Annotated in this window: 178 protein-coding genes, 3 tRNA genes, 3 rRNA genes, 1 other RNA gene and 8 pseudogenes (1 of these 193 only partly in view); 109 read left to right on the top strand and 84 right to left on the bottom strand. The window is 55.4% G+C overall.

Annotated elements, in window-relative coordinates; translation table 11 throughout:
* The 5 genes from LT85_RS25680 to LT85_RS21795 all read right to left on the bottom strand — a co-directional run.
* A protein-coding gene (locus LT85_RS25680) for a DUF535 family protein (protein WP_052135391.1) crosses the window boundary here: on the bottom strand, positions 1-991 show its 5' portion. The gene continues 530 nt to the left of window position 1, outside the view; 991 of the gene's 1,521 nt are visible here — the first part of the coding sequence; the start codon lies at positions 989-991; the stop codon falls past the left edge of the window.
* Positions 992-1,308: 317 nt separating this feature from the next.
* On the bottom strand, positions 1,309-1,740 hold the full coding sequence (locus tag LT85_RS21810) for an ExbD/TolR family protein (RefSeq protein WP_038493147.1): 432 nt from the start codon (positions 1,738-1,740) through the stop codon (positions 1,309-1,311).
* Between the two features lie 54 nt (positions 1,741-1,794).
* Positions 1,795-2,487, bottom strand: coding sequence for a MotA/TolQ/ExbB proton channel family protein (locus LT85_RS21805; protein ID WP_038493145.1), 693 nt, complete (start codon positions 2,485-2,487; stop codon positions 1,795-1,797).
* 67 nt (positions 2,488-2,554) lie between these two features.
* Positions 2,555-3,361, bottom strand: coding sequence for a 4-hydroxy-tetrahydrodipicolinate reductase (gene dapB, locus LT85_RS21800; RefSeq protein WP_038493143.1), 807 nt, complete (start codon positions 3,359-3,361; stop codon positions 2,555-2,557).
* Between the two features lie 101 nt (positions 3,362-3,462).
* A complete protein-coding gene (locus LT85_RS21795) occupies positions 3,463-4,035 on the bottom strand; it encodes an outer membrane protein assembly factor BamE (RefSeq protein ID WP_038493141.1) in 573 nt (190 codons plus the stop codon).
* 74 nt (positions 4,036-4,109) lie between these two features.
* Between LT85_RS21795 and fur the strand changes: the two genes are divergently transcribed.
* Positions 4,110-4,535, top strand: a complete 426-nt coding sequence (fur, locus tag LT85_RS21790; RefSeq protein ID WP_038493139.1) for a ferric iron uptake transcriptional regulator — start codon at positions 4,110-4,112, stop codon at positions 4,533-4,535.
* A gap of 52 nt (positions 4,536-4,587) precedes the next feature.
* On the opposite strand, the gene LT85_RS21785 is transcribed toward fur, so the two are convergent.
* From LT85_RS21785 to LT85_RS21775, 3 genes are all read right to left on the bottom strand, one after another.
* A complete protein-coding gene (locus tag LT85_RS21785; protein WP_038493136.1) occupies positions 4,588-4,950 on the bottom strand; it encodes a TfoX/Sxy family protein in 363 nt (120 codons plus the stop codon).
* Positions 4,951-5,160: 210 nt separating this feature from the next.
* Positions 5,161-6,183 (bottom strand): heat-inducible transcriptional repressor HrcA, encoded by a 1,023-nt coding sequence (hrcA, locus tag LT85_RS21780; RefSeq protein WP_038493134.1) that lies wholly within the window; start codon positions 6,181-6,183, stop codon positions 5,161-5,163.
* 123 nt (positions 6,184-6,306) lie between these two features.
* The gene (locus LT85_RS21775) at positions 6,307-7,041 is read right to left on the bottom strand and encodes an HAD family hydrolase (RefSeq protein ID WP_038497154.1); all 735 of its coding nucleotides are present in this window, start codon (positions 7,039-7,041) and stop codon (positions 6,307-6,309) included.
* Positions 7,042-7,096: 55 nt separating this feature from the next.
* On the opposite strand from LT85_RS21775, the gene LT85_RS21770 reads away from it, so the two are divergent.
* The 8 genes from LT85_RS21770 (at position 7,097) to can (ending at position 17,049) form a co-directional block, all read left to right on the top strand.
* On the top strand, positions 7,097-8,044 hold the full coding sequence (locus tag LT85_RS21770) for an NAD kinase (protein ID WP_038493133.1): 948 nt from the start codon (positions 7,097-7,099) through the stop codon (positions 8,042-8,044).
* A 109-nt stretch (positions 8,045-8,153) separates the two neighbouring features.
* Complete coding sequence (gene recN, locus LT85_RS21765; protein ID WP_038493131.1) at positions 8,154-9,824, top strand: DNA repair protein RecN; 1,671 nt, start codon at positions 8,154-8,156, stop codon at positions 9,822-9,824.
* Positions 9,825-9,854: 30 nt separating this feature from the next.
* The gene (gene hemH, locus LT85_RS21760) at positions 9,855-10,961 is read left to right on the top strand and encodes a ferrochelatase (protein ID WP_038493129.1); all 1,107 of its coding nucleotides are present in this window, start codon (positions 9,855-9,857) and stop codon (positions 10,959-10,961) included.
* Between the two features lie 510 nt (positions 10,962-11,471).
* Positions 11,472-12,011: a nucleotide exchange factor GrpE gene (gene grpE, locus LT85_RS21755; protein ID WP_038493127.1), complete on the top strand. Its 540-nt coding sequence runs from the start codon at positions 11,472-11,474 to the stop codon at positions 12,009-12,011.
* Between the two features lie 104 nt (positions 12,012-12,115).
* The gene (dnaK, locus tag LT85_RS21750) at positions 12,116-14,056 is read left to right on the top strand and encodes a molecular chaperone DnaK (protein WP_038493125.1); all 1,941 of its coding nucleotides are present in this window, start codon (positions 12,116-12,118) and stop codon (positions 14,054-14,056) included.
* Positions 14,057-14,178: 122 nt separating this feature from the next.
* Entirely contained in the window at positions 14,179-15,309 is a 1,131-nt protein-coding gene (gene dnaJ / locus LT85_RS21745; protein ID WP_038493124.1) for a molecular chaperone DnaJ, read from the top strand.
* Positions 15,310-15,647: 338 nt separating this feature from the next.
* Complete coding sequence (locus LT85_RS21740) at positions 15,648-16,247, top strand: chalcone isomerase family protein (RefSeq protein ID WP_038493121.1); 600 nt, start codon at positions 15,648-15,650, stop codon at positions 16,245-16,247.
* A gap of 133 nt (positions 16,248-16,380) precedes the next feature.
* Positions 16,381-17,049: a carbonate dehydratase gene (can, locus tag LT85_RS21735; RefSeq protein WP_038493119.1), complete on the top strand. Its 669-nt coding sequence runs from the start codon at positions 16,381-16,383 to the stop codon at positions 17,047-17,049.
* A 79-nt stretch (positions 17,050-17,128) separates the two neighbouring features.
* On the opposite strand, the gene purM is transcribed toward can, so the two are convergent.
* Complete coding sequence (purM, locus tag LT85_RS21730) at positions 17,129-18,181, bottom strand: phosphoribosylformylglycinamidine cyclo-ligase (protein ID WP_038497151.1); 1,053 nt, start codon at positions 18,179-18,181, stop codon at positions 17,129-17,131.
* A gap of 119 nt (positions 18,182-18,300) precedes the next feature.
* Here purM and LT85_RS21725 point away from each other — a divergent pair, with 119 nt between their 5' ends.
* The 7 genes from LT85_RS21725 to panB all read left to right on the top strand — a co-directional run bounded on the left by LT85_RS21725 (position 18,301) and on the right by panB (position 24,376).
* Positions 18,301-19,383, top strand: a complete 1,083-nt coding sequence (locus LT85_RS21725; RefSeq protein WP_038493117.1) for an AI-2E family transporter — start codon at positions 18,301-18,303, stop codon at positions 19,381-19,383.
* 165 nt (positions 19,384-19,548) lie between these two features.
* On the top strand, positions 19,549-20,250 hold the full coding sequence (gene hda / locus LT85_RS21720; RefSeq protein WP_038493116.1) for a DnaA regulatory inactivator Hda: 702 nt from the start codon (positions 19,549-19,551) through the stop codon (positions 20,248-20,250).
* On the top strand, positions 20,247-20,921 hold the full coding sequence (locus LT85_RS21715; RefSeq protein ID WP_038493114.1) for an HAD family hydrolase: 675 nt from the start codon (positions 20,247-20,249) through the stop codon (positions 20,919-20,921). Before hda ends, LT85_RS21715 begins: the two co-directional genes overlap by 4 nt.
* The gene (gene pcnB / locus LT85_RS21710; protein WP_038493112.1) at positions 20,918-22,285 is read left to right on the top strand and encodes a polynucleotide adenylyltransferase PcnB; all 1,368 of its coding nucleotides are present in this window, start codon (positions 20,918-20,920) and stop codon (positions 22,283-22,285) included. Before LT85_RS21715 ends, pcnB begins: the two co-directional genes overlap by 4 nt.
* Before the next feature lie 13 nt (positions 22,286-22,298).
* Complete coding sequence (gene folK / locus LT85_RS21705; protein ID WP_038493110.1) at positions 22,299-22,808, top strand: 2-amino-4-hydroxy-6-hydroxymethyldihydropteridine diphosphokinase; 510 nt, start codon at positions 22,299-22,301, stop codon at positions 22,806-22,808.
* 84 nt (positions 22,809-22,892) lie between these two features.
* Positions 22,893-23,540 (top strand): deoxynucleoside kinase, encoded by a 648-nt coding sequence (locus LT85_RS21700; protein WP_038493108.1) that lies wholly within the window; start codon positions 22,893-22,895, stop codon positions 23,538-23,540.
* 2 nt (positions 23,541-23,542) lie between these two features.
* Positions 23,543-24,376, top strand: coding sequence for a 3-methyl-2-oxobutanoate hydroxymethyltransferase (gene panB / locus LT85_RS21695; protein WP_038493106.1), 834 nt, complete (start codon positions 23,543-23,545; stop codon positions 24,374-24,376).
* Between the two features lie 11 nt (positions 24,377-24,387).
* On the opposite strand, the gene LT85_RS21690 is transcribed toward panB, so the two are convergent.
* The 7 genes from LT85_RS21690 to LT85_RS21660 form a co-directional block, all read right to left on the bottom strand.
* On the bottom strand, positions 24,388-24,888 hold the full coding sequence (locus tag LT85_RS21690) for a GNAT family N-acetyltransferase (RefSeq protein ID WP_038493104.1): 501 nt from the start codon (positions 24,886-24,888) through the stop codon (positions 24,388-24,390).
* Positions 24,889-24,917: 29 nt separating this feature from the next.
* Positions 24,918-25,793 carry a peptidase gene (locus LT85_RS21685; RefSeq protein WP_038493102.1) on the bottom strand — a complete coding sequence of 292 codons (876 nt, stop codon included), beginning with the start codon at positions 25,791-25,793 and terminating at the stop codon, positions 24,918-24,920.
* A 116-nt stretch (positions 25,794-25,909) separates the two neighbouring features.
* Positions 25,910-26,722 (bottom strand): transglutaminase family protein, encoded by an 813-nt coding sequence (locus LT85_RS21680; RefSeq protein ID WP_038493100.1) that lies wholly within the window; start codon positions 26,720-26,722, stop codon positions 25,910-25,912.
* 8 nt (positions 26,723-26,730) lie between these two features.
* Positions 26,731-27,717 (bottom strand): alpha-E domain-containing protein, encoded by a 987-nt coding sequence (locus tag LT85_RS21675; protein WP_038493098.1) that lies wholly within the window; start codon positions 27,715-27,717, stop codon positions 26,731-26,733.
* A gap of 1 nt (position 27,718) precedes the next feature.
* The gene (locus LT85_RS21670) at positions 27,719-29,134 is read right to left on the bottom strand and encodes a circularly permuted type 2 ATP-grasp protein (RefSeq protein WP_038493096.1); all 1,416 of its coding nucleotides are present in this window, start codon (positions 29,132-29,134) and stop codon (positions 27,719-27,721) included.
* 246 nt (positions 29,135-29,380) lie between these two features.
* The gene (locus LT85_RS21665) at positions 29,381-29,815 is read right to left on the bottom strand and encodes a cupin domain-containing protein (protein ID WP_038493094.1); all 435 of its coding nucleotides are present in this window, start codon (positions 29,813-29,815) and stop codon (positions 29,381-29,383) included.
* Positions 29,816-29,842: 27 nt separating this feature from the next.
* Positions 29,843-30,496: a glutathione S-transferase family protein gene (locus tag LT85_RS21660; protein WP_038493092.1), complete on the bottom strand. Its 654-nt coding sequence runs from the start codon at positions 30,494-30,496 to the stop codon at positions 29,843-29,845.
* A 148-nt stretch (positions 30,497-30,644) separates the two neighbouring features.
* Here LT85_RS21660 and LT85_RS21655 point away from each other — a divergent pair, with 148 nt between their 5' ends.
* From LT85_RS21655 to LT85_RS21640, 4 genes are all read left to right on the top strand, one after another.
* Entirely contained in the window at positions 30,645-31,883 is a 1,239-nt protein-coding gene (locus tag LT85_RS21655) for a polyhydroxyalkanoate depolymerase (RefSeq protein ID WP_038493090.1), read from the top strand.
* A 75-nt stretch (positions 31,884-31,958) separates the two neighbouring features.
* Positions 31,959-35,318 (top strand): DUF2126 domain-containing protein, encoded by a 3,360-nt coding sequence (locus LT85_RS21650; protein ID WP_038493088.1) that lies wholly within the window; start codon positions 31,959-31,961, stop codon positions 35,316-35,318.
* A gap of 118 nt (positions 35,319-35,436) precedes the next feature.
* Positions 35,437-37,989 carry a circularly permuted type 2 ATP-grasp protein gene (locus tag LT85_RS21645; protein WP_038493086.1) on the top strand — a complete coding sequence of 851 codons (2,553 nt, stop codon included), beginning with the start codon at positions 35,437-35,439 and terminating at the stop codon, positions 37,987-37,989.
* Positions 37,989-38,921, top strand: a complete 933-nt coding sequence (locus LT85_RS21640; RefSeq protein ID WP_038493084.1) for a transglutaminase family protein — start codon at positions 37,989-37,991, stop codon at positions 38,919-38,921. The genes LT85_RS21645 and LT85_RS21640 overlap by 1 nt, the downstream gene beginning before the upstream one ends.
* 455 nt (positions 38,922-39,376) lie before the next feature.
* Here LT85_RS21640 and LT85_RS21635 read toward each other — a convergent pair whose 3' ends face one another.
* The 4 genes from LT85_RS21635 to LT85_RS21620 are packed head-to-tail and all read right to left on the bottom strand — an operon-like array spanning position 39,377 to position 44,017.
* Positions 39,377-41,413 (bottom strand): sodium:solute symporter family protein, encoded by a 2,037-nt coding sequence (locus tag LT85_RS21635; RefSeq protein WP_038493082.1) that lies wholly within the window; start codon positions 41,411-41,413, stop codon positions 39,377-39,379.
* Entirely contained in the window at positions 41,410-41,676 is a 267-nt protein-coding gene (locus LT85_RS21630; RefSeq protein WP_038493080.1) for a DUF4212 domain-containing protein, read from the bottom strand. Before LT85_RS21630 ends, LT85_RS21635 begins: the two co-directional genes overlap by 4 nt.
* A gap of 33 nt (positions 41,677-41,709) precedes the next feature.
* The gene (locus LT85_RS21625; protein ID WP_038493079.1) at positions 41,710-43,263 is read right to left on the bottom strand and encodes a sensor histidine kinase; all 1,554 of its coding nucleotides are present in this window, start codon (positions 43,261-43,263) and stop codon (positions 41,710-41,712) included.
* Between the two features lie 10 nt (positions 43,264-43,273).
* Positions 43,274-44,017, bottom strand: a complete 744-nt coding sequence (locus LT85_RS21620) for a response regulator transcription factor (protein ID WP_038493076.1) — start codon at positions 44,015-44,017, stop codon at positions 43,274-43,276.
* Positions 44,018-44,210: 193 nt separating this feature from the next.
* On the opposite strand from LT85_RS21620, the gene LT85_RS21615 reads away from it, so the two are divergent.
* The 3 genes from LT85_RS21615 (at position 44,211) to trpS (ending at position 46,882) form a co-directional block, all read left to right on the top strand.
* Entirely contained in the window at positions 44,211-44,504 is a 294-nt protein-coding gene (locus LT85_RS21615; protein WP_156117610.1) for a hypothetical protein, read from the top strand.
* 206 nt (positions 44,505-44,710) lie between these two features.
* Positions 44,711-45,658, top strand: a complete 948-nt coding sequence (locus LT85_RS21610) for a Tim44 domain-containing protein (RefSeq protein WP_038493072.1) — start codon at positions 44,711-44,713, stop codon at positions 45,656-45,658.
* Positions 45,659-45,847: 189 nt separating this feature from the next.
* Positions 45,848-46,882 (top strand): tryptophan--tRNA ligase, encoded by a 1,035-nt coding sequence (gene trpS / locus LT85_RS21605; protein WP_038493070.1) that lies wholly within the window; start codon positions 45,848-45,850, stop codon positions 46,880-46,882.
* Between the two features lie 179 nt (positions 46,883-47,061).
* On the opposite strand, the gene LT85_RS21600 is transcribed toward trpS, so the two are convergent.
* Positions 47,062-47,985 carry a LysR family transcriptional regulator gene (locus LT85_RS21600; protein WP_038493067.1) on the bottom strand — a complete coding sequence of 308 codons (924 nt, stop codon included), beginning with the start codon at positions 47,983-47,985 and terminating at the stop codon, positions 47,062-47,064.
* A gap of 89 nt (positions 47,986-48,074) precedes the next feature.
* On the opposite strand from LT85_RS21600, the gene LT85_RS21595 reads away from it, so the two are divergent.
* The 5 genes from LT85_RS21595 to LT85_RS21575 are packed head-to-tail and all read left to right on the top strand — an operon-like array spanning position 48,075 to position 52,778.
* The gene (locus LT85_RS21595) at positions 48,075-49,322 is read left to right on the top strand and encodes an acyl-CoA dehydrogenase family protein (RefSeq protein ID WP_038497148.1); all 1,248 of its coding nucleotides are present in this window, start codon (positions 48,075-48,077) and stop codon (positions 49,320-49,322) included.
* Complete coding sequence (locus LT85_RS21590) at positions 49,319-50,383, top strand: phosphotransferase family protein (RefSeq protein WP_038493065.1); 1,065 nt, start codon at positions 49,319-49,321, stop codon at positions 50,381-50,383. Before LT85_RS21595 ends, LT85_RS21590 begins: the two co-directional genes overlap by 4 nt.
* A gap of 30 nt (positions 50,384-50,413) precedes the next feature.
* The gene (locus LT85_RS21585) at positions 50,414-51,124 is read left to right on the top strand and encodes a histidine phosphatase family protein (RefSeq protein ID WP_038493063.1); all 711 of its coding nucleotides are present in this window, start codon (positions 50,414-50,416) and stop codon (positions 51,122-51,124) included.
* Between the two features lie 8 nt (positions 51,125-51,132).
* Entirely contained in the window at positions 51,133-51,903 is a 771-nt protein-coding gene (locus LT85_RS21580) for an SDR family oxidoreductase (RefSeq protein WP_038493061.1), read from the top strand.
* 35 nt (positions 51,904-51,938) lie between these two features.
* The gene (locus tag LT85_RS21575) at positions 51,939-52,778 is read left to right on the top strand and encodes an SDR family NAD(P)-dependent oxidoreductase (RefSeq protein ID WP_038493059.1); all 840 of its coding nucleotides are present in this window, start codon (positions 51,939-51,941) and stop codon (positions 52,776-52,778) included.
* 53 nt (positions 52,779-52,831) lie between these two features.
* Here LT85_RS21575 and amaB read toward each other — a convergent pair whose 3' ends face one another.
* The 5 genes from amaB to ggt all read right to left on the bottom strand — a co-directional run bounded on the left by amaB (position 52,832) and on the right by ggt (position 60,110).
* Positions 52,832-54,352 carry an L-piperidine-6-carboxylate dehydrogenase gene (amaB, locus tag LT85_RS21570; protein ID WP_038493057.1) on the bottom strand — a complete coding sequence of 507 codons (1,521 nt, stop codon included), beginning with the start codon at positions 54,350-54,352 and terminating at the stop codon, positions 52,832-52,834.
* A 150-nt stretch (positions 54,353-54,502) separates the two neighbouring features.
* Entirely contained in the window at positions 54,503-55,387 is an 885-nt protein-coding gene (gcvA, locus tag LT85_RS21565) for a transcriptional regulator GcvA (RefSeq protein ID WP_038493055.1), read from the bottom strand.
* Positions 55,388-55,581: 194 nt separating this feature from the next.
* Positions 55,582-57,000: an FAD-binding oxidoreductase gene (locus LT85_RS21560; protein WP_052135390.1), complete on the bottom strand. Its 1,419-nt coding sequence runs from the start codon at positions 56,998-57,000 to the stop codon at positions 55,582-55,584.
* A gap of 7 nt (positions 57,001-57,007) precedes the next feature.
* Entirely contained in the window at positions 57,008-58,045 is a 1,038-nt protein-coding gene (locus LT85_RS21555) for a DUF1338 domain-containing protein (protein ID WP_038493051.1), read from the bottom strand.
* A 313-nt stretch (positions 58,046-58,358) separates the two neighbouring features.
* On the bottom strand, positions 58,359-60,110 hold the full coding sequence (gene ggt, locus LT85_RS21550) for a gamma-glutamyltransferase (RefSeq protein WP_156117684.1): 1,752 nt from the start codon (positions 60,108-60,110) through the stop codon (positions 58,359-58,361).
* Between the two features lie 411 nt (positions 60,111-60,521).
* Here ggt and recA point away from each other — a divergent pair, with 411 nt between their 5' ends.
* From recA to LT85_RS27425, 8 genes and pseudogenes are all read left to right on the top strand, one after another.
* The gene (gene recA / locus LT85_RS21545) at positions 60,522-61,640 is read left to right on the top strand and encodes a recombinase RecA (protein ID WP_038493047.1); all 1,119 of its coding nucleotides are present in this window, start codon (positions 60,522-60,524) and stop codon (positions 61,638-61,640) included.
* A gap of 201 nt (positions 61,641-61,841) precedes the next feature.
* Positions 61,842-62,303 (top strand): recombination regulator RecX, encoded by a 462-nt coding sequence (gene recX, locus LT85_RS21540; protein WP_038493045.1) that lies wholly within the window; start codon positions 61,842-61,844, stop codon positions 62,301-62,303.
* A 262-nt stretch (positions 62,304-62,565) separates the two neighbouring features.
* Positions 62,566-63,144: a DUF2889 domain-containing protein gene (locus tag LT85_RS21535; protein WP_052135389.1), complete on the top strand. Its 579-nt coding sequence runs from the start codon at positions 62,566-62,568 to the stop codon at positions 63,142-63,144.
* Positions 63,145-63,220: 76 nt separating this feature from the next.
* A pseudogene (gene sucC, locus LT85_RS21530) lies at positions 63,221-64,393 on the top strand (ADP-forming succinate--CoA ligase subunit beta); the annotation flags it as partial.
* A gap of 19 nt (positions 64,394-64,412) precedes the next feature.
* The gene (gene sucD, locus LT85_RS21525; protein ID WP_038493041.1) at positions 64,413-65,294 is read left to right on the top strand and encodes a succinate--CoA ligase subunit alpha; all 882 of its coding nucleotides are present in this window, start codon (positions 64,413-64,415) and stop codon (positions 65,292-65,294) included.
* A 293-nt stretch (positions 65,295-65,587) separates the two neighbouring features.
* The gene (locus LT85_RS21520; protein ID WP_038493039.1) at positions 65,588-66,364 is read left to right on the top strand and encodes a Stp1/IreP family PP2C-type Ser/Thr phosphatase; all 777 of its coding nucleotides are present in this window, start codon (positions 65,588-65,590) and stop codon (positions 66,362-66,364) included.
* Positions 66,365-66,598: 234 nt separating this feature from the next.
* A complete protein-coding gene (locus tag LT85_RS21515; protein ID WP_038493036.1) occupies positions 66,599-67,201 on the top strand; it encodes an FHA domain-containing protein in 603 nt (200 codons plus the stop codon).
* Positions 67,202-67,595: 394 nt separating this feature from the next.
* Positions 67,596-68,060, top strand: a complete 465-nt coding sequence (locus tag LT85_RS27425) for a pilin (RefSeq protein ID WP_052135388.1) — start codon at positions 67,596-67,598, stop codon at positions 68,058-68,060.
* 131 nt (positions 68,061-68,191) lie between these two features.
* On the opposite strand, the gene moaC is transcribed toward LT85_RS27425, so the two are convergent.
* Positions 68,192-68,689, bottom strand: a complete 498-nt coding sequence (moaC, locus tag LT85_RS21505; RefSeq protein WP_038493034.1) for a cyclic pyranopterin monophosphate synthase MoaC — start codon at positions 68,687-68,689, stop codon at positions 68,192-68,194.
* A 267-nt stretch (positions 68,690-68,956) separates the two neighbouring features.
* Between moaC and LT85_RS21500 the strand changes: the two genes are divergently transcribed.
* Together LT85_RS21500 and LT85_RS21495 are read left to right on the top strand one after the other, a co-directional pair.
* On the top strand, positions 68,957-70,429 hold the full coding sequence (locus tag LT85_RS21500; protein WP_038493032.1) for an O-antigen ligase family protein: 1,473 nt from the start codon (positions 68,957-68,959) through the stop codon (positions 70,427-70,429).
* 81 nt (positions 70,430-70,510) lie between these two features.
* A complete protein-coding gene (locus tag LT85_RS21495) occupies positions 70,511-72,016 on the top strand; it encodes a M48 family metalloprotease (RefSeq protein WP_038493030.1) in 1,506 nt (501 codons plus the stop codon).
* On the opposite strand, the gene LT85_RS21490 is transcribed toward LT85_RS21495, so the two are convergent.
* The 5 genes from LT85_RS21490 to LT85_RS21470 form a co-directional block, all read right to left on the bottom strand.
* Complete coding sequence (locus LT85_RS21490; RefSeq protein WP_038493028.1) at positions 72,013-72,609, bottom strand: DUF2946 family protein; 597 nt, start codon at positions 72,607-72,609, stop codon at positions 72,013-72,015. The two genes, LT85_RS21495 and LT85_RS21490, sit on opposite strands and share 4 nt — an antisense overlap.
* Position 72,610: 1 nt before the next feature.
* The gene (locus LT85_RS21485) at positions 72,611-73,600 is read right to left on the bottom strand and encodes a YheT family hydrolase (RefSeq protein WP_052135387.1); all 990 of its coding nucleotides are present in this window, start codon (positions 73,598-73,600) and stop codon (positions 72,611-72,613) included.
* Positions 73,601-73,640: 40 nt separating this feature from the next.
* Complete coding sequence (locus tag LT85_RS21480) at positions 73,641-74,072, bottom strand: YybH family protein (protein ID WP_038493026.1); 432 nt, start codon at positions 74,070-74,072, stop codon at positions 73,641-73,643.
* 83 nt (positions 74,073-74,155) lie between these two features.
* Entirely contained in the window at positions 74,156-74,377 is a 222-nt protein-coding gene (locus tag LT85_RS21475; RefSeq protein WP_253273597.1) for a zinc-finger domain-containing protein, read from the bottom strand.
* 64 nt (positions 74,378-74,441) lie between these two features.
* Positions 74,442-75,368 carry a branched-chain amino acid transaminase gene (locus tag LT85_RS21470; protein WP_038493024.1) on the bottom strand — a complete coding sequence of 309 codons (927 nt, stop codon included), beginning with the start codon at positions 75,366-75,368 and terminating at the stop codon, positions 74,442-74,444.
* Between the two features lie 337 nt (positions 75,369-75,705).
* On the opposite strand from LT85_RS21470, the gene LT85_RS21465 reads away from it, so the two are divergent.
* The 9 genes from LT85_RS21465 (at position 75,706) to msrA (ending at position 85,044) form a co-directional block, all read left to right on the top strand.
* Positions 75,706-76,896, top strand: a complete 1,191-nt coding sequence (locus tag LT85_RS21465) for a phosphoglycerate kinase (protein WP_038493022.1) — start codon at positions 75,706-75,708, stop codon at positions 76,894-76,896.
* An 81-nt stretch (positions 76,897-76,977) separates the two neighbouring features.
* Positions 76,978-78,411: a pyruvate kinase gene (gene pyk, locus LT85_RS21460; protein WP_038493020.1), complete on the top strand. Its 1,434-nt coding sequence runs from the start codon at positions 76,978-76,980 to the stop codon at positions 78,409-78,411.
* A gap of 84 nt (positions 78,412-78,495) precedes the next feature.
* A complete protein-coding gene (gene fba / locus LT85_RS21455) occupies positions 78,496-79,560 on the top strand; it encodes a class II fructose-bisphosphate aldolase (protein ID WP_038493018.1) in 1,065 nt (354 codons plus the stop codon).
* A 107-nt stretch (positions 79,561-79,667) separates the two neighbouring features.
* A complete protein-coding gene (locus LT85_RS21450; RefSeq protein ID WP_038493017.1) occupies positions 79,668-80,564 on the top strand; it encodes a phosphoribosylaminoimidazolesuccinocarboxamide synthase in 897 nt (298 codons plus the stop codon).
* Positions 80,565-80,566: 2 nt separating this feature from the next.
* Positions 80,567-81,085: a 5-(carboxyamino)imidazole ribonucleotide mutase gene (purE, locus tag LT85_RS21445; RefSeq protein ID WP_038497131.1), complete on the top strand. Its 519-nt coding sequence runs from the start codon at positions 80,567-80,569 to the stop codon at positions 81,083-81,085.
* A 5-nt stretch (positions 81,086-81,090) separates the two neighbouring features.
* The gene (locus LT85_RS21440; protein WP_038497128.1) at positions 81,091-82,296 is read left to right on the top strand and encodes a 5-(carboxyamino)imidazole ribonucleotide synthase; all 1,206 of its coding nucleotides are present in this window, start codon (positions 81,091-81,093) and stop codon (positions 82,294-82,296) included.
* 12 nt (positions 82,297-82,308) lie between these two features.
* Positions 82,309-83,346 carry an L-threonylcarbamoyladenylate synthase gene (locus LT85_RS21435; RefSeq protein WP_253273596.1) on the top strand — a complete coding sequence of 346 codons (1,038 nt, stop codon included), beginning with the start codon at positions 82,309-82,311 and terminating at the stop codon, positions 83,344-83,346.
* A gap of 289 nt (positions 83,347-83,635) precedes the next feature.
* A complete protein-coding gene (locus LT85_RS21430; protein WP_038493013.1) occupies positions 83,636-84,355 on the top strand; it encodes an OmpW/AlkL family protein in 720 nt (239 codons plus the stop codon).
* Positions 84,356-84,513: 158 nt separating this feature from the next.
* The gene (msrA, locus tag LT85_RS21425; protein WP_038493011.1) at positions 84,514-85,044 is read left to right on the top strand and encodes a peptide-methionine (S)-S-oxide reductase MsrA; all 531 of its coding nucleotides are present in this window, start codon (positions 84,514-84,516) and stop codon (positions 85,042-85,044) included.
* A gap of 53 nt (positions 85,045-85,097) precedes the next feature.
* Here msrA and LT85_RS21420 read toward each other — a convergent pair whose 3' ends face one another.
* From LT85_RS21420 to LT85_RS21410, 3 genes are all read right to left on the bottom strand, one after another.
* Positions 85,098-86,309 carry an SAM-dependent methyltransferase gene (locus LT85_RS21420; RefSeq protein WP_038493009.1) on the bottom strand — a complete coding sequence of 404 codons (1,212 nt, stop codon included), beginning with the start codon at positions 86,307-86,309 and terminating at the stop codon, positions 85,098-85,100.
* Positions 86,310-86,378: 69 nt separating this feature from the next.
* The gene (gene pdxH / locus LT85_RS21415) at positions 86,379-87,032 is read right to left on the bottom strand and encodes a pyridoxamine 5'-phosphate oxidase (RefSeq protein WP_038493007.1); all 654 of its coding nucleotides are present in this window, start codon (positions 87,030-87,032) and stop codon (positions 86,379-86,381) included.
* Entirely contained in the window at positions 87,029-87,577 is a 549-nt protein-coding gene (locus LT85_RS21410; RefSeq protein ID WP_038493005.1) for a hemerythrin domain-containing protein, read from the bottom strand. The genes pdxH and LT85_RS21410 overlap by 4 nt, the downstream gene beginning before the upstream one ends.
* A gap of 236 nt (positions 87,578-87,813) precedes the next feature.
* On the opposite strand from LT85_RS21410, the gene tcdA reads away from it, so the two are divergent.
* From tcdA to rrf, 7 genes are all read left to right on the top strand, one after another.
* Entirely contained in the window at positions 87,814-88,668 is an 855-nt protein-coding gene (tcdA, locus tag LT85_RS21405; protein WP_052135386.1) for a tRNA cyclic N6-threonylcarbamoyladenosine(37) synthase TcdA, read from the top strand.
* Positions 88,669-88,994: 326 nt separating this feature from the next.
* Positions 88,995-89,699: an MgtC/SapB family protein gene (locus LT85_RS21400; RefSeq protein WP_038493003.1), complete on the top strand. Its 705-nt coding sequence runs from the start codon at positions 88,995-88,997 to the stop codon at positions 89,697-89,699.
* Between the two features lie 584 nt (positions 89,700-90,283).
* Positions 90,284-91,814: ribosomal RNA gene (locus LT85_RS21395) — 16S ribosomal RNA — on the top strand.
* 122 nt (positions 91,815-91,936) lie between these two features.
* Positions 91,937-92,013: transfer RNA gene (locus LT85_RS21390), tRNA-Ile, on the top strand.
* A 9-nt stretch (positions 92,014-92,022) separates the two neighbouring features.
* A tRNA-Ala gene (locus LT85_RS21385) sits at positions 92,023-92,098 on the top strand.
* Between the two features lie 333 nt (positions 92,099-92,431).
* Positions 92,432-95,304: ribosomal RNA gene (locus tag LT85_RS21380) — 23S ribosomal RNA — on the top strand.
* A 191-nt stretch (positions 95,305-95,495) separates the two neighbouring features.
* Positions 95,496-95,608 (top strand): 5S ribosomal RNA (rrf, locus tag LT85_RS21375).
* The 16S, 23S and 5S rRNA genes sit together here with 2 tRNA genes alongside, the layout of an rRNA operon.
* Before the next feature lie 451 nt (positions 95,609-96,059).
* On the opposite strand, the gene LT85_RS21370 is transcribed toward rrf, so the two are convergent.
* Positions 96,060-96,911 (bottom strand): patatin-like phospholipase family protein, encoded by an 852-nt coding sequence (locus tag LT85_RS21370; protein WP_052135582.1) that lies wholly within the window; start codon positions 96,909-96,911, stop codon positions 96,060-96,062.
* Positions 96,912-97,057: 146 nt separating this feature from the next.
* Here LT85_RS21370 and LT85_RS21365 point away from each other — a divergent pair, with 146 nt between their 5' ends.
* From LT85_RS21365 to LT85_RS21335, 7 genes are all read left to right on the top strand, one after another.
* Positions 97,058-97,513 (top strand): GNAT family N-acetyltransferase, encoded by a 456-nt coding sequence (locus LT85_RS21365; protein WP_038493001.1) that lies wholly within the window; start codon positions 97,058-97,060, stop codon positions 97,511-97,513.
* A gap of 195 nt (positions 97,514-97,708) precedes the next feature.
* A complete protein-coding gene (locus tag LT85_RS21360; protein ID WP_038497122.1) occupies positions 97,709-98,737 on the top strand; it encodes a LacI family DNA-binding transcriptional regulator in 1,029 nt (342 codons plus the stop codon).
* A gap of 17 nt (positions 98,738-98,754) precedes the next feature.
* Positions 98,755-99,762, top strand: coding sequence for an ABC transporter substrate-binding protein (locus LT85_RS21355; RefSeq protein WP_052135385.1), 1,008 nt, complete (start codon positions 98,755-98,757; stop codon positions 99,760-99,762).
* A gap of 2 nt (positions 99,763-99,764) precedes the next feature.
* Positions 99,765-100,604 carry an ABC transporter permease gene (locus tag LT85_RS21350; RefSeq protein ID WP_038492999.1) on the top strand — a complete coding sequence of 280 codons (840 nt, stop codon included), beginning with the start codon at positions 99,765-99,767 and terminating at the stop codon, positions 100,602-100,604.
* 13 nt (positions 100,605-100,617) lie between these two features.
* Complete coding sequence (locus tag LT85_RS21345; protein ID WP_038492997.1) at positions 100,618-101,421, top strand: ABC transporter permease; 804 nt, start codon at positions 100,618-100,620, stop codon at positions 101,419-101,421.
* A complete protein-coding gene (locus LT85_RS21340) occupies positions 101,418-102,479 on the top strand; it encodes an ABC transporter ATP-binding protein (protein WP_038492995.1) in 1,062 nt (353 codons plus the stop codon). The genes LT85_RS21345 and LT85_RS21340 overlap by 4 nt, the downstream gene beginning before the upstream one ends.
* Positions 102,476-103,294, top strand: coding sequence for a phosphodiesterase (locus LT85_RS21335; protein WP_038492993.1), 819 nt, complete (start codon positions 102,476-102,478; stop codon positions 103,292-103,294). Before LT85_RS21340 ends, LT85_RS21335 begins: the two co-directional genes overlap by 4 nt.
* Positions 103,295-103,314: 20 nt before the next feature.
* Here LT85_RS21335 and LT85_RS21330 read toward each other — a convergent pair whose 3' ends face one another.
* Positions 103,315-103,641 (bottom strand): barstar family protein, encoded by a 327-nt coding sequence (locus tag LT85_RS21330; protein ID WP_038492991.1) that lies wholly within the window; start codon positions 103,639-103,641, stop codon positions 103,315-103,317.
* 181 nt (positions 103,642-103,822) lie between these two features.
* Complete coding sequence (locus tag LT85_RS21325) at positions 103,823-104,638, bottom strand: transporter substrate-binding domain-containing protein (RefSeq protein ID WP_052135384.1); 816 nt, start codon at positions 104,636-104,638, stop codon at positions 103,823-103,825.
* Between the two features lie 361 nt (positions 104,639-104,999).
* Here LT85_RS21325 and LT85_RS21320 point away from each other — a divergent pair, with 361 nt between their 5' ends.
* Positions 105,000-105,929, top strand: coding sequence for a sterol desaturase family protein (locus tag LT85_RS21320; RefSeq protein ID WP_038492989.1), 930 nt, complete (start codon positions 105,000-105,002; stop codon positions 105,927-105,929).
* Positions 105,930-106,037: 108 nt separating this feature from the next.
* Here the strand turns inward: LT85_RS21320 and ssrA are convergent.
* The 6 genes from ssrA to LT85_RS21295 all read right to left on the bottom strand — a co-directional run bounded on the left by ssrA (position 106,038) and on the right by LT85_RS21295 (position 113,489).
* Positions 106,038-106,400: a transfer-messenger RNA gene (ssrA, locus tag LT85_RS26255) on the bottom strand.
* Positions 106,401-106,477: 77 nt separating this feature from the next.
* On the bottom strand, positions 106,478-110,146 hold the full coding sequence (locus tag LT85_RS21315) for a DUF748 domain-containing protein (protein WP_038492986.1): 3,669 nt from the start codon (positions 110,144-110,146) through the stop codon (positions 106,478-106,480).
* Between the two features lie 161 nt (positions 110,147-110,307).
* Positions 110,308-110,970, bottom strand: coding sequence for an HAD family hydrolase (locus LT85_RS21310; protein ID WP_038492984.1), 663 nt, complete (start codon positions 110,968-110,970; stop codon positions 110,308-110,310).
* Between the two features lie 100 nt (positions 110,971-111,070).
* Positions 111,071-111,766, bottom strand: coding sequence for a bifunctional 2-polyprenyl-6-hydroxyphenol methylase/3-demethylubiquinol 3-O-methyltransferase UbiG (gene ubiG, locus LT85_RS21305; RefSeq protein ID WP_038492982.1), 696 nt, complete (start codon positions 111,764-111,766; stop codon positions 111,071-111,073).
* A gap of 154 nt (positions 111,767-111,920) precedes the next feature.
* On the bottom strand, positions 111,921-112,556 hold the full coding sequence (gene ompA / locus LT85_RS21300; protein ID WP_038492980.1) for an outer membrane protein OmpA: 636 nt from the start codon (positions 112,554-112,556) through the stop codon (positions 111,921-111,923).
* A 285-nt stretch (positions 112,557-112,841) separates the two neighbouring features.
* Positions 112,842-113,489 (bottom strand): OmpA family protein, encoded by a 648-nt coding sequence (locus LT85_RS21295; RefSeq protein WP_253273595.1) that lies wholly within the window; start codon positions 113,487-113,489, stop codon positions 112,842-112,844.
* A 290-nt stretch (positions 113,490-113,779) separates the two neighbouring features.
* On the opposite strand from LT85_RS21295, the gene gyrA reads away from it, so the two are divergent.
* The 16 genes from gyrA (at position 113,780) to cysM (ending at position 134,595) form a co-directional block, all read left to right on the top strand.
* Positions 113,780-116,464: a DNA gyrase subunit A gene (gene gyrA / locus LT85_RS21290; protein ID WP_038492975.1), complete on the top strand. Its 2,685-nt coding sequence runs from the start codon at positions 113,780-113,782 to the stop codon at positions 116,462-116,464.
* Positions 116,465-116,620: 156 nt separating this feature from the next.
* Positions 116,621-117,727, top strand: coding sequence for a 3-phosphoserine/phosphohydroxythreonine transaminase (gene serC / locus LT85_RS21285; RefSeq protein ID WP_038492972.1), 1,107 nt, complete (start codon positions 116,621-116,623; stop codon positions 117,725-117,727).
* An 88-nt stretch (positions 117,728-117,815) separates the two neighbouring features.
* Positions 117,816-118,889, top strand: a complete 1,074-nt coding sequence (pheA, locus tag LT85_RS21280) for a prephenate dehydratase (RefSeq protein ID WP_038492968.1) — start codon at positions 117,816-117,818, stop codon at positions 118,887-118,889.
* 73 nt (positions 118,890-118,962) lie between these two features.
* Entirely contained in the window at positions 118,963-120,069 is a 1,107-nt protein-coding gene (gene hisC, locus LT85_RS21275; protein ID WP_038492965.1) for a histidinol-phosphate transaminase, read from the top strand.
* 37 nt (positions 120,070-120,106) lie between these two features.
* Positions 120,107-121,006, top strand: a complete 900-nt coding sequence (locus LT85_RS21270; protein WP_038492962.1) for a prephenate dehydrogenase — start codon at positions 120,107-120,109, stop codon at positions 121,004-121,006.
* Entirely contained in the window at positions 121,006-122,346 is a 1,341-nt protein-coding gene (gene aroA / locus LT85_RS21265) for a 3-phosphoshikimate 1-carboxyvinyltransferase (protein WP_038492959.1), read from the top strand. The genes LT85_RS21270 and aroA overlap by 1 nt, the downstream gene beginning before the upstream one ends.
* Positions 122,347-122,361: 15 nt before the next feature.
* Positions 122,362-125,832, top strand: coding sequence for a DEAD/DEAH box helicase (locus LT85_RS21260; RefSeq protein ID WP_038492957.1), 3,471 nt, complete (start codon positions 122,362-122,364; stop codon positions 125,830-125,832).
* 56 nt (positions 125,833-125,888) lie between these two features.
* Positions 125,889-126,560, top strand: a complete 672-nt coding sequence (cmk, locus tag LT85_RS21255; RefSeq protein ID WP_038492954.1) for a (d)CMP kinase — start codon at positions 125,889-125,891, stop codon at positions 126,558-126,560.
* A gap of 207 nt (positions 126,561-126,767) precedes the next feature.
* Positions 126,768-128,486 (top strand): 30S ribosomal protein S1, encoded by a 1,719-nt coding sequence (rpsA, locus tag LT85_RS21250; RefSeq protein WP_052135383.1) that lies wholly within the window; start codon positions 126,768-126,770, stop codon positions 128,484-128,486.
* A 35-nt stretch (positions 128,487-128,521) separates the two neighbouring features.
* Positions 128,522-128,827 carry an integration host factor subunit beta gene (locus LT85_RS21245; protein ID WP_038492951.1) on the top strand — a complete coding sequence of 102 codons (306 nt, stop codon included), beginning with the start codon at positions 128,522-128,524 and terminating at the stop codon, positions 128,825-128,827.
* A 221-nt stretch (positions 128,828-129,048) separates the two neighbouring features.
* On the top strand, positions 129,049-129,363 hold the full coding sequence (locus LT85_RS21240) for a LapA family protein (RefSeq protein ID WP_038492948.1): 315 nt from the start codon (positions 129,049-129,051) through the stop codon (positions 129,361-129,363).
* A gap of 116 nt (positions 129,364-129,479) precedes the next feature.
* On the top strand, positions 129,480-130,655 hold the full coding sequence (gene lapB, locus LT85_RS21235; protein WP_038492945.1) for a lipopolysaccharide assembly protein LapB: 1,176 nt from the start codon (positions 129,480-129,482) through the stop codon (positions 130,653-130,655).
* A 53-nt stretch (positions 130,656-130,708) separates the two neighbouring features.
* Complete coding sequence (locus LT85_RS21230) at positions 130,709-132,091, top strand: UDP-glucose dehydrogenase family protein (RefSeq protein WP_038492942.1); 1,383 nt, start codon at positions 130,709-130,711, stop codon at positions 132,089-132,091.
* 17 nt (positions 132,092-132,108) lie between these two features.
* On the top strand, positions 132,109-133,050 hold the full coding sequence (gene rfaE1 / locus LT85_RS21225) for a D-glycero-beta-D-manno-heptose-7-phosphate kinase (protein ID WP_052135382.1): 942 nt from the start codon (positions 132,109-132,111) through the stop codon (positions 133,048-133,050).
* Positions 133,051-133,170: 120 nt separating this feature from the next.
* Positions 133,171-133,491, top strand: a complete 321-nt coding sequence (locus tag LT85_RS21220; RefSeq protein WP_038492939.1) for a ComEA family DNA-binding protein — start codon at positions 133,171-133,173, stop codon at positions 133,489-133,491.
* A 201-nt stretch (positions 133,492-133,692) separates the two neighbouring features.
* Positions 133,693-134,595, top strand: coding sequence for a cysteine synthase CysM (gene cysM, locus LT85_RS21215; protein WP_038492937.1), 903 nt, complete (start codon positions 133,693-133,695; stop codon positions 134,593-134,595).
* Positions 134,596-134,638: 43 nt separating this feature from the next.
* On the opposite strand, the gene LT85_RS21210 is transcribed toward cysM, so the two are convergent.
* Positions 134,639-134,974 carry a hypothetical protein gene (locus LT85_RS21210; RefSeq protein ID WP_038492934.1) on the bottom strand — a complete coding sequence of 112 codons (336 nt, stop codon included), beginning with the start codon at positions 134,972-134,974 and terminating at the stop codon, positions 134,639-134,641.
* Positions 134,975-135,351: 377 nt separating this feature from the next.
* Positions 135,352-135,948, bottom strand: coding sequence for a DUF1415 domain-containing protein (locus LT85_RS21200; RefSeq protein ID WP_038492929.1), 597 nt, complete (start codon positions 135,946-135,948; stop codon positions 135,352-135,354).
* Positions 135,949-136,135: 187 nt separating this feature from the next.
* Between LT85_RS21200 and LT85_RS21195 the strand changes: the two genes are divergently transcribed.
* Entirely contained in the window at positions 136,136-136,672 is a 537-nt protein-coding gene (locus LT85_RS21195; protein ID WP_038492926.1) for a YaeQ family protein, read from the top strand.
* A gap of 33 nt (positions 136,673-136,705) precedes the next feature.
* Here the strand turns inward: LT85_RS21195 and mltB are convergent, their stop codons facing one another.
* Genes mltB through LT85_RS21175 form a run of 4 tightly spaced genes read right to left on the bottom strand, consistent with a single transcriptional unit; the run spans position 136,706 to position 141,914 of the window.
* Complete coding sequence (gene mltB, locus LT85_RS21190; protein WP_038492923.1) at positions 136,706-137,836, bottom strand: lytic murein transglycosylase B; 1,131 nt, start codon at positions 137,834-137,836, stop codon at positions 136,706-136,708.
* Positions 137,827-139,974 carry a transglutaminase TgpA family protein gene (locus LT85_RS21185; RefSeq protein WP_081992617.1) on the bottom strand — a complete coding sequence of 716 codons (2,148 nt, stop codon included), beginning with the start codon at positions 139,972-139,974 and terminating at the stop codon, positions 137,827-137,829. The genes mltB and LT85_RS21185 overlap by 10 nt, the downstream gene beginning before the upstream one ends.
* Entirely contained in the window at positions 139,971-140,972 is a 1,002-nt protein-coding gene (locus LT85_RS21180; RefSeq protein ID WP_038492920.1) for a DUF58 domain-containing protein, read from the bottom strand. The genes LT85_RS21185 and LT85_RS21180 overlap by 4 nt, the downstream gene beginning before the upstream one ends.
* Positions 140,973-140,993: 21 nt before the next feature.
* On the bottom strand, positions 140,994-141,914 hold the full coding sequence (locus LT85_RS21175) for an AAA family ATPase (RefSeq protein WP_038492917.1): 921 nt from the start codon (positions 141,912-141,914) through the stop codon (positions 140,994-140,996).
* Between the two features lie 200 nt (positions 141,915-142,114).
* Between LT85_RS21175 and LT85_RS21170 the strand changes: the two genes are divergently transcribed.
* The 7 genes and pseudogenes from LT85_RS21170 to LT85_RS27625 form a co-directional block, all read left to right on the top strand.
* The gene (locus LT85_RS21170) at positions 142,115-143,053 is read left to right on the top strand and encodes a histone deacetylase family protein (protein ID WP_038492915.1); all 939 of its coding nucleotides are present in this window, start codon (positions 142,115-142,117) and stop codon (positions 143,051-143,053) included.
* Between the two features lie 162 nt (positions 143,054-143,215).
* Positions 143,216-144,151: a ribosome biogenesis GTPase YlqF gene (gene ylqF / locus LT85_RS21165; protein WP_081992615.1), complete on the top strand. Its 936-nt coding sequence runs from the start codon at positions 143,216-143,218 to the stop codon at positions 144,149-144,151.
* Positions 144,152-145,482: 1,331 nt separating this feature from the next.
* Positions 145,483-145,614: pseudogene (locus LT85_RS27715) on the top strand (ESPR domain-containing protein); the annotation flags it as partial.
* A gap of 2,775 nt (positions 145,615-148,389) precedes the next feature.
* Positions 148,390-157,179: an ESPR-type extended signal peptide-containing protein gene (locus LT85_RS26800; protein WP_437177302.1), complete on the top strand. Its 8,790-nt coding sequence runs from the start codon at positions 148,390-148,392 to the stop codon at positions 157,177-157,179.
* 449 nt (positions 157,180-157,628) lie between these two features.
* On the top strand, positions 157,629-157,808 hold the full coding sequence (locus LT85_RS26795; RefSeq protein WP_156117608.1) for a hypothetical protein: 180 nt from the start codon (positions 157,629-157,631) through the stop codon (positions 157,806-157,808).
* A 78-nt stretch (positions 157,809-157,886) separates the two neighbouring features.
* Positions 157,887-158,009: pseudogene (locus LT85_RS27710) on the top strand (ESPR domain-containing protein); the annotation flags it as partial.
* Positions 158,010-158,279: 270 nt separating this feature from the next.
* Positions 158,280-165,480 (top strand): annotated as a pseudogene (locus LT85_RS27625) (ESPR-type extended signal peptide-containing protein); the annotation flags it as partial.
* Here LT85_RS27625 and LT85_RS27705 read toward each other — a convergent pair.
* From LT85_RS27705 to LT85_RS21085, 8 genes and pseudogenes are all read right to left on the bottom strand, one after another.
* Complete coding sequence (locus tag LT85_RS27705; protein WP_437177276.1) at positions 165,450-165,743, bottom strand: hypothetical protein; 294 nt, start codon at positions 165,741-165,743, stop codon at positions 165,450-165,452. The pseudogene LT85_RS27625 and the gene LT85_RS27705 overlap by 31 nt on opposite strands.
* A 13-nt stretch (positions 165,744-165,756) precedes the next feature.
* Entirely contained in the window at positions 165,757-166,563 is an 807-nt protein-coding gene (locus LT85_RS21110; RefSeq protein WP_038497081.1) for a MetQ/NlpA family ABC transporter substrate-binding protein, read from the bottom strand.
* Positions 166,564-166,624: 61 nt separating this feature from the next.
* Positions 166,625-167,278 (bottom strand): methionine ABC transporter permease, encoded by a 654-nt coding sequence (locus LT85_RS21105; RefSeq protein ID WP_038492903.1) that lies wholly within the window; start codon positions 167,276-167,278, stop codon positions 166,625-166,627.
* Entirely contained in the window at positions 167,268-168,317 is a 1,050-nt protein-coding gene (locus LT85_RS21100) for a methionine ABC transporter ATP-binding protein (RefSeq protein WP_038497078.1), read from the bottom strand. The genes LT85_RS21105 and LT85_RS21100 overlap by 11 nt, the downstream gene beginning before the upstream one ends.
* A gap of 265 nt (positions 168,318-168,582) precedes the next feature.
* Positions 168,583-170,235, bottom strand: a complete 1,653-nt coding sequence (gene groL, locus LT85_RS21095; protein ID WP_038492901.1) for a chaperonin GroEL — start codon at positions 170,233-170,235, stop codon at positions 168,583-168,585.
* Between the two features lie 102 nt (positions 170,236-170,337).
* Positions 170,338-170,631: a co-chaperone GroES gene (groES, locus tag LT85_RS21090; RefSeq protein WP_038492898.1), complete on the bottom strand. Its 294-nt coding sequence runs from the start codon at positions 170,629-170,631 to the stop codon at positions 170,338-170,340.
* Between the two features lie 330 nt (positions 170,632-170,961).
* Positions 170,962-171,339 (bottom strand): annotated as a pseudogene (locus tag LT85_RS27225) (hypothetical protein); the annotation flags it as partial.
* Positions 171,291-171,671: pseudogene (locus tag LT85_RS21085) on the bottom strand (recombinase family protein); the annotation flags it as partial. The pseudogenes LT85_RS21085 and LT85_RS27225, both read right to left, overlap by 49 nt.
* A gap of 834 nt (positions 171,672-172,505) precedes the next feature.
* Between LT85_RS21085 and LT85_RS21080 the strand changes: the two are divergent.
* The 4 genes from LT85_RS21080 to LT85_RS21065 are packed head-to-tail and all read left to right on the top strand — an operon-like array spanning position 172,506 to position 176,748.
* Positions 172,506-173,534 carry a polysaccharide biosynthesis/export family protein gene (locus tag LT85_RS21080; RefSeq protein WP_253273593.1) on the top strand — a complete coding sequence of 343 codons (1,029 nt, stop codon included), beginning with the start codon at positions 172,506-172,508 and terminating at the stop codon, positions 173,532-173,534.
* Positions 173,531-174,031: a low molecular weight protein-tyrosine-phosphatase gene (locus LT85_RS21075; RefSeq protein WP_081992612.1), complete on the top strand. Its 501-nt coding sequence runs from the start codon at positions 173,531-173,533 to the stop codon at positions 174,029-174,031. Before LT85_RS21080 ends, LT85_RS21075 begins: the two co-directional genes overlap by 4 nt.
* Positions 174,032-174,033: 2 nt before the next feature.
* Positions 174,034-176,253, top strand: a complete 2,220-nt coding sequence (locus LT85_RS21070; protein ID WP_052135376.1) for a polysaccharide biosynthesis tyrosine autokinase — start codon at positions 174,034-174,036, stop codon at positions 176,251-176,253.
* A gap of 51 nt (positions 176,254-176,304) precedes the next feature.
* Positions 176,305-176,748 carry a hypothetical protein gene (locus tag LT85_RS21065; protein ID WP_156117607.1) on the top strand — a complete coding sequence of 148 codons (444 nt, stop codon included), beginning with the start codon at positions 176,305-176,307 and terminating at the stop codon, positions 176,746-176,748.
* Positions 176,749-177,000: 252 nt separating this feature from the next.
* On the opposite strand, the gene LT85_RS21060 is transcribed toward LT85_RS21065, so the two are convergent.
* The gene (locus LT85_RS21060) at positions 177,001-177,486 is read right to left on the bottom strand and encodes a MarR family winged helix-turn-helix transcriptional regulator (protein WP_081992610.1); all 486 of its coding nucleotides are present in this window, start codon (positions 177,484-177,486) and stop codon (positions 177,001-177,003) included.
* Between the two features lie 179 nt (positions 177,487-177,665).
* Here LT85_RS21060 and LT85_RS21055 point away from each other — a divergent pair, with 179 nt between their 5' ends.
* The 3 genes from LT85_RS21055 to LT85_RS21045 all read left to right on the top strand — a co-directional run bounded on the left by LT85_RS21055 (position 177,666) and on the right by LT85_RS21045 (position 180,100).
* Positions 177,666-178,712, top strand: coding sequence for an alpha/beta fold hydrolase (locus tag LT85_RS21055; RefSeq protein ID WP_038492886.1), 1,047 nt, complete (start codon positions 177,666-177,668; stop codon positions 178,710-178,712).
* A gap of 113 nt (positions 178,713-178,825) precedes the next feature.
* The gene (locus LT85_RS21050; protein WP_038492883.1) at positions 178,826-179,242 is read left to right on the top strand and encodes an organic hydroperoxide resistance protein; all 417 of its coding nucleotides are present in this window, start codon (positions 178,826-178,828) and stop codon (positions 179,240-179,242) included.
* Positions 179,243-179,287: 45 nt separating this feature from the next.
* Complete coding sequence (locus LT85_RS21045) at positions 179,288-180,100, top strand: alpha/beta fold hydrolase (protein WP_038492879.1); 813 nt, start codon at positions 179,288-179,290, stop codon at positions 180,098-180,100.
* A 263-nt stretch (positions 180,101-180,363) separates the two neighbouring features.
* On the opposite strand, the gene LT85_RS25665 is transcribed toward LT85_RS21045, so the two are convergent.
* Positions 180,364-181,002 (bottom strand): septal ring lytic transglycosylase RlpA family protein, encoded by a 639-nt coding sequence (locus tag LT85_RS25665; RefSeq protein ID WP_052135375.1) that lies wholly within the window; start codon positions 181,000-181,002, stop codon positions 180,364-180,366.
* 588 nt (positions 181,003-181,590) lie between these two features.
* On the opposite strand from LT85_RS25665, the gene LT85_RS21035 reads away from it, so the two are divergent.
* The 3 genes from LT85_RS21035 to LT85_RS21025 are packed head-to-tail and all read left to right on the top strand — an operon-like array spanning position 181,591 to position 187,350.
* Positions 181,591-183,090: an efflux transporter outer membrane subunit gene (locus LT85_RS21035; RefSeq protein WP_081992608.1), complete on the top strand. Its 1,500-nt coding sequence runs from the start codon at positions 181,591-181,593 to the stop codon at positions 183,088-183,090.
* Positions 183,091-183,110: 20 nt separating this feature from the next.
* Positions 183,111-184,268, top strand: coding sequence for an efflux RND transporter periplasmic adaptor subunit (locus tag LT85_RS21030; protein ID WP_038492876.1), 1,158 nt, complete (start codon positions 183,111-183,113; stop codon positions 184,266-184,268).
* Between the two features lie 13 nt (positions 184,269-184,281).
* Positions 184,282-187,350, top strand: coding sequence for an efflux RND transporter permease subunit (locus tag LT85_RS21025; protein WP_038492872.1), 3,069 nt, complete (start codon positions 184,282-184,284; stop codon positions 187,348-187,350).
* An 87-nt stretch (positions 187,351-187,437) separates the two neighbouring features.
* Here the strand turns inward: LT85_RS21025 and cynR are convergent, their stop codons facing one another.
* Positions 187,438-188,346, bottom strand: coding sequence for a transcriptional regulator CynR (gene cynR, locus LT85_RS21020; protein WP_038492868.1), 909 nt, complete (start codon positions 188,344-188,346; stop codon positions 187,438-187,440).
* Positions 188,347-188,462: 116 nt separating this feature from the next.
* On the opposite strand from cynR, the gene LT85_RS21015 reads away from it, so the two are divergent.
* From LT85_RS21015 to LT85_RS21005, 3 genes are all read left to right on the top strand, one after another.
* Complete coding sequence (locus LT85_RS21015; RefSeq protein WP_038492865.1) at positions 188,463-189,125, top strand: carbonic anhydrase; 663 nt, start codon at positions 188,463-188,465, stop codon at positions 189,123-189,125.
* 57 nt (positions 189,126-189,182) lie between these two features.
* Positions 189,183-189,653, top strand: coding sequence for a cyanase (cynS, locus tag LT85_RS21010; RefSeq protein ID WP_038492862.1), 471 nt, complete (start codon positions 189,183-189,185; stop codon positions 189,651-189,653).
* Between the two features lie 109 nt (positions 189,654-189,762).
* Positions 189,763-190,413 carry a DUF1345 domain-containing protein gene (locus LT85_RS21005; RefSeq protein WP_038492860.1) on the top strand — a complete coding sequence of 217 codons (651 nt, stop codon included), beginning with the start codon at positions 189,763-189,765 and terminating at the stop codon, positions 190,411-190,413.
* Positions 190,414-190,507: 94 nt separating this feature from the next.
* Here the strand turns inward: LT85_RS21005 and mgtA are convergent, their stop codons facing one another.
* Positions 190,508-193,270 (bottom strand): magnesium-translocating P-type ATPase, encoded by a 2,763-nt coding sequence (mgtA, locus tag LT85_RS21000; RefSeq protein WP_038497063.1) that lies wholly within the window; start codon positions 193,268-193,270, stop codon positions 190,508-190,510.
* Between the two features lie 674 nt (positions 193,271-193,944).
* Here mgtA and LT85_RS20995 point away from each other — a divergent pair.
* Together LT85_RS20995 and dacB are read left to right on the top strand one after the other, a co-directional pair.
* Entirely contained in the window at positions 193,945-194,127 is a 183-nt protein-coding gene (locus LT85_RS20995; RefSeq protein ID WP_038492857.1) for a hypothetical protein, read from the top strand.
* A gap of 186 nt (positions 194,128-194,313) precedes the next feature.
* Positions 194,314-195,741 carry a D-alanyl-D-alanine carboxypeptidase/D-alanyl-D-alanine endopeptidase gene (gene dacB, locus LT85_RS20990; RefSeq protein ID WP_038492854.1) on the top strand — a complete coding sequence of 476 codons (1,428 nt, stop codon included), beginning with the start codon at positions 194,314-194,316 and terminating at the stop codon, positions 195,739-195,741.
* Between the two features lie 83 nt (positions 195,742-195,824).
* Here dacB and LT85_RS20985 read toward each other — a convergent pair whose 3' ends face one another.
* From LT85_RS20985 to LT85_RS20975, 3 genes are read right to left on the bottom strand one after another with little or no spacing between them, the layout of a single operon-like run.
* On the bottom strand, positions 195,825-196,325 hold the full coding sequence (locus tag LT85_RS20985; RefSeq protein WP_038492851.1) for a TPM domain-containing protein: 501 nt from the start codon (positions 196,323-196,325) through the stop codon (positions 195,825-195,827).
* Positions 196,325-197,185 (bottom strand): TPM domain-containing protein, encoded by an 861-nt coding sequence (locus tag LT85_RS20980; protein ID WP_052135373.1) that lies wholly within the window; start codon positions 197,183-197,185, stop codon positions 196,325-196,327. Before LT85_RS20980 ends, LT85_RS20985 begins: the two co-directional genes overlap by 1 nt.
* Positions 197,185-197,784, bottom strand: coding sequence for a LemA family protein (locus LT85_RS20975; RefSeq protein ID WP_038492848.1), 600 nt, complete (start codon positions 197,782-197,784; stop codon positions 197,185-197,187). Before LT85_RS20975 ends, LT85_RS20980 begins: the two co-directional genes overlap by 1 nt.
* A 174-nt stretch (positions 197,785-197,958) precedes the next feature.
* Between LT85_RS20975 and pyrF the strand changes: the two genes are divergently transcribed.
* The gene (gene pyrF, locus LT85_RS20970; RefSeq protein WP_038497057.1) at positions 197,959-198,786 is read left to right on the top strand and encodes an orotidine-5'-phosphate decarboxylase; all 828 of its coding nucleotides are present in this window, start codon (positions 197,959-197,961) and stop codon (positions 198,784-198,786) included.
* A gap of 17 nt (positions 198,787-198,803) precedes the next feature.
* On the opposite strand, the gene LT85_RS20965 is transcribed toward pyrF, so the two are convergent.
* The 8 genes from LT85_RS20965 to LT85_RS20930 all read right to left on the bottom strand — a co-directional run bounded on the left by LT85_RS20965 (position 198,804) and on the right by LT85_RS20930 (position 205,114).
* The gene (locus LT85_RS20965; protein WP_052135372.1) at positions 198,804-199,307 is read right to left on the bottom strand and encodes a CinA family protein; all 504 of its coding nucleotides are present in this window, start codon (positions 199,305-199,307) and stop codon (positions 198,804-198,806) included.
* A 77-nt stretch (positions 199,308-199,384) separates the two neighbouring features.
* Positions 199,385-199,909 (bottom strand): phosphatidylglycerophosphatase A family protein, encoded by a 525-nt coding sequence (locus tag LT85_RS20960; RefSeq protein ID WP_038492846.1) that lies wholly within the window; start codon positions 199,907-199,909, stop codon positions 199,385-199,387.
* Positions 199,906-200,901 (bottom strand): thiamine-phosphate kinase, encoded by a 996-nt coding sequence (gene thiL / locus LT85_RS20955; protein WP_038492843.1) that lies wholly within the window; start codon positions 200,899-200,901, stop codon positions 199,906-199,908. The genes LT85_RS20960 and thiL overlap by 4 nt, the downstream gene beginning before the upstream one ends.
* A gap of 81 nt (positions 200,902-200,982) precedes the next feature.
* On the bottom strand, positions 200,983-201,519 hold the full coding sequence (locus tag LT85_RS20950; protein ID WP_038492840.1) for a hypothetical protein: 537 nt from the start codon (positions 201,517-201,519) through the stop codon (positions 200,983-200,985).
* Positions 201,520-201,561: 42 nt separating this feature from the next.
* Complete coding sequence (gene trmB / locus LT85_RS20945) at positions 201,562-202,269, bottom strand: tRNA (guanosine(46)-N7)-methyltransferase TrmB (RefSeq protein WP_038492837.1); 708 nt, start codon at positions 202,267-202,269, stop codon at positions 201,562-201,564.
* A gap of 133 nt (positions 202,270-202,402) precedes the next feature.
* A tRNA-Gly gene (locus tag LT85_RS20940) sits at positions 202,403-202,476 on the bottom strand.
* A gap of 115 nt (positions 202,477-202,591) precedes the next feature.
* Complete coding sequence (locus LT85_RS20935; protein WP_038492834.1) at positions 202,592-203,197, bottom strand: hypothetical protein; 606 nt, start codon at positions 203,195-203,197, stop codon at positions 202,592-202,594.
* A gap of 174 nt (positions 203,198-203,371) precedes the next feature.
* On the bottom strand, positions 203,372-205,114 hold the full coding sequence (locus LT85_RS20930; protein ID WP_038492831.1) for a retron Ec67 family RNA-directed DNA polymerase/endonuclease: 1,743 nt from the start codon (positions 205,112-205,114) through the stop codon (positions 203,372-203,374).
* A 280-nt stretch (positions 205,115-205,394) separates the two neighbouring features.
* On the opposite strand from LT85_RS20930, the gene LT85_RS20925 reads away from it, so the two are divergent.
* Positions 205,395-205,661 (top strand): hypothetical protein, encoded by a 267-nt coding sequence (locus LT85_RS20925; RefSeq protein WP_038492828.1) that lies wholly within the window; start codon positions 205,395-205,397, stop codon positions 205,659-205,661.
* Positions 205,662-205,731: 70 nt separating this feature from the next.
* Here LT85_RS20925 and LT85_RS26785 read toward each other — a convergent pair whose 3' ends face one another.
* Positions 205,732-205,881, bottom strand: coding sequence for a hypothetical protein (locus tag LT85_RS26785; RefSeq protein WP_156117606.1), 150 nt, complete (start codon positions 205,879-205,881; stop codon positions 205,732-205,734).
* A gap of 488 nt (positions 205,882-206,369) precedes the next feature.
* Between LT85_RS26785 and LT85_RS20915 the strand changes: the two genes are divergently transcribed.
* Positions 206,370-207,152, top strand: a complete 783-nt coding sequence (locus tag LT85_RS20915; protein ID WP_038492822.1) for an SDR family NAD(P)-dependent oxidoreductase — start codon at positions 206,370-206,372, stop codon at positions 207,150-207,152.
* A complete protein-coding gene (locus LT85_RS27620) occupies positions 207,139-207,258 on the top strand; it encodes a hemagglutinin repeat-containing protein (protein ID WP_156117605.1) in 120 nt (39 codons plus the stop codon). The genes LT85_RS20915 and LT85_RS27620 overlap by 14 nt, the downstream gene beginning before the upstream one ends.
* A 63-nt stretch (positions 207,259-207,321) precedes the next feature.
* Here the strand turns inward: LT85_RS27620 and LT85_RS20910 are convergent, their stop codons facing one another.
* From LT85_RS20910 to LT85_RS20885, 6 genes are all read right to left on the bottom strand, one after another.
* Positions 207,322-208,272, bottom strand: coding sequence for a polysaccharide deacetylase family protein (locus tag LT85_RS20910; protein WP_216595034.1), 951 nt, complete (start codon positions 208,270-208,272; stop codon positions 207,322-207,324).
* Between the two features lie 452 nt (positions 208,273-208,724).
* A complete protein-coding gene (locus tag LT85_RS20905) occupies positions 208,725-208,985 on the bottom strand; it encodes a hypothetical protein (RefSeq protein ID WP_038492818.1) in 261 nt (86 codons plus the stop codon).
* 382 nt (positions 208,986-209,367) lie between these two features.
* A complete protein-coding gene (locus LT85_RS20900; RefSeq protein WP_172657012.1) occupies positions 209,368-210,378 on the bottom strand; it encodes an AraC family transcriptional regulator in 1,011 nt (336 codons plus the stop codon).
* A 257-nt stretch (positions 210,379-210,635) separates the two neighbouring features.
* Complete coding sequence (locus tag LT85_RS20895) at positions 210,636-211,652, bottom strand: AraC family transcriptional regulator (protein ID WP_038492812.1); 1,017 nt, start codon at positions 211,650-211,652, stop codon at positions 210,636-210,638.
* Positions 211,653-211,946: 294 nt separating this feature from the next.
* On the bottom strand, positions 211,947-212,963 hold the full coding sequence (locus tag LT85_RS20890) for an AraC family transcriptional regulator (protein WP_038492808.1): 1,017 nt from the start codon (positions 212,961-212,963) through the stop codon (positions 211,947-211,949).
* Between the two features lie 564 nt (positions 212,964-213,527).
* Positions 213,528-214,538 carry an AraC family transcriptional regulator gene (locus LT85_RS20885; RefSeq protein WP_038492805.1) on the bottom strand — a complete coding sequence of 337 codons (1,011 nt, stop codon included), beginning with the start codon at positions 214,536-214,538 and terminating at the stop codon, positions 213,528-213,530.
* 1,233 nt (positions 214,539-215,771) lie between these two features.
* Here LT85_RS20885 and LT85_RS27615 point away from each other — a divergent pair.
* The 3 genes and pseudogenes from LT85_RS27615 to LT85_RS26205 form a co-directional block, all read left to right on the top strand.
* Positions 215,772-217,544 (top strand): annotated as a pseudogene (locus LT85_RS27615) (YadA family autotransporter adhesin); the annotation flags it as partial.
* A gap of 165 nt (positions 217,545-217,709) precedes the next feature.
* Positions 217,710-224,804: pseudogene (locus LT85_RS27700) on the top strand (YadA-like family protein); the annotation flags it as partial.
* A 127-nt stretch (positions 224,805-224,931) separates the two neighbouring features.
* Positions 224,932-225,540: a transposase gene (locus tag LT85_RS26205; protein ID WP_156117603.1), complete on the top strand. Its 609-nt coding sequence runs from the start codon at positions 224,932-224,934 to the stop codon at positions 225,538-225,540.
* Between the two features lie 60 nt (positions 225,541-225,600).
* On the opposite strand, the gene LT85_RS26925 is transcribed toward LT85_RS26205, so the two are convergent.
* A complete protein-coding gene (locus LT85_RS26925; RefSeq protein WP_038492798.1) occupies positions 225,601-225,912 on the bottom strand; it encodes a DUF4359 domain-containing protein in 312 nt (103 codons plus the stop codon).
* A gap of 503 nt (positions 225,913-226,415) precedes the next feature.
* On the opposite strand from LT85_RS26925, the gene LT85_RS20835 reads away from it, so the two are divergent.
* A complete protein-coding gene (locus tag LT85_RS20835; RefSeq protein ID WP_038492795.1) occupies positions 226,416-226,628 on the top strand; it encodes a SymE family type I addiction module toxin in 213 nt (70 codons plus the stop codon).
* Between the two features lie 197 nt (positions 226,629-226,825).
* Here the strand turns inward: LT85_RS20835 and LT85_RS20830 are convergent, their stop codons facing one another.
* The 3 genes from LT85_RS20830 to LT85_RS20820 form a co-directional block, all read right to left on the bottom strand.
* Positions 226,826-229,174, bottom strand: coding sequence for a CPBP family intramembrane glutamic endopeptidase (locus tag LT85_RS20830; RefSeq protein ID WP_038492792.1), 2,349 nt, complete (start codon positions 229,172-229,174; stop codon positions 226,826-226,828).
* Between the two features lie 5 nt (positions 229,175-229,179).
* Positions 229,180-229,998, bottom strand: a complete 819-nt coding sequence (locus tag LT85_RS20825; RefSeq protein ID WP_253273592.1) for an ABC transporter ATP-binding protein — start codon at positions 229,996-229,998, stop codon at positions 229,180-229,182.
* 119 nt (positions 229,999-230,117) lie between these two features.
* Positions 230,118-230,606 (bottom strand): hypothetical protein, encoded by a 489-nt coding sequence (locus LT85_RS20820; protein WP_038492787.1) that lies wholly within the window; start codon positions 230,604-230,606, stop codon positions 230,118-230,120.
* Positions 230,607-230,686: the final 80 nt, after the last annotated feature.

The raw sequence follows: 230,686 nt of genomic DNA, 5'->3' as shown, positions 1-230,686 counted from the left end.
ACAGCCGGATTTCGTAGACTGCCCCGGATTTGCCGTTGAAGCTCCCCAATACCTGCGCGGATTGCGCCGCCCGCAGGATGAGGGTGTCAAGGCCTTGACGGAAAATAAAGTCGTAGTGGCTGACCAGCAGGTTCATCCGGTCCTGGCTGCGCAGGCGCAACGACTGGTAGGGACGATAGATTTTTTGCAAGAGTCGCGGCGTGGCTTGCGCGAGTTTGGCGTGCATCGGGGTCGCGTTCCAGTACGCCAGCCAGCGCTGGGTCTGTTGGTAGTGAACCAGCGTACGGACGCTGAGTTTCAACTGCTTGGCGAAGTACGACATGCCGCGCGGCGAGTGACGCAGGCAAGTATACAAAGTAATGCTTTGTCTGCGGTTAGCCGGTTGCCCTTTGAACAGATGCGACACCTCCGACAGCAAAGCCAGGTTTTGCAGGCGGCCGTTGAGGAAACGGACTGCGCCGTGGCTGACTGTCTTGCCGTATCTGGAGTTCATGGCCAGCATGATTGCCAGCGAGACCAAGCCGGCGCCGAAGATATCCAGCGGATAGTGCATGCCGAGAAAGATTTTGGCCCAGCTGACAGCAAGCGATAGCCCGACCAGCAATATACCAACCCATTTGATCTTGATGGCGCGTGCTGTCCATAAGGTCAGGCCGGTGGCCAGGATGATGGCAATTGTGACGCTTGGCGACAAGTAATGTTCATTTTGGGGTGGTGGAAGATAGCCATCTTCCACTGTCTGTAGTATGGCGGCCCACAGCAGCGGCACGATTTTGCTGGCCAATACTGTCGCAGCCATGGTCACAACTGCTTTCAGAGAAATAATCCGGGTCGCCCTGCTGCCGCTGATCCATAAGGCCAACAGGCTGGTCGGCACCAGGTACACACCCCATTCGGCGATCGCCAGCGCCAGCAGAAATGGCAGGCTGATGAATCCCGGATGCCCATTGAGCACCGACTCGAGCAGGTGATTGTAAGAAGACAGTGTCATACGTTTGGACGATCGAAAGGGGTGCTAGGTCGCGCAACAATAATTGCCAAATTGAAATTATTTATTGCCATCATTTATTATTGTGCTTAGTTGATATATTACGATACAAATCAAAATAGAATGTTACATGCAAAAACGATAGTTGGCGCTATCCGATGAAAATTATTAGATTTCTTGGGGGAATTAATGATGTCGGAGCGACATGTCAGAATGCCGGGCAGTCTGCCGTAGGCAGCGTATGCGGGACAAAGTCAAATACTGAAGGAGAAACCGACATGGCCAGGTGGCCATGTCAGTATAGAAAAGAAGGAGGGAGGTTACTTGGCAGCGTCGGTTTTTGCCGGCACGGTTACAAAGCCGATCTTCGCCAGGCCGTTATTTTGCGCCAGCGCCATCACCTGCGCCAGAATTTCGTAGCGGGTATCTTTATCTGCGCGCAATTGCAGTTCAGGCTGCGGCTGGCGCTGCGCAGCGGCGATGATATGGTCTGCCAGTTCGTTTTCCGCCACTGGGTCGTTATTCCAGAACATCTTGCCGCTACGGTCGATAGAGAGCGAGATGGTCTCCGGTTTTTCCGGTGCCGGCGCCGATTGTGCGCTGGGCAGGTCGACCTTGATGGCGTGGGTGAACAATGGCGCTGTGATGATGAAAATAACCAGCAACACCAGCATGACGTCGACCATCGGCGTGATATTGATATCCGCCATCGGGGCCTGGTTCTGATTGTCGTTGAAGCCGCCAAAAGCCATGGTTTGCTCTCTGATCAGTGAATGTGTATTCCGGAACGTTATCGATACAATCCGTTACTTGCCGACCCGGCTACCAGTCGTCAGATAAGCGTGCAGGTCATGCGCAAACGCATCGAGTTCCGCCAGTGTAATCCGATTGACGCGGGTAAAGGCGTTATACGCCAACACGGAAGGAATCGCTACTACCAGCCCGAGTGCGGTCATGATCAACGCTTCACCCACCGGGCCTGCCACTTTGTCGATCTGGATAGTGCCGCTGGAGGAAACCGCCTCCAGCGCATGATAAATACCCCAGACCGTACCGAACAGGCCGACGAAAGGCGCGGTCGAACCTACTGACGCGAGCAAGGTCAGGCCGCTTTCCAGGCGCGAGGAGACACGATTGATTTCACGGCGCAAGGTGCGGGTGATCAGTTCGCCCGGATCGGACGCAGCATTTAGTGAAGCAGCCGGCGTACCAGGCGCAGGCGGCTTGATTGATGCCGCGTCGGCTGACTGGATGGCCAGGGGCGAATAAACGTTTTCGGAATCGAAAGGCTTGATGCCGGCAATCGCCACTTCCAGCGTCGGCGCCTGCCAGAAATCATCCAGCGCTGCGGCGCTTCTGCGGATGCGCCATGAACTCCAGGTTTTTGACAGGATATAAAACCAGCTGACGATCGACATCAACACCAGTACATAGGCCACCGAATGGGAGATGGCGTCAGTTTGGGCCCAGTAGCGAGCTAGTCCGAGAGATTGATCCATGGCGTCGATCCGAGAAGTTAAATCGAGGTGACGTCGGCATGCGGCGTCACAACACTATTATTACAAATCAGCGCAAGCCCAACACATCTTGCATGTCATACAGGCCTGTGCTCTTGTCGTTCAGGAAGCGGGCGGCGCGCAGACTGCCATGCACATAGGTGACGCGGCTGGACGACTTGTGGGTGATCTCGATGCGTTCGCCGATGCCGGCAAACAGCACCGTATGGTCGCCGACGATGTCACCGCCGCGAATCGCGGCAAAGCCGATCGATGACGGATCGCGTTCGCCGGTGATGCCTTCGCGGGCATAGACGGCGACATCTTCCAGCTTGCGCCCCTGCGCTTCAGCAATGACTTCGCCCATTTTCAGCGCAGTGCCGGACGGTGCGTCGACCTTGTGCCGATGATGCGCTTCGATGATTTCGATGTCGTAACCGTGGGAAAAGCTTTTGGCAGCCAGTTCCAGCAGCTTCATGGTGACATTGACGCCGACGCTCATATTGGGGGCGAAGACGATGGCGGTCTTTTTTGCCGCTTCAGCAATCGCTGCTTTTCCGGCTTCGTCGAAACCGGTGGTGCCGATAATCATTTTGATGCCGTGGGCGGCGCAGTATTCCAAATGCTTCAGCGTACCTTCAGGGCGCGTGAAATCAATCAGGTAATCCGCCTGCGCCAGGCCCTTGGCCAGATCGGCTTCAATCAGGACATTGGCGGCCTTGCCCAGGAAGGCGGCGGCATCGCTGCCCAGTTCCGGCGCATCCGGCACGCCCAGCGCGCCGGCAAGTACGGCGTCATCGGCGTTTTGAATTGCTTCGACCAGCATGCGGCCCATGCGTCCCGAGGCGCCTGCAACGGCTATTTTCATCTTAGTCATTTTTAATTCGGCGATCTCAAGAAGGGATCTTCATCAAATTGCGGGGGAGAGCGGAATGCCGCAACACGGCATTCAACCGGCTCTCATCCCAATAGTTGTCGTTAGTTTTTGGCAGGCGCAGGCGCGCTAGGCACCGTTGGTGCAATTTCGACATTCTTGACGCTCTTTTTGGCTTCCGCAGCGCCGCCGGAAATCTGGTCCAGATAGTCGTTTTCGGTAGGTAGGTTGCCGCCATCGATGCGCGCTAGCAGATTTCCGTTGAAAAATGCGCTGACCCGGCTGGTGGTGACTTCGCCGTTGCCCTTTTGCAGGCGGAACACATAATCCCAGCGGTCTTCATGGAACAGATCGGTGATGAGCGGCGTGCCAAGCGCAAAGCGTACTTGTTCGCGGGTCATGCCTTCTTTAACTTGCGCCAACATTTCCTTGGAGACAAAATTTCCCTGTTGTATATCGATGCGATATGGAGAAAAAATACCCAGGAAACGGCGATGCTTGATGGTTTGAACCCCGCTGGTATCAGCGTTGGCCGTGGCGTTGCTGCCGGCAGCAGGCGTCGCTGCCGCGGAATTGTCGAGCAATGGATTTTTTGAGGCGCAGCCGGCCAAGGCGGTCATGATGACAACTGCAGCGGTCAAAGCGGAGGTACGGACAGGGGAGAGCAACATTCGCATAAGGATCTCAATTGATTGAGCAACTGTGCTAAAACGCTATATGATAAAGCAGATCATCCATTTGTGACCAAAACATGCCGAACAATCCATCCGAACTAAAAGCCAGCGGCCTTAAAGCCACATTGCCACGCCTTAAAATCCTGGAAATCTTCCAGAATAGCGAGGTGCGTCATCTAAGCGCCGAAGACGTCTATAAGATCTTGCTCAGTGAGAATCTTGATGTCGGTCTGGCAACTGTATACCGCGTGCTGACGCAATTTGAGCAAGCGGGCCTGTTGCAACGCAATCACTTTGAAACTGGCAAAGCCGTCTTTGAGCTCAACGAAGGCTCGCATCACGACCATCTGGTCTGCCTGGATTGCGGTCTGGTTGAAGAGTTTTACGACGAAGAAATCGAAAAGCGCCAGAAGATCGTCGCCAAGGAACATGGTTTCGAAATCGCAGATCACGCCTTGGCGCTGTACGGCCATTGCCGGGATTGCCGCAAGAAGAAGGCTTGACTGCCAAGGCTGACAGCCTGATTTGCCAGCTTTTTCAGCTTTTTCAGCTTTTTCAGCTTTTTCGCGGTTTGCGCACGGGTTTTGCATTGGCCTTGCGTACCGCGGCAGCATAAGCAAGCCGGGCCCAAGGCGTCATCGCGGCAGGCGAGTCCATCGCGTCTTCGGGCGCGGACCAGTAACTCATCTCGACACGTTTCCCTTTACTTTCGTAAATGAACGGCGCGCAGCCGGCGGCCTTGAATCCAGGCCGGGTTTCTTCGTCGGTCTTGAGAAAAAGGCCGCCATCAATAACGATGCAGATCATCAAACCATCGTAATAGATGCCATGGCCGCCGAACATCTTGCGCACGCTTACCGCGCCGAGCGGCGCGAGCAGTTCGCGGATATATTCGATCAATCCTTCGTCCTGATGCATGTCGAGAAAATTTTCTTAGAGGCTGTTGCAAACACACCTGGCGTTGTTGCCCTTGCAGGGCGCGCCCGGGCTTGCAAGCCCGGGTAGTTCCGCAGGCAGACGACATTGTCGTCTGAAACCCATGCTACACCCTCCTGGCCGTACTGCTCGTACTGTCTTCGTCGGTGCGCCTAGCCATCTGTATTTGCAACAGCCTCTTAGGTCTTGTGATCAGCTTTGGCTGAGCGCATTCGACAGTAATTTTGCGGTGATATTCACAATTGGAATCACCCGCTCATAGGCCATGCGCGTCGGTCCGATCACGCCCAGCGTGCCGACGATCTTGCCGTTGACTTCATACGGCGCGGTCACCACGCTCATTTCGTCCATCGGCACCAGTTGCGATTCGCCGCCAATGAAAATCTGCACGCCGGTCGCCTTGCCGGAAATATCCAGCAATTGCATCAGGCCGGTTTTTTGTTCAAACATGTCGAACAGCTTGCGCAAGGAATCCATGTTGGATGACAGGTCGGTCACGCTGAGCAGATTGCGTTCGCCCGAAATCACTACTTCGTCGCTATTGTCGTTCATGGCGTCGCTGCCGGCCTCTACCGCGGCTTGCATCAGCCAGGTCATGTCGTCGCGCAGCTTGCGCAGTTCACCCTGCAAGCGCAGGCGGACATCGTCAAGACTGAGGCCGCCATAGTGCTGGTTGATGTAGTTGGCGGCCTGCACCAGCTTGGCCGGGCTGTAATCGACATCCGTCAGCAGCAGCCGGTTCTGGACATCGCCGTTGGGGCTGACGATCACCAGCAGGATACGTTTTTCAGATAGTCGCAGGAATTCGATCTGCTGGAAGATCGATTCGCGCCGCGGACTCAGCACCACGCCTGCGAAGTGCGATAAAGATGACAACACTTGCGCCGCATTAGTAATGATTTTTTGTTGCGAGTTGGGTTGCAGGCGCGTCTGCATTTTCGATTCCAGTGCGCTTTCGTCGATCGGTTCGACCGTCAGCAGGGTATCGACAAACATGCGGTAGCCGCGTGGCGTCGGCACCCGGCCGGCGGAGGTATGGGGACTGGCGACAAAACCCATTTCTTCCAGGTCCGCCATGATGTTGCGGATCGTCGCCGGCGACAGTTCCAGCCCGGAGATTTTTGACAAGGCCCGCGAGCCGACCGGCTGGCCGTCGGCAATATACCGTTCGACCAGGGCTTTGAGCAGGGTTTGAGCGCGATTATCTAGTTGCATATAGGTCTATTTTAGCGAGCGCCACGCCAAGTGCAAAACGCTATGCTGACTTGGCAGAGGCTTATGACGCACTTATACACTGTTTTTTCAGCGAACTGCAGTTTGTTCTTGCAGCCGCTCAACCTAAGTCCGATAGCCGTCCAACCACGTTTCCAGCTCATGCAAGCTGGTGCAGCTGGCTTGCGGCTGGATCCCGGCCGGCAGCGTGCGCTCAAAACGATTGATCCAGACCGCCTGCAAGCCGGCCTGCTGGGCGCCGACCACATCCAGCAAGGGATCGTCGCCGACATACAAGGTTTCTTGCGGCGCCACATTGAGAGCGGCGCAGGCCGCGTGAAAAATCGCCGGATCGGGCTTGGCGCTGCCGAAACTATGGGCGGCGATCGAGGCCTGGAAATGGCTGGCCAGGCCAATTTTGCCAAGATCGGCAAAGCCGTTCGATACCGTTCCCAGCGGTAGCCGCTGTTGCAAGCTGGTCAATGCCGGTCGGACGTCATTGAACGGCGTCACGGCATGGCGTGCCTCGGAAAAGACCGCCATTGCCGCATCCGCCTTGGCCGGATCTTCGCCAACCTGATTGAGCGCCTCGGTCAGTGCAGCGTGGCGTAGCTTCCAGAGGTCGAACTTGAAAACCGGATTGGTGGCGACCAGTTCCAGCCGCTGCTGGCGCAAGCTGTCAATCGTAAATTGGCGGCTGACCGCACTGGCGTTGGCTTGCAGCCATTCAAACAGCACTTGTTCGGCGCGTGCGATCACCGGCACAATTGGCCACAGCGTATCGTCGAGATCGAACAGAACCGCTTTGATGGCTGCGTGCTTGACTGGCGGTGAGCTGGGTAGGAGTGTTGAATTATTCATCAGTGCCTTGGGCGTATCCTTCATTGCAAGCCTAAATTATGGTCTAATCGCCGGCATGTGGCCTAAAAAAATACCATCCTCACCTTCTCAAGCGGGTTCGCCAGCGAACTTGCCGGAATCTATGCCGAAAACCATTGCGATCGTCGGCAAATACTTTGCCGCCGGCATTTCTGAGTCGTTGACGGAAATCGCCGATTTCCTGCAGGGCCGGGGCCATCACGTGGTGCTGGAAACGGAGACCGCACAGAATGTCGCGTTGCCGATCGCTGCGATGACGCCTGAGCAGATTGGTCGCCAGGCTGACGCCGCAATTATCGTCGGCGGCGACGGAACCATGCTGGGCATCGCACGCCAGCTGGCGCCGTATGACGTGCCTTTGATCGGTATCAATCAGGGCCGGTTGGGATTTATTACCGATATTTCGCTGGAACGCATGTTACCGGTGCTGGGTGAGATGCTGGACGGGAAGGTCGATTCGGAGCGGCGCAGCTTGTTGCAAGGTTCGGTTGTACGCGACGGCCAGGAAATTTTCAGTGCGCTGGCGTTTAATGACGTGGTGGTGGCGCGCGGCGCCGGCTCCGGCATGGCCGAGCTGATGGTCGAGGTCGACGGCCGTTTCATGTATAACCAGCGTTCCGACGGCCTGATCGTGGCGACGCCGACCGGTTCCACCGCCTATGCCTTGTCGGCAGGCGGGCCTTTGCTACATCCCTCGCTGGGCGGCATGGTGCTGGTGCCGATTGCGCCGCATGCGCTGTCGAACCGGCCGATCGTGATTCCGGACAGCAGTGAAATCGTGATCGAGATCGTCAATGGCCGTGACCTCAGCGTCAATTTCGACATGCAGACGCTGGCCAGCCTGCAGCACGGCGACCGCATCCTGATCCGGCGTTCCGAGCACACCATCACCTTTCTGCATCCGGCCGGCTGGAGCTATTACGATACCTTGCGGCAAAAACTGCACTGGAACGAGTATCCCTCACGCGACGGGCAGCTGAAGTAAGATACTGGTCATGTAAGCTGTTGCTGTATTTTCCTTGCGACTTGGCCACCGTTGCCGGTGGCTGGTCCGCACTATTCGACATCCATTTTTGAGCCATTCCCAGACTTCCATGCTGCGCACACTTTCCATTCGCGATTTTGTCATTGTCGATGCCATCGAGCTTGAGTTCGCCGCTGGCTTTACCGTATTCACCGGCGAAACCGGCGCCGGCAAATCGATCCTGATCGATGCACTGGCGCTGGCGCTGGGAGGTCGTGGCGACGCCAGCGTGGTGCGCGAAGGCGCGGCCAAGGCTGATGTGACCGCCGAATTCGTCATGGCCGACGGCGCCGATACGGATGCGGTAGGCTGGCTGGAGCGCAATGAATTCGCAAGCGAAGACGGTGTGATTCTGATGCGGCGCGTGATCGACAATGCCGGTCGTTCAAAAGCCTTCATCAACGGCGTGGCGGCGACTGCCGGGCAACTGCGTGAGCTGGGAGAAATGCTGGTCGACATCCACGGCCAGCACGCCCATCAGTCCTTGCTGAAGAACGACGCGCAACGGCTCTTGCTGGACGGACAAGCCGGCTTGTCGGATGACTTGCTGGCGCTGGCCGCCGCCTTCAAAAGCTGGCGTTCGCTGGCGCGTCAGCGCGAAGAGTTTGAAACCAATGCCAAGAATGTCTTGCTGGAACGCGAGCGGCTGGAATGGCAGGTCGGTGAGCTCGAAAAGCTGGCGGTCAAGCCGGGAGAGTGGGATGAAATTACCAACGAACATAGCCGCTTGTCGCATGCCGCCAGCCTGATCGAGGGCGCGCAGGAAGCGCTCAATGTGATTTCCGAAAACGATGCAAACGATACGCCGCCGATGTTGTCGCAGCTATCGGCGCTGAACCAGAAAATCGGCAAGCTGGTAGATGTCGACAGCAGCCTCAAACCGGTGCTGGAAGCGCTGGAGCCGGCCCGGATCCAGTTGCAGGAAGCGGTGTATGCGCTCAATGATTACCTGAGTCGGGTCGAGCTCGATCCGGCGCGTCTGCATCAGGTGGAAGACCGGATGGAAGCGATCCATTCGGCCGGGCGCAAGTTCCGCCTGGCGCCGGACGAATTGCCGCAGGAGCTGGAGACGCTGTCGGTGCAATTGCGCCAGCTGGCGAATGCCAGCGACCTCGACGCCATGCGCGCGCAAGAAGAAAAATTGAAAGCTGCGTATCTGGCGCTGGCGCAGAAGCTGTCGAAAGCACGGGCCAAGGCGGCGCAGGCGCTGGGCGCGGCGGTGACCGCCGCCATGCAAGACCTGAGCATGAGCGGCGGCCGTTTTGCGGTTGCGTTGAATGCCTGCGAGCCGGCCAGCTACGGCGTCGAACAAGTGGAATTTTTAGTGGCAGGCCATGCTGGCGTGGCGCCGCGGCCATTGGCTAAAGTGGCCTCCGGCGGCGAGCTGGCGCGTATTGCGCTGGCGATTTCGGTGATTACCTCTAGCTCGACCGCTACCCCGACCCTGATTTTCGACGAAGTCGATAGCGGTATCGGCGGCGGGGTAGCCGAAGTCGTGGGACGCCTGTTGAAACGTCTGGGCCAGGATCGCCAGGTACTGTGCGTCACCCACTTGCCGCAGGTCGCCAGCCAGGCCAACCAGCATTTCCAGGTGAGCAAGCAAAGTCAGGGCAACAAGACGGTATCGGCGATCGATGGCCTTGATGCCAAGAATCGGATCGAAGAAATCGCCCGCATGCTGGGCGGCCTGGAAATCACCGCCACCACGCGCAAGCATGCGCGCGAGTTGTTGGCGCTTTAATTCAGTCTTTATTTTCCCGGATATCAACGCATGGCATTTCTGAAAGAACCACCATTCGCCCATGGCAAGACCGGCAAGACAGCCGTGCTGCTGGTCAATCTGGGTACGCCGGATGCGCCTACCACCAAGGCCGTGCGGCGCTATCTGAAGCAATTCCTGTCCGATCCGCGTGTGGTGGAAATCCCGCGGGCGATCTGGTGGTGGATCCTGCATTGCATCATCTTGCCTTTTCGTTCGAGCAAATCGGCTCATAAATACGTCTCGATTTGGACCAATGACGGCTCGCCGCTGAAGGTCCATACGAGCAAGCAGGCCACCCTGCTGCGTGGCTACCTGGGGCAGCGCGGGCATCAGGTGCAGGTGGCTTACGCCATGCGCTATGGCAACCCGGCGATAGGCGAAGTGCTGGAGCAGTTGAAAGCCGACGGCTGCGACCGGGTCCTGGTGTTGCCTGCCTATCCCCAATATTCGGCGACCACCACGGCATCGATCTACGACGCGGTGTTTGCTCACTATGCGCAAGTGCGCAATGTGCCGGAACTGCGTTTCATCAAGCATTACCATGATCACGAAGCCTATATCCAGGCCCTGAAAGAATCGGTATTGGCCTATTGGGCGATGCATGGCGCGCCGGACAAGCTGATCATGAGTTTCCATGGCGTACCGAAGCGTACTTTGCTGCTGGGAGATCCCTATCACTGCGAATGCCAGAAAACCGCGCGCTTGCTGGCGCAGCAACTGGGACTGGGGCCTGAACAATATGAATTGACCTTCCAGTCGCGTTTCGGCAAGGCTGAATGGCTGCAACCCTATACCGCGCCGACGCTGCAAAAGCTGGCGAAACAGGGCGTTGGACGGGTCGACGTCATGTGTCCGGGCTTTACCAGCGATTGCCTTGAGACATTGGAAGAGATCGCTATCGAGGCCAAGCAGGATTTTTTGCACGCAGGCGGCAAGGAATTTCACTTCATCGCATGCCTGAACCAGGCGCCAGGTTGGATTTCGGCGATGGCGACCATAGTTGAGGAGCAGTTGATCGGCTGGCCGACGCATCTGGACGAAGCAGAGCGGAACGAGTTGAAACAGCAGGAGGAAATATCAAAAAAACAAGCGCTGAGCCTTGGGGCGAACCAATAAATGGGCCGGTAAGAGGGTTTGTCTGCTGCAGAAATTTCAGCTACGAATGCGCCGCTACCGCTAGGCGCAACTATAATGGGCGCCCAAGGGCAGGGATAAAAAACAGAAAATTACTTATTTTGCAAGCACCGGCAAGTCCGGAGCAACCGCAAAATCTAGTACAGCGCGATCAATTGCGAATAGCTGATCATGCCAGCTGCAAGCAAAGTGTAGATCACCAGAAATGCGGAAATTAACGACAGTTTCACGATATTCCCCTTTTTGTTAGTGGGCAGAAAGCTCTCTTGGAGCCCGTTCTTGCTTCTACCATGCTTTCAGAATAGCTCCCATGTGGCGTTGCAGCAAACCAGTTCTGGTAAATTTTGTTTCAATTTGTTGCCGGCTCCTGCGTTGAATGCGGATGCTGCTTTTTATCCTTCGGAAGAGATTTTTAACCCTTGAAAAAGTAAGGGCATAGCCTCATTTGGACTGCTATAGGTTAATAAGTTATTGATTGTTGGAGATTTTTGAATGGAACACATGGAAAATCAGAACGAACAGGCACAGGTTGAAAAGAATCTTGTTGCTGAAGATGCAACGGTAATTCCCGAGTCGACGCTGGAAGTCCAGCTGTCGGAAGCTCAAGCCAAGATCGCGGAAATGCAAGATGCTTTCCTGCGCGCCAAGGCAGAAGCGGAAAACATCCGCCGCCGGGCCCAGGAAGATATTGCCCGCGCGCATAAATTTGCCATCGAAGGCTTTGCCGAGGCGTTGGTGCCGGTCAAGGACAACCTTGAAATGGCCTTGAAAATCGAAACCCCTTCGCTGGAGTCGATCAAGGAAGGCGTGGAAATGACGCTGAAACAACTGTCGTCCGCTTTCGAAAAAAATCGTTTGCTGGAAATCTCGCCTGCGGTTGGCGACAAACTGGACCCGATGAAGCACCAGGCAATTTCGACCGTGCCTGCCGAGCAGGACGCCAACACCGTGGTAACTGTATTGCAAAAGGGCTACACCATCGCCGACCGCCTTCTGCGGCCTGCGCTGGTTGTTGTGGCGCAAGGAAAATAGAAAAAAACGCCGAGAGTGAAGCTTTAGCGCTTGAAAGCGCGCTTTCCCTCCCTATATTCAGACCATCAAAACATTCATCAGATATTCAGTAAAGGACATACACCATGGGTAAAATTATCGGCATTGACTTGGGTACCACCAATTCTTGCGTTTCAGTGATTGAAAACGGTCAGCCAAAAGTGATCGAAAACTCGGAAGGCGCACGTACTACGCCATCCATCATCGCTTATCAAGAAGACGGCGAAATCCTGGTCGGCGCACCTGCCAAGCGCCAGGCGGTGACCAATCCTAAGAACACGCTCTACGCAACCAAGCGTCTGATCGGCCGCAAGTTCGACGAAAAAGAAGTGCAAAAAGACATCGCCCTGATGCCTTACCAAATCCTCAAAGCCGACAACGGCGATGCATGGGTTGGCGTGCGCGAACAAAAACTGGCGCCTCCGCAAATTTCCGCAGAAGTTTTGCGCAAGATGAAAAAGACTGCCGAAGACTACCTTGGCGAAGAAGTAACCGAAGCCGTGATCACAGTGCCGGCTTACTTTAACGACGCGCAGCGCCAAGCGACCAAGGACGCTGGCCGTATCGCCGGTCTGGACGTCAAGCGCATCATCAACGAGCCGACCGCAGCTGCGCTGGCTTTCGGCCTGGACAAGGCTGAAAAGGGCGATCGCAAGATCGCCGTGTATGACCTGGGCGGCGGTACTTTCGACGTTTCCATCATTGAAATCGCCGATGTCGATGGCGAAAAGCAATTTGAAGTGCTGTCCACCAACGGCGACACTTTCCTCGGCGGCGAAGACTTCGACCAACGCATCATCGATTACATCCTGGACGAGTTCAAGAAGATCAACGGCATCGACCTGAAGAAAGATGCGATTGCTCTGCAACGCATCAAGGCATCGGCCGAGCGCGCCAAGATCGAACTGTCGTCCTCGCAACAGACAGAAATCAACGAGCCGTACATCGCCATGGCGAACGGCGCTCCTGTCCATCTGAACCTGAAGATGACCCGCGCCAAGCTGGAATCGCTGGTGGAAGAGCTGATAGCCAAGACCATCGAGCCTTGCCGTATCGCAATCAAGGATGCCGGCGTCAAGGTTTCCGACATCGACGACATCATTCTGGTCGGCGGCATGACTCGTATGCCGAAGGTGCAGGAAAAAGTGAAGGAATTCTTTGGCAAGGATCCACGCAAGGACGTGAATCCGGATGAAGCCGTTGCGGTTGGCGCAGCGATCCAGGGTTCGGTCTTGTCGGGCGATCGCAAGGACTTGCTGCTGCTGGACGTGACACCGTTGTCCCTGGGTATCGAAACCATGGGCGGCGTGATGACCAAGATGATTCAAAAGAACACCACTATTCCGACCAAGTTCAGCCAAGTGTTCTCGACTGCCGACGACAACCAGCCGGCAGTAACCATCAAGGTTTTCCAAGGTGAGCGTGAAATGGCTGCCGGCAACAAGGGCCTGGGCGAATTCAACCTGGAAGGTATCCCGCCGGCATCGCGTGGCACACCACAGATCGAAGTGACCTTCGACATCGACGCGAACGGCATCTTGCACGTTGGCGCCAAGGACAAGGCAACCGGCAAGGAAAACAAGATCACCATCAAGGCCAACTCCGGCTTGACGGAAGAAGAGATCCAGAAGATGGTGCGCGACGCCGAGGCGAATGCCGAAGAAGACAAGCGCCTGAAAGAAGCAGCCGAAGCGCGTAACCAAGGTGATGCACTGGTCCATTCGACCAAGAAATCCCTGGCCGAATACGGCGACAAGCTGGAAGCCGGCGAGAAGGAGAGCATCGAAGCTGCGATCAAGGAGCTGGAAGAAGCGTTGAAGGGCAGCGACAAGGCCGCCATCGACAACAAGACAGCAGCCTTGACCACTGCGGCGCAAAAGCTCGGCGAGAAGATGTACGCTGACATGCAGGCGCAGCAAGCTGCAACCGGTGGCGCTGAAGCTGGCGCGGCTGGCGCTGGTGCAGAAGCCAAGCCGAAGGAAGACGACGTCGTTGACGCGGATTTCAAGGAAGTGAAAGACAAGTAAGATCTTCGTCAGCGATGGCCTGCCAGATTGAATTGACAAGCCATCGCGAAGACGCGCCGGGCAGATGCCATCCTTGGGATGCTCTGTTCGGCGTTTTCGCTTAAACGATAGGGTGCAAAAAGATGGCGAAGCGCGATTTTTACGAAATACTGGGTGTTGCGAAAAACGCCACTGATGATGACATCAAGAAGGCTTACCGCAAGCTCGCAATGAAGCACCATCCGGATCGCAATCCGGATAGCAAAGGTGCGGAAGAAAAATTCAAAGAGGCGAAAGAAGCCTACGAGATGCTGTCCGATCCGCAGAAGCGCGATGCCTATGACCGTTATGGTCACGCCGGCGTCGATCCCAACATGGGCGGCGGTGGTGGCGGCGGTGCAGGTGGTTTTGCCGATGCGTTTGGCGACATCTTCGGCGACATCTTCGGCGGTGGCGGCGGCCGCGGCGGCCGTGGTGGCGGTCCGCAAGTGTATCGCGGGGCTGATTTGCGCTACAACCTGGAAATTACGCTGGAACAGGCCGCGCACGGTTTCGATACCACCATCCGGGTGCCGTCCTGGGATGAGTGCGAACCTTGCCACGGCAGCGGCGCTAAGCCGGGTACCGAACCGATTACCTGCCCGACTTGCGGCGGTCACGGTCAGGTACGCATGCAGCAAGGCTTTTTCAGCATCCAGCAAACCTGCCCTAAATGTCATGGCAGCGGCAAGATCATTCCTGAACCATGTCCATCTTGCGCCGGCGCTGGTCGCATCAAGCGCAACAAGACGCTGGAAGTGAAGATCCCGTCCGGTATCGATGACGGCATGCGGATCCGTTCTTCCGGTAATGGCGAGCCAGGCATGAATGGTGGCCCGACCGGTGATTTGTATGTGGAAATCCACATCAAGCCGCATGCAGTGTTCCAGCGCGAAGGCGATGACCTGCATTGTGAAATGCCGATTTCGTTTGCCAAGGCTGCTCTGGGCGGTGAAATCGAAGTGCCGACGCTGAACGGCAAGGCGTCCTTCACGATCCCCGACGGCACACAGTCAGGCAAGACTTTCCGTCTGCGCAGCAAGGGCATCAAGGGCGTGCGCTCTGGCTATGCCGGCGACCTGTTCTGTCACGTCGTGGTGGAAACGCCGGTCAAGCTGAGCGATCGCCAAAAGGAATTGCTGCAAGAGTTCGAGCAACTGACTAGCGAAGGCGGCGCCAAACACAGCCCGCAGAGCAAGTCCTGGAAAGACAAGGTGAAAGAGTTTTTTGAGTGAACTTGATTAAGAGGCTGTTGCAAACACACTTGGCGTTTTGCTTCTCCTAGCCGTACTACTCGTACTGTCTTCGTCGGAGTGCCTGGCCATCTGTGTTTGCAATAGCCTCTAAGTTAGCTTTCTGACTCCTGATCCCCCGAAAAACGCCAGCCCGCAAGGCTGGCGTTTTTTTATGGCTAGACCGCAGGCAGCCGGGACAGTATGTACAGCCCCATTAACAAATTCTCTATTGCATAATTTTGCGCGGCTCTCTATTCTGTATATGGCAATAATAAAACGATCGTTCTTTTATTTGCGATCAATACAAAATCTATATACAAACCATAGGAGGAGACACGATGGTAATTGCTCAATTGAAGCGGGCGATGGCGTATGCCTGCGTACTATTATCCGGCTTGATGTTGGCGCAGGCGGCATTTGCCGTAGATCTGGCAGGCGTCAAGATCGACGAAACCGCCAAGGTCGGCAATCAGGATCTGAAGTTGAACGGGGCGGGGATACGCTACAAAGTCATTTTCAAGGTCTATACGGCGGCTTTGTATCTTGCCGATAAAAAGACCACCGTACCGGACGTGTTGGCTGCCCCCGGGCCGCGCCGCATCGAGTTGGTCATGTTGCGGGATGTCAGCAGCGAGGATTTTAGCCGCGCCTTCATGACCGGCATCCAGAACAACGTTGATAAAGCCGACAAGTCCAAGATCATCAATCAGTTGCTGAAATTTGGCGAGCTGTTTGCCTCGATTCCGGAATTGAAAAAGGGCGATGTCCTGACTACCGACTGGATTCCTGGCGTCGGTACGCAAATCCACTTCAACGGCAAGCCGGTTTCGGAGACATTGCCCGATCAGGTTTTCTATAATGCTTTGCTGAAAATCTGGCTCGGCGACAAGCCGGCCGACAGCAAGCTGAAAACCTTGTTGCTGGGTCAGCCCGCATAGAGCTGTCGTATGGGCATACCGGGTATTGGATAAAAGCAGATGGGAAAAGCCAAGTTTCTATAAAATAAGGTCTAGGATGTCGCGCGGCGTTGTAAAAATGCCAAGCAGATGGAACTTTATAGAATAGAAAACGATGACAGCAAACAACAAGCAATCCCTGACCCGAGAAGATCTTTTCCAGAGAAACCGTGAGTGGGCGGCGGCAATCACCGCCCGCGATCCGGCATTTTTCAAAACGCTGGCGTCACAACAGGCGCCCGAGTATTTCTGGATTGGATGTTCCGATAGCAGGGTGCCGGCAAATGAATTGCTGGGCTTGTTGCCAGGTGAGCTGTTCGTGCATCGGAATATCGCCAACGTGGTTGCGCATAGCGATCTGAACTGTTTATCGGTCTTGCAATTTGCCGTCGACGTGCTGAAGGTCAAGCACGTTTTCGTGGTCGGTCACTATGGCTGTTCCGGTGTCCATGCGGCGCTGACCAAGCGCCGCGTCGGCCTGGCGGATAATTGGCTGCGCCATGTTGAAGACGTGCAGCAAAAGCATGAGCGTTATCTCGGCGAAGCGTTGCCGGAACAATTGCGCCATGATCGCCTGTGCGAGTTGAATTCGATGGAGCAGGTCGCCAATATCTGCCGCACCACGATCGTCCAGGATGCCTGGGAACGCGGCCAGCCGCTGACCATCCATAGCTGGGTGTACGGCGTGCAGGATGGTTTGCTGCGCGATCTGGGCGTCACCGTCAGCTGCATGTCTGACCTGGAGAAGGGGATGGAAACCAGTCTGAAGCGTTACGACGATTAAGGTGTTCCGGGTCTGCCGGAAATAAAAAAGACGGCCGCGCAAGCAGGCCGTCTTTTTTTAAGCAAATCCGGAGGATTGCTTAGATCACGATAGTTTGCGCTTCGCCTTCGGCGCGGGCGCGGATTTCACCGATGATGTTGACGGTTTCGCCAGCGGCGGTCAATTGCGCTACTGCGGCAGCGGCGTTTTCCTTGGCCACGATCACAGTCATGCCGATACCGCAGTTGAATACGCGGTGCATTTCGGCATCGGCCACCTTGCCGTGCTGCTGCAGCCAGGTGAACAGCGGCGGCATGGTCCAGGAATCGCTGCGCAGTTCGGCCGTCAGGTGTTCCTGAAGCACGCGCGGGATATTTTCCACCAGGCCGCCGCCGGTGATGTGCACCATGCCTTTGACTTCCATCGCTTCCATCAGCGCCAGCAGCGGCTTGACGTAGATCCGGGTTGGTTCCATCAGCACGTCGGCCAGTTTGCGACCATGGAAATCGGCATCCAGGTCAGGTTGGGCGACGTCGATGATCTTGCGTACCAGTGAATAGCCGTTCGAGTGGGCGCCGGAAGATGCGAGGCCCAGCACCACGTCGCCGGGCGTAATCTTGGTGCCGTCGATCAGCTTGGATTTTTCTACCGCGCCGACAGCGAAGCCGGCCAGATCGTATTCGCCGTCTGGATACATGCTCGGCATTTCAGCGGTTTCGCCGCCAATCAGCGCGCAACCGGCCAGTTCGCAACCCTTGGCGATGCCCTTGATGACGTCGGTGGCGCTAGGTACGTCGAGCTTGCCGCAAGCGAAATAATCCAGGAAAAACAGCGGCTCGGCGCCTTGCACCAGGATATCGTTGACGCTCATCGCCACCAGGTCGATGCCGACCGTATCGTGCCGTTTCAGGTGGAAAGCCAGCTTCAGCTTGGTGCCGACGCCGTCGGTGCCGGACACCAAGACCGGTTCCTTGAACTTCTTGCTGATCTCGAACAAGGCGCCGAAACCGCCGATGCCGCCCATCACGCCTTCACGCATGGTGCGCTTTGCGAAGGGCTTGATGGCCTCAACCAGAGCGTCGCCAGCGTCGATATCGACACCGGCGTCACGGTAAGAGAGGGGCACGTTCGAAACGTTTGAAGTGGAAGTCATGATGTGATTGGCGGCAGAGGCGGTAAAATAGAGGAATTCGGCCACGCATCTGTTAAATAAGGCCAAATGCGCGGTAAAAGCGGTATTTTATCAAACCGATCAACCAAACTCTCGATTCCATGCCATTTTCTTTTACTGACGAACAAAAACAAACCGCATTGTGGGTGGGGATCGGTCTTCTGCTAGTGGCGTTGATGGTGGCTTTGGGGCCGATCCTGACGCCTTTCATCGCCTCCGCGATCCTGGCCTATGCTCTGAATCCAGGCGTGGATTGGCTTTCGCGCCGGCGTATCGGCAAATTCCCCTTCCCGCGTGCGCTGGCGGTGCTGATCGTGATATTGCTGCTGGTGTTTGCGATCCTGGCGGTGATCCTGATCGTGGTTCCTGTTCTGCGCAAGGAATTGCCATTGTTGCAAAACCAGATTCCGACCTTCCTGACCAAGCTGGATGGCGTTATCGGTCCACATCTGCAGGACTTTGGCATCAATGTGCGGCTGGACGGTACCGGCATCAAAGAGATGCTGACCAAACAACTATCGACCAGCGGTGACGAGATCTGGGCCTCGGTGCTGGCTTCGGTCAAGGTCGGCGGCACGGCAGTGCTGGGCTGGTTGGCCACTATCCTGCTAGTGCCGGTGGTGCTGTTCTATTTGTTGCAGGACTGGCATTCGATCGTCGAGCGGGTCGGCAAGCTGGTGCCGCGCCGCTGGCAAGGCAAGACCGGAGCCATGACGCAAGAGGTGGATAGCCTGCTGGCGCAATATTTGCGTGGTCAATTGCTGGTAATGTTGGTTCTGGCGATTTATTATTCGACCGGGCTGGCGATTGCCGGTTTTGACGTAGCATTGCCGGTTGGCATTATTACCGGCTTGCTGGTATTTATCCCTTATGTCGGTTTCGGCCTCGGGCTAGTGCTGGCGCTGATTGCGGCGATGCTGCAATTCGACGGCCTGCATGGTTTGATCGCCGTGGCCATCGTCTATGGCATCGGCCAGGTGCTGGAGAGTTTCATCCTGACTCCGCGCCTAGTCGGCGAACGCATAGGCTTGCACCCGCTGGTAGTGATATTTGCCCTGATGGCCTTCGGCCAGCTGTTCGGTTTCGTCGGCATATTGCTGGCCTTGCCGTGTTCAGCCGTAATGTCGGTAGTGGTCAAGCATGTAAAGGCGCATTACCTCAAGAGCAGTTTTTATCAACATTAATATTAAATTAAATAAATTGAAAGGGGGCTCGGACAACCGTAGCGAGCGGGTCGAGATTGGGGGCGAGAAGCGCAGCTGTACGCTAGTACAGTGAGCATCGCAGACCCCGATATCGGCCCGCGCAGCAGGTTGATCGAGCCCCCATTGTAAGATGAAGAAACGAGCATGAGGCAGTTAACGCTGGACATAACTGCGGAAGAACCGCAGACCCTGGCCACTTTCGTGGTCGGGCAAAATCAAGAAGCCTTACAGTTCTTGCAGCGTCTGGTCGCGCCTACCGCGACAACCCTCACCGCGCCGGGCGACCGTTTTGTTTATCTGTGGGGCGGCGCCGGCGCCGGCAAAAGCCACGTGTTGAACGCCCTGGCCAGCAGCACCGGTGCACGCCTGATCCGCGGCAGTCAATATAACGGCGATGTCTTCAACTTTGCGCCGGAAGTGCCGGGCTACCTGATCGACGATTGCGATAAATTGTCTGCCGGCGACCAGATCGAAGCATTCAACCTGTTCAACCAGATTCGTGAACACGGCGGCTGGCTGGTCACCAGCGGACAGTTGCCGCCATCAGAGCTGAGCGTGCGCGAAGATTTCCGCACCCGTCTCGGCTGGGGTTTGATCTATCAATTGCACGGCCTCAGCGATGAAGAAAAAATCGCTGCATTGACCCATGCGGCGCAAGTGCGCGGCCTGCACCTGTCGAGCGGCGTGTTACCCTACCTCATTACGCATTTTCGCCGCGATATGCGGTCCCTGACAGCCATGCTGAACGAACTGGACCGCTTTTCGCTGGAGACTCAGCGTCCTATAACGCTGCCTTTATTGCGCAGCTTGTTGCAACTCGAATCCGAAGATAACAAACCATTATGAACCTGGCTTTATTCGACCTTGACCATACGCTGCTGCCTGTCGACTCCGACTATGAGTGGGGGCAGTTCCTGGCGCGCATAGGCGCAGTCGACCCTGACGCATTCGAAAAAAGCAACGCCGAGTGGTTTGCCCAGTACCAGGCCGGGACGCTGGACCCGGTCAAATACCTGGAGTTTGCTTTCGGCACCTTGTCCAAGTTTCCGCGCAAGCAGCTCGATGCCTGGCACGAACAGTTCATGCAGCAAGTGATCCTGCCGCAGATTACTCCGGCTGCCCGCGCGCTGTTGCAAAAGCACCAGGACGCCGGCGATCTGGTGGCGATCGTAACCGCCACCAACAGCTTCGTCACCGAACCGATCGCCAAGGCGCTGGGCGTTGATTTCCTGATCGCCTCGGACCCGGAAACCACCGGTGACGGCGAAATCACCGGCAAGTTGCTGGATACGCCGACTTACGGTCCCGGCAAAGTGACGCATACCCACGCCTGGCTGGCGACGATGGACATGAATCTGGCCAGCTTCCCGCGCAGTTATTTCTATAGCGATTCACATAACGACCTGCCGTTGATGGCGCTGGTCACCGACCCCATCGCCACCAATCCAAACGCCCGCCTGAAAGAGCACGCAATCGCCAACGGCTGGCCCATCCTGAATTTATTCGACGCGCAATGATCAAGAAGCTGATTCGCTCCATTCTTGGGAAAAAGAAAAAAGATCCCACCCAACCGTTGATACTCGGCCCGAAACAGCACGGCATCAATCCGCAACTGGTCTCGCCCAATGCGATCAGGGTCACCAAAACGCTGCAAGACAACGGCTACAAGGCTTTCATCGTCGGCGGCGCGGTGCGTGATTTACTGCTGGGGGTGAAGCCGAAGGATTTCGATGTCGCCACCAACGCCACGCCGGAGCAGGTCAAGCGTCTGTTCCGCCGCGCTTTCATCATCGGCAAACGTTTTCAGATCGTGCATGTGATGTTCGGCCAGGAGCTGATCGAAGTCACTACTTTCCGCGGCGCTTCCTCAGACGGTTCGCCCAAGGACGAGCATGGCCGCGTGCTGCGCGATAATACCTTCGGCGAGCAGCATGAAGATGCGGTGCGGCGCGATTTCACCATCAATGCGATGTACTACGATCCGGCTACCGAAAGCGTGCTGGATTACCACGGCGGCACCGACGATATCCGCGCCAAGACCCTGCGCATCATCGGCGAGCCGGAAGCGCGCTACCGCGAAGATCCGGTGCGCATGCTGCGTATCGTGCGCTTCGCCGCCAAGCTCAAATTTACGATCGATCCGGCTACGCGCGCACCGATCCCAGTGATGGCGGCGCTGATCGATAACGTGCCTGCGGCGCGGGTATTCGATGAAATGCTGAAATTGCTGATGAGCGGCCATGCGCTGGCTTGCCTGCAGCAATTGCGCCAGGAAGGCTTGCATCACGGTTTGCTGCCGTTGTTGGATGTGGTGCTGGAACAGCCGCTGGGCGAGAAGTTCGTGACGCTGGCGCTGGCCAATACCGATGTCCGCGTGCAGCAGGGCAAGCCGGTTTCTCCTGGTTTTCTGTTTGCTTCGCTGCTGTGGCATCAGGTGCTGGAAAAGTGGAGCGCCTACAAAGCCGCCGGCGAATTCCCGATTCCTGCGTTGCATCTGGCCGCTGACGACGTGCTGGAAGCGCAAACCGACAAGCTGGCTTTGCAGCGCAAGATCGCCTCCGACATGCGCGATATCTGGGCCATGCAGCCGCGCTTCGAGCGCCGGGTCGGCAAGGCGCCGTACAAGTTGCTGGAGCATCTGCGCTTGCGCGCCGGTTATGATTTCCTGTTGCTGCGTTGCGCCTCAGGCGAGATCGATAGCGAAATCGGCGAGTGGTGGACTGCCTTCATGGAGGGCGACGGTGACGAGCGCGAAGCGTTGCTGGCGCAAAAGCCGAAAGTCGCGGCGGAAGCTGCGCCTGCCAAGAAGCGCCCGCGCCGGCGCGGTTCACGTAGCGGCGCTAAGCCGGTGAATCCGGCTAGCCGCGGCAACGACGATTGAGGCACGTGGTTTTATGACATCGACGGCAAGCGCTTCTCCGGCGGGTTCTTTGGTCACGGCTTACATCGGCATCGGCGCCAATCTTGGCGACGCCGCCTCGCAAGTGCAGCGCGCCATACTGCAACTCGGAAAGCTGCCGCACACTAGCCTGAAAAGCCAGTCGAGCTTGTTCTGTACTGCGCCGCTGGATGCCGGCGGCGACGATTACGTCAACGCCGTGGCGTGCCTCGAAACACGTCTGGCTGCGCATGACTTGCTGCAGGGGCTGCAACAGATCGAACAGGATTTCGGCCGCGAGCGTCCTTATCCGAATGCGCCGCGCACGCTAGACCTGGACATGCTTTTGTATGGCCAGGCCAGCATCCAGGATGCGGTTCTGACTGTGCCGCATCCGCGTATGACGCAACGTGCTTTCGTCTTGATTCCACTCTTGCAGATAGACCCTTTCATCGTCATTCCCAATCGTGGCCCGGCACACCAGTTTGCCCCGCGCGTAGCGGACCAGCTTATCCGCAAACTATAAATCCGGGTTTTCCAGTGCTGCCTGCCGGGTGTGGCGGCTTCTGGCACACTGTCATCTTTGCTCAAGCTGCTCTCATGGCGGAACATGAATCTAGATAGCTATAAATACATCGTAGTAGAAGGTCCTATCGGCGTCGGCAAGACCACGCTGGTCAACAAGATCGCCGCCCATTTGGGCGCCAGGGTCTTGCTGGAACAGCCGCAGGCAAATCCGTTTCTGGAAAAATTTTATCGCGATGCCGGGCGCTACGCGCTGTCGACGCAAATGTTTTTCCTGTTCCAGCGGATTAACCAGTTGCGTGAGACTGCCCAGAACGACATGTTCGACAACCCCGGCCATCTGGTCGCCGATTTCATGTTGGCGAAGGATTCCATTTTCGCCAGCCTGACCCTGGCCGATGAGGAACTCAAGCTATACCAGCAGATGTACGAGCATTTGCGGCCGCAGGCGGCGACGCCGGATCTGGTGATCTACCTGCAAGCCGAGCCGGAGACCTTGATCGAGCGCATCAGGAAGCGTGGCATCGAGATGGAAAGCGCCATCTCGCAGGACTATCTGGCGCGCTTGTGCGAAGGCTATAGCCGCTTCTTTTATCACTATGACGATGCGCCGTTGCTGATCGTCAACAATGAACATCTGGACCTGGCCGGCAGCGATGCTGATTTCAGCTTACTCTTGGCGCGTATCGACGGCATGCGCGGCAGGCGTGAATTTTTCAATCGTGGAGAATGACAATGGCAGCTTATTTACAAGGTAGTGATCCCGCCGCAGCGCGCAGCAAACCGGTGACGATTCCGGCATTGCAGGCGATGCGTGACAAAGGCGAGAAGATCACCATGCTGACCTGCTACGACGCCAGCTTTGCCGCCTTGATGGACCGCTGTGGCGTCGAGACCTTGCTGATCGGCGATTCGCTCGGTATGGTGTGCCAGGGCCACAGCTCGACCTTGCCGGTGACAGTCCAGGATATCGTGTATCACACGGCCAGCGTTGCGCGTGGTAATCGCACCGCGCTGGTGCTGGCCGACTTGCCGTTCGGCGCTTACGCCACCCCGGAAAGCGCCTTTGCCAACGCCGTGCCGGTGATCCAGGCGGGTGCGCAGATGATCAAGATAGAAGGCGGCGCCTGGCTCGCACCGACCGTGCGCTTCCTGACAGAGCGAGCGATTCCGGTCTGCGGCCATCTTGGCCTGACGCCGCAATCGGTGCATCAGATGGGCGGCTATAAAGTGCAGGGTAAAACCAGCGCAGCGGCCGAGCAATTGAAAGCCGACGCCCTGGCCTTGCAGGAAGCGGGAGCCAGCTTGCTGGTGCTGGAAGCGATTCCCGCGGCGCTTGGCAAAGAAGTCAGCGAGTTGTTGACGATTCCGACCATCGGCATCGGCGCCGGGCCGGATTGCTCAGGCCAGGTGTTGGTGATGCACGATCTGATGGGGGTTTTTCCGGGCCACAAAGCGCGCTTCGTGAAAGATTTCATGGAGGGTCAAACCAGCATTGACGCGGCCGTACTGGCGTATGTCCGTGCGGTGAAGGACAAAACATTCCCGGCGCCGGAACACTGTTTCTGATAGTGCAGATGTTACTGAAGCTGCATCGCCATTTCGTGCCATGCCATGCCGCCATGATCCGACTCTGAAGCCTTGATGTAGATAAAGCCAAGGCTTTCGTAGAGAGAAATATGGCGGTCCTTGCACATCAGGTGGATGCTGGACTTGTGCAGGGCGCGCATGCGGGCGATGAAGTCGTTCATCAATTGTCTGGCGATGCCGCGCCCCTGGAAATCCGGATGCACCACCACCGACATGATCACCACATGCGGTCCGTCCGGATCGTGGCCGATCAACTCCTTGAATTCCTCATTTGACATTTCGACCTCGAAAGCCGAGCCGCCGTTGATGAATCCGGCCACCACGCCGCCCACCTCAAGCACGATAAAGCCTTGCGGCCAGGTGGCGATCCGGGTGGCGATTTTTTCCTTGGTGGCGGCTTCATCGCCCTCGTACGAAACCGATTCGATCTCGTAGCAGCGCTCAAGATCTGCGCTGGTGACGACGCGTATCAACGTTTGGTTTGCGCTCATGGATGTGGAAATTAAACCGGAGTCCAGGCTTAGTGCTGTTCTTTGCTATCGGGTCCCTGCGCAAGGGTTTGCAGCGGCACCGGCTGCGCGGTATTTGCATTGGCTGCGGGCGGTGCCTGTACCAGCGGTTCGTTGTGCGAACCCTTGGCCAGCACCACGTTAGGGACGGTATCGGGATTGGCGTTCCAGACCGGATCGGCGAGACCGTTAAACACGGCGGTCAGCTGCTTGCCCCAGTTTTCGTGGATCATCTGGAAGTACTGGTTCTTTTCATCGATGGTGACGAAGCGCGTCACTGCTAGCGTGTCTACGCCATACAGCAGCAGGTCCAGCGGCAAGCCGACCGAGATGTTCGAACGCATGGTGGAATCCATGGAAATCAGCGCACATTTCGCTGCCTGGTCCAAGGTCGAAGACGGCTTGACGACACGGTCAAGAATAGGCTTGCCGTACTTGGCTTCGCCGATCTGGAAATAGGTATTTTCATTCAGCGATTCGATGAAATTTCCGGCTGCGTAGACTTGGAACAAACGGCAGCCTTCACCCTTGATCTGGCCGCCGAAAATAATGCCGACGTTGAAATCGATGCCGAATTTTTCCAGCTTGGCAGCTTCGCGGTCATAAATGATGCGCACGGCTTCACCGACAATTTGCGCGGCCTCATACATCGTGGCCACAGTCCAGATGGTCTTGCCGGCGGCATTCACGTGCTCGCCGATGACTTGCTTGATCGATTGCGAAATGGAGAGATTTCCGGCGGTCATGAACACCATCAGGCGCTCGCCCGGGTTCTCGTACACGCTCATCTTGCGCGCCGTGGCGACGTGGTCCACCCCGGCATTGGTGCGGGAGTCAGAGAGGAAAACCAGACCGGAGTCCAGGCGCAGAGCAACGCAGTAAGTCATGATATTGGAGAAAAATACAAAGTGGAGATTCTACAGGAAGCAGAAGCCGTTTCCTGAGCGCGCCGGTGATTCTGTTGTTAATTATGCGACAAGTTGGGGCCAGTGTGGCGGACGTTTCATTGTTCTGATGGCATGGCGGAAACATTGACCCGCACGCGCATTGTCTCTTCGCCACCACCACGGCGGACGCCGCGCACCGGTGCGGCCGACTCATAGTCTCGGCCTATTGCCAATCGACAATAATTATCGCTGGCAAAACAGGCATGGGTAACGTCGATGCTGATCCAGCCGGCAAATCCGCTTTCCTCTACCCATACATCGACCCAGGCGTGGCTTTCCGCATGGTCGCTGTTGCCGGGATCGATATAGCCGGAAACATAGCGTGCCGACATACCCAGCGTATGGCAGCAGGCCAGGAACAGATGTGCGTGGTCCTGGCAAACGCCCTGGCCCAAAGTCAAGGCGTCATCGGCGCTGGTGGTGACGGCGGTGGAGCCGCTCTGGTAGGCGACCGCGCCGCAGATCGCCTGCGCCAGGTCCAGCAGCTGTTTGCTATTGGCGCCGGCTTGCAGATGGCGATGCGCGAAATCCATGACAGCTGGAGTCGGCTGGGTCAGCAGCGTCGGTACGGTAAATACCAGCGGAGAGAATTCTCCCGCCTGCGGCAACCGTCCTTGTTGCAGCGGCGCCACGGCGACAGTTCCATCTGCAATGATGCGTACCTCATGATGCGGTTTGGTGACGGTCAGCATATGGCTCAGATTGCCGAATGCATCGGTGAACGGATGACGGCTGCCGGAACTGCTGATATGCCATGCCAGGGTGCGTTGTTGCGCTTCCGCGCGCGGCCATAGCCGCAGCTGCTGAATGGTATAGGTCAGCGCTGCGGTGTAGTGATAAACAGTTTCATGCCGGATGGTCAAAAGCATGTGGGCTGTCAGGTGTTAAGGGGCACTAGGAAATCGCGGCTGATGCGATTGCCGAGCTCGAAGATGCGTTCGAAGAAGCGCGTCAGGTAATCGTGCAGGCCGGCATCGAGAATTTCATCGAGCGTGCTGAACTTGAGGTCGGCGTGCAGCTTGCCGGCGAAGCGTTCGGTATCGGCCGACATATCGTTTTGCACATGCTTGAGATTGCCGACCACCTGCGTCATGCAAGACAGCAGCGAGCGCGGCATGTCTGGTCGCAAGATCAGCAGGTCAGCCACGCGCGCCGGCGTGATGACGTCGCGATACACCTTGCGGTAGATCTCGAAACCAGACACTGAGCGCAGGATCGCTGCCCAGTAGTAGAAGTCGATTTGCGGATCGGCGGTGATGGCTGTCTGCGCCTGGCTCTGCCGCTGGCCCTTTTTGTAGGCGCTTTCCTTGGCGCCGTGGAACTTGACGTCGATGATGCGCGCGGTATTGTCGGCGCGCTCCAGGAAGGTGCCGAGACGGATGAAGTGAAACGCTTCATCTTTCAGCATGGTGCCGATCGTTACCCCGCGTGACAAATGCGAACGATGTTTGACCCACTCGAAGAATTCCGCGGGATTCTGTTCCAGCGCATTGGTTTGCAGATATCCCTGCATCTTGATCCAGGTTGCGTTCTGGATTTCCCATGCTTCGGTGGTCAGCGCGCCGCGCACCGCACGGGCATTTTCGCGCGCCTGTTTCAGGCAGGAGGCAATCGACGATGAATTGCTCGGGTCGCGCACCATGAAGTCGATCACGTCTTTTTGCGTGACCACGCTGTACTTCTTGTCGTAGGCATGGGTCAGCTCGGAAATCCCCAGCACGGCGCGCCAGCCTTTTTCCACATCTTCGACCGACTGCGGCAGCAGTCCGGTTTGCACATGCACGTCCAGCATGCGTGCGGTGTTTTCTGCCCGCTCTGTATAGCGGGACATCCAGAACAAATGATCGGCGGTACGGCTTAGCATGTTATTTCTCCAGAATCCAGGTGTCTTTGGTGCCGCCGCCTTGTGACGAGTTGACCACCAGCGAGCCTTCCTTGAGGGCGACACGGGTCAGGCCGCCACGGACCAGCGAGACATTCTTGCCAGAGAGGACAAACGGTCGCAGATCGAGGTGGCGCGGCGCGATGCCGGATTCGACATAGGTAGGGCAGGCCGACAATGCCAGGGTCGGCTGGGAGATATAACCGTCCGGCTTGGCGATCACGCGCTGGCGGAAATCTTCGATTTCCTGTTTGGTCGAGGCAGGGCCGACCAGCATGCCGTAGCCGCCGGCGCCATGCACTTCCTTGACTACCAGGTCCTTGAGATTATCCAATGTGTATTGCAGATCTTCTTTCTTGCGGCATTGGAAAGTCGGCACGTTGTTGAGGATAGGCTTCTCGGATAAATAGAATTTCACCATGTCTGGCACGAACGGATATACCGATTTATCGTCGGCGACGCCGGTGCCGATGGCATTCGCCAAAGTGACGTTACCCGCCCGGTAGACCGACAACAGTCCCGGTACGCCAAGCGAGGAATCGGGACGGAAGGCCAGCGGATCGAGATAGTCATCGTCGATGCGGCGATAGATCACATCGACCCGTTTCGGCCCACGCGTGGTGCGCATGTAGACCGCGTTATCGCTGACGAACAGATCCTGTCCTTCGACCAGTTCCACGCCCATTTGCTGGGCCAGGAAAGCGTGTTCGAAGTAGGCTGAGTTGTACATGCCAGGCGTCATCACAACGACAGTCGGATCGGTGACGCCCACCGGTGCAACGGAGCGCAGGTTATCCAGCAGCATGTCGGGATAATGGTCCACCGGCGCAATCTTGTGGCGCAGGAACAACTCGGGAAACAGCCGCATCATCATCTTGCGGTTTTCCAGCATGTAGGACACGCCGGAAGGCACCCGCAGATTGTCTTCCAGTACATAGAACTCGCCCTCGCCGGCGCGGACGATATCGACCCCGGCGATGTGTGCGTAAATGTCCGACGCGACCGAAATGCCTTGCATTTCGGGGCGGTACTGGGCATTGCGGAAAATCTGTTCAGCCGGGATTACACCTGCCTTGACGATGTTCTGCTCGTGGTAGATGTCATGGATAAACATGTTGAGCGCCTTGACGCGCTGGATCAGGCCGGCTTCGAGCGTCGCCCACTCTTGCGCATGGATGATGCGCGGAATGATATCGAAGGGGATCAGGCGTTCGGTGCCGGCGTCGTTACCGTAGACGGCGAAAGTGATGCCGACCCGGCGGAAAATCAGATCGGCTTCGGCACGCTTGCGCGAGATGGTTTCAGCGGTCTGGGCTTGGAGCCAATTGGAAAATTCGTCATAGTGCGGGCGCACCGACGAGCTGCCATCGGAGTACATTTCATCGAAAAAATTTGCCATGATCTTGCTTTGCTGTGGTTTGATCGGGAACTATCAAGTAGCTATCAAGAAGCGTGCCTGTAACACGCTTTATGTTGACGATGAAGCATCGGCTTGTTCAAAGACTAACATGCGGCTACGCATCTTGAACAGGCTTGGTTTGCGGCAATGCAGCGTCAACTCTTAGCAAATTTTGCATATTTCTGGTGGCGGCCTCCGTCTCGGTTTTTATGAGTTTTTTACAGTTGCCGGGCAGCTCAATTCGTCTCATGCCCACGGCTTCGGCGCCGGTACGGCGCAGGGCGCAGGCATGTCGATGGAGGTGAACGCAGCGGGGCCAACAATTTCAAGATACTCCATGTCTTTCGAGTAGTCGAATAAAAAATGCACAATGCCGGGGCGCTGATGTACGCAGTCGCCGGCCTTGACCAGCGTTTCCTGGTCCTCGTACATGAAACGGGCCCAGCCCTTGAGCATGTAGACGATGTGGAACTCCGCCTCATGGCGATGCCAGCCGGTGCCGACTTCGGGCGCCATGTTGGCTTTCACCAGATGCGCCACCACCTTGCCGCCGGTGGCAGAAGCGATGCCAAGGTCGCGATACAGGAAGAAATCGCGCAAACCGCCGGATTCGAATTCGGTATCGCCTTCGCGTACGTGTGAAAACAGATTGGTCGGGTCTGCTTTGGTGCTTGTATCCATCGCCGCACTCCTTTCATTGAAACCAGTTCAGAATTCCACGTCCAGTTCGTTGATATCCTCCGGCTCCAGCATGGCCGCCTTGATCCATTCTTGCATTTCCGGCAGCGCAATGATGCGCTTGCAGTATGCGCTGCAAACCGAATCCAGTTTGACGTCATAAGTCATGAAACGGGTCGTTACCGGCGCATACATGGCGTCGGCGATGGAGCGCTCGCCGAAAAGGAAAGGGCCGCCATAGGTTGCCAGGCATTGCTTCCAGATAGTGGTGATGCGTTTGACGTCGGCCTCGGCGCGGGACCACACCTTGAAATCGGGAAAGTGCGCCTTGATGTTCATCGGCAGGGCGGAGCGCAGGGCGCTGAAGCCGGAATGCATCTCGCCGCAGATCGAGCGGCAATGCGCGCGCGCCGCACGGTCGGCTGGCAGCAGGCCTGCCTTGGGGCGGATCTCGTGCAAGTACTCGCCGATTGCCAAGGTATCCCACACCACGATATTGCCGTGATACAGGCAAGGTACGAGAATGGATGACGACAGCAGCAGGATTTCGGCGCGGGCGTCGGGATCGTCCGGCGAGATAATGTTTTCCTGGAATTCCAGTCCGGAAAACCGGGTCATCAGCCAGCCGCGCAAGGACCATGACGAATAGTTCTTGCTGGTGATGCTCAAGGTGGTCTTAGGCATGGCAACACTCTTTTCTTCCGTATCGGATCGAAAGGGACTTGAATTGGCAAACCGTTTCAACAAGACTGAGCAAAGGCCGTGCCAGACGCTTGGGCATGGATATTGCACCAGAGATGAAAGCCGGCATTCCAATAAATAGGGTAGTCCCATGACGAAAATTTACCAGGCATATCAGGGCTATGCGGATCTCAGCGATCCCATGCGCGTCTTGGCAGGCGCCACGGCACCAATGCTCGGCAAGATGTGGCCGCGGTGGGCTGGATGGCCGGAAAGTCTGGCGATGCGCAAGCTGGCCGCGGCATGCGAAGTGTTCTCATGCACTCAGTTGACGCACCAGCGCCCTGCATTCGGGATCAATAGCGTGGAAGATGGCGGCCGCACAGTTTCGGTGCATGAAGAGGTGGCCGATCAGACGCCATTCTGCACTTTGCTGCATTTCTGTAAGGAAACAAATGCACCGCAGCCGCGCATATTGGTGGTGGCGCCGATGTCGGGCCACTTCGCCACCTTGCTGCGTGGCACTGTCAGCACCTTGCTGCGCGATCATGACGTGTATATCACCGATTGGCACAATGCGCGCGATGTCGCTCTCAGCGACGGCCGTTTCGGCTTTGATGAATACGTTGCGCATTTGATCCGTTTTATCGAAGAAATCGGTCCCGGTACGCATCTGTTGGCGGTTTGCCAGCCGACAGTGGCGGCGCTGGTCGCTGTCTCTCTGATGGCGGCAGAAAAACATCCAGCCCAGCCGTCCAGCATGACGCTGATGGCGGGTCCGATCGATACGCGTATCAATCCGACCGCGGTCAATCATTTGGCAAAAAGCAAACCTATCGACTGGTTTGAGAAAAACCTTGTCAGTACCGTTCCCGGACGTTATGCCGGCAGCCAGCGCCTGGTCTATCCGGGCTTCCTGCAACTTACCGCATTCATGAACATGAACCTGGAGCGGCACATGAAAGCGTTCCAGAATCTGTATAACTACCTGGTCGAAGGGGAGGATGAAAAAGCCGATACCATCAAGAATTTCTATGCAGAATATTTCGCCATGTCGGACCTGGCCGCAGAGTTTTACCTGGAGACCGTGCAAAGCGTTTTCCAGGATCATGCATTGCCGCTTGGCGAAATGCAGGCATTAGGGCGTACCATAGAACCGGCGGCGATCCGCCGTACTGCTCTGTTCACTGTCGAAGGAGAGAAGGATGATATTTGCGCAGTAGGGCAAACCGTGGCGGCGCAGGATATGTGCAGCGGCATCCGGCCGTATATGAAATCGCACCACGTGCAAACCGGGGTGGGGCATTACGGTGTCTTTAACGGCCGCCGCTGGGATAATGAAATCTATCCGCGCCTGCGTGATTTCATCCATAGCCATCATCAGCAATAATTTTTCTAGCGTTCCTGGCAGCAAAGTAGCAGCATTGCTTGATCCATCGATTGTTGATTGTCGCAGAGGATATCCATGTCAATTCACGTTGCACTCAACCATCTCACCACCTACCGCTACGACAAGGCCATCAGTCTCGGCCCGCAAATCATTCGCCTGCGGCCGGCGCCGCATTGCCGTACCCGGATACTGAGCTATTCGCTGCGGATCTTGCCGCAGCCCCATTTCATCAACTGGCAGCAAGACCCGCAGGCCAATTACCTGGCGCGGCTGGTGTTTCCGGAAAAGACCACGGAATTCCAGATCGAAGTCGACCTGGTGGCCGAGATGTCGGTCCTTAATCCCTTCGATTTTTTTCTCGAACCGTATGCCGAGAAAGTGCCGTTTTCTTATGCGGCGGAATTACTGAACGAGCTGGAACCGTATCGCAAGAAATTGCCGGTGACGCCGCAGTTGCAAAAATTCCTGGATACGGTGCCGCGCGAAAAGATCCGCACCGAAGATTTCCTGGTCAACCTGAACCAGCAACTGGCGCAGCTGATCAGCTACACCATCCGTATGGAGCCGGGCGTACAAACGCCGGAACAGACGTTGGATCTGGCGTCTGGCTCCTGCCGCGATTCGTCCTGGCTGCTGGTGCAGATCCTGCGCCATCTGGGACTGGCGGCGCGCTTTGTGTCCGGCTACCTGATCCAGCTGACGGCAGACCAGAAATCGCTGGATGGTCCGTCCGGACCGCAGGCCGATTTCACCGACTTGCACGCCTGGTGCGAGGTATATCTGCCCGGCGCCGGCTGGATCGGCCTCGACCCAACTTCCGGCCTGCTGGCCGGCGAAGGTCACATTCCCCTGTCGTGTACGCCGGAACCGTCCTCGGCGGCGCCGGTCAGCGGCATGGTCGAGCCTAGCGAAGTCGAGTTCGGCCATGCCATGAGCGTGCGCCGCATCTATGAATCTCCACGCGTCACCAAGCCCTACAGCGAACAGCAATGGGAGCAGATCGAAGAACTCGGCCACGCCATCGACGACGACCTGGACGCGCTCGATGTACGCCTGACCATGGGCGGGGAACCGACTTTCGTGGCGCTTGACGATCCCGAGGGCGACGAATGGAATACCGCCGCCATGGGCCCGACCAAGAAGCCGTTGGCGGCGCAGCTCTATCATCGCCTGCGCGCACAATATGCGGCGCAAGGTTTGCCGCATTTCGGCCAGGGCAAGTGGTATCCGGGTGAGCAGTTGCCGCGTTGGGCCCTGAACTGTTACTGGCGTGCAGACGGTGAGCCGATCTGGAATGCGCCGGCGCTGATTGCCGATGAAACCAAGAAACAGGCAACGGACGAGGACATCGCCGAACGGTTCTTGTACGGCGTCGCTTCGCGTCTGACATTGGAACGGCAGCACATCTTTGCAGCCTACGAAGATATTTATTACTACCTGTGGCGCGAGCGCCGGCTGGCGATCAATGTCGATCCCTCCGATGCGCGGTTGGACGACAAGCAAGAGCGGGCAAGGCTGGCACGGGTATTTTCGCAAGGCCTGCGCAAAATCGCCGGTTATATCTTGCCGCTGGCCCGCACTGCGGATGAAAAGGCATGGCAGAGCGGCAACTGGTATTTACGCGGCGACCACTGTTATCTGCTGCCCGGCGATTCGCCGCTAGGCTATCGCTTGCCGCTGGATTCGCAGCCTTGGGTCAAGGCTGGCGACTATCCGTATGTGCACCAACCCGACCCGACGCAGAAATTCGAGCCGCTGCCGCCGGCACGGCAATTGCGGCAGAAGCTGGCGACCCCGGCTGCCGCCAAAAGCGTAGCGGCAGTAGTCGATGCGCCGAAATACAGCACCGCGTTCAGCAGCGACGCCAGCGGTCCGGCCAGGCTCACCAGCATCCCGGCGCCATCCGAGTCGGCGGCCCATATCACCCGCACCGCCTTGTGCGCCGAAGTGCGCAATGGCGTGCTCTACTTGTTCATGCCGCCGCTGGCGCGCCTCGACGATTACCTGGAGCTGGTGGCGGCGATCGAAGCCACGGCCGAAGTCTTGCAGCAGCCGGTGTTACTGGAAGGCTATGAACCACCGGGCGATCCGCGGCTGAAGAAGTTCAGCGTGACGCCGGATCCGGGTGTGATCGAGGTCAACGTCCAGCCGATGCACAGCTGGAGCGAACTGGTCGCCAACACCACGTTCTTGTACGATGCGGCGCGCGAAACCCGTTTGACCACCGAGAAATTCATGCTCGACGGCCATCACTCCGGCACCGGCGGCGGCAACCATCTGGTGCTGGGCGGCGCCACCACCGGCGATTCTCCGTTCCTGCGTCGTCCCGATCTGCTGCGCAGCCTGATCAGCTATTGGAACAACCATCCGGCGCTGTCCTACCTGTTTTCCGGCATGTTCATCGGCCCCACGTCGCAAGCCCCGCGCGTCGATGAAGCCCGCAACGATTCAGTGGTCGAGCTGGAACTGGCTTTCACTGAAATGGAAAAGCAGATTGCCAAGGAGAATTGTGCACCTTGGCTGGTGGACCGGTTGTTGCGCAATCTGCTGATCGATGTCACCGGCAATACGCACCGCGCGGAGTTCTGCATCGACAAGCTGTACTCGCCGGACAGCAGCACCGGCCGCCTCGGCTTGCTGGAGCTGCGCGCCTTTGAAATGCCGCCGCATGCGCGCATGAGCCTGACCCAGCAACTGCTGTTGCGGGCGCTGGTGGCGCGCTTCTGGAAGACTCCCTACAAGCCGCCGCGCCTGGTACGCTGGGGCACGGAGCTGCATGACCGCTTCCTGCTGCCGCATTTTATCTGGCAGGATTTCTGCGACGTCATGGATGACATGCAGCAAGCCGGCTATGCCCTCAAGCCAGAATGGTTTGCACCGCATTTCGAATTCCGTTTTCCCAAGATTGGCGACTACGCAGTCAATGGCATCGCGCTCGAACTGCGCACGGCGCTGGAGCCGTGGCATGTGCTGGGTGAGGAAAGCCGTTCGGGCGGCACCGCCCGCTACGTCGACTCCTCGCTGGAACGGGTACAGGTGAAGGTGAGCGGCATGGCCCCCGATCGTTACGTGCTGACCTGCAACGGCGTCGCCGTGCCGCTGCAGCCGACCGGCAAGGTTGGCGAGTTCGTCAGCGGCATCCGCTATCGTGCCTGGCAGCCGCCATCCGCGCTGCATCCGACCATCGGCATCGATTCGCCGCTGACTTTCGACCTGGTCGATACCTGGAACGGCCGCAGCCTGGGCGGTTGCCAGTATCACGTGGTGCATCCCGGCGGGCGCAGCTACGATACCTTCCCGGTGAATGCCTTCGAGGCCGAAAGCCGTCGCCTGGGGCGTTATTTCCGCCTCAACCACACGCCGGGAACGATGCAGGTAAAGCCGCCGGTAACGTCCGTCGAGTTCCCATTTACGTTAGACTTACGTCACTTCTGACCAACCTCGCTGATTGGTGGTTTTAAAAACTGCAGGGCAACTTGTTTTCGGTTGCTCTGCCCTTTATTACCCGCAGCAGGTTGTCTACAACCAATAAAAGTGACGCAAGCGATCAATCATGTACCGGCGTTTACTCGAAAGTTATCCTGCTGAAGCCGATCGTTACGACGAGATGCTTGAGGCCGGCGGCCGCTTGCGGCCGCACTGGCGGACCTTGATCGACCAGCTGGAAGACCTGTCGCCGGAAATCCTGCGGCGTCGTGCACGCGAAGTGCGCGAAGCCATCGCCGCCGACGGCGTTACCTACAACGTATATGCCGATCCGCAAGGCGCCAACCGGCCTTGGGAGCTGGATTTGCTGCCGCAGATCATTTCTGCGGAAGAATGGCAAACGCTGTCAGCCGCCGTCACCCAGCGCGCACGTTTGCTCAATGCTGTGCTGGCTGATCTGTACGGACCGCAGACCCTGCTGTCGGAAGGCCTGTTGCCGCCGGCCCTGGTATTCGGCCAACATGGCTATCTGTGGCCTTGCCGAGGCATTGAGCCACCGGGAGGAATTCATCTGCACCTGTACGCGATCGATCTGGCGCGTTCGCCGGATGGTCACTGGTGGGTCATGTCGGACCGCACTCAGGGACCTTCAGGCGCCGGCTATGCCTTGCAAAACCGCCAGATCATGTCGCGGGCGATGCCGGATACGGTACGCGACATGCATGTGCAATCGCTGCTGAAATTTTTCCATACCTTGCATAACAGCCTGAGCGAACTGGCGGCAACCGACGGCGAACCGCCGCTGGTCGTGCTGCTGACCCCAGGGCCATATAACGAAACCTATTCCGAACACGCATTCCTGGCGCATACGCTCGGTTTTCCGCTGGTGGAAGGGGCGGATTTGATGGTGCGCGGGGATATGGTTTACCTGAAGACCCTGAGCGGTTTGCGTCGGGTGCATGCGATCCTGCGGCGGCTGGATGACGACTATTGCGATCCGCTGGAATTGCGTGCCGATTCTGCGCTCGGCATTCCCGGCCTGGTGCAAGCCGCCCGTCTCGGCAATGTGCTGATCGCCAATTCACTCGGCAGCGGCGTGCTGGAGTCCGGCGCCTTGCATGGTTTCCTGCCAGCCATCAGCGAACGTCTGCTGGGCCAGCCACTGGCTTTGCCGGCGGTGGCTTCCTGGTGGTGCGGCGAAAAGCCCGCGCTCGAATACACCTTGGCCAATCTTGAGCAGCTGGTGATCATGCCTGCTTTTCCTTCCATGCGGATGCAGCCGATCTATGGCCATAGCCTGAATGCCCAATCGCGCCAGCGTGTGATTGAAAGCCTGCTGGCGCAGCCGCACGCGTATGTGGCGCAGGAGTGGGTGCGTTTGTCGCAAGCTCCTGTGTTGTCGCGCAGCGGCGAATATCGCTTGATGAGCCGCGCCATCAGCTTGCGAGTATTCGTAGTAGCCGCCGCCGATGGCAGTTATCACGTGATGCCGGGTGGCCTGACGCGGGTTGCGCCACGCCAGCGTAAAGATATCGTCTCGATGCAGCAGGGCGGCGCCAGCAAGGATGTCTGGGTACTCGGCCAGATGCGTCCGGAAACTGCCGATGCCAATACGGTGCAAGTAAGTGCGCTGGATGATCAGGATGGTCGGCAACGCATCTTGCATACCTCACTCGATACGATTCGCAGCACGGTGGATATTTCTTCGCATGCTGGTGAAAACCTGTTCTGGATGGGCCGCTATGCCGAGCGTTGCGATAACCTGGCGCATTTGCTGCGCGCCACCTTGCAACGCAGCACCGACGTGCAGGGCGAAGCGCGTGAGAATTTCTATCTGCTGTGCGAGATTTGCCGCGGGCTCGGGATTGCGTTGCCAGCATTGCCGGCAACGGTGCGGCCGACCGTCAGCGTCCTGCAGCAGGCCTTGATGGCGGCGATTACCGATCCGACGGCGGCCACGAGTATTGCCGGCAATCTGCGCCATTTGCATCATTGCGGTTACCAGGTACGCGAACATCTTTCGCTCGATAACTGGCATGCGATCAATCGCATGCCGGGCCTGGTGACGGACAGCGGTGGCGTGGGCGGCATGGCGCAGGCGCAGAACATGCTCAATAATGTGATCCAAGCCTGTGTCGGCCTGGCTGGCCATGCACTGGACGACACTACCCGCGATGAAGGCTGGCATTTCCTGATGCTGGGACGGCATATTGAACGCATGACGCATCTGGCGACATTGTTTGGGCAATTCTTGCGGCTGCCGGCGGAATCGCAAAACAAGATCTTGCCGTGGCTGCTGGAGTCGGCCAATAGCGTGGTGACTTACCGGGTGCGCTACCGGCGTACGCCTGAGTGGTTGCAGGTACTGCATCTGTTGGTGTTCGACGTCAGCAACCCGCACGGGATAGCATTCCAGTTCCAGATGCTGGAGCGCTATCTGAGCGATATAGGCGAACAGTTGGGGACGCTCAGCATGAATACGCCCGCACATCTGTCTGCATTGCTGCGCGAATTCGAATTGCAGGACCTCAGTCATGACTCCTTGTTTGTGGCGGATGCCCATGCGCGCCTGGTGCAATTGATGCGCGACGCGATCACAGGAGCGTTCGCCTTATCGGATGAACTGGCGCGGCATTTCTTCACGCCTTTGAACGCACCGGTCAGCCAGGGGGTGTCGTAATGAGCGACTACGTTTATCACATCCGTCACGATACGCATTATGCGTACTCATTGCCTGTGCGGCTGTCGCACCAGATGCTGCGGCTGACGCCGCGTTCGCTGCCTTGGCAAATCTGTACTTCGCACGGTATCGGCATCACGCCGGAGCCGCAGAATTTGCGCTTGCTGCTGGATAGTTTCGGTAATCCCATGCAGTCGTTTTCCTTGGAGAGCGACCATGTCGATTTGCGCGCTGTTGCCGAGTCCTGGGTGACTTTGACGCAGCGGCTGTTGTCGCCAATGACGCCGCCTTGGGAGCTGGCGCGCGCCAAGCTGTCATATCAGGCTGGGCAGTACTTGTTGCCGGATGATCTGGAAGCTACGCGTTATTTGTTTGAGTCGGCGCATGTGCGCATCAAACGTGAATTTCTGGCGTATGCCATGGAGTCGTTTACGCCGGGCTTGTCTTTGCTGGACGGTATCCAGAGGTTGATGGCGCGTATTTTCTGCGAATTTACTTTTGATCCATTGGCTACTACGGTATCGACGCCGGTGACGGAAGTGTTCGCTACTCAACGTGGGGTTTGTCAGGATTTTGCGCACTTCATGTTGTCTTGTTTGCGGTCTTTGGGGTTGGCGGCGCGGTATGTCAGTGGTTATTTGCTGACTGAGCCGCCGCCGGGACAGCCTCGGCTGATCGGGGCGGATGCGTCGCATGCTTGGGTGTCGGTGTATTGTCCGGGGTTTGATGGTCAGGCTAGTTGCTGGATTGATGCGGATCCGACTAATGGGATTTTTCCGGATACCAGTCATATCACGTTGGGGTGGGGGCGTGATTTTCTTGATGTGTCGCCGTTGCGGGGGGTCTTGATTGGTGGGGGGCAGCAGACCATGGATGTTGCTGTTACGGTCATGCCGGCGCATGAAGCGCCAGGTTTCGGATTCGCAGTTTGAGCAGTAGTTAAATGGGGTCAGAGTTTTTTTTCGCGTTCTTTGCGAAAATTACTCTGACCCCTTTTAACGGGCCACGGAGTACGTGCAGGGGCATCCGACTAGACGCCTCTCCTTGCTTAAAACGTTTGCTACTCCGTGGATGCAAGCCGGGGGTAGCCCGGCAGCTAGTCACTTTTTCTTGCTTCGCCAAGAAAAAGTAACCAAAAAGAAGGCGACCGCAAAGCCCTTGCCTTCCCTTCGGTCAGGTCCCCAAAAGAGGTGTGTGGCAGTCGGGTGAGGCACAAACTCGCTTCGCTCAGACATGTGCCCCACAATTCCCGACTGGCACGCACCTCTTTTGGCAAGTTCTCAATGCGGGGTACTTCAAAAACAACCGCAACTTCAAAAGCAACCGCAACTTCAAAAGCAACCGCAACTTCAAAAGCAACCCCAACTTCAAAAACAACGTCAACTGCCTACGGTGCGCGGATTTGGTTTACTAGGGTTAGTGCGCGCGGGTCGGGTGGGGGCGTCAACAGGCTGACTACAATCAAGGCTAGTAAGCCGGCGGGTACGCCGAACACGCCGGCTGCCATGGGGGCGATGTGGAACCATTGGCCGCTGGCTGATCCACCCAGCGCCGGATAGGTATGCAGCATGTAGTACACGCAGGTGGCGAAGCCGACCACGATGGCGGCCATCGCGCCTTCCTGGTTGCCGCGCTTCCAGAATACGCCTAGTGCCAGCACGGGAAACAGCGCGGATGCGGCTAGCGAAAAGGCGGCGCCTACCATCGACAGGATATCGCCGGGTTTCAACGATGCGGTGTAGGCCGCCAGCAGCGCTACGACCAGCAGTAGCAACTTGGATACGGTTACCCGTTTGGCGGTCGATGCTTGCGGGTCGATCATTTTGTAATAAACATCGTGCGACAGGGCGTTGGAAATCGTCAGCAGCAAACCGTCTGCGGTAGAGAGTGCTGCCGCCAGGCCGCCGGCGGCGACCAGGCCGGAGATGTAGTACGGCAATTTGGCGATCTCTGGCGTCGCCAGGACGATGATGTCGCCGTCCAGCACGATTTCCGAGAGTTGCACGATGCCGTCGTGGTTGATGTCAGTAATGCTGACCAGCGGATGGGCCTTGTCGATATTGGCCCAGTACGAGACCCATTCCGGCAGGTGCGAGTAGTCGGAGCCGACCAGCGAGGTGTAGATATAGTATTTCACCAGCACCGCCAGCGCCGGTACCGTCAGGTAAATCAGCAGGATAAAAAACAAGGTCCAGAATATCGATTTGCGGGTTTCCTGCACCGATGGCGTGGTGTAGTAGCGCATCAGGATATGCGGCAGGGCGGCCGTACCAAGCATCAGGCAAAACACCAGGGCCAGGAAATTGTTGCGTTTGATGTCGGAGGCTTCCGGGCTGCTGGCGGCAAACGGCGTGGCCTGTGGAATCGGCGGCTCGGCGCGGGCCAGATAATTTTCCTTCTCTTGCTGCCAGATACGCTCGGCCTCCTCGGGAGTTTTAGGATAGTTGTTGAGAGCACGGCTGGCGGCGCGGATGTCGATCAGCGAGCCGTTGTTGCGTTTGAGTTTTTCCAGGTATTGCTGCGCTTCTATGCGGCCCTGTTCCCAAGAGGTCGGCAGATTGTGCAGACGGACATCATAGGCCTCAGCTCTGGCTTTGAAGATGGTCCGCACCTGCATTTCTTTCGGATCGACATCGAAATTTTTTTCGATATCGGCAATCTGCGTCAGCACGGAACCGTAGGAAATTTGCGCCACCGGGTTGTGTGTATGCTGGGCCGATAGCCAGATAACCGGAATCAGGTAGGCGAACAGGATGATGATGTATTGCGCCACCTGGGTCCAGGTAATGGCGCGCATGCCGCCCAGGAAAGAACACACCAGGATACTGGCCAGGCCGAGAAAAATGCCGACTGAAAAATCGACGCCGGTAAAACGCGAAGCGATCAGGCCGACGCCATAGATTTGCGCCACCACGTAAATGAAGGAAATCAGTATGGTGGCGATCACGGCGAGAATCCGCACCGGATTGCTGCTGGTGCGGCCGCGGTAGCGGGCCGCCAGGAAATCCGGAATGGTGTACTGGCCGAATTTGCGCAGATACGGTGCGATCAGCAAGGCTACCAGGCAGTAGCCGCCAGTCCAGCCGATGATGTAGGCGAGGCCGTCAAAACCCTGCAGATACAGGCCGCCGGCGAGGCTGATGAAGGTGGCTGCGGAAATCCAGTCGGCGGCCGTTGCCATGCCGTTGAACAGTCCCGGCACGCGGCGTCCGGCGACATAGTATTCGGATACTTCGGAAGTGCGGCTCATGATGCCGATGCCTGCGTACAGCACCACGGTGGCGAACATGAATAAATAGCCGATCCAGGTGCGCGGCAAACCTTCCTGCTCCAGGATCGCCAGCACCAGCAACAAGGCGACGAAGCCTCCGGTATACCAGCTGTAGTAGCGCACCAGTCGCCAGAAGAAAGATTTATCGTTCATCGATTGTCGCTTTGCACATCGTCTTGATGGCGACGGTCGATTTTCCGCATTTGCCAGGTGTACACCGCGACGATCAGAAGATAAGCCAGCGCCAGTCCCTGTGCGGCCATGTAAAAAGATAGCGGCCAGCCGAAAAAGGTCATGTTTGCCATTTCACGAGCAAAGAAGATGACGCCGAAGGTCAGGCCGAACCAGGCCAGCAATAAAACCAGGGTCAGTCGTCTGGTGCTACGCCAATGGGAGGGAGGGTGGGGTGTGAACATGAGGTTGGCTGGTCCAGGATCAGGATAGGAAAATCAGCGGAAATCTGCTTCGACGGTCTTCAGCAAGTGCAGGCTGACGCGGAACAGACTGCCCGGCATTTCTGGATCGCTGCTGCGCGGGTTATAGGAAATCGTCACTTCGGCCCCATGTTGCTGGGCTATTTCGCGTACGATCGCCAACCCCAGTCCGCTGCCGGTGCTGCGATTGTCGAGGATGCGGTAAAAACGGTGGAATATATGGTCGCGCTCGGCTGGCGGTATGCCAGGTCCGTTATCTTCGACTTCGAGGACCGCGAATTCGGCGGCGCCGGTTTGCGGTTCCGCGCGTACCCGCACGGTGACGCTGCCTTCGACGGGAGTGTAGTGCAGTGCATTGTCGATCAGGTTGCCCAGCAGCTCGCGCAGCATGAGCGGATTGCACAGCACAGGCAGCCGCTGGTCAGCCTGTTCGAAGCCGAGGTCGATGCGTTGCGAGAAAGAAGCCTCGACCCAATCCTGCACCACGCTACGTGCAAATTCGGACAGGTCGCGCTGTACGAAGGGGGTATTTTCCTGCGACTGGTTTTCCGCCCTGGCCAGCGATAGCAACTGATTCACCAGCCGGGTGGCGGACTCCGAACTCTTCGCCAGTTGCTCGAGCGAGCGATGGATATCTTCCTGGCGGGTCTGGCGTAGCGCCAGTTCGGATTGCATGCGCATCCCGGCCAGCGGGGTTTTCATCTGGTGGGCGGCGTCGGCGATGAAGCGCTTCTGGGTTTGCATCGACAGCGAGAGCCGCTCCAGCATGTCGTTAAGCGAACGCACCAGCGGTGAAATTTCTTCCGGTACCTGGCCGGCTTCGATAGGGCTCAAGTCGTCTGGCCGGCGGGCGCGGATCCTTTGTTGCAATTCAGATAGTGGCGACAGCCCGCGCGACAGCGCAAACCAGATCAGCGCCAGCACGATCGGCAAGATCAGGAACTGTGGCAGGATCACGCCCTTGATGATGGCATTCGCCAGCCGGGCCCGTTTTTCCAGGGTTTCGGCGACTTGCACCAGCGCCGTGCGCGGTGCTATTTTTTCGACGCCCGTGGCGTTGACCTCGGCCACGCTGCGCAAATCGACATAGACGTAGGCAACGCGGACGTCGGTGCCATGCAAGATAGCGTCGCGATGCTGGATCGTACCCGGATGGGTGGAATCATCCTGCGCATTTTCGGGCGGAATGACCAGGTCGCGGTCGCCCTCGATGATCTGGCCTCGTGTATCGGTGATCAGGTAGTAAACGTTATCGACATCGTCGGCGCGCAGGAAATCGCGGGCCGGGCCGTTCAGGCGCGTGGCGACCTTGCCATTGGTTTCGATGACCTGCTGCGACAGCACCATGACGCTGTCGTCCAGAGCCTGGTCGAAAGGCTGGTTGGCGATCATTTTTGCCACCACATAGGTAATTGCGATACTGATCGGCCACAGCAGCAGTAGCGGCACCAGCATCCAGTCGAGGATTTCACCGAACAGCGAACGCTGCACGCGTTCTTCGGCGTGCGTCGCCGACGTAGTGACAGGATGCACGGGCTGCAGTGTATCCGGCGAGCGGGCGTCGGGCATGATGCAAACCTTAGCGGCGGCGGGACGAGTCGAGTGGGGAAAATGCTACGACATTGCTTGCCGGGTTGAGCGGGCTGGCCGGCGGCTCACTGATCTTTTCCAGGCAGTAGCCGAGGCCGCGCACCGTGGCGATCCGCACGCCGCCGATTTCGATTTTCTTACGCAAACGATGAACATATACCTCGATGGCGTTGTTGCTGACCTCTTCGCCCCATTCGCACAAGTGATCGACCAGCTGTTCCTTGGATACCAGGCGGCCGGTACGTTGCAGCAATACCTCCAGCAAGCCCAGCTCGCGAGCCGACAGATCCAGCATCTGCTCATTGATATAGGCAATCCGTCCGACCTGGTCGTAGCTCAGCGGTCCGTGCTTGATGACGGTCGGTCCGCCGCCGGCGCCACGGCGGGTCAGCGCACGTACGCGGGCTTCCAGTTCAGACAGTTCAAACGGTTTGGCCATGTAGTCATCGGCGCCAAGATCCAGCCCTTTGACGCGCTGCTCAAGCGAATCGGCGGCGGTCAGGATCAGTACCGGCAGATGCGAATTTCTGGCGCGGAGGCGGCGCAGCACTTCCAGTCCACTCATTTTCGGTAAGCCGAGGTCCAGGATCAGCAGATCGAAATCCTGGGTCGACAAAGCGGAGTCCGCTTCCATTCCGTTCATTACGCAATCGGTGGCATAGCCCGACTGCCGCAGCGAGCGCGTCAATCCATCGGCTAATACACTGTCGTCTTCGGCAAGCAAAATGCGCATGGTGTTGATGTGTCCCTGTGGGGTGAACGGAAGCTGCTCCTTCTAGTCTATGGCGTTTCATTCTTGTCAGCAAGACCGACTGTTAATTTGACCCGCCGGTTTGGTATAATCATCGCTTCATCATTTCGTCCGGACCGGGTTTACTGCTCTGATGCAACGCTTACTCATCCTTTTGCTGATATTCATACTGCCTATGCAAGTCTTTGCAGGCATTCCTGAATCCCAGGCAGACGCGATGGCGACGCTGGCATACACGACCCAGCAAGATGATGTTGCGACGCAATGCGACGCAAGCGGCGGCTTGCAGGACGATGAGAACAATCTTGCCGATGATATTGAAATGCATGTCGATCTCGGCGACGAGACCGTACCTGCTTTTCCTTTCCTATTTGCCGCTACCGCAATTGCTGCAAGCCCTGCGCTGAGTAACGACAAAGCGCGCCAGCCACCGTTTTTGCCTCCGGTCGGACCTCCTCCCAGAGCTTAAGCGCCTTTACGCCGCCCGGATCCACGATTCGGCGGCAGGCGCATAGCCCATCCCTTGCATCCATTTTTTGCCGGCCAGTACGCTGAGCTGCGTCTTTATACGCATCTCGCTCGCGGCGTTTGGCTACCAAGGGATGCGCAGAAAATCAGTACTGCCAGCAGTACCTATGGCCATGTTGTACATGGCGTCAAATTTCAGGAGAAAGCATGAAAAAATTATTCGTCGCGCTGATCGTCGTTGCCATGACGTTCTCAGCCGGTATCTCAACCGTGGAAGCCAAACGCATGGGCGGTGGCGGTTCCTTCGGCAAGAAATCACAAAGCATGAATCGCCAGGCAACGCCGCCGCAAGCCGCCAAGCCGGCTGCCGCAGCCGCGGCTCCAGCAGCAGCGGGCGCCGCCGGCGCTGCCGCAGCAGCCAAACCGAGCATGTGGAAAGGCATGCTCGGCGGCGCGTTGCTGGGCCTCGGCCTGGGGGCGTTGTTGTCCAGCATGGGTCTGGGCGGCGCCATGGCAGGCATGATCAGTAACATGATCATGATTGCGCTATTCGCGTTTGCCGCCATGTTTATCTACAAGCTGGTGCGCCGCAAAATGGCCAATGGCAGTGCGGCCAACAATGGCATGCGTCCTGCATTCGCCACTGCCGCGCCTTCCAGCTTTACGCCAGAAATCGCTTCGCGCATCGAGCAGCCGATGCAGCGCACGGCATTTGACGCAGCGCCTGCGACGGCTGCTGTCGGTGCTGCTGCAACTGGAGCCGCCTGGGGTGTGCCTGTCGATTTCGACACGGCTGGCTTCCTGCGTCATGCGAAGACTTACTTCCTGCGTCTGCAAGCAGCATGGGACAAGGCCGACAGCAACGACATCAGCGAATTCACGACGCCGGAAATGTTTGCCGAACTGCGCATGCAATTGCAAGAGCGTGGCGCATCGGAAAACCATACCGATGTCGTGACGCTGGATGCGCAATTGCTGGGTATCGATACCGTCGACAACGACTACCTGGCCAGCGTCAGGTTTACAGGCATGATCAAGGAAGACGAAAACATGGCAGCAGCACCGTTTTCCGAAATCTGGAATCTGTCGAAGCCAACCGAAGGACAGGGCGGCTGGATACTGGCAGGTATTGAGCAGGAAGAGAAAACCAGCTAAGTATTACTGTAACTATTGCGGTCACTTGGGTTGGCGCAGGCTGATCCAACGACTGCAATATCGGTTTAACTGAAAAAATCAGCCGCCGGCGAGCAATCGCCGGCGGCTTTTTACATATCAACAGCGCCGCTAGTGGACTGTAACAGTGGCACAATACGGGATTTTCAGGATATCGCTAAAGGAATTTCAATGAGTTTGCCAGCCACCGAGTCACCTAAATCAGCGGAATCCGCCGTCATCCTGACCGGCGATCGCCCTACAGGCCCCTTGCATCTGGGCCATTTCGTTGGCAGCTTGCGCAATCGCATCGACTATCAGCACACATACAAGCAGTTCATCATGCTGGCCGACGCCCAGGCGCTGACCGACAATATGGACGATACCAACAAGGTGCATCGGAATGTAGTTGAAGTGGCGCTGGATTACCTGGCGGTCGGCATCGACCCCGCCAAGTCGACCATCCTGATCCAGTCGCAGATTCCTGAGCTGGCGGAATTGACCTTTTATTACCTGAACCTGGTCACCGTTGCGCGCCTGGAGCGCAATCCTACCGTCAAGGAAGAAATCCGCCTGCGCGGCTTTGAACGCGATATTCCAGCTGGATTCCTCACCTATCCGGCCAGCCAGGCTGCCGACATCACTGCCTTCAAGGCGGCCTTGGTGCCGGTCGGCGAAGACCAGATTCCGATGATCGAGCAAACCAATGAAATCGTCCGGCGCTTCAATCGTACTGCCGGCCGCGATGTGCTGGTCGAGGCGAAAGCGCTGGTACCGGAAATCGGCCGCCTGCCGGGTATCGATGGCAAGGCCAAGATGAGTAAATCGCTGGGTAACACCATCAACCTCGGCGCCACGGCCGACGAAATCCGCGCCGCAGTCAAGCAGGTTTATACCGATCCGCTGCATCTGCGGGTGCAGGACCCAGGCCATCTGGAAGGCAATGTCGCCTTTCTGTATCTGGATGCATTTGACCAGGATAAAGCCGGTCTGGCAGAGATGAAGGCGCACTATGTACGCGGCGGCCTGGGCGACAGCCTGGTCAAGGCGCGTCTGGAAGCATGCCTGCAGGATTTACTGGCGCCGATCCGCGCCCGCCGCGAAGAACTGGCCAAGGACAAAAGCCATGTCATGCAAATCCTGAAAGAGGGCACCGCCAAGGCGCGCGAAGTGGCGGCGCAAACTGCGGATGAGGTCAAGGCCGCGCTCGGCCTGTCTTATTTCTAAGAGGCTGTTGCAAAATCAACCTGGCGTTGTTGTCCTTGCAGGGCGCGCCCGGGCTTGCAAGCCCGGGCCGTTCCGCAGGCAGACGACAGTGTCGTCCGAAACCCCCGCTACACCCTCCTAGCCGTACTGCTTGTACTGTCTTCGTCGGCGCGCCTAGCCATCTGTGTTTGCAATAGCCTCTAAGACCCCATCTCCTGCGCGGGGAATAGCTGGCTCAGCACGCCGCGCAGCCAGCGATTGGCTGGGTCCAGCTCCGTGTTCTCATGCCAGTAGAGATAGACATCCAGAGGCGGCGTCGCCAGCGGCAACGGGTAAATTCGGTTCGCCAGATTAACATTGGCGATTTGAGCGTAGTGCGCCGGCATGGTGGTGAGCAGATCTGAGGCGCTGACCACCTGGCAGGCTGCATAGTAATGCTGGCAGCGCAGGCCGATATGGCGCTGACGGCCGATGCGCGCCAGCTCGACATCTTCGACGCCGGGCCCGGTGCGGCGCGACGACACCAGGATATGGCTTTGCGCCAGATAAGTTTCCAGATCCAGCCCCGGTTTGTCTAGCAGCGCCGGATGATCCTGGCGCGCCACCACTACCAGCGCGTCGCGCGACAGCGGCGTGCTGCGTATTTCCCCCGGTCGCTGTAGCAAGACATCGACTGCGATGTCCAGCGTACCGGCCGCCAGTTCGGACTCCAGCTGGCGTCTTTCCACCCGCACCGAATTGATCTCCACCAGCGGCGCCTGCGTTTGCAGCAATTGCATCAGCGGCGGCAGCAGGCGGGCCTCCAGCACGCCCGGCAAGCCCAGGTTGAAACTGCGCCGCGTCGTCACCGGATCAAACTGGTTGCCGTGCTTGACGCTGACTTCCAGCGTTTGCAGCGCCTGCCGTACCGGACCGATCAGTGAGCGCGTCATTGGCGTCGGCAGCATGTTGCTGCCTTGCCGGATAAACAAGGGATCGCCCAGCAAGTCGCGCAAGCGCGCCAGCGCGTGGCTGACCGCTGGCTGGGTCAGGCTCAGCGCCTTGGCCGCGCGGGTGATATTGCCTTCGGTGTAAATAGTGTCGAGCACCACGAACAGGTTAAGGTCGATGCGGCTAATATGCATGAAATTAATTATTATCTATATAAATCATTCATTTGATGAATTATAGCGCTTGCGGCAAACTCATTGCATTCACCAAAGTCGAGGATGTCATGAATTTTGCCTACTCAGTGCGGGCCCGCCACTATATCGAGCAGCTCAATAGCTTCATGAACGAGCACGTCTTGCCTGCTGAAGCCGAATATTTTAGCCAGCTCAAGCGCGGGCCGCTGCCATGGAATGTGCCGCCGGTCATGCAGGCCCTGAAAGCCAAGGCAAAGGAGGCAGGTTTGTGGAACCTGTTCTTGCCGGATGAAGAGTTCGGCGCCGGACTCAGCAATACCGATTACGCACCGCTGGCGGAAATCATGGGCCGCTCCTTCATCGCGCCCGAAGTCTTCAACTGCAATGCGCCTGATACCGGCAATATGGAAGTGCTGGCCAAGTACGGCTCGCCGGCGCAGCAAGAGCAATGGCTGAAACCGCTGCTGGCAGGCGAATACCGATCCGCGTTTTGCATGACCGAACCGGAAGTCGCTTCCAGCGACGCCACCAATATGCGCGCCACGGCGATCGTTGAAGGCGATCAAGTGCTACTCAACGGCCGCAAATGGTGGAGCACCGGCATCGGTCATCCGAATTGCAAGTTCGTGATCTTCATGGGGCTGACATATCCGGACGGTCCCAAGCATGCACGGCATTCGATGGTGATCGTGCCGATGGCAACCCCTGGCGTCAAGATCGAGCGCATGCTGCCGGTGTTCGGTGCGCTGGACGAGCCTTACGGTCACGGTGAAGTGAGTTTCACGAATGTGCGTGTGCCGCTAGCGAACATCATCGCCGGGCCTGGACGTGGTTTTGAAATTGCCCAGGGCCGTCTCGGACCGGGCCGCATTCATCATTGCATGCGTGCGCTTGGCGCGGCGGAAGTGGCTTTGGAAATGCTGTGCAAGCGGGCGTTGACGCGCACTGCATTTGGCAAGCCGCTGGCCGATCTCGGCGGCAATGCGGACATCATCGCCAATGCCCGCATGGCGATCGAGCAATCGCGTTTGCTGACCTTGAAGGCGGCCTGGATGATGGATACCGTTGGCGCCAAGGCGGCGATGAGTGAAATTTCGCAAATCAAGGTGGTGGCGCCAAACGTGGCGCAACTGGTGATCGACCAGGCGATCCAGATACACGGCGGCGCCGGCGTCTGCGACGATTTGCCGTTGACTGCGTTGTTTGCTTACGCTCGCGTGCTGCGGCTGGCGGACGGCCCGGATGAAGTGCATCGCGCCCTGATCGCCAAGCTGGAGCTGAAAGCGCAAGCTGCGAAAGCGGCGGGGCAGGGAAAGAGAGAGGGAGAACCGGCATGAGCTTGATTGACCAGGCCGGCGCAGTGCGCAGCGGTGAAGAGTTGGACCTTGCCAAGATAGACGTTTTTCTGAAGGGCGTTGACGCTACCCTGGAAGGCATGCCGGCCGCGACCCAGTTCCCGGGCGGCGCTTCCAATCTGACCTATTTGCTTAGCTACGCCAATCGCGAGCTGATCCTGCGCCGGCCGCCGTTTGGCGCCAAGGCCAAATCGGCCCATGACATGCTGCGCGAAGCCGGCATCATGACCGAGCTGAAGCCGGTCTATCCCTATGTGCCGGCGGTCATCGCAACCTGCCAGGACCGCGCCGTGATGGACAGCGATTTCTATGTCATGGAACGGCTGCGCGGCATCATCCTGCGGGACAAATTACCTGCAGGCTTGACGCTGAGCGAGAACGACACCCGCCAGCTATGCCTGAATGTCATCGACAAGATGATTGCGCTGCATCAGGTTGACTACCAGGCTGCCGGCCTCGCGCATCTGGGCAAGGGCGACGGCTATGTGCAGCGGCAGATTGCCGGTTGGAGCGAGCGCTATCGCAAGGCGCGCACCGACGACGCCGTCGATTTCGAAGATGTGATGCGCTGGCTGGAGGACAAGATGCCGGCCGATGTCGCCACTTGCCTGATCCATAACGATTTCCGCTTCGATAACGTGGTGCTCGATCCCGACAATCCGCTAAAAGTCATTGGCGTGCTGGATTGGGAAATGGCGACGCTGGGCGATCCGCTGATGGACCTCGGCAATACGCTGGCCTATTGGGTGCAAGCCGACGACGAGCCGCAATTCAAGCAGATGCGTCGCCAGCCGACGAACCTTCCGGGCATGCTGACGCGCAAGGAAGTGATCGCCTATTACGGTGAAAAGACGGGCTACCGTACCGACCATTTCGATTTCTACGAAATCTACGGTCTGTTCCGGCTGGCAGTGATCGTGCAGCAAATTTATTACCGTTTCCATCATGGGCAGACCAAAAATCCGCAATTCGCCTTCTTCGTTCATGTCACTAATTATCTTGAGCAGCGCTGCAAGAATCTGATGGCGCAATCGCACATATGATGACGTTCTTATCGCAGGAGCACGGCTAACATGGGCGCCATCTATCTGGTGCGACATGGCCAGGCCAGTTTCGGCGCCGCCGATTACGACCAGTTGTCCGAGCTGGGAGTGCGGCAGTCGAGATTGCTGGGACAGTGGCTGGCGCAGACCGGCCAGGATATGCCGCTGCTGGTCACGGGTAGCCATCGTCGTCATTTACAGAGTAGTGCAGCCTGTCTTGAGGCGCTGCCGCTGGCGACAACGCAGCAAGAGCGAGAAGTTCTGCAAGATCCTGGCTTCGACGAATTCGATCATCAGCAAGTGCTACTGCGCCTGATGCCGCAGTTTTCTGACCGCGCCGTGTTATCGGCTTACCTGGCGCAGCAAGAGCATCCGGTACGCGCGTTCCAACAAATATTTGCAAAGGCAGTAGCGCGCTGGGTCGGCGGTGAACATGATGCCGACTATAGTGAACCGTGGCCGCAGTTCAAGGCGCGTTGCAACGCAGCCATGGCGCGCCTGTTGGAGCATGTCGGCAAGGGACAGTCAGCCTGGGTGTTTACTTCCGGCGGCCCGGTCAGCGTGATATGCCAGCAATTGCTGGCGATTCCGGACCGGCAGATTTTCGATTTGAACTGGGCTTTGGTTAACACCGGCGTCACCAAATTGCTGTGCCGCCCCGGCCATCTCAGCTTGAGTTATTTGAATAGTTTTGCGCATCTTGAAAGCGCATGCGATCCAACCTTAGTGAGTTACAGATAGGAGACAGTATGACCAGCACATCGATGTTTGATCTACATGGAAAAATCGCACTGGTGACCGGCGCCAGTCGCGGCATCGGCGCATCCATCGCGAAGACCTTAGCGCAGCACGGCGCCCATGTGATCGTTTCCAGCCGCAAGGCTGAAGGTTGCGACAAGGTCGTGGCGGAAATCCAGGCCGCCGGCGGTACGGCCGAAACCATGGCTTGCCACATTGGCGAAATGGCGCAGATCGAAACCCTGTTCCAGGCCATCGCCGGCAAGCACGGCCGGCTGGATATCCTGGTCAACAATGCTGCCGCCAATCCGCACTTCGGGCCGATTGTCGAGACGGATGTGGCGGCGTTCCAGAAGACCGTCGATGTCAACATCCGCGGCTATTTTTTCATGTCCTCGTACGGCGCCAAGCTGATGGCAAAGGGTGGCGGCGGTGCGATCGTCAATGTCGCTTCAGTCAACGGCGTGACGCCCGGCGTGTTCCAGGGTATCTACTCGATTACCAAGGCTGCGGTGATTTCGATGACCAAAGCCTTCGCCAAGGAATGCGCGGCCAGCGGCGTACGCGTCAATGCCTTGCTGCCGGGTTTCACCGAAACCAAATTCGCCTCAGCCTTGATGGACAATCCTGCAATCCTGAAAAAAGCGCTGGAACATATTCCGATGAATCGTGTCGCCCAGCCGGATGAGATGGCGGGTGCGGTGCTGTACCTGGTATCACCCGCAGCTAGTTACACCACAGGAGTTTGCATGAATGTCGATGGCGGCTATCTGCTGAACTGACGCTTCTGACACCTGGAACTGACAAGGAAATACACATGAAGAATTTGCATGGCAAGACCGCGGTCATTACCGGCGCCGCGGAAGGCATCGGCAAAGGGATTGCGGCACGCGCCGCCGTCGAAGGAATGAAATTGGTGCTGGCGGACATCAATGCCGCCAAGCTCGCTGCTACCGTAGCCGAGTTCGAGCAACAAGGCGTCGAGGTTATCGGCGTGGTTACCGATGTCGCAAAGGAAGATCAGGTCAATGCACTGGCTGAGCAGGCTTTCGCCAAATTCGGCAAGGTGCATCTGCTGGTGAACAACGCCGGCGTAGCAGTCGCCAAGCCAGCCTGGGAAACCACGCAGAAGGATTGGGACTGGGTCATGGGGGTGAATTTTTATGGCGTTACAAATGCCTTGCGCGCCTTTGTGCCGGCCATGCTCAAGCACGGCGAGGAAGGCCATATCGTCAATACCGCCTCCATGGCGGGTCTGACCTCGCAACCCAGCCTGGCTAGCTACAACGCCAGCAAGCACGCAGTGGTGACGGTATCCGAGGGGCTGCATCACGACCTCGCTTTGCGGCAATCGCACATCAAGGTTTCGGTACTCTGTCCGGGTTGGGTCAAGACCGCCATCGGCCATTCCGAACGCAATCGCGAAGGTAGTAAATCAGAGCCGGCTGCATTCGATCCGGTGGTAGCCAAGGTCAGTATGGCGGTATTGCAAGCGGTAGAGAACGGCATCCCGGTGACGCAGGTCGTAACCGATGTGTTTGACGCAATCCTGTCGGAGCGTTTCTATATCCTGACGCATCCGGAAATGAAGCAGGCGATCCAGGTGCGGATGGAAGATATCTTGCAGCAGCGCGCACCGACTTTGTTGAAGATATAAAAAAAGCCGGCTGAGATGGTAATCTCAGCCGGCTTTTTATAACTTGTTTCTGCTTAATCGATATCAAACTTCACACCCTGCGCCAACGGCAAGGTGCGGCTGTAGTTGATGGTGTTGGTCGCACGGCGCATATAGGTTTTCCAGGAATCGGAACCTGATTCCCGTCCGCCGCCGGTTTCCTTCTCGCCACCGAAAGCGCCGCCGATTTCAGCGCCGCTGGTGCCGATGTTGACATTGGCCAGGCCGCAGTCGCTGCCGCTGGCCGACATGAATGCTTCCGCTTCGCGCACATCGTTAGTGAAAATGGCGGAAGACAAACCTTGCGGCACAGCGTTGTTGAGGCGTACTGCATCCTCGAAATTGTCATAGCTCAGCACATACAAAATCGGCGCAAAAGTCTCGTGATGCACGATATCGCTCTGCTGCGGCATACGCACCAGCGCCGGCCGGACATAGAAAGCATTGTTGTTGTCGCCGACCTGCACCCGTTCGCCGCCGGTAACCACGCCGCCTTCGGTTTTGGCTTGCATCAGTGCCGCCTGCATGCCGTCGAACGATTGCTGATCGACCAGCGGACCGACCAGGGTTTCAGCTTCCAGCGGATCGCCGACCTTGACGCTGGCGTAGATGCGTTCGATACGGCTGACCACATCTGCATAGATGCTGCTGTGGACGAATAGACGGCGCAAGCTGGTGCAGCGCTGGCCGGCAGTGCCGACCGCGGAGAAGGTAATGGCGCGCAGAGCCAGGCTCAGGTCGGCGGTCGGCGTGACGATCATGCCGTTGTTGCCACCCAGTTCCAGCAAACTGCGGCCCAGACGTTCCGCCACCGTAGTGGCGACCTTGCGGCCCATGCGCACGCTGCCGGTAGCGCTGACCAGCGGCACCAGTGGCGAAGCGGACAAGGTGGCGCCGATTTCGGCACGGCCCAGCACGACCTGGCACAGGTTGGCGGGCAGCAGATCTGGACGCGATTGCGAGAAGCGTGCTACGGCCTTCTCATACAAGGCATGCACGGCGAGCGCGACGACAGGGGTTTTTTCCGACGGTTTCCAGATCACGGCATTGCCGCAGACCAGCGCCAGCGCGGCGTTCCAGGCCCACACCGCAACCGGGAAATTGAATGCGGTAATGACGCCGCAGACGCCCAGCGGATGCCAGGTTTCCATCATGCGATGTCCCGGACGTTCGGAAGCGATGGTCAGGCCGTACAGCTGGCGCGACAGGCCGACCGCGAAATCGCAGATGTCGATCATTTCCTGCACTTCGCCAATGCCTTCGGACAGGATCTTGCCGGATTCCAGCGTTACCAGCTTGCCCAGCGGTTCGCGATATTCGCGCAATACTTCGCCCAGGATGCGCACCAGTTCGCCGCGCACCGGCGCCGGCACCACACGCCATTTTTCGTAAGCCTGATGAGCGTTCTTGATGGCGCTTTCAGTTTCCTGCACGGTATGTGCACGCAGCGAAGCAATCGCTGCGCCGTCGCGCGGCGAGCGCGAATGCAGGTCGTTGCCGGCGTGGGCGGAGAAGTCGAAACCGAGTTCAGCGAAGATGGTGGAGATTTGCGTCATGATGTCCTTGAATTCAATCTGGCCGCCGCAGGATGGGCGCGTTTAATCAGCTATAGCGCCGAGTATAAGGAATAAATCAGAGAATCTTAAAATCAAAAAATATCAGGACATCATTACCTTTGATCATGCAGCGGTAATTCAGTTCTCCGCTCAGTGTTCTGATAGTTCGCTCAATATCCATTCCTGGAACTTGATCACAGCCGCTTTGCTGGCGTTTTTCTCAGGATAAGTCAGATAGTAGGATTGCGGACTCTTGACCGCAAATGGGAAAGGCACGTGCAGCTGACCGAGAGCGATTTCGGTTTCCACCAGAAATTTCGGCATCAGCGCCACGCCGAGACCGGCAGCGGCAGCCTGGATCACCATCGCCAGCTGTTCAAAGCGCGGACCGGACAGGGCGTCGGGACAGGCCACGCCGACATGATTGAACCAGTCTTGCCAGGCCTGTGGCCGGGTGGTGTGTTGCAATAAAGTCATGTCACTGAGATCTTCGACGTGTTTGATTTGCTGGCTCAGGGCCAGGCTGCACACGGGCACCACTTCTTCGCCCATCAGCCGCACCATGACTGCGCCAGGCCAGTTGGGCTCGCCGAAATGGATCGCTGCATCGACCGCGCGATTGTTGAAATCGAAAGGCAGCACTTCGGTGCTCAGGTTCAGGATCACGTCCGGATGGGCGGCAGTGAATTTGGCCAGGCGCGGAATCAGCCATTTGATGCCGAAAGTCGGCAATGTTGCCAGATTGAGCACGCCGCCGGAATTCTTGTGCGCCATGACCTGGAAGGTCGCCATCTCGATTTCTTTCAGGATGATGGCTACCTGGCCAGCGTATTCGGCGCCGGCGGCGGTCAGGATCAGGCGGCGGTTGATGCGTTCGAATAGTTTTACGCCGAGATAATCCTCCAGGATCGCCGCTTGCCGGCTGACCGCGCCCTGGGTCATGTGCAGTTCGTTGGCCGCCTTGGTGAACGACAAGTGGCGGGCTGCAGTGTCAAATGCGATGAGGCATGAGGTGGAGGGGATGAATCTGCGCATTTTTCTGGGTGCCGGATAGGTATGTGCCGCCGTGCTCAATGAGCTGCTTATCGAGCTATTTATTGAGCTATTTATTGCTGAGCAGGCACTATACCAAACACCCGAGGTTTCGGCTTCACCTTTGGCGGGCAGCCCGGCCTGGCTCCTTAGGACAGGCCGGTGCGGAGATTCAGACGCAGTGGTTGAGCGCGATGTCACTTGTCCACGGCAAAGCGGGTGACTCCCAGCAGATGCTGCGGGTCGAATACATTTTGCATGCGGCTAGCCAGCGCAAGCGCCTCGGGCGTCGTATAACGGGCATAAAACTGCTGGTTGAATGGACCGACGCCATGTTCGGCGCTAAAACTGCCGTGATATTTAAGCACCGCCAGATCGTAGATTTCCTGCCGCAAGGCGTTGATGCGCAATGGCGGGAAATCGGCGATCAATTGTTCGGGAATGGCCAGGTTGAAGTGCAGGCCGCCATCGCCCCAGTGGCCGAAATCGAAGACTTTGATGCCAGCGTAGCCGTGTTCCAGAAGCGCTACGGCTTCTTGCCGGAAGGCGCCAAGTCTGGAGCGCGGCACGGAAATGTCGAAAGCAACTACTTTGCCTTCCTGGCGCACGCTGTCGCTGATGGCGTGGCGGATGCGCCACAGCACCTCGGGTTTGTCGATTACCGCATCGAGGATCAGGTCGCCGAAACAGCTTTCGAGCCAGGCGCCGAACAGTTTTTCCAGATCAAAGTCGGCGCTGCGCGGCCGTGCCGAGCTCAATTCGATCAGGAATGCGTACGGTGGCAGCGGTTCGAATGGCGCGCTGATGCCCGGCACGTGCTGCAGCACAGATTGCAGCGCATTTTGCGAGATGCCCTCAAATGCGCTGAGAAAATCGGCGAAATTGCGTTCGGCGTCGCGCAGCAGCAGCGCCGCTGCTTCCATCGACGGCGGCACTACCAGCGCAGTGGCGCTTTGCTGTGGCCGCGGGTGAACCTGCAACACCACCTGTGTGACGATGCCGTAGGCGCCGCCGGTCCCGATAAAATTTTGCTTCCAGTCAGGGCCGGTGTTGTTTTTACGAAGGCGGTTTGTCAGGTCAAGGCGTTTGCCGGGAGGGTCGATCAGCAGTGCTTCCAGCCCGAGAACATTGTGCCGCACGTCGCCATAACGAATCAGGCGCGCACCGCCGGTATTCGCCGCCAGCATCCCGCCCAGCGATGGATCGGCGCCCAAGTCGATAGGAAAATACAGGTCATGCTTTTCCAGCGCCTGGTTCAATTCCGACAAACGCGTGCCGGCATAAGCTTGCACCACGCGGTCGACCGGATCGATGTCGATGACACCCTTGATACGCTCCATGTTGAGCACGACATCCAAGCCGGACTGGTCCGGCGACGCAGCACCGACCAAGCCGGTATTCGCCCCTTGGGCGACGATGCGAATCTTCTCCTTCGCGCACAGACGCATCAGTTCCGCCGCTTCTTCAACGCTGGCGGGGCGAGCGATGCACAGGCTGCGGCCATGGCCGTAGCGGGCGCCGTGTTCGTAAGGCTGGCGTTGCTCCGGCGTGAGCAGGCAACCTTGCGGTCCAAGCAGGGCGCTGATTTTTTGCTGGGTAAGGCTGATGTCGCTCATCGATGGTTCAATTCGTTGCAGGAGAGGCCGAAGCGGTCATCTTGAAAATTCCTTGGGCGTTGCCGCTGTCGAAAGTCAGGTCGAGCTTGTCGGTCTGGCTTTGTTCATCCAAAAAGCGGTCGCGTGAGATGAACTCATAAAACGATCCTGGCACTTTCATGTCGACCAGCACACCGTTTTCATCGCGCATGGCACGCGTTACCGTGCTGGCGCGAAAAGCTGTCTGGCGTACCCGGCCATTACGGGAAATTTCGATCTTTTCCTTGATGGCGCGGCCCAGCGCGCGTTGCGCATCGGCTACTTGCTCTACATTCGGCACACGATCGGTGGCGTGGTTGAAGGCGTTGCCCTCGGTCGAAATCCAGGCCATTTCGGCCGACTCCGCCAGCAAGGTCTGGTAGTCGGCAATGCTGGGCAAGTCATGCTGGCGGTCGAAACAGGCCACCAGTACCGGCAATAGCGTCAGTGTATCGGTGATTGGCAATGTTTTGTCCGCAGCAAGTTGTTGCAGCAATTGTGCCGAGTGCGAGTCGATCGGATCTTGCGAGGTCGCGAGGACTTTGTTGACCGTGTTCTGGAATTCAACCGAGAAATTGTGTGGATGCAGTTCGCTCAAGAAGAACTGGGCGATTTCCTCTGGGTCATCTTCATGTGCGTAGGCGCGACCGGTCATGCTGATTCGTTGCAGCGGATAGAGGCCATTCACGTGGTAGCCGAGCGGACGCAGGATGCGTGTGAAGGCGGCTTCGCCCGCGGGTAGGGTGCCGGTGCTGATCCCCAGCACGGTGCGCAGCGCGCCGTGATCAAAGCGGATCTTGTTACCGGCGCGTACCGAATCCTGTACGTAGTCATTTCCCTGCGGGACCGCTTTCAGCAGTTTCTCGAATAGCAACATGTTCAGCGCTTGGGCTATTTCGATGCGGGACACAGTATCGGAACGCGGGCGCAGGGTGCTGGCCGGGATTTGCAGCAGATCGGATAGTTGGCTGGCATGCTCGGCTCCCAGTAGGGACGACAGCACGAATTGCAGATTGGTGGTGGACATGCGTGCTCTTTATCGGAGAAGGATAAAGTGCAGTGTAAATTTGATTCGTGCCTGGATAAAACGATAAATACTATTGGATCAATGCGTTTTACTCATGGATTCACGTGCCGCCTCTGCCAGCCTACTGCGCGACGCAATCTTGGGGTTTGCGATGCTTACTGTACTTTCGTACAGTTGCGCTTCTCAATCCCAATTATCGACCCCAATCTTGCGCCGCTCGCTACGGCTGGCAGAGGCGGTTTTCTGTTCTCTATGCGCGATAAAAAAGGGGGCAATGCCCCCTTTCTTGTAAAGACGACGGTCTGGTACCTGATTAGTACCCGATCGCAGCTCCGGCTGGACGACGGGTGTCGTTGGCGCCGTAATACAAGCCCGGCCGCACAATGCCTGAAACGCCGGCATCGTTGCCTGAGCTGGCCGCACTGACGCCAGCCGCACCTGGCAAACCGATCATGATCAGTTCAGCCGCGCCCCAAGGAGTTTGCTCTTTCATCTTGTAGCCCATGCCATCAAGGATCTTCAGGGTATCCGGCGACAGGCCGCGGGTTTCGTAATAGACCTCGTCCGGCAGCCATTGGTGATGAATGCGTGGCGCATCTACCGCTTCCTGCGGTGCCATGCCGTAGTCGATCACGTTCAGCGCGGTTTCCAGCGTGATGGTGATGATCCGTGAACCACCCGGTGAACCCAGCACCATATAGGTCTTGCCATCCTTGGTCACCAGGGTTGGCGCCATCGACGACAATGGCCGCTTGCCCGGAGCGATCGAGTTGGTCGCGCCTTGCACCAGTCCGAACAGGTTCTGCACGCCGGCCTTGACGGTGAAGTCATCCATCTCATCGTTCAGGAAGAAGCCGGTGCCAGGCGCAATCACTACGGCGCCGAAGCGGCCGTTGATGGTGTAGGTGGTGGAAACTGCATTGCCGTCCTTGTCGACGATCGAGTAATGCGTGGTTTCAGGCTTTTCATGCGGCGCCATGCCCGGTTGTACTTCTACCGATGGCGTGGCCTTGTCGGCGCTGATTTTTTCGCGGATCGACGCTGCGTATTCCTTGCTCATCAAGCGTTCCAGCGGATTTTTGACGAACGCAGGGTCGCCCAGGAAGGTATTGCGGTCCATATACGAATGGCGCATCGCCTCGGTCATGTAGTGCACTGCCGACGCCGAATGGAAGCCCAGCGCCTTCATGTCATAGCCTTCCAGAATATTAAGGATCTGGCACATGGTGGCGCCGCCGGAGCTTGGAGGCGGTGCGGAAACAAACACATAGCCGCGGTAGTTGCATGACAAGGGCGCGCTTTCGCTGATCTTGTAGCCAGCAAAGTCGGCTGCCGTAATGATGCCGCCGCCAGCCTTGGATGCGCGTTCCACAGCGGCCGGAATGGCGCCTTTATAGAAAGCGTCAGGACCGTTGCGCGAAATGGCTTCCAGGGTCTTGGCCAGATCCTTCTGCACCAGACGGTCGCCCGGCTGCAGCGGCGTACCGTCGCGGCGCAGGAACAGGCGTGCCGCTTCCGGGTCTTTCTTGAACTGGGCGATGGTGGTGTCGAGGATGTCGGTATCGCCGCGGTTCAGGATATAACCGTCACGCGCCAGCTTGATCGCAGGCTGCATGACTTGGGCGCGCGTGAGTTTGCCGTATTTCTTTTGCGCAGTGTCGAGACCCAGCACGGTGCCCGGCACGCCGGCTGCCAGGTAGCCAAACAGGCTGGCGTTGGTGATCGCTTTGCCGTTGGCGTCCAGGTACATATTGGCGCTGGCTGCCGCCGGCGCCGTTTCACGGAAGTTGATGAAGGTATCGTGGCCATCGGCCAGGTGGATGGTCATGAAGCCGCCGCCGCCGATATTGCCGCAGCATGGATTTACTACCGCCTGTGCGTAGCCGACCGCGACCGCTGCATCGATGGCGTTGCCGCCCATTTTAAGGATGTCGACTCCGACCTGCGAAGCCAGGTGTTGGGACGTCACCACCATGCCGTTCTTCGCTTCGACCGCCGGCGCGGATGCCGCCTGCGCATTGCCCAGCAAGCCCAGCAGCAATATCGATGCTGCCAACGGTTTCATCAAATATGTAATACGCATACTTTCTCCCTTTTATTAGCGGGCAAACGACTGCCCCCAGCTTTGAATATGGCGCAACTATCTGCATGCGCAGACAGGCGTCACAATTATTGCACCGCTCTCGATCATGCGGCTGGTCTTTTTACTTTCCCGGATGAGTATATGCGTATTAAGCATAATCTGAGCCCGCCATGCTGCGCCGTAATTCACCGGTTCCGTGCTTAAGTCCGCGCCCAAAGATTGGGCCGGCAAGACGGATTCGGATGATCAAGGCTACGGAAAGCGCTTTCTGCACATACAATATAGCGACAGGTTTTTTGGAAAAATGCGACAGTGCTTGCATAAATCACTGTTTTTTTATACAGTGCTACCTGAAGTTACAGATATCTCACCTCTTTTGTCGAAAGAATAACCATGGACGATAAAAAATCCGCAGCCAACCCGGATAAAAGCAAGGCCCTAGCCGCGGCCTTGGCGCAGATCGAAAAGCAGTTCGGCAAAGGTTCTGTCATGCGGATGGAAGACGGCGCCGTGGTCGAAGAGGTGCAAGTCGTCTCGACCGGTTCGCTCGGCCTGGATATCGCGCTCGGCGTCGGCGGCTTGCCGCGTGGCCGCGTCGTGGAAATCTACGGCCCGGAATCGTCAGGCAAAACCACGCTGACCCTGCAAACCATCGCCGAAATGCAAAAACTGGGCGGAACCTGCGCGTTTATCGATGCGGAACACGCATTGGACGTAGGCTATGCGCAGAAACTCGGCATCAACCTGTCCGAACTGCTGATCTCGCAACCGGATACCGGCGAACAGGCGTTGGAAATCACCGATGCGCTGGTGCGCTCCGGCGGCGTCGACCTGATTGTGGTCGACTCGGTGGCGGCGTTGACGCCGCGCGCTGAAATCGAAGGCGACATGGGTGATTCCCTGCCAGGCCTGCAAGCACGTCTGATGTCGCAAGCGTTGCGCAAGCTGACCGGCAGCATCAACCGCACCAATACGCTGGTGATTTTCATCAATCAGATCCGCATGAAGATCGGCGTCATGTTCGGCAATCCGGAAACCACCACCGGCGGTAATGCCCTCAAGTTCTACGCTTCGGTGCGCCTGGATATTCGTCGTACCGGTTCGATCAAGTCCGGCGACGAAGTCATCGGGAACGAAACCAAAGTCAAAGTCGTCAAAAACAAGATCGCGCCGCCATTCAAGGAAGCGCACTTCGACATCCTGTATGGCGAAGGCACATCCCGCGAAGGTGAAATCCTCGATCTCGGTTCCGATGCCAAGATTGTTGAAAAGTCGGGCGCCTGGTACAGCTACAACGGCGAACGCATCGGCCAAGGCAAGGACAATGCCCGTACCTACCTGAAAGAACGTCCGGAACTGGCGCGCGAAATTGAAAACAAGGTGCGCGCTTCGCTGGGTGTGCCTGAGTTGGGTGTGATCAAATCGGATGCAGGCGACAAGAGTGAAAAAGCCGCAGCCAAGGCTGCCAGCAAAGCCGCTGCAGCTGCAACCAAGGCTGAAGAACCTGTCTAAGCTTTATCCGGTGGATTCAGTGCCGGTTTAAGCAAATTGAGCAAATAGCCGGGTTGTCCTGGTCAAAGAAAACGCCTTTCATAAACTCCGCACGACGGATTTTTGGAAGGCGTTGTTGTTTGTAGCGATGCTTATAATAAGTAATATTTAATACGCAGTTTTAACAAGCTGTACTTAACAAGCATTACTCAGAAAGCGAAGATGGCCAAACTGCAAATCAGCCTTAAGGGCAGGGCGTTGCGCTATCTGTCGGCACGTGAACACAGCCGCATGGAACTGGCGCGCAAACTGTCGCGCTATGCGCAAGAAGGCGATGACATCGAAGCCTTGCTCGACACGCTGGAAGCCGCCAAGCTATTGTCGCAAACACGTTTCTCCGAATCCCTGATTCACCGGCGCGCACACCGTTACGGCAACAGCCGCATTCTTTCCGAATTGCAAAGCCACGGCATTGATGCTGAGTCTCTGACAGACATCAAAGCCGATCTGGCCAGTGGCGAAGTGGCGCGCGCCCGTGAGGTCTGGCGCAAAAAATTCAATCAAGTCCCGGCAAATGCTGAAGAGCGCGTCAAACAGATGCGCTTCCTGCTGCAACGCGGGTTTTCTCATCGGGCGATACAAGCAGCGGTGAAAGGCGGCGACGAAGATACTGAAGATAGCTGATGCTGGAGCAATGCTTCTAATGTTCTTGCATCTGTATGAAATGCGACAAAAATGGCATGTTGTCTATTCTGTAAGCCATCGTTCCCCGTCTTGCTTCGCGTATTGATTTATATGTCCAACACCGACGATGGTTATTTCGCAACTGTCCATCAACATCGCTAAGCCCGCCAAGCTGTGCTACACTTTTGGGGTTTTTTGCAAACCGCAGGAGCGGCAGTTACCATAGAAACTGTGGTAGCGACACGCAAATCAGTCCACCATTATGTCTCTGACACCACCTATTTCCCGCCGAGCGTTAAAGTATACCCGCGCGATTCACATCGAAGCTTTTGTGCGCGATGACGGCTTGTGGGAAGTGGATGCGCATCTCACCGATACCAAACCTTTCGATCTTTCTTTGCCTGCAGGTAATTTATTCGCAGGCCAGCCTTTGCACAGCCTGTGGTTAAGACTGACGCTTGACCGTCAATTTACTATAGTGGAAGTCGAAGCTAATTCGGAAGCGGTGCCGTATCAGGGGTATTGCAATACGATCAACCCCGCGTATAAAGCCTTGATCGGCCTGAGTCTGGTCAAGGGCTTCCGTTATACGATTAAGGAGCGCATCGGCGGCGCTCTGGGATGTACGCATTTGACCGAATTGGCGCAAATTCTGCCCACCGCCGCCTTGCAGGCTTTCGGCGGCGAGATCGACCGCAACGCAGATCCCGTGGCGGAGCAAAAAAAGCCGGCCCAGCTCGATCGATGCCACGCATTACGCAGTGAAGGCGCAGTCGTCGCCAAATATTATCCGAAGTGGGCATGCAGCCCACCTGTAGACGTAGGCAAACAAACTCATTAGCCGTCATTAAACGCACTTATTTTCTTTCGTTAGTATCCAACCAAGCAATTTCATTTAATTAAGTGTCAGAAGGGAAGCTCGCATGAAAATCCATGAGTATCAGGGTAAAGAAATTCTCCGCCAGTTTGGAGTAACAACACCGCGTGGCATCCCGTGCCTGAGCGTCGATGACGCGGTCAAGGCAGCCGAAACGCTTGGCGGTTCGGTCTGGGTCGTCAAAGCCCAGATTCACGCTGGTGGTCGCGGCAAGGGCGGCGGCGTGAAGGTTGCCAAGTCGCTGGAACAAGTGCGTGAATACGCCAACCAGATCCTGGGCATGCAGCTGGTTACACATCAGACCGGACCTGAAGGCCAGAAGGTTCGTCGCCTGCTGATCGAAGAAGGCGCCGACATCAAGCAAGAACTGTACGTCAGTATGGTTACCGACCGCGTCAGCCAGCGCGTGGTGCTGATGGCATCCAGCGAAGGTGGCATGGACATCGAAGAAGTTGCTGCCAGCCATCCTGAAAAAATTCATCAAGTCATCATCGATCCGGCTACCGGCCTGACCGACGCTGATGCAGACAGCATTTCGACCCTGATCGGCGTACCCGCAGGTTCCATCGCTGACGCACGTACCCAATTGCAAGGTCTGTACAAGGCATATTGGGATACCGATTGCTCGCTGGCCGAAATCAACCCGTTGATCGTCACCGGTTCCGGCAAGGTCATCGCACTGGACGCCAAGTTCAATTTCGATCCTAACGCGCTGTACCGTCATCCGGAAATCGTTGCTTATCGCGATCTGGACGAAGAGGATGCCGCTGAAATCGAAGCTTCCAAGTTCGACCTGGCCTACATCTCGCTCGACGGTAACATCGGTTGCCTGGTGAACGGCGCCGGTCTGGCCATGGCGACCATGGACACCATCAAGCTGTTCGGCGGCGAGCCTGCCAACTTCCTCGACGTCGGCGGCGGCGCCACGACTGAGAAAGTGACTGAAGCATTCAAGATCATGCTGAAGAACCCAGGCCTGAAAGCTATCCTAGTCAACATTTTCGGCGGCATCATGCGCTGCGACGTTATCGCCGAAGGCGTGATCGCTGCATCCAAGGCCGTTTCCCTGACAGTTCCGCTGGTCGTCCGCATGAAGGGCACCAACGAAGAAATCGGCAAGAAATTGCTGGCCGAATCCGGCCTGCCGATCATCTCGGCGGACAGCATGGAAGAGGCGGCGCAGAAGGTTGTTGCTGCTGCCAACGGTAAGTAATAAATAACAAGGAACAACTATGTCGATCCTGATCAACAAAGACACTAAAGTCGTCACCCAAGGCATCACCGGCAAGACCGGCCAATTCCACACCCGCGGCTGCCGCGATTACGCAAACGGCAAGAACGCTTTTGTCGCCGGCGTGAATCCGAAAAAAGCCGGTGAGGATTTCGAAGGCATTCCGATTTTCGCTAACGTTTCCGAAGCCAAGGCCGCCACCGGCGCCAACGTCTCGGTAATCTATGTTCCGCCAGCAGGCGCAGCAGCAGCAATCTGGGAAGCCGTCGAAGCCGAACTCGACCTGGCCATCTGCATCACCGAAGGCATTCCAGTACGCGACATGCTGGCGTTGAAAGACCGCATGGCAAAAGCCGGCAGCAAGACTTTGCTGCTAGGCCCTAACTGCCCAGGTCTGATCACACCAGACGAAATCAAGATCGGCATCATGCCGGGCCATATCCACAAGAAAGGCCGTATCGGCGTGGTATCCCGCTCCGGTACCCTGACTTATGAAGCAGTCGGTCAGTTGACCGCACTGGGCCTGGGCCAGTCGTCTGCAGTCGGTATCGGCGGCGATCCGATCAACGGCTTAAAGCACATCGACATCATGAAGATGTTCAACGATGATCCTGACACCGATGCAGTCATCATGATCGGCGAAATCGGCGGTCCGGACGAAGCCAATGCTGCTTACTGGATCAAGGACAACATGAAGAAGCCGGTGGTCAGCTTCATCGCTGGCGTTACAGCTCCTCCAGGCAAGCGCATGGGCCACGCCGGTGCGTTGATTTCCGGTGGCGCCGACACTGCGCAAGCCAAGCTGGACATCATGGAAGCATGCGGCATCACCACCACCAAGAATCCATCGGAAATGGCGCGTCTGTTGAAAGCAATGCTGTAATTTTCGTCAAATCGGCATCCGGCGCAGTTAAGTGGGGTCAGAATTTTTTTTCGCGATCTTTGCGAAAATTACTCTGACCCCACTTAACGGGCAACGGAGTGCAGACTGAAGCAAGGGAGCCATGGCTCCCTTTTTTATTTATACTCAATCACATCTTTTTCGCAGCTGTGGCATCCTGATGGCAGGCCATTGCAGAGACAGCAATTTGTCTTGCCGTGCCTAGCAGAACCAAGGAAAATGCTTGTAATCCGGCAATCGCCTAATTTGTCCTATTTTTCTCACCGAAACTCTGAATGTCCCGACATATGCCGCTTGAGTTTGCCGCCAAAACGGATATTGGCATGGTGCGAGTACAAAACGAAGACACCGTCGTCGTCGATGCTGCCTTGCAGTTGGCGATTTTGGCCGACGGCATGGGCGGTTACAACGCCGGTGAAGTCGCCAGCAGCATCGCCACCGTCGCCATCCAGGAAGAAATCGAAAGCCAGTTGCAGGAATACCGCCGTCTGCAAAAGCCGGAAGACGAAATGCCGACCCGTCTGTGGCTGATGCAAGCCGTGCGTCAAGCCAACAGCACTATCATCAACGCCGCCCGTCGCGAGCCGGAATACCGCGGCATGGGCACCACCCTGGTGGTGGCATGGTTCCAGCCGGAAGGCAGTGTCAGCATCGCCCACGTCGGCGACTCCCGCGCCTACCGTATCCGCGACGGCTTGCTGGAACAGCTGACGCGAGATCACTCCTTACTGCAAGAACAGATTGATGCCGGCCTGATCCGCGCCGAGGATGCGCAATTTGCTCTCAACCGCAATATCGTCACGCGCGCAGTCGGTATCGACTATCAGCTGGTAGTGGAAGTCCATCAGCATGACGTCCAGGCTGGCGATCTTTATCTGTTGTGTTCAGACGGCTTGTCGGACCGCATTGGCGACGGCGATATCAGCAACATCATCAGCGACGCACAGGGCGATCTCAAGATGGCATGCACCATGCTTATCAATGCTGCCAACCAGTCGGGCGGACAGGATAATGTATCGGTGATCCTGATCAGGGTGGCGGAAAACGAATAGACCCGGTTGCTAGATTGCCAGCAGCTGGCTACAGGCGAAGCGACAGCCAAGCCCGCAACATAAATCCCGAATTTTGAGTACGATTTCCCTAAAACAACATTAAACTAGGGGTTTGTTAAATCTTGTTAAATCCGATGCTTGCAATGTTTGACCAACGCCAACACCAATAGCCGTGAGCCGATGTGCGGTATTGTTTTAATAACTGACAGATAGCGTTACCCGAGAGAGATAGGAATGGCGAAGATCATCCTGACCAAAGGCGGCACCGTAATACAAGAGATGACGCTCACCAAAGAGCGCACCACCATCGGTCGCCGCGCCCACAATGACCTGGTCATTGACAATCTTGCCATCAGCGGCGAGCACGCTGTCATCATTACTATCTATAACGACTCGTTTCTGGAAGACCTCAACAGCACCAACGGCACCCAGGTCAACGGCCATCCGGTCACCAAACATTTCTTGCAGCACAACGATGTTATCCAGATGGCCAGGTACAAATTGCTGTACCAGGTCGATACAGATGAGGAAATCAAGGATAACCGGCCGAAGATGTTCCCGGTGCCGCGTCCGGATGCCACGATTACTGTGCTGGACGGGCCTAGTGCGGGTAAGGAAATGTTGCTGACCAAGGTGCTGACTACTATTGGGCGCCCTGGGATTCAAGTGGCGATCGTCACACGCCGGCCACATGGCTACGAATTGACACATGTCGAAGGGCAAACCTATACGCGGGTCAACGATACGCCGTTGAGTGCAGGAGCACGAGCTCTGAAGGATGATGATGTAATAGACATCGCAGGGACGCTCATGCGTTTTTCCTGGAAATCGGCTTAAGCGTTTGTTGGCCGTTTGTGCTGAACTTCTTTCCCCGCGCTCGCATTGTTCAGTAGTGTACAAAATTTCGCATTATTCAACTATTTCATGAGGCTTGTCCCTGTTACATGGACTCAATCTGGATTTTAAGTCTGTAGCCAATTCCAGTTACCGCGATAGGCGGTAATACTTGCTAGCATTTGGCAAGATGACCTTGGACGGTATGCCAGATTCGCGATATATCGTGAGGCAATGTAGTTTCTTTATGACAAAATTTGTCATCGGGTAACAAGAAATCTGCCAAATTTCCTCACTTTTCTAGATGTCAGACTTTAAAAAACGCGATTTTCAACTGGCACAGACATTGCTGTATGTCCTGTGCAGTGAAGCCCCCTTTTATTAACTGGAGAAACAAATGAAATCGATGAAAATGATTAAGCGCGCACAGCGCGGTTTTACCCTGATCGAATTGATGATCGTTGTTGCGATTATCGGAATTTTGGCTGCTGTTGCTATTCCGCAATATCAAAATTACACCCAACGCGCCAAAGCTGCTGGTGGCCTGACAGGATTGGATAGTTTTAAAACAGCAGTTGGAATGTGTTCACAAGAAACTGGAACGCTCGTTGGTTGTAGTGCTGGCGCAAATGGTATCCCAGCTATTCCAGCCGGTACCGCTGCTGATCCTCTTCCAAAATATGTCACGGCTATTGCTTCAATCACGGATGGTGTAATTACTGCAACATTGGAGGCAACCGATGCTAGTGGAACAGCGGATGCCCTCGTTTTAACACCACTCGTTGGTACAAGCGGCAGCAACCTGACCTGGAATATGACAGGAACTGCCTGTGACGCAGGTAAGCGTGGCCTTAAATGCTAATGTGAATTGACTGGGTAGGGAAGTGTGATCTCCTACTCACACCGTAGAAAAACCACAGAATTGAGTTTTTAAAATACTTGATTTGTGGTAATACCGCTCAGTTAATTACTGAGCGGTATTTTGTGTCACCGTTATTCAGCAGTCCAGTCCCCCGACTTGCCGCCATGTTTTTCCATCACCCTCACATCGGTAATCACCATTCCCCGATCCACCGCCTTGCACATATCGTAAATCGTAAGCAAGCCGATCTGGACCGCGGTTAGTGCTTCCATCTCAACTCCGGTCTTGCCCACGGTTTCCGCCTGTGCGTTGCAGGTGATGCTGGAATTGCCTTCATCAATACTGAAATCGACAGTAACCCGCGTCAGCGCCAAAGGATGGCACAAAGGAATCAGATCGCTGGTGCGCTTGGTCGCCATGATGGCGGCAATACGTGCGATTCCAAGCACGTCGCCTTTCTTTGCCGTGCCAGACTGTATCAAGGCCAGCGTTTCAGCTTTCATACGGATACAGCCGCTGGCGACTGCGATGCGGTGCGTGTCATTTTTGCTACCCACATCGACCATGTGGGCCTGGCCGGATGCGTCGAAATGAGTCAGGTTGGTGGATGCTGGGGTTTTGTTGGTCATGGTGATATTTTCTGAAAATAATGTAGTCAGACTAGCTTTTGATTTGCTTTTGTTCGGCGTCACTTGCTGAATATGGATATGGGGCAATTATCCTCTGTTAGTATCATAGCATTGCACTTTTTGACGCTGGTGGCCGCGCGGTCGGAAGTACGTGGCGAGGTCGGTTTTATCAGTATTCATTCGGGTTGGTTGCCGGCGCATGAAGCCGGCTCGCAGTTTTTCGCCTAAAAAAAGCACCATGTGAGTAACGTAATTGGTTAGGAAAAAATGGATGCCCTGAGGTATCGCCGGTCTCTTCCCACTTTTTCTGTTGCATATCTGGTTGTATTCGCGGTATTGTTCAGCCCGTTGTTGTTCTTCCCATTAGTTCCTGGCGCCGGTTTTCATGACAATCAGCGCATTATCGAAATTTTCTGTTCGACAGCAGCGATTATTGTCTTTGCGCTCTACCTGGCGAGAAATATATCGGTCAACTGGTCCGGCAATATTCGCTTGATCTGCTTGCTCGTCATTTTTTTTGCACTCGGCTTGGTTTCCAGTCTGTTTGCCTATTCAATGCGACACGCTCTTTTTGAATGGGCAAATTCCCTGTCGTTATTCGGGATGTCCTACATAATCGCGCGCGAGGTGGCTCGCGAGAGTGATGCCCTTTTTGATCAGATATTGCGATTGTGCGGCATAGGATGCACCTTCTATATTTTCGTCGAAATCGTCATATACATAGCCATCATAGCGACAGGCCGACAGCCGTCGAATGGAGGGCTAATCTTCGGATTTAATAATTACCGCTTTTTTAACCACGTTCAAACGATTACTTTGCCACTTCTGTGCCTATGGAGTAGTCGCGTTGATGGTGGAGGGAAAAAAATGTTTGCCTGGGGCGTTGCCTCGATATGGTGGACACTTCTTTTTTTATCTGCCAGCCGTGGAACTTTTATTGGCGTACTTGCCGGTATTTGCGTGACTTTGTTTTATCTCAGAAAAGCGGCCTTTCCATGGTGCAGGCAGATACTGTGGACGGCGATGACTGGCTTGGGTTTATATTTCTTGTTCTACGTGCTTGTGCCACTTTCGCTGGGCTTGCAACCGTTCGGTTTTTTATTTTCGGTGCTCGACCGCACCATTGAAAATCCCAGTTCCAGTCGTTGGAGGTTATGGGTACGCGCATGGGAGATGACGCTAGCCTATCCTTGGCTGGGGGCTGGACCCTTGCACTTTGCGCATTACAGTCGCGACGCGCAGATTGGCGCACACCCCCATAACTGGGTGCTGCAGATTGCTTCTGAATGGGGTGTCCCAGCTTTGCTTTGCCTGATAACAGCCATTGCGCTTGGATTTAAGAAGTTGCTGGCGGTGCGTAAGCACCTGGAACCTATAGACAGCAAAAGCCATTTAACGCTTGCTGCACTGCTGACTACCGCTGTGGCGATTCTGGTCGATGGCTTGGTGTCGGGGTTGATTGTCATGCCGACCAGCCAATTGTGGATTGTCTTGTACGTTGGTTGTGCCTGGGGGTGGACCGCTGCGATGACGCCAGTAAAAGTGGTGACTGCAATGCGTTTGTCTCCGCTTGTGCGAATCGGAGGGCTGATCGGCGTCGTAATGCTGATTTATTTTATCTGCAATGGCTTGTGGCCGGAAATCGGTAACTTGCCTTTCTACGAAGAAAAAAATCTACAAAAGGACATTTATGCGGATCCGGCGTACCGTCCGCGGGTCTGGCTTGGTGGTTATTTCTAAAGCGCTGCTACTTGCCGGATGTGGAACAATTATCCTCTGTTAGTATCAGAGCATCGTGATTTTGACTCCAGCCAGCACTTGATGACTCGACTAACGCGATTTCCACTGCGAATACTGTTTATCGCGCTAGTCGGCGCCTGTTTTACATTGCCGTACGCACCGGCAGCGGCTGCGCAAAACCTGCCGACTTTAGGCGACACCTCACGCGAAACGCTATCGCCGCTGATGGAGCGCAAGCTTGGCGAGGAAGTCATGCACGATATCCGGCGCGATCCCGATTACATGACCGATGCGCCGCTGCTGGAATACCTGAACAATTTCGGCTGGACGCTGGTCAACGCTCGGCCGGACGTGCGTGGCGAGGCGGGTTTTGATTTCTTTTTCTTTGCGGTGCGCGATCCGGTCTTGAATGCGTTTGCCTTGCCGGGGGGCTTCATCGGGGTGCATTCGGGTTTGTTGCTGGCGGCGCAAAGCGAGTCTGAGCTGGCTTCGGTGCTGGCGCATGAAATCGGCCATGTGGCGCAGCGCCATATTGCACGCATGGTGGGCAGCCAGAAGCAGGATTCGATGATCGCGCTGGCGTCAATGTTGCTGGGCCTGTTGACAATGCGTGGCAGCCCGGATGCTGGCGCGGCGGTGATGATGGGTGGCACGGGCCTGGCGATGCAGCGGCAGTTGAATTTCAGCCGCGACGCCGAGCGTGAGGCGGATCGCATCGGGCTTTCTATCCTCGATGCGGGCGGTTTCGATACCAGCGGTATGGTAGTGTTCTTTGGTCGCTTGCAAACCGCTTCGCGTAATTATTCGGATGCGGTTCCGCCGTATCTGCTGACACATCCGCTCACCACCGAACGCATCGCAGATATCGAAGCGCGCATTCGCGAGCAACGTTATCGGCAGCATGCAGACAGCCTGGATTTCCAGTTGATCCGGGCGCGAGTGCGGGTGCTGCAGGACGATACCGAACTGGGCCGGCGCGAGGCGCAATTTTTCTTCGAGACGCAGCTGAAGCAAAATACCAAGCAGCAAATCGTCGCGGCTAAATACGGTATGGCTTTCCTTGCCTTCAAGCAGGAGGATTACGGCAAGGCGGAAGCGTTGCTGGAAGAGGCTATGGCTGCAGCCGCGCCAGCCAGAAAGAACCTGGTCCTGACCGATCTGGGGATAGAAATCATGCTGGCGACCAAGCGCGAGGCGGAGGCTTTGAAGTTGGTGGAACAAGCGCAGCTGCAATATCCTTTATCGCGCGGCTTGGCGCATCAGTATGCACGGGTGCTGATTGCATCCAAGCGTTTGGATGAGGCGACCAAATATTTGCGCGAACAGGCGCAGCTGTATCGACAGGATGCGGATGTGCAGGATTTGCTGGCCCAGGCGTATTCGGCGCAGGGAAAGAGGGCGTTGCAGCACATGGCTCTGGCGGAGTCTTATGTGCTGACGGGGAGTGTGCCGGCGGCGCTGGACCAGTTGCGGATTGCTCGTAACGCGCCGGATGCAGGGTTTTATGACCAGTCCATGATTGACGCGCGGGAGCGGGAGTTGCAGGCGCGGTGGAAGGAAGAATTACAGGCTTCCAAAGATCGCTAGATTGGCCTGGGTTTGCTCACAAAACCAAAATGAGGCGCAATATTCGCCGTTGAAATTCTGCTTATCGCTATTGCTGTCTCTGCATGCTGCCAGGTCAGGATACGTTGATCGTCGGGCGTAGCCAGCCATTCCAGCAAAGCTTCGTCGCTGACGATTGATCCGTCCATGCGCAACTGAGTAATACATTCCGCCAGATCGCGGTCGTCAATCGCGGCGACTTGTGTCGCTGAAATCAGCAGCAGCCGGCCGTCTTCCGTCAGCATCACGGCTTCGATTGTCCCCATCGCTTCACCGGTTTGCAAGACATAACCCTGCCGCGGATCGGTATGGGCGATGTACGGCGTCAGCGCCAGATCGACATAGACCCGTTGCGGTCCGTTCTGGAAATACCAGCAGCCTTGTTCATCCGCCTTGTAGTTGCGATTGATGAACCCCACCAACGCGGTATGCATGATCTTGTCGCCAGGCAGATTTTGCCGCTGCGCTGATTCATCGCGCATGCGCCAGGCGCCGCGTGCGTCGAGCCCCAGCCAGCCATGGCAATGCGGAACGTTCGGCCATTTCTGCATGGCCTGCAGGACGATCTGGTCCATCTCAGGTATCCAGTAAAAATTGCAGCATGCGTTGTGGCAGCCAGTCCAGCCGGCCGGGTGGACCGCCGACGGCGAAACCTACGTGGCCGCCTTGTTCCGGATATTCGAGAGTGACGCTGGAGGCGGCTTTGGGCGGCAGATGGCGTGGTGGCAGGAAAGGATCATTCTTGGCGTTGAGCACCAGCGTCGGTATCGTAATGTCGTTCATCACCAGTTTGGCGCTGGCGCGGTGCCAATAATCTTCGGTGTTGCGAAAGCCGTGCAAGGGGGCCGTGACGATATTGTCGAATTCGTAGAGGTCACGCGAACGCAGCATTTTTTCACGGTCGAACAGACGCGGGAATTGCTGCAGTTTGTCGAGCGACTTGCTTTTCATGGTGCGCAAGAACGAGCGCGTGTACACCATGTTGAAGCCGTGCGACAAGGCTTCGCCGCCGCCAGCCAGGTCGAGCGGCGCAGAAATGGCGCATGCGGCGTCGACGATCTTGGCTTCATTTTGCGATTCGCCAAGCCAGCGCAGCAGTGCATTGCCGCCCAGCGAGACACCGGTGGCGTAGAGTTTGGTGAATTGCTTTTGTGCACGGCTGGCTGCCAGCCGACGCAGTATCCAGTCGACTTCTTCGGCGTCGCCGGAGTGATAAAAACGGGGCGCCTGGTTGATTTCACCTGAGCAGCCACGGAAGTGCGGTACCGCACCGGACCAGCCCAGCGTCGCCAGTTGCGCCATCAGCGCGCGGCTGTAATGGCTGTCGGATGAACCTTCCAGGCCGTGAAATAGCACCACCAGTGGTTGCCCGGGTTGGCCGTCGACGAAATCGATATCGATGAAATCGCCATCCGGCGTATCCCAACGCTCGCGCCGGTACGCTACCACCGGTTTGCTGATGCAGGTGGCGGGGTAAATGGTTTGCAGATGGCCGCCGGGCAGCCATAGCGGCGCCGGATAGGCGCCGGCAGAAATGGGCGAAGAGGGGGAAGCGGAAGAACTCATGCGACTACTGTATACCTATCTTGTGTTTGATTTCTCGCGTTTAATGCAAGGTAGTGCTGGACACCGTTTCTTCCGGCGCCGCTCCGGGTGCGACTGAGGCGTGATGCAGCACGATGCGCCAGCCGCGCGGCGTCTTCATGTAGATATTGGTCGCCAGGATGTGCATGTCGCGATCGGAGTCGCTGGCCTGATGCAGCTCTTCCACCAGGTTGTGGATGCTGGTCGACATATTGTGCGTCACATGCAGCTGCCGCGCACGAATATGCACGCCTCCGCGTTCGAACAGGCTTTCGAAGGCAGCCCGGATCGCTGCGTGGCCATGTAACCGCGGCGCATTCGGATGGATGCAGACGATCTCATCATCGTCCGCCCACAAGGCCATCATGGCTTCGATATCGGCCCGGCTCATGGCGTCGTAAAAGGCGGTTTCGGTTTCTTCGGCTGAACCGTGCATAAATTTGACATGCGGCATATTGCCTCCGTACTCAAGCACATTGATCGACTGCAGCTACACACTTTTCCAGCATCAAAAAAGGGAGCCAGGCTCCCTTTCAATCAGTGTCCGTGGACTACAGCGCCCGGTTTGAGCTGGTACTGGGTGCCGCAGTAAGGGCATTTTGCGCTGCCATGGCTGTCGAGATTGAGGAACACGCGAGGATGCGAGGACCAGGTCGGCATCAGCGGGTTAGGGCAATGCGCGGGCAAATCCTTGCCGTCGAGTTGAACTACGGCTTGGGCTGCTGCGGTATTCGTTGCGGTATTCATTGCTGTATTCATTTACTTCTCCAAATTTACGGGTGCTGTAACTTGCTAACTTGTATGTCGACTTATTTATGCCGGCTTATTTTCCAACGACGGTGAGCCAGTGCTGATATTTTTCTGATTTTCCCGCCACGACTTCGAAAAACATCGACTGGATTTTTTCCGTGACCGGTCCGCGCTTGCCTTCGCCGATGGCGCGGTTGTCGAGCTCGCGGATCGGCGTGATTTCGGCGGCGGTGCCGGTGAAGAAGGCTTCGTCGGCGCAATACATCTCGTCGCGGGTGATGCGTTTTTCGATGACTTCGATGCCGCTGTCGCGCGCCATGGTCAGCACGGCGTCGCGGGTGATGCCATCCAGGCAGGAGGCCAGGTCAGGCGTGTAGATTTTGCCGTTCTTGACGATAAACACGTTTTCGCCGGAACCCTCGGATACATAGCCGTCGGTATCGAGCAGCAAGGCTTCGTCGTAGCCGTCGGTCAGCGCTTCCTGGTTGGCCAGGATCGAATTGATGTAGTAGCCGCTGGCTTTGGCGCGCACCAGCGAAACGTTGACGTGGTGGCGGCTGAAAGAGGAGGTCTTGACCCGAATGCCTTTGGCCAGCCCGTCTTCGCCCAGGTAGGCGCCCCACGGCCAGGCTGCAATGGCGACGTGGATGGTATTGCCCTTGGCGGCGATACCGAGTTTTTCCGAACCGATCCAGATCAGCGGCCGCATGTAGCAGGATTCCAGCTGGTTTTCACGGACCACGGCGATTTGCGCGTCGATCAGGGTTTGCAGGTCGTAAGGCACCTGCATCTGGAAAATCTTGGCCGAGTTCAGCAGGCGCTGGGTATGTTCTTTCAGGCGGAAAATTGCTGGACCCTGATCGGTTTTGTAAGCGCGTACGCCCTCGAAAACCGCCATGCCGTAGTGCAGCGAATGGGTCAGGACATGGATATTGGCGTCGCGCCAGTCGATTAATTTGCCGTCTTTCCAAATTTTGCCGTCGCGGTCATCCATGGACATGTTCAAATCTCCGGTAATCGAATAAAGAAAATCAGGGTTGTACGCTTACTGTCTTGCTGTGTTCGATAAGTAATTGCTAAAAATGCAAATTATGCTGTGTGTGCTGTGCTGGTCAATTCATGTCGCTTGATCATCATGCAACAGAAACATTTTGCCTTTTATTCGTCTATTCTTAGAGCGTAAAGCGACATTTTAACGGATTCAAGCGGGCCTACTCTGTAGAATATTGGTTGGCACCATATGTCTTTTGAGCAGCTACACCTGCTGAAAACGGTGTTTTGACAGTGGCGGCTGGAGTAAAATAGCGGCTTTTCCTCACTAGTATTGTCTGATCGACATGAAATTCAATCGACTAAGCGACTTGATCGCGCAACACCAGCTGCAAGGCAAGCGTGTTTTTATCCGCGCCGACCTCAATGTGCCGCAAGATGCTGCGGGCAATATTACTGAAGACACGCGCGTGCGCGCATCGGTGCCGGCGATTCGCCAGGCGCTGGATGCTGGCGCCGCCGTGATGGTGACTTCGCACCTGGGGCGTCCGACTGAAGGCGAGTTCAAGCCGGAAGATTCGCTGGCGCCTATCGCCAAGCGTCTGGCGGAGCTGTTGGGCCAGCCGGTTGAGTTGCGTCAGAACTGGGTCGACGGCGTGGAAGTAGCGCCGGGCCAGGTGGTGTTGCTGGAAAACTGCCGTGTGAACAAGGGCGAGAAAAAGAATAGCGACGAGCTGGCGCAAAAGATCGCCAAGCTTTGCGACATTTATGTCAACGATGCTTTTGGCACTTCGCACCGGGCGGAAGCGACCACCCACGGCATCGCCAAGTTCGCGCCGATTGCCTGCGCCGGACCATTGCTGGCGGCCGAACTGGACGCCTTGGGCAAAGCCCTGAACCAGCCGGCCCGGCCGCTGGTGGCGATCGTTGCCGGTTCCAAGGTGTCGAGCAAGCTGACGATCTTGAAGGCGCTGGCCGACAAGGTCGACAACCTGATCGTCGGCGGCGGTATCGCCAATACGTTCTTGCTGGCGAGCGGCCTGAAAATCGGTAAGTCCCTGGCGGAACCGGATCTGGTGGACGAAGCCAAGGCGATTATAGAGATGATGGCCAAGCGCGGCGCTTCGGTGCCGATTCCGGTCGATGTGGTGTGCGCCAAGGAATTCTCGCCAACTGCAACGGCGCAGATCAAGAACGTCAGCGATGTCGAAGACGACGATCTGATTCTGGATATCGGTCCGCAGACGGCGGCGACGCTGGCGGCGCAAATCGCCCAGGCTGGCACTATCGTCTGGAATGGTCCGGTCGGCGTATTCGAGTTCGATCAGTTCGGCGAAGGCACCAAGACGCTGGCGCTGGCGATTGCAGACTCGAAGGCGTTTTCGATTGCCGGCGGCGGCGATACGCTGGCGGCGATCGCCAAGTACAAGATTACCGACAAGATTGGCTACATCTCCACCGGCGGCGGCGCTTTCCTGGAATTCCTGGAAGGCAAAACCTTGCCGGCGGTTGAAATACTGTTGCAACGCGCCGGCTGATTTCCGGTCGCGAGTCGGACAACCGGCCGCTTGCGTCCGGCAGTTCAGGTGTTTGTTCATGTTTGTGCTGAAAGGTTTTCCATGCAAAGAGCTACCAAGATCGTCGCTACTATCGGACCTGCATCGAGCGATGCAGACACACTGGCGCGCATGTTTGTCGCCGGCGTCGACGTGGTGCGCCTGAATTTTTCGCATGGCAAGGCACAAGACCATATCGACCGCGCCAAGCTGGTGCGCGAAGTTGCTCTGGCATGCGGCAAGCAGGTCGCCATCATGGCTGACCTGCAAGGACCGAAAATCCGTGTCGGCAAGTTCGAGCAGGGCAAGATCGAATTGAAGAACGGCGAGAAATTCATTCTCGACGCCGATTGCGGCATGGGCGGCCAGGAGCGTGTCGGTCTCGACTACAAGGCCTTGCCGCGCGACTTGAAGCCTGCCGATGTGCTGTTGCTGAACGATGGTTTGATCGTCCTGATCGTTGAAAGAATCATCGGCAATGAAATCCACACCATCGTCAAGATCGGTGGCGAACTGTCGAACAACAAGGGCATCAATCGCCAAGGTGGCGGCTTGTCGGCGCCGGCGCTGACCGCCAAGGACATGGACGACATCAAGACCGCCATGAGTTTCAAGGCGGATTACGTTGCAGTGTCTTTCCCGAAAAACGCCACCGACATGGAAATGGCGCGCCAGTTGGCGAATGTGGCCGGCGAAGCTTATGACCATAAGCCGATGATGATCGCCAAGATCGAACGTGCTGAAGCGATCCCGGTATTGCAAGAAATTCTCGATGCTTCCGACGGCATCATGGTGGCCCGCGGCGACCTCGCGGTAGAAGTCGGTAATGCGGCTGTGCCAGCGCTGCAAAAGCGCATGATCCGCATGGCGCGCGTTTCCAACAAGCTGGCGATCACTGCGACCCAGATGATGGAATCGATGATTGTCAACGCCGTGCCGACCCGCGCTGAGGTATCCGACGTCGCCAATGCCGTGCTGGATGGCACCGATGCCGTGATGACATCGGCTGAAACTGCTTCCGGCAAATATCCGGTAGAGACGGTGGAAGCGATGTCGGCGATTTGCCTGGAAGCCGAAAAATCGGAAGACTGCAAGCTAGACGCCGATTTCCTGAATGTCCGCTTTACCCGCGTCGACCAGTCGATTGCCTACGGCGCTTTGTTTACCGCGCACCATTTGCGCGTCAAGGCGATTGCCGCGCTGACCGAGTCCGGCTCCACCGCGTTGTGGATGAGCCGTCACAACATCGATATCCCTATTTTTGCCATTACCCCGAGCATCGCAACGCAACGCAAAGCTGCCTTGTACCGTAACGTGCAGACTTTCGAGCTGGCCAAATCCAACGACCGTGAAGCGGTGTTGAAAGCCGCCCAGAACCTGTTGCTGTCCAAAGGCGTGGTGCAGCTGGGCGATCTGGTGGTGGTGACCTGGGGCGAACCGATGGGACAGATCGGTGGCACCAACGCACTCAAGATCATGAAGATCGGCGAGTATTGAATTCGTGGGGACAGAAGCGGGGTGGCGCACGTATGCCCGGCCTGCATTCTGTTCCACTACAGGTTTTTATTATCGGAGTAAACCATGCCTCTCGTATCCATGCGTCAATTACTGGACCATGCTGCTGAAAACAGCTACGGCCTGCCTGCATTCAACGTCAACAATTTGGAACAAGTCACTGCCATCATGCAGGCCGCCGATGAAGTCGGCTCGCCGGTGATCATGCAAGCTTCTGCCGGCGCCCGCAAATATGCTGGCGAAGCGTTCTTGCGCCACCTGATCGAAGCCGCGGTGGAAGCGTTCCCGCACATTCCTGTCGTCATGCACCAGGATCACGGCCAATCGCCGGCAGTGTGTATGGCCGCGATCAAGTCCGGCTTCACTTCTGTGATGATGGATGGTTCGCTGATGGAAGACGGCAAGTCTGTCGCCAGCTATGAATACAATGTCGAAGTATCGCGCAAGGTAGTCGAGTTTTCACACGCTATCGGCGTCACCGTCGAGGCGGAGCTGGGCGTGTTGGGTTCGCTGGAAACCATGATGGGCGACAAGGAAGACGGCCACGGCGCGGACGGCAAGATGACCCGCGAACAGTTGCTGACCGATGTCGCGCAAGCTGCGGATTTTGTCAAGCTGACGCAATGCGATGCGTTGGCGATTGCTATCGGTACTTCGCATGGCGCCTACAAGTTTTCGCGCAAGCCAACCGGCGATATCCTGGCGATCGAACGCATCAAGGAAATCCATACTCGCATTCCAAACACTCATCTGGTGATGCACGGTTCGTCGTCGGTGCCGCAGGAATTGCTGGCAGAGATCCGTGAATTCGGCGGCGACATGAAAGAAACCTATGGCGTGCCGGTCGAGGAAATCCAGGAAGGGATCCGTCACGGCGTGCGCAAGATCAATATCGATACCGATATCCGTTTGGCAATGACTGGCGCGATTCGCCGCTACCTGATCGAAAATCCAAGCAAGTTCGATCCACGCGATTACCTCAAGCCAGCGCGCGAAGCCGCCAAGGCTGTGGTGAAAGCGCGTTTCCTGGCGTTCGGCTGTGAAGGGCAGGCTGCCAAGATCAAACCGGTGTCGCTGGAAAAGATCGCTGAGAAGTACAAGAAGGGCGAGCTGGCGCAAATCGTCCAGTAAACACTATGTTGTACTGACGCCAAGCATGCTTGGCGCAATAACTTGCCAGGCGCAGAATGGTGCTTACATCATTCTCTGCCTGGTTTTCTGACTTTTGGAATATGCCCATGACAAGCCTCTATCAATCCACCATTACCTCTCTGCCATTGCTGGGCCGCGGCAAAGTGCGCGAAAACTACGCCGTCGGTGAAGACAAGATCCTGATCGTCACTTCCGACCGTCTGTCGGCTTTCGACGTCATCATGAACCAGCCTATTCCAGGTAAAGGTAAGGTCTTGAACCGCATGTCTGACTTCTGGTTCGACAAGCTGGCGGCGGTTGTTCCCAACCATCTGACCGGGATCGCGCCGGAGTCGGTAGTGTCGGCTGATGAAGTTGAACAAGTGCGTGGTCGCGCGGTGGTAGCGAAACGCCTGCAGCCGATCATGGTAGAAGCAGTCGTGCGCGGTTATATCATCGGCTCGGGTTGGAAAGACTATCAGGCGACCGGTGCGATTTGCGGCATCTCATTGCCGGCGGGTTTGCAGCAAGCGGCCAAGCTGGCCGAGCCGATTTTTACCCCGGCCGCGAAAGCCGAAATGGGCGAACATGACGAGAACATCAGCTTCGCCGATATGGAAACACGTATCGGCAAAGAACTGGCTGAGAAAATCCGCAGCGTCAGTATTGAACTCTACAAGACCGCTGCCGACTATGCGGCGACGCGCGGCATCATCATCGCCGATACAAAATTTGAGTTCGGTCTCGACAAGGATGGCGTCCTGCACCTGATGGATGAAGTGCTGACTGCCGATTCGTCGCGCTTCTGGCCGGCGGCTAGCTATCAGGTCGGGATTTCACCGCCGTCCTTTGACAAACAATTTGTGCGCGACTATCTGGAAACCGTCACTAGCTGGAACAAGACAGCACCGGCGCCGACCTTGCCCGAAGAAGTCATTGAAAAAACCGGCGCCAAGTATCGCGAAGCACTGTTCAGCCTGACCGGCGAAACGCTGAAGGATTGATGATGACCAAGGATACAGTGAGCCAGCCTGTCACTAAACCGCTGATCGGCATCGTCATGGGCTCTTCCTCGGATTGGGATGTGATGCAGCATGCTGTCGCCATCCTGACTGAGTTTGGCGTCGCTCATGAGGCGCAGGTTATTTCGGCGCATCGCATGCCGGACCAGATGTTTGCCTACGCAGAAACCGCGCGCGAACGCGGCTTGCGCGCCATCATCGCCGGCGCTGGCGGCGCGGCGCATTTGCCGGGCATGATTGCGGCCAAGACGATCGTACCGGTGCTTGGCGTGCCGGTGCCGTCCAAATATTTGCGCGGCGAAGACTCTTTGTTGTCTATTGTGCAAATGCCCAAAGGCATTCCGGTCGCCACCTACGCCATCGGCGAAGCCGGCGCCGCGAATGCGGCGCTGTCGGCCATCGCCATGCTGGCTACCACCGACCAGGTATTGGCCGACAAGCTGCTGGCGTTCCGCGTCAGGCAAACGCAAATCGCCCTTGATATGAAATTGCCACCTGTATGAGCGGTATGAAACACAAACTGCATGAATCCATTGATCCGATCGTTCCTGCCACAACGCCGGCAACCTGGCTTGGCGTAATGGGTGGTGGTCAATTGGGTCGTATGTTTACGCACGAAGCTCAAGCGATGGGCTACAAAGTGGCGGTGCTGGAGCCGGAACAGGATTGTCCGACCGGGCACGTCGCCGATCGCCATTTCCTGGCTGATTACAGCGATGAAGTTGCCTTGAACGAGATGGCCAGTTTATGTGCGGCAGTTACCACTGAGTTTGAGAACGTTGCCGCAGAGAGTCTGGCGACGCTGGCGCAGAATAGTTTTGTCGCGCCGGCAGCAGCCTGTGTTTCGGTAGCGCAGGATCGTATGGTGGAAAAGCGCTTTTTCACCGCATGCGCCAAGGAATCAACGGTGCTGCCTGCACCACATCAGCTTATTGCTTCCGCAGCCGACATTGACAATCTTCCGGCTGATCTGCTGCCCGGCATTTTGAAGACTGTCCGGCTTGGCTATGATGGCAAGGGCCAGGTGCGGGTACGTACCTTGGACGAGGTGCGCGCAGCGTTTGCCGGTATGAACGGCGTCGCTTGCGTGCTGGAAAAGATGCTGCCGCTGGCTTACGAAGTTTCGGTGCTGGTGGCGCGCGGCGCCGACGGCAAGGCAGTGGTGTATCCGATCGCCGAAAATGTCCATCGCGACGGCATCCTTTTCACCACGACTGTGCCCGGCCCGAATGTGTGCGATGAAACCGCCAAGCGCGCGCAGCATGCGGCGTTGGTTATCATCGAGCAGTTGGCCTATGTCGGTGTGCTGTGTATCGAATTTTTCGTATTACAGGATGGCTCGCTGGTGGTCAACGAGATGGCCCCGCGTCCGCATAACAGTGGTCACTACACTATGGACGCTTGCGTCACCAGCCAGTTTGCGCAGCAGGTACGCGCCATGGCGCGCATGCCCTTGGGCGATGTGCGTCAACATTCGCCAGCCGTGATGTTAAACATCCTCGGCGATATCTGGTTTGACGGCGCTAGCGAGCAGGTGCGAGAACCAGCCTGGGACCGGATCCTGGCCTTGCCGGCGGCCCATCTGCATTTGTACGGGAAGGCGCAAGCCCGCCGTGCACGGAAAATGGGGCATATCACTTTTATCGCCCCGACCTTGGCAGAAGCGCAGCAGCAGTTGGCCGCGGCCTGCGACATTTTGGGCATCGCTGCGTAAATGAGTGATGCGATGAAGAGTTCGACGATCGATTTGCCGGCAATCCGCCTTGCGGCACGCAAGCTGGAAGCGGGTGAACTGGTCGCGTTTCCTACCGAAACCGTCTACGGACTGGGCGCCGATGCTGAGAATGCGGCGGCGGTTGCCAGCATCTATACCGCCAAGGGACGGCCGTCAAATCATCCGGTGATCGTGCACGTCGCTCCCGAAGCCGATATCAACTATTGGGCCGAGTCTGTTCCGCCGCAGGCGTATGCGCTGATAGCGGCATTCTGGCCGGGACCGTTGACCCTGATATTGCCGCGTGCGGCGCATATACCTGCGCAAGTTTCGGGCGGTCAGAATTCAGTCGGCTTGCGCTGCCCGTCGCATCCGGTTGCTCAGGCTTTGCTGCGTGAATTCAAAGGTGGCAAGGGCGGGATTGCAGGTCCGTCGGCCAACAAGTTCGGCCATGTCAGTCCGACGACGGCGCAGCACGTGCGGGATGAATTCGATACGGATGGCGACAGTCCGATCGCTTGCATACTGGACGGTGGCCAAAGTGAAGTTGGGATCGAGTCAACCATCATCGATTTGTCGCGTATAGCGACGCACGGACCTGTGCTGCTGCGGCCCGGCCATATCAGCGCCGCACAGATTTCCGCGGTGCTAGGCGTTGTAGTACAAGCCGCCGACGCCTCCGCGCCGCGCGCTTCGGGGACGCTGGAGTCGCACTATGCACCGCGCACCCCGGTGTTGCTGGTGACGCCGCCGCAGCTTGCTGCGACTCTGAAACAACTGCATCAAGCCGGACAAAGTCTGGCGCTGATCGCCTATTCAACAACGGTATCCGCCGACCGCCCGCCGCTGGTGGCGCATTTCGCGATGACAGCGTCCCCCCAGCCATACGCCCACGATCTTTATGCTGCGCTGCGCAACATGGATCATGCCGCCGCCGATCTGATCGTGGTCGAAGCGCCGCCGTCGGATCCTGCCTGGCAGGGGGTCAATGATCGCTTGCGCCGCGCTGCACACGATTCATCGGCCGTCTTGGCAGGCTTTAAAAAATAATTTGAGGTAAAAAAGCTACAACTATAGTCAAATGATTCTAAAGCTGGCATAGTGTAAAAAAAGAATAGCACGCGCGTTCTTTTCGGGAAAAGAGCAGGGAGTAGATGAATGAGAAATTATGAAATCTATCCGGCTTTGATAGTTAAAAATCGAAGAACAGAGCGCTGTCTGGTCTGACCTACCCCCCGGTTGGTCCAAATTGCAAAGTGCCGGAAAAATGGGCTTGTACTGCATTCAATGCAGACAAAGATCCCGCCACTAAAAATGAAGTGAAACTTGGAGAAGACATATGAAAAAACAAATGAGCGTATTGAAAAAACTGGCTGCCGTGTCTGTGCTGGCTGCTTTCGCAGCGCCTGCCATGGCGCAGCAAGCCGGCGACAACGTCGTCAATTTCGGTTGGGCACACATTGGGCTGAATCAATCCAGTGAACCGTTGACGTTGGGAGGGACTTTCCAGGTTCCAGGTAGCGGCGCACACGTCTCTAACGCTGATACCGCTATTCTGCAGCTCACTCACTTTTTCACCGACAATATCGCCGTAACAGCGGATTTGGGTATCCCACCGAAATTCAAGCTCAGTGGTGAAGGTACTCTCAATGGTTTGGGGCAGCTCGGTACGGCCACGCAGTGGAGTCCGGCTGTGCTGGCCAAGTATTACTTCGGTGATGCCAATAGCCAGTTCCGTCCTTACCTCGGTGCCGGCGCTGCTTACGTCTGGTATTCGAATATCAAGCTGACCAGCAGCTTGACGAACCTTCTCGGAGGCGGCGATCCTCGTGCATCCACCAGCGCCGATTTGAGCAGCTCATTTGTTCCGGTCGCGAATGCAGGTATTGCCTATAATTTCGACAAAAACTGGTCCGTTAACTTTTCCCTGTCTTATGTTCCGCTGAAGACCAAGGCTGATCTGTCTACCACCCATGCCGATGGATCTGTCACCCACGCCACCACCAAAATTACTTTGAATCCGATGGTGTCGGTCCTGACAGTCGGCTACAAGTTCTAAATCGCCGGTTAAGATTCAGCTAGAAGAGCCCCGCGCAGTCGGGGCTTTTTTTCGTCCACGACATCGCTTGCCGAGATTACCCATTTCTACGTCGACAAGCGGTGGCAGATTGCGTTAAAGTGAAACTGTCAAAGCAGGCAACCAGGGGAGCAGCGGCCATGACTAAGGACGTAGCGGTATTTGGAGGGGGATGCTTCTGGTGCCTGGAGGCGGTTTATCAGGAGATCAAAGGAGTGGAGCGCGTCGAGTCAGGGTATACCGGCGGCCGGGTGGCAAATCCCAGTTATGAGCAAGTCTGCGAAGGCACGACTGGCCACGCTGAAGTTGTAGCGGTGACGTTCGATACGGGGCAGATCAGCTACCGCGAGCTACTGGAAATCTTCTTCACGATTCACGATCCGACTACCTTGAACCGCCAGGGCAATGACGTCGGTACGCAATATCGTTCGGTGATTTATTACCAGTCGTCGCAACAGAAGAAAGTGGCGGAACAGGTCATCGCAGAAATGGCGAATGTGTGGGATGCGCCTATCGTCACCGAATTAAGTCCTGCAGAGACGTATTACAAGGCAGAAGAATATCATCAGAATTATTTTCGCCAGCATCCTTTGCAAGGTTACTGCGCTTTCGTTGTAGCGCCGAAAGTGGCCAAGCTGCGCAAGATATTCGTCGATAAAGTGATTCGTTGAACGCTATCCACCGCTGCGCCAGATAGTACGGTGGATAGGCTGGTATATCTTACTTACGAGGCCTGATAAATATAGTCCCGTGACCAGGGCAACGTGCTGGCGCTGTGGCCGGCCTTGCGGCAGACCACCTGGTACAGCGACATCCAGTCACGCTCGAAGCCGTAGGAACTCCCGGCCAGATAAATACGCCAGATACGGAAGCGGCGGTCATCGGCCGCTTTTCTGACCTCATCCGCGTGTGCTTCAAGATTGTCGGCCCAGATACTGCAGGTCTTGGCGTAATGCCGCCGCAGGTTTTCGACGTCGAATACTTCCAGCCCGCCTTGCTGCATGGTTTTCAGTACCATACCGATATGCGGTAATTCTCCATGCGGGAATACATATTTCTCGATGAATTCGCCGCCGCCATAGGGCGACTCGCCATTATCGATGTCGGTGGTAGTGATGCCGTGATTCATGGCGACGCCGTCGTCCGCCAGCAAATCGCGGATGCGTGCAAAATACATCGGCAGGTGAATCAGGCCTACGTGCTCGAACATGCCGACGCTGGTGATCCGGTCAAAGCTGCCGGTGATATCGCGATAATCCTGCAGGCGAATTTCTATCTTATCTTCTAAGCCGGCCTGGGCGACTCTTTCCTTCGCGAGCGCATACTGATTTTCCGAGAGTGTGATGCCGACGCACTTAGCGCCGAATTTCTGTGCGGCGCGTAACACCAGCGCGCCCCAACCACAGCCTATGTCGAGCAAGGTCTGGCCTGGCTGGATCTGGATTTTGGTCAGGATATGATCGATTTTTTTCAGTTGTGCGGTATCCAGGTCTTCATCGCCATGTTCAAAATAGGCGCAGGAATACACCATGTTCTGGTCCAGCCAGAGTTTATAGAAATCGTTGGATACATCGTAGTGGTAGCGAATCGCCTCGGCATCCTTCTCCTTGTTATGGCGGAAGGTGCGGGTGATACGGGCAAATTTGCCATCCGCCTTAAGCGAATTGGCGGCCAGTGCATTGCCGACAGCGATGATCTCCTTGATTTTTCCTTCGACTTCGATTTTTCCTTCGACATACGCCTCGCCCAGATTGGCAAGTGAAGGCGTCAGCAAGTAACTCAGAGCAGAAACGTGTGGCACACGCACGGTGACGTCCGGCGCTGCGTAGGTGCCAAAGTCGAAACGCTGACCATTCCATAATTCGAGCCGTAACGGTATTGCAGCTCGATGACGAATATCATTAACCCAGTTTTCAAGCTTCTTTTCCCAGAACACGATTTCTCCTCCGGTGAATAAATACTTGTACCAAGCGGTCAGCGTCGACCGATAACAGTGACTCGGGTGCTAAGGCTGCAGGCGTTGTCGCAGCCACTTGTCATCTGCATCCAAGGTATACAAAATCCGGTCATGCAAGCGTGACCGACGCCCCTGCCAAAATTCTACCGTATCTGGCAAAAGTCTGTACCCGCCCCAATGATTCGGTCGTGGCGGATTGTCGCCGTATTTCTGTTCGGCTTTTGCGTACTCGGCTTCGAGCAGTTCGCGGCTAGCGATGGTCTCGCTTTGCGCTGAGGCGATGGCACCGAGGCGGCTGCGCAGTGGCCGGCTGTGGAAGTAGGCGTCGCTCTCGCTGTCGCTCACTCGTTCGACGCGGCCTTCGATACGGACCTGGCGTTCCAATGCAACCCAATGAAACAGCAAAGCGCCGTAGGGATGTTCCAGCAGATCATGTCCTTTGCGGCTTTCGAAATTGGTAAACCAGGTGAAGCCCTGCGCATCAAAGTGTTTGATCAGTACGATGCGCGACGAAGGTCGGCCGTTGTTGCCTACTGTGGCCAGGCTCATGGCATTTGCTTCCGGTACTTCTGCACTGATGGCTTCGTCAAACCATTTGTTAAATTGCGTAATCGGATCGGCGGCGGTGTCTGCTTCCGACAGGCTGGCCTGGCTGTAATCGATGCGCAGGTCGGCGATCGATTTGTCTGTTTTTTGTTTCATGTTGAAATACCTCTACGCTGTTGCATTGCTGCCCCTAGTTGTTGCATCTGCTGCTCGCTGAAAATTCGCTTCGCCATCGGCGCTATCCAGGTTTCCTCTTTTTCCATATGGGCCGAATAGATGGCGGAGAATTCCTTGACGTCTTGCATTGACAGCGGAGTCGCCTGTGTGGCTGTCTCGCTGCTGGCGATAGATGTCAGCTGGCGGTTGAGTGTGTGCCACAGTTTATCCATCTGTTGATGCTCAGCCATAATTTCCGGCGTCAGTTTTTGCAGCAAGGCAGCGTCTTCCCCTGTCGCCGTGACGCTCAGCATCGGCAGCAGGTCGACTTCCTCATCCGCGTGATGGTGTGGGGCGGCCTGGTTGAAGTAGCGCATGACACTATCGGCCGCTTGCTGTGCCTGGGCATCGCTGCCGTGTTGCGAGATGTGTTCCAGTAGATTTTGCAGCGTGCCCAGCTGCTTGCGTATCTTGTCGTGGCAATGCTTCAGCACAGCAATCGGCTGGCTGAAATCTGGCGCGGCGGCTATCAATGCGTTTGGCATGGTGTGGTGTCTCGTGGGTTGAATCGGGATGTTCTCTTGCAGAAGTGCTTATTTGATAATTTTCTGATTGTTGGAATGTAGGGTTGTTAGCTTTCAACTCATATTAAAGCACTTCAAAAGTGATCCGTCATGCGGAGCCGGTAAAATAGCGGATATAGCGATATAAGGGTTGCCAAGCGTTGATGTAGCCCGAATATCTTGTCGATTGCCTGTCGTGTCATTTTTTGTGTCCAATCATGTCCTCATCCGTTGTAGCTGGCGCTCCTGGCGCATCTGTTCCCACCGCACTTGATCTCGATGAGATTGATTTCGACCGGCGTTTTGGCGGCATCAGCCGTTTGTATGGCGCCGCTGCGTTGGCCCGTTTTCTACAAGCACGGGTGTGCGTGATCGGGGTTGGCGGCGTTGGTTCATGGGCGGTCGAGGCGTTGGCGCGTAGTGCGGTCGGTAATTTGACTTTGATCGACCTGGATAATTTAGCCGAATCCAATATCAATCGCCAGATTCATGCCCTGACCGATACGCTGGGGCAGGCCAAGGTGAGTGCGTTGACCGCGCGTATTGCGCAGATTAATCCTTACTGCCATGTCACAGAGGTGGAAGATTTCATTAGTGCCGATAATTTGCCAGAAATGATCGGGGAAGGGCGCTATGACTATGTGATCGATGCCATCGACAATGTGCGCGCCAAGGCCGCATTGATCGCCTATTGCCGTGACAAGAGAATTCGGCTGATCACCATCGGTAGTGCCGGTGGCCAGGTGGATCCGACCTGTATTGAGGTTCGCGATCTGGCGAAAACCGAGCAAGAGCCGCTGCTGGCCAAGGTGCGTAAGCGCTTGCGTTCTGAATATCGCTTCCCGCGCGGTGATAAAGTCCGTTTTGGTATCGATGCAGTATTTTCTACTGAGCCTTTGAGCGCACCTATTAATGAGCAAGTGTGCGCCGTTGATGGCGATCCCGCGCCTGGCGTTACCGGTCTGAACTGCGCCGGTTACGGTTCTGCGGTGGTGGTAACCGCGACTTTCGGCCTGGTTGCCGCCGCCCACATATTGCGCAAGCTGGCTGCAGACGCGGCGCTGGATGCCTGACTCACTTGACTTGCCAATGGCGTCTAAATAGAATCCTGTGGACTATGTTTGCAGGAGCCTCTATTTTGGATGGTTGTACCAGTACCCGTGGATGGGCGCACAGCCCGACGCAATCACCTGCTAGTCGGTAATTCATCGCTACAGCCTGTGAATTGCAGCGCTGTCGTATCTAGTGCGATCTCGCATCGCCACCATTTATCCCCATCCGTTTGTTTGATTTGCCTGGTCGTCTGTTCTTCAGTTTCTGAAGCAGCGCTGGGCACCCATGAAATATCGCCGTGCTGCTATATAGTACGTATGGCGATGCATGCAGAAAGGTAGCGAAGATGGACTGGAAAATATTTACCCTGCGCGTACTGCTCGCCCTGACCCTGGGTTCCCTGATTGGCGCTGAGCGCCAGATGCGCCAGCGCATGGCTGGTTTGCGCACCAATGCGCTGGTTTCGATCGGCGCTTCGCTGTTCGTCATGGTCTCCGCATTCGAGTCCGATCCGCAGGGGGCAACCCGGATTGCTTCTTATGTTGTATCTGGTATCGGCTTTCTTGGCGCAGGCGTAATTATGCGCGAAGGAATTAATGTACGCGGCCTGAATACCGCAGCCACATTGTGGTGTTCGGCGGCGGTCGGTGTGCTGTGCGGGCTTGGGCATGCGTTGGAGGCAGCCATTGGCGCCGCCGCGATCCTTGGGGCGAACGTGCTGTTGCGTGGCGTTTCCCATATGATCAACAGCCGTGATTTGCACAGTGCGACCGAAATCGAGCAGGTTTATCGCCTCTCCGTGGTATGCCGGCCTGAAGATGAGGTACAAGTGCGTACTTTGATGTTGCATATGCTAAACGGCATGCCGCATCTGGTGGTGCAGTCGTTGCATAGCGAGGACCTGGCTTCCGGTACGCAATTGGAAGTGCGGGCGGATCTGATTACTTCCCCTAGCAATCATTTGCAGTTGGAACAGATTGTCAGCCGGATCAGTCTGGAGAAGGGCGTCAGCGCTGCCCGTTGGGCGGTGTTGAATTCGGTTGATGTATAGGATGTATCTAATAGCCTCTTTATTGGTAGGGAGGGCATCCTGTAATAGCGTTGATAAGAGCTAAATCAAATAAATCGAAATATTTTAAAGAAAGTTTTAAAAAGTACTTGCGGGGAATGAGGTGGGTTGCTATAGTTCGCCTCCCGTTGAGAACGACGCGAAAGAAGCGAAGCAGGCAGGTAGTAAAAGGTCTGTTTTGCGGGTGAAGTTTGAGGGGTAAAAGCGGGGAAGAAGTAGGTGTGGTGAGTAAAAAGTTTTTCGGTGGTTAGTAAAAAAGTAGTTGACGAAAAACTTGAAACGCTACATAATCTCATCTCTCTGCTGCTGACAAACAAAACGATTTGTTGGCGACGCGAACCGGGTAGCTGGTGACGCGAAGTAGAAGGTTCTTTAACAATTAACAGTCGATAAGTGTGGGCGTTTAATGGAAGTGCAGCGCTGCTGACGTAAGTCGGTGGCGTATAACTTAAAACATTAAATGTTCACAAAAGAAGAAAATAGGATGCTTCGCAAGAAGTAGCCTGTCAGTATTTTGAGTGAGCGATAGCAGAGATGCTAGGCAGCAATGCCACAAAACAGAGATTGAACTGAAGAGTTTGATCCTGGCTCAGATTGAACGCTGGCGGCATGCCTTACACATGCAAGTCGAACGGTAACAGGGAGCTTGCTCCGCTGACGAGTGGCGAACGGGTGAGTAATATATCGGAACGTACCTTTGAGTGGGGGATAACTAGTCGAAAGATTAGCTAATACCGCATACGATCTACGGATGAAAGCGGGGGCTCGCAAGACCTCGTGCTCATAGAGCGGCCGATATCTGATTAGCTAGTTGGTGAGGTAAAGGCTCACCAAGGCTTCGATCAGTAGCTGGTCTGAGAGGACGACCAGCCACACTGGGACTGAGACACGGCCCAGACTCCTACGGGAGGCAGCAGTGGGGAATTTTGGACAATGGGGGCAACCCTGATCCAGCAATGCCGCGTGAGTGAAGAAGGCCTTCGGGTTGTAAAGCTCTTTTGTCAGGGAAGAAACGGTGAGGGCTAATATCCCTTGCTAATGACGGTACCTGAAGAATAAGCACCGGCTAACTACGTGCCAGCAGCCGCGGTAATACGTAGGGTGCAAGCGTTAATCGGAATTACTGGGCGTAAAGCGTGCGCAGGCGGTTATGTAAGACAGGTGTGAAATCCCCGGGCTTAACCTGGGAATGGCATTTGTGACTGCATAGCTAGAGTGTGTCAGAGGGGGGTAGAATTCCACGTGTAGCAGTGAAATGCGTAGAGATGTGGAGGAATACCGATGGCGAAGGCAGCCCCCTGGGATAACACTGACGCTCATGCACGAAAGCGTGGGGAGCAAACAGGATTAGATACCCTGGTAGTCCACGCCCTAAACGATGTCTACTAGTTGTCGGGTCTTAATTGACTTGGTAACGCAGCTAACGCGTGAAGTAGACCGCCTGGGGAGTACGGTCGCAAGATTAAAACTCAAAGGAATTGACGGGGACCCGCACAAGCGGTGGATGATGTGGATTAATTCGATGCAACGCGAAAAACCTTACCTACCCTTGACATGTACAGAATCCCGAAGAGATTTGGGAGTGTTCGAAAGAAAACTGTAACACAGGTGCTGCATGGCTGTCGTCAGCTCGTGTCGTGAGATGTTGGGTTAAGTCCCGCAACGAGCGCAACCCTTGTCATTAGTTGCTACGAAAGGGCACTCTAATGAGACTGCCGGTGACAAACCGGAGGAAGGTGGGGATGACGTCAAGTCCTCATGGCCCTTATGGGTAGGGCTTCACACGTCATACAATGGTACATACAGAGGGCCGCCAACCCGCGAGGGGGAGCTAATCCCAGAAAGTGTATCGTAGTCCGGATTGTAGTCTGCAACTCGACTACATGAAGTTGGAATCGCTAGTAATCGCGGATCAGCATGTCGCGGTGAATACGTTCCCGGGTCTTGTACACACCGCCCGTCACACCATGGGAGCGGGTTTTACCAGAAGTAGGTAGCCTAACCGTAAGGAGGGCGCTTACCACGGTAGGATTCGTGACTGGGGTGAAGTCGTAACAAGGTAGCCGTATCGGAAGGTGCGGCTGGATCACCTCCTTTCTAGAGTTTGCATGAAAGTTAAGCGTCCACACTTATCGTCTGTTAATAAAGAAGAACAGGTATCGGTCAAGACTGTTGCGTGAGAGCGCAGTAGTTGATGGGTGGCTCGTACTGATCCAAGCGGGTCTGTAGCTCAGTTGGTTAGAGCACCGTGTTGATAACGCGGGGGTCGTTGGTTCGAGCCCAACCAGACCCACCAACAAGTTTCGGGGGTTTAGCTCAGCTGGGAGAGCACCTGCTTTGCAAGCAGGGGGTCGTCGGTTCGATCCCGTCAACCTCCACCAAGTTTCCGGTGGCACGAAGCAAGAAATATCAAACCTAAGTCGGCGCAGAGAGTGCGTTGGGATTTAGGTTTGGTCTTTTTAAGATCAATGGATTTACCGTTCTTTAACAATCTAGAAGAAGTAGTAAAGATTCGTCAGCAGACAAGACATTGTTTGTTGATGGGTATGATTGTATCAAATCAAAAAGTATGTAAAGAGTTCTCAAAAGAGTTGATGGGCGCAAGCTGCATCAACAACTGCGAAAACACTTTGGATACGGCAAACGCTAAACTCATAGAAATACCTCTATAACCGCTTTTTGGCTGTGAACGCAGTCAGAGGCTAACGTTATAGGGACAAGTGAATAAGTGCACATGGTGGATGCCTTGGCGATATCAGGCGATGAAGGACGTAGTAGCTTGCGATAAGCTGCGGGGAGCTAGCAAACAAGCTTTGATCCGCAGATTTCCGAATGGGGAAACCCGGCCCTAGTGGTCATTGCATACTGAATACATAGGTATGCAAAGCGAACGCGGCGAACTGAAACATCTAAGTAGCTGCAGGAAAAGAAATCAACCGAGATTCCCAAAGTAGTGGCGAGCGAAATGGGAACAGCCGCAAGTTTTAGCAGTGGACATAGTAGAACGACTTGGAAACGTCGGCCATAGAGGGTGATAGCCCCTTATACGAAATGATCATTGTGGAACTAAGCTTGCAACAAGTAGGGCGGGACACGTGTAATCCTGTCTGAACATGGGGGGACCATCCTCCAAGGCTAAATACTCGATATCGACCGATAGTGAACCAGTACCGTGAGGGAAAGGCGAAAAGAACCCCGGAAGGGGAGTGAAATAGATCCTGAAACCGTGTGCATACAAACAGTAGGAGCGGACTTGTTCCGTGACTGCGTACCTTTTGTATAATGGGTCAGCGACTTACATTCAGTGGCAAGCTTAACCGTATAGGGAAGGCGTAGAGAAATCGAGTCCGAATAGGGCGTTCAGTCGCTGGGTGTAGACCCGAAACCAAGTGATCTACTCATGGCCAGGATGAAGGTGCGGTAACACGCACTGGAGGTCCGAACCCACTAATGTTGAAAAATTAGGGGATGAGCTGTGGGTAGGGGTGAAAGGCTAAACAAACTTGGAAATAGCTGGTTCTCTCCGAAAACTATTTAGGTAGTGCCTCAAGTATCACCATCGGGGGTAGAGCACTGTTATGGCTAGGGGGTCATCGAGACTTACCAAACCATTGCAAACTCCGAATACCGATGAGTGCGAGCTTGGGAGACAGACGCCGGGTGCTAACGTCCGACGTCAAGAGGGAAACAACCCAGACCGCCAGCTAAGGTCCCAAAGATTGGCTAAGTGGCAAACGAAGTGGGAAGGCTAAAACAGTCAGGAGGTTGGCTTAGAAGCAGCCATCCTTTAAAGAAAGCGTAATAGCTCACTGATCGAGTCGTCCTGCGCGGAAGATGTAACGGGGCTAAGCCAGTCACCGAAGCTGCGGATATCCGTAAGGATATGGTAGGAGAGCGTTCTGTAAGCCTGCGAAGGTGTCTTGTAAAGGATGCTGGAGGTATCAGAAGTGCGAATGCTGACATGAGTAGCGATAATGGGGGTGAAAAGCCCCCACGCCGTAAGCCCAAGGTTTCCTGTTCAACGTTCATCGGAGCAGGGTGAGTCGGCCCCTAAGGCGAGGCAGAGATGCGTAGCTGATGGGAAGCAGGTTAATATTCCTGCACCGTCGTTAGATGCGATGGGGGGACGGATCGCGGAAGGTTGTCCGGGTGTTGGAAGTCCCGGTTTCTGTATCAGAGAAGGCTGTTAGGCAAATCCGGCAGCGTAATTCAAGGGTATGGGACGAGCCAATTTATTGGTGAAGCAATCGGAAGTGGTTCCAAGAAAAGCCTCTAAGCTTCAGTCTAACGAGACCGTACCGCAAACCGACACAGGTGGGCGAGATGAGTATTCTAAGGCGCTTGAGAGAACTCGGGAGAAGGAACTCGGCAAATTTGTACCGTAACTTCGGGATAAGGTACGCCCCGGTAGTTTGACTGGCCTGCGCCAGAAGGACGAAAGGGCTGCAATAAAAAGGTGGCTGCGACTGTTTAATAAAAACACAGCACTCTGCAAACACGAAAGTGGACGTATAGGGTGTGACGCCTGCCCGGTGCTGGAAGATTAAATGATGGGGTGCAAGCTCTTGATTGAAGTCCCAGTAAACGGCGGCCGTAACTATAACGGTCCTAAGGTAGCGAAATTCCTTGTCGGGTAAGTTCCGACCTGCACGAATGGCGTAACGATGGCCACACTGTCTCCTCCCGAGACTCAGCGAAGTTGAAATGTTTGTGATGATGCAATCTACCCGCGGCTAGACGGAAAGACCCCATGAACCTTTACTGTAGCTTTGCATTGGACTTTGAACCAATCTGTGTAGGATAGGTGGGAGGCTTTGAAGCGGGGACGCTAGTTCTCGTGGAGCCATCCTTGAAATACCACCCTGGTTTGTTTGAGGTTCTAACCTTGGTCCGTTATCCGGATCGGGGACAGTGCATGGTAGGCAGTTTGACTGGGGCGGTCTCCTCCCAAAGTGTAACGGAGGAGTTCGAAGGTACGCTAGGTACGGTCGGACATCGTGCTAATAGTGCAATGGCATAAGCGTGCTTAACTGCGAGACTGACAAGTCGAGCAGGTACGAAAGTAGGACATAGTGATCCGGTGGTTCTGTATGGAAGGGCCATCGCTCAACGGATAAAAGGTACTCTGGGGATAACAGGCTGATTCCTCCCAAGAGTTCATATCGACGGGGGAGTTTGGCACCTCGATGTCGGCTCATCACATCCTGGGGCTGTAGCCGGTCCCAAGGGTATGGCTGTTCGCCATTTAAAGTGGTACGTGAGCTGGGTTTAAAACGTCGTGAGACAGTTTGGTCCCTATCTGCCGTGGGCGTTGGAAATTTGAAGGGGGCTGCTCCTAGTACGAGAGGACCGGAGTGGACGAACCTCTGGTGTACCGGTTGTCACGCCAGTGGCATTGCCGGGTAGCTAAGTTCGGAAGAGATAACCGCTGAAAGCATCTAAGCGGGAAACTTGCCTTGAGATGATATTTCCCGGGAACTAGATTCCCCTAAAGGGTCGTTCGAGACCAGGACGTTGATAGGTCAGGTGTGGAAGCGTAGTAATACGTTAAGCTAACTGATACTAATTGCCCGTGAGGCTTGTCCCTATAACCTTAGCAGGTTATATGATGAGCTTTATTTGTTTGCCAAGGTTGAACCTCGAAAGAGATACCAACCGTTTGGACATTCATACCCAACCGGACTCATCCACCCCGATGAGTTCGGTATAAAAAACTACTTCTTCTAGATTGCGCGGTTTGTTGCTCCAACTGGAGAACAGACAGCGGTACAAGTTATGCCTGATGACCATAGCGAGTTGGTACCACCCCTTCCCATCCCGAACAGGACCGTGAAACGACTTTGCGCCGATGATAGTGCTGCAACCAGTGTGAAAGTAGGTCATCGTCAGGCTTTTATTAGAAAACCCTCTCAGCGATTGCTGGGAGGGTTTTTGCTTTGGGCTTTGGATTTGAAATTCGCATTGGCAAAATTACTTCGTAACGCACAGAGGCGTTGCAAAAATCCCCTCTCAGACCAACCCTCAAGCGGCATTCAGCGTCACAAAATACCACTCAAGCCGCCATTCAGCATCGCAAAAGGCGACTCAGGCCTCATGCCGAGTCCGCAATAATCGGTAACACACGCTGCAGCACCGGAAAATCACGCAGAAAACGCCTCTTCTCCCGCACAGTGCCTTCACATTCCTGCACAAATTCTTCACCCTACCCAAAATAACAGGCACAAAAAAACCAGTCAGCTCGCGCGACTGGCTTTCCCAAGCATTTCAATATGCTCAAAATTTTGTCGTTTCCTGGATTCATTGCAATTTAAGATTCCCGGCTTATCGGATTTCTTCTTCTTTTTAATGTGAATGTGGTCTGAGCGCATCTGGAATCGCCTGTTTATCCAGTCCGCCGGCTTCCAGCCAACGTCGTGTTTCGGCTGCGGCTCGGTCAATCAGAAGTCCGCACTGGCTGTAGTCGTAGGGTGATACATCCAGCGGACATAAGGGAGCGACCACAGCAATCGCTGCATGTGAAGACCAACGTTCCAGATCGGATACCAACTGCCGTGCGACCAGAAGATTGAGTGCACTCATGGCGTGTTCGAGCGCACCTTTAGGCTGGCGCCGTTCCGCGCAAGTAAATCCGGTAGTCAGCACAACGACACGAGTCGCTCCCAATCGAATTGCCGTGGAGATTGGCGTATTGTTGGCGACGCCGCCATCGATCAGCATATGTCCATCCAGTGCAACTGGTGGAAAAACACCGGGAATAGCGGTGCTGGCGAGTACGGCATCCACTGCTGATCCAGAAGAAATGACTACCTCATTACCTGTTTTCATCTCGGTCGCAACAACATATACCGGAAGATCGGTCTCCTCCAGCTTACGGTTGCCAAAATGCTCGTAAAGCAGTTCGCGCAATTTCGTGGAACTGACCAGGTGTGTGCCTTGTGCTCGAAAGGCACCCAGCACCGATAAAATCGACCAAGGCATGATCTGCTGGCGACGGATGCCACGCCACAAAAACTCGAGGCGCGTGGTGCCGGCCGCATGTGGTTGATAGGCAAAAAAGACACTGTTGATCGCTCCGGCGGAAGCGCCAACCAGGAAGTCCGGGCTTATGCCAGAGGCGATCAGTTCACGCAGCATGCCGGCTTCGATGGCGCCAAGACTGCCGCCGCCTGCGAACACAAACGCGGTCTTTTCCATATTGGTAACCTGTAAGGGCCATGGGCTGCGCATGGCGACACGTATAGCCTACTCCATCATGCCTGACAGCGCCAGAGTAGCGCTGAGCCTGACTTTCGGTCATTCAGTTAAAATCGCTTAACGATCACTGACAGATTTGAACGACCATGCGAATATTGAACGCCCCGAAGGTGTCCTTGGTTCAAGCAGAAGACAACGATTTTGAAGAGCTAGTCGCACTACGGATCGAAGCAATGCGTGAAAGTCTTGAACGGGTCGGTCGCTTTGATCCTGCTCGGGCAAGAGAACGTTTTCGCGCCGGTTTTTCTGCTATCCATACGCGGCATGTAATGGTGAATCAACAGCGTGCAGGGTTCGTCGTGGTTAAACCGGGGCCGGATCAATTGTTGCTGGATCACCTCTACATTCGTCCAGATTGCCAAGGACAAGGGATTGGCGCCGCGGTGCTGGAAAAAATTTTTGCAGAAGCGGATGCGCAAGCCATGCCGCTGCGCGTGGGGGCCTTGCGCGACAGTGATTCAAATCGCTTTTATCAGCGTCATGGTTTTCAGTTTCTCTCAGAGGAAGAATGGGATATCTACTATATCCGCTCGCCTCGCTAGCGTAGTCTCATCCATGCCAGCTCTAAAACTGGGACCGCTGGAGGGTTTCCGTTAGCCGATCTGATCAGACAAGTAACCTCGCCCCAACAGTTCGCAATATAACGGCAGAAAACTAATTTCGTTTGAGAGGTAAAACGTCATCAGCACGTAACATTGCGCAGGCACGATGTAAACGTTTACATCAATCACTACATCGTGCGTCCATCCATCAAACAAGTTGCTTTAGAAGCAGGCGTTTCGATCGCCACGGTATCGCGTTTGCTGAACAATCCCGACTCGGTCAGTATCGACACGGCCGGCAAGGTTAATCAGGCAATAGAGGCACTCGGTTTCCGGCCGAATTTCACCGGGCGCAACTTGCGTGCGGGGCGTTCACGGACGGTTGGCGTAGTGGTGCCGACTCTCTCTAATACTGTGTTTGCGCAATGCCTGCAAGGTGTAGAGCTGGCGGCGCGCCAGCGCGATTATTCGGTGATGCTTACGGCCACCGAATACCGCCAGCAAGATGAAGCCGCGGCGGTAGAGTTGTTGCTGGCCCATCGCGTTGATGGCGTCATCCTTACCGTCACGAACGCTGATGCCAGCGCCACACTGGATGTGCTTGAGCGCGAACAGATTCCATATGTACTGGTGTACAACCAACCGCAAGAAAGTACTCGGCCGTCGGTTTCAGTGGATAACCGGGCTGCTGCATATGATGCCGTCACTTATCTGATCCGGCTTGGCCATCAACGCATCCAGATGCTTGCTGGCCAGTTCCATGCCTCGGATCGCGCCATCCAGCGTTATCACGGCTATCTGCAGGCAATGCAGCAGCATAACCTGGTTCCGCTGGAACCGATTGAGGTTCCGCGCCATACCAATACTTCGCTTGCCTTCGAATATTTGCAGGCGTTTCGCAATCCGTCACAACGACCAAGCGCCTTGTTTTGTTCCAACGATTTGCTGGCGCTCAGTGCGATGCGCGATTTGCGCGCACTTGGTTTGCGGGTACCTGACGACGTCTCGATCATGGGCTTCGATGGCATTCCGCTAGGTGAACTGATGGAGCCGACGCTGAGCAGCGTCGAGCAGCCGTCCGAACAAATCGGCGAACTGGCGTTGCGCACGCTGGTGACCACGATTGAAGAGCAGCAGGGTGGCCATTTGGTCGTCGCATCGCACATATTGCCCCACACCGTCCGCATCGGCGGGTCGGTCAAACCGTTCACTTCTCACCGCTAAAACAGAAAGGAAGCAGCATGCGCTTAGCACGTGTTTTCCATGCGATGGTCGCCACCTTCGCCCTGGTCGCATCGGTCCATGCCGTTGCGCAGAATGCAATTTGCTATAACTGCCCGCCTGAATGGGCAGACTGGGCAACGCAGATCAAGGCGATCAAGGACAAGACCGGCATCACGGTGCCGCCCGACAACAAGAACAGCGGCCAGTCGCTGTCGCAGATCATCGCGGAAAAAGCAAGTCCCGTTGCCGACTTCACCTATGTCGGCGTGACCTTCGGGATTGAAGCGAAAAAGAAGGAAGTGATTACGCCATATAAGCCGGCCGGCTGGAATGAAATTCCAAATGATCTGAAAGATCCGGATGGCTATTGGTTCACGATTCATTCCGGCACCATGGGCATCATGGTGAATGTCGATGCGCTCAAGGGCAAGCCGGTGCCGCGTTCCTGGCAGGATTTGCTCAAGCCGGAGTACAAGGGATTGATCGGTTATCTTGATCCGGCCAGCGCTTTCGTCGGTTATGTCGGAGCGGTAGCAATCAACCAGGCGCTCGGTGGCACCCTGGATAACTTCACGCCAGGCATCAACTATTTCAAGGCGCTGCAAAAAAATCAACCGATCGTGCCTAAGCAAACTTCGTATGCGCGTCTGCTGTCTGGCGAGATTCCGATTCTGTTCGGCTATGACTTCGATGCTTATCGCGCCAGATACAAAGACAAAGCCAATGTCGCTTTTGTGATTCCTAGTGAAGGAACCTTGACCGTGCCTTACGTGGTCAGTCTGGTGAAAAACGGCCCGAATCCCGCCAATGCCAAGAAAGTGCTGGATTTCCTGCTATCCAACGAAGGCCAAGCTATCTGGGCCAACGCCTATCTGCGGCCGGTGCGCGCTTCCGCCATTTCCAAAGAAGCCCAGTCGCATTTTTTACCTGCGACAGAATACGCTCGCGCCAAATCTGTCGATTACGGCAAGATGGCAGAGGTCCAGCGCGCATTTAGCGAACGTTATCAGGCTGAAGTGCGGTGAGCATGCAACTGCCGAGACGGCGCATGCCGGCGCGACACCAGGTATATTTACTGTTTGCCGTTCCCGGTGTGACGCTGTTCCTGGCCTTCTGGCTACTGCCGATGCTGCGTTTGCTAGAGGTGGGCGCCAGTGGACCCACTGGGATTGCAGCCTACTTTGCGGTGATGACCAATCATCATTATTTGATGAGCCTGCTGTCCACAATGCTGTTGTCCGCCGTGGTGACCTTGGCGACATTGATGATTTCATCGTTCGTCGCCCTGTTTTTGCAACGCAACCGCTTCGCCGGAAAATCCGTCCTGCTCGCCATGTTGACCTTTCCTCTGGCTTTTCCGGGCGTAGTGGTCGGCTTCATGGTGATCATGCTGGCGGGGCGCCAAGGTTTGATCGGGTTAGTGACAAACTGGTTGCTCGGCGATTCCTGGGTATTCGCCTATTCGCTAGGCGGCCTGTTCCTGGGTTATCTGTATTTCTCGATACCACGCGTCATCCTCACGGTGATGGCGGCCGCAGAAAAGCTAGACCCGGCGTTGGAGGAAGCTGCGCGCTCATTGGGCGCCAATCCTCTACAGGTATTTGCCAACGTCGTGCTGCCGGCTTTGTCGCCGGCATTGATCTCATCCGGAGCAATCTGCTTTGCCACCAGCGTCGGCGCTTTCGGCACAGCTTTCACTTTGGCGACCAACATTGATGTATTGCCGATGGCGATCTATAACGAATTTACCAGCTATGCCAACTTTGCCATGGCGGCAGCATTGTCGATCGTGTTGGGGGCGATGACCTGGCTGGTGCTGGCGCTGGCCCGTTCGTGGTCGGGCAATACAGTCGGCGCTGCGGCATAGGACAGGGAACAGCATGCATAAATCCTTCCGCTTTTATCTCCAGCTCGGCTTTACCTTGTTGGTATGCGCATTCCTGATCGTGCCGATCGTATTGTCGATGCTGGCTGGTATCACTGATAATTTTTTCATCGGCCTTTCCAGTGGCTTTACCGGACGCTGGATAGCGCAGGTCTGGGATACCTACCAAGTAACGATCTGGCGTTCGATTGCGATTGCACTGGCCTGCCTAGTCGTCACAACAATCGCTGGCGTGCCGCTAGCATATATGCTGGCGCGCCACAATGGCGGCAACAGTCGTCTGGCGCGCGCCATCGAAGAATTGCTGATGATGCCGGTGGCAGTGCCGGGCTTGGCCACTGCGCTGGCACTGATCATGGCGTACGGCCAATATCGGGAGTTTCGCGGCAGCCTGTTATTTATCCTGGTCGGTCACGTGCTGTTCACCTTGCCGTTCATGGTGCGGCCGGTGCTGGCGGTGATGCAGTCCTCGCAATTGTCGGTATTGGAAGAAGCTGCGGCTAGCCTTGGTGCCGGATTGATGCAGCGATTTTTCGGCATTGTGATTCCCAACGTATTTTCCGGCATCCTGGCCGGTGCGCTGATGGTGGTCACATTGTCGATCGGCGAATTCAACATTACGTGGATGTTGCATACGCCACTGACCATGACCCTTCCGGTGGGACTGGCCGACAGCTATGCCTCAATGCGGCTTGAAGTCGGCTCCGCCTACACGCTGATTTTCTTCGTGATGATTATCCCCCTGCTGATCGCCATGCAATGGGTCACGCACACCACACGCTCAAGAGTCCGTTTATGAAGAATGCTGTTTCCATTAAATTAATCCAGTGCGGTAAAACCTTCGCCAATGGCGCACAGGCGCTGCAGCCTATAGAGCTGGAAATCCATCCGGGCGAAACCGTGGTGCTGCTGGGGCCATCGGGCTGTGGAAAAACCACGACGTTGCGCTTGATTGCGGGTCTGGAATTTCCAGATGCCGGCGGTCAGGTTTTATTCGGTGACGAAGACGTCACCGCCTTGCCGATAGAAAAGCGCGGCGTCGGCATGGTGTTCCAGAATTACGCTTTGTTTCCCAACATGACAGTCGGCGAAAACATTGCTTACGGCTTGAAAATCCGCAAGATGCCCGCCGCTCAGCGCCTCGAAAAAATTGAAGCGCTACTGGAGATGGTGCATATGCAAGGCTTCAGCCAACGCCGTATCGACCAGCTGTCGGGAGGCCAGAAACAACGGGTTGCGCTGGCCCGCGCGCTTGCTGTCGAGCCCAAGGTATTGTTGCTGGATGAACCGCTGACTGCGCTTGACGCCAAGTTACGTGAAACCCTGCGGGCCGACCTCAACCAGCTATTGCGAAAGCTTGGCATCACAGCCATTTATGTGACGCACGACCAGAGCGAGGCGATGGCATTGGGGGACCGTGTAGTGGTCATGGAACGTGGCAAGATTGCACAAATCGGCAGCCCGCAAGACATCTACTATCGTCCCGCCAACCATTTTGTCGCCGATTTCATTGGCACCATGAATCGCATCACAGGTACCGCATGCGATGGCCTGCTGCACTTTGCAGGCGGCCAGCTTCCATGCGATACCGCATCCGTTGGTAAGCGGACGACGCTGATGTTTCGACCGGAAGATGTCGAAGTCGTCGCCGGTGAAATGGACGACGCCAACATGCAAGGAGACATTCTGTCGACCTTCTTTCTCGGAGACAGGACCCGCTTGCTGATCGATGTCGGGACAGAGCAAGCTGTGGTGGTTGAAACCGGCAGGCGGGCATCCTGGCAGATCGGGGAGCGCATATCGTTACGTGTACCCGAGCATGCCTTGCTGCATTTTCATGACGAGGCACCAGCATGATTCTGTGCCAGATTTCCGATTTGCACATCAAGGCGCATGGCAAGAAATCGTATCGGGTGGTCGATACCGCAGAAAGCCTGAGGTGCTGCGTGGCGCAGATCAATCAACTCAAGCAGCGGCCTGACGCGGTGGTGATTACCGGCGACCTGGTCGATTTCGGCCTGCCGGAAGAGTATGCGTTCTTGCGCCTGCTCCTGCAGCCTCTGACGATGCCTTATTACCTTTTGCCCGGGAATCACGATGACCGTGATGCCCTGAGAGCGGCCTTTCCAGAGCACTCGTATCTTCAGCAAGGTACGGACAGAATCGAGTACGTGATCGATGAACATCCGCTGCGCATAGTCGCGCTGGACACGGTCATTCCACAATCCAGCGGCGGTGCATTGGCAGCCGCTAGCTTGGCTTGGCTGGACAAGGTACTGACGGCGCAGCCAGACACGCCGACCGTGATCGTGATGCACCATCCGCCGTTTAAAACCGGCATCGGCCACATGGACAACATAGGCCTGGCGCAGCCGCATGCATTGGCCGCCGTGGTGCAAGCTCATCCACAGGTAGAGCGAATTCTTTGTGGTCACTTGCATCGCGCCATCCAGGTACGTTTTGGCGGTACCATTGCTTCAACCTGTCCTGGCGTAGCACATCAGGTTGCATTGGATTTGAGTCCGCAGGCAGCATCCCGGTTTGTGATGGAACCGCCGGCGTTTCAATTGCATCTGTGGGATGCCGATGCGGGCTTGATTAGCCACACTGCCTATATCGGAGAGTTCGACGGGCCGTATCCGTTTTACGACGGAGACAAGCTGATCGATTAAGGGGCGAACTACAGCGACGTCTAGCGCAACGTCAGTTTCAGCGCTGGCTTTTCACCGTAGTCGTCGTAACGTTCGTTGATTGCAGAAATGCAGAACTCAAGCTCTTCGATGATTTCCGCGGCATGCTGGCGCAGCTTTTCGCTGTGCAGCACCTCGATGTTCAGTATTTCATTTTCCTTGAGCCGGAACTTGCTCATGCCGTCTTCATCGCGCAGATAACTCAGGCAATCGATCCAGGCACTCATGTTGCGGCCATAGAATTCGGGGAAGCCGAAGACCTTGGCGGATTCGTTATGGAAGCTTTCCCAACTGGTGATGATGTCGCCATTCAGGCTTGCGGTTGGCATGCTGTTTCTCCCTGCGTAATGGATGTCATGTCGCGAACTTACCACATCTTCGACGGCCGGTTGCGGGCATATCTTGGCGTAGCAGCAGTGCTGGAATCGATGTGAGCGAGAATTAGCCCGGAAATAAAAAATGGGCTCCGTTGACGGAGCCCATATTCATTTGTGACAACCTGCTTCCGGGTTACTCAATCCCGCTATGCAACACGCTGTCAGGCAGCGGCGCTTTGAACCAGCGTTGGGCATTGACGTTGAGCATGCCGTTTTTCTTGATACTGGTCAGCATTGTATTAATCTTGTTCAGCAACGCAGTTTCGTTCTTGTTAACACCAATGAAGCAAGGCGAGTCTTTCAGCACGATTTTCAACTGTGTGTTTTCGGCCTGCTCTTTTGTGAAGGCGGAAATCAGTACGTTGCCCGCCGCCAGCAGCTTGGATTCACCTTGCAGATAGGATTGTTCCGCTTCCTTGCTGGTGCCGAAGCGCTTAATGATGGTAGATGGCGGTGCAATCTTGCTCAGCTCGACATCTTCTATCGAATCCTTGAGGACCGCGATCGATTTACCAGTCAGGCCGGCCGCATTTTTCACGTCCAGATTTGGGGCCCCGAAAACGCCAAGATAAAACGGCGCATAGGCTTGCGAAAAATCGATCTGTTTCAAGCGCTCCGGATTTTTACCCAAGCTGGAAATCACCAGGTCGACATGGTGGTTCAACAATGAAGGAATACGGTCGGCGCTCGCCAGCGGCACCATATCGAGCTTGACGCCCAACTCCAGCGAAATCATCTTGGCGATCGATATGTCGAATCCTTCCAGCGATTTGTACGGATTTTCCGCACCGAAGGGCGGGGTATCCTTCGGCACGGCGATACGAATCGCGCGCCGGCTCTGGATGTCGTCCATCGCATCCGCACGGCTTTCAACAGCAGGTAACAAGCTGCCAGCGATGGCAATGAAATAGATAAAAAAGCATGCAAATATACCGGCGTGACGCTTCACAAGAAGACTCCCAGAATGAATTGAATATGTTCATATCCATCCATGATGACGATGGCAGAGACACTGCTGCAATGCCCAGCAGCACCGGATTTTATGTCTGCGTGGAAAGTTTGTATACGGGAGAATTACGTAAAATTTCTAACTGTTGCGCGCTTCCCACTCGTGTCGGATCTTGGCCGGAATACTGATATTGCATCGCTGATAATTTTCAAGTTTCCAGCGTCATTTTTTCCGCTAATCGAGCCCTCTCGACAGAGTTCCGCACTAGCCGTCGCTACTTCCTCGCAAAAAACTGGCGCGGCGTAAGCCCGGGGGTTACATTGAGATAAATTACTCCCGATGCAAATCAAAGGTTCGATGTATGTACTCGCTTGATAAATTCCTGCTATTCGTCGCGACACCGGCCGTGCTTGTTTTTGCGCTGATTGAAGCTGTCGTGCTGTCCCGTCGTCAACGTTACGGTCAACGTTACGACTGGCGCGCATTCGGCGTTTCCTCGCTGGATTTTCTGGTGCGCACAGGTCTCAACATCTTTGTGCCTTTGTCACTGGCAACGCCGCTGATACGGTTGGCTTATCAACATCGCCTGGGTGTGATCCAACTGGACGGCTGGCTCATGGTGCTGTTGTTGTTTCTCGGCCAGGAATTTTGCTATTACTGGTTTCACAGAGCGTCGCACAGAGTGCGCTGGTTCTGGAGCAACCATGCAGTACATCATTCTCCCAACCAATTGAATTTGTCGGCGGCAGTGCGCATAGGCATACTGAGCAAACTGGCCGGCACCGCCGCGTTTTACGTGCCGCTGATATGGCTTGGCTTTAACCCACGCATCGTGTTCGCTGTACTGTCGCTGAACCTGTTGTATCAATTCTGGATCCATGCCACCTGGATTCCGAAATTGGGCTGGCTCGAAGGCATTCTCAATACACCCTCGGCACATCGCGTGCACCATGCCGCCAACCTTGACTACCTGGATGCGAACTACGGCGGCGTGCTGATCATCTTCGATCGCATGTTCGGTACCTATACCAAGGAGCGCGACGACCTGCCTTGCCGTTACGGCCTGGTGCAGCCGTTGACCAGCCACAACCCGTTGCGGATCGAATTTATCGGATGGGTCGGTTTGCTGCGCGATCTGGCTGGAGCACGTAGCCTACGCGCTTTCTTCGGCTATCTGTTCATGCCCCCTGGATGGGCGCCGGATGGAAACGGCAGTACCACAGACGAATTGCGAAAGCGCCAGCTTGCAGCCGACAGCCAGCGTGGCTCGTTAACGACTTCGGTTAATTAATGAAGGATGAGGGGGAAATAAAAAAGCTGCCATTCAGTGGATATTTGGCGGTTGAGACAACCGGGAAATACTCACTGAATGACAGCTTGGACTTCTGAAACAAAAGAGTGGTGGAGGCGGCGGGAATCGAACCCGCGTCCGCAAGTCCTCTACAGACAGTTCTACATACTTAGTGCTGTCATTTGATTTAACCCAGCCGACGCGGACGCACACGCTTCGTTCAGGCGAGTCACCTAAATTTAACTGTTAGCCAAGTAACCCGACTAAAAGCGATTCCCTGTATATGACTCTACTGCTGTTTTACCAGCCCACCCCAGGGACGAGATGGTGTAGAGCTAACCGGTTATTAAGCGGCTAGTGCGTACGAGTTATCGTTTGCAGTTAGATCTATTCCGATTGTATTTACGAGGTAGTCGGTCCTCGGTATGCCCTGCGCTGCTTTGTAACCCACGTCGAAACCAGGTCGCCCCCAAGCAGACTGTCATTGTAACGCACTTGGGGCATCCCTGTCAGCGCCTTGCCAGTATTGAAAGTTCTCGGCCGAAACCTTATTTCAGCGCAAAATCGACCCGGTTTGGTGCGCCTTTGTCCTTGATGCCGTCGGCAGTGAGTTTCGGTGCGATCAGGAAAATGCGTTCCAGCGGAATCTTGCCCTTGGTTTCCAGATATTTGCGGACTGCTTCTGCACGGCGGGTTGCCAGTGCGCTAAGGGCGTCCTCGGTGATCGGCGTATTGGCCACGATCAATTTTTCCATCTCCGCGGTGGGCAGCGATTTGGCGAAGCCGATGGCGTTGCGCGGCTTGTCGAATTTGCTGGCACTATACACCTTGCCCATGTATTTATCCTTGTCGGCATCGGTCAGAGTGACGTCATCCGATTCCGCTTGGTCGCTTTGATTGACAGAGTCCTTGAGTTTCAGCTGCTTTAACTGGCGGTTGAGGACTTGTTGGCGTACGCCGTCGGTATCGGTTTTCGGATCGACGCGACCGATCAGGTCCAGTTTCAGGGCAGGGCGGTCATCCAGCGCCTTGGCGATGGTGTCCAGCTTGCTTTGGGTAGCCGCGCTAAGTGTCGCTGAGCCGGGCGCGAATTCCGCATAGCCGAGTTCGTCGCCGCCAGCACCGCCGAAAGCCGAGCTGATTAGGGCGAAAGGCGAAGTCACCGCCTTGACGATGAGGTTGACGAAGATGCGGACGATGATGCCGCCTATCGAAAATTCCGGGTCCGACAAGGTGCCGGAAATCGGCAGGTTGATGTTGATCTGGCCGTTGCGGTCTTTCAGCAGGGCGACTGCCAGTAGCACTGGCAGCTTGGTGGCGGTCGGGCTATCGATCTTGTCGCCGAAGGTAAGCTGGTCGATGCGTACGTTGTTCGCGGCCACCAGCTTGTCGTTCTCGATGTGATAACTGACGTCCATCGACAGTTTTCCCTTTTCGATGGCGTAGCCGGCGTACTTGGCGGCATACGGCGTCAGGCGCGGCAGTTCGACGCCGTTGGCGCTGGCCTTTATATCGAGGAACATCGGCTTGAACAAGGGATTCAGCGAACCGGAGATCGCCACCGGTGCGTCGTTATCGATCTTTCCGTTGATATCGATCGGCGCTGGCGCCGGCTTGTCGGAGGCAATCGCGCCAACCGTGCCGTTCATGCCGGTCATGTTGGCAGTGTAGTTCGGCTTGACGAAATTGTCGGTGTAGTTAATGTTGCCGCCCTTGATGACGACCTGGCCGATCTTGATCACTGGTGCATTGTCCTTCGGCGGCGGCGCAACGATCGGTGCAACGGTGGTGGTTCCTTCGGAGGTGGCCTTGCTGACTTTTTCTGGCGCCGGACCTGAACTGTCGCCAGCCTGGGTGGAAGTCAGGGATGGCGTTGGGGTGCCGGGCGGCGTGTTTTTCGATACCACGATATCTTGCAGGTTCAGCTTGGCTTTGTCCGACAAGATGATGCGTGCATAGAAATCGTCCAGCGCGATTTTTGCCAGCGTCACATTTTGACGAGGGCCGCCAATATTCGCGTTGATACCGCTGACGTCGAGCATTTTCCACTTCAGGAAATCGGCAGAGGTTTCCTTGTCCAGCACGCGGAAATTAGCCAGGCGCAGCATGCCGTTGTAACCGGTCACCATCTCCTGGCGGCCGCTCGGCAGCACCAGCGACAACTTGCCTTTGGTGCTTGCCAGGCCTGAGCTGAGCGTGACATTCAGGAAGTCGGTGAAGTAAGGTTGTAGCGCCGGGACCGGCAGGTTCTGCGCATCGATGTCGAGCGCAACCGATTTCATTTGCGCTGCGACGTTGCCATCTACCGACAACTTCCCGCTCTTGTTGAGCTGTGTGCGCAACGCGACCTTGATTGGTTTGTCGAGCTTGCTGGAGACATTTTCCGCAGTCAGGTTGAAGCCGTCGGCACGCAACTTGACCGCCGGTTTTACGGCATTGTCGAGGTAGGCGACACTGCTGTCGCTGACGGCGAACTGATTCACGCTGGCGACCCATTCCGGTCCGCTCTTCTTTGCCGCTGTGCTCGGGGCAGCCTTGGCTGACGCACCGGCTGGCGCCAGGAATTGCTGCAGGTTGAGCTTGCCCTGGGCGTCGCGGCGCACGTCGCCCTGGATACCTGCCAGGCGCAAGGCGCTGGCGTTGAAGGTATGGGCTTCGGTATCGACGCTGGCGTTTTCCAGGCTGATTTTCTTCGCGGCGATGCTGCCGCCGGCGCTGTTTTTGGCGGCAACTTTGAGGTCGTCCACATCAATTCCCAATTGATGCAGCTGGATACGACTGCCGTCGATGGCGAGCAAGGTATTGAGCGATAACTGGCCGGAAACCACTGCCGCCAGCGAACGGTTGACATACGGCTGATAAGGCGCGAGCGACAAGGCATTGATGCTGGCCTTGCCGGCGACAATCGCTTTCGCTGGCGTGATCTGGCCGATGAACTGGATATGCTGATCAGTTTCGGTGCCAGTGGAGAGCGTTACGGTAGCAGGCTTGGCGTCGGCTGCCATCGACAGATGGCTCGCATCCAAGGCGACGTTCTTGACTTGCAGGTTCAGCGCCGGTGATGCATTGGCGGCGTCCAGCCAGTTCACAGTGCCGTCCTTGATGCTGAATTTAGCCAGTGTCATTTGCGGTGCCGCGGCAGGTGCCTTTTTCGGTGCGTCTTTAACGATTTCCTGCTTGGCGGCCGGCGTGCTCAAAGCGGCCCAGTTCAGGCTGCCGTTGGCGTTCAGGTTGACCCAGACTTCAGGTTGCTGGATCTCGATCTGGTCGAGTGCAGCCGCGCCGGTAAGGACATTGAGCTTGTTGATCTGGGCATTGATGGTTTGCGCTTTCAGCAGTGGCGCTGCGTTCTTGTCGGCCAGTGCAAGATTGGCTAGTTGCAGCCAGCCGGACAGCAAGACTTCGGGTTTGTCCTTGTTGCGGACGAATGTCAGGTCGAGCTTGGTGGAAAGTTTGGCGCTCTGGATCGCCAGCGGCAGGGCGACCGGGGAGAAGGCGACATAACTGGCGACATCCAGCTGGTCGATATCGATCGCCAGCGCTGTTTCCTGGCTGCCGGCGAACGGTTTGGTACGTCCCTTGAGGTCGAATGGCGTGCCGTTGATTTTGGCCGATACATGTGGCTGGACGAAGGTGTCGACCTTGCTGGGAAAGTTGGAGACGTATGGCAGGCCGATATTCAGCGCTTCGATATCGACCAGCTTGTTGGTGACTTTGTCGTCAAACTTGATCGCACCGTTTTCGAGCTGGATATTGGATACAGAAAACAGAGCCGGCTTGTCGCTCTTGGGCATCGCCAGGATGCGATCGATGACATCGGAAAAATTGTAGCGGCCAATGCCGTCGGCGCTGGTGCGCACAATATGCAGTTTGGGATTGATCAGCTGGGCTTCATTGAGCACCGGCGCCAGGCGGAACAGCGAGGCAGACGAGGCGTTGACCAGCAGTGTACTGGCGGAAAAGGCCGGGGTGGTCTTGTCTTGCTCATACAATGTGAAATCGGATACGGTGAGTGTCAGCGTAAACGGATTGAAGGCGATTTTGCTGACCGTCGCCTTGCGCCCTATCTGCGCTTCAACCTGTTGTTCGACCAGGTGTTTGGCAACCGGCGGCACTGCCAGCCAGCTAATGAGGGCCAGTACCAGCAGGACTGCAACAGTGATACCGGTCCAGCGGATGGCGCGCGGAAGCCAGGAAGGACGAGGAAGGTTTGCCATTTTTATTCCTTATGGGCAATCATGTCCACAATATACTGCCGGACATGTTTGCTAGCTATTTTATTAAAGTCTTTGAAACTGCTTATGGCAAGTCGCCAAGAACTCCATCGCGCGAAAGTCATGCGTCTACGCAGGCGTATGACCGGAGTTACGTAAAAAAGTTACTGCCGGGGCAGCAAAGTCAGCAATTCGCGTGGCGTATCAATCAGAGCATCCGCTTCCCAAGAGCTCGGCTCGCTCTCGCCGCAATAACCCCAGGCGACCGCGACGGTAGCCATGCCGGCAGCGCGGCCAGCCTGGATATCGCGCAGGTCGTCGCCGACATACCAGCATTCCTGCGGCTGCAGATTGAGGCGGCGCGCAGCTTCCAATAATGGTTCCGGATGAGGCTTGGAGTGTGCTGTGGTGTCGCCGGAAATGACGCAATCGGCATCTGCCAGGCCAATCTGCGATACCAGCGGATCGGTGAAGCATGCCGCTTTGTTGGTAACCACGCCCCAGCCAAGATGGCGTTGGCGCAAGTCTTTCAGCAGGGCCGGGATACCGTCGAACAGAGTACTGTCGACTGCCAGCGCTGCAGCGTAGTGATTGAGAAAGCCGACGCGCAATTCCTCGTAGTCCGGATCGCCCGGTTTCAGTCCGAAGGCGGCGCCAATCATGCCGCGCGCGCCGGCCGATGTATAAGGGCGCAATTGTTCATATGGCGTGCTGCTTAAGCCGCGGTCGTTGCGCAGGCGGTTAAGCGCTGCCGCCAAATCTGGCGCAGTATCGGCAAGCGTACCATCAAGGTCAAACAGGATGGCGCGTGGCATTGGCAGGGGCATGATCGGTTCCTAGAGTGCGAGAAAACGGCGCGCCGCAGGTAATAACTGCGGATGCGCCTTGCAGCCACCTCGGTTAGAGCAGGACTGCAGGATTGCTGGTTTATACGTGCTTGCTGCACGCCATCAGATAATTGACGCTGGTGTCTTGATTGAGCGAATAAATCAATGTCAGCGGGTTATAGCTCATGCCGCGCATGTCCTCAACCGTCAGTCCGGCGTTGCGGGCAAATTGCGCCAGCTCAGCGGGGGTGATGAACTTTGCATAGTCATGTGTGCCCTTAGGCAACATGCGCAACAGGTATTCAGCTGCCAGCACCGCTTGCAGGTAGGCTTTCAGATTGCGGTTGAGGGTCGAGAAAAATACCTGTCCTCCAGGTTTTACCAGCGTTGCGCAAGCGCGCACGACGGATGCCGGATCCGGGACGTGCTCCAGCATTTCCATACAGGTCACGACATCGAACTGTCCGGCTTCGCGGCTGGCCATGTCTTCGGCAGCGATTTTTTCGTAACGGACCTGGATTCCCGATTCCAGGCTATGCAGATCGGCAACTTTCAATGCTTTGTCCGACAGGTCAATGCCGGTAACTGTAGCGCCTTTGCGGGCCATGGACTCGGCCAGGATGCCGCCGCCGCAGCCGATATCCAGCACATTCTTGCCGGTTAACGAAGCACGCGAGTTGATCCATTCCAGGCGTAAAGGGTTAATCTCATGCAAGGGACGAAATTCCGATTCCGGATCCCACCAACGGTGGGCCAGGTCGCTGAATTTTTTGAGTTCTGATGGGTCTGCGTTCATAGGTTGAATCATAGCCGGAAACGGCGGTTTTGCGGTTTGATGTCGGATTAAAAACATTCTCTGTCCGGGTTTGCGCCGGCAGCGATAGTTAAAATAAAAAGTCAAAGCGAAAAAAAACCCCGCCAAGGCGGGGTTCTGATCGAGTTTGAATCGATTAGTTAGTACGTGTACCAACAACTTCGATTTCAACGCGACGGTTTTTAGCGCGGCCAGCAGCGGTCTTGTTATCAGCGACCGGTTGCGACTTGCCCTTGCCTTCGGTGTAAACACGGTTAGCTTCGACACCCTTGTGTACCAGGTATGCCTTGACAGCTTCAGCGCGGCGAACCGACAATTTTTGGTTGTAAGCAACTGAACCGACCGAGTCAGTGTGACCAACAGCGATGATGACTTCCAGGTTGATTGCGCCCAGTTTCGATGTCAGGTCATCCAGTTTAGCTTTGCCTTCTGGCTTCAGGACAGCTTTGTCGAAGTCGAAGAATGCGTCAGCAGCAAAAGTAACCTTTTGCGATACTGGAGCTGGTGCTGGAACGACTGGTGCTGGAGCTGGTGCTGCTGGAGCAGGTGCAGCTTGAGCGATTTCGCCGTCGCAACCTGGAACCGAGTCAGCTGGTGTCCAGTAACCGGTATGCCAGCACAGACCGTACGGGTCACGTGCGATCACGCCGTTGGAGCTTTGCACATAGGCGCTGTTTGGGGTAGGTGCCTGGATATCTTTGATTTCCTGCGCGGAGGCAGAGAGTGCGACGACTGCGGACGCAGCGAAGACGAGTTTTGCTAATTTATTCATGTTTCTCCTCTCGGTTGAGATATCCGCAGATTAACTGCGCAACTAATATACGACATCAAAAATTGGATAGTACCACGTGGTTCAGGCCGTTACGTGTGGGATTGACCACACGCAATGAACTTGACCACCATTCTGCCACAGGCTTCAAGCGCTAGCGAAGGATGCCAAATGATCCAGCACACGTTTTGCCTGCTTCGTTGTTTTCATACAACATAACATTATGAAAACATCACCACGGCCGACATATTACATCGGCGCAAGGAAAGTATCTATTTTATTTTGGTTTTATTGTATTTTGATTATCACTCTGCGGTTCGGGCTGAGGCATGCGATGCGTTTTTGATGATCTAATTTGTTGCTGCAAGTCACTATCGGATCGGCTGAACCGGCGCCAACGACCTCTATTTTGTTGGTCACGCCTTTGCTTTTCAGATACTTGGCGACGCTGGCGGCACGTTGTGTTGATAACTTCTGGTTATAGCCGTCTGTCCCAAGGTGATCGGTGTAGCCGGTTACCAATATAACTTTGGCTGTGCCGCAATCCGCCAGTTTTGATATGGCATTTTTATCAATATTTTGTTTGGCTGTTTTGCTCAGTATCGCTTTTCCGAAGCTGAAAGTGCTATCGCTGGATAAGGTAAATTCACATCGGGCAATAAGAGTCGGCGCCGTAGGTTGATCGTTGGCAATTTCTGGCACGACGGCGAGCGCCGGTGCAGTTACTTTCATGACTGGGGATATCAGCTCGCCGTCGCAGCCGGCGACTGCATCACTGGCGTCCCAATAACCGGAGCGCCAGCACAAGCCATCCTGGCTGCGTACTACCGGGCCGCGGCCATCTTGCAGATAGGCACTTTTTTCACGGTTGGCTTGGATGTCGGTGGTTTGGGCAAAGCCGGAGTGGGCTGCAAAGCCGCAAGCCGAGCCTAACAACAGACTCAGCGCAATGGTATGACGCATAAATTATTTCCTGATAGAAATGGCGAGGAACGAATGGGACAGTTCCTAAAAGCCGGGCAAGGCGGCATTTAAACATATTTTTTTGACCCGGCAGGTTTTCAGCCGCTCTGCCTTGCCTGAAAAGCCAGAACTGCCACTCTCGCGTGCTAAAATCACGCGGTTGTACCTTCGTTTTAAACTGTATTCCGCCGCCAGCCGGCAGATCGGCAATGAACGCTGGTTCTATATTGATCAACCCAAGTTAAGATTGGCCGACTCGCTAAATGGATCAATTCGCTAAAGAAACAATCCCGATTTCCCTCGAAGAAGAAATGCGCAAGAGCTATCTCGATTACGCCATGAGCGTGATCGTCGGCCGTGCATTGCCGGATGTGCGCGACGGCCTCAAGCCGGTGCACCGCCGGGTCTTGTTCGCGATGCATGAAATGAACAATGTCTGGAATCGCCCGTTCGTCAAATGCGCGCGCGTGGTCGGTGAAACCATGGGTAAATACCACCCGCACGGCGACGCCTCGATTTACGACACGCTGGTGCGGATGGCGCAGCCGTTTTCGCTGCGTTATATGCTGGTCGACGGCCAAGGCAACTTCGGCTCGATCGATGGCGACGGCGCGGCAGCGATGCGTTACACCGAGTGCCGCCTCGACAAGATCGCCGGCGAACTGCTGGCCGACCTCGACAAGGAAACCGTCGATTTCGTGCCGAACTACGACGGCAAGGAAAAAGAGCCATCGGTATTGCCGACCCGTATTCCCAACCTGCTGATCAACGGTTCGTCCGGGATCGCGGTGGGTATGGCGACCAACATTCCGCCGCACAACCTGACAGAAGTGATCGATGGCGCGCTGCACGTGTTGCGCAACGCCGATTGCACGATCGACGAGCTGATCGAAATCATCCCGGCGCCGGACTTCCCGACCGCCGGCATCATTTACGGCGTGTCCGGTGTACGCGATGGTTACCGCACCGGCCGTGGTCGCGTGGTGATGCGCGCCAAGACCCACTTCGAAGAATTCGGACGTGAAGGCCGCACCGCGATCATCATCGACGAACTGCCGTACCAGGTAAACAAGAAGGCGCTGCTGGAACGTATCGCCGAGCTGGTGCGTGACAAGAAGCTGGAAGGTATTTCCGACCTGCGCGACGAATCGGACAAGTCCGGCATGCGTGTGGTGATCGAGCTCAAGCGCGGCGAAGTGGCCGAAGTGGTGCTCAACAACCTGTACAAGCAAACGCAGCTGCAAGACACGTTCGGCATGAACATGGTGGCGCTGGTGGATGGCCAGCCTAAGTTGCTGAACCTGAAGCAGATGTTGGAATGCTTCCTGTCGCATCGTCGTGAAGTGGTGACGCGCCGTACCGTGTTCGAATTGCGCAAGGCGCGCGAACGCGGCCACGTGCTGGAAGGTCTGGCGGTAGCGCTGGCGAACATCGATGATTTCATCGCGCTGATCAAGGCTGCGCCGACGCCGCCGGTCGCGAAATCCGAACTGATGGCGCGCGCCTGGGATTCTTCCATGGTGCGCGAAATGCTGGCTCGTACTGGCGACGAAGTTGGTGGCGTCGAAGCCTTCCGTCCGGAAAACCTGCCTAAGCATTACGGCATCCAGACTGACGGTTTGTACAAGCTGTCGGATGACCAGGCGCAGGAAATCCTGCAGATGCGTTTGCAACGCCTGACTGGTCTGGAACAAGACAAGATCGTCAACGAATACAAAGACGTGATGGCGCAGATCGCCGATTTGCTGGACATCCTGGCCAAGCCGGAACGCGTCACCGTCATCATCACTGATGAAATGACCGCTGCCAAGAACGAATACGGCATCGGCAACAAAGATGAACGTCGTTCGCAAATCGAATTGAATCCGACCGACCTGGGTACGGAAGACTTGATCACGCCCCAAGACATGGTTGTGACCTTGTCACACACCGGCTACATGAAGTCGCAGCCTGTGTCCGAATACCGCGCGCAAAAACGTGGCGGTCGCGGCAAGCAAGCGATGGCGACCAAAGAAGATGACTGGATCGACCAGCTGTTCGTCGGCAATACCCATGATTACATCTTGTGCTTTAGTAATCGCGGCCGCCTGTACTGGCTGAAGATCTGGGAACTCCCGCAGGGCTCGCGCAATTCGCGCGGCAAGCCGATCGTCAATATGTTCCCGCTGCAGGACGGCGAAAAAATCACCGTGGTATTGCCATTGTCCGGCGCCAACCGCTCGTTCCCTGAAGACCGTTATGTCTTCATGTCGACCAGCCTCGGTACCGTCAAGAAGACGCCGTTGTCCGACTTTAGCAACCCACGCAAGGCTGGCATTATCGCGGTCGATCTGGATGAAGGTGATTTCCTGATCGGCGCCGCGCTGACCGACGGCCAGCATGACGTGATGCTGTTCTCCGATTCCGGCAAGGCAGTGCGCTTCGATGAAAACGATGTGCGTCCGATGGGTCGTACTGCACGTGGCGTGCGCGGCATGAACCTGGAAGAGGGCCAACAGGTCATCGCTTTGCTGGTCGCGGAAAACGAACAGCAATCGGTATTGACGGCGACTGAAAATGGCTTCGGAAAACGTACTCCGATCACCGAGTACACCCGCCATGGCCGCGGCACCAAGGGCATGATCGCGATCCAGACCAGCGAGCGCAACGGCAAGGTTGTTGCAGCGACGCTGGTTGAGCCTAGCGACGAGATCATCCTGATCACCACTGGTGGCGTCCTGATCCGTACCCGTGTTGCGGAGATTCGTGAAATGGGCCGCGCCACCCAAGGCGTGACGCTGATCGCGGTGGAAGACGGCACCAAGCTGAGCGGTTTGCAGCGTGTGGTCGAATCCGATGCCGAAGTCGACGTGGCTGAAGCAACGGACGCTGCGGATGCGACCGGTACCGATGCTGAAACAGGCGGCAACACCGAAGCAGGTGATGCTCCCGACGCGTCGACAGAGTAATGCAGTAGCGCGGCTCAGCCTGGCTGAGCCGCGTGTTGTTCTGGATTTTATCGATATCGCATCACAGTAACGCCATCTGTTGGACCATAGTTTTCAAAGCATCAGCATTTCTGCGTAGTCTCTGCAATTCCGGTTCTTTATCTGACGATATTCATCATGCCAATCTATAATTTTTCTGCTGGTCCTGCCGTATTACCGAAAGAGGTGTTGCAGCAAGCTGCCGCCGAAATGCTGGACTGGCAAGGTAGTGGTATGTCCGTGATGGAAATGAGCCATCGCGGCAAGGAATTCATGTCGATCCTGGCCGCAGCGCAATACGATTTCCGCGAGCTGCTTGGCGTGCCGGACAATTACAAGCTGTTGTTCATGCAGGGCGGCGCGATTGCCGAGAATGCGATTGTTCCGCTCAATCTTCTGGGGCGCAATGGCAGAGCACAGCCTGCTACCAGCGACTATATCAACACCGGTTCCTGGTCGACCAAGTCGCTGAAAGAAGCGCGGCGCTATGGCAATGTCAATGTTGCGGCTTCTTCCGAAGAGAGTCACTATGCGCAAATTCCCGCGCGTGAAAGCTGGCAGCTGTCTAAGGATCCGGCGTACGTGCATATCTGCAGCAATGAAACGATAGACGGCGTCGAGTACCAATTTACACCCGATATCGGTGTCGATACCAATGGTGCTCCCTTGGTCGCCGACATGTCGTCACATATCCTGTCGCGCATGGTGGATGTATCCAAATATGGCGTGATCTATGGCGGCGCACAAAAGAATATCGGACCGGCCGGCCTGACGCTGGTGGTGGTGCGCGAAGATTTGCTCGGCCATGCTTTGCCAGCCTGCCCTTCCGCCTTCAACTGGAAAATCGTCGCCGACAATGATTCGATGTACAACACGCCGCCAACCTATGCGATCTATATCGCAGGGCTGGTGTTCCAGTGGCTCAAGCGCCAGGGCGGCGTCACAGCGATGGAGCAACGGAATATCGCCAAGGCGGCGTTGCTGTACGACTACCTGGATTCCACCGATTTTTACCGCACCAAAATCGCCAGCAACTGCCGTTCGCGCATGAACGTGCCGTTCTTTCTTGCGAATGAAGCGCTGAATGAGGCGTTTCTGACGGGGGCGAAAGAGCAGGGATTGTTGCAACTGAAGGGACATAAATCGGTGGGCGGCATGCGTGCTTCGATTTACAACGCAATGCCCTTGGAAGGTGTCCAGGCATTGGTCGCTTATCTGAAGGAATTTGAGAAGCAGCGCGGCTAACGCGCTTTTTCTGCACGCAATTGCCGACGTCTGGTTGGGCCGGCAGTAGAAGCAGTAGTAGAACCTGAGATAGAAATACAGAGCTAACATGAGCGAAGACAAACTCCTACCCTTGCGTCAGCAGATTGACGCGATCGACGCGGAAATCCTGGCGTTGCTGAATCGCCGTGCGCAAATTGCGCAGGAAGTCGGTCACGTCAAAGCCGAAACCAATGCACCGGTGTTTCGCCCGGAGCGCGAGGCGCAAGTCTTGCTCAAGGTCGCTGAACGCAATCCCGGTCCGCTGCAAGGCGCCGACGTGCAGACCATTTTCCGCGAAGTGATGTCTGCGTGCCGCGCGCTGGAAAAGCGCGTCACGGTGGCTTATCTGGGCCCAGCCGGCACCTTCAGCGAGCAGGCGGTGTATCAGCAGTTCGGCCATGCGGTCGAGGGTTTGCCTTGCGTTTCGATTGATGAGGTATTCCGCGCGACGGAAGCAGGTACGGCCGACTTTGGCGTGGCGCCTATCGAAAATTCGTCCGAAGGCGTGATCAACCGCACCCTTGATCTGTTGTTGCAAACCACGCTTAACATTAGCGGTGAAGTTTCTATCCCGGTGCATCACAGCCTGATGACCAAAGAGGGGACGATGGATGCCATCACCCGTATTTGCGCGCACTCGCAAGCGCTGGCGCAATGCAATGCCTGGCTGAATCAGCACTATCCTAATATCGAACGGCAGGCAGTTGCTTCGAATGCCGAAGCGGCGCGCATCGCCAGCGAAAATGTCGCAGTGGCGGCGATCGCCGGCGAAATGGCTGCGCAAAAATACGACTTGCAAGTGGTCAGCGCCAATATCCAGGATGATCCGCACAACCGCACCCGCTTTGCCGTGGTTGGCCGACTGAAAAACGGGGCTAGCGGCAAGGATCAGACTTCGCTGGTACTGTCGGTGGCGAACAAGGCTGGCGCGGTCTATAAGCTGCTGGCGCCGCTCGCCAAACACGGCGTATCGATGACGCGCTTTGAATCGCGGCCGGCACGCATGGGCGCATGGGAATACTATTTCTATGTCGACGTCGAAGGCCATGCCGCCGATGAACAGGTCGCCAAGGCGCTGGAAGAATTGCAGCAGAACGCTGCGTTCTACAAGCTGCTGGGGTCGTATCCGCGCAGTTTTTAAAGCGGCCTGATCCACGTCCCCTTATTTCTTTATCTTGTTATTTCGTTTCAATATTTCGTCCTGAAAGCAGACAATGTCAATTAAATTTGGTCCAGAGTATGTGCGCGCTATCGCCCCGTATCAAGGCGGCAAGCCGATTGCCGAAGTCGCTCGCGAATTCGGCCTGGACGAAGCCAAGATCATCAAACTGGCGTCCAATGAAAATCCGCTGGGCATGCCGGAGTCGGCCAAGCTGGCGATGCAAAAGGCTGTCGCCGATATCGGTCGTTATCCGGACGCTAACGGCTTTGAGTTGAAGGCCGTGATCACCGCCAAGTACGATGTTCCAGCGGAATGGATCACGCTGGGTAACGGTAGCAACGACATCCTGGAACTGGCGACGCATGCTTTCGTCCAGGCCGGGCAAGCCGCCATGTATGCGGAATATTCGTTCGTCGTGTACGCGTTGGCGACGCAGGCGGTGGGTGCGCGCGCTATCGTGGTCAAAGCCAAGGACTACGGTCACGACCTGGAAGCGATGGCCAATGCGATCACCGCCGATACCAAGCTGATCTTTATCGCTAATCCGAATAATCCTACCGGCAGCTTCATTCCGGCGGCCGAGCTGGAAGCTTTCCTGGCGCGCGTGCCGCCGCACATTGTGGTCGTGCTGGACGAGGCCTATAACGAATACTTGCCGCCAGAAGTGCAGTACGAATCGATTTCCTGGGTCCGCAAATATCCGAACCTGCTGGTGTCGCGCACGATGTCGAAAGCATACGGTCTGGCCGGTTTGCGTATCGGCTTCGGCATCGCGCAACCGGTGATCACCGATTTGCTGAACCGTATTCGTCAGCCATTCAATGTCAACTCGCTGGCGCAAGCTGCTGCCGTGGCTGCCTTGAACGATACCGCGTTCTTGCAGCGCAGCGCGCAGTTGAATCGCGACGGCTACCTGCAATTGACGCAAACTTTTGATGAGCTGGGTTTGGAATATGTGCCGTCGTTCGGCAATTTTGTCATGGTCAAAGTAGGGGAAGATGAAGGCGCAGGAGCGCGCGTCAATCTGGCTTTGCTGAAGCAGGGGATCATTGTGCGGCCGGTCGGCAATTATGGCCTGCCGCAATGGTTGCGCATCACTATCGGCTTGCCAAGCGAAAACGCAGCATTTATCGACGCTCTGAAAAAACTGCTGGCCTGAACGGCGGTTTCGATCAATCTTTATTAAAGCAATACTCGTGTTCAAGAAAATCGCTATTTTTGGTGTCGGGCTGATTGGTGGTTCGTTTGCCCTGGCTATGAAAAAAGCCGATGCGGTGGAACAGATTGTCGGCGTCGGACGCCAGCTGACGACTCTGCAGCGCGCCCGGCAATTGGGAATCATCGATGCTATTGCCGCCAATGTGGCTGATGCGGTAACCGGCGCTGATCTGATCCTGATCGCAGCGCCGGTGGCGCAAACCGGCGCTATCCTGGTCAGCATCGCACCGCATTTGCAAGCTGGCGCCATCGTCACCGATGCCGGCAGCACCAAGTCCGATGTGGCGCTGGCGGCACGTGCTGCGCTGGGTAGCAAGATCGCTCAGTTTGTGCCGGGTCATCCAATCGCCGGCCGTGAACAGAATGGGCCTGAGGCTGCTCTGGCAGAACTGTATGTCGGCAAGAAAGTGGTGTTGGCGCCGTTGCCGGAAAATTCCGAAGCTGATGTGGCGCGGGTCGCGGCGGCATGGCAGCAGTGCGGCGCATTGATTCATCGCCTGTCTGCGCAACAGCACGATGCCGTGTTTGCCGCGGTCAGTCATTTGCCGCATGTGCTGGCGTATGCGCTGGTGGACGACATCGCCAACAAGCCGCATGCGGCTTCGTTATTTCAATATGCGGCCAGCGGCTTTCGCGATTTCACGCGTATCGCCGGTTCATCGCCGGAAATGTGGCGCGATATATCGCTGGCAAACCAGAGCGCCTTGCTGGGCGAGCTGGACGCTTACCTGCTGCAGTTGACGCGCATGCGTGGCTTGCTGGCAGCTGGTGACGGCCCCGCGCTGGAAGCGATCTACAGCAACGCGCAACAGGCTAGGCACAACTGGATCAGCGCCATCGAGGCAGCGGAACAACAGAACAAGGAAGGTGGCGACTAATGACTATTCAACGCAAGCAAACTTATCCCGAATATATCGATTTGCATCCTGTAGCGCAAGTACACGGTTCGGTCCGGCTGCCGGGTTCAAAAAGCATTTCCAACCGCACCTTGCTGCTGGCAGCGTTGGCCAACGGGACGACGCAAATCCATGACCTGTTGGCATCTGACGATACCTTGGTGATGCTGATGGCGCTCAAACAATTGGGCGTGATCTGGGAACAGACTGAAGCTACGCAGACCTACACAGTACATGGCAGCGGCGGGGCCTTCCCTGTGCATCAGGCTGATCTGTTCATGGGTAATGCAGGTACCGCTATCCGCCCGCTGACGGCAGCGTTGGCGGCGATGGGCGGCGACTATGCAGTGCATGGCGTGGCGCGCATGCATGAACGGCCTATCGGCGATCTCGTCGATGCCTTGAACGCCGTCGGCACCAAGATTGCCTATACCGGCGTGACCGGTTTCCCGCCTTTGCATATCCAGCGCGGACAACTGCATAGCCAGCGCATTCAGGTGCGCGGCAATGTTTCCAGCCAATTCCTGACGGCGCTGCTGATGGCTGCGCCTTTGATGGCGAAGAATGAGGCGGTGACGATAGAGGTTATCGGCGAACTGATTTCCAAGCCTTACATCGAGATTACTCTGAATCTGATGCAACGCTTCGGTGTGACGGTCATGCGTGAGGGCTGGCAATCATTCACCGTCGCCGCCGGCGCGCAATATCAAAGTCCGAAGTCGATTCACGTCGAAGGCGATGCTTCGACCGCATCGTATTTCCTGGCGGCCGGTGCGATTGCAGGTGGACCGCTTCGCGTTGAAGGCGTCGGCAAGGATAGCATCCAGGGCGACGTGCGTTTTGTCGAAGCACTGGAACAGATGGGCGCCAGCATCACCATGGGTGACAACTGGATCGAAGTGTCTTCGAACGGCGCGCTGAAGGCCATCGACGCTGATTTCAACCATATCCCGGATGCCGCCATGACGATCGCGATTGCCGCGCTGTACGCCGAAGGCACTAGTACGCTGCGCAATATCGCCAGCTGGCGGGTCAAGGAAACCGATCGCCTGAACGCCATGGCGACCGAATTGCGCAAGCTCGGCGCGACCATCGAAGAGGGAAGCGATTACTTGCGCGTGACTCCTCCTGCGCAATTGCAGGCAGCGACCATCGACACTTATGACGATCACCGGATGGCGATGTGTTTTTCATTGGCTGCGCTAGATGGCGCGGCGCGGCGCGGGACCACGGTGCGCATTAATGACCCGCAATGTGTGGCCAAGACCTTTCCGGATTATTTCACTGTGTTCGCGCAAATCGCCGAACAGAAATTACTGTAACCCGACAGGCCGCGCATGAATTTGACACTTGCCGATGTGCGCGACGTGTTGCATCAGGCAACCTTTGATCGCGGCCAGGAATACGTGCGTCAGCGGCGTGTGCTGGCGGTTGAACAGGATGGCGACGTTCTCAACGCCACCGTTCAAGGTAGTGGAAGCAACGTCTACCAGCAAGAAATAACCCTGTCGGTATTCCGCGATGCGCCGGATATCGATAGCGTCTGTTCCTGTCCCGTCGGTTCCAACTGCAAGCATGTGGCAGCAGCGTTGATTGAATATCTGCAGCGGCCTTCCTCTGATCAGATCACGATTGCGACCGGTAGGTTGCGCGCGCCGGAGCCCGCTGTCGTTGTGGCCAAGCCTGTCGCCAAAGTTGTTCTGCCACCGTCACCGCCGCTGGCGCGTCCCATGGAAGCATGGTTGACGCGGGTCCAGAGCGAAATTGCGGGTGCTGTATCGGCGGTCCCCCAGACTGGCTTGCGCCAGAAAGTCGCTACGCACCAGGTGGTGTTCGTCCTGTCTGCTGCCTACAACGGAAAGAAGGCTGTGCTGCATTTGTGCAAGGCGCAACCGAGACCGAACGGCCAGTTCTTATCCGCTCAACCGATTACGGATGTGCCGCGCTTGTTGGCAGATCCGACGTTATTCCTGCGTTCGGAAGACCGTGACCTGATCGGTCTTTTTGTGGCCCAGAACGATGGTAACCATGCGCAGCACGCCGCCTGTGAGTTGAGCGGAGAACTCGGCGCGCAACTGTTGCGCGCACTGCTGCAGCAACAGCGTTTGCTGTGGGCTAATTCCCTGTCCGATCTTGCAAAGGGCACCGCCTATCCTTTGCAGCTGGCCGCGCCGCGCCGTGCTAGCCTGACTTGGCATGAAGCACCGGATGACGGCCGCGATGCAGCACTGGATCTATGGCAGCTGGGTTGGCAATTCGAGGCGGAAACCGATGGGGCGGAGCCTTCGGCAACGCTGCGCAAGAGTCTCGATTACATGCTGCCCACCGAGCCGCCTTGGTATATCGATAATCTCTCTTGTGGCGAACTGCTGTTGTCGCACCGCGATAACCGGATTACTAATAAAGCGTTGAACGATCTGGTGATCCAGGCGCCCATGCTCGATCCGGAAAATCGCCTGACGGTTGCCCAGCAACTGCTGACGCAGGGTTTGAGTGACGTGATACCGTTTCCGCCGCAAGTGGCGCAGGCGGTGCGCAGGGATATCGCGCCGCAACCGCTGCTGGTGTTGGGTAATCTGCCCAGCGTCAGCAATCCGCTGATGCAGGATTTTGCCGAACTGCATTTCCGCTATGACGGTGCTATCGCCTCTGCCCGATTTAGTACTGCGCTGTGCCGCAATACGCCGGCCGGGATTGAACAGATCATGCGGGATCAGGCCGCTGAAGCCACTCTACAGCGGACATTGCAGGAGCTCGGCTTGCAAGCGCTGGAAGGTACGCAACATCCATTGGCCATGATGCCAGGCATGTTCATGCTGCCGGACCAGTCAGCCTGGCTGCGCTTTGCGAAAGTGGGCGTGCCGCAGTTGATAGCGCAAGGCTGGCAAATCGACAAGCGCGCCGAATATCGTTTCGATGTAGCCGAGGTGGAAGACTGGTATGCCGAGATTGACGACGCGGCCGATGATGCCGGCGGCAGCTCCTTTGACCTGCAAATGGGTATCGTGGTCAACCATCAGCGCATATCGCTGCTACCGTTGCTGGTCGACTTGATTCGCCATGCGCCGCAGGATTTCGATCCGCGCACCATGGCCCTGCGCGACGACCAGGATGAATTGCTGGTGCGCCTTGCCGATGGCATGCATGTCGCCATGCCCTGGGGCCGTATCAAGCCGATCCTGAATACCCTGGGTGAGTTGTATTTCGCTGAAAAAACCGAAGGTCCGGTGCGCCTGTCTGCGCTCGATGCGGCGCGTCTGGCCGAGCTGGATGCTGGCAACAAGCTGCGCTGGGTTGGCGGCGACCGTCTGCGTAGCATGGGACAAAAGCTGCATACCTTTGGCGGCATCAGGCAAGTGCTGGCGCCGCCTAGGCTGCAGGCGACGCTGCGCGACTATCAGTTGCAAGGTGTGGCGTGGATGCAGTTCCTGCGCGAATACGATCTGGCCGGCATCCTGGCCGACGACATGGGGCTGGGCAAGACTGTACAGACCTTGGCGCATATCCTGATCGAGAAGCAAAGCGGTCGCCTGACGGCGCCGGCGCTAGTGATTGCGCCCACCAGCCTGATGGATAACTGGCTGCAGGAAGCAGCACGCTTTGCCCCGGATCTGCGCGTGCTGGTGTTGCAAGGGAAGCAGCGGCTGGAACAGTTCGACCAGATCGCGGAATGCGATTTGATACTGACTACCTATGCCTTGTTGCCGCGCGATGAAGAACGCTGGCGTGAACAAGTTTTTCATTTGCTGATTCTGGACGAAGCGCATTACATCAAGAATCCACGTTCCAAGGTGGCGCAAAGCGCGGCGTTGTTGAATGCGCGGCATCGGCTGTGTCTCACCGGCACGCCGGTAGAGAATCATCTGGGCGAGCTGTGGGCGCAATTCCATTTCCTGTTGCCGGGCTTGCTGGGTGACGAAAAAACCTTTAACCGCGATTTCCGCCACCCGATCGAAAAGCAGAGCGACGCGACCCGGCGAGCATTGTTAAGCCGCCGCATCAAGCCCTTCCTGCTGCGCAGGACCAAAGACAAAGTGGCAAAGGAACTGCCGCCAAAGACTGAGATGCTGCGCAGCGTGACCTTGACCGGGGCGCAACGGGATCTCTACGAAAACGTGCGCCTGGTGATGGATAAAAAGGTACGCGAGGAAATCGCCAAGAAAGGCGTAGCGCGCAGCCATATCGTGATTCTTGAGGCGCTGCTGAAACTGCGCCAGGCTTGCTGCGATCCGCGCTTGCTCAAGACGGACCAGCCGGAAGTTGAGGCAGCGCAGGCAGAAATGCCATCTGCCAAGTTGCAGGAGCTGCTGGAAATGGTCGACGAGTTGCGCCAGGAGGACCGGCGGATTCTGGTTTTCTCGCAATTTACCAGTATGCTGGCGCTGATTGCCGACGAGCTGCGCGAGCGTGATATCGGCTATACGTTGCTGACCGGCGCCACGCAAGACCGGGCAGAGGCGGTACGTAAATTCCAGGATGGTGAAGTGCCGGTGTTCCTGATCAGTCTCAAGGCCGGCGGCGTCGGCCTGAACCTGACCGCAGCGGATACCGTGATCCATTACGATCCTTGGTGGAATCCCGCGGCCGAAAGCCAGGCAACCGACCGCGCCTGGCGTATCGGCCAGGACAAGCCGGTGTTTGTGTACAAGCTGATCGCCAAGGGTACGGTGGAAGAAAGCATTCAGCTGCTGCAGCAAAAGAAAGCTGACCTGGCGCAGGCAATGTTGTCGCCCGAAGGGGATGAAGCACAGAATATCGGTCTGACCCAGGATGATTTGCAGGCAATTTTCGCACCCTTGTCAGAGTAATACTTATTTTCCAATTGCCGATGGCACTTCCAATTCAATAATAATCGAGTACCTCTATGCCTAGCTCCCATATTCCTGTCATCGCCATCGATGGCCCAACGGCATCCGGTAAAGGCACCGTAGCGCAAAAGGTTGCACAACACCTGGGTTTTCATTATCTCGATTCCGGCGCGCTGTATCGTTTGACCGCATTATCCGTACTGCGTCGCAATACGCCGCTGGACGATGAGCACGCCTTGGCCAAGGCCGCGGAGCACCTGCATTGCCATTTCAACGGTGCTCATATCTTCCTGGCGAACGAGGACGTGACCAATGATATCCGGGCCGAAGAGGTTGGTAATATGGCGTCAAAAATTGCTGCAATACCAACGGTTCGACAAGCCTTGTATGGCTTGCAATTGAGTTTCCGGCAACCCCCGGGGCTGGTCGCCGACGGTCGCGATATGGGGACGGTGATCTTCCCCCATGCCGGTCTGAAAGTGTTTTTGACCGCTAGCGTCGAGGCCAGGGCCCAACGGCGCTATAAGCAATTGATTGACAAGGGTTTTTCTGCTAATATGGAAGACCTCTCAAAGGATTTGACGGAGCGTGATGCGCGCGATAGCAACCGCAGCTCGGCACCGTTAAAGGCTGCGGAAGGGGCGCATTTGCTGGATACCTCTGCGATGACCGCTGATCAGGCGGTCGAACAAGTACTTAGCTGGTATGCATCTGCCAAGTCGTCCTGAATGAGAAGTAAGTGTTTTAGCCTCAAGCAGTAACATTATTTGTTGTTTTTTTGCAGCACCTTGGTGTCCGGTTTGACGCAAAGTCTGGCCGGACGTTGAAAAACCTAACCCAATATTGACCGCATCTTAGTAAGTACTGCTTTAAGTGGTTTGTTAAAGGTACTTTGCATAGATAAGGCGGCAATACTGTCACAACTAGTCAAAACTATGTCCATCACTGTTCTGTCCCCTGCATCTGCCGGCGCCGATGAATTTGCCGCGCTGTTTGAAGAATCGCTGTCACGTCAAGACATGCGTTCTGGTGAAGTGATTTCTGCTGAAGTCGTGCGCCTTGACCATAACTTCGTTATCGTCAACGCAGGCCTCAAGTCCGAAGCCTTCATTCCAATCGAAGAATTCAAAAATGACAACGGCGAACTCGAAGTAGCTGTCGGCGATTTCATCTCCGTCGCTATCGAATCGCTGGAAAACGGTTTCGGCGACACAATCCTGTCGCGCGACAAGGCCAAGCGTCTGGCATCGTGGCTCTCGCTGGAAAAAGCGATGGAGTCCGGCGAGATCGTTACCGGTACTGTCAATGGCAAGGTCAAGGGCGGCCTGACCGTTCTGACCAACGGCATCCGTGCCTTCCTGCCGGGTTCGCTGGTCGACACCCGTCCGGTCAAGGACACTACGCCGTTCGAAGGCAAGACCATGGAATTCAAGGTCATCAAGCTCGATCGCAAGCGTAACAACGTCGTGTTGTCGCGTCGCGCAGTTATCGAAGCTTCGATGGGCGAAGAGCGCCAGAAGCTGATGGAAACCCTGAAAGAAGGCACCATCGTTACCGGCGTCGTCAAGAACATCACCGACTATGGCGCATTCGTGGACCTGGGCGGCATCGACGGCCTGTTGCACATCACCGACCTGGCATGGCGTCGTGTGCGTCATCCTTCGGAAGTGCTCACAGTCGGTCAAGAGATCACTGCCAAGGTCCTCAAGTACGATCAAGAAAAGAATCGCGTTTCCCTGGGCGTCAAGCAACTGGGCGATGATCCTTGGACCGGTCTGTCACGTCGTTACCCACAAAGCACCCGTCTGTTCGGTAAAGTCACCAACCTCACCGACTACGGCGCATTCGTTGAAGTCGAACAAGGTATCGAAGGCCTGGTCCACGTTTCCGAAATGGATTGGACCAACAAGAACGTGGCGCCAAACAAAGTCGTTCAATTGGGCGATGAAGTTGAAGTCATGGTTCTGGAAATCGACGAAGACCGCCGCCGTATCAGCCTGGGCATGAAGCAATGCAAAGCTAATCCTTGGGACGACTTCGCTGTTACCCACAAGAAGGGCGACAAGGTCAAGGGCGCGATCAAATCGATAACCGACTTCGGCGTGTTCATCGGCCTGGCCGGTAACATCGACGGTCTGGTGCATCTGTCGGATCTGTCCTGGACTGAAACCGGCGAAGAAGCCGTTCGTCGCTTCAAGAAGGGTGACGAGCTGGAAGCCATCGTTCTGGCAATCGATGTTGAGCGTGAGCGCGTTTCCCTGGGCGTCAAGCAACTGGAAGGCGATCCATTCAACAACTTCGCTGCAATGAACGACAAGGGTGCACTGGTTTCCGGTACAGTCAAGTCGGTCGAGCCTAAGGGCGCCGTGATCCAGTTGTCGGATGAAGTTGAAGGCTACCTGCGCGCTTCCGAAATCTCCCGCGATCGCGTGGAAGATGCCGGTACGCACCTGAAGGTCGGCGACACAGTCGAAACCATGGTCATCAACATTGACCGCAAGGCTCGCGGCATCCAGCTGTCGATCAAGGCGAAAGACAATGTTGAAACCCAGGAAGCAATGCAAAAGCTGTCTTCGGCTTCTGACTCCAATGCCGCTTCCGGTACGACTAGCCTGGGCGCGCTGTTGAAGGCCAAGCTCGACAACAAGAACTAAGCAGCAAGTAACATTTAACTGAGCGAGTAAAGCTAATGACAAAGTCGGAGCTGATTGCCCGCTTGGCCGAGCGTTATCCGCAACTGGTAGCCAAGGATGCGGATTACGCGGTGAAAACCATACTCGATGCAATGGCGGATGCTTTGGCAACCGGCCAGCGTATCGAGATTCGTGGATTCGGCAGTTTTGCGCTGAATCGGCGGCCGCCACGGATCGGGCGTAATCCCAAGTCCGGCGACAAAGTGATGGTGCCTGAAAAACGGGTGCCGCATTTCAAGCCTGGCAAGGAATTACGCGAACGAGTCGATGCGATGGTCGGGCAACCGATTCAAGAAGACTGAGTTGTAAAGGCGGAGTTACATTTACGCGCGAGCAAAATCGAAACGGCATCTTCGGATGCCGTTTTTTTTCACGTACAATTTCGCATCATTTAAAGTTATATTGTTTGTGTATTAGGTGAGAATTTGCAAAAATGGCAACAACAAAACCAAGCGACTGCAAATTTATCTGGCTTGACCTTGCTTAAGTTAGCCACCATTACCCAATCACACGGAAAGGCATCATGAAAATCATTTCCAGAATTCTTTCGATCCTGCTGTTTGTCGTATTTTTCGGTTTCGCGCTGCAGAACAAAGGCAACGTCGATCTCCAGTTCTTCCCAGGCACCATCATGCAAGGGCCGCTGGTGTTGTTCCTGCTAGGCTTCTTCGTCTTCGGTGCGATCCTTGGCGTACTGGCGATGGCGCCATCGGTATTCCGTCACCGTCGTAATGCGGCAAAGACTAAAAAAGTCCTGACCTCCATGCAAAAAGAGCAAGAAGCGCAACGACTGGCAGAGGCGCAAGCCCCGCAACCGGACAGCGTCAAGAATATATAATGCCGCTTAGTATCAAATTGGGTGAGCCGCGGTCATTGCGACGGTAACTTCAATTTGCCGGCATTTTCACACTGGGTCTTCGCGAAGATCCCGGTCACGCATAAAGCATAGCCCGTATGGAATTTGAAATTTGGTGGTTACTCGGCATCCCGGTCTTTTTTGGACTAGGCTGGATTGCCGCGCGAGTTGATATTAACCAGTTGATATCTGAGTCTCGCAGTTTGCCTCGGGGCTATTTCAAGGGTTTGAATTTTCTGCTTAACGAGCAACCCGACAAGGCCATCGATGCCTTCATCGAAATCGTCAAGCTCGATCCGGAAACAGCAGAGTTGCATTTCGCGCTCGGCAACCTGTTTCGCCGTCGCGGTGAAACCGAGCGCGCGATCCGGGTGCACCAGAATTTGCTGGCCCGTCCAGACCTGGCGCAGGAACATCGTCTGCACGCTCAATACGAACTTGGTCAAGACTATCTGAAGGCCGGTCTGCTGGACCGTGCCGAAGAGAGCTTCCATTTGCTGGCAGGAAGCCAATACGGAGCGCAGGCCGGACGCGCCTTGTTGGAAATCTACCAGCGCGAGAAAGAGTGGCTGCGCGCCATCGAAGCGGCCCAGACCTTGCAACAGTCCGGGGCTGGCGGGCGGCAGAAGGAGATTGCCCAGTTCTATTGCGAACTGGCGCAGGATGAACTGGTCGACGGCCATCCCGAGCAAGCCATGTCATTGCTGGAGAAAGCGCTGGGCAATGACCGTAACAGTGTGCGCGCCACTATGTTGCTGGGCGATGTGCATTTGGCGCAGGGCGACGTCGAAGCCGCCTTGCACGCCTGGCGCCGGGTGGAGCAGCAAAGCGTGCTGCACGTGGCGCTGGTGGCGCAGCGCCTGATGGATGGCTATCGTGCTGTCGGTCGGCCGCATGAGGGCGTCAACCTGCTGCGCTCCTACCTGGCTGAAGCTTCTTCCATTGATTTGCTGGAAGTAGTGTTCAAGGCAGTGCTGGAGTTGGATGGCGTTGAGGCTACTAATCAACTGGTGGGCGACGAATTGCGACGCACGCCGACTTTGCTGGGCCTGGATAAATTGCTGGAAGCGCGTCTGATGAAAGTAGCGCCGGAAATGCATTCTGAGCTGTCGGTGGTCAAGAACCTGGTGCATGGCTATACCCAGAAGCTGGCGCGCTATCAATGCAGCCATTGCGGGTTCAAGGCGCGCCAGTTCTACTGGCAGTGTCCGGGTTGCAGCCGTTGGGAAACTTACCCGCCGCGTCGTACTGAAGAATTGAACGTAATGAATTAATCCTGCTGACCTGCCATATCCATGGCGGCAGCGCAGCGCATGCTCGGAACAACATGAAAATTACTATTATCGGTACCGGCTATGTCGGTTTGGTTACAGGTGCTTGCTTGGCGGAACTGGGCAACGATGTATTTTGCCTCGATCTCGATCAGGCCAAGATCGCTATGTTGAATGGCGGCGGCATTCCTATTCATGAGCCCGGCCTGGCTGAAATCGTCAGTCGTAACCGCGCTGCCGGACGCCTGCATTTCTCCACCGATATTGCCGCCAGCGTGGCGCACGGTCAGGTACAGTTCATTGCGGTTGGCACGCCGCCGGATGAAGACGGTTCAGCCGACTTGCAATACGTATTGGCGGCAGCTCGTAACATCGGTAAATACATGACCGGCTTCAAGGTCATCGTCGACAAATCGACCGTACCGGTCGGGACCGCAGACAGGGTTAGCACGGCGATTCGGGAAGAGTTGGATGCGCGCAAGCCGGCCGGCGCGGCGATCCAGTTTTCCGTTGTCTCCAATCCGGAATTCCTGAAAGAAGGCGCCGCCGTTGACGATTTCATGCGGCCCGACCGCATCGTCATCGGCTGCGACGAGAGCGCCTCCGGCCAGCAGGCGCAGGCGCTCATGAAGCAGCTGTACCTGCCATTCAACCGTAATCACGAACGCACCTTCTGGATGGATGTGCGCTCCGCCGAATTCACCAAATATGCAGCGAACGCCATGCTGGCGACCCGCATCTCGTTCATGAACGAATTGGCCAACCTCGCTGACAAGGTGGGTGCTGATATTGAAGCGGTACGCCACGGCATTGGCTCGGATCCGCGTATCGGCTATAGCTTCCTGTATGCTGGCTGCGGCTACGGCGGCTCCTGCTTTCCGAAGGATGTGCAAGCGCTGGAACGCACCGCACGCGCCTATGGTCAGGAACTGCATATCCTGCGCGCCGTGGAGCAGGTCAACAATAATCAGAAGCATGTGCTGGGACAAAAAATCAGCGAGCGTTTCGGCGCCGATCTGAGCGGCAAGCATTTTGCCTTGTGGGGCCTGGCGTTCAAGCCGAATACCGACGACATGCGCGAAGCATCATCGCGTGTGCTGCTGGACGAATTGATCGGCCGCGGCGCCACAGTGGCGGTGCACGACCCCGTGGCCATGACCGAAGCCAAGCGTGTGCTGGCGCTCGATCTTGCCGCCACGCCTGGCGCCTTTGAGCGCATCCGTTTTTGCGACAACCAGACCGATGCACTGAATAATGCAGATGCTTTGCTGATTGTGACGGAATGGAAGACCTTCCGCAGTCCAGACTTTGAGCAAGTCAAAACACTGCTCAAGGCGCCGATCGTGTTCGATGGCCGCAATTTGTATGAGCCTGAAGTGATGGGCGAGCTGGGTTTCGAATATCACGGCATTGGCCGCTCGGCGCTGGTGCGTAAATAAGGCGCGTGGATAAGATCATGACCAAGCAAAGCTATACATTGCCAGCTTCCTTCAAGCATGTGCAGATTCTGGTGGTCGGCGATGTGATGCTGGACCGTTACTGGTTCGGCGAGGTTAGTCGCATATCGCCTGAAGCACCGGTGCCGATCGTGCGCGTTGAAAAGCGCGAAGAACGACTGGGCGGCGCCGCCAACGTCGCACGCAATATTGCTACCCTGGGTGGCAGTTCGGGCTTGCTGGGTGTGGTTGGCCAGGATGAAGCCGGTGACACCGTCGATGGCATGCTGGAAGAAATGGGCGTCGATAGTTTCCTCACGCGCGACCCGACCATCTCCACCATCATCAAGCTGCGCGTGATCGGTCGCCAGCAGCAATTGCTGCGTATCGATTTCGAGGAAGCGCCGACCGATGCCGTCTTGCGCGACAAGCTGACCCGCTTCAATGCCTTGTTGCCGCAGTATCCGGTGGTGGTATTGTCCGACTACGCCAAAGGCAGCCTGGTCAATGTCGCGGAAATGATCGCCGCCGCCAAGCTGGCTGGCAAATGCATCCTGGTCGATCCCAAAGGCGACGATTTCTCGCGCTACACGGGAGCCAGCGTCTTGACGCCTAACAAGTCGGAGATGAAGCATATCGTCGGTAACTGGAAGAATGAAGAAGAGCTGACTGTCAAAGCACAAAATCTGCGCGAATCGCTGCAGCTCGAAGCCTTGTTGCTGACCCGTTCGGAAGAGGGCATGAGCTTGTACACGGCGAAGGAAATCACGCATTTCCCGGCGATGGCGCGTGAGGTGTATGACGTTTCCGGCGCCGGCGATACCGTGATTGCGACGCTGGCGCTGATGCTCGGCGCAGGATTGCCGATTGCCGACGCTGTTGCATTGGCCAATCGCGCAGGTGGCATTGTGGTCGGTAAGCTGGGTACGGCGACGGTCAGCCGCGAAGAATTATTTGGTTAAGTAAATTCTCGTTTATGGTGTAAATGTCAATTTCTCGTGTTGTCATGACTATAATTAATCAGACGTTTTCGCGTCTGATTGATCTTTTCAGTGACATCACATTTATGGGAGATAGACGAAATGCTGAAAAAACTATTGCTGGTATTTTGCATGCTGATGGCCTCGGCCAGCTTTGCTCAAGTTGACGTTAACAAGGGCGACCAGGCGGCTTTGGAGAGCGTCAAAGGTATAGGTTCGGCCACGGCGAAGCGGGTTCTTGATGAGCGCACCAAAGGCGGCAATTTCAAGGACTGGGGCGACTTTGAAAGCCGTGTCAAGGGCATCGGCGAGAAGAACTCTGTCAAGCTGTCGCAAGCCGGTTTGCTGGTGAATGGCAAGGCCAAAGGCGATACAGCGCCGCCGGCCAAGACGGGCGTAAAGGCCGTGGCCAAGTCCAAGTAGCGGCGCCAGACTGGCCATTCCCCCGGGCCGCACAGCGCAATTGCTGCTTATGCAGGCTCGTTGCGGCTCCCGGGGGCTTTCTCCTCCTCCGGCAGAATGCGTTGTTATCCAGCGCCGCCGGCTGCGCTTTGTCAGGCTTTCATACGCGTAATAAAGTCTCATATTAAAATGAGCTCTTTGCACAAGACGCCTGATTACACTATGCCTTATCTGACTATCGAAGACACCATCGGCAATACCCCTCTGGTACAACTCAAACGCATTCCCGGCAGCGATGCCGAACAGCGCAATAATGTAATCTTGGGCAAGATGGAAGGCAATAATCCCGCCGGTTCCGTGAAAGACCGGCCGGCCTTGTCGATGATCAAGCATGCCGAAATGCGCGGGCAGATCAAGCCCGGCGATACCTTGATCGAAGCCACCAGCGGTAATACCGGCATCGCTCTGGCGATGGTGGCTGCCATGCGCGGCTACAAGATGGTGCTGCTCATGCCGGAAAATCTGAGTGAAGAACGACGTCAGAGCATGGCAGCGTATGGTGCCAAGATCATCTTGACGCCAAAGACCGGCGGCATGGAATATGCCCGCGACCTGGCCGAAAAAATGCAGAAAGATGGTGAGGGCCTGATCCTGGATCAGTTTGCCAATCCTGACAACCCGTTGGCTCATTACGAAACCACCGGCCCGGAAATCTGGCGCGATACCGAAGGACGGATTACCCATTTCGTCAGCGCCATGGGTACCACTGGCACCATCATGGGTGTTTCCACCTACCTCAAGGAACAGAACCCGGCGATCCGCATCATCGGTGCGCAGCCGGAAGAAGGCTCGCAAATTCCTGGCATCCGTAAATGGCCGGAAGCGTATTTGCCAAAAATATTCGATCATTCGAAGGTTGACCAGACGGAAACGGTCAGTCAGGCGGCGTCAGAGCATATGGCGCGCAGGCTGGCGAGTGAAGAGGGGATTTTCTGCGGGATATCCGCAGCGGGGGCTTGCGAAGTGGCGTTGCGGATTTCACAGCAAGTAGAAAACGCGACGATTGTTTTTGTCGTCTGCGATCGCGGCGACCGCTATTTATCTACCGGCGTTTTCCCTGCCTAAAGCAACTGCGAACAGCGCTTTAGACAGGGGAGCCTGAGGCCGATTACTTCAGTTTTTCGGCTTCGATCTTGCTCTTTGGCTTGAATTGCTTGTCGCTGATACGGAATTTTTCCCGGCGGTCACCCATCAAGGCGCGCAGTTCACGAATCGTCAGATCGCTGACTTCGTGCATGCGAATCAACAGCGATGCGCCAACCGGCAAACGACGGTGGCGGATTTTGCTGATGACCGGTGGCGCCACCTCAAGTGAGCGCGACAGGGCCGCATCGTTTTTCAAATGCAACTTGTCGATGAGCGAATCCAGCAAGTGATTTGGATCATACGTCACTTGTTCATCAAGCTTGTTGCTGGTTGGTGCGTCTGGAGTAGTGTTAGTCATAATCAATTGTTTCCGTTTATCCTAGTTGATATATGGGAAGTGGTTGTGCAATATGTACAAAACTATTACCAAGTGCACCTCCCAGTTTTTGTTGGCAATTTTATAATTGCCGTATTTTATACTGATTTTGAGCACATTTTTATCATAAAGAAACTCCCTATTTATTTCTTCATGGAACTACTGATACAGCTTGGTACATTGCACAGCGTGTTGTACGTTCGGTTAGTAACAAACAAGGTACCTTTGTTTAGTGACCAAATATACAAATAAGTTGCACAAGCTCAATTTAAAATTTTCTTGTTACGATGTCTATTACTATTTGGTAACTTTCAGTAAAAAACCGCGAAAAATACCATTTTTGCAACATCAAGTAATAATCAAAGCATCGATTCAGGCTTGTTTGCGTCTCCCCTCATTATTTTTTGCCAGCCGTCCAATCCAAGCTGATGCAGGGTTTGCATATTTTTGTTGAATATTTCCGATGCATCCGGGAAGGCATCGACCGCACGCTCCACGCTGATTTCTCGTAACAGATGTAAAGTCGGGTAGGGCGCGCGATTGGTGTAGTTGCTGATGTCGTCGATGTCGGTATCGGCAAACTGATATTCGGGATGAAAGCTGGCTACCTGAATCTCGCCGGCCAGATCAAGTTCTTCGACTGCGGCATCGGCGACATCCAGAAAGTCGTTGTAGTCGAGGAAGTTGCGCAGGACATCAGGATGGATCAGCAAGGTGGTGTCGACCTTTTCGGGATCGGCTTCCTGCAAGAATTCCAGCTCTCGGATCAGGTCCGCGACCAGTTCTTCGGGTGTCTGCGCATTGCTGACGACATAGCGGATCTGGTCCTTGATAAAAACAGCCTTGGCAAACGGGCACAAATTGAGCCCGATCACAGCGCGCTCCAACCACACCTTGGTGTGAGCGATTACTTCGTCGGTGAATGCCTTATCAGCTGATGAGGAAGCAGTTTTCATTGATTATGTAATAACGTTTGCAAAAAAATTTAAACAAATATAGGGACGAGTGCCGCAGCATCAAGCCCTGCCAGTGGAGCCGTACCGGTGGTCATTTTGTTTTCCGTACCGGGAAATCGGGTTATTCTTCCGATCCCGTGACTGCAACACGCCGGGTTTGATTCATCTTTATATAACAATAGGCGTTATGGCCCTTAAAGCAACTATTTTCAAAGCCGATCTGCAAATTGCAGATATGGACCGTCATTATTATCAGGAACACGCGTTGACTTTGGCCCGTCATCCGTCGGAAACCGATGAGCGCATGATGGTGCGCCTGCTGGCATTTGCTCTCCACGCATCCCCCGCCCTGGTATTCGGCAAAGGCTTATCGGATGCGGAAGAACCGGATTTATGGGCCAAGGACCTGACCGGCGCTATCGATCTCTGGATTGAAGTCGGGCAGCCGGATGAAAAACGCATCCTCAAAGCGTGCGGCCGTGCAGCGCAGGTGATCGTGTACAGCTATAGCAGCACCAGCCATATCTGGTGGAGTCAGATTGCCAGCAAGGTGGCGCGCGCGCGCAACCTGACTGTCATCAATATCGCCGCCGCCAGCAGCGAGGCGCTGACCCGCTTCGCTCAGCGCAACATGCAGCTTCAATGCACTATCCAGGACGCGCAGATCTGGCTGACAGCCAATGACCAGACCGTGGAAGTCGAACTGGCAGTCAGCAATCCCTGACGGCTTGCGGTTGTCAGCGCCGCTAGTCCGTTATTACTGCTCGCGGGCTACTCTGACCGCACGTCCGAGGTCGACCACCGACATCGCGTAAAAGAAACTGCGATTGTATTGCGTGATGGCGTAGAAATTATCGGTGCCGATCCAATACTCGGCGGGATTTTGGCCATTCTGCAGGTCGATCAGGCCGAACCGCATGTCGTTCGGCAGGACTACGCCCGGCACCACGCCGGCCGCCGTCAGTTCATCCACCGAATACTTCGCTTCCAGGCCTCGGCCGATAAATGCCTGCCAGCGGTTCTCCGCACTGGTGTCCGTCGACAAAGTTACCGGAAACACGATCGGCATACCGGTTTTCCAACCATGCTCGGCCAGATAATGGGCTACGCTGCCAATCGCATCGATCGGAGAATTGCGCAGATCGATCACACCCTTGCCATCAAAATCCACGCCGTATTGCCGGATGCTGCTCGGCATGAACTGCGGCCAGCCGATTGCGCCGGCATATGAACCTAGCAGGGTAAACGGATCGATCCCCGATTCCTTGGCATACAGCAGCGTGCTTTCCAGTTCGCCGCGGAAAAAAGCCATGCGCGCTTCACGTGTCGGTGTGTTCGGGTAGTCGAATGCTAGCGTGGTAATGGCATCCATCACTCTGAAACTGCCGACGTTGCGGCCATACACCGTTTCTACGCCGATAATGCCGACGATAATTTCAGCCGGCACGCCGTATTGCGCTTCGGCGCGGCGTAAGGCGTCGGCATAAGTATTCCAGAACTCCACGCCAGCCTGGATACGCACCGGTTCGACAAAGCGTGCGCGGTAGGCTGCCCAGTTTTTCGGCTTGCTGGCCGGCGCCGGCTTCATCAACTGGATCGCGCTGTCGACGTAACGCACCTTGTTAAACATGGTGACCAGTTCAGCACGATCGAAACCATGTTTCTCGACCATCTGGTCGATGAAGGCGGAAACCTCTTTCCATTCGGCGAAATTGGCGAACTCGCCGTCGTCGGCATTGTTCATGGCCTTGCGTACGCTAGCTTTGGCTGCGGTGGTCTTGACAGCGGTGCTTTGCTGCGCCAACAGGTTGGGACTGGCGGCGACCGCCACTGCCAAGACGCACAGCTGGGCGGCAGTAAGGGCGCGGAGAGTTGATTTCATCGACATTGAGAGAGCAGTAATTTTAGTTGAGCAATTAAAGGCGCCGGTGGCTTGTGGTCAGTTCCATGTGCCGCGCTTGATTCGGCGCCATATTGCAGGTTTTCGTACAATGCCATAAAGCGCTGTACCGCTATTTTGGCGGCAGGCGACAACGGCGAATCGCTGGCGCACAGACGGCGACCATAAGTCGTTGGACCTTCATGCTTGTTCCGCGACAGGCCACGCCTCGCCATCTGGGCGCACAGCGCGGAGTATACCGTATCGAGCGGCTTGCTCTTGCTGCGCGCCAGCAGCAAAGGCAGCGTCACACTGGCGACGGCCACTGTGATGATGGCGAGCATCAGGATGCTTAGGGTGCGCCAGTCCATTTCGTCCAAGCCCAGCCAATGCATGAAGCCCATTTGCCTGGCCGGCGTGTAATTGAGCACCCACTGGTTCCAGCCATTGCCCAGCGCCTCCCAATTGGCGCGCAACAGAGCGACGCCACCGCTCAGGGCCGACCACCAATTGCTCTGACCGGGAGCTGCATCGAGCAGACCGCCAAAGAAAGAGCGGGGTAACACATTGCTGAGCTGGGTTTCGATCCGGTTCGGCGCTACCGCCGCGGTAGGATCGGCCCTGACCCAGCCGCGCGGCGGCAGCCAGACCTCGGCCCAGGCGTGGGCATCGGATTGGCGGACGGTCATCATGTCGTCGACCGGATTGATTTCACCACCCTGGTAACCGGTCACTACGCGCGCCGGAATTCCGGCGGCGCGCATCAGCACCACGAAGGAGCTTGCATAGTGTTCGCAAAAACCGGCGCGGCTGGAAAACAGGAAGTCGTCAACGCTATTCTTGCCCAGCAAAGGTGGTTCCAAGGTGTAGCTGAAATTTTCGCGGTGGAAGAAGTTCAGGACCGAGTTCACCAGCGCCGCGTCATCCGGCCATTTTTTGCGCAAGCTCGCGGCAAATTCCTGGGTCCTGGGATTGAAGCCGGGCGGCAGCGCCAGCGACCGCTGTTGCTCATTCGTCGTGAATTCTGTCGCAGGTACCGGGCCGAGGTTGGATACGACATCGTATCGCACGCGTTCATTGATGATCCGTTCGGCGCGAATCTGGTGATCCGCTGTCAGTCGTGTCTGGGCGCCATCGAGGAGCGGCGCCAGTTGCGGCGTTTCCAGCGCAAACAGCCAGCGCTGGCCATTCGGTTCCAGTGTGATTTGCTGGTGCGCTAATAAGCCACTTGGGTTGGACGCGGCGGGCATGGAGACTTGCTGCATGTGTTCAGTCGTGTCGATCGCAGCGCGGCTGAACCTTCCCTGGGTCCAGGTGCGGCCATCGAAATCATTCAAGACCACGCCACGCCAGTAGCGTTTAGCGGGCGCGGGCGCCGCTTCGGCAAATTTGACGCGGAAAGCGATATCGTCGGATAAAGCCAGTTGCGAGATATTTCCCGGCGTCATGCTGTCGGACAAGCCCGTGCGGCCGCCGTGGGCATCGCCGGGCAATCCCCACAGCGGTCCCTGAATCCGTGGAAACACCAGGAACAGGACCAACGTCAGCGGCAACGCCATGGCGAGTATCACGCCCCCCAGCCGCAGCCGTTGTCTGAGCGGCGGTACGGCGCCGGTGTACTGGAACGATAACTGCGCAGTCAGCAGCAGCGCCAGCGTAGCGATCATCCAGATTAGCGACAAAATCGATTGCGAATAGAAGAAGGTAGTGAGCAGCAGAAAGAAGCTCAGCAACAGCGTCACGAACAGATCGCGGCGGGCACGCATTTCCAAGAGCTTGAAAGTCAGGAGCAGCGTCAGCATGGCGACCCCTGCATCACGCCCGAACCAGGTACCGTAATCCAGACGGACTGCACCCATGACTAGCGCCGCCAGCGGCAGCAATAGCCACATCGGCGGCAACCGTTGGCCGCGCAAGGTGATCCAGGCACGCCATAACAACAGGCCGCCACAGAGTAACGAAATCCACCAGGACAAATGCAGGAAATGCGGCAGCAACACCATGCTGCAAGCGCCGAGCAGCAGCAGGGTATCGCTCTTGTCGCGCGGCAGCGTCTTCATATAGGTACTGGAAATGCGGAATAGCGGCTTGCTTTCCAGCTCGGTCCTGAGCTGGTGCAGGGTGGCGGCGGTGGGCGCTGGCTTCATGTCCTGCCCTCATACAAAGCCAGCGCGCGCAGGCAGGCGCGCTGGTGTGCCGGTCCCAGCGCGGCGGCGTAGAAATGATCGCCGAGGCGGAAGGCATACGGCAGCTGGCGCGCTTCAGCTTCCAGTATCCAGCGCGTCATGCGCGAGAGTTTATCTTCAACCGTCATCCCATATGGCAGCGCTGCATAGTCAATCGACAAGTCGCTGACCGCACCGCCTTCGAATTGCTTGGTGATCAGCTTAGGATCGATGTCGGTATCCAGCCTGGCGATCTGACGCCAGGCCAGATGCTTGGGCGAGTCGCCGCTCTGGTAAGAGCGGATGCCGGCAAAATCCTGGTGGCCGGCGACGCCATTGCCATCGCTTTTCTCGATTGGCGCCAGCGGCAACGGTGGTGTCGATATCGACGCTTCAGGCTGCGGGTAAACCAGCGCCTTGCTGTCCGGCTGCCAGTAACTCCAGGCGCGCAGCAGGCCAAGCGGAAAACGGGTTTGCAAACGTATTCTTGGTGCCGGCTGCCAGCCGCGATGGCTGGTGGTCACCGCCAGCGTCAGATGGCTGACGCCATGCGCCGGCACATCCATCGGCCGTTCGATGGCCGGCAAGCCACGGCCGATGAAGCCGAGCCAGATGGCGTAGCGCGCATGCTTGCGGCGATTGCTAAGATGGAGTTCGAACAGCGCATCTTCGCCCGCAAAAACAGCTGCAGCCTTTCCTGCCGCCAGTTGCAGATAGGCCAGGTTGCGGAAGGTCAGATGCATGTCGATGACTGCGCATGCCGCCAGCAGGAAGGTCAGGCCAAAGCCGAGACTCAGGTTGTAGTTGATGGAGCACAAAAACAGCAGCACCAGCATGAAGGCAAAAGCCAGGCCCGGCCGGCTTGGTACGATGAATACGCGGCGCTGGGTGAGCAGCACTTCGCCCGGTTCGGCATCGCGCAGCTGGAACAAGGACTGGTCCAGCCAGTGGCGGAATTGCTTGCGCAGGGACGTCAGCATGGCAACGCGAGCGCTCTGCTGTTAAACCGCAACCGACTTCATCAGTTGCAATACCAGGTCGCGCACGCCCAAGGCACTGCCGGTATGGGCTTTGAGCGGACGCAGGCGATGCGCAGTCACCGGCACCAGCACGGCCTGGACATCTTCTGGAATGACGTGATTGCGTCCCTCCATCGCGGCCCAGGCACGAGCCGCCTGCAACAGCGCGATGGCGGCGCGCGGGCTCATGCCTTCGGCAAACAGGCCAGTCTGGCGCGAGGCATGAGCCAGTGCCTGGACATAATCGATCAGTGCACTGGACGTATGGATCAGTTTCAGCGCCTGCCTGGCTTCGATCAGCTCAGCGGCTTGCATCACCGGGACAATCGCTTTGAGCAAGGTGCGGCGGTCTTCACCCATGAGTAGCGCCCGTTCGGCGGCGGCATCCGGATAGCCTAGCGACAGACACATCAGGAAGCGATCCAGTTGCGATTCCGGCAACGCGAAAGTGCCGACCTGGTGCGCCGGGTTCTGGGTGGCGATGACGAAGAACGGTTCCGGCAAGTCGCGTGTTACGCCTTCCGCGGTGACCTGGCGCTCTTCCATCGCCTCCAGCAATGCCGATTGGGTTTTAGGTGTGGCCCGGTTGATTTCGTCGGCTAGTAGCACCTGAGTGAATACCGGCCCCGGATGAAACACAAAGCCGCTTTTTTCACGGTCGAAAACGGAAATTCCGACTACATCCGCCGGCAGCAGATCGCTGGTAAATTGCAGGCGATTGAAGCGCAAGCCCAGGGAAATCGCCAGCGCATGCGCCAGCGTGGTCTTGCCGACGCCTGGCACGTCCTCGATCAATAAATGTCCGCCAGCCAGCAGACATACCAATGCCTGGCGGATCTGATGGTCCTTGCCGACGACGATCTGACTGACCTGCTGCGCTACTGAGTGGATTTTTGCGAACATGGATTTGTTTGATAAGGGTGCGATTCCGGAGAGAGAATCATACAAACTTCCCCTGAGTTAACCTAGTTTCTTTGAGAAAATATTATTAAGCTTGATCCGGAGTGCAGAAATGCAGTCCGCGTCATTTCGCACAACCCAAACCAAGGTTGCACCCCCGTGTACACTAGCACTATATCCAGCATGACTTTTGGCGAGATCAATTGACTACTGCTTTCTATACGCATCCCGATTGCAAGCTGCACGACATGGGTGTCGGCCATCCGGAATCGCCATCAAGACTGCAGGCGATTGAAGACCAGCTGATCACCAGTCGTATCGACCAGTTGCTGGATCATCGCAGTGCGCCGCTGGCGCAGGAAAGCGACCTGGTGAGGGTGCATAGCGCGGCGATGATCGCGCGGGTGCGGCAGCATAGCCAGGCCCTGGCCGGTACGGCAGTTACCTTTCAGCTTGATCCGGACACCGCGGTCAATGCGCATAGCTGGCAAGCAGCCTTGCGCGCAGCCGGCGCGGCACTGGCCGCCACCGACGCTGTCATTGCGGGAGAGATCGACAACGCTTTCTGTTCAGTCCGCCCGCCGGGGCATCACGCCACATCCACCGTATCAATGGGATTTTGCCTGTTCAACAACGTCGCCCTGGCCGCTCGCCATGCGATGGAGGTGCACGGGTTGGAACGGGTCGCCATCGTTGATTTCGATGTCCACCACGGCAATGGCACCGAAGAGATTTTTGCGCAGGATCCGCGGGTGCTGATGGTGAGTTTCTTCCAGCACCCGTTTTATCCGTACTGCGGCGCCGAGGCGACCGGCAGTAATGCGGTCAACATTCCCTTACCCGCTTATAGCGACGGGAAGGCAGTGCGGCAGCTGGCGACCGAGCACTGGCTGCCAGCCCTGGTGGCGCACCGGCCGCAAATGATTTTTGTATCCGCCGGTTTCGACGCGCACAAAGAAGATGACATGGCGCAGATGGGTTTGGTCGAAGCTGACTACACTTGGCTTACGCGACAAATAATGGCGGTCGCGGCAGAGCACGCACAAGGCCGGATTGTCAGCTGCCTGGAGGGTGGCTACGACCTTTCCGCTCTGGGGCGTAGCGTGGTCGCACACATGAAAGTGCTGGCCGAACTGGAGTAATGGGCCGGCAAGCGAATTGCCTTTGGGTAATGTAGCCGGTGGTCGGCCTCGTAAAAAGGCGATCTGTGCCGTCGCTTCATACAACGCAAGCGACTCCGGGTTGAGGTAGAAGCAGAATAAGTCCGTACAATAGCGGTTTATTTTAGCCAGACAAGACAACGCATGTCCATACAATGGTTCCCAGGTCATATGAACGCCGCCCGCAAGAAGGCGGCGGAAGCTATGGAGAAGGTCGATCTCGTGATCGAAGTGCTGGACGGTCGCTTGCCGCAAGCCAGTTGCAATCCCATGATCGAACAGCTGCGCGTGTTTCGCCAGCGCCCTTGCCTGAAAATCCTCAACAAGAGCGATCTCGCCGATCCTGTCGCTACTCAGGCCTGGATTAATTTTTACAACGCCCAAAAAGACGTGCATGCCGTGGCACTGAGCTGCAAGAAGCCGTCGGATGTCGCCAAGATCCCGGGTTTGTGCCTGGCGCTGGCGCCGCACCGCGGCACGCCGCTGAAGCCCTTGCGCATGATGATCATGGGCATTCCCAACGTCGGCAAGTCGACCTTGATGAATGCACTGCTGAAGCGGCGCGTGGCAGCCGTCGGCGACGAACCGGCAGTAACCAAGGTGCAGCAGCGCCTGTACCTGGGCAACAATATGGTCCTGATCGATACTCCCGGTATGTTGTGGCCCAAGATCGCTCATCCGAGCGACGGCCTGATGCTGGCGGCCAGCCACGCCATCGGCAGCAACGCGTTGATCGAGGAAGAGGTTGCGACATTCTTGGCCGATGAATTATTGCTGCGCTATGCGCCGTTGCTGACAGCGCGTTATGGCATCAAGACCGAAGGTATCGACGGCGTCAGCGTTATCGAAGGCGTGGCGCTGCGTCGTGGTTTCCGCCTCAAAGGCGGCGACCTAGATCTGGAGAAAGCCGCCCACACTCTGCTGCAAGATTACCGTACGGGCGCGATTGGCCGCATCAGTTTGGAGACCCCGCAAACACGCGCGGCATTGCTGGCCCTTTATCAGGAGGAAATAGCAAGGCGCCAGGCGGAAGCAGAAGCTGAAAAAGCCGAGCGGGATGAACAGGACAACAACCGATAAAACATCTTGACCGAGCTGAAACCCGCAATGACGACGTTATTGCGGGTTTTTTATTGTCCGCGCCAGACTCATTCGCAGTTGTCGAGTTATCAATCAACGTAACATTTCCCCTTCCTTTGGCAGCGCTGGAATATCGCGTGGCCAAGGCCTTCTTTCATCAGCTCGTCGCTGTCTCAACTGCAGCCTGCCACCGATAAATGGCCGCACCAATATCCAGACAATGATGGATCTTTACGGCACGCGGTTGAAGTTCAAGCTAGACGATACGCCATCTGTCAGGTGCTATCGATCGTGTTGCAGCATCGTTTGTTACATCCATGGTAATAAACTGCCCAATTTCGATTAATTCCCTCCAGGAAACATATTTATCATTTCCAAAAAGAAATAAGCGACCTTTTTATTTCCTCATAGCATGTTTAATTTTCAAATCAGTCAACTATTTTTTGCTGAGAAGCTTTCCTTGTGGAAATTATTTGTTTTAGATATTTTAATTTCATATAACTAAAATTTATCATTATAAATAATGACTTATAGATTTTTTTAGAAAAAAATACGATCAATTCTAAGTGCGATAACCCATCTTTCTCATTTTTTTCAATAGTCATATATGAATAAATTTGTTGTTTATTGGCGACTTTGGGGAACTTATTTAGATGACATAAATATTAATTGAAATTAACATTTGGCACTTCCCAGAAATCATGAGTTTGGACATTTATTGATGTTCAAATTGGAATGTTGGCGAACTGTCGAGACGATTCGGATTCAGCGAATGCCTCGTGACCCGGAATATCTCCACTTCAGCAAAACGCCAAAATAAATTCAAGGCAGTGCTGGTGTGGATTCGGTAGTACTTAAGCAGCAAATTGGTCTGTAAAAAGAATTTAAGGCATCAACAAATGTTACTTAAAGTCCAATATTGTTACTTTGAGTAAAGCGCGAAAAGCGGCACCAAATTCCGCCTGTCTTACAAGTTATCTGAGCGTCAAATTTTCGATCAGTCTCTGAATCAAGCAGCCAGGCTGTCTGAGCCTCCGCTTTCTGATGTGATGAGGTTGAATTTTTTGTGGTCGTGGAAGCAACAAATTCCAGGGTAAAGAGATGCATGAATTTCACAAAATAAGTTTTTTCAAAATCTCGCTTACAAGCGTCGAAATAGTTGCGGCAGGTTCGCGCCATCGTGCCGGAGGCTAAATGACACCTGCCGGCCATCCATTTAGCAGTCTTTAGTAGTGCTTCATTTTCAGTGTCCCCATTTCCATGTGATCTCGCTTGTTCGATCAGTCTGATCTGGTGCAGCAAGCCGCAGTGACTTTTGCTTAGAGCCATTCATGAATAAAATTTACCGCACCGTATATAGCGAAACCCTTGGTACCTGGGTTGCTGTCTCTGAAAATACCGCTGCTCGCGGCAAGCGTAGCAATTCGGCGGCGGTTGCGGTATTGGCAACGGCCGCTGCCGTTGCGCAGTTATTTATGTTTGCGCCAGAGAATGCATCTGCACAGACCCTGCCAGAAGCTGTGTGTACTGCAGGCAGTGGGGGAAGCTTGTATAACGGCTCTTCTACGTGCGTCAACTATATTAACAACACTAGGTTTTACCTTACTAGTTTGTCGACTTTGACTTCGACCGGTATCAGTACGAATGCCAGCAACATTGGTTCGCTCTCGACAGGCTTGAGCACGACCAATAGCAACGTGACGTCCTTGTCGACGTCGGCCTCGACCGGTATCACTTCGCTGTCGACCGGTTTGAGTACGACCAACAGCAATGCGACGTCCTTGTCTACATCTGCCTCGACCGGTATCACTTCGTTGTCAACTGGCCTGAGCACGACCAATAGCAATGTGACTTCGTTATCTACCTCGGCCTCGACTGGCATCACTTCGTTGTCCACTGGCTTGAGTACCACCAATAGCAACGTGACGTCCTTGTCGACCTCGACCTCGACCGGTATCACATCGCTGTCGACTGGCCTAAGCACGACCAATAGCAACGTGACTTCGTTGTCGACCTCAGCGTCGACCGGTATCACTTCGCTGTCGGCGGGCCTGAGCACGACCAATAGCAACGTGACTTCGTTGTCGACATCAACCTCGACCGGCATCACTTCGTTGTCAACCGGTCTGAGCACGACCAACAGCAACGTGACGTCCTTGTCGACGTCGGCCTCGACCGGTATCACTTCGCTGTCGACTGGCCTGAGCACCGCGAACAGCAACGTGACATCGCTGTCGACTTCGACATCAACAGGGATTAGCACCAACGCCAGCAGAATCGGTTCGCTGTCGACATCAGCGTCGACCGGCATCACTTCGCTATCGACCTCGGCCTCGACTGGTATCACTTCGTTGTCGACCGGCCTGAGCACGACCAATAGCAATGTGACGTCGTTGTCGACTTCTGCCTCGACCAGCATTACTTCGCTGTCGACTGGTTTAAGCACAACGAACAGCAACGTGACGTCGCTCTCTACTTCAACTTCGACCGGGATTAGCACCAACGCCAGCAACATCGGCTCATTGTCGACTGGCCTGAGCACGACTAATAGCAATGTGACTTCCTTGTCGACCTCGGCTTCGACCGGCATCACATCGCTGTCGACTGGTCTGAGCACGACTAATAGCAATGTGACTTCCTTGTCGACTTCGGCATCGACCGGTATTACCTCGTTGTCGACTGGCTTGAGCGCAACAAATAGTAATGTGGCGTCATTGTCGACCTCGGCCTCGACCGGTATCACTTCGTTGTCGACCGGCCTGAGCACCACGAACAGCAATGTGACTTCGCTGTCGACCTCGACATCGACTGGCATCAGCACGAACGCCAGCAACATTGGCTCGTTGTCCACTGGCTTGAGCACGGCCAACAGCAACGTGACGTCCTTGTCGACGTCGGCCTCGACCGGCATCACCTCGCTGTCGACCGGCTTGAGTACGACCAACAGCAACGTGACGTCGTTGTCGACATCAGCCTCGACCGGCATCACCTCGCTGTCGACCGGCTTGAGTACGACCAACAGCAACGTGACGTCGTTGTCGACATCAGCCTCGACCGGCATCACTTCGTTGTCGACTGGCCTGAGCACCACGAACAGCAACGTGACCTCGCTGTCGACTTCGACATCAACAGGGATTAGCACCAACGCCAGCAGAATCGGTTCGCTGTCGACATCAGCGTCGACCGGCATCACTTCGCTATCGACTGGATTGAGTACGACCAATAGCAACATGACTTCGTTATCGACCTCGGCCTCGACTGGTATCACTTCGTTGTCGACCGGCCTGAGCACGACCAATAGCAATGTGACGTCGTTGTCGACTTCTGCCTCGACCGGTATTACTTCGCTGTCGACTGGTTTAAGCGCAACAAATAGTAATGTGGCGTCATTGTCGACCTCGATCTCGACTGGCATCAGCACCAACGCCAGCAATATCGGTTCGTTGTCCACTGGCTTGAGCACGACCAACAGCAATGTGACTTCCTTGTCGACCTCGACTTCGACTGGTATCACCTCGTTGTCGACTGGTTTGAGCGCCACCAATAGCAATGTGACGTCGCTGTCGACGTCGACTTCGACCGGTATCACCTCGCTGTCGACTGGCGTGAGCACGATTAATAGCAATGTGACTTCGTTGTCTACATCGGCGTCGACCGGCATCACTTCACTGTCGACTGGCTTGAGCATCACCAACAGCAACGTGACGTCGCTGTCGACATCGGCTTCGACTAGTATCACTTCGTTGTCAACGGGCCTGAGCACGACCAACAGCAATGTGACTTCGCTGTCGACTGGCCTGAGCACGACCAATAGCAACGTGACGTCGTTGTCGACTTCTGCATCGACGGGAATCACTTCGTTGTCAACAGGGTTGAGCTCGGTCAATAGTAATGTGACTTCGCTATCGACTGGCCTGAGCACGACCAATAGCAATGTGACGTCGCTGTCGACTTCAGCCTCGACAGGGATCAGTACCAACGCCAGCAACATCGGTTCGTTGTCCACTGGCTTGAGCACGACCAACAGCAATGTGACATCGTTGTCGACTTCAGCATCGACAGGGATCAGCACCAACGCCAGCAACATTGGTTCGTTGTCGACTGGCTTGAGCACGACCAACAGCAATGTGACCTCGCTGTCGACTTCGGCATCGACCGGCATCAGCACCAACGCCAGCAATATTGGTTCGTTGTCGACTGGCCTGAGCACGACAAACAGCAACGTGACTTCGTTGTCGATGTCGACCTCGACGGGCATCAGCACGAACGCCAGCAACATCGGTTCGTTGTCCACTGGCTTGAGCACGACCAACAGCAATGTGACCTCGCTGTCGACGTCAACATCGACCGGCATCAGTACCAACGCCAGCAACATCGGTTCGTTGTCGACCGGCCTGAGCACCACCAACAGCAATGTGACTTCGCTGTCGACTTCGACCTCGACCGGCATCAGTACCAACGCCAGCAACATCGGTTCGTTGTCGACTGGCCTGAGCACGACAAACAGCAACGTGACTTCGTTGTCGACGTCGACCTCGACGGGCATCAGCACGAACGCCAGCAACATCGGTTCGTTGTCCACTGGCTTGAGCACGACCAACAGCAATGTGACCTCGCTGTCGACGTCAACATCGACCGGTATCAGCACGAACGCCAGCAATATTGGTTCGTTGTCCACTGGCTTGAGCACCACCAACAGCAACGTGACTTCGCTGTCGACTTCAACCTCGATCGGCATCAACACCAACGCCAGCAACATCGGTTCGCTGTCCACCGGCTTGAGCACGACCAATAGCAATGTCACTTCCTTGTCGACTTCGGCATCGACCGGTATCACATCACTGTCGACTGGTTTGAGCACGACCAATAGCAACGTGACTTCCTTGTCGACTTCGGCGTCGACCGGTATCACCTCGCTGTCGACTGGCCTGAGCACGACCAATAGCAATGTGACGTCGCTGTCGACTTCAGCCTCGACAGGGATCAGTACCAACGCCAGCAACATTGGTTCGTTGTCCACTGGCTTGAGCACCACCAATAGCAACGTGGCTTCGTTGTCGACGTCGACATCAACCGGCATCAGCACAAACGCCAGCAACATTGGCTCGCTGTCCACTGGCCTGAGCACCACCAACAGCAACGTCACGTCGTTGTCGACTTCGACATCAACAGGGATCAGCGCCAACGCCAGCAATATTGGCTCGCTGTCGACTGGTTTGAACACGACCAATAGCAACGTGACATCGTTGTCGACTTCGGCATCGACCGGCATCAGCACCAACGTCAGCAATATCGGTTCCTTGTCCACCGGCTTGAGCACGACCAACAGCAACGTGACCTCGCTGTCGACATCGACCTCGACTGGTATCACCTCGTTGTCGACTGGTTTGAGCGCCACCAATAGCAATGTGACGTCGCTGTCGACGTCGACTTCTACCGGTATCACCTCGCTGTCGACTGGCGTGAGCACGACTAATAGCAATGTGACTTCGTTGTCGACCTCGGCCTCGACCGGCATCACTTCGCTGTCGACCGGCTTGAGCACGACCAATAGCAACGTGACGTCGCTCTCGACTTCAACTTCGACCGGGGTCACCTCGTTGTCTACTGGCCTGAGTACGACCAACAGCAATGTGACTTCCTTGTCGACATCAGCTTCGACAGGCATCACTTCGCTGTCGACTGGCCTGAGCACGACTAATAGCAATGTGACTTCGTTGTCGACGTCAGCTTCGACCGGCATCACTTCGCTGTCGACTGGTTTAAGCACAACGAACAGCAACGTGACGTCGCTCTCGACTTCAACTTCGACAGGGATCAGCACCAACGCCAGCAATATTGGCTCGCTGTCGACTGGTTTGAGCACGACCAACAGCAATGTGACTTCATTGTCGACGTCGACCTCGACCGAAATCAGCACCAACGCCAGCAATATTGGTTCGTTGTCGACTGGCTTGAGCACGACCAATAGCAACGTGACCTCGTTGTCGACATCGACATCGACAGGGATCAGCGCCAACGCCAGCAATATCGGTTCCTTGTCCACTGGCCTGAGCACCACCAATAGCAATGTGGCCTCGCTGTCGACATCGACCTCAACGGGCATCAGCACCAACGCCAGCAATATCGGTTCGTTGTCGACCGGCTTGAGTACGACCAACAGCAATGTGACGTCGTTGTCGACATCTGCCTCGACAGGCATCACTTCGCTGTCGACGGGCTTGAGCACGACCAATAGCAACGTGACCTCGTTGTCGACCGGTATTACCTCGTTGTCGACCTCGACCTCGACAGGGATCAGCATCAACGCCAGCAATATTGGCTCGTTGTCGACGGGTCTGAGCACGACCAATAGCAATGTGGCTTCGTTGTCGACTTCAACTTCAACGGGCATCAGCACCAATGCCAGCGACATTGGTTCGTTGTCGACCGGCCTGAGCACGACCAATAGCAATGTCACTTCCTTGTCGACTTCGGCATCGACCGGTATCACATCACTGTCGACTGGCCTGAGCACGACTAATAGCAATGTGACTTCGTTGTCGACGTCAGCTTCGACGGGCATCACTTCCTTGTCGACTGGCTTGAGTACCACCAATAGCAATGTGACCTCGTTGTCGACCTCGACCTCGACCGGTATCAGCACCAACGCCAGCAACATCGGTTCGCTGTCGACTGGCTTGAGCACCACCAATAGCAACGTGACATCGCTGTCGACCTCAACATCGACAGGGATCAGCACCAATGCCAGCAATATCGGCTCGTTGTCAACTGGCTTGAGCACGACCAACAGCAATGTGACATCGTTGTCGACCTCGACATCGACTGGTATCAGCACCAACGCCAGCAACATTGGTTCGCTGTCGACTGGTTTGAGCACCACCAATAGCAATGTGACCTCGTTGTCGACTTCAGCATCGACAGGGATCAGCACCAACGCCAGCAACATTGGTTCGTTGTCGACTGGTCTGAGCACGACCAATAGCAACGTGACCTCGCTGTCGACTTCGACATCAACAGGGATCAGCACCAACGCCAGCAACATTGGTTCGCTGTCCACAGGCCTGAGCACGACCAATAGCAATGTGACCTCGCTGTCGACTTCGACCTCGACCGGCATCAGCACCAACGCCAGCAACATTGGTTCGCTGTCGACGGGTCTGAGCACCATCAACAGCAATGTGACATCGTTGTCGACTTCGACCTCGACGGGGATCAGCACCAACGCCAGCAATATTGGTTCGTTGTCGACTGGTTTGAGCACAACCAACAGCAACGTGACCTCGCTGTCGACTTCGACGTCGACCGGGATCAGCACCAACGCCAGCAACATCGGTTCCTTGTCCACCGGCTTGAGCACGACCAACAGCAATGTGACCTCGCTGTCGACATCGACCTCGACTGGTATCACCTCGTTGTCGACTGGTTTGAGCGCCACCAATAGCAATGTGACGTCGCTGTCGACGTCGACTTCGACCGGTATCACCTCGCTGTCGACTGGCGTGAGCACGACTAATAGCAATGTGACTTCGTTGTCGATATCGGCTTCGACCGGCATCGCTTCGTTGTCGACTGGCCTGAGCACGACTAATAGCAATGTGACTTCGTTGTCGACGTCAGCTTCGACCGGCATCACTTCGCTGTCGACTGGTTTGAGCGCGACCAATAGCAACGTGACCTCGCTGTCGACGTCCGCCTCGACAGGGATCAGCACCAACGCCAGCAATATCGGCTCGCTGTCCACTGGCTTGAGCACGACCAATAGCAATGTCACTTCCTTGTCGACTTCGGCATCGACCGGTATCACATCACTGTCGACTGGTTTGAGCACGACCAATAGTAATGTGACTTCGTTGTCGACTTCTGCTTCGACGGGCATCACTTCCTTGTCGACTGGCTTGAGTACCACCAATAGCAATGTGACCTCGTTGTCGACTTCGACATCGACAGGGATCAGCACCAACGCCAGCAACATCGGTTCGCTGTCGACTGGCTTGAGTACCACCAATAGCAATGTGACCTCGTTGTCGACTTCGACATCGACAGGGATCAGCACCAACGCCAGCAACATCGGTTCGCTGTCGACTGGCTTGAGCACCACCTATAGCAATGTGTCGTCGTTGTCGACTTCGACCTCGACAGGCATCAGCACCAACGCCAGCAACATCGGTTCATTGTCCACCGGCCTGAGCACGACCAACAGCAATGTGACCTCGCTGTCGACATCGACGTCGACCGGGATCAGCACCAACGCCAGCAACATCGGTTCCTTGTCGACCGGCCTGAGCACGACCAACAGCAACGTGACCTCGCTGTCGACTTCGACCTCGACTGGTATCAGCACCAACGCCAGCAACATCGGTTCCTTGTCGACCGGCCTGAGCACGACCAACAGCAACGTGACCTCGCTGTCGACTTCGACCTCGACTGGTATCAGCACCAACGCCAGCAACATCGGTTCGTTGTCGACTGGCTTGAGCACCACCAATAGCAATGTAACATCGTTGTCGGCTTCAGCATCGACAGGGGTCAGCACCAACGCCAGCAACATCGGTTCGTTGTCGACTGGCTTGAGCACCACCAATAGCAATGTAACATCGTTGTCGACTTCAGCATCGACAGGGATCAGCACCAACGCCAGCAACATCGGTTCGTTGTCGACTGGTTTGAGCACAACCAACAGCAACGTGACCTCGCTGTCGACTTCGACGTCGACCGGGATCAGCACCAACGCCAGCAACATCGGTTCGTTGTCGACCGGCCTGAGCACGACCAATAGCAATGTCACTTCCTTGTCGACTTCGGCATCGACCGGTATCACATCACTGTCGACTGGTTTGAGCACGACCAACAGCAATGTGACCTCGCTGTCGACATCGACCTCGACTGGTATCACCTCGTTGTCGACTGGTTTGAGCGCCACCAATAGCAATGTGACGTCGCTGTCGACGTCGACTTCTACCGGTATCACCTCGCTGTCGACTGGCGTGAGTACGACTAATAGCAATGTGACTTCATTGTCGACGTCGACCTCGACCGGAATCAGCACCAACGCCAGCAACATTGGTTCGTTGTCGACTGGCTTGAGCACGACCAATAGCAACGTGACCTCGCTGTCGACATCAACATCGACTGGCATCAGCACAAACGCCAGCATCATCGGTTCGCTGTCCACTGGCTTGAGCACCACCAATAGCAATGTGACTTCGCTGTCGACTTCGACATCAACAGGGATCAGCACCAACGCCAGCAATATCGGTTCCTTGTCCACTGGCTTGAGCACCACCAATAGCAATGTGGCCTCGTTGTCGACATCGACCTCAACGGGCATCAGCACCAACGCCAGCAATATCGGTTCGTTGTCGACGGGTCTGAGCACGACCAATAGCAATGTGACTTCATTGTCGACGTCGACCTCGACCGGAATCAGCACCAACGCCAGCAATATTGGTTCGTTGTCGACGGGCTTGAGCACGACCAATAGCAACGTGACCTCGTTGTCGACCGGTATTACCTCGTTGTCGACCTCGACCTCGACAGGGATCAGCATCAACGCCAGCAATATTGGCTCGTTGTCGACGGGTCTGAGCACGACCAATAGCAATGTGGCTTCGTTGTCGACTTCAACTTCAACGGGCATCGGCACCAATGCCAGCAACATCGGTTCGTTGTCGACCGGCCTGAGCACGACCAATAGCAATGTCACTTCCTTGTCGACTTCGGCATCGACCGGTATCACATCACTGTCGACTGGCCTGAGCACGACTAATAGCAATGTGACTTCGTTGTCGACGTCAGCTTCGACGGGCATCACTTCCTTGTCGACTGGCTTGAGTACCACCAATAGCAATGTGACCTCGTTGTCGACCTCGACCTCGACCGGTATCAGCACCAACGCCAGCAACATCGGTTCGCTGTCGACTGGCTTGAGCACCACCAATAGCAACGTGACATCGCTGTCGACCTCAACATCGACAGGGATCAGCACCAATGCCAGCAATATCGGCTCGTTGTCAACTGGCTTGAGCACGACCAACAGCAGCGTAACGTCGTTGTCGACTTCAGCCTCGACAGGGATCAGCACCAACGCCAGCAATATCGGTTCGTTGTCGACTGGTTTGAGCACCACCAATAGCAATGTGACGTCGTTGTCGACTTCTGCCTCGACCGGTATTACTTCGCTGTCGACTGGCTTAAGCGCAACAAATAGTAATGTGGCGTCATTGTCGACCTCGATCTCGACTGGTATTACCTCGCTGTCGACTGGCCTGAGCACCACCAACAGTAACGTGACATCGCTGTCGACATCGACTTCGACCGGCATCAGCACTAACGCCAGCAACATTGGTTCGTTGTCGACTGGCCTGAGCACCACCAACAGCAACGTCACGTCGTTGTCGACTTCGGCGTCGACAGGGATCAGCACGAATGCCAGTAACATTGGTTCGCTGTCGACTGGTTTGAGCACCACCAATAGCAATGTGACATCGTTGTCGACTTCAGCATCGACAGGGATCAGCACGAACGCCAGCAACATCGGTTCGTTGTCGACTGGTCTGAGCACGACCAATAGCAACGTGACCTCGCTGTCGACGTCCGCCTCGACAGGGATCAGCACCAACGCTAGCAATATCGGCTCGCTGTCCACTGGCTTGAGCACGACCAATAGCAATGTCACTTCCTTGTCGACTTCGGCATCGACCGGTATCACATCACTGTCGACTGGTTTGAGCACGACCAATAGCAACGTGACTTCCTTGTCGACTGGCCTGAGCACGACCAATAGTAATGTGACTTCGTTGTCGACTTCTGCTTCGACGGGCATCACTTCCTTGTCGACTGGCTTGAGTACCACCAATAGCAATGTGACCTCGTTGTCGACTTCGACATCGACAGGGATCAGCACCAACGCCAGCAACATCGGTTCGCTGTCGACTGGCTTGAGTACCACCAATAGCAACGTGACCTCGCTGTCGACGTCAACTTCCACAGGGATCAGCACCAGCGCCAGCAACATCGGTTCGTTGTCGACCGGCCTGAGCACCACCAACAGTAACGTGACATCGCTGTCGACATCGACTTCGACCGGCATCAGCACCAACGCCAGCAATATCGGTTCGCTGTCGACCGGATTGAGCACGACCAACAGCAACGTGACCTCGCTGTCGACGTCGACTTCGACCGGCATCAGCACCAACGCCAGCAATATCGGTTCGCTGTCGACTGGTTTGAGCACCACCAATAGCAACGTGACGTCGCTGTCGACTTCGACATCAACAGGGATCAGCACTAACGCCAGCAATATTGGTTCGTTGTCGACTGGTTTGAGCACGACCAACAGCAACGTGACTTCGCTGTCGACTTCGACCTCAACCGGGATCAGCACTAACGCCAGCAATATCGGTTCGTTATCGACCGGGCTGAGCACGACCAATAGCAACGTGACTTCGCTGTCGACTTCGACCTCGACCGGCATCAGCACCAATGCCAGCAATATCGGTTCGCTGTCGACGGGGCTGAGCACCACCAACAGTACAGTGACCTCGCTGTCGACTGGCTTGAGTACCACGAACAGCAATATCGGTTCGTTATCAACCGGCGTAAGCACCACCAACAGCAATGTGACTTCGCTGTCGACGGGCGTCGTTTCGCTGTCCACTGGGTTGAGCACAACGAACAGCAACGTGGCAATGTTGTCAACGGGAGTTGCGAATTCAGTTCAGTACGATAATCCTGCTCACACGAGTGTTACGTTAGGAGGCGCTGGCGCTACTGCACCAGTCATTCTTACTAACGTTGCAGCGGGTAAGCAGACAACGGATGCGGTTAACTTCGGCCAGTTGTCGTCTTTGTCGTCGTCGGTATCAAGTGGATTGAGCACGGTGAAGAGTGGCATCAATTCGTTGTCGACTGGTCTGAGCAACACCAATAGCAACGTCAACTCCTTGTCGACTTCAACCTCGACCGGCTTGCCCACCAACACCAGCAGTATCAATTCGCTGTCGACGGGGCTGTCGAGCAACACGTCGAACGTCAATTCTTTGTCGACGGGCTTGTCGATCACCAACGGTAATGTCACGTCTCTGTCTTCATCGACCTCGAGCGGCATTTCCTCTTTGTCGACCGGCTTGAGCCAGGTGACTTCGCTCTCGAGCGGATTGAGCAATATCACGAACGGCGCAACGTCCTTGTCGACGACGCTTACTTCGCTGGTGGATGCTTCCAAGAACGCGACGGCGACAGGGGGAACGCTGGGCGGCACGACCATTGGCGGCGCCAACAGCAACGGCTCGGTTCAGACACGCGGCACTTCCGGCACGGCAATCAACAACGTGACGGCAGCGACCTGCAGCAGCGTGAGTGGCGTGGACGCTACCGGTACCGGCCTGTGCGCGCAGGCGACCAAGGATGGCGCGACGGCAATAGGTTCGAACGCACAGGCCACCGACACCAATACGACCGCTGTAGGTTTCCGGGCTCTGGCGTCGCAAGCCGGTTCGGTCGCGATTGGCTATAACGCCAGGGCGACTGGCGATCCTACCGTGGCGATTGGTAATAACGCCCTGGCTTCGGGTAACGATGCCGTGGCGATGGGAGCCGGTGCGCAAGCGACGGCGAACAATTCGGTTGCATTGGGCGCCTACTCGGTGGCCGACCAGGCAAATACAGTATCGGTCGGCTCAGCCGGCAGCGAGCGTCGTATCACCAATGTTGCGCCAGGTATCAACCCGACAGATGCCGTGAATGTGTCCCAGCTGAATAACGTACAGAACCAGATCGGGAATGTGCAACGGATTGCTTACTCGGGCATCGCCATGAGCATGGCGATGTCGGGCGCGGTGACTTCTGCGCTGGAGCCAGGTGAAGGCCGGGTTGGCGTGGGCATTGGTTCTTACCAAGGTTATGGCGCGTTAGCGTTGCAGTTCCGCGCGAAAAACCGCAGCGGCAACAATACCTGGGGTGTTGGCGTCAGTACGACCGGCAGCGCCTGGGGCGTATCTGCCGGGGTCGATTTCAAGCTCTGGTAATTTCATTGAGCAGCAATTGATTGCAAGCCGTATGGGATAAGCAGTACGGAAACCTAAAACAAAACCCAGCGATGACTTGTTCATTGCTGGGTTTTTATAGCTCGAACGTAATAATTATTTCTACGCGGTTATTTGGCATTTTCTTTTTGGGGAATTTGAGGCCGAAATATTAGTTGCTGCGTAGCAGTTTTAGTGGTGTTGATGAGACAGATAATTGGCCTGCGGAAATCAAAGTGTTAATAAATGTTACGTAATGTCAAAGATTGTTAAGTTGTGAAAATTAAAACAAGAGGCGGTGATAAATTTCGGCTGTCTCATGAATTATCAGAGCTCTTCAATGTAAAGCGGCAGTAGGGAAGAAATAGACCCGTTTAATTGATTCCGTCACCTTTGATGCGATTAAAGAGTTCTTTGCGGTTGGAGCAACGCTTAATTTTCCAGGGGGGAATATGAACAAATTGCATCAAGTGACAAGCATTGAGCCATCGCTGGCTTGTAGTGTGATTTTTAACATTGCAAAACAAAAATTGACGCGGCTTTCCAGCCTTGTTTTTTTTGTAGGCATCGCATTTTCCCTTGGAACCGCGCAGCGTTTGCTCTCCGCAAGTCGCTTTTTATTTTCCGCCTAGTCTTTTCCGTTAGCAGTTTCCGCGCGATCCATCGGATCCCTTATTGCAAGCCGCATTTACTTTTGTATAAAGCCAACCATGAATAAAATTTACCGCACCGTCTATAACGAAACACTCGGTACCTGGATCGCTGTGTCCGAAAATGCAAAAGCGCGTGGCAAACGCAGCAGCACAAAGACGGCTGCGGTTGCGGCTGCATCGATAGCGCTTGCTGAGTTTTTGCTGCCCGGCGCAGCCTATGCCGGGGGCGGCATATACGTGAATGACAACAACGACACCTCCTGTAGCCAGGTTGCGGACGGTGGAACTGTTCAGGTTGCCCTCAATGCGGGTTGCAGCATTAGCAATGCCACAACCCAGACCAACCGGGTCCTTTTCTACACGCCGGGCGTGGGGACTAGTGCTACTGACCCCACGAGCATTTCCATTGGTGGGCAAATCAATGTAAACAGTACAGGCTCGGTCATCAATGGTTTAAGCCTGAATGGTCAGAGATTAACTAGTGTAGCTGCCGGTATAGCGAATACCGATGCTGTGAATGTCAGCCAGCTGACTTCGTTGTCGACCTCTGCCTCGACTGGGATCACTTCATTGTCGACTGGTCTGAGCACGACGAACAGCAATGTGACTTCGTTGTCGACCTCTGCCTCGACTGGGATCACTTCATTGTCGACTGGTCTGAGCACGACGAACAGCAATGTGACTTCGTTGTCGACCTCTGCCTCGACTGGGATCACTTCATTGTCGACTGGTCTGAGCACGACGAACAGCAATGTGACTTCGTTGTCGACCTCGGCATCGACCGGCATTACCTCGTTGTCCACTGGCTTGAGTACCACGAACAGCAATGTGACTTCGTTGTCGACCTCAGCCTCGACCGGTATCACTTCGTTGTCGACCGGCCTGAGCACGACCAACAGCAATGTGACTTCCTTGTCGACATCTGCCTCGACTGGCATCACCTCGTTGTCCACTGGCTTGAGTACGACCAATAGCAACGTGACTTCCTTGTCGACTTCGGCCTCGACTGGTATCAGCACCAACGCCAGCAAAATCGGTTCGCTGTCGACCTCGGTGTCGACCGGCATCACTTCGTTGTCGACTGGCTTGAGCACGACTAATAGCAATGTGACTTCGCTGTCGACCTCGGCATCGACCGGCATTACCTCGTTGTCCACTGGCTTGAGCACGACTAATAGCAACGTGACTTCGTTGTCGACATCTGCCTCGACCGGGATTACTTCCTTGTCGACCTCGGCTTCGACCGGCATCACTTCGTTGTCGACCGGCCTGAGCACGACCAATAGCAATGTGACGTCCTTGTCGACGTCGACCTCGACCGGCATCACCTCGCTGTCGACTGGTTTGAGCACCACCAATAGCAATGTGACCTCGCTGTCGACCTCTGCGTCGACCGGTATCACTTCGCTATCGACTGGCTTGAGTACGACCAATAGCAACATGACTTCGTTGTCGACCTCGGCCTCGACTGGTATCACTTCGTTGTCGACCGGCCTGAGCACGACCAATAGCAATGTGACGTCGTTGTCGACTTCTGCCTCGACCGGGATTACCTCGTTGTCTACTGGCCTGAGCACGACCAACAGCAATGTGACTTCCTTGTCGACCTCGGCTTCGACTGGTATCACCTCGTTGTCGACTGGCTTGAGTACCACCAATAGCAACGTAACGTCCTTGTCGACCTCAGCTTCGACTGGTATCACTTCGTTGTCAACTGGCCTGAGCACGACCAATAGCAATGTGACTTCTTTGTCGACATCGGCCTCGACTGGCATCACTTCGCTGTCGACGGGCCTGAGCACGACTAATAGCAACGTGACTTCGTTGTCGACATCAGCGTCGACTGGCATCACTTCGCTGTCGACTGGCTTGAGCACGACTAACAGCAATGTGACTTTACTGTCGACGTCGGCTTCGACCGGCATCACTTCGTTGTCGACCGGCCTGAGCACCACCAATAGCAACGTGACGTCTTTGTCGGCCTCTGCTTCGACCGGCATCACCTCGTTGTCGACTGGCCTGAGCACGACTAATAGCAACGTGACTTCGTTGTCGACATCAGCGTCGACTGGCATCACTTCGCTGTCGACTGGCTTGAGCACGACTAACAGCAATGTGACTTTACTGTCGACGTCGGCTTCGACCGGCATCACTTCGTTGTCGACCGGCCTGAGCACCACCAATAGCAACGTGACGTCTTTGTCGGCCTCTGCTTCGACCGGCATCACCTCGTTGTCGACTGGCCTGAGCACGACTAATAGCAACGTCACGTCTTTGTCGACCTCGGCTTCGACCGGTATCACCTCGTTGTCGACTGGCCTGAGCACCACCAATAGCAACGTGACTTCGTTGTCTACCTCGGCCTCGACTGGTATCACTTCGTTGTCAACTGGCCTGAGCACGACCAATAGCAATGTGACGTCCTTGTCGACGTCTGCCTCGACCGGCATCACCTCGTTGTCCACTGGCTTGAGCACCACCAATAGCAACGTGACTTCCTTGTCGACTTCGGCTTCGACTGGCATCACTTCGTTGTCCACTGGCTTGAGCACGACCAATAGCAATGTGACTTCGTTGTCGACATCTGCCTCGACTGGCATTACTTCGCTGTCGACTGGCCTGAGCACCACCAATAGCAATGTGACTTCGTTATCTACCTCGGCCTCGACTGGCATCACTTCGTTGTCCACTGGCTTGAGTACCACCAGTAGCAACGTGACTTCGTTATCTACCTCGACATCGACCGGTATCACTTCACTGTCGACGGGCCTGAGCATCACTAATAGCAATGTGACTTCCTTGTCGACATCGGCTTCAACTGGAATTGCTAATTCAGTTCAATATGATAGTCCTAGTCACACAAGCGTCACGCTGGGCGGTGCAAGTGCTACAGCTCCAGTTACCCTCACTAATGTTGCACCTGGGGCGAACGCAACTGATGCCGTTAATTTCAGCCAACTGTCATCTTTATCGTCGTCTACTTCAAGTAGCTTGAGCACGACCAACAGCAACGTGACTTCATTGTCGACCTCGGCGTCGACCGGTATTACTTCGCTGTCGACTGGCCTGAGCACAACCAATAGCAATGTGACGTCGTTGTCGACTTCGACATCGACTGGCATCAGCACCAACGCCAGCAACATCGGTTCATTGTCGACTGGTTTGAGCACCACCAATAGCAATGTGTCCTCGCTGTCGACGTCCGCCTCAACGGGCATTAGCACCAACGCCAGCAATATCGGTTCGTTGTCGACCGGTCTGAGCGCCACCAACAGCAACGTGACGTCGCTCTCGACTTCAACTTCGACCGGGATTAGCACCAACGCCAGCAACATCGGTTCGTTGTCGACCGGCCTGAGCACCACCAACAGCAACGTAACCTCGCTGTCGACGTCAACTTCCACAGGGATCAGCACCAACGCCAGTAACATCGGTTCGTTGTCGACTGGTTTGAGCACGACCAACAGCAACGTGACGTCGCTGTCGACATCGGCTTCGACCGGCATCAGCACCAACGCCAGCAATATCGGTTCCTTGTCCACCGGTCTGAGCACGACCAACAGCAACGTGACGTCGTTGTCGACCTCGACCTCGACAGGGATCAGCACCAACGCCAGCAATATTGGTTCGTTGTCCACTGGCCTGAGCACGACAAACAGCAACGTGACCTCGCTGTCGACTTCGGCATCGACCGGCATCAGTACTAACGCCAGCAACATCGGTTCGCTGTCGACAGGTCTGAGTACAACGAACAGCAACGTGACCTCGCTGTCGACTTCGACATCGACAGGGATCAGCACCAACGCCAGCAACATTGGTTCGCTGTCGACTGGTTTGAGCACGACCAATAGCAATGTGACGTCGCTGTCGACGTCCGCCTCGACTGGCATCAGCACCAACGCCAGCAATATCGGTTCGCTGTCGACTGGATTGAGCACGACCAACAGCAACGTGACGTCGTTGTCGACATCGACATCGACCGGCATCAGCACCAACGCCAGCAATATCGGTTCGCTGTCGACTGGTTTGAGCACCACCAATAGCAATGTGACTTCGCTGTCGACGTCCGCCTCGACTGGCATCAGCACCAACGCCAGCAATATAGGTTCTTTGTCGACCGGCCTGAGCACCACCAACAGTAACGTGACATCGCTGTCGACATCGACTTCGACCGGCATCAGCACCAACGCCAGCAATATCGGTTCGCTGTCGACCGGATTGAGCACGACCAACAGCAACGTGACGTCGTTGTCGACATCGACATCGACCGGCATCAGCACCAACGCCAGCAATATCGGTTCGCTGTCGACCGGTTTGAGCACCACCAATAGCAACGTAACGTCGCTGTCGACGTCGACATCAACAGGGATCAGCACCAACGCTAGCAATATTGGTTCGCTGTCGACTGGTTTGAGCACCACCAACAGCAATGTGACCTCGCTGTCGACGTCAACCTCGACAGGGATTAGCACCAACGCCAGCAATATCGGTTCGCTGTCGACTGGTTTGAGCACCACCAATAGCAACGTAACGTCGCTGTCGACTTCGACATCAACAGGGATCAGCACCAACGCTAGCAATATTGGTTCGCTGTCGACTGGTTTGAGCACCACCAACAGCAATGTGACCTCGCTGTCGACGTCAACCTCGACAGGGATTAGCACCAACGCCAGCAATATCGGTTCCTTGTCCACCGGTCTGAGCACGACCAACAGCAACGTGACGTCGTTGTCGACCTCGACCTCGACCGGCATCAGCACCAACGCCAGCAACATCGGTTCGTTGTCGACCGGCTTGAGCACGACCAACAGCAATGTGACCTCGCTGTCGACGTCGACTTCGACCGGCATCAGCACCAACGCCAGCAACATTGGTTCGCTGTCCACAGGCTTGAGCACGACCAACAGCAACGTGACGTCGCTGTCGACATCGGCTTCGACCGGCATCAGTACCAACGCCAGCAACATCGGCTCCTTATCGACCGGCTTGAGCACGACCAACAGCAATGTGACCTCGCTGTCGACGTCGACATCGACAGGGATCAGCACCAATGCCAGCAATATCGGCTCGTTGTCAACTGGGTTGAGCACGACCAACAGCAACGTGACGTCGTTGTCGACGTCGACCTCGACAGGGATCAGCACCAACGCCAGCAACATCGGTTCGTTGTCGACTGGCTTGAGCACGACCAACAGCAATGTGTCATCGCTGTCGACTTCAGCCTCGACTGGGATCAGCACCAATGCCAGCAACATCGGTTCGTTGTCGACCGGCTTGAGCACGACCAACAGCAATGTGACGTCGCTGTCGACGTCGACCTCAACCGGCATCAGCACCAACGCCAGCAACATCGGTTCGCTGTCGACAGGTCTGAGTACAACGAACAGCAACGTGACGTCGCTGTCGACGTCGACCTCAACCGGTATCAGCACCAACGCCAGCAACATCGGTTCGCTGTCGACCGGTCTGAGCACCACCAACAGCAACGTAACCTCGCTGTCGACTTCAGCCTCGACTGGGATCAGCACCAACGCCAGCAACATCGGTTCCTTGTCCACCGGTCTGAGCACGACCAACAGCAATGTGACCTCGCTGTCGACGTCAACATCGACAGGTATCAGCACGAACGCCAGCAACATCGGTTCGTTGTCGACTGGTTTGAGCACCACCAACAGCAATGTGACATCGTTGTCGACTTCAGCATCGACAGGGATCAGCACCAACGCCAGCAACATTGGTTCGCTGTCAACCGGCCTGAGCACGACCAACAGCAATGTGACGTCGTTGTCGACGTCGACCTCGACGGGAATCAGCACCAACGCCAGCAATATTGGTTCGCTGTCGACTGGCCTGAGCACCACCAACAGTAACGTGACATCGCTGTCGACGTCGGCATCGACCGGTATCAGCACTAACGCCAGCAACATCGGCTCGCTGTCGACCGGCCTGAGCACGACCAATAGCAATGTGACGTCGTTGTCCACGTCGACCTCGACCGGCATCAGCACCAACGCCAGCAACATCGGTTCGCTGTCGACCGGATTGAGCACCACCAACAGCAATGTGACCTCGTTGTCGACGTCAACATCGACAGGCATCAGCACCAATGCCAGCAACATCGGTTCGTTGTCGACTGGCTTGAGCACCACCAACAGCAATGTGACGTCGTTGTCGACTTCGGCATCAACAGGCATTAGCACCAACGCCAGCAACATTGGCTCCTTGTCGACCGGTCTGAGCACCACCAACAGTACAGTGACCTCGCTGTCGACTGGCTTGAGCGGCATCAACAGCAATGTAACGTCACTGTCGACCGGCATCGTCTCGCTGTCCACGGGGTTGAGCACAACGAACAGCAACGTGACATTGTTGTCGACGTCGACATCAACTGGTATCGCATCCTTGTCAACAGGAGTTGCGAATTCGGTTCAATACGATAATGCTGCTCATTCGAGTGTTACGTTAGGAGGCGCTGGCGCTACTGCACCAGTCATTCTTACCAACGTTGCAGCGGGTACGCGACCAACAGATGCGGTTAACTTCGGCCAGTTGTCGTCTTTGTCGTCGTCGACTTCAAGTGGATTGAGCACGGTGACGAGCGGCATTAATTCATTGTCGACCGGCTTGAGCAGCACCAACAGCAACGTCAACTCCTTGTCGACTTCAACCTCGACCGGCTTGTCCACCAACATCAGCAGTATCAATTCACTGTCGACGGGTCTGTCGAGCAACACGTCGAACGTCAATTCTTTGTCGACGGGCTTGTCGACCACCAACGGTAATGTCACGTCTCTGTCTTCATCGACCTCGAGCGGCATTTCCTCTTTGTCGACAGGCATTTCGTCACTGTCGACCGGCTTGAGCCAGGTCACTTCGCTGTCGAGCGGATTGAGCAATATCACGAACGGCGCAACGTCCTTGTCGACGGCATTGAAGCCATTGGTGGATGCGTCCAATGCCGCCGCCGCGAACGGTGCAACGATTGCCGCGACCACCATTGGTGGGGCGAATAGTGATGGCACAGTACAGACCCGTGGCACTTCCGGTACGGCGATCAACAACGTGACGGCGGCGACTTGCGGCAGCGTGAATGGCGTGGACGCTACCGGTTCCGGCCTGTGTGCGCAGGCGACCAAGGATGGCGCGACGGCAATAGGTTCGAACGCACAGGCCACCGACACCAATACGACCGCTGTAGGTTTCCGGGCTCTGGCGTCGCAAGCCGGTTCGGTCGCGATTGGCTATAACGCCAGGGCGACTGGCGATCCTACCGTGGCGATTGGTAATAACGCCCTGGCTTCGGGTAACGATGCCGTGGCGATGGGAGCCGGTGCGCAAGCGACGGCGAACAATTCGGTTGCATTGGGCGCCTACTCGGTGGCCGACCAGGCAAATACAGTATCGGTCGGCTCAGCCGGCAGCGAGCGTCGTATCACCAATGTTGCGCCAGGTATCAACCCGACAGATGCCGTGAATGTGTCCCAGCTGAATAACGTACAGAACCAGATCGGGAATGTGCAACGGATTGCTTACTCGGGCATCGCCATGAGCATGGCGATGACGGGTGCAGTAATGCCGACTCTGGATGCGGGCGAAAAGGGGGTGGGCGTCGGTATCGGCTCATATCAGGGTTATGGCGCGCTGGCTCTGCAGTTCAAGTCCATCAGCAAAACCGGCATGAGCGCCTGGGGGGCCGGGGTCAGCACTACCGGTCACAATGCCGGTATAAGCCTTGGCTACGGTTTCAAGTGGAAGTAAGCGCTTGGCCTTGGTATTCGGAGTAATGTATTTCGCCGGGTAGCAAATGAAAACGCAATGACTTCGAATGAATGTCATTGCGTTTTTTATTGGCCACGCGATTTTCCTGGGAACAAAAAAAAGCCCGCGCTGTATTAGCAGCGCGGGCTTTTTCATATCCGGTGTCCGATTACCAGGCGGAAATCACCGAGCTCTTGAACTGTGTCATAACGTACTGTTTCACTTCCTGGCTATGGTAAGCCTTCACCAGTTTGGCTACCCAAGGCTTGTCCTTGTCTGCGGCGCGTACTGCGATCACGTTGGCATAAGGCCCTTTTGCAGCTTCGATGGCGATGCCGTCCTTGGTCGGGTCCAGGCCAGCCGATTCTGCGTAGTTGCCGTTGATTGCAGCGGCATCCAGGTCATCTAGCGAGCGCGGCAATTGTGCTGCGTCGATCTCGACAATCTTCAGTTTCTTCGGATTGTCGGCGATATCCAGCGGCGTCGCTTTCAGGCCAGCATCGGCTTTCAGCTTCAGCAAACCTTGCGTCTGCAACAGCAACAGGGCACGGCCGCCGTTGGTCGGATCATTCGGAATGCCGATACGCGCGCCGTTTTTCAGGTCCTTGAGCGATTTGATTTTCTTCGAGTACACGCCCATCGGGAAAGTGATGGTGTAGCCGACATTCACCAGCTTGTATCCGCGATCCTTGATCTGCGCTTCAAGGTAAGGCAGATGCTGATAGCTGTTGGCATCCAGGTCACCTGCGGCCAATGCTGCGTTGGGCTGCACATAGTCGCTGAATTCGACGATCTGGATGTTCAAGCCGTCCTTGGCCGCCACTTTCTTGACGACTTCCATGATCTGCGCGTGCGGGCCGCCGGTAACTCCGATCTTGATCGGCTTGTCTTGCGCCGAGGCCGCAAAAGGAGCCGCGCCGAAACCAGCGATCACGCTCAGTCCGGCAAAAAATTGTATTAATTGACGACGATTCATTTTCTTCCTTTCAAAAATCATGACGAATCCTGTGTAGCAAAGCTGTCCAGGATTTCAACAATCAGCGATGGCTGAGGCGGCGCACCAGGATGTCGCCCAGTGTCTGTACCAGCTGCACAAACACAATCAATATCACTACCACCAGCAGCATCACCTCAGGCAAGAAACGCTGATAGCCATAGCGTATCCCCAGGTCACCCAGCCCGCCGCCGCCAATCGCGCCGGCCATCGCAGAGTAACCTACCAGGCTCACAAACGTAATCGTCAGGCCGGCCACAATTCCCGCGAACGCTTCTGGCACCAATACCTTGTAGACGATTTGCCAGGTAGTCGCTCCCATCGCCTGCGCTGCTTCGATCAAGCCGCGGTCGACCTCGCGCAAGGCGGTTTCCACCAGCCGCGCGATGAAGGGCGCGGAAGCAATCGTCAAAGGTACGATCGCGGCTGCGGTGCCGATCGAGGTGCCGACGAAAAAACGGGTGAAGGGAATCACCGCTACCAGCAAGATGATGAATGGCGTCGAGCGGACGGCATTCACGATCAGCCCCGCAACGCGGTTGAAAATCGGATGCGGCAAAACGCCTTCGCGGCCGGTCAGGTGGAGGGCAATTCCCAGCGGCACGCCAAGCAGGGCGCCGAGGATGCCGGAGATGCCGACCATCATCAGGGTTTCCCCGAATGACGATAAAAACAGATCAAGCATTTCAGATGACATGGTTCAATTCCTCGACGGTGACGCCCTGGGCGGTCAGATAAGCCATGGCGGCCTGGATGTTTTCAGTGGTGCCGTTGGCCAGGATCGCTAGCGAGCCAAACGCTTGTCCTTGTATTTCATCAATCTGGCCATGCAAGATATTGAAATCCAGGTCGAACTTGCGCACCGCTTCCGACAGCAAAGGCTGGTCGACGCCAGAGCCCGTAAATGCAAAGCGGAACAGATGATCGGTGCCGCTGCCGGCGTCGCTTTGCGCCAGCCGTGCTCGCAGGCGCTGCAATACGCCTTGCGGCAGCTCCTGCGCTATCACATCGCCAATCAGGGCGCGCGTCACCTCATGCTTAGGCGAACGGAACAGCTCCAGCACTTCACCGGTTTCAATCACTTCGCCGCTTTCCATTACCGCCATGCGGTCGCAGATCATCTTGATGACTTCCATCTGATGCGTGATCAGGACGATGGTCAGGCCCAGCTCACGATTGATTTTGCGCAGCAGCTCCAGGATGGAGCGCGTGGTTTCCGGATCAAGCGCAGAAGTGGCTTCATCCGACAGCAAGACTTTCGGCTCATTGGCCAATGCACGTGCAATACCGACACGCTGCTTTTGGCCGCCGCTGATTTGCGCCGGATAACTATCCTTGAGCGCGGTCAGGCCGACCAGCTCCAGTAGCGGCGTGACCTTCTTCGCAATCTCTGCCTTGGATAGGCCAGCCAGCTCCAGCGGCAGCGCGATATTGTCGTAGACGGTACGCGACGACAGCAGGTTGAAATGCTGGAAAATCATGCCGATCTCGCGCCGTGCGCTGCGCAACTGCTCTGCGTTGAGCGTAGTCATGTCTTTGCCGTCGACAATAATGGCGCCGGAAGTAGGGCGGTTCAGCAGGTTAAGGCAACGCACCAGCGTGCTTTTGCCGGCGCCGCTGCGGCCGATGATGCCGAAGATCTCGCCCTTGCGGATCGCAAGGCTAACATCGCGCACCGCATCGACCGGCCCGCGTGCGCCATTGAAGCGCTGGGTGACTGCTTTGATTTCTATCATTTCAGAATGAAAAAAGGCAGCTGATTGCATAAACATCAACAATCTCGCCGCCATTATGTTTTTTTAGTAGGTGCCTATTTTATAAGCGTTTGTTACACATGGGAAGGAACATTTAGACATGGCTTTATAACCGCCAAGTATATGCATCTGTATTGAGCACGCAAAATCTCGAACCGGGGGCTTCAATAGAAAAAGCCCACGATGGTTACCCATCGCAGGCTTTTCAAAGCAGGACAACGGACCGGATATACCGGCCCCGCCGCAATTACATCATGCCGTCCATACCGCCCATGCCACCCATACCGCCCATGCCGCCTGGCATGCCGCCAGCCGACTTGTCTTCTGGCAGTTCAGCGATCATTGCATCGGTAGTCAGGATCAGGCCGGCAACCGAAGCAGCATTTTGCAATGCCGAACGGGTAACCTTGGCTGGGTCCAGAACGCCCAGTTCAACCAGGTCGCCGTAGGTGCCGTTGGCAGCGTTGTAACCGTAGTTACCTTTGCCAGCCAAGACTGCGTTGATCACAACCGATGGCTCGTCGCCAGCGTTGAATACGATTTGACGCAGCGGCTCTTCGATCGCGCGCAGCACGATCTTGATGCCGGCTTCCTGGTCGGCGTTTTCGCCTTTCAGGTCCTTGACTGCAGCACGTGCGCGCAGGAATGCAACGCCGCCGCCTGGCACAACGCCTTCTTCCACTGCTGCACGGGTAGCGTGCAGGGCATCTTCAACGCGTGCTTTCTTTTCTTTCATTTCAACTTCGGTTGCAGCACCAACGCGGATCAGCGCAACGCCGCCGGCCAGCTTGGCAACGCGTTCTTGCAGTTTTTCACGGTCGTAATCCGAAGAAGCTTCTTCGATTTGCGCACGGATTTGCTTGACGCGTGCTTCGATAGTGATGGCTTCGCCAGCACCGTCGATGATGGTAGTGTTTTCCTTGCTGATTTCGATACGCTTGGCTTGGCCCAGTTCAGCCAGGGTAGCTTTTTCCAGTGTCAGGCCGACTTCTTCAGCGATCACTTGACCACCGGTCAGGATAGCGATGTCTTCCAGCATGGCTTTACGACGGTCGCCGAAACCTGGCGCCTTGACAGCTGCAGTCTTCAGGATGCCGCGGATGTTGTTGACCACCAGAGTAGCCAGTGCTTCGCCTTCGACATCTTCTGCGATGATCAGCAGTGGACGGCCCGACTTGGCGACTTGTTCCAGGATCGGCAGCAGGTCACGGATGTTCGATACTTTTTTGTCGAACAGCAGGACGAACGGATTTTCCAGGGCAACAACTTGTTTCTCTTGGTTGTTGATGAAGTAAGGCGACAGGTAGCCGCGGTCGAATTGCATACCTTCGACGATGTCCAGTTCGTTTTCCAACGACTTGCCATCTTCAACAGTGATCACGCCTTCTTTGCCGACTTTGTCCATTGCCTTGGCAATGATTTCACCGATGTCGGTGTCGGAGTTAGCGGAGATCGAACCAACTTGAGCGATTTCCTTGCTGGTTGTGGTTGGCTTCGACAGAGTCTTGATTTCAGCAACGATGGCGACAACAGCTTTGTCGATACCGCGCTTCAGGTCTGTAGGGTTGAAACCGGCTGCAACGTACTTGAAGCCTTCGCGAACGATAGCTTGTGCCAGCACGGTAGCGGTAGTAGTACCGTCACCAGCGTTGTCGGAAGTCTTGGAAGCAACTTCTTTCACGAGCTGCGCGCCCATGTTTTCCAGCTTGTCTTTCAGTTCGATTTCTTTAGCAACCGAAACGCCGTCCTTGGTCACTGTAGGCGCGCCGAAGCTGCGTTCCAGAACCACGTTGCGGCCCTTAGGACCCAGAGTTACCTTAACTGCGTTAGCCAGGACATTGACGCCGTTGACGATCTTGGCGCGTGCTTCATCGCCGAAAATTACTTGCTTTGCTGCCATGTTTGATTCTCCTGAAAATAGGGGTGAATTCGTTTGTGTAGTGCCCGGATCCGATTAAAAGCGCAGGCGCTGATCAGTCCGGTAATTCCGGTTGAACCGGAATTACTTGCCTTCAACTACGGCAAACAGGTCTTCTTCGCGCATTACCAGATATTCCACGCCGTCGAGCTTGACTGCTTGACCGGAATATTTGCCGAACAGAACGCGATCGCCAACCTTGACTGCCAGCGGACGGACCTTGCCGTCTTCCAGAATCTTGCCGTTACCGACAGCCAGCACTTCACCTTGATCCGGCTTTTCAGCAGCCGCGTCAGGCAGCACGATACCGGATGCAGTTTTGGTTTCCTGGTCGAGACGCTTGACGATAACGCGATCGTGCAAAGGACGAAGATTCATATGTGACTCCTTAAGATTCAACAGGTTATTTGTATTTGCAGCAACATCGCAGCAAAGTGGAACACCACCGTTCTGCTTTGCTATAGAGATGCGCCGCACAGTGACTGGATAGTTCGGGGAGATTGTTAGCACTCTCTCCTAACGAGTGCTAAGTATAGGGACGCTCTGTTGATTTTTCAAGCCCGCATTGCTGTCCGCGAGGATTAATTGTCGGATTTCTTTTAACTCTGAACTTAATTACTCTAACTCTGAACTCTCGTCTCATGTTCTAGGGATAAATGTTTAATTTGTTTGATATTCGACATCAAAAATACATTTCCTCTCTGTCACTGTTCCTTTGCTAGCAGAATTGACCCTATCCAACTGATCCACTCGCCACTGTCGCGCAAAGGCGGCAACCCGGTCGTAGGATCCCTCAAAGCCTAGTACAGATAAATCAGCATGGATCTGTTTTAAGCTGCGCCGCTGTTTTTGAGATTTTGTCGCTTCTGTTTTAAGCCAGGACGAAAGTTTGAAGGCGTACTGATCAAGAGCACTGGGAGTGCGTCGATCCCGATAAGCCGGCTCTACGCTTTCTGAGCGTAGATAGCGTCTGACGGTGTTTCTGGAGATTCCCAAACGCCAGGTAATCTCCCTCAAGGAGACCTGGTCACGAAGGTGCCGGCGCGCGTACGCTCGCTGATAAGACTGCGCTCGAACTGAGCCAATGCGGCCATGATATGAAAAATCAATACTCCGCGTGATGAGTTGGTATTGATTGATTCCATCATTGAGGCGAATTGGATTTTGCGGCTATCGAGGTGTGTGATCAGATCAATCAGCTTGCTCTGTGAGCGACCGAGCCGATCTAGTCGCCACACTATCAGTGAATCTCCGGGAGCCAGTTTATCCAGCGCTGCATCCAGACCTGGTCGAGAGAAATCGGCTTCCGAGATGCCTTGATCGGTGGATATTCGCTCACATCCTGCGCGCGTCAGTGCGTCGATCTGAAGTTGCAGATTTTGCTCATCGGTCGACACACGCGCATACCCAATGCTCACATTTTTACCTGAGCGTCCGGCACCAACTGCGGGTGACAGGCGATGTTCTTGTGCAATGCCAGAGGATTGAAATATGGCGTCGCTTCCCGGCGGCATTCTGGCTAGGAATTGACTAGTTTCATTTCGTGCTTCAAAGGGTTGAGAGCAGAGCGCTTTGGCAAACGCTCCGCTTTAACTTTCTGCGAGCGAACTGACGTCACCGATAACTTGCTATTCAGGTCATTACCTTTTGGATTTTGATTCAATGGAATTGACCGGTATTCGCACGATGCTGGAGAGAGCACGCAGGACATGCAATCTCGGCTCAAAAATGCGTCATCAATGAAGCGCAATTTCTTTCCCAAAAAGAAGATTGTTGTGGGTGGTTAATTTGAGGGGAGTTTGCCCAATTGTATTGGACAAAATGGTTGATCTTATGAGTGTGCATGAGGCGGGCCACGCGATGTTTACCACAGGTCTCTCCGGCTTCACGCGGATCACCAAAGACGCGTCGCACTCCATATAGACACGTACCAATGAAATAGGGTCTGCTTCAAAGAAGGCGTAAATGTTTCTTACGGAATTTATTTGAAAACAATTGCAAACTACATTTTTTAACATTGGACTATGTCGATTCATTTCGGTGATGATACGCGCGTATTCAAATACCAAATGCAAACACATTTTGCTAATTGCGAACAGGCCTTAGTGCTTGAGTGGCAGCAAGCTTCATAGGGTTGGTACTATAGGATTGACAATTTCATGTTTTTTTTGAGAAGCACACATTTAAAGCTGGCGACAATAGCGAGCCTGATTTCTTTGCTCGCAGCATGTGCATATGCGCCAGGGATGCATATGAGCGAGCAGGTTGAATCGGACCGGAAAGCGATCGGCTCGGTGCCGACGATCATGCCGATCACTGCGCAACTGGTGCAGGACGAGCGGGTGCTGCGTGAACGGAAAACGGGACAAGACCTCAGTCTGCTGATTACCAAGGCGACGCCATACCGCATAGCGAGCGGCGATATTCTGTCGGTCGTGGTGTGGGATCATCCGGAACTGTCGACGCCGGCGATGGCTACACCGAATGCCTCATCTAGCATAGACAGCGGCACTACGCCGCCGGGCTATGTCATCGATAGCAATGGTTTGGTGCAATTCCCATATATTGGGCCGACCAAACTGGCCGGCCTGACCGAGCAGCAAGCGCGCGATCTTTTGGCTGGAAAACTGGCGCGCTACGTCAAGAAGCCTGACCTGACCTTGCGCGTGCAGGCTTATCGCAGCCAGCGCGTCTATATCGAAGGCGAAGTGAAAACACCGGGGATCCAGCCCATCACTGATATTCCCATGACCTTGCCGCAAGCGCTTAACAGTGCCGGCGGCATCTTGCCTAGCGGCGATCAAAGCCAGATCAGCATCAACCGCGGTGGCAAGAGCTACCGTATCGACCTGCCGCTGCTGCTGCAACACAAGGTCGATCTGGCCGGCATCATGCTAGATAACGGCGATGTGGTGAATGTACTGGCACGGGAAGAAAGCAAAGTCTTTGTGCTAGGCGAAGTCAGCAAGCCGGTCACGCTGACGTTGCGCAATGGCCGCCTGAGCCTGAATGAAGCGTTGGGAGAGGCCGGCGGAGTTAATGTGCTGAGCAGCAATGCCGGCAGCGTATACGTGGTGCGCAATGCCGGCGCGGACAAGCCGCTGGTATACCACCTCGACGCCAGTTCACCTGTAGCTTTCGCACTGGCGGAGAACTTTGAATTGCAAGCGAAGGACGTGGTGTATGTAGACGCTTCCAAGCTGGCGGCGTGGAGCCGGGTGATGAGCTTGATTCTGCCAAGCGCGCTATCCGTTACCAACGCGGTGCAGGCGGGAAAATGATCGATCACATACTGGTAGTCTGCATCGGCAATATCTGTCGTAGCCCGATGGCGGAAGCCTTGCTGAGACGTGATTTTCCGCAGAAAACCATACGTTCGGCCGGGATCGGTGCGCTGGTGGGACATGCGGCTGATCCGTCCGCGGTGCGCATTATGCAGCAGCAGGGCATCGATATCCAGGCGCACCGAGCACAGAGCCTGGCCGGCTGGATGATCAGCCAAGCCAATCTGATCCTGACCATGGAGCGGGACCAAAAACGGCATATCGAGATGCTGTACGCGTCGGCTAAGGGCAAGGTATTACTGCTCGGCGAAACAGGAAAATATGAAATTCCTGATCCCTATAAGGAAGATTTCGCTAGTTTTCAGCGGACCTATCAGTTGATCGCGCAAGGGGTGGGCGAACTGTCTAGAAAAATCCAGCGTACTGAAGAAACGAACACAACCAGACAACGTGTTGTTTCAAATGCCGTTGCTGTAAATTCAAACTCAATATAACAATGAACGCACCAATACAAGCGGTATCCTCCGGCGAGCCGCAACATGAAAACGAAATCGATCTGGCAGCCTGTCTGGATCTGTTGTTCGACCATCGCTGGCTGATTGTCAGCATTACCATGGCGGTTACTTTGCTGGGAGCGATCTATGCCTTTAGCGTCAAGCCTACATATTCCGCAGACATTCTGGTACAAGTGGAAGATGGACCTAACTCTTCTAAGAGTCTGTTAGGCGGCGTTTCTGCGTTGCTGGACGTGAAGGCGGCCGCTAACTCGGAAATGGAATTGTTGCGTTCGCGTCTGGTGGTGTCGCGCGCGGTAGATACGCTGCAATTGTATGTCGATGCGCGTCCCAAGCATTTTCCCTTGTTTGGCGCCTGGTGGTCAGGCCGCTGGCCGCAGCTTTCCAATCCCGGCTTGTTCGGCTATGGTGGCTATGCCTGGGGTGCGGAGCGCATTGAGGTGGCTTTATTCAATGTATCGGAAGCGCTGCAAAATCGCAATTTTGTTCTGACAGTCGAACCCAGTGGCCAATTCCTTTTGAAGGATGACGATGCCGACATCAACTTGCAGGGAAAGGTCGGGACGCCGCTGAAAGCCAACAACAGCCATGGCGAGATCGAGCTGACGGTAGCGAAGATCGTTGCCAAGCCGGGAACCCAATTTTTGCTGACGCGCAAATCGCGGCTGGATACCATACGAAAATTGCAGGGCGCCATGCTGATTTCAGAAAAGGGAAAGCAGTCAGGCATTATCGGTATTACGCTAACGGGGGAGAATCCGCGTTTGACCAGCAACATCCTCAACGAAATTGGACACGAATATGTACGCCAGAACGTCGAGCGCATCTCTGAGGAATATGAAAAATCCCTGGTTTTCCTGAACGAACAACTGCCGGAGATCAAGCGCGAACTGGAGCAGTCCGAAAGCAAATACAATCAATTCCGCAACATGCATGGGACCATCGACTTGGGTGAAGAAGCCAAGTTAGCGTTGCAGCAATCGGTAGCGGCCCAGACCAAGCTGGTAGAGTTGAGGCAGAAGAGGGAGGAGTTGTTGGTCCGATTCACCAGCGATCATCCGGCGGTTGTCGGTCTGGATCGGCAGATGAAAGATATCAGCATCGAAATGCGCAGTATTGGTGAACAGATCAAAGGTCTGCCGAAGCTGGAGCAGGATACGCTGCGCCTGACGCGGGATATAAAGGTCAACACTGACCTGTATAGCGCCTTGCTGAAGACGGCGCAGCAGACGCGTGTGGCCAAGTCGGGTAAGGTCGGCAATGTGCGCCTGGTTGATGCCGCTGTCGTGCCTGAGCATTCGGTAGCGCCGCGGCGCGGCGTGATAATTGCCTTATCGGTTTTTCTTGGCTTGGTTCTAGGCGTGATGTGCGCGGCGCTGAGGAAAATGCTGTATGGCGGTATCGATAGTCCGCATGAGCTGGAACAAGCGCTGGGCTTGAGCGTTTATGCCACTATCCCACACAGTAAAAAACAGGAAGAGTTATATGTCGAGATCGTTGCCAAGGCGTCAAAGAATTTGCTTCTGGCGCAAGTCGACCCGACCGATCTTGCGGTTGAAAGCCTGCGCAGTTTCCGCACTGCCTTACAATTTTCTATGCTGGACGCAGCAAGCAATATCTTGCTGATTACCGGCCCTACGCCGGGATTGGGAAAATCGTTTATCTCGGCCAATGTGGCGGTGGTACTGGCTGCTGCGGGCAAGCGCGTACTGCTAGTCGATGTTGACATGCGCAAAGGCCAACTGCATCAGTATTTCGGTTTCGCGCGTGAAAATGGCCTGTCGGAACTGGTCGCCGGCGCCAATACCGTGGAACAAAGCTTGCGACGCGATGTGATAGAAAACCTGGATTTTCTTTCCACCGGTAATTTGCCGCCCAATCCTGCTGAATTGCTGATGCATGAAAATTTCGCAAAGCTGCTGCAATCCTTAGCGCCGGACTATGATTATGTGATGCTGGATGCACCGCCGGTGCTGGCGGTATCCGATAGCCTGATTGTCGCGCGTCAGGCAGGTGCAATCTATATGGTTGTCCGCGCCAATGTCAGTACCATGGGCGAAATCAAGGAGTCGCTGAAGCGCTTACAGCAAGCCGGCATGAGCAACAAGGGAATATTGTTCAACGGCTTGAGAATGCGTCCGGGGCGTTATGGCCATGGCAGCAAATATGGAAAATATCGCTACACCGAATATGCTTATTAGACCTTTAAACACACTACCAGTTATAAAATTCCGGCAAAAATCGGGGCCAATATGTCTAGTCATTCAATAGACAACGTTGCGCTTTCTGCGCATATACATGAACAGGTACAGATATCCTATTTGTCGGGTGCGGTGTCGGAAGGTGTTGTGCACGAACTTTGGAAAATACTCGATACCACTAACGGCGACCTGGGTGCCGATGACGACGCCGATATCCGGATCTGCATCATTCCCACGCACCCGGGGACGGAAGCTTATAACGATGTTACGAGGATCGGTGGCAATAAACAAGAAATGTTGGCACATGCGTGTCTGGCTGCAGTGGCACCGGAGATGCTGGATGTTTTGATAAAACTGGTTTCTTTGGCCGGCTTGCCGCATCATCCGACGACATTGCAGGCGCTCGCCGTGATTGCCAAGGCACGTGGCATCGCACAAGCGCCGACGTTACGGGCAAATGGTACCGGACCAATTCCGGCAACTGCATCACATTGAAAACGGCCAGATTGCTAAGTTACGATTGGTGCACTCAGCGGGGTAAGGTCACGAGGTGGAAAGTATTTCTAGTGTCGGGTGTCAGAATTCTTTTATCGCTGAATTTTTCACTGCTGATTATTTCTCAATAACTATATTTTGGATGTTGCAATGGTGAAGAAGCCTCATTGGATATCCGCTTGACCGGCGAGCTTTGGTTGGCCCGCTTCTGACAAGCACGTTGAGAAACTATCTTCAGAGGAAGAATGTGAATCAATTCTTGTCTCCTGCCGCAATGTTTTGGTGGGATGCATTTATAAGATTGGTGCGCAAATTGACGATGGCTTTTTGCAGCACTCGAAACTCCTCCGGCTTTAGGCCGGATGCCTTGGCCGTCACCTCGCGATAGGCGAAGGCTTTTTCCCGCAACTCCCGTCCCATATCAGTTAACGACACGAGCACGCTGCGCTCGTCCTCGCTGTCGCGCTCACGGCGTACGTAGCCCATCGTTTCCAAGCGTTTCAGCATGGGCGTCATCGTGCTCGGTTCCAGGAACAGCTTTTCGCTCAGGCCCTTGACGGTCTGGTTGTCCTCCTCCCAAAGACAAATGATGGTGACGTATTGCGGGTAAGTGAGCCCGAGCTTTTCCAGCACGGGCTTGTAGACGCGCGAATAAGCGAGGTTGGTCGAATAGACGGCAAAGCACATGAAGTCGCCGAGTTTGGCCATGTTCTTGCTGGCGTCAGATTTATTGCTCATTTTGCATCTCCGCAAAAATATTTATCAAGATAATGATTATCGTACTTGAAAATCGATTAAAGCTCATATATATTTCGCTTCATAATAATTATGACGATAACTAAATGATTGTCGCCGACCGCGCTGTATCGATTGCAACAGGAACCTGAAAACCACCTCACCATCACTGGAGAAAGCAAATGAGCAAAATCATCAAGACCAATCGCCGCCTCGTCCTCGCCGCTGTGTTCGCCCTTGCCGGTGCACAATTCGCATTGACAGGAACGGCCCAAGCGCATTCGGCAAGCGCTTTGCCGAACGTGACTGCAACGGCAAACCGGGAACTGGCTAGCTTCAAGTCCATCAAGCAGATCGATGCCGGCGACCTCAATGTTGGCTATGTCGACGAAGGCCCTGCCGATGGTCCCGTCGTCATCCTGCTGCACGGCTGGCCATATGACATCAACAGCTTCGTCGACGTTGTGCCCATGCTGACCAAGGCCGGCTATCGCGTGATCGTGCCCCACCTGCGCGGCTTCGGCACGACGCGCTTTCTGGACGCCAATGCTGTGCGCAACGGTGAACCGGCAGCGCTGGCCTCCGACGTCGTCGCGCTGATGGATGCGCTGAAGATCGACAAGGCCACCCTTGCCGGTTACGACTGGGGTGCCCGTACAGCCGATATCGTCGCTGCGCTGTGGCCGCAGCGTGTCAAGGGATTGGTTTCCGTCAGCGGCTATTTGATCGGTAGCCAGGAATCTGGCAAACAAGCCTTGCCGCCGGCGGCTGAACAGCAATGGTGGTACCAGTTCTATTTCTCCACCGAGCGCGGCCGCGCCGGCTACGAAAAAAATCACCACGATTTCGCCAAGCTGATCTGGAAAACTGCGTCGCCGCAATGGCATTTCGATGACGCCATTTTCGACCGTAGTGCTGCGGCTCTGGAAAATCCGGACCACGCCGCTATTACAGTCCACAACTATCGCTGGCGTCTCGGCCTGGCGAATGGCGAAGCGAAGTACAACGAACTGGAAGCACGATTGGCGAAACTCCCATCCATAGCAGTGCCAACCATCACGATGGAAGGCGACGCCAATGGTGCGCCGCACCCCGAGCCTGCGGCATATGCCAAGCGCTTCACCGGTAAGTACAAGCATGTGCTCGTCGCAGGTGGTATTGGTCACAACTTGCCACAGGAAGCGCCGCGAGCCTTTGCCGATGCCGTGATCGAAATCGACCACCTCTAATGGCGATTGTAGTGGCGCATGAATACGAGCGACACCGCTGATTGTCATTCATCCATTCGTCTGCAGTACGTCGTTGCATCTTTGTGTAACTCAATGAGTTGAAAGGAAACATCATGAGCAAGATCGAAAAAGTTCTCTATACCGGCAAGACACATACCACTGGCGGTCGCGATGGCGTTGCCCGCAGCGACGATGGCCGTCTCGACATCAAGCTGTCTCCTCCTGGCAGCCACGGCACAGGCACCAACCCGGAGCAGCTCTTCGCCGCCGGCTGGTCGGCCTGCTTCATTGGCGCCATGGGGCGGGCAGCCAAGGACAAGAACTTCTCCCTGCCAGCCGGCACCGCCGTCGATGCCGAAGTCGACCTCGGCACCGCAAGCGACGGGTTCCTCTTGCAAGCTCGCCTTGACGTGAGTTTGCCCGGTCTGTCGCGCGATGTTGCACAAGATCTCATCGATGCTGCGCATCAGATCTGCCCATATTCAAAGATGAGCCGCGGCAACATCGATGTGACCGTCACCCTGGCCTAAGCCTTCGTAAGCCACCATGACAACGCAACCAAATAAGGAACCGACATGAATGCCAAGAAATTACTGATCTCCATTGCCACTTCCGTAGCGCTCGCTGGCACGCTGCCGCTGGCGCATGCCGGGGCGCCCATTACCGCTATCCATGGGACATCGGCCAAGCCAACTGTCGTGCTGGTCCACGGCGCCTTCGCCGATTCCAGCAGCTGGAATGGCGTGGCGAAACGGCTTATCGCCAAGGGTTACCCAGTGCTGAGCGTCGCCAACCCGCTACGCGGCGTCGCCAGTGATGCGCAATATACTGCAAGCGTAATCGGCGCCATCAAGGGGCCGCTGGTTCTGGTCGGCCACTCATACGGCGGCATGGTCATTTCCAAGGCCGCCGAAGGCAATCCCGAAGTGAAGGCGCTGGTCTATGTCGCCGCCTTTGCGCCAGAGCAGGGGGAGACGGTCGCTGAACTGGCTGGCAAATTCCCTGGCGGAACGCTCGGCGATACTCTTGCCGATCCTGTGACGCTGGCCGACGGCGGCAAGGACCTCTATATCAACCAAGGCAAGTTCGCGCAGCAGTTTGCCGCCGACGTGCCGTCTCAGCAAGCTGCACTGATGGCAGCTGGTCAGCGTCCGGTGACTGTTGCTGCACTCAATGAAGCGGCGAACGGTTCTGCCTGGAAGCAGTTGCCGTCTTATTTCGTATATGGCACTGCCGACAGGAACATCCCGCTCGAAGGCTTGCGCTTCATGGCCAAGCGAGCCAATGCGAAGGATATCGTCGAGGTGAAGGGGGCTTCCCACGTACTCATGGTCTCGCGCGCGGACGTGGTGGCAAAGGTGATTGAGGAGGCTGCCGATAACAAGTAACCACAGGACGCCGGCCGGCCGGTTCTGTGTCAAAACAAGTACAGACCCGGCCTGGATTAACGGAGCATATCCGATGCCCCAGGCTCACATTATTTGAAAGCAGCTTGATTTACCTGGAAAATTTGGTTGTTTTATTCCTGCGGATAATTGTTGGCTGGGGTGAAAAGTAGCTGGAGTGGCGGGAGATTTTGTGGCGGACAGCCGGGGTGGCGGGAGTCACGCCAGGCACTATCGCGATCCTGCACAATCATCCATGCCGTTGACTAGTCCGTTTGGTCGCATTTCACATCTGGCAGTGATGTCGGGATTCCCTGTTCTACCTGTGCTTTCACCAAAGGCATTTCATTGGCCGACAGCGGCCGCACTTCGACCCGCGTCGTACCTTTGCCGGCGAAGCCCAGCTGTTTGGCTGCGCTGTAGGACACATCCAGTATGCGTTTGCTACGGAACGGCCCGCGGTCGTTTACTTTGAGTATCGCCATCTTGCCGTTGCTGAGATTTCGCACCAGCACCCAGCTACGCAACGGCAGACTGGGATGAGCTGCCGTCATTGCATGCATATCGAAGCGTTCGCCGCTGGCGGAGCGTCTCCCATGCAGCTTTTTTCCATACCAGGACGCCGTGCCGCGCTGGATGTGTTTTGTCGGACGGTCGTTATTGGCAATCGTGTTTTTCCTGGACGCCGGTGAGCAATCTTCGGATTGCGGCATGGCGGTTTTTTGATCCGGTGCTACAGGCGGTGTCAGATCGTTATTTGCAGCCGTTGTTTGATTGGCCCTCTGCGTTGCCGGTGCGGCATCGACGAACACAGCCGCTTGTACTGTCGGTAGTTGCAACAGGCAGGCGCAGAATCCCGCATAGACAAACGGGCGGAATCGCCGGCGCGGAAGGCGAGGGATCATTGACGCGGTGGTGGAATGCTCATCTTGCGGAGTCTACATTTCAATGATCGGCATCCGCTACCTATGTTGCAAATCTCTACAAATTGACTGCAGATTATTGTACAACTTGCAACCGGTTGCCTTGCCTGTACCCGGAATCGCGGGGCCGAGATGTGGGCATTTTGCCATTTGATGTGGCCATCTAGACATTTTGTGTTTTTGTTTGTCTTTCGGAAGCGCCTCTTCAACAAAATAGCATCTAAGCAAGTTATTATTGCTGCGCAGAAATGCTGGCAAGGCGCGCGTGACTGGGCGATGGATGTTTTTTTGTAATTTTTATGGCGTTCCTTGGAATACCTGGCCGATAGCAGTCCATCCCATGTTTTAGCCAGTTTATCCCCACATATCTGCAGATCGTCGCAATCCCATACTCAGTAGCAATTTTCCTCTTTACAGTGGCGGCACACCCTGTACATTGGAGGGCTGCACAGAGTAATCAAAAATACGCAATACCTCGTCATACCGTGTAAAACAGCATAAAAAACAGCATAAAACTACTAAAAATCCCGCATTTGGGAGCCCCGCAAAAAAATTAAGTAAGGGAAAAAGATGCGTTTACTAAAGATGCTCGGCAGCGTACCCCTGCTGTCCGTGATCGCCGGTTGTGTGGTTGGGCCTACCTATCAGGCGCCCTCGCCAACGACTTCATCGCAAGCTGTATTGCCGCAATTCCAAAGCGCTTTGCCGACACAGGCAGGGACCGGCAGCGCTGCGACCGATCTGACGCGCTGGTGGTCGCAATTCGACGATCCGCTGGTGGCTGAACTGGTCACCACTGCTGAGACCAGCAATCCAAGCGTGGCGCAAGCGCTGGCGCGCATCAAGCAGGCGCGCGCCACGGCGGTTACTACCGGCAGTGCGCTCTATCCTTCGGTCGCTGCCGATGCCAGCAGCACACGCAGCAAATCTCTCAGCGGCCTTACCGGGAGTTTAGGCAACGTCGCCACAATCTCTACCAGCAACAGCGCCACCTTCGACGCCAGCTGGGAGCTTGATCTGTTTGGCGGCAAGCGTAAAGCGGCTGACGCTGCCAATGCGCGCGTCTTTGCCCGTGATGCCGACTGGTATGGCGCCAAGGTATCGCTGGCGGCCGAAGTCGGCAGCACGCTGGTGAATTACCGGGCCTGCGTGGCGACCACGGCGATGCTGGCGCAAGACCTGACTTCGCGCGAACAGACCGCGCAGCTTACCGCACTCAAGGTCAAGGCCGGCTTTACGGCGCCGGCGGACGGTGCCTTGATCAACGCATCGACCGCCGACGCCCGGCAAAAACTGATTGTGCAGCGCGCCGATTGCGACCTTGACATCAAGGCGCTGGTGGCGCTGACCGACATCCCCGAACCTGTCTTGCGCACCAAACTGGCAGTCAACCAGCGTTTGCCGCAACCGCGTGGTTTTGTGGTCGAGAGCGTGCCCGCGCAGGTATTGTCGCAGCGGCCTGATATTGCGGTCGCCGAGCGCGAACTGGCTGCGGCTAGCGCTGAAATCAACGTCGCTGAAGCCAATCGGTATCCCAGCATTTCACTGCTAGGCAGCATCGGCATCGGCGGCTTCCGTTTCGACGGCAGCAGCGCCCGCTCCGATACCTGGTCGTTCGGTCCATCGTTCAAGCTGCCAATCTTTGACGCCGGCCAACGCAAGGCGCAGGCCGACCTGGCGCGTGGCCGCTATGACGAGGCGTATGCCGGCTACCAGCAGCAAGTGCGGACCGCTGTGCGGGAAATCGAAGAGGCGCTGGTGCGGCTGGATGCCGCAGCAAGGCGCGAAGAAGATGCCGCGTTGGCGTCACGCGAATATGAAAGCTACTACCGCGCCAACGACGACAAGTTCAAGGCCGGCAGCGGCAGCCTGTTTGAGCTGGAGGACGCGCGCCGTACTTTCCTGGCTGCGCAGCAAACGGTAATCAGCGTGCAACATGACCATGTTACTGCCTGGATTGCACTGTACAAGGCCCTTGGCGGCGGCTGGCGCAATGAGACGGAACAGACTGCGCAGCAGACTACGCCGGCCAGCCAGTCGCAAAGCACGCCAAACTCCGATCGTTCTTAAAAATTCAAGTGAAGACAGTCATGAAAAAGCCATCTTTCAAACTAGTAGCCATTGCGGCAGCGCTGATCGTTGTGATTGGCGGCGGCGCCGTCTGGGCCACCAGCGGTAACAGCAAAAAACCAGCAGATAAAGAAGCCTCCAAGCCACAAGCATCCCTCACGGTAACCACCACCAAGGCGCAAAGCGCCGACTGGCCGCTGACGATGTCGGCCAACGGCAGCATCGCCGCCTGGCAAGAGGCGGTGGTGGGCAGTGAACTGGGTGGATTGCAGCTGGCGGAAGTCCGCGTCAACGTCGGCGATATCGTCAAACGCGGCCAGGTGCTGGCGCGCTTCACCAATGACAGCGTGGAAGCGCAAGTGGCGCAGCAAAAGGCTGAGGTAGAGCAAGCGCGCGCGGCCTTGTCCGAGGCGGACGCCAATGCCGAACGGGCGCGTACGCTGGCCAACAGCGGCGCCTTGAGCGGCCAGCAAACCACGCAGTACGAAGTGGCCGAACGCAGCGCCAAGGCAAAGTTGATGTCGGCCCAGGCTGCTCTGGACATGCAACAGATCCGGTTGCGCCAGACGCAGGTGCTGGCGCCCGATGACGGCGTGATCTCTTCGCGTACGGCGACGGTGGGTTCGGTGGCGTCGCAAGGACAGGAACTGTTCAAGCTTATCCGCCAGAACCGTCTTGAATGGCGTGCCGAAGTGAACGCCACCGACCTGCTGCAGATCAAGGTCGGCCAGGCGGTCAAGCTCAAGGTCACCAATGGCGTGGTAGTAGACGGCAAGGTGCGTATGGTGGCGCCGACTGTGGATCCGCTGACGCGCAACGGCCTGGTGTATGTCGACCTGCCGGTGCCGGGTAGCGCACACGCCGGCATGTTCGGCACCGGTCAGTTCGTACTGGGTAGCGCGGAAGCGCTGACCTTGCCGCAAACCGCAGTGGTGATGCGCGACGGCTATAGCTACGTTTATCAGCTGGGCAAGGACAACAAAGTGACCCAGACCAAAGTGACGCTAGGGCGTCGCATCGGCGAGCGCATTGAAGTGGCAAGCGGGACGAATGGGATTACTCCGACAACGGTCCTGGTGGAAAAGGGCGCTGGATTCCTGGCCGATGGCGACACGGTGCGCGTAGCGTCGGAAGCAAAGCCGACTTCTGCCAGTCCGACGCCGCTGGCGATGAAGTAAGCGAGGAGCCGTCATGAATTTTTCCGCTCTCTCGATCAAACACCCGGTTCCAGCCATTTTGCTGTTCATCATGCTCACGGTAATGGGGCTGATGAGCTTCAAAAGCATGCTGGTACAAGATAGTCCAGACATCGATTTCCCGTTTATTTCGATCTCCACCAGCTTGCCGGGCGCTTCGCCCTCGCAGCTGGAAACCGAAGTGGCGCGCAAGATCGAGAATTCGGTCGCGACCGTCACGGATGTACGCCACATCTACACCATGATCAATGATGGCGTAGTGAACATCACTGTCGAATTCCGGCTGGAGAAAGATATTTCGGAAGCGATGGACGATGTGCATGACGCCGTCAACCGGGTTCGCAGCGATTTGCCCACAGACGTCCGAGATCCGGTCTACGGCAAGGCCAGCACGTCCGGCCAGCCGATCATCACCTATACCGTCAAATCCGACCAGCTGGATGAGGAAGCTTTATCCTGGTTCGTCGACAACGATGTGTCCAAAGCCCTGTTGTCGGTGCCTGGGGTCGGCAAGATCGCCCGGGTGGGTGGAGTTAACCGCGAAGTACTGGTCGAACTGGATCCGGAACGCATGGCGGCCCTGAACGTATCGGCGGCGCAAATCTCGCGCCAGCTGCAACGCGTGCAACAGGAAGCGCCGGGCGGCAAGGCTGATATCAGTGGCGCACGGCAATCGGTGCGCACCATCGGCACGGTCGGCAACGTAGCGGAAATCGCTGCCTTGCAAATGGCTTTACCGGATGGCCATGTGATCCGTCTGGACCAGGTCGCCAAGGTGACCGACGGCATCGGCGAGCGCACTGCGATCACGCTGCTCGATGGCAAGCCGGTGGTCGGCTTTGAAATCACCCGCAGCAAGGGCGCCAGTGAAATCACGGTGTCCAATGCGGTGAAGAAGGCGGTCGCCGAGCTGGGCAGCAAAGCCACCCATGTCAAGATCGAAGAGGCGTTTAATAACGTCGACGCGGTCAAGGAAAACTACGCAGGTTCGATGTCCTTGCTGTACGAAGGCGCGCTGCTGGCGGTGCTGGTAGTCTGGTTCTTCCTGCGTGACTGGCGGGCGACACTGGTGGCCGCGGCGGCGCTGCCGCTGTCCATCATCCCGACCTTCATGGTGATGAATTTCCTTGGCTTCTCTCTCAACGGCGTAACTTTGCTGTCGCTGGCGCTGGTGATCGGCATCCTGGTGGACGATGCGATTGTGGAAATCGAAAACATCGTGCGTCATCTGCGCATGGGAAAGACGCCTTACCAGGCGGCGATGGAAGCTGCCGATGAAATCGGCCTGGCGGTGGTGGCGACGACGTTTACGCTGGTGGCGGTGTTCTTGCCGACGGCGTTTATGAGCGGCATCGTCGGCAAATATTTCAAGCAATTTGGCTGGACCGCGGCGATTGCCGTGACGACGTCGCTGGTGGTGGCGCGGCTGCTGACGCCGATGATGGCGGCTTACTTGTTGAAGCCGCTGGTGCATGAGAAGAAAGAAAGCCGCATGATGGGCAAGTACCTGGCATTGGCTTCCTGGTGCATGCATCACCGGGTCAAGACCATGGTCATGGCCGCCGTATTCTTTATTGCTTCGTTGGCCATGATTCCTTTCCTGCCGACTGGTTTCATCCCGCCTAGCGACCGTGGTCAGACCCAGGTCACGCTGGAACTGCCTCCCGGCAGCGTCCTGGAAGAAACACGCGCCAGTACGGAACAGGCACGCCGCTTGCTGATGACCAACAAGAACGTTGACCAGGTATATAGCGCGATCGGCGGCGACGAGGCGCGCCGCTCGACCCTGACTGTACTGCTCAAGGATCCGCCAGCGCGCAAGGAGAAGCAGACGGCGGTGGAGTCTGAATTGCGCAAGCTGTTGGCGCAGTTGCCTGGTTTGCGGTTTACCGTCGGTGGCGGCGGCAATGGCGAAGAATTGCAGCTGTTGTTGTCCGGTGATGATCCACAGGCGCTGAGTACGGTGACGCGTGCTATCGAACGCGAAATCCGCGCTATTCCGGATCTTGGCAGCATCACTTCCAGCATCAGCCTGGTGCGGCCGGAGATTATCGTTACGCCGAATTTTGCCAAAGCCGCCGACCTGGGCGTCACCGCTTCGGCGATTGGCGAGACGTTGCGCATCGCTACTTCCGGCGACTATGACCAGTTGGTCGCCAAGCTGAATTTGCCGGAACGGCAGATTCCGATCCGCGTGCGTTTGCCGGAAGCCGCACGGCAAGACCTGAGTGTGCTGGAGCGCCTGTCGGTGCAAGGCAAGAACGGTAATGTGCCATTGAGCTCGGTTGCCGACATCCGTTTCGACAGCGGCCCGGCACGGATCGACCGTATCGACCGCAATCGCCGCGTCATCATCCACGTTGAATTGAACGGACATGAAATTGGCGAAGTGATGTCGAAGATCAATGAATTGCCTAACCTGAAAAACTTGCCGCCAAACGTCAAGCGCGGTGAACTGGGCGATGCTGAAGTCATGAAGGAACTGTTCTCCGGCTTCGCGCTGGCGATGCTGACCGGTGTGTTGTGCGTCTACATGGTGCTGGTGCTGCTGTTCAAGGGTTTCCTGCAACCAGTGACGATTTTGGCGGCACTGCCTTTGTCGATTGGTGGCGCGTTTGCGGCATTGCTGATCACCCATAACTCGTTCTCGATGCCGTCGCTGATCGGCTTGCTGATGCTGATGGGGATCGCCGTCAAGAACTCGATCCTGCTGGTGGAGTACGCCATCGTGGCGAGGCGCGATCATGGGATGAGCCGTTTCGAGGCCTTGATGGATGCCTGTCACAAGCGGGCCCAGCCGATCATCATGACCACCATCGCCATGGGCGCCGGCATGTTGCCGATCGCTCTTGGGTTGGGAGCAGATTCCAGTTTCCGCGGACCGATGGCGATTGCCGTGATCGGCGGCCTGGTGACTTCTACTTTCCTGAGTTTGCTGGTGATTCCGGTGGTGTTCACCTATGTCGACGATCTGCTGGTCTGGGCCAGCCGCAAGTTCCGCCGCAAGCCGGGCGAGTCGGTGGCGCACATGGTGGCCAGCAAGTTGCATATCACCGAAACCTGAGCTGCCATATAGTTAAGAGTGCCCGGTAAGCGGCCGGTAAGCTGGATGGCTGATTTACCCAGGGTTTAGGGCTGATTCCTGTACTACTCAGGAATCAGCCTTTTTTTCGTCCTGACGGTCTGCCGTCATGTCCGCAGCGAGTCTGGCGAAAGCCAGCGCGGCGGCGCTTTGATAAGCGTCCTTACGCTGTAGCAAGGCTACCGTGCGTTGCGGTAAGGCGGGGGTCATCCGGATTTCCTGCAGCGCGGGATGTTCACGCGTGATGGCGTCCGGCAGGATGGTGGCGACGCCGCCGTAACGGACAATCTCGACAATCGCATTGATGGTGTTGGCTTCGATGGCTATTTTGGGAGAAATTCCCTGTTCTTGCAGATAGGCGTCGACATATGTCCGGGTGGCGAAATTCGTGCTGAGCAGCGCCAGCGGCTGTTGCGTCAGATCGCCGGCGGCGATGGGGGCAGGGCGCTGCGCCAGCGGATGATCCAGGCCGACCACCACGCTGAGCTTTTCCACAAACAGCGGCTGGCAGCTTATCTCTTGCGAACGGACCTGGCTGAAGGCGATGCCGAGATCAACTTCATCGTTCAGCAAGGCCGACTCCATTCCGTTTAGCGGCAGTTCAACGATCTGCAACGTAATGCCGGGATAGTCGGCATTGAAGCGCGCGATCAAGGGACCCGCCAGATAAGAGGTAAAGCTGGGCGTCATGGCCAGCCGCAAGCTGCCGCGGCTCAGTTCCGCCACATCGTGGATCGCCCGTTGTCCTGCTTCCAGCTCTCGCAGCGCTCTGCTGGCATAAATAATGTATGCCTGACCGGCATCGGTAGCGCGCACGATGCGGCCGCTGCGGTCGAGCAGTTGCGCACCCAGGGTTTCTTCCAGCTGGCGAATCTGTTGCGACAAGGTCGGCTGCGAGACGTAGAGCGCCTCTGCCGCCCTGGTGAAATTGCCATGCTCGACCACGGCAAGCAGGTAACGGATATGACGCAATAGCATAATTGATAACTATAGGTAATGGTTATGGATTTGATTGTATATCCGTCTTGGACGTAATAGTTGGAGGGTTGCATGATGACGTCACTGCATCACTTCATCACCCAAGGAGAAACGCCATGAAGTCTATCGTCGAAGGAGTCCTGAAATTCCAGCAGGATGCTTTTCCAGGCTTGTCGGGTCTGTTCAAGCAACTGGCCACTACCCAGAATCCGAGCGCGCTGTTCATTACCTGTTCCGACAGCCGCGTGGTGCCGGAATTGCTGACCCAGCAAGATCCGGGCGATATTTTCGTGATACGCAACGCCGGCAATATCGTGCCCTCGTACAGTTCGGAACCGGGCGGCGTCACCGCTACAGTCGAATATGCCGTCGCGGTGCTGGGCGTGACCGATATCGTTGTCTGCGGCCATTCCGATTGCGGCGCCATGACCGCGATTTCCACCTGCAAGTGCCTGGATCACTTGCCTGCAGTTGCCGGCTGGTTGCGCCACGCCGATGCGGCCAAGGCGGTGAATGCTTCCCGTAACCATATATCGCCCGCCGCACGGCTCAGTTCCATGGTGCGTGAAAACGTCATCGCCCAGTTGGCCAACATTAAGACTCATCCGTCGGTGGCGCTGGCGCTGGAGCAAGGCCGCCTGAGCCTGCACGGCTGGGTGTACGACATCGAAAGCGGCGCCATCGTGGCGCTGGATGGCGTCAGCAATACGTTCGTTTCGCTCGCCGAATTTCCAGAAACCGTCGCCACGCAGGCCAAGCGTAGCGCTCTGGCTGCATAACCCGACCCATAGTCATCTGTCGTTTTTAAGTTGTTCTATCACTGAAAAGGAAACATCATGCAACAAGCTAACGTCTATCAAGATAACCGTATCGCTCTGACTACCCGTGTCATCGCCGCCAAGGCATTGAAGGACCTGTCATGGAAACAACTGGCTGAAGGGACCAGCTTGAGCGTGGCCTATGTCACCGCAGCGTTACTGGGCCAGCACGCCTTGCCCAAGGCCGCCGCTGAAGTCGTGTGCCGGCAGCTGGGTTTGCCGGCGGAATCTGCGCTGGAGCTGCAAATGATTCCTCTGCGCGGCAGCATCCCCGGCGGCATTCCTACCGATCCAACCATCTACCGTTTCTACGAGATGCTGCAAATTTACGGCACAACCCTGAAAATGCTGGTGCACGAAGAACTCGGCGACGGCATCATCAGCGCCATCAACTTCAAGCTCGATCTGAAACGGGTCGAAGATCCGGACGGCGGCGCGCGTGCGGTGATTACGCTGGATGGCAAGTTCTTGCCGAATAAACCGTACTAAGTCCCTTCGGCCGGCATGCACGGATGTGGTGTGGATATCATCGCATCCGTGCTGCCACAGCTCTGGTAAAGTGCGCTATCTACAAGTCCGCGCACAGGAAACCATTGCCATGCAGCTCCCCAATCTGATTTTTCGCACCCATCCGCGGCTGGTCATCGCCATCATCCTCGGGCTTATCGTCTGGGCCGTGGTGCCGCAGAGCTCCGCAATCACGCGTGCCCTGATCGCCTGGAATGCCGGTGTCTGGACCTATCTGGTCATCTTGTGGTGGATGATGGCCCGCGCCAGTTGTGAGTTGGTCAGGAAAAAGGCCGCGATCGAAGACGAAAATGACACGATGATTCTGGTCATGATTTGCATCGCTGCGGTGTCCAGCATCGCCGCCGTGGTGTTCGGCCTGACCCAGGCCAAGGATTTCCTGCCAGGCCCGAAAGAGATCCGCTATCTGTTTACGGGGATGACGGTGCTGGGCTCCTGGTTCCTGGTCGGCACCATCTTTACCTTGCATTACGCGCGTCTGTTTTACGCTGCCGATGAGGACAAGTTGCCGCTGCGCTTTCCTGACGATGAAAAGAATCCGAACTACTGGGATTTCCTGTATTTCTCGTTCACCATGGCGGTCGCGGTGCAAACCTCTGATGTCAGCGTGATGACCCGTTCCATGCGCAAGATCGTGCTGTTCCAGTCGGTGCTGACGTTCTTGTTCAATTCGGCGATTCTGGGTTTGTCGATCAATATCGCGGCTGGCCTGGTAGGGTAAGCAGGTAGTTTTCCGGTACGCATAAAAAAAACCGCCTGGCCAGTGATCTGGCCAGGCGGTTTTTTATTTTCCGCCGTTGAATTACGCGGAGATCTTATTGCCAGCCAAAGCGCCGTGCATACCAACCCTTCATGGCCTGCGTCAGTACGGCGTAGGCCATCAGGATCAGGACCAGCCACGGGAAATACGTCAACGGCAAGGCCTGCAGCTTGAAGTAGTGCGCCAGCGGCGACATGGGCAGCAGGATGCCAATGATCATGATGATGATGGTCATGCTCATCAAGGCCCACGAAGCACGGCTCTGGAAGAACGGAATCTTGCGGGTGCGGATCATGTGCACGATCAGCGTCTGCGACAGCAAGCCTTCGATAAACCAGCCGGACTGGAACAGGGTTTGGTGTTCCGGCGTGTTGGCGCCGAAGATGTACCACATCAGGGCAAAGGTAGTGATGTCGAAAATCGAGCTGATCGGACCGAAGAACACCATGAAGCGGCCGATTTCGCCGGCATTCCAGCGCTGCGGTTTTTCCAGGAATTCCTTGTCGACGTTATCGAAAGGAATGGTGATCTGCGAAATGTCGTACAGCAGATTCTGCACCAGCAGATGCAAAGGCAGCATCGGCAGGAAAGGCAGGAAGGCGCTTGCCACCAATACAGAGAACACGTTGCCGAAGTTCGAGCTGGCGGTCATCTTGATGTATTTCAGCATGTTGGCAAAGGTCTTGCGGCCTTCCAGCACGCCTTCTTCCAGCACCATCAGGCTCTTTTCCAGCAGGATGATATCGGCGGCTTCCTTCGCGATATCGACTGCGGTGTCGACCGAAATACCGATGTCGGCAGCGCGCAAGGCTGGCGCATCGTTGATGCCGTCGCCCATGAAGCCGACTACATGGCCCTTGTCATGCAGGACGCGCACGATGCGTTCCTTGTGGGTCGGGCTCAGCTTGGCGAAGACTGTGGTGGTATCCACCGCGACTGACAGTTCGGCATCGCTCATTTTTTCGACATCGTTGCCGAGCACCATGCCGTCCACCTGCAAGCCGACCTGGCGGCAGATCTTGGCGGTGACCAGTTCGTTGTCGCCGGTCAGGATCTTGACGGTGATGCCGTGTTCCTTCAGTGCATCCAGCGCAGGTTTGGTGGATTCCTTCGGCGGATCCAGGAAGGCGATGTAACCGATCAGGACCAAGTCGCTTTCATCGGCCACGCCGTATACTTCCTTGGTTGGCGGCAAATCCTTGGCGGCCACTGCGACCACGCGCAAACCTTCGGCGTTCAGGCTGGAAGTCGTTTCGTAGATTTCCTGCAGCAATTCCTTGGTGAACGGCACTACCTCGCCATTGTGGCGTGCGTGGGTACATACCGAGACGATTTCCTCGACTGCGCCTTTGCAAATCAATTCATGATGGTCGTCGCGTTCGCTGACCACCACCGACATACGGCGGCGCTGGAAGTCGAACGGAATTTCATCGACCTTGCGGTAGGCGGAAGCCAACGCCATTTCACGCTGCAGCTCGGCATGCTCCAGCACGGCGACGTCCAGCAAGTTCTTCAGACCGGTCTGGTAGTGGCTGTTCAGATAGGCATATTCCAGCACCAGGTCGTCTTGTTCGCCCAGGATGTCGGTATGGCGCTCCAGGAAAATCTTGTCCTGGGTCAGGGTGCCGGTTTTGTCGGTACACAGCACGTCCATGGCGCCGAAGTTCTGGATCGCGTCCAGGCGCTTGACGATCACCTTCTTGCGCGACAGGGCGACAGCACCCTTGGCCAGGGTCGAGGTAACAATCATCGGCAGCATTTCCGGCGTCAGGCCGACCGCGATCGACATCGCAAACAGGAAGGCTTCGACCCAATCGCCCTTGGTGTAGCCGTTCAGCAGGAACACCACCGGCGTCATCACCATCATGAAGCGGATCAGCAGCCAACTGACCTTGTTGACGCCCGACTGGAATGCGGTAGGAGTGCGGTCAGAGGCAGTAACGCGTTCGGCCAGCGCGCCGAAGTAGGTACGGTTGCCGGTGGTGACCACGATCGCGGTGGCTGATCCGCTGACCACGTTGGTGCCCATGAAGCACAGGTTGTCCAGTTCCAGCGGATTGCTTGTATCGAGACCGCGATGGACGACGAATTTCTCTACCGGCAGCGATTCGCCGGTCATCGCCGCCTGGCTGATAAACAGGTCCTTGGCGGTCAGCAAGCGCAGGTCGGCCGGAATCATGTCGCCGGCGGACAGCTGGACGATATCGCCCGGCACCAGTTTCTTGATCGGCAGTTCGATGCGGCGCGCGCCCTTTGGATGCAGGGTGACGTCGAAATAACGCAAGGCTTCTTCGGCAATGTCCTGCGCCAGGTCATGGCGCAGCACGGTCGCGGTGTTGCTGACCATGGCCTTGAGCTTGTCGGCAGCGGTGTTGGAGCGGGATTCCTGGATGAAGCGCATCAGGGTCGACAGCACCACCATCGAACCGATGACGATGGTGGCTTTCATGTCTTCGGTGAGGAAGGATACGGTAGCCAGTACTGTCAGCAGCAAATTGAACGGGTTTTTGTAGCATTGCCACAGATGGACCCATTTCGAAATCGGCTTTTCGTGTTCGACTTCGTTCGGGCCGGCTTTGATGCGGATTTCATCCGCTTCGGCTTCGGTCAGGCCATCGGCCCGGCTATGCAGTTTTTGGTACAGCTCGCTGATGTCGATGCTGGCAGCCGTCGACAAGGTTTCCGCCAGCGAAGGCGGCACTTCCTTGGTAAGCGGCGTGCTGCGGAACATGTCGGGAGCAAGCCGGCGGAAATGGCGGTCCATGCCATGCGTGCGGACAAAGCTAACGAATGTGTCTTTGAGAATATTCAGATTCATGGAATTCTTCTTTTTCATGCAGTACGGTCGGCTGTCGTCGATCAGGGTGTGGCTACCTGGGCGCGTTTTAACTTTATGTTAACGATTTGCAATCCATATGGATGACAACATCGTCGCAAAAGGTCAAAAAAGCACTCAGTGCGGCACAGACTGTAAATTCGATCGGTGACATCTTGATGACAATATCAAGAGCCCGGGTACAGACACGCTATTCGATTACCCGGCCCGCGACGGCGGAACGGGATTAGCCAAGCATGCGGCCGATGTAATTCGGCTGCGCAACTTTGCATAACAAGATCAGGTGGTGGAACACGAAATGCCGGAAAATGCGCCCGGCATTGGGGGAAACCATCATCCGCCGCTGGCGAGATGACGGCAGGGGAATCCTGCGTTATCTTGCCGAGGCGATGCCAGAACGGGTCTGGCAACAACTGTCACTCGAACAAGTGCCCATTAAAGGGGCTCCATAAAATTTAGACTGGTGGATAGTAGCCGCGCAGTTGATGGTGGTCAAGAAAATTGTGCGGGACAATTGTGCAGGACAGCAGAGGGTTTGTTGTTCTCGTTTTTTCCCGGGTTTCTATTGATTTATAGTGTTGTCATTCCATTATTTCGCCTTGCTTTCAGGCATGCCAAACCTATACTGAAATTACAACTAAGCCAAGGAGACGATCATGGTCAAACTGATTATGGACAACCTGCTGTTCTTCGTGCCAATGGCGGTTGCCGGGCTGATCTTGTGTGGTGAAGTGCCGGTTGCATCAAAGTGGGCTCGCCGCACCTTGCGCGGCATTGGCGTGGTATGCGGTGCCTTGCTGGCCTTGATCATTTTAGAGGCCATTCCAGCTCTGCTTTAACGTGGCAGTGCTGTCGCAGATAGCGGGACAGCGGGACGTTAGCGACGTCCTGTCGCGGCCTGGTTTTTTTCTGCCGTACGGTTAGGTGATCCGTGTTATTTCAAAGCTAGCGCTAGCAACAAGTGAAAGCATCGGCTGATCGCGTGGGATAATCCCTCGCAATCTTTCTTTTTCACCGGTGCTCACTTGAAAAAAATCTTCGCGATAAGTCTGTTGGTTTCATCTTCCTTCCTGTTGGTCAGCGTTCAGGCGCAAGAATCCTCCTCTTCCGTTCCCGCACCATTTAGCAAAGCCCTGCAGATTGCAGGCATCCCGGCCCAGGGCGTCGGCGTGTATGTGCAGGAAGTCGATGGCACCGGCAAAGTGCTGGCGTCGTCGAACGCCGCCGTGCCGTTCAATCCGGCGTCGACCATGAAGCTGGTCACCACCGACGCCGCGCTGGAGTTGCTGGGCCCGGCCTATCGCTGGAAAACCCAGGCCTATGCCGACGGCAGCCAGGTCGGCAATGTCTTGCAGGGCGATTTGATTTTCAAGGGTAATGGCGACCCCAAGCTGGTGCAGGAAAATTTCTGGCTGTTCCTGCGTCAGATTCGCGCCAAAGGTATCCGCGATATCCGCGGCAATATCGTGCTGGATCGCAGCAGCTTCGATGAAACCGCCTACGACCCTTCCGAATTCGACGGCGACCCGATGAAACCGTATAACGTCGGCCCCGACGCCTTGCTGCTGAACTACAAGGCGCTGACTTTCCAGTTTGTCCCGGATCCCGACAAGAGGCAGGTCAGTGTCGTCCTCGATCCGCCGATGAGCGGTTATCCGGTCAAGCCGCCGCGCCTGGGGCAGGGTAGTTGCGACGACTGGCAAGGCAAGCTGCAAGCCTCGGTCGATGCCGATGGCGCCAGTTTCAACGGCGTGCTGCCTGCCTCCTGCGGCGAAAAGACCTGGTACGTGAATCCCTACAAGATGAACTCCACCCAGTACTTTGGCGCCGTGTTCCGGCAGATGTGGACCGATCTCGGCGGCACGTTCAGCGGCAGCGTCAAAAATGGCAGCACGCCGCCCGGCGCACGTCTGATCACTGAATGGAGTTCGGTCACCTTGCCGGAAGTGATCCGCGATATCAACAAATACAGCAACAACGTCATGGCGCGCCAGGTGCTGCTGACGATTGCCGCAGACATCCTGAAACTGCCGGCGACACCGGAGCGCGGCGCCCGCGCCATCCAGACCTGGCTAGCAAACAAGGGCATAGACGCCAGCGGCCTGGTGATCGAAAACGGCTCGGGATTGTCGCGCAACGAAAAGATTTCAGCGCAGACCATGGGCCGCATGATGGCCGCCGCTTTTCAGTCGCCGGTCATGCCGGAGTTCGTCTCTTCGATGCCGCTCGTCGGCTACGACGGCACCATGCGCAAACGCCTGAAAGACCAAAGCGTGGCCGGCCAGGCCCACGTCAAGACCGGTACCCTGAACGACGTCCGCGCGATCGCCGGTTATGTGCTGGCTGCTTCGGGAAAATACTATGCGGTAGTCTGCCTGATCAATCATCCCAATGCCGGCAGGGGACAAGCGGCACAAGACGTCCTGTTGCAATGGGTGTACGAAAACGGCTGAACATGATGGAATCAAAGCGACTCTGACCCCCAATAAAACAATTGGGGTCAGAGTCGCATTGTTTTGTTGAAATTACAATGAAGTTACAAGACTAGCGGCTTGTCCGACACCTCGTTCTTTTTCCGGCCCTGGTCCGGGAAGTGCTGCGTGAGATAGCCGTTCATCTGTTCCAACGCTGCCAGCGTGCTGTCATGGAAGGCGCCGTTGGCGAACTCTTTGGTCATGGTCTTGCAAACTGCCTGCCATTCCGCGGTCTTGACGGCGCGGCCAACGGCGCGGTCGACGATGATTTCGACTTTATGGTCAGCCAGGTTCACATAGAGCAAGACGCCGACGTTTTCTTCGGTGTCCCAGATACGGTAGTGGGCAAACAGTTCATGGGCGCGGTTGCGCGAAGTGACGCCATTGAGCACTGCAGGCAGGCTTAGCGATCCTTCCACAATCATTTTCACTTCTGCTCGGTGCGTCACTTCGCCTTCTGCGATCTTGTGCTGGATGGCTTTGAGCGTTGCGGCCGGAAAAGCGCGCCGCGCGCTGCGTTGTGTGGTCGTCAGATGACGCCAGAGTCGTTGTAAAGTCCCCATCACCAATCCCCCGAGGCGCCGCCGCCGTCAAATCCACCGCCGCCGCCGGAAAAACCACCACCGCCACCGAAACTTCCTCCGCCACCCCCAAAACCGCCACCGCCGCGTCCGCCCTGGCTCAGGATGCTGCCGATGATGACGCCGGCGGCGTTACCCCAGACATTGCTGTTGAGCGAACGGCCGGAACCGGCGCCGCCGCCGCGTGCGCGGGAGATGATGGTGATCAGGATGATGAAACCGAAGAACAGCAGCGGCGCCAGAGCGCCGAGCAGGTCGGAGGAGGGCTCTTGCGCCTGTGCAGCTTTACGGCTGGGCGGCGCAAAATTCTCCTGGTCGAGCAGCGGCATGATGGCCGAGATGCCAGCTGTCAGGCCGCCGTAAAAATCGCCCTTGGAGAAATACGGTGCGATGATGTCTTGCAAAACCCGCTTGGACTGGGCATCGGTCAAGGTGCCCTGAACACCGCGCCCGGTGAGGATCATCATGCGCCGCAAGGCCTTCGGATTGTCCTTGGCCACCAGCAGGATAACGCCATCGTCGATACCCTTGCGGCCAAGCTTCCAGGCATCGGCGACACGCACTGCATAATCCTCGATGCCCTCCGGCTCGGTCTTGCTGAGCAACAGGATGGCGATCTGGCTGCCGGTGCGTGTTTCATACTCGCTCAGGGTATTGTCGAGGGCTGTACGCTGGTCTGGCTGCAGCATGCCCACCAGGTCGGTGACATGCGATTGCAGCGGCGGCACCGCAACCTGCGCCGCCATGGTTTGGGCAGCGGCAGGCAGGGCGAGGATGGACAGCAGGCTCAGCAGCGCCAGCCACAAGGCCAGCACCGGTGCGCGGCATGCGCTACGCGACATTATTTTTTGCCGCCGAAATCAACGTCGGGCGAGGTCGAGATCGCCTTTTCGTTGTCCACCGTGAACGATGGCTTGACCTTGTAGCTCATCGCCATGGCGGTCAGGTTGGTTGGAAAGCTGCGCGTCAGCACGTTGTAGTCCTGCACCGCAACGATGTAGCGGTTACGCGCCACCTTGATACGGTTTTCGATTCCTTCCAGTTGCGATTGCGCATCGCGGTACAGGCCATCCGCCTTCAGTTGCGGATAATTCTCCGATACCGCCATCAGGCGCGACAAGGCCGACGACAACTGGCCCTGCACCTGCTGGAATTTCTCGAACGCAGCCGGATCGTTCAGCACTTCCGGCGTGATCTGAAAACTGGTGGCGGCGGAGCGCGCCTTGGTGACCGCTTCAAAGGTGCTTTCTTCATGGACGGCGTAGGCTTTCACGATCTGGGCGATCTTCGGCACCAGGTCGGCGCGGCCTTGGTATTGGTTGACGACTTCGCCCCAGGCGGCCTTCACGGCCTCATCCTTGGCCTGGAAATCGTTATAGCCGCAAGCGCTGAGAAGGGAGGCGATGACGGCAATTGCCAGCCATTTAAAGAAAGTTTTCATGGAATATCCCTGATAAAAGAAACAATAATAAGGCACGTTAGCAAACTATCGCAGGCTGCTCAAGTGTTAAATCACGGAGAAAGAATGTAAATCCAAAGCTTATCGGCTTGTCTGCCAGTTAATCCCGGGTATTTTGGATTTACAATGTGGGGTTCGCATTATTGAGGCTTGATCGTGACTTTTATCGAAAAATTATCCGCCGCCTGGCGCACCAACAATTCCTTGCTGTGCGTCGGCCTGGATCCCGATATTGCCAAATTTCCAGCACATCTGCAGCAGCAGCCGGACGCCATCTACACTTTCTGTAAGGAAATCATAGACGCCACCGCAGCTACCGCCTGCGCCTTCAAACCGCAAATCGCCTATTTTTCGGCCATGCGCGCGGAAGACCAGCTAGAAGCGATCTGTGCCTATCTGCGCGAAAACCATCCGAGTATCCCGATCGTGATGGACGCCAAGCGCGGCGACATCGGCGCTACCGCCGAGCAATACGCGCGTGAAGCATTCGAGCGCTACGGCGCCGACGCGGTCACCGTCAGCCCTTACATGGGCTTCGATTCGGTGGCGCCTTATCTGGAATGGAAAGACCGCGGCGCCATCGTGCTGTGCCGCACCTCCAACGCCGGCGGTTCCGATTTGCAATTCCTGACGGTGGACGGCGTGCCGCTCTATCAGCACGTCGCCCGGCTGGTCGCTGAAAAATGGAATACCAATGGCCAGTGCGGCCTGGTGGTGGGAGCGACTTTCCCGCAGGAACTGGCGCAAGTGCGCAGTATCATCGGCGATATGCCGCTGCTGGTGCCGGGTGTCGGCGCTCAGGGTGGGGATATCGAGGCGACCGTGAATGCAGGCAAGACCGCAAATGGCATGGGTATGATGATCAACTCGTCGCGCGCCATCCTGTACGCCAAGCCTGATCACGATGCCGGCGAAAACTTCGCACAGGCAGCCAAACGTGTCGCAGAAGAAACCCGCGACGCAATCAATCGCTTCCGCGGCTGACCGGTTACCGGATCAAGTTACTTCAGGAATTTCAACAAGCCTTGCAGTGCGTGGATGACAGTCTGTTCACGCACCGCACGGCGATCGCCGGCAAACACCAGCCGCTCGGTATGGGTGTGATGACCCACTGACCAGCCGAAGCAGACAGTGCCAACCGGCTTGCCCGGCACCGCGCCGCCGGGGCCGGCAATGCCGGTAGTAGAGACGGTGACATCGGCATTGCTGTTGGCCAGCGCGCCTTCCGCCATGGCGGCGGCGATTTCTTCGCTGACCGTACCATGTTGCGCAATTTCGGCTTCCGGGATATCCAGCAATTCTGTCTTGGAGGCGTTCGAGTAAGTCACGAAGCCGCAATCAAACCATTCCGAAGAGCCGGCGATTTCTGTAATCGCCTGCGATACGCCGCCGCCGGTGCAGGACTCGGCAGTGGAGAGAAACCAGCCCTTGGCTTGTAACGCGCGGCCGACTTGTGCTGCCAGATCAGTAATTTGTTCGGTGTTGTCTTCAAGCGCGGTGTTCATGTCGCAACTCCTGTTTTCTGTTCTGCCGATGGGTCAGTACATACTGCCACTTGTTGCGGACGGATGCAATCGCGTCCTTAGACCAAGCGCCACATAGCGATCGCCAGCAAGGTATAAAACGCTGCCACAATGTCATCCCACATGACGCCGAAGCCACCCTTGAAACGGCGGTCGAAATAGTTGATCGGCGGCGGCTTGACCATGTCGAAAAACCGGAACACGACGAAGGCGGCGAACTGCGCCTGCAAGCTGGCAGGGGTGACCACCACCAGCACCAGCCAGAACGCGATGATCTCGTCCCACACCATGCTGCCGTGATCGGGGGCATGCAGATGACGACCGGTGGTCTGGCAAGTCCAGACGCCGACCACGAAACCCGCAGCGATGATCACCAGCCAGTTCAGCGGCGTGAAAATTTCCGGCCAGCGGGTGGTCATCACCACATATGACAACCAGCCAAACAAGGTGCCGAAGGTGCCTGGCATGATGGGCGACAACCCGCTACCGAAACCTTGTGCAATGAAATGGGCAGGATGCGACAGCATGAAGCGCGGACCAGGCCGGATGGGTTGCTGAGAAGAGTTGCTGTCCGGTGTAGTCATGAAGTGTGAAAGTGATCGAAAGAGCTGAGTTGTAGATTCAATGGCGCGTTGTGTGCGTCGAGCAAGCGCAGGCCCTGAGCGGCGTCGATGCAGCCGATACGCGTCACTGCAGTGGCGCTCGTCTGAGCTGCGGCCAGTACGGCGTCGCGCTGGCTCGCTGCAGCGGTAAAACAGAGTTCGTAGTCGTCGCCGCCGGCCAGCGTGAAATGGCGTCGGATGTCTAGGTTTTGCTGGCTCAATATCGTGCCGGCCGGCAGGCTGTCCACCGCCAGCGTAGCGCCGACGCCAGAGCGCGCCAGGATGTGGCCGAGATCACCAACCAGGCCATCGGAAATGTCGATGGCGGCACGCGCAATCCCGCGCAAAGTCAGACCCAGTGCAACCCGCGGCGTTGGCTGATGCATGCGCGCAGCCGCCAGCAAGAAATTCTCGCTGCCGAGCTGCAGATCGGCATTCAACTGCCCGGCAAGTTCGTTGCGATAGACCGCCAGCGCCAGCCGCGCATCGCCCAGCGTACCCGAGACCCAGATGTCATCTCCCGCCTGCGCTGCATCGCGGCGCAAAGCCTGGCCCGGCGCGGTTTCACCGAAAACGGTAATGCAGATATTCAACGGCCCCTTGGTGGTGTCGCCGCCGATCAGCTCGCAGTGATGGGCGTCGGCCAGCGCCAGCAAACCGCTGGAAAACGGCGCCAGCCATTCCTCACGTGCTGCAGGCAACGCCAGCGCCAGCGTAAACGCCAGCGGACGCGCGCCCATCGCTGCCAAATCGGAGAGATTGACCGCCAGGCATTTGTGGCCCAGCGCAAACGCATCGGTATCCGGAAAAAAATGCCGCCCTTCCACCAGCATATCGGTGGAAATGGCCAGCTGCATGCCGGCCGTAGGCGTCAACAATGCGCAGTCGTCGCCGACGCCGAGAGCAATATGCGCGATATTGCTGCGTGCGGGACGCGTAAAGTAGCGGGAAATAAGGTCGAATTCGGACAACATCCACAGATTGTACCGAATGATGGCTATCTATAGCCGTTTTGCTGCGCTTTCTGAATAAATGATTATCCAGGCGCAATCAAATCAAAACCCCGATCCGCAACTGGTCGTGCGCGAAATAGCGCCGCGCTGGATGATGTCTTCGCCCTTGGTGTTGCCGACCGAAATCTGCGTCACGCAATAGGTGCCGTTCGGCCCGGTCACCTTGGTCACCCGCAGGCCATCCGGCCGCGTAATGTCTTCCATGGTGGTTTCGCCCGGCCTGGCAGGCTCTTTCGGCGCAACCTCGGGCGCCAGGCCTTTTTCCAGTATCTGCTGCTTGTTCAACGCCGTCGCAGCAGCAGTGGGCTCGCTGGGAGGCGTATCCTTGCGCAATTCGCGGTCGATCTGGCCGACATTGCGTTTGGCGGTATTGACCATGTCTTCGGCTGAGGACTTGCCGTAAGGAAGCGGCGCCTTGGGATAATGGGTATCCTCAACCGTGATTGTTCCAGGCGGCAGCGGAGTTGCTTGCTCCCCCGCCTGCGCAACTGAAAAATGACACAGGGCAAGCAGCGCCGCCGAGGCGGCAAACCGGGTAAGCCGGTTATCGGTGCGGGGGAAAGGTCGGATGATCAACATGCTGCAGACTTCCTATGGCAATAAAACGCAAACGCGCGAAACTCAAACGCGTGTAAATACCAGATCCCAGACGCCATGTCCGAGACGCAAACCGCGGTTTTCGAACTTGGTCACCGGCCGATAATCCGGCCGTTCCGCATAAGTAGCCGCGGTATTCTTCAATTGCGGTTCAGCGCTCAGCACTTCCAGCATCTGTTCAGCGTACTCTTGCCAGTCGGTGGCGCAATGCAGATAACCGCCCGGCGCAATCCGCGAAGCCAGCAAGCTGACCAGCGGCCCCTGCAGCAAGCGGCGTTTGTTATGCCGCGCCTTGTGCCAAGGATCCGGAAAGAACACATGCGCGCCAGCCAGCGCCCCCGGCGCGATCATGTTGGTCAGCACTTCCACCGCATCATGCTGGATCAGGCGCATATTGCTCAGTTGCTGCTCGCCGATCAGCTTCAGCAAGCTGCCGACGCCCGGCGTATGCACCTCAACACCGACGAAATTCTTCTCAGGCATGCCCGCAGCAATCTTGGCCGACGTCTCGCCCATGCCGAAACCGATTTCCAGGATAGTCGGCGCACTGCGCTCAAAAACCTGGTCAAGATCGACCACAGCCTTATCATATGGGACCAGAAAACGCGGCCCCAGTTCCTCGATAGCACGCGCCTGCGCCGTCGACAAGCGCCCGGCGCGCGTGACAAAGCTGCGGATCCGGTGTTCGGTCGGATCGTAAAAAAGGGGTTTGCCGGATTTGTTTTCTGACATGCTCAATAGACGGTTAGGGTGAAGCGAAGCAAGCGCTGGTGTGCCCAAGCAGGCAACGCCATTGTAACGCCAGACAAATGCAAGCCTCAAAAATACAAATGGCACCCTCGGATAACGGGTGCCAACGCTGGCCTGGAGCGGGTAGAGGGGATCGAACCCTCGTCTAAAGCTTGGGAAGCTTTCGTTCTACCATTGAACTACACCCGCGATGCCCGCATTTTACGCGGGTTTGAGCGGGGTTTGCAAATTTGGTAAATGGCTGGTGGGATGGGAAATGTGATGGCCGCTTTCTCCGAGGTGTGATCGCTTGACGGATGACGTCTCAATCAATTTGTCGGGATAACCGTTCCTGGCGAGCAAACGGCGCCGCAGTAGCGGCTGTAAGTAATAGACCATTCTGGTTTTCCGTTAGTACTTCACCGTGAAAGATAGCTTCATTCAAATCAAGAAGCGAGGAGATAAGGCCATATTCGCAGCCAGCTTCCTGCAGCATCCGTACGTCTCTCGCTACCTCATCTGTAACACGAAGATTTTCTCGGGCAGTTGGTGCGTTTTGCTGAGATTGTGAAATACCTCGTTGCATATCCGCCAAAAACTCAGCAGTTGTATCATCCAGACCCGTATTCGGCACTGCAATTTCAATCAGTATATGCAGTGAGTCTACAAACCAGTCTGGTCCCTTCCAAGGACCGTCATGATGTGTCGCGAGATAAGAAATGGCTCGGCCAAGGATTTCTGTATCGCCTCTTTGTTCTTGGCACCACTCTGCCAAATGCTCCACCTTCTTGGTGAGCTCGGCAGCGAGCGTGTCTACAATATCGTTTGATGCTGCGCCTTGACGCCACAGAACCACTCGTAAAAAGTGCATACACGCATAATTGATCGAGCGCTTCCAATCAGCTTTATTTTCATCTAAAGATATGGTCATGTTCTGCTTTCTACATTATCGAAGAAACTAATCATATTCGATTAGACATGATCTTCATGCTGACGCGTTTCAATCTCGTATGGACATTTTTTGTTTTGTTGGAACCCGATGAAGTGTTTTTGTTGTTGTCATGCAGCTTCAGGTCACAAAATATCTCGACGTAATCAATACATCTTAAGTTTTCTTTTTATAGTCGCTTAATGCGGCATCAAGCCTAGCCAGAATTGGTCTGAAACCTTCAAAACTGATCTTTGATTCGTCTTTTTTTACAACATATTCCGCGAAGTAGTGTTTCCCGTACTGAGTGTGTGGATCAAAAGTGTTTTTCCCACTGAAGCTCTTTCCATGGAGCTTTGTATCTCTTACATATGGCTCGAAAAAATCTTCAATGGTGCTTTGCTTTCCTTCCAAGAGGGGAGTGGCAACAATGTATAGATTTTCTGCAACGAAGAAGAAATCATCGGTATTTTTTACTTCCTTCTTTGTCACTTTACTGACTGTGCTGTAGATACCTTTAGCACCTTCATCATTGTCGATAAGTACGATTACCGGCATCAATTGTCCTTTTGCAGAAATCTTCTTGCAATTCGGCGCATAGTCAACAATGAATTTATTAATTTGCCCAGTTCCGCCATTCAAATTCATTATCCTGTCCGCTGTCTTCGTATAGTTAAAGAAGCGAATTTTAGATTCGACTTTGCCATTTTTTTTCACTGCTAGATTTGGAAAATCGTCAACCAATTTTCGTAGCGCGGCCTTAATGTACACGCTGTCAGTCTTACCTTCACATAGAATAACTGGGTATTCTGGAGAGTAAAAATTCTTGAAAAATAAAACACGGCGGTACACGGTTTCAATAGCAGATAGTTTCGCTTCTGGCTTTGCATCCTTATGCTTAGTTACCGAAAATTCTTTTGGCTCATTTTTTTCGAGATTGTAAACTCCTACAGAATCGACAAAACTTAGCATTCCGTTGAGCTGGCTCACTGTACCGTCAACTTTAGTGTGCACTAGAGCTCCTGTTGCATCGCGAACTGTTTCGGTCTTATAAAATTGGCCAGTTTTGTATAAATTGTGAGCCATTGCGCGCACCAAATGCCTATACTCCGTTCGCGTGTTTATTTTTTTGTTGACGATAAGTCCGGTAACTTCTTGACGATTGGACTCGTATTGCATACGTGTTTTAGACGAGTTGATTGTAAAGCCGGCCTTCAAGATGAGTCGCTCAAGCTCTTTGCCTGTATTCCATTCGTGTGTTGTTTGGTTGATTAATTGAGCCACTCTAGATGGGAAATTGGCTTTATTGGTTGAAAAGGTTAAGTCATCAGCGTAACGCGAGTATGTACAACCAGTTTTGTGTGCAAGTTCTGCTAAACGAATGTCGAGTATATGGCCAATCAAATTTGAAATCACCGGCGAGCTTGGGCTGCCTTGCGGCAGCATGTTCTCATGGCAGGCAATTTGAGCTAGAACCGTGGCAACGTCTGGATGAAGCTGAAAGTTCCTGTTTTCAATAAAAAATCCACGCACACGCCCAAAATTAATGGTTCCGAAGAAATTTTCAAGATCTAAGTTGAAAACGAAGCGTTTGTTTCGATGGTTTACCGCATTGGTGATAATCGAAAATTTCGGTGTGAAAGCATGAGACAGCACATTTTTTACCTTAAGCGAAGTATTTATCTCAATAATGCACTGTTGAAGCGTGAGAGCTAATCGAGTTTGTAGCTTCTTTAATCTGGCGACTGGTGCGCTGATCTTTCGAATTCCACCAGAGCGTTTGGGAATGTCAAAATGTGCATATTTTTCTGCACTGGGTATTTTGTAAAGTATGTATGCGAGAGCTTTTGGAGTAAACCCAAGTATGGTGGCAACGTCGTTTAAAGATATCGCTGCTTTTAAGTTTTTTAGTTGGGTCATCGATTGAGTGGCCGCAATAAAGTGGGCCTATAGATACTCCTATGCAGCTTAACGTTTACCGCTAGGATATTGCTAAGTATATTCATAGGCAATGCTGCCTAACGTTTATTTCACGTGTCACGATGCATGACAAAAAATCTATCTATAAGCCCTCGCGAAGTCTAGCACGAATCTTGCCCAATACACACATACTTAGAAAATCTAAGAATTGAAATTGCTGTTGATTTGATGACGTGATCTGCTGGACTGTATTGATCTCATCCATAATAAGTGATCGATCATGCTGTTCCAACTCGTACAAGTTCTTGCAACGCCTGCGGCGATTGCTTATCTCAACGGCCACGATACATCACCACTAGATTTGCTTCACCGGCACGTTAGTGGCGACTGGGGTGATCTTTCTACCGGCGACAAAGAGATGAACGAAACCGCAGTCCGTGCAGGTGAAAGAATCCTGTCAGCTTACGTAGTGGCAGATGAAAAAATCTATGTCATCACGGAATGGGACCGTAGATACACGACGGTGATGCTGGCGTCTGAATACTAAACCAAACGGTATCAACTATTTAACTTTAGGTGTAGGGGCAGCACAGCGAATCTTCTTGTCTCGTCGATTCTTATTTCTCTGTCTTCAAAATCGCTGCCAATTCTGTTGCTGTTCGAAGAACCAAGGTACGCTTTTTCTCAGGTAAATCTTCAATTGCAGCAATCAGACTTGCCGCCTGATCGCTGGGATGAACTGATACATCACGCAGCAGGTTTTCCATCGAAATATCCAGCGCATCCGCTAATGTCGACAGTCTCCCCAGAGAGGCTGATATGACACCCGTTTCCAGACGTGAAACGCTTTCCTCTCGATTCCCAGTTTTTCTGCCAAGTCCGCTTGCGTAAGTTTCAGTTCCTTGCGTCTCGCCGCCAAACGAGCGCCAACCAGTTTGGAAAGTGTTTTGTCGCGTAGTTTTGCCTGATCGTCCAAGGAGGCGCCTCCGTATCATTAGATGACATGAAGTGTCGATCTATCCCCTCCTGACGAAAATGATGTATATTGCAACTAATAACGTGATAAGTCATTTTTATGATTTTTATTCCAACTACATGCGTAATAATTTTTAGACATGGTTTAACGCACAACATCTGCAATATCGATGAATGGCAACGCCTCATTCCCAGCGCGGCGCATGGCTGACCTCTGCCGGGATCAATCAAAAACCAGAAGCCCCATGATTTGGGAGCAATGCATGTCGCGAGGACCAACATGAACCAACTCAACGCCTACTTCTCCCTCAAAAACAAAGTCGCCCTGGTCACCGGCGCCGCACGCGGCATCGCGCTCCACATCGCCTGTGCCCTTTCCACTGCTGGCGCCCGGCTGGCGATCCTGGACGTGCGCGAGCAGGAGGGGCAGGTCGTCGCCTGGCTGCTTGGCAGCACACAGGGCCGGGCCAGGTTCTGGTCGCTCGATGTCAGCGACCGCAACGCGGTGCGGCGGGTGATGGGGGCGGTCGAAGGTCATTTCGGCCGTATCGATATCCTGGTCAACAGCGCTGGCATAGATGCCGATAATCCGTCGGCGCAGGGACTCTCGCTGGCGCAGTGGGAAAAGGCCATGTCGGCCAACGTCAACGGCAGCATCTTGTGTTCCAAGCACGTGATTGCGGCGATGGAGCGGGCCGGTGGCGGTTCTATCGTCAATGTGCTGTCCTTGTGTGCCCTGGAGGATGAGCGACATGAAGCGGCGGACCATGCGGCGAAGGCGGCGCTGCGGATGGCTAACATGAATGCGATGCGCTATGCGGCGCGCAATATCCGCGTCAATACGATCCATCCGGGGTTTTCACGGCCACCGGCGCAGGTGGAGGCCTTGCGCAAGCAGGGCGACCTGACGCAGAGGCTGGTTGATCTGGCGGAAGTGCAGATGCTGACGGGCCGGGGTTCAGCGACGGATGTGGCGGCGGGGATTCTGTATCTGGCGTCGGATGCGAGCCGGTTTGTCAGCGGGACGGAGCTGGTGATTGAGGCTGGGTATGGTTGCCGCTGATAGTCGAGGCAATGGCAACGGCGCAGACGTGACCAATGTCAACAGCAACGTCTCAGCAGGCAATACCTTGGTGCTGTCGTCGGGCCGCGATAGGAATCGAAGATAGAAACAGGTAAGCAAATCCTTCATGGACGGCAATGTATGGAAGCGTAACAACGATTGCCTGCATCTACTCCCACAGCCAGTTCCAGAATCCAGGCAGGCGGACAACTTGTGCACTGTCACGTATGCTTCTTGCCAGGGCAGCACGCTCCAGCGCGGCCTTGTCGTCGTAAAACGGCTTGGTTGCAGTCGGCAGTTGGACCGCCCGCGCGCAATCCATCAGTATTTGCAAATATTCCGCCATGTGATCGGCGGTGTAGCTATTTATATCGTGAAAAGTCACCACCACCGGGATATTTCCATCGACCGCCGGCAACTCGCCTGCGGCAATCCGCTCGCGCACGTCAGTCAACAGATGCAGCATGTTGGAGCGTCTTCTCAGACTGGCCTTGAAACCATATATCTTGCCGTCGTTCGCGCTCAAGTCCGTCAACAGGATGTGCATGCCATGCTGCTGGTAAGCGGCGAAAGTCCGCTTGTCGTAGTTCCAGAACGGCGGGCGAACCAGTTTCGGCGCACTTCCCTGAATCGAAACAATGTCGGCAATGCCATCGTTTAGCGATTGCTCGAATATTTCGGGGTTAAGGAAGCGATGGTTTGCGTGATGTGGCGTGGCAGTATGAAAGCCAAGCAAATGACCTTCACCAATTTCACGCTGCAATATGGTTCGCCCAAAGTCCGTCTCGCCAGCACCTGACGAGCGGGTTTGCACAAAAAAGAGGGCTTTGATGCCAGGTTGTAGCGGATTGTTCGCGAGCGTGTTCAGTATGGATAGTGTCGGATTGTCAGTCCTTGGGCGGGCCGGGCCGTCGTCGAAAGTTAGCAGGAACCGAATCGGCGGTTGGGATTTCAATCGCTCTGCCGTTTGAGATGACACCGGAACCGGTTCGATGGCACAACCTGTAACACCGATCGTCACGAAAATCACGATTAAGCAGGAGATGATTTTTTTGATATGTTGTGATGAGGTGGAAATGATTTTGTGCAATGGCACTAATGAGACGGAAAGCGAAGACATGCGATGACGGGCAGGTAGGGTTGACTTGAAGAGCGGCGCAGCGCTAAGGCTACGCTATCGACCTGCGCCATGCGCTAGCTGTTACAAACAACTACAGTTGCGGTGATCATATTGGTAAGCATAGGTGTCAAAAATACTTTCTCGGGAGCGCAGTTTTTTATGAGCAGACCCTGGACTCTGCGGTTGCTGATGAATACGACGCGAGCCTCAACAATCCGAGCAAGGCCACAGATATGGTTGTCGCTGATAGCGGCATTTTGCGCGGCTTTGAGCGGGGGGGGGCAAATTTATTAAATGACTAGTGCGACGGAAAACGTGATGGCTGATTCTTCCGTGATGTGATCACTTGGGAGGACATTGCACCGCCTGAACCGGGTCAGGCGGTGGCTTCAACTTTTGCGGCGTAGTTACCCGATAAAGTGAAGTGCAGCAGTTAGCAATGGCGCGTTAGCTTACTGCCAGCCTGGATGGTTTGCCCGATAGTATTGCAAGGCGGCGTCGCGTTCCTGCTCAGCTTGCCGGGCCAATTGTTCCGCGCGCTTCATGTGGCCGCCAAACTGACCGCCGTGCTCCTGCTGGATAACGTGCATTTCGCTGATGGCTTGCTGCAAATCGTGGGTTGCTGCCATTGCCTTGTTATGAAGTTCATCGGCAAAAGCGACGGTGACGACGCACAGAGTGCACAAGAGCACTGGGAGTGTTTTGAGTTTCATAAAATTGATTCTCCAAATAAGGGATTTCCAGGAATGGCAATCCACCCGAAGGAAAACGCCCCACGCAGCGATCACGCCTACCGACTTTCATGTGAAATGTGTAAGCTTGTGTGACAAGCGTTTCAAGCGGTCATTCTGCCCGTGCGGATAATGGCACTCGGTTAAAATTTGGCGCGGCCCCAAATGAATTCCATCGGGTACGTGGATGGAAGGAGCGCCGCGGCTACCGGAAATAATTCCTGTCGAGATGTGCTGTTCCGGCCGAAAAGAGTCGCTGGCGCCGTTTGCGAAACTTGTCGAACAAATATTCCGGGTTAGTTATCTGGAACAATGAGCGGGTTGTCCGCGACGTCAAATGACGTACTTTCATAGAACATCAACCTTACGTTTTCCTTTGAAAGGTCTTGGGAGTGGTCCCTGTCCAACGCAAGAACGCGCGCTGGAAGGCGCTTTGCTCTGAATACCCCAGCAGTTGCGCTACATCAGTCAGCTGCAGGTTTGGGTCGCGTAAATACTGTTCCGCCATATGCTTACGAATATCGTCAAGCAGTTCGCGAAAGGTCGTTTCATATTCCTGAAGACGCCGTCGTAAAGTCCGAGGCGCGATGGAAAGCGTGCTGGCGACTTGTTCAAGCGCCGGTTCTCCGCCATGCAAGAGATTTGCTATGCAGCGCCGGACATGCATCACGAATTCGCTTTCCTTCGGGAGCTGCGCCAGAAATTCTTCAGCCTGTTTTTCCAGGATATGGATCAATGTCGGATCGGGCTGGCAGAGGGGAGCTCTCAGGTTTCTTATAGGGATTCGCAAGGCCGTCGCCGGCTGGTTAAACAATACGTCGCATCCGAAAAAATCAGTGAAGGGCTTAGTGTCAAGTGGTTCAGAATTGACAAAGCAAATTTCTTTTGCAAGTGGAGCCACATTGGCTATGTCACGAGAAATTTTGCACAATGCGGCAAGTCCAAATTCGTGGGAGAGCCTGCCGTGATCATGTGAGCTTTCTCCCGACCATTTAATGATCAGATCAGTGCCATCGACAATATTTTGCACTGGACGTCCGTCCACTTCATGCAGAAGACGCTCATATTCTTGCAAACGCAGAAATGTCGTTCGAAGATTGGGGCTGGAAGCAAAGATATAGCCCAGCACGCCAAAATCAGACGCTCTGATTGTTTGCCCTAATTTCAGGCCTAGCAAGGGATCTCCCAGATGCGCTGCGGCGGATCGTAAAAAAGAGACCCAGCGTTGCATTGGAAACCGCAAAAGAATGTGGTCAACGGATTCTGGTTCAGCTATGCCAAGTAATGCTGAGGCATCGACCCCTTCAGTTTTTAAGTATTCAAATAGAGCTCGGACATAAGCGCTAGAAACATATCCGTTTGCAAAGGTCCTCACGCTACTCTCTCGGGATGAAGTGACTGTAGGTTCCATTAAAGATTAATCTAATTTGTTGTGTCAATGTATTACTTAAAATCCGGCGTGCCTGTTATTGTCTTCACAATTTTTAAGGCACGCTCTCCACACTTGTCGGCTTCGTTAAAGTGTGCGGGGAGGGTAAAGGTCGTTCATCAGAACGTCATTTTTCCACACCACAGGGGGTGTGAAAATCAGCTGCGTCACAGCGAGGAAAAATGACTTGTTTTGAAGGGGCTTCAGTCCGGCATTTTCTTTTGAAATGTCTTGGGAGTGGTCCCTGTCCATCGCAAGAATGCGCGTTGGAAGGCGCTTTGCTCCGTATAGCCAAGCAATTGCGCTACGTCAGTCAGTTGCAGGCTTGGATCGCGCAAATACTGTTCCGCCATATGCTTACGGATATCGTCCAGGAGTTCACGAAAGGCTGTTTGATGTTCATGAAGGCGCCGCCGTAAAGTTCGAGGCGCTATGGAAAGGGCGTTCGCGACCTGCTCAAGCCCTGGCTCACCACTGTGAATCAGATTTGCTATGCAGCGCCGGACATGCATCACAAATTCGCTTTCCTTCGGTAATTGCGTCAAAAATCCTTCGGCCTGTTTTTCCAGGATATGCACCAATGTCGGATCAGGCTGACGTAGGGGAATATTCAAATATGCTAACGATACTTGTATGGCCGTCGTCGGTTGATTAAATAGTACCTTGCCCCCGAAGAAATCATCATAGGGACGTGTGTCAAGTGGTTCAGAGTTGACAAACCAGACCTCTGTAGCGACTAGATGCTCACCACTCATGGCGCGCGAAATTTGACTGAATGCGGCAACTGCAAATTCATGGCTGAGTCTCGCACTACCATTGGGGTCTCCCCCATTCCATATGAATCGTATTTCGGAACCATCGACGTGCATTTCCATTGGATATTTATCCATTTCATGCATAAGACGTTCATATGCTTGATAACGCAACAATGACGCTCCAAGAGTTGGGCAGGACGCAAGAATATAACCAAGCACGCCAAAATGAGCCGGCCTGATTATTTGTCCCAATTTCAAACCTAGCAGTGGATCTTCTAAATGAGTTGCAGCAGATCGTAAAAAAGATATCCAGAGCTGCATGGAATAGCGCAAAAGCGTGTTGTCAGCGGCTTCCGGCTCAGCTACGCCAAGTAGTGCTGAAGCATCGACCCCTCTATTTTTTAAATATTCAAAAAGCACTCGAACATAAGCGCTAGAAACAAATCCAGTGTCAAAATTGCTCAATTTTTTTCGCTCCTGCGGGAGTATCGATCAATGCTGTTTTTATAGAAATTATTTTAAATAATCGCTATTAATTTTTATCTAAAGCGACTTCACCCCGAGTGCTGACGCTTTTCGATGACTGCTTCTGCTTCTGCTTCAAGCCGCCGCTGTCGTAGTAACGTTAGCGCCTTTGGCCTCGTTAAAGCTAATGCTTTTAACGCATTTCGCCAAAACGCCAAGTCTAAAAGCCGGGCAGGGTTGGCAGAGAAATCAACTGCATCGCCATGGCGCAAAATGACGCACTTTGATAGAGCTTCAGTCCGGCGTTTTCCTTTGAAATGTCTTTGGCGTGGTCCCTGTCCAACGCAAGAATGCGCGTTGGAAGGCGCTTTGTTCCGTATAGCCCAGTAATTGCGCTACGTCAGTCAGTTGCAGGTTTGGATCGCGCAAATACTGTTCCGCCATATGTTTACGAATATCGTCCAGGAGTTCACGAAAGGTCGTTTCATATTCATGAAGGCGTCGCCGTAAAGTTCGAGGCGCTATGGAAAGGGCGTTCGCGACCTGCTCAAGCCCTGGCTCACCGCTGTGAATCAGATTTGCTATGCAGCGCCGCACATACATCACAAATTCGCTTTCCTTCGGTAATTGCGCCAGAAATCCTTCGGCCTGTTTTTCCAGGATATGGATCAATGTCGGGTCAGGCTGACGCAGGGGCAAATTCAAATTTTCTATCGGCGTACGCAAGGTCGTCGCGGGCTGATTAAACAATACATTGCATCCGAAGAAATCCGTGTAGAGGCTAATGTCAGGCGGCTCAGAATTGACAAAGCAAACTTCTTTCAGGCGTGGCGTTCCATTGGCTATTTCACAAGCTATTTTATACAGTGCGGCAATTCCAAATTCATGAGAGAGCCTGTCTTGATCTTGTGTTTTACTTCCGGACCATTTAAGTATCAGATCGGAACCATCGATCAGAGTTTGCATGGAATACCCGTCCGGTTCATACAGAAGACGCTCGTATTCTTGAAAGCGCAGCAATGCCAATCCAAGGTTGGGGCAGGAAGCAATGATATAGCCGAGCACCCCGTAATGATCTGTTCTGATTGTTTGCCCTGATTTCAAGCCGAGATAAGGATCTTTCAGATGCGTTGCGGCGGATTGCAAAAAGGAGCCCCAAAGCGGCATGGGATAACGCAAAAGCATGTGGTCGACGGGTTCGGGTTCAGCCACGCCAAGCAGCGCCGAAGCATCGACCCCTTTACTTTTTAAGTATTCAAATAGCACCCGGACATAAGCGCTGGAAATAAATCCGCCTGCAGAGGTAGTCAATTATTATCCTTGAATGAAATGGCTAGGCGCTGTTAAGACTAAATTGATTCTGTTGCCTTAATGCAGTGCTGAAAACCAGACATAGTTATTTATTATATTATTATCAACGAAATAAAATTGTGCATTTTTGCAAACTGAAGTTATTAATTTTTATTGCTGTAAGCGTCAATTTAAATATCTAATTTAGTAATTAAGTGTTTAATTTTTTCAATGTGGAGATAATGTGAAAACATCTCTGCGATATTAATTGTAATAAAGTGAAATATATTATTAATATTTTTCTTCAATCTTCTTAAAAGCCTATTCGTATTGGATGTTATTTCAATGACTTAATGATAAATATTGTTGTTTTTGTTGTACTCGTTTGGTTAAAGATTCCATCAACGAGGCAAGAGGCCGTGGCCGGGTGATGGAATGTTTTTAAAAATTCGAAGATCTGCTGATAGTGTGGGTTTTCTTGAGGAAAATGTACTGGAGCAAGGAAATCGTTCGAGAGGGTAGCGAGGGGAGGGAATCTGCCATGGTCAAGCAGGACGAGACAGTGCATTTGATATGCCGTCAATCTCACGTTTTCTCTTGAAATGTCTTTGGTGTGGTCCCCGTCCAACGCTGGAATGCTCGCTGGAATGCGCTTTGCTCCGAATACCCCAGCAATTGCGCTACGTCAGCCAGTTGCAGGTTTGGGTCGCGCAGATACTGTTCCGCCATATGCCTACGAATATCGTCAAGCAGTTCACGAAAGGTGGTTCCATATTCATGAAGGCGGCGCCGTAAAGTCCGAGGCGTGATGGAAAGTACGCTCGCGACCTGCTCAAGCCCTGGCTCGCCACTGTGAATCAGATTTGCTATGCAGCGCCGGACATGCATCACAAATTCGCTTTCCTTGGGTAGTTGCGCCAGAAACCCCTCTGCCTGCTTTTCCAGGATATAGATCAATCTTGGATCAGGCCGACGCAGGGGGCAATTCAAATCTTCAATCAATATTCGCAAGGTCGTCGCGGGCTGGTTAAACAAGACATCACACCCGAAAAAATCGGTATAGGGGCGAGTATCAGGCGGCTCCGAATTGACAAAGCAGACTTCTTTTGCAAGCGGAGGCCCATCGGATATTTCACGAGAAATATTACACATCGCAGCAAGCCCAAATTCATGGTTGAGCCTGCCGTGATCATGTGAACTCTCTCCGGACCATCTAAGTATCAGATGGGAGCCATCGACCAGGGTTTGCATCGGATATCCGTCCACGTCAAGTAGCAGACGTTCGTATGTCTGTAGGCGCAACAATGCCAACCCTCGGTTTAAGCAGGAAGCAAAGATATAGCCAAGCACGCCAAAATGGGCCGCCCTGACTGTCTGCCCTAGCTTCAGGCCTAGCAGCGGATCTTCCAGGTGAGCTGCTGCAGTTTGCAAAAAAGAGACCCAGCGTTGCATGGGGTAACGCGAAAGCATGTGGTCAACTGGTTCTGGTTCAGCCAAGCCAAGTAGCGCTGAAGCATCAATTCCTCGGATTTTTAAATATTCAAATAGAACCCGGACATAAGCGCTGGAAACAAATCCGCTTGCTAACGTATTCAATTAATTATCCCCGAGTGGCATGACTATAAGCATTGTTAAAAAGTCCGATGCAGTTATTTATTCTATTATTTCCAATGAAATAAAATTGTGCATTTTTGTAAATTAAATTTATTGATTTTCATTTTTACAAATATCAATCCAAATATAAAATTTCGTAATTAAATGTTAATTTTTCCTATATAAAAACAATATTTAAATAATATGAAAATATTCGTATAGTGCTAAGCATACTTGATTGTTACCTATTGTTAATAATTTCTTCGCTCTCCCTGAAATCCAATGCGTATTTAATGCAATTTCAATGATATTTTGACAAAATTGTTACCTGTGGAATATTTTTTAGTTAAAAATATATTTCCTAGGTGAAATATATGGTTATGCAAAAGGGCTAGGTGACGGAGTGTTTTTAAAAATTATAAAAAACTCCAGGGGGAGGAAGTTTTCCAATGGAAATGTGTCGAGACGCAGAAGTCATTCGAGGGGGAGTCAAGGAGAGCAGATGTTTCTTGTGACGCTGTGAAGTGGCGCGCTCTGGGGAGCTGTGGCGCATTGCGCTCCGTCCCTGAGAGCGGAGAGTCTGAATTTACTAGTACCCCGCACAAATCTCTTGAAGCCTTTTTCCGCTAGCCATGAAGTATTGATCGGTTGTTACTGATGTTATTGCAATTATTTCCTTGTGGCATTTTTATGTGCTTATAAAAACTGAATTTATCAATTTCGATTTCCTGTAATACCGATTTGAATATCGAATTTGATGGTAGGAAACTATCTCGACAATGTTTGCGAAGTCTTGAATGTCAACGATTGTTTCTTGGCCTTGAATGTCAATATATTGTCCTCTTTCGTTAATATCTTCTTCATCCCCCTCCCTAAAATCCTATTCGTACCTGATTGTCATTTTAAGTGACCTGGTGATAAGGATTGTTGCTCTCGTTGCACTTGTTTAGCTAAAAAATATCCATCAACCCGCCAAGAAATGCTTATGCATATAAGGCTGGATGGGGATTTTTAAAATTTAAAAGCTGCCGTCAGTGAGAGTCTTCTTGAGAAAAATATGCCGAGGAAAGGACGCCATATGCGTCATAAAAACTTACTTGGAAAACTAAATAAAAAGTTTATCTTGGTAAATACGTTTCCTAAATAAAACAAATCTTTCTCAAAAGATTCATATCCTTAAGACAAGTAATTAAATTTGAATTTTGAAATTATCTGAATTGAAAAAGGGAGAGCAACATGAACAAGATTTATAAAGTTATCTGGAACAAAACATCGGGGATGTTTTGTGTGGTCGGGGAGTTGGCTAAGGGCAATAAAAAGGCTAAGAGTCAATCTCAAAATAAAGTGGGGACCATGGTATTGCTGGCATCAGCTGTAATTGCCAGTTATAGCTTGCCATCTTCGGCTGCCACTTATCTCGGTGGTATTTTTGTCAATAATGGTCCAGCTTATGGCGGAAATACATATTGCGCAAACCTTGGTTATGGAATCAGCGGCGTCTACAACACTGGCGGGAGTACTTATACATATGATACCGGCGGCGTTAACGTTGCCGGTGCGGGGTATGCTCAATCCGGGGTCTCTCCGATTTGCGGGCCTTCTGACGCATCAACGCAGACCAATCGTATATTGGCTTATGCGAGTGACACGACATCCAATAGTACAAATTTGAGTATCGGCGGTACGCTCTATGCAAATACTGCGGCTTATCTGCAAAACGCCAATATTCATAATTTGACGGTAACCGGGATTTTTTCAATACCGTATTTCGTTGCTAACACTCAGCTCGCAACCGGAGTCGCTACAGGAACTAACTCTCTGATGATGGGCTTTGGCGGCTCAACGGCAGGCGGGGCATCTTCTGTAGCAATCGGCAATAATGCCAATGCCACCAATACCAATACGATTGCAATCGGGCTGGCATCCGCGTCAAGCGGTCAAGACGCAGTCTCACTCGGCAATGGCGCAACAGCCAGCGCTACCGGAGCTACCGCTATTGGCGGCAATGCTACAGCGGGTGCTGTGGCAGCCGCATCCGATGCCGTTGCAATCGGAGGGCAATCAAGTGTGGCCGCTACCGCCACCTCCGGTATTGCGGTGGGACGCGGCGCTACGGTGAATGGCGCTTTCGGCATTGCCGAAGGCGATGGCATTTCCAGTGGCGCCACCGGCCAAAATGTGGCGATTGGATCATCTGGCACAACGGCAAATGCTGGTACGACGGCCGGCGGTGCGGTGGCAATCGGCCGCGGTCAAAAGGCAACAGGTGATGGTGCTGTGGCGATCGGTGACCCGAATGTATCGAATGGCACAGGCGCTGTGGCGATGGGGGCGAATAACACCGCAGCTGGCGATACAGGTGGCGCCACTGCTGCCAATGGCGCCGTTGCAATAGGTAGCGGTAATAATGCAATCGGCCAGGGTTCGGTCGCGCTGGGTAACAACAGTACGGCGTCGGCAGCTGGCGGGTTGGCGTTGGGTGATACCGCCGCTGCGAAGGGGGCTAATGGAGTGGCGTTGGGTTCGGGGGCGACGGCAAACAATGCGAACGACGTGGCGCTGGGGAATGGTTCGATTACAGCAGCGCCGAACCCGACGGCGACGGGGTCGGTAGGCGGCGTGACGTACAACTATGCTGGCGCGACGCCGACGAGCGTGGTGAGCGTCGGTGCGCCGGGCTCCGAGCGCCAGATAACGAACGTGGCAGCAGGCCGGGTAACGGCGACGAGCACGGATGCGATCAATGGATCGCAACTGTATGCCACCGATCAAGCGATCCTCGCTGCGGCACAGACACACGATTACAGCGTGAATTCGACCACCCCAGGGACCGATACCAACTATAACGGTACCGGTGCGACGGGTGTCAATGCATTGGCATCTGGCACTAATGCTACGGCAGCAGGAGGCAGTGCGGTAGCGGTAGGTGACCATTCGACCGCCAGCGGGGGCGGCGCAGTCGCCGTCGGTTCGAACGCAGCGGCAAGCAATGGCAATAGCGTTGCGATTGGCCAAAATGCCGTTTCTGGGGGCGCTAGTACCGTCGTCGGTGCCAACGCCAGTGCCACAGGGGCAGTTGGTCCTGGAACCGCCATCGGTAACGGCGCCAATGCTGGTAGCAATGCTATCGCTATTAGTGTGCGTGGTGATTTTTCGGCTGTAGCCAATGGTGACGGGTCTATTGCCATGGGTAATTCGGCGAGTGCAAGCAATAATACGAGTATCGCAATAGGTCGCCAAACTACATCGAGCGGCGATGGTGCGTTCGCGGCGGGTCAGGGCGCGGGGGCGACCGGTAACGGTTCGATTGCGCTCGGGGGGGCTATCGGTGGCTTCGGCGCGACCGGTGGCGCTCAAGCCACGGCAGCAGAGGCTATTGCGCTTGGCAATAGCACGACAGCCAGCGCTGCCGGCGCTACTGCTATCGGTAGCAATGCAACATCGGGCGCTATAGCCGCCGCAACCAATGCTGTTGCGATTGGCGGGCAATCGAATGTAGCTGCTGCTGCCACGTCGGGTATTGCAATGGGACGTGGCGCTACGGTGAATGGCGCTTTCGGCATTGCTGAAGGCGATGGAATTTCCAGCGGCGCTACGGGGCAGAATGTGGCGATTGGATCTTCAGGCACGACGGCGAATGCAGGCACGGCTACCGGTGGTGCGGTAGCGATTGGGCTTGGTCAAAAGGCCACGGGGAATGGTGCGGTGGCGATCGGTGACCCGAATGTATCGAATGGTACAGGTGCTGTGGCGATGGGGGCAAATAACATTGCAGCTGGCGATACAGGTGGCGCTACTGCTGCCAATGGCGCCGTTGCAATAGGTAGCGGTAATAATGCAATCGGCCAGGGTTCGGTCGCGCTGGGTAACAACAGTACGGCGTCGGTGGCTGGCGGGTTGGCGTTGGGCGATACCGCCGCTGCGAAGGGTGCTGACGGGGTGGCGTTGGGTTCGGGGGCGACGGCAACGAATGCGGGTGACGTGGCGCTGGGGAATGGTTCGATCACAGCAGCGGCGAACCCGACGGCGACGGGAACGATAGGCGGCGTGACGTACAACTATGCCGGTACGACGCCGGCGAGCGTGGTGAGCGTGGGGGCGCCGGGCTCCGAGCGCCAGGTGACGAACGTGGCAGCGGGTCGGGTAACGTCGACGAGCACGGATGCGGTCAACGGCTCGCAACTGTTCGCAACGAACACGGCGATCAATAGCCTGTCTACCTCGACGTCAACGGGATTGAGCACGGCCAACAGCAACATCACTTCGTTGTCGACCGGCTTGAGCACGACCAACAGCAACGTGACATCGCTGTCGACCGGCCTGAGCACGACCAATAGCAATGTGACGTCGCTGTCGACTTCGGCATCAACCGGCATCAGCACCAACGCCAGCAACATCGGCTCGCTGTCGACCGGCCTGAGCACCACCAACAGCAATGTGTCTTCGCTGTCGACCTCGACATCGACAGGGATCAGCACCAACGCTAGCAACATTGGTTCGTTGTCGACTGGCTTGAGCACCACCAACAGCAATGTGTCTTCGCTGTCGACCTCGACATCGACCGGTATCAGCACCAATGCTAGTAACATCGGCTCCTTGTCGACCGGCCTGAGCACCACCAATAGCAATGTGACCTCGTTGTCGACCTCGACATCGACAGGAATCAGCACCAACGCCAGTAACATCGGATCGTTGTCCACTGGCCTGAGCACGACCAACAGCAACGTGGCTTCGCTGTCGACGTCGACCTCAACCGGCATCAGCACCAACGCCAGCAATATCGGTTCGCTGTCCACTGGCTTGAGTACGACCAACAGCAATGTGACTTCGCTGTCGACCTCGACATCGACAGGGATCAGCACCAACGCCAGCAACATCGGTTCGTTGTCGACTGGTTTGAGCACGACCAACAGCAACGTGACGTCGCTGTCGACTTCGACTTCGAGCGGGATCAGCACCAACGCCAGCAACATCGGTTCATTGTCGACTGGTTTGAGCACCACCAATAGCAACCTGACTTCGCTGTCGACCTCGACATCGACAGGGATCAGCACCAATGCCAGCAACATTGGTTCGCTGTCGACCGGCCTGAGCACCACCAATAGCAATGTGACCTCGTTGTCGACCTCGACATCGACAGGGATCAGCACCAACGCCAGTAACATCGGATCGTTGTCCACTGGCCTGAGCACGACCAACAGCAATGTGACTTCGCTGTCGACCTCGACATCGACAGGGATCAGCACTAACGCCAGCAATATTGGTTCGTTGTCGACTGGTTTGAGCACGACCAACAGCAACGTGACTTCGTTGTCGACTTCGACATCGACCGGCATCAGCACCAATGTCAGCAACATCGGTTCGCTGTCGACTGGCTTGAGCACCACCAACAGCAACGTGATTTCGCTTTCGACGTCGACATCGACTGGCATTGCATCTTTATCAACCGGAGTTGCGAATTCGGTTCAATACGATAATCCTGCGCACACAAGCGTTACGTTGGGTGGCGTTGGCGCTACTACACCAGTCATTCTTACTAACGTTGCGGCAGGTGTGAATCCAACCGACGCGGTTAACTTCAGTCAGTTATCGTCATTATCGTCGTCGACTTCAAGCGGATTAAGCACTGCCACGAGCGGCATCAATTCGTTGTCGACGGGCTTGAGCACAACCAACAGTAATGTGACATCGCTGTCGACTTCGACCTCAACCGGCATCAGCACGAACGCCAGCAACATCGGTTCACTGTCCACTGGTTTGAGCACGACCAATAGCAACGTGACATCGCTCTCGACTTCGACTTCGACAGGGATCAGCACGAACGCCAGCAACATCGGCTCGTTGTCGACCGGTCTGAGCACGACCAATAGCAACGTGACATCGCTCTCGACTTCGACTTCGACAGGGATTAGCACCAACGCCAGTAACATCGGCTCGTTGTCGACCGGTCTGAGCACGACCAATAGTAACGTGACATCGTTGTCGACTTCGACTTCGACAGGGATTAGCACCAACGCCAGTAACATCGGCTCGTTGTCGACCGGTCTGAGCACGACCAATAGCAACGTGACATCGTTGTCGACTTCGACATCGACAGGGATCAGCACCAACGCCAGTAACATTGGTTCGCTGTCGACCGGCTTGAGCACGACCAACAGCAACGTGACCTCGCTGTCAACGTCAACTTCGACCGGCATCAGCACCAACGCCAGTAACATTGGTTCGTTGTCCACTGGTCTGAGCACGACCAACAGCAACGTGACGTCGCTGTCGACTTCGACTTCGAGCGGGATCAGCACCAACGCCAGCAACATCGGTTCGTTGTCGACCTCGACATCGACTGGTATCAGCACCAACGCCAGCAATATCGGTTCCTTGTCCACCGGCCTGAGCACGACCAACAGCAATGTGACTTCGCTGTCGACCTCGACATCGACTGGTATCAGCACCAACGCCAGTAACATTGGTTCGTTGTCCACTGGTCTGAGCACGACCAACAGCAATGTGACGTCGCTGTCGACTTCGGCCTCGACCGGCATCAGCACCAATGCCAGCAACATCGGTTCGCTGTCGACCGGCCTGAGCACGACCAACAGCAATGTGACGTCGTTGTCGACCTCGACCTCGACCGGCATCAGCACGAACGCCAGCAACATTGGTTCGCTGTCGACCGGCTTGAGCACCACCAACAGCAACGTGACCTCGCTGTCAACGTCAACTTCGACCGGCATCAGCACCAACGCCAGCAATATCGGTTCGCTGTCGACTGGCCTGAGCACCACCAACAGCAATGTGTCGTCTCTGTCGACTTCGACCTCAACCGGTATCAGCACCAACGCCAGCAACATCGGCTCGTTGTCGACTGGCTTGAGCACGACCAATAGCAATGTGACGTCCTTGTCAACCTCGACCTCAACCGGTATCAGCACCAACGCCAGCAACATCGGCTCGTTGTCGACTGGCTTGAGCACGACCAATAGCAATGTGACGTCCTTGTCAACCTCGGCCTCGACCGGCATCAGCACGAACGCCAGTAACATTGGCTCGTTGTCCACTGGCCTGAGCACGACCAATAGCAATGTGACGTCGTTGTCGACCTCGACATCGACGGGCATCAGTACCAACGCCAGCAACATCGGTTCGCTGTCGACGGGTCTGAGCACGACCAATAGCAACGTTGCCTCGCTGCAGACGATAGCCAATAACACAGGAAGCAGCGCTGCGGCAGCACTGGGCGGCGGTGCAGCTTATGATCCGGCGACAGGCGTCATCAGTGCTCCGTCCTACACAATGTACAACGCCAACGGAACGACCACTGCGGTCAGCAACGTTGGTGCTGCAATCGATAGCATTAATAGCCAGGGAATCAAATACTTCCATTCCAATTCAACCGGACCGGACAGTGTTGCAACTGGAACAAATGCAATTGCGATAGGCAGCGGCGCCACCGCGAACTCGAATGGCGCCGTGGCAATTGGTCAAAGTGCGGTCGCGACAGGTGGACAAGCGGTATCGATCGGTGTGGGGAACACCGCCAGCGGTAATGGCGCAGTGGCGATTGGAGATCCCAATACGGCGACTGGTAATGGCGCCGTCGCAACCGGGTTAAATAATACGGCCAACGGTCAGGGTGCAGTCGCCATGGGCAACACCAATTCGGCGTCAGGCCAAGGCTCGGTGGCTCTAGGCAGTACTTCGACGGCAGGAGGGGCGGGATCGGTAGCCTTAGGCGATACAGCCAACGCAGTGGCAACCAATGGCCTGGCGTTAGGCTCCGGGGCAGTTGCCAATAACGCTGGTGACGTCGCGCTGGGTGCCGGATCGACGACGGCAGCGTCGACTCCAACTTCGAGCGTGACGATAGGCGGAACTTCGTATGCGTTAGCCGGAACAAGCCCGACGAGCGTGGTCAGCGTCGGTGCGCCTGGAGCGGAGCGGCAGATCACTAATGTGGCGTCAGGCCAGCTCACTGCGACAAGCACAGATGCAGTCAATGGTTCGCAGTTGAATGCTTCGAATCAGGCAATAAATAGTCTGTCGACGTCAACTTCGACGGGGCTGAGCACAGCGACAAGTGGCATCTCGTCATTGTCGACATCCCTGAGCACGACGAATAGCAATGTCGATTCGCTGTCCACGTCGACGTCGACAGGGATCAGCACCAACGCCAGCAATATCGGTTCGTTGTCGACTGGCCTGAGCACGACCAACAGCAACGTGACATCGTTGTCGACCTCAACATCGACAGGGATCAGCACCAACGCTAGCAACATTGGTTCGCTGTCGACCGGCTTGAGCACCACCAACAGCAATGTGATTTCGTTGTCGACATCGACCTCGACCGGGATCAGCACCAACGCCAGCAACATCGGCTCGCTGTCGACTGGGCTGAGTACGACCAATAGCAACGTGACCTCGCTGTCGACTTCGACATCGACTGGTATCAGCACCAATGCCAGCAATATCGGTTCGTTGTCGACTGGCCTGAGCACCACCAACAGCAATGTGTCGTCTCTGTCGACTTCGACCTCAACCGGTATCAGCACCAACGCCAGCAACATCGGCTCGTTGTCGACTGGCTTGAGCACCAATGCCAGCAACATCGGTTCGTTGTCGACTGGCTTGAGCACGACCAATAGCAACGTAATGTCGCTGTCGACCTCGACATCGACTGGCATCAGCACGAATGCCAGCAACATCGGTTCGTTGTCCACAGGCTTGAGCACGACCAACAGCAATGTGACGTCGTTGTCGACTTCCGCCTCGACAGGTATCAGTACCAACGCTAGCAACATCGGTTCGTTGTCAACTGGCCTGAGCGTAACGAATAGCAATTTGACTTCATTGTCGACGTCGACATCGACAGGGTTAGCTTCCTTGTCTACTGGTGTTGCAAATTCAGTTCAGTACGACAATCCTGGCCACACCAGTGTCACATTGGGCGGAGTCGGCGCTACCACGCCGGTAACCTTGACTAACGTTGCAGCGGGTACGCGTCCTACAGATGCGGTCAATTTCAGTCAGCTATCATCCCTGTCGACATCGACCTCGAGCGGCCTGAGTACGGCGACAAGCGGGATTACTTCCTTGTCGACCGGCTTGAGCACGACGAACAGCAACGTGACGTCGCTGTCGACCTCTGCATCGACGGGGATCGCTTCGCTGTCGACTGGTTTGAGTAGCACCAACAGCAATGTGGCATCGCTGTCGACATCAACGTCAACTGGCCTGAGCACGATTGGCAGTAACGTCACGTCGCTGTCGACATCGACGTCGACTGGCTTGAGTACTGCGGTAAGTGGGATTTCTTCGTTGTCCACTGGTTTGAGCAGCACTAACAGCAACGTCACGTCGTTGTCGACAGGATTGTCGTCCTTGTCAACGGGTTTAAGCCAAATTGGCTCTCTGTCAACCGGCCTGGTGGCTGTGGTTGCTGGAAATACTGCGCTGAAACCATTGGCCGATGCGTCGAATGCTGCTGCTGCGAATGGCGCGATGCTGGGTGGAACAATCATGGGAGGTTCCAACGGCGATGGCACAGCGCAGACTCGCGGTACCAGCGGCACGGCCATCAAGACGGTGACGCCTGCAACCTGTACTACCGTCAATGGCATTGACGCCACAGGTTCAGGCCTGTGTGCGCAAGCGACCAAGGATGGCGCCACGGCGCTGGGCTCCAATGCGCAGGCGCTCGATACCAACACTACTGCGGTTGGCTTCCGTGCCTTGGCTTCCTCGTCGGGTGCCGTAGCGATCGGTTATAACGCCCAGGCTACCGGTGATCCTACCGTGGCAATCGGCTCTAACTCGGTTGCCGCCGGCAATAACTCTGTGGCGATGGGGGCAGGAGCGCAAGCGATTGCCAACAACGCTGTAGCGTTGGGTGCCGGTTCTGTGGCGGATCAGGACAATACAGTGTCTGTAGGTGCTCCTGGCAGCGAACGTCGTATTACTAATGTGGCGCCGGGTGTTAATGCAACCGATGCGGTGAATGTATCGCAGCTCAACAACTTGCAGAACCAGGTTGGCAGCGTACAGCGCATTGCCTACAGTGGCGTAGCGATGGCTGGTGCGTTGGCTGGTCTGCCGCAGGTTGATGCAGGCAAGACCTTCTCATTGGGCGCCGGTATCGGTAGCTATGGCGGCTATGGCGCATTGGCGATCGGGGCTAGCGCTCGCATCAGAGAAAACACGATCGTCAAGTTTGGCGTGAGTACCACATCTGCCAGCCACACCCTGATTAACGCGGGGATCGGGTATTCGTGGTGATCTTGCAGATAAGGAGTTTCTCGGTAAGAGGGTGAAATTAGCGCTTAGCCAGGCTACCCTCCGCAATGAGTACGTCGTTGCGGAGGGACATCCAAAATACCCAGGAATGCGGACTACCAGGAATTGATTGAGTTCTCTTCGAACATACTTTGATAGCTACATCTATAGCAAAATGTTAAATACAACTTTTCAGCAGCGTTATGTCGAAAACCATATCGGGCAGCCTGTTGGATCGGCTGTTTTCCTTAAAGACGAACAGTGGGAAAAGCTGGAGCCGCTGTTGGTGGGAAAGGAGGGTGACTGCGGAACCAACGGCCGTAACAACCGTCTGTTTATCGATGCAGTGCTATGGCTGGTGGCTGAGCAATGTGCGTGGCACAAAATACCTGCCAGTTTCGGGAAATGGAACACAACTTACATGCGTTTCAAACGGTGGAATGAAAGCGGCGTCTGGCGTCGTCTGGTCGAGGATCTGGACGACGCACCTGAATTGCAGGCGCTCATGCAGACAATTGCTGCATACGGGGATAAAAAAATTGGCCAGCTGATACGCAGAGCCGATCGAAAAGACCAGCGGGAAATATATAACGGGCTGCGCCGGCGAGGAGAGGGCGATCACGGTTTCAAGAATGAGGAAGACAAGTCGATTTTGCTGAACGATGACGCTTCAAAGCGGGACGAAGACGAGTCGACTTTGCATTGGGTTAACCTAGTGTCGACGCCATCCCGTTTTTGATTGTTTTTACACGGAGCCTGACCGTTTCGATCCTATGCAGACTCTGGCAACAGGGAGCGCTTATTGATCCTTTTTCGGGCCTGCCAATTGAAAGAAATTGCCGAGGATCCCTACATACTTTAGATGTTGATTGCCCAGATCCGAGTCGTAAATGCTGAACAGAACATAATTATTGCGCACCGTGCTGTTAGCGATGAAGCTGCTGGCCACCCCTCCAAATAGCGTTCCGATTGCCTGGGTCAAGCCATCCCGATGACTGGTTTCCTGGGTAATTGCCTGATGAATGTACTGCTCATAGTTGTCGATTTTAGGATTTGTAAAAATCAATACGCCCAGAATTGACGCTATGACGATGGCTGAGGTTGGTTTCATATTTTGGACCCGGACATTTTTTGATATGTTAGCGCATCGCCTGTGCTTCGGCGATAGTCCAGATTGCAAGCGCAGGACATAGCGGGCTTGAGGCCAGCTCTTGCAATGACACATCCTCCCATATCTTCCTGAACTTCCTGGTAAAAAACCGTTGTTCGCCGCAATATTTTGCATGGCCTTTACGCGCAATACATGACAGCGAATACTGGATTTTTAGAACAGGGAGGCGACATCGCCATCCGCAATAATTTCCCGGCTATGCTTTTTCTTAAAATTTCAGGAAAGGCGTTTTAAGCGATATTTATTGCGCTGTTGGTGCTACTGTATCGAACGCCGAGTCTGCGTCGCCACACAGGAAAAGGAAAATTCTGCAGGGGTGGCGAAGGCAAAGCTGTTGTACCTGAACACCTGCGCAGGGCTGGCAGGCAAGGCAAGAAGCGCGGCACAAGGATGCGACAACATCCAAGTACCGCTAACCACAAACAACTAAAACGGAGTTATTCATGGCTAAGCGCAATTCTACGCGAGACACCCGCACGTCAACAGGTTTTAATGAACCGGCGCAGCGGCTCACCGTCTCTTTCTACCAGGACGACAATCCCGAATCACTCTGGATCCATTTGTGTGGCGCCGGTCTCAAGCAGGCCGGCTTTGCGCCGCATTCTCCCGTCCGCGTCAGGATTATGAGGGGCTGTCTTATCATCACCAGCGACTGAAGCAAAATACAGCGCGCGCCAGAATGGTGTGCGCAATAAAGGAAAATCCCTCTCTCGCATTGCGAGCAGAGGGAATTCATCGGTTTATGTATACGGATTGCGAGGGTTGGATCCGTGTGAACGTAAGTTGTCTGGGAAGAGTAATAATTTAGTTCTTTCGACGTCGCTTGCACTGCATGATGTTGATGCCGTGCAATTTACATCGTCAATTGAAATCCAATGACTACAGCATTGTAAATTGCATGCACCAGCATTGGGGCAAGCAGCGTTTTCGTCCGGTCGTATGCGAATGCCGTACAGACGCCAAGAACAAATACAGGGAGCATCGATTGCGGCGGATGTACGATCGCAAAAATAGCGGCGCTCATGAGAATCGCAGTGAAAGACGGCATCGATCTGCGCAGGCCGCCGAAAATTAAGCCGCGAAATATAAATTCCTCAAATAAAGGCGCAGCAACCACCGCCAATCCGATCAGCCAGACACGACTAGATAATTCAACGACAGGGTTTGAGCCTTGCCATAAATCCAAATGGCGAATGACATAGATGTAGACGAGACCGAGGATCGCAGACAATGCGCCTCCGCATAATCCCCAGCCAACCGAAGTACCCAAGTTGCTGCCGGTTACCGCAGGCACGCCTTGTGCCTTTGTACGCCAAAACGTGTATCTCGTTAAGCAATAGGTCAACGTGCCGGCGATAATGAATCCTATAACCACCGCCGAATCACTGATGTTCCTGGAGCCATCGCTCATGATCAATACTGATACGCTTTGCAGCACAAAAAACAGCATTGCTGCAATCAAGCCATCGGCGGTAGATACGCGCGCTGCTGGTGATTCAGCAGGATCGAGCAGGTAGGGTATTTCATCGCGCGCCTTTTGCCATAGCGCCAGGGAAAGAGACCCTGTGAGAATGACGAGAACCAGTTTTTGCCACCATGCATCGGCAAACAGCGTGTAGCCATACAGACCTGATAGCAGTACATATAAATAGACGTAAGTTGGACGTACCTTGGTCTGCGCGTCCTGCGCCATGGGGTCGCAAGCAAATACTCCTAAGGAAACGGCAATAAGGGAATATATCGGTATCCCCAGCAACACCAGGCATAGCAAACCTAGCAGTTCCCAGTTGATCGCACGGGAAAAATAGATGCCGATAGCGAATATCGCAAAAGGGTAAAGCAGCGCTACAACGGCCCACAGTTGCGCCTTTTCTTTGAGGACGTTTTGAATAGAATGTGGAAATGTGTAGAGCATCCAGAGTGCTCCACCCTCGGCATTGAGCGTCTGAAAGGCAGATAGCATGAGTACGTAAGCGCTAATGGCGAATGCCATGGAAGCCATCATGGTAGGGCTACCGCTAATTTGCGAAACACTGCTAAAGCGGCCGTTGAGTACTAACTGGCTCAGAACAATGACAACCGGCAGTATTAAACTTTGCACCAGAAAATTCCGGTCGCGACTTAGGAGTCTCAATTCGCGGCGCTGAACAACTGAGCCGATGGCGAGATTCCATCTCGTTTTTCTGGCGACGCCAGCGAGTGCCGAGCGCTTGACGCTTTCGCGCCCGCCTGCCGCGACAATGCCGTTGCGCAGCTGGTATTGCAATATGAGAATGCTTGCGCACACAATCGTAATTACTTCAATTATTAACGCCATTGAAGCCATCAGCGCATGGGTCATGTCATGGGCGTTGATCGCTTGTATGACCAGTCCTGGTGGAGTCCAGGCCGTCCAGGACGGGAAAGCGCGCGCCCAATCGAAGATGAATGAAATTTCCGTCTTCATGCCAAAAGCGATAGCCAGATATAGAACTGGCAGATTGACTAGGGAAATAATGCCCTGCAGGTTGCGCATTTGTGAAGGGGGAAGAGATAAACGTAACCCGGTGTCGATCAGCGTTCTTATTGACGCGGCCGGCAGCAATAAAGAAAAGGCGGCGAAAACTGCGATGATCGGTGCGCTCCACCGATAACCGGAATACCAGGCAATCAAGAGACAGGTTGACCAGAGCAATAGCCATCCGACTGGATTGACGACGCTGCGTTCAAGTAAGCGACCCCATAGCAAATTTTTCCGGGATATCGGCAGGGTAACCAGCCATTCCAAATCCCAGTCTTGTTGCGACAATTCCCGGGCGCCTAACGGCATCAGGAAGCTGGCGAAAAACAATAGCGTCAGCTCCATTGTGAGGCCACTCGCTAATCCTGCGCTAAACGGTTTCGCAAGCAACTCATGCGTAACGCGATCCATTTTTCTGCCGTTTAACTCTGACCCATCTCCGGGATAGCACAGCACGCCATCGCTTAATTCGCAATGCAAATTGAAAATACTCTGCTTTGCCATATTCCCAGCTGAAAACAACATGGCAATCGCCACCAACATTGTGATCAGCCAGCGATTTCGTTTTTTACCCGGTGTCGCATTCCGTTGTCCGCTTCGTTTAAAAACGCGACTGAAGCCATTTGTCGTGACGTTCAGTAGCCGGGTAAGTCGCAATTGTGCAAGCAGTAATATGGCATGAAATCCAGAAATGTCTGTCATGGCGATTACGCTCCAGACAACGAGTGATCAGTCGTGTCTGCGCCGGTTTCCTCAGTAATTTTGAGAAATATTTCTTCCAAAGACCCACCGGAAGAAACACTCTCCTTTATTTCCTGTGGCGTGCCTGTTGCGACAAGTGCCCCGCGATGAATAATCCCCACTCGCGTACACATGCGTTCTGCCATATCGAGAAGATGTGTCGATAAGAATATGGTTTTACCTTGCGCTGCGCTATTGAGCAGACGCTCTTGGACGTCGCGTGACGCACGCGGATCGAGGCCGTTCGTGGGCTCGTCAAGAATCAGTACCGGCGGCTCATGAATCAAGGCGCAAGCAAGTCCCAATTTTTTCTTCATGCCCATTGAGTAATTGACGGCAAATTCTTCCGTGACTTCCTCCAGGCCGAAATCCATCAATAGTTGATCCGCGCGCATTGCGGCGTCTTTGCGTGAATATCCGTGCATTTCTGCAACGAATTGCAATATTTCACGGCCTCGAAGGTAATCATAAAAAATGGGATTGTCAGGAAGGTAACCGACTCGGCGCTTTACCTCGGCGCCATCGTCATGGCAATTGATGCCATCTACGGATACCCCGCCATTACTCGGCACGAGGATCCCCATCATCATTTTGATGGTCGTCGTTTTTCCTGCGCCATTTGGCCCCAAAAATCCAAAGACTTCACCGCGCGCGATGTTAAGTGAAAGAGATTTAACAGCTTCGAATTTGCCGTAGCTCTTGCTCAGTTCGCGAAATTCAATCATTTGCCTTCTTTCGTCATTATGAGAATTTGGTTTTTTGTTATCTGCTGTGTTGATGGCCAAGGGGAAAATTCATTAATGGTCTGGAACACGGAGTGCGCGCAGCTTTGACCGCCGACACATTGGCTTGCATAACCCGTAGCTGTGTCTGTGGGGCCAATAACGGAATACATAGTTTTCTCTCAAGCCAAAACGTACGCAAGAAGCAATGGAGAAGAGTTAAAAATGGCGTGAATGAGAAAAACAAACCAGAATGATTTTTTAAACGACACTTCTGATTGTCGGAGCTCTAGGTAAGCCAAGGCTTGTATATAGAAAGACCAGGCGATGACCAGCGGTTTGTAGGCTTGTACAAAAGCATGCAAAGCAATGATTGGAAGCGCGCCAACGAGCGCCGCTGCATATTTTGATTTGAAAGCGCTAGACGCAACAACCGTTGGATAAATCAATATCGCGGATTCAATTAACGGTGTAATTATTCCTGTCAGGAAAAATTGCAAAAGGACATTGCCAGGAGCAATTCCGATCCAATACACAGACAGGCCTTGTCCATTCAAAAAGAGGGAAGCTAACAGAGCAAGTATTATTGTTGAAGTAACAGCAACAATAAAAACGAATGCAAAGTAGCGATAAAGTGTTTGAGACGTGTCACGCTTGATTGGGAAATTCATATTCCATGAGAAATGCGCATAGATTTTTGGGCGGAACGATTCTTCAATGCAATTTTTGTTTGCGCCAGACTATCAAATAA

The sequence above is a fragment of the Collimonas arenae genome (assembly GCF_000786695.1).
Classification (GTDB): Bacteria; Pseudomonadota; Gammaproteobacteria; order Burkholderiales; family Burkholderiaceae_D; genus Collimonas; species Collimonas arenae_A.
This window is presented reverse-complemented; position numbering and strand designations above follow the sequence as displayed.

Excerpts from the sequence above, each read along its gene's own strand:
- LT85_RS21810 (WP_038493147.1), bottom strand. The coding sequence starts at position 1,740 with ATGGCTTTTGGCGGCTTCAACGACAATCAGAACCAGGCCCCGATGGCG.
- LT85_RS21805 (WP_038493145.1), bottom strand. The coding sequence starts at position 2,487 with ATGGATCAATCTCTCGGACTAGCTCGCTACTGGGCCCAAACTGACGCC.
- dapB (WP_038493143.1), bottom strand. The coding sequence starts at position 3,361 with ATGACTAAGATGAAAATAGCCGTTGCAGGCGCCTCGGGACGCATGGGC.
- LT85_RS21795 (WP_038493141.1), bottom strand. The coding sequence starts at position 4,035 with ATGCGAATGTTGCTCTCCCCTGTCCGTACCTCCGCTTTGACCGCTGCA.
- fur (WP_038493139.1), top strand. The coding sequence starts at position 4,110 with ATGCCGAACAATCCATCCGAACTAAAAGCCAGCGGCCTTAAAGCCACA.
- LT85_RS21785 (WP_038493136.1), bottom strand. The coding sequence starts at position 4,950 with ATGCATCAGGACGAAGGATTGATCGAATATATCCGCGAACTGCTCGCG.
- hrcA (WP_038493134.1), bottom strand. The coding sequence starts at position 6,183 with ATGCAACTAGATAATCGCGCTCAAACCCTGCTCAAAGCCCTGGTCGAA.
- LT85_RS21775 (WP_038497154.1), bottom strand. The coding sequence starts at position 7,041 with ATGAATAATTCAACACTCCTACCCAGCTCACCGCCAGTCAAGCACGCA.
- LT85_RS21770 (WP_038493133.1), top strand. The coding sequence starts at position 7,097 with ATGTGGCCTAAAAAAATACCATCCTCACCTTCTCAAGCGGGTTCGCCA.
- recN (WP_038493131.1), top strand. The coding sequence starts at position 8,154 with ATGCTGCGCACACTTTCCATTCGCGATTTTGTCATTGTCGATGCCATC.
- hemH (WP_038493129.1), top strand. The coding sequence starts at position 9,855 with ATGGCATTTCTGAAAGAACCACCATTCGCCCATGGCAAGACCGGCAAG.
- grpE (WP_038493127.1), top strand. The coding sequence starts at position 11,472 with ATGGAACACATGGAAAATCAGAACGAACAGGCACAGGTTGAAAAGAAT.
- dnaK (WP_038493125.1), top strand. The coding sequence starts at position 12,116 with ATGGGTAAAATTATCGGCATTGACTTGGGTACCACCAATTCTTGCGTT.
- dnaJ (WP_038493124.1), top strand. The coding sequence starts at position 14,179 with ATGGCGAAGCGCGATTTTTACGAAATACTGGGTGTTGCGAAAAACGCC.
- LT85_RS21740 (WP_038493121.1), top strand. The coding sequence starts at position 15,648 with ATGGTAATTGCTCAATTGAAGCGGGCGATGGCGTATGCCTGCGTACTA.
- can (WP_038493119.1), top strand. The coding sequence starts at position 16,381 with ATGACAGCAAACAACAAGCAATCCCTGACCCGAGAAGATCTTTTCCAG.
- purM (WP_038497151.1), bottom strand. The coding sequence starts at position 18,181 with ATGACTTCCACTTCAAACGTTTCGAACGTGCCCCTCTCTTACCGTGAC.
- LT85_RS21725 (WP_038493117.1), top strand. The coding sequence starts at position 18,301 with ATGCCATTTTCTTTTACTGACGAACAAAAACAAACCGCATTGTGGGTG.
- hda (WP_038493116.1), top strand. The coding sequence starts at position 19,549 with ATGAGGCAGTTAACGCTGGACATAACTGCGGAAGAACCGCAGACCCTG.
- LT85_RS21715 (WP_038493114.1), top strand. The coding sequence starts at position 20,247 with ATGAACCTGGCTTTATTCGACCTTGACCATACGCTGCTGCCTGTCGAC.
- pcnB (WP_038493112.1), top strand. The coding sequence starts at position 20,918 with ATGATCAAGAAGCTGATTCGCTCCATTCTTGGGAAAAAGAAAAAAGAT.
- folK (WP_038493110.1), top strand. The coding sequence starts at position 22,299 with ATGACATCGACGGCAAGCGCTTCTCCGGCGGGTTCTTTGGTCACGGCT.
- LT85_RS21700 (WP_038493108.1), top strand. The coding sequence starts at position 22,893 with ATGAATCTAGATAGCTATAAATACATCGTAGTAGAAGGTCCTATCGGC.
- panB (WP_038493106.1), top strand. The coding sequence starts at position 23,543 with ATGGCAGCTTATTTACAAGGTAGTGATCCCGCCGCAGCGCGCAGCAAA.
- LT85_RS21690 (WP_038493104.1), bottom strand. The coding sequence starts at position 24,888 with ATGAGCGCAAACCAAACGTTGATACGCGTCGTCACCAGCGCAGATCTT.
- LT85_RS21685 (WP_038493102.1), bottom strand. The coding sequence starts at position 25,793 with ATGACTTACTGCGTTGCTCTGCGCCTGGACTCCGGTCTGGTTTTCCTC.
- LT85_RS21680 (WP_038493100.1), bottom strand. The coding sequence starts at position 26,722 with ATGCTTTTGACCATCCGGCATGAAACTGTTTATCACTACACCGCAGCG.
- LT85_RS21675 (WP_038493098.1), bottom strand. The coding sequence starts at position 27,717 with ATGCTAAGCCGTACCGCCGATCATTTGTTCTGGATGTCCCGCTATACA.
- LT85_RS21670 (WP_038493096.1), bottom strand. The coding sequence starts at position 29,134 with ATGGCAAATTTTTTCGATGAAATGTACTCCGATGGCAGCTCGTCGGTG.
- LT85_RS21665 (WP_038493094.1), bottom strand. The coding sequence starts at position 29,815 with ATGGATACAAGCACCAAAGCAGACCCGACCAATCTGTTTTCACACGTA.
- LT85_RS21660 (WP_038493092.1), bottom strand. The coding sequence starts at position 30,496 with ATGCCTAAGACCACCTTGAGCATCACCAGCAAGAACTATTCGTCATGG.
- LT85_RS21655 (WP_038493090.1), top strand. The coding sequence starts at position 30,645 with ATGACGAAAATTTACCAGGCATATCAGGGCTATGCGGATCTCAGCGAT.
- LT85_RS21650 (WP_038493088.1), top strand. The coding sequence starts at position 31,959 with ATGTCAATTCACGTTGCACTCAACCATCTCACCACCTACCGCTACGAC.
- LT85_RS21645 (WP_038493086.1), top strand. The coding sequence starts at position 35,437 with ATGTACCGGCGTTTACTCGAAAGTTATCCTGCTGAAGCCGATCGTTAC.
- LT85_RS21640 (WP_038493084.1), top strand. The coding sequence starts at position 37,989 with ATGAGCGACTACGTTTATCACATCCGTCACGATACGCATTATGCGTAC.
- LT85_RS21635 (WP_038493082.1), bottom strand. The coding sequence starts at position 41,413 with ATGAACGATAAATCTTTCTTCTGGCGACTGGTGCGCTACTACAGCTGG.
- LT85_RS21630 (WP_038493080.1), bottom strand. The coding sequence starts at position 41,676 with ATGTTCACACCCCACCCTCCCTCCCATTGGCGTAGCACCAGACGACTG.
- LT85_RS21625 (WP_038493079.1), bottom strand. The coding sequence starts at position 43,263 with ATGCCCGACGCCCGCTCGCCGGATACACTGCAGCCCGTGCATCCTGTC.
- LT85_RS21620 (WP_038493076.1), bottom strand. The coding sequence starts at position 44,017 with ATGCGCATTTTGCTTGCCGAAGACGACAGTGTATTAGCCGATGGATTG.
- LT85_RS21615 (WP_156117610.1), top strand. The coding sequence starts at position 44,211 with ATGCAAGTCTTTGCAGGCATTCCTGAATCCCAGGCAGACGCGATGGCG.
- LT85_RS21610 (WP_038493072.1), top strand. The coding sequence starts at position 44,711 with ATGAAAAAATTATTCGTCGCGCTGATCGTCGTTGCCATGACGTTCTCA.
- trpS (WP_038493070.1), top strand. The coding sequence starts at position 45,848 with ATGAGTTTGCCAGCCACCGAGTCACCTAAATCAGCGGAATCCGCCGTC.
- LT85_RS21600 (WP_038493067.1), bottom strand. The coding sequence starts at position 47,985 with ATGCATATTAGCCGCATCGACCTTAACCTGTTCGTGGTGCTCGACACT.
- LT85_RS21595 (WP_038497148.1), top strand. The coding sequence starts at position 48,075 with ATGAATTTTGCCTACTCAGTGCGGGCCCGCCACTATATCGAGCAGCTC.
- LT85_RS21590 (WP_038493065.1), top strand. The coding sequence starts at position 49,319 with ATGAGCTTGATTGACCAGGCCGGCGCAGTGCGCAGCGGTGAAGAGTTG.
- LT85_RS21585 (WP_038493063.1), top strand. The coding sequence starts at position 50,414 with ATGGGCGCCATCTATCTGGTGCGACATGGCCAGGCCAGTTTCGGCGCC.
- LT85_RS21580 (WP_038493061.1), top strand. The coding sequence starts at position 51,133 with ATGACCAGCACATCGATGTTTGATCTACATGGAAAAATCGCACTGGTG.
- LT85_RS21575 (WP_038493059.1), top strand. The coding sequence starts at position 51,939 with ATGAAGAATTTGCATGGCAAGACCGCGGTCATTACCGGCGCCGCGGAA.
- amaB (WP_038493057.1), bottom strand. The coding sequence starts at position 54,352 with ATGACGCAAATCTCCACCATCTTCGCTGAACTCGGTTTCGACTTCTCC.
- gcvA (WP_038493055.1), bottom strand. The coding sequence starts at position 55,387 with ATGCGCAGATTCATCCCCTCCACCTCATGCCTCATCGCATTTGACACT.
- LT85_RS21560 (WP_052135390.1), bottom strand. The coding sequence starts at position 57,000 with ATGAGCGACATCAGCCTTACCCAGCAAAAAATCAGCGCCCTGCTTGGA.
- LT85_RS21555 (WP_038493051.1), bottom strand. The coding sequence starts at position 58,045 with ATGTCCACCACCAATCTGCAATTCGTGCTGTCGTCCCTACTGGGAGCC.
- ggt (WP_156117684.1), bottom strand. The coding sequence starts at position 60,110 with ATGAAACCGTTGGCAGCATCGATATTGCTGCTGGGCTTGCTGGGCAAT.
- recA (WP_038493047.1), top strand. The coding sequence starts at position 60,522 with ATGGACGATAAAAAATCCGCAGCCAACCCGGATAAAAGCAAGGCCCTA.
- recX (WP_038493045.1), top strand. The coding sequence starts at position 61,842 with ATGGCCAAACTGCAAATCAGCCTTAAGGGCAGGGCGTTGCGCTATCTG.
- LT85_RS21535 (WP_052135389.1), top strand. The coding sequence starts at position 62,566 with ATGTCTCTGACACCACCTATTTCCCGCCGAGCGTTAAAGTATACCCGC.
- sucD (WP_038493041.1), top strand. The coding sequence starts at position 64,413 with ATGTCGATCCTGATCAACAAAGACACTAAAGTCGTCACCCAAGGCATC.
- LT85_RS21520 (WP_038493039.1), top strand. The coding sequence starts at position 65,588 with ATGTCCCGACATATGCCGCTTGAGTTTGCCGCCAAAACGGATATTGGC.
- LT85_RS21515 (WP_038493036.1), top strand. The coding sequence starts at position 66,599 with ATGGCGAAGATCATCCTGACCAAAGGCGGCACCGTAATACAAGAGATG.
- LT85_RS27425 (WP_052135388.1), top strand. The coding sequence starts at position 67,596 with ATGAAATCGATGAAAATGATTAAGCGCGCACAGCGCGGTTTTACCCTG.
- moaC (WP_038493034.1), bottom strand. The coding sequence starts at position 68,689 with ATGACCAACAAAACCCCAGCATCCACCAACCTGACTCATTTCGACGCA.
- LT85_RS21500 (WP_038493032.1), top strand. The coding sequence starts at position 68,957 with ATGGATGCCCTGAGGTATCGCCGGTCTCTTCCCACTTTTTCTGTTGCA.
- LT85_RS21495 (WP_038493030.1), top strand. The coding sequence starts at position 70,511 with ATGACTCGACTAACGCGATTTCCACTGCGAATACTGTTTATCGCGCTA.
- LT85_RS21490 (WP_038493028.1), bottom strand. The coding sequence starts at position 72,609 with ATGGACCAGATCGTCCTGCAGGCCATGCAGAAATGGCCGAACGTTCCG.
- LT85_RS21485 (WP_052135387.1), bottom strand. The coding sequence starts at position 73,600 with ATGAGTTCTTCCGCTTCCCCCTCTTCGCCCATTTCTGCCGGCGCCTAT.
- LT85_RS21480 (WP_038493026.1), bottom strand. The coding sequence starts at position 74,072 with ATGCCGCATGTCAAATTTATGCACGGTTCAGCCGAAGAAACCGAAACC.
- LT85_RS21475 (WP_253273597.1), bottom strand. The coding sequence starts at position 74,377 with ATGAATACAGCAATGAATACCGCAACGAATACCGCAGCAGCCCAAGCC.
- LT85_RS21470 (WP_038493024.1), bottom strand. The coding sequence starts at position 75,368 with ATGTCCATGGATGACCGCGACGGCAAAATTTGGAAAGACGGCAAATTA.
- LT85_RS21465 (WP_038493022.1), top strand. The coding sequence starts at position 75,706 with ATGAAATTCAATCGACTAAGCGACTTGATCGCGCAACACCAGCTGCAA.
- pyk (WP_038493020.1), top strand. The coding sequence starts at position 76,978 with ATGCAAAGAGCTACCAAGATCGTCGCTACTATCGGACCTGCATCGAGC.
- fba (WP_038493018.1), top strand. The coding sequence starts at position 78,496 with ATGCCTCTCGTATCCATGCGTCAATTACTGGACCATGCTGCTGAAAAC.
- LT85_RS21450 (WP_038493017.1), top strand. The coding sequence starts at position 79,668 with ATGACAAGCCTCTATCAATCCACCATTACCTCTCTGCCATTGCTGGGC.
- purE (WP_038497131.1), top strand. The coding sequence starts at position 80,567 with ATGACCAAGGATACAGTGAGCCAGCCTGTCACTAAACCGCTGATCGGC.
- LT85_RS21440 (WP_038497128.1), top strand. The coding sequence starts at position 81,091 with ATGAAACACAAACTGCATGAATCCATTGATCCGATCGTTCCTGCCACA.
- LT85_RS21435 (WP_253273596.1), top strand. The coding sequence starts at position 82,309 with ATGAAGAGTTCGACGATCGATTTGCCGGCAATCCGCCTTGCGGCACGC.
- LT85_RS21430 (WP_038493013.1), top strand. The coding sequence starts at position 83,636 with ATGAAAAAACAAATGAGCGTATTGAAAAAACTGGCTGCCGTGTCTGTG.
- msrA (WP_038493011.1), top strand. The coding sequence starts at position 84,514 with ATGACTAAGGACGTAGCGGTATTTGGAGGGGGATGCTTCTGGTGCCTG.
- pdxH (WP_038493007.1), bottom strand. The coding sequence starts at position 87,032 with ATGAAACAAAAAACAGACAAATCGATCGCCGACCTGCGCATCGATTAC.
- LT85_RS21410 (WP_038493005.1), bottom strand. The coding sequence starts at position 87,577 with ATGCCAAACGCATTGATAGCCGCCGCGCCAGATTTCAGCCAGCCGATT.
- tcdA (WP_052135386.1), top strand. The coding sequence starts at position 87,814 with ATGTCCTCATCCGTTGTAGCTGGCGCTCCTGGCGCATCTGTTCCCACC.
- LT85_RS21400 (WP_038493003.1), top strand. The coding sequence starts at position 88,995 with ATGGACTGGAAAATATTTACCCTGCGCGTACTGCTCGCCCTGACCCTG.
- LT85_RS21370 (WP_052135582.1), bottom strand. The coding sequence starts at position 96,911 with ATGGAAAAGACCGCGTTTGTGTTCGCAGGCGGCGGCAGTCTTGGCGCC.
- LT85_RS21365 (WP_038493001.1), top strand. The coding sequence starts at position 97,058 with ATGCGAATATTGAACGCCCCGAAGGTGTCCTTGGTTCAAGCAGAAGAC.
- LT85_RS21355 (WP_052135385.1), top strand. The coding sequence starts at position 98,755 with ATGCGCTTAGCACGTGTTTTCCATGCGATGGTCGCCACCTTCGCCCTG.
- LT85_RS21350 (WP_038492999.1), top strand. The coding sequence starts at position 99,765 with ATGCAACTGCCGAGACGGCGCATGCCGGCGCGACACCAGGTATATTTA.
- LT85_RS21345 (WP_038492997.1), top strand. The coding sequence starts at position 100,618 with ATGCATAAATCCTTCCGCTTTTATCTCCAGCTCGGCTTTACCTTGTTG.
- LT85_RS21340 (WP_038492995.1), top strand. The coding sequence starts at position 101,418 with ATGAAGAATGCTGTTTCCATTAAATTAATCCAGTGCGGTAAAACCTTC.
- LT85_RS21335 (WP_038492993.1), top strand. The coding sequence starts at position 102,476 with ATGATTCTGTGCCAGATTTCCGATTTGCACATCAAGGCGCATGGCAAG.
- LT85_RS21330 (WP_038492991.1), bottom strand. The coding sequence starts at position 103,641 with ATGCCAACCGCAAGCCTGAATGGCGACATCATCACCAGTTGGGAAAGC.
- LT85_RS21320 (WP_038492989.1), top strand. The coding sequence starts at position 105,000 with ATGTACTCGCTTGATAAATTCCTGCTATTCGTCGCGACACCGGCCGTG.
- LT85_RS21315 (WP_038492986.1), bottom strand. The coding sequence starts at position 110,146 with ATGGCAAACCTTCCTCGTCCTTCCTGGCTTCCGCGCGCCATCCGCTGG.
- LT85_RS21310 (WP_038492984.1), bottom strand. The coding sequence starts at position 110,970 with ATGCCCCTGCCAATGCCACGCGCCATCCTGTTTGACCTTGATGGTACG.
- ubiG (WP_038492982.1), bottom strand. The coding sequence starts at position 111,766 with ATGAACGCAGACCCATCAGAACTCAAAAAATTCAGCGACCTGGCCCAC.
- ompA (WP_038492980.1), bottom strand. The coding sequence starts at position 112,556 with ATGAATAAATTAGCAAAACTCGTCTTCGCTGCGTCCGCAGTCGTCGCA.
- gyrA (WP_038492975.1), top strand. The coding sequence starts at position 113,780 with ATGGATCAATTCGCTAAAGAAACAATCCCGATTTCCCTCGAAGAAGAA.
- serC (WP_038492972.1), top strand. The coding sequence starts at position 116,621 with ATGCCAATCTATAATTTTTCTGCTGGTCCTGCCGTATTACCGAAAGAG.
- pheA (WP_038492968.1), top strand. The coding sequence starts at position 117,816 with ATGAGCGAAGACAAACTCCTACCCTTGCGTCAGCAGATTGACGCGATC.
- hisC (WP_038492965.1), top strand. The coding sequence starts at position 118,963 with ATGTCAATTAAATTTGGTCCAGAGTATGTGCGCGCTATCGCCCCGTAT.
- aroA (WP_038492959.1), top strand. The coding sequence starts at position 121,006 with ATGACTATTCAACGCAAGCAAACTTATCCCGAATATATCGATTTGCAT.
- LT85_RS21260 (WP_038492957.1), top strand. The coding sequence starts at position 122,362 with ATGAATTTGACACTTGCCGATGTGCGCGACGTGTTGCATCAGGCAACC.
- cmk (WP_038492954.1), top strand. The coding sequence starts at position 125,889 with ATGCCTAGCTCCCATATTCCTGTCATCGCCATCGATGGCCCAACGGCA.
- rpsA (WP_052135383.1), top strand. The coding sequence starts at position 126,768 with ATGTCCATCACTGTTCTGTCCCCTGCATCTGCCGGCGCCGATGAATTT.
- LT85_RS21245 (WP_038492951.1), top strand. The coding sequence starts at position 128,522 with ATGACAAAGTCGGAGCTGATTGCCCGCTTGGCCGAGCGTTATCCGCAA.
- LT85_RS21240 (WP_038492948.1), top strand. The coding sequence starts at position 129,049 with ATGAAAATCATTTCCAGAATTCTTTCGATCCTGCTGTTTGTCGTATTT.
- lapB (WP_038492945.1), top strand. The coding sequence starts at position 129,480 with ATGGAATTTGAAATTTGGTGGTTACTCGGCATCCCGGTCTTTTTTGGA.
- LT85_RS21230 (WP_038492942.1), top strand. The coding sequence starts at position 130,709 with ATGAAAATTACTATTATCGGTACCGGCTATGTCGGTTTGGTTACAGGT.
- rfaE1 (WP_052135382.1), top strand. The coding sequence starts at position 132,109 with ATGACCAAGCAAAGCTATACATTGCCAGCTTCCTTCAAGCATGTGCAG.
- LT85_RS21220 (WP_038492939.1), top strand. The coding sequence starts at position 133,171 with ATGCTGAAAAAACTATTGCTGGTATTTTGCATGCTGATGGCCTCGGCC.
- cysM (WP_038492937.1), top strand. The coding sequence starts at position 133,693 with ATGCCTTATCTGACTATCGAAGACACCATCGGCAATACCCCTCTGGTA.
- LT85_RS21210 (WP_038492934.1), bottom strand. The coding sequence starts at position 134,974 with ATGACTAACACTACTCCAGACGCACCAACCAGCAACAAGCTTGATGAA.
- LT85_RS21200 (WP_038492929.1), bottom strand. The coding sequence starts at position 135,948 with ATGAAAACTGCTTCCTCATCAGCTGATAAGGCATTCACCGACGAAGTA.
- LT85_RS21195 (WP_038492926.1), top strand. The coding sequence starts at position 136,136 with ATGGCCCTTAAAGCAACTATTTTCAAAGCCGATCTGCAAATTGCAGAT.
- mltB (WP_038492923.1), bottom strand. The coding sequence starts at position 137,836 with ATGTCGATGAAATCAACTCTCCGCGCCCTTACTGCCGCCCAGCTGTGC.
- LT85_RS21185 (WP_081992617.1), bottom strand. The coding sequence starts at position 139,974 with ATGAAGCCAGCGCCCACCGCCGCCACCCTGCACCAGCTCAGGACCGAG.
- LT85_RS21180 (WP_038492920.1), bottom strand. The coding sequence starts at position 140,972 with ATGCTGACGTCCCTGCGCAAGCAATTCCGCCACTGGCTGGACCAGTCC.
- LT85_RS21175 (WP_038492917.1), bottom strand. The coding sequence starts at position 141,914 with ATGTTCGCAAAAATCCACTCAGTAGCGCAGCAGGTCAGTCAGATCGTC.
- ylqF (WP_081992615.1), top strand. The coding sequence starts at position 143,216 with ATGTCCATACAATGGTTCCCAGGTCATATGAACGCCGCCCGCAAGAAG.
- LT85_RS26800 (WP_437177302.1), top strand. The coding sequence starts at position 148,390 with ATGTCGACCTCGACGGGCATCAGCACGAACGCCAGCAACATCGGTTCG.
- LT85_RS26795 (WP_156117608.1), top strand. The coding sequence starts at position 157,629 with ATGAACAAATTGCATCAAGTGACAAGCATTGAGCCATCGCTGGCTTGT.
- LT85_RS27705 (WP_437177276.1), bottom strand. The coding sequence starts at position 165,743 with ATGAAAAAGCCCGCGCTGCTAATACAGCGCGGGCTTTTTTTTGTTCCC.
- LT85_RS21110 (WP_038497081.1), bottom strand. The coding sequence starts at position 166,563 with ATGAATCGTCGTCAATTAATACAATTTTTTGCCGGACTGAGCGTGATC.
- LT85_RS21105 (WP_038492903.1), bottom strand. The coding sequence starts at position 167,278 with ATGTCATCTGAAATGCTTGATCTGTTTTTATCGTCATTCGGGGAAACC.
- LT85_RS21100 (WP_038497078.1), bottom strand. The coding sequence starts at position 168,317 with ATGATAGAAATCAAAGCAGTCACCCAGCGCTTCAATGGCGCACGCGGG.
- groL (WP_038492901.1), bottom strand. The coding sequence starts at position 170,235 with ATGGCAGCAAAGCAAGTAATTTTCGGCGATGAAGCACGCGCCAAGATC.
- groES (WP_038492898.1), bottom strand. The coding sequence starts at position 170,631 with ATGAATCTTCGTCCTTTGCACGATCGCGTTATCGTCAAGCGTCTCGAC.
- LT85_RS21080 (WP_253273593.1), top strand. The coding sequence starts at position 172,506 with ATGAGCGAGCAGGTTGAATCGGACCGGAAAGCGATCGGCTCGGTGCCG.
- LT85_RS21075 (WP_081992612.1), top strand. The coding sequence starts at position 173,531 with ATGATCGATCACATACTGGTAGTCTGCATCGGCAATATCTGTCGTAGC.
- LT85_RS21070 (WP_052135376.1), top strand. The coding sequence starts at position 174,034 with ATGAACGCACCAATACAAGCGGTATCCTCCGGCGAGCCGCAACATGAA.
- LT85_RS21065 (WP_156117607.1), top strand. The coding sequence starts at position 176,305 with ATGTCTAGTCATTCAATAGACAACGTTGCGCTTTCTGCGCATATACAT.
- LT85_RS21060 (WP_081992610.1), bottom strand. The coding sequence starts at position 177,486 with ATGAGCAATAAATCTGACGCCAGCAAGAACATGGCCAAACTCGGCGAC.
- LT85_RS21055 (WP_038492886.1), top strand. The coding sequence starts at position 177,666 with ATGAGCAAAATCATCAAGACCAATCGCCGCCTCGTCCTCGCCGCTGTG.
- LT85_RS21050 (WP_038492883.1), top strand. The coding sequence starts at position 178,826 with ATGAGCAAGATCGAAAAAGTTCTCTATACCGGCAAGACACATACCACT.
- LT85_RS21045 (WP_038492879.1), top strand. The coding sequence starts at position 179,288 with ATGAATGCCAAGAAATTACTGATCTCCATTGCCACTTCCGTAGCGCTC.
- LT85_RS25665 (WP_052135375.1), bottom strand. The coding sequence starts at position 181,002 with ATGATCCCTCGCCTTCCGCGCCGGCGATTCCGCCCGTTTGTCTATGCG.
- LT85_RS21035 (WP_081992608.1), top strand. The coding sequence starts at position 181,591 with ATGCGTTTACTAAAGATGCTCGGCAGCGTACCCCTGCTGTCCGTGATC.
- LT85_RS21030 (WP_038492876.1), top strand. The coding sequence starts at position 183,111 with ATGAAAAAGCCATCTTTCAAACTAGTAGCCATTGCGGCAGCGCTGATC.
- LT85_RS21025 (WP_038492872.1), top strand. The coding sequence starts at position 184,282 with ATGAATTTTTCCGCTCTCTCGATCAAACACCCGGTTCCAGCCATTTTG.
- cynR (WP_038492868.1), bottom strand. The coding sequence starts at position 188,346 with ATGCTATTGCGTCATATCCGTTACCTGCTTGCCGTGGTCGAGCATGGC.
- LT85_RS21015 (WP_038492865.1), top strand. The coding sequence starts at position 188,463 with ATGAAGTCTATCGTCGAAGGAGTCCTGAAATTCCAGCAGGATGCTTTT.
- cynS (WP_038492862.1), top strand. The coding sequence starts at position 189,183 with ATGCAACAAGCTAACGTCTATCAAGATAACCGTATCGCTCTGACTACC.
- LT85_RS21005 (WP_038492860.1), top strand. The coding sequence starts at position 189,763 with ATGCAGCTCCCCAATCTGATTTTTCGCACCCATCCGCGGCTGGTCATC.
- mgtA (WP_038497063.1), bottom strand. The coding sequence starts at position 193,270 with ATGAATCTGAATATTCTCAAAGACACATTCGTTAGCTTTGTCCGCACG.
- LT85_RS20995 (WP_038492857.1), top strand. The coding sequence starts at position 193,945 with ATGGTCAAACTGATTATGGACAACCTGCTGTTCTTCGTGCCAATGGCG.
- LT85_RS20985 (WP_038492851.1), bottom strand. The coding sequence starts at position 196,325 with ATGGGGACTTTACAACGACTCTGGCGTCATCTGACGACCACACAACGC.
- LT85_RS20980 (WP_052135373.1), bottom strand. The coding sequence starts at position 197,185 with ATGTCGCGTAGCGCATGCCGCGCACCGGTGCTGGCCTTGTGGCTGGCG.
- LT85_RS20975 (WP_038492848.1), bottom strand. The coding sequence starts at position 197,784 with ATGAAAACTTTCTTTAAATGGCTGGCAATTGCCGTCATCGCCTCCCTT.
- LT85_RS20965 (WP_052135372.1), bottom strand. The coding sequence starts at position 199,307 with ATGAACACCGCGCTTGAAGACAACACCGAACAAATTACTGATCTGGCA.
- LT85_RS20960 (WP_038492846.1), bottom strand. The coding sequence starts at position 199,909 with ATGACTACACCGGACAGCAACTCTTCTCAGCAACCCATCCGGCCTGGT.
- thiL (WP_038492843.1), bottom strand. The coding sequence starts at position 200,901 with ATGTTGTCCGAATTCGACCTTATTTCCCGCTACTTTACGCGTCCCGCA.
- LT85_RS20950 (WP_038492840.1), bottom strand. The coding sequence starts at position 201,519 with ATGTTGATCATCCGACCTTTCCCCCGCACCGATAACCGGCTTACCCGG.
- trmB (WP_038492837.1), bottom strand. The coding sequence starts at position 202,269 with ATGTCAGAAAACAAATCCGGCAAACCCCTTTTTTACGATCCGACCGAA.
- LT85_RS20935 (WP_038492834.1), bottom strand. The coding sequence starts at position 203,197 with ATGACCATATCTTTAGATGAAAATAAAGCTGATTGGAAGCGCTCGATC.
- LT85_RS20930 (WP_038492831.1), bottom strand. The coding sequence starts at position 205,114 with ATGACCCAACTAAAAAACTTAAAAGCAGCGATATCTTTAAACGACGTT.
- LT85_RS20925 (WP_038492828.1), top strand. The coding sequence starts at position 205,395 with ATGCTGTTCCAACTCGTACAAGTTCTTGCAACGCCTGCGGCGATTGCT.
- LT85_RS26785 (WP_156117606.1), bottom strand. The coding sequence starts at position 205,881 with ATGGAAAACCTGCTGCGTGATGTATCAGTTCATCCCAGCGATCAGGCG.
- LT85_RS20915 (WP_038492822.1), top strand. The coding sequence starts at position 206,370 with ATGAACCAACTCAACGCCTACTTCTCCCTCAAAAACAAAGTCGCCCTG.
- LT85_RS27620 (WP_156117605.1), top strand. The coding sequence starts at position 207,139 with ATGGTTGCCGCTGATAGTCGAGGCAATGGCAACGGCGCAGACGTGACC.
- LT85_RS20910 (WP_216595034.1), bottom strand. The coding sequence starts at position 208,272 with ATGTCTTCGCTTTCCGTCTCATTAGTGCCATTGCACAAAATCATTTCC.
- LT85_RS20905 (WP_038492818.1), bottom strand. The coding sequence starts at position 208,985 with ATGAAACTCAAAACACTCCCAGTGCTCTTGTGCACTCTGTGCGTCGTC.
- LT85_RS26925 (WP_038492798.1), bottom strand. The coding sequence starts at position 225,912 with ATGAAACCAACCTCAGCCATCGTCATAGCGTCAATTCTGGGCGTATTG.
- LT85_RS20835 (WP_038492795.1), top strand. The coding sequence starts at position 226,416 with ATGGCTAAGCGCAATTCTACGCGAGACACCCGCACGTCAACAGGTTTT.
- LT85_RS20830 (WP_038492792.1), bottom strand. The coding sequence starts at position 229,174 with ATGACAGACATTTCTGGATTTCATGCCATATTACTGCTTGCACAATTG.
- LT85_RS20820 (WP_038492787.1), bottom strand. The coding sequence starts at position 230,606 with ATGAATTTCCCAATCAAGCGTGACACGTCTCAAACACTTTATCGCTAC.